225 protein-coding genes, 4 tRNA genes and 1 pseudogene (1 of these 230 only partly in view) are annotated in these 230,686 nt (G+C 54.3%); 180 read left to right on the forward strand and 50 right to left on the reverse strand.

The window, feature by feature from the left end; translation table 11 throughout:
• Nucleotides 1-40 precede the first annotated feature (40 nt).
• From folP to IPH75_00480, 10 genes are all read left to right on the forward strand, one after another.
• On the forward strand, nucleotides 41-916 hold the full coding sequence (gene folP / locus IPH75_00435; protein ID MBK7140528.1) for a dihydropteroate synthase: 876 nt from the start codon (nucleotides 41-43) through the stop codon (nucleotides 914-916).
• A 33-nt stretch (nucleotides 917-949) separates the two neighbouring features.
• Nucleotides 950-1,675 carry a TIGR00159 family protein gene (locus IPH75_00440; protein ID MBK7140529.1) on the forward strand — a complete coding sequence of 242 codons (726 nt, stop codon included), beginning with the start codon at nucleotides 950-952 and terminating at the stop codon, nucleotides 1,673-1,675.
• 135 nt (nucleotides 1,676-1,810) lie between these two features.
• Entirely contained in the window at nucleotides 1,811-3,613 is a 1,803-nt protein-coding gene (gene lepA / locus IPH75_00445; protein ID MBK7140530.1) for an elongation factor 4, read from the forward strand.
• Between the two features lie 116 nt (nucleotides 3,614-3,729).
• The gene (locus tag IPH75_00450; GenBank protein MBK7140531.1) at nucleotides 3,730-4,206 is read left to right on the forward strand and encodes a nucleoside deaminase; all 477 of its coding nucleotides are present in this window, start codon (nucleotides 3,730-3,732) and stop codon (nucleotides 4,204-4,206) included.
• Entirely contained in the window at nucleotides 4,206-4,652 is a 447-nt protein-coding gene (locus IPH75_00455; protein MBK7140532.1) for a hypothetical protein, read from the forward strand. Before IPH75_00450 ends, IPH75_00455 begins: the two co-directional genes overlap by 1 nt.
• A complete protein-coding gene (locus tag IPH75_00460) occupies nucleotides 4,649-5,161 on the forward strand; it encodes a hypothetical protein (GenBank protein MBK7140533.1) in 513 nt (170 codons plus the stop codon). The genes IPH75_00455 and IPH75_00460 overlap by 4 nt, the downstream gene beginning before the upstream one ends.
• A 131-nt stretch (nucleotides 5,162-5,292) precedes the next feature.
• Nucleotides 5,293-5,378 (forward strand) — tRNA-Ser (locus IPH75_00465).
• 54 nt (nucleotides 5,379-5,432) lie between these two features.
• On the forward strand, nucleotides 5,433-5,918 hold the full coding sequence (locus tag IPH75_00470; GenBank protein ID MBK7140534.1) for a hypothetical protein: 486 nt from the start codon (nucleotides 5,433-5,435) through the stop codon (nucleotides 5,916-5,918).
• 74 nt (nucleotides 5,919-5,992) lie between these two features.
• On the forward strand, nucleotides 5,993-7,453 hold the full coding sequence (locus IPH75_00475) for a DUF853 family protein (protein ID MBK7140535.1): 1,461 nt from the start codon (nucleotides 5,993-5,995) through the stop codon (nucleotides 7,451-7,453).
• Nucleotides 7,454-7,613: 160 nt separating this feature from the next.
• The gene (locus IPH75_00480; protein MBK7140536.1) at nucleotides 7,614-8,594 is read left to right on the forward strand and encodes a hypothetical protein; all 981 of its coding nucleotides are present in this window, start codon (nucleotides 7,614-7,616) and stop codon (nucleotides 8,592-8,594) included.
• A gap of 2 nt (nucleotides 8,595-8,596) precedes the next feature.
• On the opposite strand, the gene IPH75_00485 is transcribed toward IPH75_00480, so the two are convergent.
• From IPH75_00485 to ispE, 6 genes are all read right to left on the reverse strand, one after another.
• The gene (locus IPH75_00485) at nucleotides 8,597-10,459 is read right to left on the reverse strand and encodes a glycosyltransferase family 39 protein (protein ID MBK7140537.1); all 1,863 of its coding nucleotides are present in this window, start codon (nucleotides 10,457-10,459) and stop codon (nucleotides 8,597-8,599) included.
• 123 nt (nucleotides 10,460-10,582) lie between these two features.
• The gene (locus IPH75_00490; protein MBK7140538.1) at nucleotides 10,583-11,332 is read right to left on the reverse strand and encodes a 50S ribosomal protein L25/general stress protein Ctc; all 750 of its coding nucleotides are present in this window, start codon (nucleotides 11,330-11,332) and stop codon (nucleotides 10,583-10,585) included.
• A gap of 35 nt (nucleotides 11,333-11,367) precedes the next feature.
• Nucleotides 11,368-12,336 (reverse strand): ribose-phosphate pyrophosphokinase, encoded by a 969-nt coding sequence (locus tag IPH75_00495; GenBank protein MBK7140539.1) that lies wholly within the window; start codon nucleotides 12,334-12,336, stop codon nucleotides 11,368-11,370.
• 65 nt (nucleotides 12,337-12,401) lie between these two features.
• A tRNA-Gln gene (locus IPH75_00500) sits at nucleotides 12,402-12,476 on the reverse strand.
• Nucleotides 12,477-12,492: 16 nt separating this feature from the next.
• The gene (locus IPH75_00505; protein ID MBK7140540.1) at nucleotides 12,493-12,765 is read right to left on the reverse strand and encodes a septation protein SpoVG family protein; all 273 of its coding nucleotides are present in this window, start codon (nucleotides 12,763-12,765) and stop codon (nucleotides 12,493-12,495) included.
• A gap of 22 nt (nucleotides 12,766-12,787) precedes the next feature.
• Nucleotides 12,788-13,672 carry a 4-(cytidine 5'-diphospho)-2-C-methyl-D-erythritol kinase gene (gene ispE / locus IPH75_00510; GenBank protein MBK7140541.1) on the reverse strand — a complete coding sequence of 295 codons (885 nt, stop codon included), beginning with the start codon at nucleotides 13,670-13,672 and terminating at the stop codon, nucleotides 12,788-12,790.
• A 182-nt stretch (nucleotides 13,673-13,854) separates the two neighbouring features.
• Here ispE and acnA point away from each other — a divergent pair, with 182 nt between their 5' ends.
• The 4 genes from acnA to IPH75_00530 all read left to right on the forward strand — a co-directional run bounded on the left by acnA (nucleotide 13,855) and on the right by IPH75_00530 (nucleotide 19,564).
• Entirely contained in the window at nucleotides 13,855-16,548 is a 2,694-nt protein-coding gene (gene acnA, locus IPH75_00515) for an aconitate hydratase AcnA (protein MBK7140542.1), read from the forward strand.
• A 148-nt stretch (nucleotides 16,549-16,696) separates the two neighbouring features.
• Entirely contained in the window at nucleotides 16,697-17,725 is a 1,029-nt protein-coding gene (fbaA, locus tag IPH75_00520; protein MBK7140543.1) for a class II fructose-bisphosphate aldolase, read from the forward strand.
• A 160-nt stretch (nucleotides 17,726-17,885) separates the two neighbouring features.
• A complete protein-coding gene (locus IPH75_00525) occupies nucleotides 17,886-18,644 on the forward strand; it encodes a hypothetical protein (GenBank protein MBK7140544.1) in 759 nt (252 codons plus the stop codon).
• A complete protein-coding gene (locus IPH75_00530; GenBank protein MBK7140545.1) occupies nucleotides 18,641-19,564 on the forward strand; it encodes a hypothetical protein in 924 nt (307 codons plus the stop codon). The genes IPH75_00525 and IPH75_00530 overlap by 4 nt, the downstream gene beginning before the upstream one ends.
• A gap of 29 nt (nucleotides 19,565-19,593) precedes the next feature.
• Here the strand turns inward: IPH75_00530 and IPH75_00535 are convergent, their stop codons facing one another.
• Nucleotides 19,594-20,259 carry a chromophore lyase CpcT/CpeT gene (locus tag IPH75_00535; GenBank protein ID MBK7140546.1) on the reverse strand — a complete coding sequence of 222 codons (666 nt, stop codon included), beginning with the start codon at nucleotides 20,257-20,259 and terminating at the stop codon, nucleotides 19,594-19,596.
• 258 nt (nucleotides 20,260-20,517) lie between these two features.
• On the opposite strand from IPH75_00535, the gene gcvT reads away from it, so the two are divergent.
• The 14 genes from gcvT to nth all read left to right on the forward strand — a co-directional run bounded on the left by gcvT (nucleotide 20,518) and on the right by nth (nucleotide 35,938).
• Entirely contained in the window at nucleotides 20,518-21,627 is a 1,110-nt protein-coding gene (gene gcvT / locus IPH75_00540) for a glycine cleavage system aminomethyltransferase GcvT (protein ID MBK7140547.1), read from the forward strand.
• Between the two features lie 14 nt (nucleotides 21,628-21,641).
• The gene (locus tag IPH75_00545) at nucleotides 21,642-22,370 is read left to right on the forward strand and encodes a 2-phosphosulfolactate phosphatase (GenBank protein MBK7140548.1); all 729 of its coding nucleotides are present in this window, start codon (nucleotides 21,642-21,644) and stop codon (nucleotides 22,368-22,370) included.
• 54 nt (nucleotides 22,371-22,424) lie between these two features.
• Entirely contained in the window at nucleotides 22,425-24,332 is a 1,908-nt protein-coding gene (locus IPH75_00550) for a hypothetical protein (protein MBK7140549.1), read from the forward strand.
• Nucleotides 24,333-24,335: 3 nt separating this feature from the next.
• On the forward strand, nucleotides 24,336-26,405 hold the full coding sequence (locus tag IPH75_00555) for a BatA domain-containing protein (GenBank protein ID MBK7140550.1): 2,070 nt from the start codon (nucleotides 24,336-24,338) through the stop codon (nucleotides 26,403-26,405).
• Between the two features lie 3 nt (nucleotides 26,406-26,408).
• Entirely contained in the window at nucleotides 26,409-28,175 is a 1,767-nt protein-coding gene (locus tag IPH75_00560) for an ABC-F family ATP-binding cassette domain-containing protein (protein ID MBK7140551.1), read from the forward strand.
• Nucleotides 28,176-28,289: 114 nt separating this feature from the next.
• Nucleotides 28,290-28,901, forward strand: a complete 612-nt coding sequence (locus IPH75_00565; protein MBK7140552.1) for a flavodoxin family protein — start codon at nucleotides 28,290-28,292, stop codon at nucleotides 28,899-28,901.
• A complete protein-coding gene (locus tag IPH75_00570; protein ID MBK7140553.1) occupies nucleotides 28,891-29,553 on the forward strand; it encodes a class I SAM-dependent methyltransferase in 663 nt (220 codons plus the stop codon). The genes IPH75_00565 and IPH75_00570 overlap by 11 nt, the downstream gene beginning before the upstream one ends.
• Before the next feature lie 5 nt (nucleotides 29,554-29,558).
• Nucleotides 29,559-30,704, forward strand: coding sequence for a hypothetical protein (locus IPH75_00575; GenBank protein ID MBK7140554.1), 1,146 nt, complete (start codon nucleotides 29,559-29,561; stop codon nucleotides 30,702-30,704).
• 231 nt (nucleotides 30,705-30,935) lie between these two features.
• Nucleotides 30,936-31,157: a 50S ribosomal protein L31 gene (rpmE, locus tag IPH75_00580; protein MBK7140555.1), complete on the forward strand. Its 222-nt coding sequence runs from the start codon at nucleotides 30,936-30,938 to the stop codon at nucleotides 31,155-31,157.
• A 117-nt stretch (nucleotides 31,158-31,274) separates the two neighbouring features.
• Entirely contained in the window at nucleotides 31,275-32,243 is a 969-nt protein-coding gene (locus IPH75_00585; GenBank protein ID MBK7140556.1) for a DUF1385 domain-containing protein, read from the forward strand.
• 75 nt (nucleotides 32,244-32,318) lie between these two features.
• Nucleotides 32,319-33,389 (forward strand): peptide chain release factor 1, encoded by a 1,071-nt coding sequence (prfA, locus tag IPH75_00590; GenBank protein ID MBK7140557.1) that lies wholly within the window; start codon nucleotides 32,319-32,321, stop codon nucleotides 33,387-33,389.
• 13 nt (nucleotides 33,390-33,402) lie between these two features.
• On the forward strand, nucleotides 33,403-34,368 hold the full coding sequence (locus IPH75_00595; protein MBK7140558.1) for a hypothetical protein: 966 nt from the start codon (nucleotides 33,403-33,405) through the stop codon (nucleotides 34,366-34,368).
• A gap of 38 nt (nucleotides 34,369-34,406) precedes the next feature.
• Complete coding sequence (gene prmC / locus IPH75_00600) at nucleotides 34,407-35,273, forward strand: peptide chain release factor N(5)-glutamine methyltransferase (protein ID MBK7140559.1); 867 nt, start codon at nucleotides 34,407-34,409, stop codon at nucleotides 35,271-35,273.
• A complete protein-coding gene (nth, locus tag IPH75_00605) occupies nucleotides 35,273-35,938 on the forward strand; it encodes an endonuclease III (protein MBK7140560.1) in 666 nt (221 codons plus the stop codon). Before prmC ends, nth begins: the two co-directional genes overlap by 1 nt.
• A 53-nt stretch (nucleotides 35,939-35,991) precedes the next feature.
• Here nth and IPH75_00610 read toward each other — a convergent pair whose 3' ends face one another.
• On the reverse strand, nucleotides 35,992-36,657 hold the full coding sequence (locus IPH75_00610; protein MBK7140561.1) for a PEP-CTERM sorting domain-containing protein: 666 nt from the start codon (nucleotides 36,655-36,657) through the stop codon (nucleotides 35,992-35,994).
• A 481-nt stretch (nucleotides 36,658-37,138) separates the two neighbouring features.
• Nucleotides 37,139-37,498 (reverse strand): hypothetical protein, encoded by a 360-nt coding sequence (locus tag IPH75_00615; GenBank protein ID MBK7140562.1) that lies wholly within the window; start codon nucleotides 37,496-37,498, stop codon nucleotides 37,139-37,141.
• Nucleotides 37,499-37,654: 156 nt separating this feature from the next.
• On the opposite strand from IPH75_00615, the gene IPH75_00620 reads away from it, so the two are divergent.
• The 6 genes from IPH75_00620 to IPH75_00645 all read left to right on the forward strand — a co-directional run bounded on the left by IPH75_00620 (nucleotide 37,655) and on the right by IPH75_00645 (nucleotide 44,687).
• Complete coding sequence (locus IPH75_00620; protein ID MBK7140563.1) at nucleotides 37,655-38,629, forward strand: hypothetical protein; 975 nt, start codon at nucleotides 37,655-37,657, stop codon at nucleotides 38,627-38,629.
• Nucleotides 38,617-39,513 carry a lysophospholipid acyltransferase family protein gene (locus IPH75_00625; GenBank protein ID MBK7140564.1) on the forward strand — a complete coding sequence of 299 codons (897 nt, stop codon included), beginning with the start codon at nucleotides 38,617-38,619 and terminating at the stop codon, nucleotides 39,511-39,513. Before IPH75_00620 ends, IPH75_00625 begins: the two co-directional genes overlap by 13 nt.
• Nucleotides 39,514-39,605: 92 nt before the next feature.
• The gene (locus IPH75_00630) at nucleotides 39,606-40,865 is read left to right on the forward strand and encodes an efflux RND transporter periplasmic adaptor subunit (GenBank protein MBK7140565.1); all 1,260 of its coding nucleotides are present in this window, start codon (nucleotides 39,606-39,608) and stop codon (nucleotides 40,863-40,865) included.
• Nucleotides 40,865-42,160, forward strand: a complete 1,296-nt coding sequence (locus IPH75_00635; GenBank protein ID MBK7140566.1) for an ABC transporter permease — start codon at nucleotides 40,865-40,867, stop codon at nucleotides 42,158-42,160. Before IPH75_00630 ends, IPH75_00635 begins: the two co-directional genes overlap by 1 nt.
• A gap of 23 nt (nucleotides 42,161-42,183) precedes the next feature.
• Complete coding sequence (locus IPH75_00640) at nucleotides 42,184-43,644, forward strand: TolC family protein (protein MBK7140567.1); 1,461 nt, start codon at nucleotides 42,184-42,186, stop codon at nucleotides 43,642-43,644.
• A gap of 50 nt (nucleotides 43,645-43,694) precedes the next feature.
• Complete coding sequence (locus IPH75_00645) at nucleotides 43,695-44,687, forward strand: glycosyltransferase family 9 protein (GenBank protein ID MBK7140568.1); 993 nt, start codon at nucleotides 43,695-43,697, stop codon at nucleotides 44,685-44,687.
• Here IPH75_00645 and IPH75_00650 read toward each other — a convergent pair.
• From IPH75_00650 to IPH75_00660, 3 genes are all read right to left on the reverse strand, one after another.
• Nucleotides 44,606-47,158 (reverse strand): PAS domain S-box protein, encoded by a 2,553-nt coding sequence (locus IPH75_00650; protein ID MBK7140569.1) that lies wholly within the window; start codon nucleotides 47,156-47,158, stop codon nucleotides 44,606-44,608. The two genes, IPH75_00645 and IPH75_00650, sit on opposite strands and share 82 nt — an antisense overlap.
• Nucleotides 47,159-47,283: 125 nt before the next feature.
• Nucleotides 47,284-47,505 carry a hypothetical protein gene (locus IPH75_00655; GenBank protein ID MBK7140570.1) on the reverse strand — a complete coding sequence of 74 codons (222 nt, stop codon included), beginning with the start codon at nucleotides 47,503-47,505 and terminating at the stop codon, nucleotides 47,284-47,286.
• Nucleotides 47,506-47,559: 54 nt separating this feature from the next.
• Nucleotides 47,560-47,880: a DUF3467 domain-containing protein gene (locus IPH75_00660; protein MBK7140571.1), complete on the reverse strand. Its 321-nt coding sequence runs from the start codon at nucleotides 47,878-47,880 to the stop codon at nucleotides 47,560-47,562.
• Nucleotides 47,881-48,006: 126 nt separating this feature from the next.
• Here IPH75_00660 and rfaE1 point away from each other — a divergent pair, with 126 nt between their 5' ends.
• The 7 genes from rfaE1 to IPH75_00695 all read left to right on the forward strand — a co-directional run bounded on the left by rfaE1 (nucleotide 48,007) and on the right by IPH75_00695 (nucleotide 53,922).
• Nucleotides 48,007-49,029: a D-glycero-beta-D-manno-heptose-7-phosphate kinase gene (gene rfaE1 / locus IPH75_00665; protein ID MBK7140572.1), complete on the forward strand. Its 1,023-nt coding sequence runs from the start codon at nucleotides 48,007-48,009 to the stop codon at nucleotides 49,027-49,029.
• A gap of 18 nt (nucleotides 49,030-49,047) precedes the next feature.
• Entirely contained in the window at nucleotides 49,048-49,974 is a 927-nt protein-coding gene (locus tag IPH75_00670) for a hypothetical protein (GenBank protein MBK7140573.1), read from the forward strand.
• 3 nt (nucleotides 49,975-49,977) lie between these two features.
• Nucleotides 49,978-50,454: a D-glycero-beta-D-manno-heptose 1-phosphate adenylyltransferase gene (gene rfaE2 / locus IPH75_00675; protein MBK7140574.1), complete on the forward strand. Its 477-nt coding sequence runs from the start codon at nucleotides 49,978-49,980 to the stop codon at nucleotides 50,452-50,454.
• Nucleotides 50,455-50,463: 9 nt separating this feature from the next.
• Nucleotides 50,464-51,084 (forward strand): hypothetical protein, encoded by a 621-nt coding sequence (locus IPH75_00680; GenBank protein ID MBK7140575.1) that lies wholly within the window; start codon nucleotides 50,464-50,466, stop codon nucleotides 51,082-51,084.
• Between the two features lie 11 nt (nucleotides 51,085-51,095).
• Entirely contained in the window at nucleotides 51,096-52,169 is a 1,074-nt protein-coding gene (locus tag IPH75_00685; protein MBK7140576.1) for an aminopeptidase P family protein, read from the forward strand.
• Between the two features lie 88 nt (nucleotides 52,170-52,257).
• Complete coding sequence (gene accB, locus IPH75_00690) at nucleotides 52,258-52,749, forward strand: acetyl-CoA carboxylase biotin carboxyl carrier protein (protein MBK7140577.1); 492 nt, start codon at nucleotides 52,258-52,260, stop codon at nucleotides 52,747-52,749.
• A gap of 21 nt (nucleotides 52,750-52,770) precedes the next feature.
• Nucleotides 52,771-53,922, forward strand: a complete 1,152-nt coding sequence (locus IPH75_00695) for a PilT/PilU family type 4a pilus ATPase (protein MBK7140578.1) — start codon at nucleotides 52,771-52,773, stop codon at nucleotides 53,920-53,922.
• Nucleotides 53,923-53,995: 73 nt separating this feature from the next.
• Here IPH75_00695 and IPH75_00700 read toward each other — a convergent pair whose 3' ends face one another.
• The 4 genes from IPH75_00700 to IPH75_00715 all read right to left on the reverse strand — a co-directional run bounded on the left by IPH75_00700 (nucleotide 53,996) and on the right by IPH75_00715 (nucleotide 56,698).
• Nucleotides 53,996-54,910, reverse strand: a complete 915-nt coding sequence (locus IPH75_00700) for a PD40 domain-containing protein (protein MBK7140579.1) — start codon at nucleotides 54,908-54,910, stop codon at nucleotides 53,996-53,998.
• Between the two features lie 121 nt (nucleotides 54,911-55,031).
• Nucleotides 55,032-55,766, reverse strand: coding sequence for a ZIP family metal transporter (locus IPH75_00705; protein ID MBK7140580.1), 735 nt, complete (start codon nucleotides 55,764-55,766; stop codon nucleotides 55,032-55,034).
• Nucleotides 55,767-55,803: 37 nt separating this feature from the next.
• A complete protein-coding gene (locus tag IPH75_00710; protein ID MBK7140581.1) occupies nucleotides 55,804-56,190 on the reverse strand; it encodes a hypothetical protein in 387 nt (128 codons plus the stop codon).
• A 31-nt stretch (nucleotides 56,191-56,221) separates the two neighbouring features.
• Nucleotides 56,222-56,698 carry a DUF134 domain-containing protein gene (locus IPH75_00715; GenBank protein MBK7140582.1) on the reverse strand — a complete coding sequence of 159 codons (477 nt, stop codon included), beginning with the start codon at nucleotides 56,696-56,698 and terminating at the stop codon, nucleotides 56,222-56,224.
• Between the two features lie 331 nt (nucleotides 56,699-57,029).
• Here IPH75_00715 and IPH75_00720 point away from each other — a divergent pair, with 331 nt between their 5' ends.
• From IPH75_00720 to IPH75_00830, 23 genes are all read left to right on the forward strand, one after another.
• Nucleotides 57,030-57,308 carry a hypothetical protein gene (locus IPH75_00720; GenBank protein MBK7140583.1) on the forward strand — a complete coding sequence of 93 codons (279 nt, stop codon included), beginning with the start codon at nucleotides 57,030-57,032 and terminating at the stop codon, nucleotides 57,306-57,308.
• Between the two features lie 255 nt (nucleotides 57,309-57,563).
• The gene (gene accC / locus IPH75_00725; GenBank protein ID MBK7140584.1) at nucleotides 57,564-59,048 is read left to right on the forward strand and encodes an acetyl-CoA carboxylase biotin carboxylase subunit; all 1,485 of its coding nucleotides are present in this window, start codon (nucleotides 57,564-57,566) and stop codon (nucleotides 59,046-59,048) included.
• 16 nt (nucleotides 59,049-59,064) lie between these two features.
• The gene (gene gcvH / locus IPH75_00730) at nucleotides 59,065-59,448 is read left to right on the forward strand and encodes a glycine cleavage system protein GcvH (GenBank protein ID MBK7140585.1); all 384 of its coding nucleotides are present in this window, start codon (nucleotides 59,065-59,067) and stop codon (nucleotides 59,446-59,448) included.
• Between the two features lie 50 nt (nucleotides 59,449-59,498).
• On the forward strand, nucleotides 59,499-60,860 hold the full coding sequence (gcvPA, locus tag IPH75_00735; protein ID MBK7140586.1) for an aminomethyl-transferring glycine dehydrogenase subunit GcvPA: 1,362 nt from the start codon (nucleotides 59,499-59,501) through the stop codon (nucleotides 60,858-60,860).
• Nucleotides 60,861-60,918: 58 nt separating this feature from the next.
• Nucleotides 60,919-61,185: a hypothetical protein gene (locus IPH75_00740; protein MBK7140587.1), complete on the forward strand. Its 267-nt coding sequence runs from the start codon at nucleotides 60,919-60,921 to the stop codon at nucleotides 61,183-61,185.
• A gap of 33 nt (nucleotides 61,186-61,218) precedes the next feature.
• Nucleotides 61,219-61,563, forward strand: a complete 345-nt coding sequence (locus IPH75_00745; GenBank protein ID MBK7140588.1) for a hypothetical protein — start codon at nucleotides 61,219-61,221, stop codon at nucleotides 61,561-61,563.
• Nucleotides 61,564-61,588: 25 nt separating this feature from the next.
• Entirely contained in the window at nucleotides 61,589-61,780 is a 192-nt protein-coding gene (locus tag IPH75_00750) for a hypothetical protein (protein MBK7140589.1), read from the forward strand.
• 27 nt (nucleotides 61,781-61,807) lie between these two features.
• Nucleotides 61,808-62,467: a hypothetical protein gene (locus tag IPH75_00755; GenBank protein MBK7140590.1), complete on the forward strand. Its 660-nt coding sequence runs from the start codon at nucleotides 61,808-61,810 to the stop codon at nucleotides 62,465-62,467.
• A gap of 25 nt (nucleotides 62,468-62,492) precedes the next feature.
• A complete protein-coding gene (gene gcvPB, locus IPH75_00760; GenBank protein ID MBK7140591.1) occupies nucleotides 62,493-63,962 on the forward strand; it encodes an aminomethyl-transferring glycine dehydrogenase subunit GcvPB in 1,470 nt (489 codons plus the stop codon).
• A 68-nt stretch (nucleotides 63,963-64,030) separates the two neighbouring features.
• Complete coding sequence (locus IPH75_00765; protein ID MBK7140592.1) at nucleotides 64,031-65,431, forward strand: ATP-binding cassette domain-containing protein; 1,401 nt, start codon at nucleotides 64,031-64,033, stop codon at nucleotides 65,429-65,431.
• Between the two features lie 113 nt (nucleotides 65,432-65,544).
• Entirely contained in the window at nucleotides 65,545-67,737 is a 2,193-nt protein-coding gene (gene rnr / locus IPH75_00770; protein ID MBK7140593.1) for a ribonuclease R, read from the forward strand.
• Between the two features lie 15 nt (nucleotides 67,738-67,752).
• The gene (locus IPH75_00775) at nucleotides 67,753-69,174 is read left to right on the forward strand and encodes a sigma-54-dependent Fis family transcriptional regulator (GenBank protein ID MBK7140594.1); all 1,422 of its coding nucleotides are present in this window, start codon (nucleotides 67,753-67,755) and stop codon (nucleotides 69,172-69,174) included.
• An 11-nt stretch (nucleotides 69,175-69,185) separates the two neighbouring features.
• Nucleotides 69,186-70,769 (forward strand): hypothetical protein, encoded by a 1,584-nt coding sequence (locus tag IPH75_00780; protein ID MBK7140595.1) that lies wholly within the window; start codon nucleotides 69,186-69,188, stop codon nucleotides 70,767-70,769.
• Nucleotides 70,766-72,400: a lamin tail domain-containing protein gene (locus IPH75_00785; protein MBK7140596.1), complete on the forward strand. Its 1,635-nt coding sequence runs from the start codon at nucleotides 70,766-70,768 to the stop codon at nucleotides 72,398-72,400. The genes IPH75_00780 and IPH75_00785 overlap by 4 nt, the downstream gene beginning before the upstream one ends.
• Complete coding sequence (locus IPH75_00790) at nucleotides 72,397-73,236, forward strand: hypothetical protein (protein MBK7140597.1); 840 nt, start codon at nucleotides 72,397-72,399, stop codon at nucleotides 73,234-73,236. Before IPH75_00785 ends, IPH75_00790 begins: the two co-directional genes overlap by 4 nt.
• Before the next feature lie 25 nt (nucleotides 73,237-73,261).
• On the forward strand, nucleotides 73,262-74,359 hold the full coding sequence (locus tag IPH75_00795) for a deoxyguanosinetriphosphate triphosphohydrolase (GenBank protein ID MBK7140598.1): 1,098 nt from the start codon (nucleotides 73,262-73,264) through the stop codon (nucleotides 74,357-74,359).
• A gap of 30 nt (nucleotides 74,360-74,389) precedes the next feature.
• Nucleotides 74,390-74,764, forward strand: coding sequence for a ribonuclease E inhibitor RraB (locus IPH75_00800; GenBank protein MBK7140599.1), 375 nt, complete (start codon nucleotides 74,390-74,392; stop codon nucleotides 74,762-74,764).
• 21 nt (nucleotides 74,765-74,785) lie between these two features.
• Nucleotides 74,786-76,429 carry an amidase gene (locus IPH75_00805; GenBank protein ID MBK7140600.1) on the forward strand — a complete coding sequence of 548 codons (1,644 nt, stop codon included), beginning with the start codon at nucleotides 74,786-74,788 and terminating at the stop codon, nucleotides 76,427-76,429.
• Between the two features lie 261 nt (nucleotides 76,430-76,690).
• Nucleotides 76,691-78,445: an amidase gene (locus IPH75_00810; protein ID MBK7140601.1), complete on the forward strand. Its 1,755-nt coding sequence runs from the start codon at nucleotides 76,691-76,693 to the stop codon at nucleotides 78,443-78,445.
• A 184-nt stretch (nucleotides 78,446-78,629) separates the two neighbouring features.
• Complete coding sequence (locus tag IPH75_00815) at nucleotides 78,630-79,178, forward strand: SET domain-containing protein-lysine N-methyltransferase (protein MBK7140602.1); 549 nt, start codon at nucleotides 78,630-78,632, stop codon at nucleotides 79,176-79,178.
• A gap of 106 nt (nucleotides 79,179-79,284) precedes the next feature.
• Nucleotides 79,285-80,028, forward strand: coding sequence for a 16S rRNA (uracil(1498)-N(3))-methyltransferase (locus IPH75_00820; protein ID MBK7140603.1), 744 nt, complete (start codon nucleotides 79,285-79,287; stop codon nucleotides 80,026-80,028).
• Between the two features lie 107 nt (nucleotides 80,029-80,135).
• On the forward strand, nucleotides 80,136-81,638 hold the full coding sequence (locus IPH75_00825) for a tetratricopeptide repeat protein (GenBank protein MBK7140604.1): 1,503 nt from the start codon (nucleotides 80,136-80,138) through the stop codon (nucleotides 81,636-81,638).
• 63 nt (nucleotides 81,639-81,701) lie between these two features.
• Nucleotides 81,702-82,265 carry a hypothetical protein gene (locus IPH75_00830; protein MBK7140605.1) on the forward strand — a complete coding sequence of 188 codons (564 nt, stop codon included), beginning with the start codon at nucleotides 81,702-81,704 and terminating at the stop codon, nucleotides 82,263-82,265.
• A gap of 55 nt (nucleotides 82,266-82,320) precedes the next feature.
• Here the strand turns inward: IPH75_00830 and IPH75_00835 are convergent, their stop codons facing one another.
• The 5 genes from IPH75_00835 to IPH75_00855 all read right to left on the reverse strand — a co-directional run bounded on the left by IPH75_00835 (nucleotide 82,321) and on the right by IPH75_00855 (nucleotide 88,672).
• Nucleotides 82,321-83,562, reverse strand: a complete 1,242-nt coding sequence (locus IPH75_00835) for a PD-(D/E)XK nuclease family protein (GenBank protein MBK7140606.1) — start codon at nucleotides 83,560-83,562, stop codon at nucleotides 82,321-82,323.
• Nucleotides 83,563-83,622: 60 nt separating this feature from the next.
• The gene (locus IPH75_00840; GenBank protein ID MBK7140607.1) at nucleotides 83,623-84,846 is read right to left on the reverse strand and encodes a glycosyltransferase; all 1,224 of its coding nucleotides are present in this window, start codon (nucleotides 84,844-84,846) and stop codon (nucleotides 83,623-83,625) included.
• Between the two features lie 57 nt (nucleotides 84,847-84,903).
• Nucleotides 84,904-85,998 carry a glycosyltransferase family 4 protein gene (locus IPH75_00845; protein ID MBK7140608.1) on the reverse strand — a complete coding sequence of 365 codons (1,095 nt, stop codon included), beginning with the start codon at nucleotides 85,996-85,998 and terminating at the stop codon, nucleotides 84,904-84,906.
• A gap of 592 nt (nucleotides 85,999-86,590) precedes the next feature.
• Nucleotides 86,591-87,904, reverse strand: coding sequence for an NAD(P)/FAD-dependent oxidoreductase (locus IPH75_00850; GenBank protein MBK7140609.1), 1,314 nt, complete (start codon nucleotides 87,902-87,904; stop codon nucleotides 86,591-86,593).
• 90 nt (nucleotides 87,905-87,994) lie between these two features.
• The gene (locus tag IPH75_00855) at nucleotides 87,995-88,672 is read right to left on the reverse strand and encodes an OmpA family protein (GenBank protein MBK7140610.1); all 678 of its coding nucleotides are present in this window, start codon (nucleotides 88,670-88,672) and stop codon (nucleotides 87,995-87,997) included.
• A gap of 269 nt (nucleotides 88,673-88,941) precedes the next feature.
• Between IPH75_00855 and IPH75_00860 the strand changes: the two genes are divergently transcribed.
• The 5 genes from IPH75_00860 (at nucleotide 88,942) to IPH75_00880 (ending at nucleotide 92,385) form a co-directional block, all read left to right on the forward strand.
• Nucleotides 88,942-89,934 carry a hypothetical protein gene (locus tag IPH75_00860; protein MBK7140611.1) on the forward strand — a complete coding sequence of 331 codons (993 nt, stop codon included), beginning with the start codon at nucleotides 88,942-88,944 and terminating at the stop codon, nucleotides 89,932-89,934.
• Between the two features lie 21 nt (nucleotides 89,935-89,955).
• Complete coding sequence (locus IPH75_00865) at nucleotides 89,956-90,498, forward strand: DUF4410 domain-containing protein (protein MBK7140612.1); 543 nt, start codon at nucleotides 89,956-89,958, stop codon at nucleotides 90,496-90,498.
• A 144-nt stretch (nucleotides 90,499-90,642) separates the two neighbouring features.
• A complete protein-coding gene (locus IPH75_00870) occupies nucleotides 90,643-90,978 on the forward strand; it encodes a VOC family protein (GenBank protein MBK7140613.1) in 336 nt (111 codons plus the stop codon).
• Between the two features lie 49 nt (nucleotides 90,979-91,027).
• Nucleotides 91,028-91,483 (forward strand): large conductance mechanosensitive channel protein MscL, encoded by a 456-nt coding sequence (mscL, locus tag IPH75_00875; protein ID MBK7140614.1) that lies wholly within the window; start codon nucleotides 91,028-91,030, stop codon nucleotides 91,481-91,483.
• Between the two features lie 107 nt (nucleotides 91,484-91,590).
• Nucleotides 91,591-92,385, forward strand: a complete 795-nt coding sequence (locus IPH75_00880) for a dienelactone hydrolase family protein (protein ID MBK7140615.1) — start codon at nucleotides 91,591-91,593, stop codon at nucleotides 92,383-92,385.
• A gap of 57 nt (nucleotides 92,386-92,442) precedes the next feature.
• On the opposite strand, the gene IPH75_00885 is transcribed toward IPH75_00880, so the two are convergent.
• The 3 genes from IPH75_00885 to IPH75_00895 are packed head-to-tail and all read right to left on the reverse strand — an operon-like array spanning nucleotide 92,443 to nucleotide 94,724.
• The gene (locus IPH75_00885; protein ID MBK7140616.1) at nucleotides 92,443-92,907 is read right to left on the reverse strand and encodes a GAF domain-containing protein; all 465 of its coding nucleotides are present in this window, start codon (nucleotides 92,905-92,907) and stop codon (nucleotides 92,443-92,445) included.
• Nucleotides 92,904-93,902, reverse strand: coding sequence for a hypothetical protein (locus IPH75_00890; GenBank protein ID MBK7140617.1), 999 nt, complete (start codon nucleotides 93,900-93,902; stop codon nucleotides 92,904-92,906). The genes IPH75_00885 and IPH75_00890 overlap by 4 nt, the downstream gene beginning before the upstream one ends.
• An 18-nt stretch (nucleotides 93,903-93,920) precedes the next feature.
• Entirely contained in the window at nucleotides 93,921-94,724 is an 804-nt protein-coding gene (locus IPH75_00895; GenBank protein MBK7140618.1) for a DUF169 domain-containing protein, read from the reverse strand.
• Nucleotides 94,725-94,954: 230 nt separating this feature from the next.
• Between IPH75_00895 and IPH75_00900 the strand changes: the two genes are divergently transcribed.
• From IPH75_00900 to IPH75_00970, 15 genes and pseudogenes are all read left to right on the forward strand, one after another.
• Nucleotides 94,955-96,346: a sigma-54-dependent Fis family transcriptional regulator gene (locus IPH75_00900; protein ID MBK7140619.1), complete on the forward strand. Its 1,392-nt coding sequence runs from the start codon at nucleotides 94,955-94,957 to the stop codon at nucleotides 96,344-96,346.
• Nucleotides 96,347-96,431: 85 nt separating this feature from the next.
• Nucleotides 96,432-96,533, forward strand: a pseudogene (locus IPH75_00905) (prepilin-type N-terminal cleavage/methylation domain-containing protein).
• A gap of 649 nt (nucleotides 96,534-97,182) precedes the next feature.
• Entirely contained in the window at nucleotides 97,183-97,605 is a 423-nt protein-coding gene (locus IPH75_00910; GenBank protein ID MBK7140620.1) for a type II secretion system protein, read from the forward strand.
• Between the two features lie 202 nt (nucleotides 97,606-97,807).
• Nucleotides 97,808-98,188, forward strand: a complete 381-nt coding sequence (locus tag IPH75_00915; GenBank protein MBK7140621.1) for a hypothetical protein — start codon at nucleotides 97,808-97,810, stop codon at nucleotides 98,186-98,188.
• Nucleotides 98,189-98,222: 34 nt separating this feature from the next.
• Entirely contained in the window at nucleotides 98,223-99,215 is a 993-nt protein-coding gene (holA, locus tag IPH75_00920) for a DNA polymerase III subunit delta (GenBank protein ID MBK7140622.1), read from the forward strand.
• The gene (locus IPH75_00925; GenBank protein MBK7140623.1) at nucleotides 99,215-99,871 is read left to right on the forward strand and encodes a sigma-70 family RNA polymerase sigma factor; all 657 of its coding nucleotides are present in this window, start codon (nucleotides 99,215-99,217) and stop codon (nucleotides 99,869-99,871) included. The genes holA and IPH75_00925 overlap by 1 nt, the downstream gene beginning before the upstream one ends.
• A gap of 30 nt (nucleotides 99,872-99,901) precedes the next feature.
• Nucleotides 99,902-101,053 carry a zf-HC2 domain-containing protein gene (locus IPH75_00930; protein ID MBK7140624.1) on the forward strand — a complete coding sequence of 384 codons (1,152 nt, stop codon included), beginning with the start codon at nucleotides 99,902-99,904 and terminating at the stop codon, nucleotides 101,051-101,053.
• A gap of 58 nt (nucleotides 101,054-101,111) precedes the next feature.
• Nucleotides 101,112-101,588: a PspC domain-containing protein gene (locus tag IPH75_00935; protein ID MBK7140625.1), complete on the forward strand. Its 477-nt coding sequence runs from the start codon at nucleotides 101,112-101,114 to the stop codon at nucleotides 101,586-101,588.
• A complete protein-coding gene (locus IPH75_00940) occupies nucleotides 101,585-102,484 on the forward strand; it encodes a hypothetical protein (GenBank protein MBK7140626.1) in 900 nt (299 codons plus the stop codon). The genes IPH75_00935 and IPH75_00940 overlap by 4 nt, the downstream gene beginning before the upstream one ends.
• A gap of 137 nt (nucleotides 102,485-102,621) precedes the next feature.
• Complete coding sequence (locus IPH75_00945; protein ID MBK7140627.1) at nucleotides 102,622-103,386, forward strand: basic amino acid ABC transporter substrate-binding protein; 765 nt, start codon at nucleotides 102,622-102,624, stop codon at nucleotides 103,384-103,386.
• Nucleotides 103,387-103,500: 114 nt separating this feature from the next.
• Nucleotides 103,501-104,196: a (d)CMP kinase gene (locus IPH75_00950; protein MBK7140628.1), complete on the forward strand. Its 696-nt coding sequence runs from the start codon at nucleotides 103,501-103,503 to the stop codon at nucleotides 104,194-104,196.
• Nucleotides 104,193-104,822 carry a 1-acyl-sn-glycerol-3-phosphate acyltransferase gene (locus IPH75_00955; GenBank protein MBK7140629.1) on the forward strand — a complete coding sequence of 210 codons (630 nt, stop codon included), beginning with the start codon at nucleotides 104,193-104,195 and terminating at the stop codon, nucleotides 104,820-104,822. Before IPH75_00950 ends, IPH75_00955 begins: the two co-directional genes overlap by 4 nt.
• Nucleotides 104,823-104,994: 172 nt before the next feature.
• Entirely contained in the window at nucleotides 104,995-107,016 is a 2,022-nt protein-coding gene (gene rpsA / locus IPH75_00960; protein ID MBK7140630.1) for a 30S ribosomal protein S1, read from the forward strand.
• A gap of 581 nt (nucleotides 107,017-107,597) precedes the next feature.
• Entirely contained in the window at nucleotides 107,598-107,987 is a 390-nt protein-coding gene (locus IPH75_00965; protein ID MBK7140631.1) for a hypothetical protein, read from the forward strand.
• Between the two features lie 49 nt (nucleotides 107,988-108,036).
• Nucleotides 108,037-109,470 carry a hypothetical protein gene (locus tag IPH75_00970; protein MBK7140632.1) on the forward strand — a complete coding sequence of 478 codons (1,434 nt, stop codon included), beginning with the start codon at nucleotides 108,037-108,039 and terminating at the stop codon, nucleotides 109,468-109,470.
• 83 nt (nucleotides 109,471-109,553) lie between these two features.
• Here IPH75_00970 and IPH75_00975 read toward each other — a convergent pair whose 3' ends face one another.
• Nucleotides 109,554-110,009, reverse strand: coding sequence for a hypothetical protein (locus tag IPH75_00975; GenBank protein MBK7140633.1), 456 nt, complete (start codon nucleotides 110,007-110,009; stop codon nucleotides 109,554-109,556).
• A gap of 41 nt (nucleotides 110,010-110,050) precedes the next feature.
• Nucleotides 110,051-110,965, reverse strand: a complete 915-nt coding sequence (locus IPH75_00980) for a DUF4350 domain-containing protein (protein ID MBK7140634.1) — start codon at nucleotides 110,963-110,965, stop codon at nucleotides 110,051-110,053.
• A gap of 166 nt (nucleotides 110,966-111,131) precedes the next feature.
• Here IPH75_00980 and mtaB point away from each other — a divergent pair, with 166 nt between their 5' ends.
• A complete protein-coding gene (gene mtaB, locus IPH75_00985; GenBank protein MBK7140635.1) occupies nucleotides 111,132-112,439 on the forward strand; it encodes a tRNA (N(6)-L-threonylcarbamoyladenosine(37)-C(2))-methylthiotransferase MtaB in 1,308 nt (435 codons plus the stop codon).
• A gap of 14 nt (nucleotides 112,440-112,453) precedes the next feature.
• On the opposite strand, the gene IPH75_00990 is transcribed toward mtaB, so the two are convergent.
• The gene (locus tag IPH75_00990; GenBank protein ID MBK7140636.1) at nucleotides 112,454-113,347 is read right to left on the reverse strand and encodes a hypothetical protein; all 894 of its coding nucleotides are present in this window, start codon (nucleotides 113,345-113,347) and stop codon (nucleotides 112,454-112,456) included.
• 162 nt (nucleotides 113,348-113,509) lie between these two features.
• On the opposite strand from IPH75_00990, the gene IPH75_00995 reads away from it, so the two are divergent.
• The 12 genes from IPH75_00995 (at nucleotide 113,510) to mltG (ending at nucleotide 126,583) form a co-directional block, all read left to right on the forward strand.
• Nucleotides 113,510-114,895 carry a bifunctional UDP-3-O-[3-hydroxymyristoyl] N-acetylglucosamine deacetylase/3-hydroxyacyl-ACP dehydratase gene (locus tag IPH75_00995; protein MBK7140637.1) on the forward strand — a complete coding sequence of 462 codons (1,386 nt, stop codon included), beginning with the start codon at nucleotides 113,510-113,512 and terminating at the stop codon, nucleotides 114,893-114,895.
• Nucleotides 114,892-115,665, forward strand: coding sequence for an acyl-ACP--UDP-N-acetylglucosamine O-acyltransferase (gene lpxA, locus IPH75_01000; protein MBK7140638.1), 774 nt, complete (start codon nucleotides 114,892-114,894; stop codon nucleotides 115,663-115,665). The genes IPH75_00995 and lpxA overlap by 4 nt, the downstream gene beginning before the upstream one ends.
• Nucleotides 115,666-115,689: 24 nt before the next feature.
• Nucleotides 115,690-116,157, forward strand: a complete 468-nt coding sequence (locus IPH75_01005; protein MBK7140639.1) for a DUF1648 domain-containing protein — start codon at nucleotides 115,690-115,692, stop codon at nucleotides 116,155-116,157.
• Nucleotides 116,158-116,256: 99 nt separating this feature from the next.
• On the forward strand, nucleotides 116,257-117,321 hold the full coding sequence (locus IPH75_01010) for a hypothetical protein (protein ID MBK7140640.1): 1,065 nt from the start codon (nucleotides 116,257-116,259) through the stop codon (nucleotides 117,319-117,321).
• Nucleotides 117,322-117,421: 100 nt separating this feature from the next.
• A complete protein-coding gene (locus IPH75_01015; protein MBK7140641.1) occupies nucleotides 117,422-118,411 on the forward strand; it encodes a Gfo/Idh/MocA family oxidoreductase in 990 nt (329 codons plus the stop codon).
• Nucleotides 118,412-119,518, forward strand: a complete 1,107-nt coding sequence (gene lpxB, locus IPH75_01020) for a lipid-A-disaccharide synthase (GenBank protein ID MBK7140642.1) — start codon at nucleotides 118,412-118,414, stop codon at nucleotides 119,516-119,518.
• Nucleotides 119,519-119,535: 17 nt separating this feature from the next.
• Complete coding sequence (locus IPH75_01025) at nucleotides 119,536-120,753, forward strand: hypothetical protein (GenBank protein ID MBK7140643.1); 1,218 nt, start codon at nucleotides 119,536-119,538, stop codon at nucleotides 120,751-120,753.
• Nucleotides 120,746-121,831 (forward strand): tetraacyldisaccharide 4'-kinase, encoded by a 1,086-nt coding sequence (gene lpxK, locus IPH75_01030; protein ID MBK7140644.1) that lies wholly within the window; start codon nucleotides 120,746-120,748, stop codon nucleotides 121,829-121,831. The genes IPH75_01025 and lpxK overlap by 8 nt, the downstream gene beginning before the upstream one ends.
• Nucleotides 121,831-123,444, forward strand: a complete 1,614-nt coding sequence (gene nadB, locus IPH75_01035) for an L-aspartate oxidase (GenBank protein MBK7140645.1) — start codon at nucleotides 121,831-121,833, stop codon at nucleotides 123,442-123,444. The genes lpxK and nadB overlap by 1 nt, the downstream gene beginning before the upstream one ends.
• Nucleotides 123,383-124,969, forward strand: coding sequence for a glutamine-hydrolyzing GMP synthase (guaA, locus tag IPH75_01040; GenBank protein ID MBK7140646.1), 1,587 nt, complete (start codon nucleotides 123,383-123,385; stop codon nucleotides 124,967-124,969). The genes nadB and guaA overlap by 62 nt, the downstream gene beginning before the upstream one ends.
• 74 nt (nucleotides 124,970-125,043) lie before the next feature.
• On the forward strand, nucleotides 125,044-125,469 hold the full coding sequence (ruvX, locus tag IPH75_01045) for a Holliday junction resolvase RuvX (GenBank protein MBK7140647.1): 426 nt from the start codon (nucleotides 125,044-125,046) through the stop codon (nucleotides 125,467-125,469).
• Nucleotides 125,384-126,583: an endolytic transglycosylase MltG gene (mltG, locus tag IPH75_01050; protein ID MBK7140648.1), complete on the forward strand. Its 1,200-nt coding sequence runs from the start codon at nucleotides 125,384-125,386 to the stop codon at nucleotides 126,581-126,583. Before ruvX ends, mltG begins: the two co-directional genes overlap by 86 nt.
• Nucleotides 126,584-126,647: 64 nt before the next feature.
• Here the strand turns inward: mltG and IPH75_01055 are convergent, their stop codons facing one another.
• Both IPH75_01055 and IPH75_01060 read right to left on the reverse strand, forming a co-directional pair.
• A complete protein-coding gene (locus IPH75_01055) occupies nucleotides 126,648-128,063 on the reverse strand; it encodes a sigma-54-dependent Fis family transcriptional regulator (protein MBK7140649.1) in 1,416 nt (471 codons plus the stop codon).
• Nucleotides 128,064-128,066: 3 nt separating this feature from the next.
• Complete coding sequence (locus IPH75_01060) at nucleotides 128,067-129,440, reverse strand: hypothetical protein (GenBank protein MBK7140650.1); 1,374 nt, start codon at nucleotides 129,438-129,440, stop codon at nucleotides 128,067-128,069.
• Between the two features lie 162 nt (nucleotides 129,441-129,602).
• Here IPH75_01060 and gatC point away from each other — a divergent pair, with 162 nt between their 5' ends.
• The 25 genes from gatC to IPH75_01185 all read left to right on the forward strand — a co-directional run bounded on the left by gatC (nucleotide 129,603) and on the right by IPH75_01185 (nucleotide 151,957).
• Nucleotides 129,603-129,893, forward strand: a complete 291-nt coding sequence (gene gatC / locus IPH75_01065; GenBank protein MBK7140651.1) for an Asp-tRNA(Asn)/Glu-tRNA(Gln) amidotransferase subunit GatC — start codon at nucleotides 129,603-129,605, stop codon at nucleotides 129,891-129,893.
• Nucleotides 129,890-130,627 (forward strand): 3-deoxy-manno-octulosonate cytidylyltransferase, encoded by a 738-nt coding sequence (gene kdsB / locus IPH75_01070; protein ID MBK7140652.1) that lies wholly within the window; start codon nucleotides 129,890-129,892, stop codon nucleotides 130,625-130,627. Before gatC ends, kdsB begins: the two co-directional genes overlap by 4 nt.
• Nucleotides 130,628-130,641: 14 nt before the next feature.
• Nucleotides 130,642-132,327: a CTP synthase gene (locus IPH75_01075; protein MBK7140653.1), complete on the forward strand. Its 1,686-nt coding sequence runs from the start codon at nucleotides 130,642-130,644 to the stop codon at nucleotides 132,325-132,327.
• A 155-nt stretch (nucleotides 132,328-132,482) separates the two neighbouring features.
• A complete protein-coding gene (locus tag IPH75_01080; GenBank protein ID MBK7140654.1) occupies nucleotides 132,483-133,820 on the forward strand; it encodes an SLBB domain-containing protein in 1,338 nt (445 codons plus the stop codon).
• Nucleotides 133,817-135,052 carry a hypothetical protein gene (locus tag IPH75_01085; GenBank protein MBK7140655.1) on the forward strand — a complete coding sequence of 412 codons (1,236 nt, stop codon included), beginning with the start codon at nucleotides 133,817-133,819 and terminating at the stop codon, nucleotides 135,050-135,052. Before IPH75_01080 ends, IPH75_01085 begins: the two co-directional genes overlap by 4 nt.
• Before the next feature lie 3 nt (nucleotides 135,053-135,055).
• Complete coding sequence (locus IPH75_01090) at nucleotides 135,056-135,814, forward strand: N-acetyltransferase (protein ID MBK7140656.1); 759 nt, start codon at nucleotides 135,056-135,058, stop codon at nucleotides 135,812-135,814.
• An 8-nt stretch (nucleotides 135,815-135,822) separates the two neighbouring features.
• Nucleotides 135,823-136,932: a DegT/DnrJ/EryC1/StrS family aminotransferase gene (locus IPH75_01095; GenBank protein ID MBK7140657.1), complete on the forward strand. Its 1,110-nt coding sequence runs from the start codon at nucleotides 135,823-135,825 to the stop codon at nucleotides 136,930-136,932.
• A gap of 69 nt (nucleotides 136,933-137,001) precedes the next feature.
• Entirely contained in the window at nucleotides 137,002-138,570 is a 1,569-nt protein-coding gene (locus IPH75_01100; protein MBK7140658.1) for a polysaccharide biosynthesis C-terminal domain-containing protein, read from the forward strand.
• Nucleotides 138,560-139,621, forward strand: a complete 1,062-nt coding sequence (locus tag IPH75_01105; GenBank protein ID MBK7140659.1) for a glycosyltransferase family 4 protein — start codon at nucleotides 138,560-138,562, stop codon at nucleotides 139,619-139,621. The genes IPH75_01100 and IPH75_01105 overlap by 11 nt, the downstream gene beginning before the upstream one ends.
• Nucleotides 139,605-140,774 (forward strand): DegT/DnrJ/EryC1/StrS aminotransferase family protein, encoded by a 1,170-nt coding sequence (locus IPH75_01110; protein ID MBK7140660.1) that lies wholly within the window; start codon nucleotides 139,605-139,607, stop codon nucleotides 140,772-140,774. The genes IPH75_01105 and IPH75_01110 overlap by 17 nt, the downstream gene beginning before the upstream one ends.
• A 39-nt stretch (nucleotides 140,775-140,813) precedes the next feature.
• The gene (locus IPH75_01115) at nucleotides 140,814-141,809 is read left to right on the forward strand and encodes a 50S ribosome-binding GTPase (GenBank protein MBK7140661.1); all 996 of its coding nucleotides are present in this window, start codon (nucleotides 140,814-140,816) and stop codon (nucleotides 141,807-141,809) included.
• Between the two features lie 145 nt (nucleotides 141,810-141,954).
• Entirely contained in the window at nucleotides 141,955-143,058 is a 1,104-nt protein-coding gene (locus IPH75_01120) for a hypothetical protein (GenBank protein MBK7140662.1), read from the forward strand.
• Nucleotides 143,059-143,068: 10 nt separating this feature from the next.
• Nucleotides 143,069-143,860, forward strand: coding sequence for a hypothetical protein (locus tag IPH75_01125; GenBank protein MBK7140663.1), 792 nt, complete (start codon nucleotides 143,069-143,071; stop codon nucleotides 143,858-143,860).
• A gap of 2 nt (nucleotides 143,861-143,862) precedes the next feature.
• On the forward strand, nucleotides 143,863-144,054 hold the full coding sequence (locus IPH75_01130) for a hypothetical protein (GenBank protein ID MBK7140664.1): 192 nt from the start codon (nucleotides 143,863-143,865) through the stop codon (nucleotides 144,052-144,054).
• Nucleotides 144,055-144,177: 123 nt separating this feature from the next.
• Complete coding sequence (locus IPH75_01135) at nucleotides 144,178-145,080, forward strand: hypothetical protein (GenBank protein ID MBK7140665.1); 903 nt, start codon at nucleotides 144,178-144,180, stop codon at nucleotides 145,078-145,080.
• Between the two features lie 3 nt (nucleotides 145,081-145,083).
• Nucleotides 145,084-145,935, forward strand: coding sequence for a pantoate--beta-alanine ligase (locus IPH75_01140; protein ID MBK7140666.1), 852 nt, complete (start codon nucleotides 145,084-145,086; stop codon nucleotides 145,933-145,935).
• A gap of 4 nt (nucleotides 145,936-145,939) precedes the next feature.
• A complete protein-coding gene (locus IPH75_01145; protein MBK7140667.1) occupies nucleotides 145,940-146,422 on the forward strand; it encodes an NUDIX domain-containing protein in 483 nt (160 codons plus the stop codon).
• 169 nt (nucleotides 146,423-146,591) lie between these two features.
• Nucleotides 146,592-146,942 (forward strand): aspartate 1-decarboxylase, encoded by a 351-nt coding sequence (locus tag IPH75_01150; GenBank protein ID MBK7140668.1) that lies wholly within the window; start codon nucleotides 146,592-146,594, stop codon nucleotides 146,940-146,942.
• A gap of 42 nt (nucleotides 146,943-146,984) precedes the next feature.
• On the forward strand, nucleotides 146,985-147,731 hold the full coding sequence (locus IPH75_01155) for an NTP transferase domain-containing protein (protein MBK7140669.1): 747 nt from the start codon (nucleotides 146,985-146,987) through the stop codon (nucleotides 147,729-147,731).
• Nucleotides 147,732-147,883: 152 nt separating this feature from the next.
• Nucleotides 147,884-148,354 carry a hypothetical protein gene (locus IPH75_01160; protein ID MBK7140670.1) on the forward strand — a complete coding sequence of 157 codons (471 nt, stop codon included), beginning with the start codon at nucleotides 147,884-147,886 and terminating at the stop codon, nucleotides 148,352-148,354.
• 80 nt (nucleotides 148,355-148,434) lie between these two features.
• A complete protein-coding gene (locus IPH75_01165; GenBank protein MBK7140671.1) occupies nucleotides 148,435-148,962 on the forward strand; it encodes a LytR C-terminal domain-containing protein in 528 nt (175 codons plus the stop codon).
• 33 nt (nucleotides 148,963-148,995) lie between these two features.
• Nucleotides 148,996-149,424, forward strand: coding sequence for a ribosome silencing factor (gene rsfS / locus IPH75_01170; GenBank protein MBK7140672.1), 429 nt, complete (start codon nucleotides 148,996-148,998; stop codon nucleotides 149,422-149,424).
• Nucleotides 149,425-149,453: 29 nt separating this feature from the next.
• Complete coding sequence (rho, locus tag IPH75_01175; protein ID MBK7140673.1) at nucleotides 149,454-150,701, forward strand: transcription termination factor Rho; 1,248 nt, start codon at nucleotides 149,454-149,456, stop codon at nucleotides 150,699-150,701.
• Between the two features lie 142 nt (nucleotides 150,702-150,843).
• A complete protein-coding gene (locus IPH75_01180; protein ID MBK7140674.1) occupies nucleotides 150,844-151,173 on the forward strand; it encodes a hypothetical protein in 330 nt (109 codons plus the stop codon).
• Between the two features lie 103 nt (nucleotides 151,174-151,276).
• A complete protein-coding gene (locus tag IPH75_01185) occupies nucleotides 151,277-151,957 on the forward strand; it encodes a PorT family protein (protein MBK7140675.1) in 681 nt (226 codons plus the stop codon).
• An 84-nt stretch (nucleotides 151,958-152,041) separates the two neighbouring features.
• Here the strand turns inward: IPH75_01185 and IPH75_01190 are convergent, their stop codons facing one another.
• From IPH75_01190 to IPH75_01210, 5 genes are all read right to left on the reverse strand, one after another.
• Entirely contained in the window at nucleotides 152,042-154,507 is a 2,466-nt protein-coding gene (locus IPH75_01190; GenBank protein ID MBK7140676.1) for a dockerin type I repeat-containing protein, read from the reverse strand.
• Nucleotides 154,508-154,907: 400 nt separating this feature from the next.
• Nucleotides 154,908-155,237 (reverse strand): DHCW motif cupin fold protein, encoded by a 330-nt coding sequence (locus IPH75_01195; GenBank protein ID MBK7140677.1) that lies wholly within the window; start codon nucleotides 155,235-155,237, stop codon nucleotides 154,908-154,910.
• 26 nt (nucleotides 155,238-155,263) lie between these two features.
• A complete protein-coding gene (locus IPH75_01200) occupies nucleotides 155,264-156,940 on the reverse strand; it encodes a hypothetical protein (protein ID MBK7140678.1) in 1,677 nt (558 codons plus the stop codon).
• Nucleotides 156,941-157,061: 121 nt separating this feature from the next.
• Nucleotides 157,062-157,940: a hypothetical protein gene (locus IPH75_01205; protein ID MBK7140679.1), complete on the reverse strand. Its 879-nt coding sequence runs from the start codon at nucleotides 157,938-157,940 to the stop codon at nucleotides 157,062-157,064.
• A gap of 138 nt (nucleotides 157,941-158,078) precedes the next feature.
• On the reverse strand, nucleotides 158,079-158,918 hold the full coding sequence (locus tag IPH75_01210; GenBank protein MBK7140680.1) for an alpha/beta hydrolase: 840 nt from the start codon (nucleotides 158,916-158,918) through the stop codon (nucleotides 158,079-158,081).
• 165 nt (nucleotides 158,919-159,083) lie between these two features.
• Here IPH75_01210 and IPH75_01215 point away from each other — a divergent pair, with 165 nt between their 5' ends.
• The 3 genes from IPH75_01215 (at nucleotide 159,084) to IPH75_01225 (ending at nucleotide 164,209) form a co-directional block, all read left to right on the forward strand.
• Nucleotides 159,084-160,841, forward strand: a complete 1,758-nt coding sequence (locus tag IPH75_01215; GenBank protein ID MBK7140681.1) for a metallophosphoesterase — start codon at nucleotides 159,084-159,086, stop codon at nucleotides 160,839-160,841.
• A 94-nt stretch (nucleotides 160,842-160,935) separates the two neighbouring features.
• A complete protein-coding gene (locus tag IPH75_01220; protein ID MBK7140682.1) occupies nucleotides 160,936-161,955 on the forward strand; it encodes a polyprenyl synthetase family protein in 1,020 nt (339 codons plus the stop codon).
• Nucleotides 161,956-162,037: 82 nt separating this feature from the next.
• A complete protein-coding gene (locus IPH75_01225; protein MBK7140683.1) occupies nucleotides 162,038-164,209 on the forward strand; it encodes a hypothetical protein in 2,172 nt (723 codons plus the stop codon).
• Here IPH75_01225 and IPH75_01230 read toward each other — a convergent pair.
• Nucleotides 164,201-164,548, reverse strand: a complete 348-nt coding sequence (locus IPH75_01230; protein MBK7140684.1) for a hypothetical protein — start codon at nucleotides 164,546-164,548, stop codon at nucleotides 164,201-164,203. The two genes, IPH75_01225 and IPH75_01230, sit on opposite strands and share 9 nt — an antisense overlap.
• Nucleotides 164,549-164,681: 133 nt before the next feature.
• Here IPH75_01230 and IPH75_01235 point away from each other — a divergent pair, with 133 nt between their 5' ends.
• Nucleotides 164,682-165,824, forward strand: a complete 1,143-nt coding sequence (locus IPH75_01235) for a saccharopine dehydrogenase NADP-binding domain-containing protein (protein ID MBK7140685.1) — start codon at nucleotides 164,682-164,684, stop codon at nucleotides 165,822-165,824.
• A 1-nt stretch (nucleotide 165,825) separates the two neighbouring features.
• On the opposite strand, the gene IPH75_01240 is transcribed toward IPH75_01235, so the two are convergent.
• Genes IPH75_01240 through IPH75_01255 form a run of 4 tightly spaced genes read right to left on the reverse strand, consistent with a single transcriptional unit; the run spans nucleotide 165,826 to nucleotide 169,818 of the window.
• Nucleotides 165,826-166,560: a carboxypeptidase regulatory-like domain-containing protein gene (locus IPH75_01240; protein MBK7140686.1), complete on the reverse strand. Its 735-nt coding sequence runs from the start codon at nucleotides 166,558-166,560 to the stop codon at nucleotides 165,826-165,828.
• Between the two features lie 9 nt (nucleotides 166,561-166,569).
• Nucleotides 166,570-167,814 carry a carboxypeptidase regulatory-like domain-containing protein gene (locus IPH75_01245; GenBank protein MBK7140687.1) on the reverse strand — a complete coding sequence of 415 codons (1,245 nt, stop codon included), beginning with the start codon at nucleotides 167,812-167,814 and terminating at the stop codon, nucleotides 166,570-166,572.
• A gap of 10 nt (nucleotides 167,815-167,824) precedes the next feature.
• On the reverse strand, nucleotides 167,825-169,063 hold the full coding sequence (locus IPH75_01250) for a type II secretion system protein (protein ID MBK7140688.1): 1,239 nt from the start codon (nucleotides 169,061-169,063) through the stop codon (nucleotides 167,825-167,827).
• Nucleotides 169,057-169,818 carry a prepilin-type N-terminal cleavage/methylation domain-containing protein gene (locus IPH75_01255; GenBank protein MBK7140689.1) on the reverse strand — a complete coding sequence of 254 codons (762 nt, stop codon included), beginning with the start codon at nucleotides 169,816-169,818 and terminating at the stop codon, nucleotides 169,057-169,059. The genes IPH75_01250 and IPH75_01255 overlap by 7 nt, the downstream gene beginning before the upstream one ends.
• Before the next feature lie 249 nt (nucleotides 169,819-170,067).
• Here IPH75_01255 and IPH75_01260 point away from each other — a divergent pair, with 249 nt between their 5' ends.
• Nucleotides 170,068-171,852, forward strand: a complete 1,785-nt coding sequence (locus tag IPH75_01260; GenBank protein MBK7140690.1) for a thiol-activated cytolysin family protein — start codon at nucleotides 170,068-170,070, stop codon at nucleotides 171,850-171,852.
• Nucleotides 171,853-171,943: 91 nt separating this feature from the next.
• Here IPH75_01260 and IPH75_01265 read toward each other — a convergent pair whose 3' ends face one another.
• From IPH75_01265 to IPH75_01275, 3 genes are all read right to left on the reverse strand, one after another.
• The gene (locus IPH75_01265; protein ID MBK7140691.1) at nucleotides 171,944-172,261 is read right to left on the reverse strand and encodes a 2Fe-2S iron-sulfur cluster binding domain-containing protein; all 318 of its coding nucleotides are present in this window, start codon (nucleotides 172,259-172,261) and stop codon (nucleotides 171,944-171,946) included.
• Between the two features lie 68 nt (nucleotides 172,262-172,329).
• Nucleotides 172,330-172,593, reverse strand: a complete 264-nt coding sequence (locus tag IPH75_01270; protein MBK7140692.1) for a DUF2480 family protein — start codon at nucleotides 172,591-172,593, stop codon at nucleotides 172,330-172,332.
• A gap of 35 nt (nucleotides 172,594-172,628) precedes the next feature.
• Complete coding sequence (locus tag IPH75_01275; GenBank protein ID MBK7140693.1) at nucleotides 172,629-172,988, reverse strand: iron-sulfur cluster assembly accessory protein; 360 nt, start codon at nucleotides 172,986-172,988, stop codon at nucleotides 172,629-172,631.
• 377 nt (nucleotides 172,989-173,365) lie between these two features.
• Between IPH75_01275 and IPH75_01280 the strand changes: the two genes are divergently transcribed.
• From IPH75_01280 to IPH75_01335, 12 genes are all read left to right on the forward strand, one after another.
• A complete protein-coding gene (locus IPH75_01280; protein MBK7140694.1) occupies nucleotides 173,366-173,776 on the forward strand; it encodes an Rrf2 family transcriptional regulator in 411 nt (136 codons plus the stop codon).
• 241 nt (nucleotides 173,777-174,017) lie between these two features.
• Complete coding sequence (pdxS, locus tag IPH75_01285; protein ID MBK7140695.1) at nucleotides 174,018-174,902, forward strand: pyridoxal 5'-phosphate synthase lyase subunit PdxS; 885 nt, start codon at nucleotides 174,018-174,020, stop codon at nucleotides 174,900-174,902.
• Nucleotides 174,903-175,030: 128 nt separating this feature from the next.
• Nucleotides 175,031-175,615, forward strand: a complete 585-nt coding sequence (pdxT, locus tag IPH75_01290; protein ID MBK7140696.1) for a pyridoxal 5'-phosphate synthase glutaminase subunit PdxT — start codon at nucleotides 175,031-175,033, stop codon at nucleotides 175,613-175,615.
• A 104-nt stretch (nucleotides 175,616-175,719) separates the two neighbouring features.
• Complete coding sequence (gene lipA / locus IPH75_01295) at nucleotides 175,720-176,598, forward strand: lipoyl synthase (GenBank protein ID MBK7140697.1); 879 nt, start codon at nucleotides 175,720-175,722, stop codon at nucleotides 176,596-176,598.
• The gene (ispH, locus tag IPH75_01300) at nucleotides 176,592-177,515 is read left to right on the forward strand and encodes a 4-hydroxy-3-methylbut-2-enyl diphosphate reductase (GenBank protein MBK7140698.1); all 924 of its coding nucleotides are present in this window, start codon (nucleotides 176,592-176,594) and stop codon (nucleotides 177,513-177,515) included. Before lipA ends, ispH begins: the two co-directional genes overlap by 7 nt.
• A 27-nt stretch (nucleotides 177,516-177,542) precedes the next feature.
• Nucleotides 177,543-179,786 carry a cytochrome c biogenesis protein CcsA gene (gene ccsA, locus IPH75_01305; GenBank protein MBK7140699.1) on the forward strand — a complete coding sequence of 748 codons (2,244 nt, stop codon included), beginning with the start codon at nucleotides 177,543-177,545 and terminating at the stop codon, nucleotides 179,784-179,786.
• A gap of 93 nt (nucleotides 179,787-179,879) precedes the next feature.
• The gene (locus IPH75_01310) at nucleotides 179,880-180,182 is read left to right on the forward strand and encodes a Rieske 2Fe-2S domain-containing protein (GenBank protein MBK7140700.1); all 303 of its coding nucleotides are present in this window, start codon (nucleotides 179,880-179,882) and stop codon (nucleotides 180,180-180,182) included.
• Between the two features lie 12 nt (nucleotides 180,183-180,194).
• Nucleotides 180,195-180,812, forward strand: a complete 618-nt coding sequence (locus IPH75_01315; GenBank protein ID MBK7140701.1) for an O-methyltransferase — start codon at nucleotides 180,195-180,197, stop codon at nucleotides 180,810-180,812.
• Nucleotides 180,813-181,341: 529 nt separating this feature from the next.
• On the forward strand, nucleotides 181,342-181,776 hold the full coding sequence (locus IPH75_01320) for a hypothetical protein (GenBank protein MBK7140702.1): 435 nt from the start codon (nucleotides 181,342-181,344) through the stop codon (nucleotides 181,774-181,776).
• 78 nt (nucleotides 181,777-181,854) lie between these two features.
• Nucleotides 181,855-183,531: an electron transfer flavoprotein-ubiquinone oxidoreductase gene (locus IPH75_01325; protein ID MBK7140703.1), complete on the forward strand. Its 1,677-nt coding sequence runs from the start codon at nucleotides 181,855-181,857 to the stop codon at nucleotides 183,529-183,531.
• Between the two features lie 121 nt (nucleotides 183,532-183,652).
• Entirely contained in the window at nucleotides 183,653-184,444 is a 792-nt protein-coding gene (locus IPH75_01330; GenBank protein ID MBK7140704.1) for a carbon-nitrogen hydrolase family protein, read from the forward strand.
• A 109-nt stretch (nucleotides 184,445-184,553) separates the two neighbouring features.
• Nucleotides 184,554-184,796: a hypothetical protein gene (locus IPH75_01335; GenBank protein ID MBK7140705.1), complete on the forward strand. Its 243-nt coding sequence runs from the start codon at nucleotides 184,554-184,556 to the stop codon at nucleotides 184,794-184,796.
• 29 nt (nucleotides 184,797-184,825) lie between these two features.
• On the opposite strand, the gene IPH75_01340 is transcribed toward IPH75_01335, so the two are convergent.
• The gene (locus IPH75_01340) at nucleotides 184,826-186,658 is read right to left on the reverse strand and encodes a peptidylprolyl isomerase (GenBank protein ID MBK7140706.1); all 1,833 of its coding nucleotides are present in this window, start codon (nucleotides 186,656-186,658) and stop codon (nucleotides 184,826-184,828) included.
• Between the two features lie 212 nt (nucleotides 186,659-186,870).
• On the opposite strand from IPH75_01340, the gene IPH75_01345 reads away from it, so the two are divergent.
• The 36 genes from IPH75_01345 to IPH75_01520 all read left to right on the forward strand — a co-directional run bounded on the left by IPH75_01345 (nucleotide 186,871) and on the right by IPH75_01520 (nucleotide 220,509).
• Nucleotides 186,871-189,186, forward strand: a complete 2,316-nt coding sequence (locus tag IPH75_01345) for a M23 family metallopeptidase (GenBank protein ID MBK7140707.1) — start codon at nucleotides 186,871-186,873, stop codon at nucleotides 189,184-189,186.
• A gap of 6 nt (nucleotides 189,187-189,192) precedes the next feature.
• On the forward strand, nucleotides 189,193-189,906 hold the full coding sequence (locus tag IPH75_01350) for a rhomboid family intramembrane serine protease (protein ID MBK7140708.1): 714 nt from the start codon (nucleotides 189,193-189,195) through the stop codon (nucleotides 189,904-189,906).
• A gap of 368 nt (nucleotides 189,907-190,274) precedes the next feature.
• Nucleotides 190,275-192,521 carry a phosphate acetyltransferase gene (gene pta, locus IPH75_01355; GenBank protein MBK7140709.1) on the forward strand — a complete coding sequence of 749 codons (2,247 nt, stop codon included), beginning with the start codon at nucleotides 190,275-190,277 and terminating at the stop codon, nucleotides 192,519-192,521.
• A gap of 247 nt (nucleotides 192,522-192,768) precedes the next feature.
• Nucleotides 192,769-193,566: a hypothetical protein gene (locus tag IPH75_01360; GenBank protein ID MBK7140710.1), complete on the forward strand. Its 798-nt coding sequence runs from the start codon at nucleotides 192,769-192,771 to the stop codon at nucleotides 193,564-193,566.
• 3 nt (nucleotides 193,567-193,569) lie between these two features.
• Nucleotides 193,570-195,147, forward strand: coding sequence for a flagellar hook-length control protein FliK (locus IPH75_01365; protein MBK7140711.1), 1,578 nt, complete (start codon nucleotides 193,570-193,572; stop codon nucleotides 195,145-195,147).
• 12 nt (nucleotides 195,148-195,159) lie between these two features.
• Nucleotides 195,160-195,852, forward strand: a complete 693-nt coding sequence (locus IPH75_01370) for a flagellar hook assembly protein FlgD (protein MBK7140712.1) — start codon at nucleotides 195,160-195,162, stop codon at nucleotides 195,850-195,852.
• Between the two features lie 9 nt (nucleotides 195,853-195,861).
• Entirely contained in the window at nucleotides 195,862-196,263 is a 402-nt protein-coding gene (locus IPH75_01375) for a hypothetical protein (protein MBK7140713.1), read from the forward strand.
• 96 nt (nucleotides 196,264-196,359) lie between these two features.
• On the forward strand, nucleotides 196,360-198,351 hold the full coding sequence (locus tag IPH75_01380) for a flagellar hook-basal body complex protein (GenBank protein ID MBK7140714.1): 1,992 nt from the start codon (nucleotides 196,360-196,362) through the stop codon (nucleotides 198,349-198,351).
• 4 nt (nucleotides 198,352-198,355) lie between these two features.
• Nucleotides 198,356-198,598 carry a flagellar FlbD family protein gene (locus tag IPH75_01385; protein ID MBK7140715.1) on the forward strand — a complete coding sequence of 81 codons (243 nt, stop codon included), beginning with the start codon at nucleotides 198,356-198,358 and terminating at the stop codon, nucleotides 198,596-198,598.
• 2 nt (nucleotides 198,599-198,600) lie between these two features.
• Nucleotides 198,601-199,206, forward strand: coding sequence for a flagellar basal body-associated FliL family protein (locus IPH75_01390; GenBank protein ID MBK7140716.1), 606 nt, complete (start codon nucleotides 198,601-198,603; stop codon nucleotides 199,204-199,206).
• A gap of 11 nt (nucleotides 199,207-199,217) precedes the next feature.
• A complete protein-coding gene (gene fliM / locus IPH75_01395) occupies nucleotides 199,218-200,216 on the forward strand; it encodes a flagellar motor switch protein FliM (GenBank protein ID MBK7140717.1) in 999 nt (332 codons plus the stop codon).
• Complete coding sequence (fliN, locus tag IPH75_01400; GenBank protein MBK7140718.1) at nucleotides 200,213-200,767, forward strand: flagellar motor switch protein FliN; 555 nt, start codon at nucleotides 200,213-200,215, stop codon at nucleotides 200,765-200,767. The genes fliM and fliN overlap by 4 nt, the downstream gene beginning before the upstream one ends.
• On the forward strand, nucleotides 200,754-201,323 hold the full coding sequence (fliO, locus tag IPH75_01405) for a flagellar biosynthetic protein FliO (protein ID MBK7140719.1): 570 nt from the start codon (nucleotides 200,754-200,756) through the stop codon (nucleotides 201,321-201,323). Before fliN ends, fliO begins: the two co-directional genes overlap by 14 nt.
• Before the next feature lie 74 nt (nucleotides 201,324-201,397).
• Complete coding sequence (gene fliP / locus IPH75_01410) at nucleotides 201,398-202,150, forward strand: flagellar type III secretion system pore protein FliP (protein ID MBK7140720.1); 753 nt, start codon at nucleotides 201,398-201,400, stop codon at nucleotides 202,148-202,150.
• An 11-nt stretch (nucleotides 202,151-202,161) separates the two neighbouring features.
• Complete coding sequence (gene fliQ / locus IPH75_01415; GenBank protein MBK7140721.1) at nucleotides 202,162-202,431, forward strand: flagellar biosynthesis protein FliQ; 270 nt, start codon at nucleotides 202,162-202,164, stop codon at nucleotides 202,429-202,431.
• Nucleotides 202,432-202,648: 217 nt separating this feature from the next.
• Nucleotides 202,649-203,437, forward strand: a complete 789-nt coding sequence (gene fliR, locus IPH75_01420; GenBank protein ID MBK7140722.1) for a flagellar biosynthetic protein FliR — start codon at nucleotides 202,649-202,651, stop codon at nucleotides 203,435-203,437.
• A gap of 3 nt (nucleotides 203,438-203,440) precedes the next feature.
• Nucleotides 203,441-204,511, forward strand: coding sequence for a flagellar biosynthesis protein FlhB (flhB, locus tag IPH75_01425; GenBank protein MBK7140723.1), 1,071 nt, complete (start codon nucleotides 203,441-203,443; stop codon nucleotides 204,509-204,511).
• Nucleotide 204,512: 1 nt separating this feature from the next.
• Entirely contained in the window at nucleotides 204,513-206,597 is a 2,085-nt protein-coding gene (gene flhA / locus IPH75_01430; protein MBK7140724.1) for a flagellar biosynthesis protein FlhA, read from the forward strand.
• Nucleotides 206,587-207,714 (forward strand): hypothetical protein, encoded by a 1,128-nt coding sequence (locus tag IPH75_01435; protein ID MBK7140725.1) that lies wholly within the window; start codon nucleotides 206,587-206,589, stop codon nucleotides 207,712-207,714. The genes flhA and IPH75_01435 overlap by 11 nt, the downstream gene beginning before the upstream one ends.
• Nucleotides 207,707-208,552: an AAA family ATPase gene (locus tag IPH75_01440; GenBank protein MBK7140726.1), complete on the forward strand. Its 846-nt coding sequence runs from the start codon at nucleotides 207,707-207,709 to the stop codon at nucleotides 208,550-208,552. The genes IPH75_01435 and IPH75_01440 overlap by 8 nt, the downstream gene beginning before the upstream one ends.
• 7 nt (nucleotides 208,553-208,559) lie before the next feature.
• On the forward strand, nucleotides 208,560-209,465 hold the full coding sequence (locus IPH75_01445) for a FliA/WhiG family RNA polymerase sigma factor (GenBank protein MBK7140727.1): 906 nt from the start codon (nucleotides 208,560-208,562) through the stop codon (nucleotides 209,463-209,465).
• Nucleotides 209,466-209,492: 27 nt separating this feature from the next.
• Nucleotides 209,493-209,774, forward strand: coding sequence for a hypothetical protein (locus IPH75_01450; GenBank protein ID MBK7140728.1), 282 nt, complete (start codon nucleotides 209,493-209,495; stop codon nucleotides 209,772-209,774).
• Nucleotides 209,775-209,795: 21 nt separating this feature from the next.
• Entirely contained in the window at nucleotides 209,796-210,197 is a 402-nt protein-coding gene (locus IPH75_01455) for a hypothetical protein (protein ID MBK7140729.1), read from the forward strand.
• A gap of 24 nt (nucleotides 210,198-210,221) precedes the next feature.
• Nucleotides 210,222-211,406: a DUF2225 domain-containing protein gene (locus IPH75_01460; protein MBK7140730.1), complete on the forward strand. Its 1,185-nt coding sequence runs from the start codon at nucleotides 210,222-210,224 to the stop codon at nucleotides 211,404-211,406.
• 11 nt (nucleotides 211,407-211,417) lie between these two features.
• A complete protein-coding gene (locus IPH75_01465; protein MBK7140731.1) occupies nucleotides 211,418-212,164 on the forward strand; it encodes a flagellar brake domain-containing protein in 747 nt (248 codons plus the stop codon).
• Nucleotide 212,165: 1 nt separating this feature from the next.
• Complete coding sequence (locus tag IPH75_01470; protein MBK7140732.1) at nucleotides 212,166-212,936, forward strand: PilZ domain-containing protein; 771 nt, start codon at nucleotides 212,166-212,168, stop codon at nucleotides 212,934-212,936.
• Between the two features lie 10 nt (nucleotides 212,937-212,946).
• Complete coding sequence (locus tag IPH75_01475) at nucleotides 212,947-213,489, forward strand: PilZ domain-containing protein (GenBank protein MBK7140733.1); 543 nt, start codon at nucleotides 212,947-212,949, stop codon at nucleotides 213,487-213,489.
• Nucleotides 213,476-214,105 carry a hypothetical protein gene (locus IPH75_01480; protein MBK7140734.1) on the forward strand — a complete coding sequence of 210 codons (630 nt, stop codon included), beginning with the start codon at nucleotides 213,476-213,478 and terminating at the stop codon, nucleotides 214,103-214,105. The genes IPH75_01475 and IPH75_01480 overlap by 14 nt, the downstream gene beginning before the upstream one ends.
• Complete coding sequence (locus tag IPH75_01485; GenBank protein ID MBK7140735.1) at nucleotides 214,071-214,925, forward strand: GAF domain-containing protein; 855 nt, start codon at nucleotides 214,071-214,073, stop codon at nucleotides 214,923-214,925. Before IPH75_01480 ends, IPH75_01485 begins: the two co-directional genes overlap by 35 nt.
• A gap of 15 nt (nucleotides 214,926-214,940) precedes the next feature.
• The gene (locus tag IPH75_01490; protein ID MBK7140736.1) at nucleotides 214,941-215,336 is read left to right on the forward strand and encodes a hypothetical protein; all 396 of its coding nucleotides are present in this window, start codon (nucleotides 214,941-214,943) and stop codon (nucleotides 215,334-215,336) included.
• Nucleotides 215,337-215,464: 128 nt separating this feature from the next.
• Entirely contained in the window at nucleotides 215,465-215,896 is a 432-nt protein-coding gene (locus IPH75_01495; protein ID MBK7140737.1) for a response regulator, read from the forward strand.
• A gap of 54 nt (nucleotides 215,897-215,950) precedes the next feature.
• The gene (locus IPH75_01500; GenBank protein ID MBK7140738.1) at nucleotides 215,951-216,358 is read left to right on the forward strand and encodes a response regulator; all 408 of its coding nucleotides are present in this window, start codon (nucleotides 215,951-215,953) and stop codon (nucleotides 216,356-216,358) included.
• A 17-nt stretch (nucleotides 216,359-216,375) separates the two neighbouring features.
• Complete coding sequence (locus IPH75_01505) at nucleotides 216,376-217,791, forward strand: DUF342 domain-containing protein (protein MBK7140739.1); 1,416 nt, start codon at nucleotides 216,376-216,378, stop codon at nucleotides 217,789-217,791.
• A gap of 77 nt (nucleotides 217,792-217,868) precedes the next feature.
• Nucleotides 217,869-217,955 (forward strand) — tRNA-Ser (locus IPH75_01510).
• A 236-nt stretch (nucleotides 217,956-218,191) separates the two neighbouring features.
• Nucleotides 218,192-219,415, forward strand: coding sequence for an OmpA family protein (locus IPH75_01515; protein MBK7140740.1), 1,224 nt, complete (start codon nucleotides 218,192-218,194; stop codon nucleotides 219,413-219,415).
• A 302-nt stretch (nucleotides 219,416-219,717) separates the two neighbouring features.
• The gene (locus IPH75_01520; protein ID MBK7140741.1) at nucleotides 219,718-220,509 is read left to right on the forward strand and encodes a hypothetical protein; all 792 of its coding nucleotides are present in this window, start codon (nucleotides 219,718-219,720) and stop codon (nucleotides 220,507-220,509) included.
• Between the two features lie 72 nt (nucleotides 220,510-220,581).
• On the opposite strand, the gene IPH75_01525 is transcribed toward IPH75_01520, so the two are convergent.
• The 7 genes from IPH75_01525 to IPH75_01555 form a co-directional block, all read right to left on the reverse strand.
• Nucleotides 220,582-221,160: a DUF4256 domain-containing protein gene (locus tag IPH75_01525; GenBank protein MBK7140742.1), complete on the reverse strand. Its 579-nt coding sequence runs from the start codon at nucleotides 221,158-221,160 to the stop codon at nucleotides 220,582-220,584.
• Nucleotides 221,161-221,478: 318 nt separating this feature from the next.
• On the reverse strand, nucleotides 221,479-221,796 hold the full coding sequence (locus IPH75_01530; protein MBK7140743.1) for an RNA-binding protein: 318 nt from the start codon (nucleotides 221,794-221,796) through the stop codon (nucleotides 221,479-221,481).
• Nucleotides 221,797-221,861: 65 nt separating this feature from the next.
• Nucleotides 221,862-222,566, reverse strand: coding sequence for a type 1 glutamine amidotransferase (locus IPH75_01535; protein MBK7140744.1), 705 nt, complete (start codon nucleotides 222,564-222,566; stop codon nucleotides 221,862-221,864).
• 84 nt (nucleotides 222,567-222,650) lie between these two features.
• On the reverse strand, nucleotides 222,651-223,547 hold the full coding sequence (gene speE, locus IPH75_01540; GenBank protein MBK7140745.1) for a polyamine aminopropyltransferase: 897 nt from the start codon (nucleotides 223,545-223,547) through the stop codon (nucleotides 222,651-222,653).
• Between the two features lie 87 nt (nucleotides 223,548-223,634).
• A complete protein-coding gene (locus IPH75_01545; protein ID MBK7140746.1) occupies nucleotides 223,635-224,804 on the reverse strand; it encodes a type III PLP-dependent enzyme in 1,170 nt (389 codons plus the stop codon).
• 18 nt (nucleotides 224,805-224,822) lie between these two features.
• Nucleotides 224,823-225,236, reverse strand: coding sequence for an S-adenosylmethionine decarboxylase proenzyme (locus IPH75_01550; protein MBK7140747.1), 414 nt, complete (start codon nucleotides 225,234-225,236; stop codon nucleotides 224,823-224,825).
• A 35-nt stretch (nucleotides 225,237-225,271) separates the two neighbouring features.
• Nucleotides 225,272-225,814, reverse strand: coding sequence for a helix-turn-helix transcriptional regulator (locus IPH75_01555; protein MBK7140748.1), 543 nt, complete (start codon nucleotides 225,812-225,814; stop codon nucleotides 225,272-225,274).
• A gap of 530 nt (nucleotides 225,815-226,344) precedes the next feature.
• On the opposite strand from IPH75_01555, the gene IPH75_01560 reads away from it, so the two are divergent.
• The 5 genes from IPH75_01560 to IPH75_01580 all read left to right on the forward strand — a co-directional run.
• A complete protein-coding gene (locus tag IPH75_01560) occupies nucleotides 226,345-226,887 on the forward strand; it encodes an outer membrane beta-barrel protein (protein ID MBK7140749.1) in 543 nt (180 codons plus the stop codon).
• A gap of 12 nt (nucleotides 226,888-226,899) precedes the next feature.
• Complete coding sequence (locus IPH75_01565; protein MBK7140750.1) at nucleotides 226,900-227,430, forward strand: hypothetical protein; 531 nt, start codon at nucleotides 226,900-226,902, stop codon at nucleotides 227,428-227,430.
• A gap of 152 nt (nucleotides 227,431-227,582) precedes the next feature.
• Nucleotides 227,583-228,962: a dihydrolipoyl dehydrogenase gene (lpdA, locus tag IPH75_01570; GenBank protein MBK7140751.1), complete on the forward strand. Its 1,380-nt coding sequence runs from the start codon at nucleotides 227,583-227,585 to the stop codon at nucleotides 228,960-228,962.
• Nucleotides 228,963-229,521: 559 nt separating this feature from the next.
• Nucleotides 229,522-229,595: transfer RNA gene (locus IPH75_01575), tRNA-Met, on the forward strand.
• Between the two features lie 116 nt (nucleotides 229,596-229,711).
• A protein-coding gene (locus IPH75_01580; protein ID MBK7140752.1) for a DUF885 domain-containing protein crosses the window boundary here: on the forward strand, nucleotides 229,712-230,686 show its 5' portion. It continues 762 nt past the right edge of the window; 975 of the gene's 1,737 nt are visible here — the first part of the coding sequence; its start codon is at nucleotides 229,712-229,714; its stop codon lies off the right edge, out of view.

Consider the following 230,686-nt stretch of genomic DNA (forward strand, 5'->3'; position numbering starts at 1 on the left):
ACTTCGCCACTTTGGCAGTAACCTATTCAGGGGATTGCCTATGTCAGACACAACTCAATCCAAGCCGACATTGCCGCCACTTCTGCTCAGCAGAGATCGCAGATTGCTGTTCGATCGACCCCTGGTGATGGGGATTGTCAATGTCACCCCGGACTCCTTTTCCGATGGTGGGCAGTTTCTGGCGGCGGACCATGCGGTCGGCCAGGCGCTTCGGCTGATTGACGAGGGTGCCGACCTGATCGATATCGGTGGAGAATCGAGTCGACCGGGGGCAGATACGGTGCCGCTCGAGGATGAACTCCAGCGGGTGGTGCCGGTGGTAGAGCAACTTCGGTCGCAGACCGAAATTCCGATCTCAGTTGATACCTACAAATCGGCAGTAGCGGAGGCGGCACTCAAGGCGGGGGCCGATATCATCAACGATATATCTGCATTGCGCATGGATCCCGATATGGTGAAAGTGCTGGCAGAGGCGGGCGCGCCGGTTATCCTGATGCATATGCTGGGGACTCCCGCGACCATGCAGCAGTCGCCGCATTACAGCGACTGCGTGGAGGAGATCACGGCGTTTTTTGTGCAGCGGATCGCCTTTGCGATGCAACATGGGATTTCTCATGAACGGATCATAGTTGACCCGGGGATCGGGTTCGGGAAGCGGCTGGAGGATAATCTGGATCTGCTTGGGTCGCTACACCGATTCGCACAATTTGGATTGCCATTACTTGTGGGAGCGTCAAGAAAGTCCTTTATTACCAAGGTTACCGGCGCGCAGACCAGCCCGACGGAGAGACTTGGGGGGTCAATAGCGGCGGCAATTGTGGCCGTGCAGAATGGCGCCAATATCATCCGCGTCCATGACGTGGCGGCAACGGTAGAAGCATTGAAAGTAGCACGAGCGATAGCAGAACGTATATGAATTTCCTGGGATTTGACTTCATCCGGTTTGGGTTTGCGAGACGCGGTCGATATTCTGATCGTTTCGTTTATCATATATCAGTTGCTGAAGCTGACTAAAGGGACTCGTTCGGCGCAGATCATTGTCGGGATGTCGTTCATTGGGGCAATCGCGTTCATCTCGTACTGGTTTCAACTTGAGGCGCTCACCTGGTTATTCTCGAACCTGGCGACAGTCGGGTTCATTGTGCTGATCATAGTTTTTCAGCCGGAACTTCGCGGCGCACTGGCCCATATGGGTCAGAACCCGATCTTCCGCCGATTCGTCAATCTGGAACAGAAGCGGACGCTTGAAGAAGTCGCTCGCGCGGCGCTCAGGCTGGCGGAACTTCGGTATGGCGGATTGATCGTCATTGAGCGACGGACCGGCCTTCGGAATTTCGCGGAGTCGGGCCGCTTGATGAACTCGGAGCTGTCGTCGGAATTGCTGATCACGCTGTTCACCCCCTATACTCCGTTACATGATGGCGCGGCAATCGTCTCGGGAAACTATGTGATCGCGGCGGCATCATCGTTACCGTTGTCCAGCAATCCGAAGTATGCACAGTTGTTCGGGATGCGTCACAAGGCGGCGATCGGGGTCTCGGAACTTTCCGATGCGGTCGTGGTGGTTGTTTCGGAGGAGACGCAGGCGATCTCGATCGCGTATGAGGGGGAACTGGAGAAGGACATCAAGAAGGTCGATTTCAAGGATCGGTTGCAGTGGTATTTGAAGAAGTAGGTTCCGAACCCCCCGTTTGACTTTCCACGCTAATTTCCCTACCTTGGCAACTCGCCGTCGGAACCAGTCCGTCGACGATACGTTATGCCGTTGGATGCCAACATATTGGCTCCTGCACATCAATACAAGGATAGCATGCACGACCTGAGCAAAATTAGGAATTTTTCGATCATCGCTCATATCGACCACGGGAAATCTACCCTGGCCGACCGGCTGTTGGAACAGACCAAAACGCTTTCCAGCCGGCAGATGCATGCCCAAGTGCTCGACTCGATGGAGTTGGAGCAGGAGCGCGGCATTACGATCAAGGCCCATGCAATCCGCCTTGACTACAGGGCGAAAGATGGCAGTATCTATGAGTTTAATCTGATCGATACGCCCGGCCATGTCGATTTTACGTACGAAGTAAGCCGGTCGCTGGCCGCCTGCGAAGGGGCGATCCTGGTGGTCGATGCTTCGCAGGGGATCGAGGCGCAAACGCTGTCGAATCTCTATCTCGCGATGGAGAACAACCTGAACATCCTGCCGGTCGTGAATAAGATCGACCTTCCCTCCGCCGATCCCAAAAAAGTGACTGACGAGATAGTCGAACTGATCGGCTGCAAGCCGGAGGAAGTCATTCCGGTGTCGGCAAAGGTAGGGCTGGGTGTCGACAAACTGCTGGAAGCGATCGTTCACCAGTTCCGTCCGCCGGTCGGTGACCCCGATGCTCCATTGCAGGCGATGATCTTTGATTCAACGTTTGACGCCTACCGAGGCGCGCGGCCTCTGGTCAAGATCATGAATGGATCATTCAAGAAGGGGGATAAGATCCGCTTTTTCTCGAGCGGGAAATCCTTCGATGTCGAAGAAGTTGGGTATCTGCAGATCGACGCGGTCCCGCAGGAGGCGCTCCGGACCGGCGATGTCGGCTATTTGTATGCTTCGATCCGTGAAGTGGCTGACACCAAGATCGGGGATACGATCACGCTGGTCTCCAATCCGGCCAAAGAGCCGGTGCAGGGGTTCGTCAATGTTAAGCCGATGGTCTTTTCCGGTTTGTATCCGGCTATCGCCGAGGATTTCGCCGAACTGCGCGAGTCGCTCGAAAAGCTGAAGCTGAACGACAGTTCGTTGACGTTTACGCCGGAATCATCGACCGCGCTCGGATTCGGCTTCCGTGTCGGGTTCCTCGGACTGCTCCATATGGAGATCATCACGGAGCGATTGAGCCGCGAATACAACCAGACGATCATCAACACGGTGCCAAACGTCGAATACAACGTGCAAAAAACCGATGGTACGAGGCTCGCCTGCGACAATCCGGCGGAGATGCCGGAAGCTGGCGCGATCGATTTTGTGGAAGAGCCGTTTGTGGATGCCCAGGTGATCGCTCCGGCGGAGTATATCGGTGCGATCATGAAACTGGCAACTGACCGTCGTGGCGAATACAAAACCACCGAATATCTTTCGACCACCCGTGTCAGCCTGAATTATGCGTTTCCTTTGTCGGAGATCATCTTCGATTTCTATGATAAGCTGAAATCCGCCACGCGCGGATATGCTTCGTTTGATTATGGATTGCCCTACTATCGCCGGTCCTCACTGGTCAAGCTGGATATCCTGGTGAATGGAGATCCTGTCGATGCGCTTTCGGTGATCATCCATCGTGAAAAAGCGTATCACTGGGGGATGCAGCTTGGTGAGAAGTTGCAGAAGTTGATCCCGCGCCAGATGTTCGAAGTGGTGATCCAGGCGGCGATCGGAAGCCGGATCATCAGCCGCTCGACCATCAGAGCGCTCCGCAAAAACGTGACGGCAAAATGTTACGGTGGCGATATTTCGCGTAAACGGAAATTGCTCGAGAAGCAAAAAGAGGGGAAAAAGCGAATGAAGCAGATCGGGTCGGTGGAGATCCCGCAGGAAGCATTTTTGGCGGCGCTGAAGATAGAGCGGTAGTGCTCGGGTCTGGAATCCCTCACCCGCCTCTTCGAGGCACCCTCTCCCTGAGGGAGAGGGGAAATCACACAACAAATAGAAGTTGATTGCATGCAGGGGCGAGGTATATTCGCAGCATGGATCCCACAAAATTCCCCGATTACATGGAACTGGCGATACGCGAGGCCGAGATGGCGTTCGAAGAGGGAGAGGTCCCGGTCGGCGCGATCATCGTGCACGAAAATCGTGTGATCGGGCGGGGACACAACCGGACCGAAGCATTACATGATGCTTCAGCGCATGCCGAGATGATCGCCCTCAGTGCGGCCTACAGCTCGTTCAACGACTGGCGCCTTGAGAACTGCTATCTATTTTCAACGCTCGAGCCGTGTATTATGTGCGCGGGGGCATCAGTGCTGTCGCGCATTCATACCATTGTCTATGGCGCGCCGGATATCCGTTTTGGCGGGTGCGGGTCGATTGTCACGATCCCGACTGATGCGAGATTAAATCATCGGTGCGAGATCATCGGCGGTATCAGGGAGCCGGAGATCGCGGAGATGATGCGGCTCTTTTTCCAGCAAGTGCGCAAGAACAAACATAAGGTGAATTGATGCAAGCTACCAATCAGCAGAGTCGTGAAGCGCAGTACAACATGGTGCGCATTTTTGCGATCGTGATGTACCTGGTCGCTCCCGCGATATACCTCTACATCGCCTACACCATGCAGGCGACACGCTCGGTACAGGACAACATGGTGATGCTGATTGTGCTCCTGGCTGTTGCGCTTGGAGAACTAGTTGCATCATCTTTTCTCCCTGATATGATTTTGCGGAAATCGCCTGACTTCAAGACACAGAAGGCGCCGCTTCAGCAGTATTGGACTATTCGGATGGCGATGGTGGAGAGTGTATTCATTTTCGGACTGGCTTACTTCTTCATCGCGGGAAATTTCAATGCTATCTTCTATTTTTATGCGATCGGGGCGATAGGCGTAGTGATGCACTGGCCGACGCGCGAACGGTTCGACGCGATCGCCGATAAACTGGAGGCGAAATGAGTCTTCGAGATTCCGACTATAACCTGACCGGCATAATAGCAAAGCCGCTTTATTTCGGGACATTCATCAACGTCCTGCTTCCCGGGTTGTTACTGCTCGGCTGTTATTATCTCGAGAAAGGAAACGGGTGGGCATCGATGGTCGACCCGTATTATCTCAACCCGATCCGGACCGTGATCGCGGTCGTCGCACTGGCGCATTTAGGGGCGGTGATCTTCTGGCGAACCAAGATTTACAACAGCCCGATGATCAGCCGGAAAGATAATTTCGAGTCGGATTTCAAGGAGGAGTACTACCGTCGCACCAAACCGTTGTTCGTGGCGATCGCGGCGATCTCGCTTTACGGCGTGATCTATTTCTTTCTGACCGGCGAGTTTGACAACTTCTTCCTTGGGATATACATCTTCTGTTTCCTGGTGTTCCAGTTTGTCCGGCCACGGTTTGGGCTGGTGCAAAAGCTGATCGAACGGCAGGAAAAGCTGGTGAAAGAAGGTAAACTGCGGGGGTAAGGCTACGAGCGTACTTTCCGCCTCCGCTATCTAGTTGCGGGAGAGTGGAGAAGCGGGGGGAGAATCTTCTTGCCAATTGGCGGCAAATCAATAGATTATCGGCTCGCGGGGGGATGTATTTGTCTGAGACCGGAGAGGTGGCTGAGCGGTTGAAAGCGGCGGTCTCGAAAACCGTTATACCCTTTGGGTATCTAGGGTTCGAATCCCTACCTCTCCGCATTTGTTTGTGGCTGAATCTCGATGATAATCTGAATATTAGGGAGGAGGGTATATGTCCCAGCCAAAAATCGAATTGCTCGGTATTTACTTGCTCAATGTGAACGATACTCTGATCGAAGAACAGATGTCAACGCTTTACGACATCGAAGCGCTGAGTGAGGACACATTCGCGTTACAACAATGCCGAAAGGAGTGCGAAGACCTTCTTCGTACAGCTGTTCTCATTGAGGTGCTGGCGAGTGGTATTGACAAGAGCTTTTCTATTGATGATTTCACTCAGGAACGTGCCGATCTCCCACGCGAAAACTGGCAGGCCCCCTGGGCGGAAGCGTTTCTTGCAGAAAATGGCGAAAGCCTGCTCGTTGAGAGAGGGAGCGACCCACCCAAAGGTATTGATCCGTTTCGCATTGCATTCTATCTTTTTGACTGGAAGTATGATCTTCCTCTAAAAACTAGTTATGGCTCGATTCCATGTCCAAAGCCGACGATTTTGATTGAGAGACTGAATCGCCTGGTGCCATATGAACTGCTTGATTAGTGGTCACCACGATCTCTTATGTTGCCACTAACTCCATCTGCGCATAGTTTCCTACCACATTCCAAGGAGTACCCGTGCAGCCGTTGACAATCGCGATCGGAAATCAACCCCTCAACCTCCTGCCGTCGCAGGCGAATCGGCATGGGCTCATCGCCGGCGCCACCGGCACCGGCAAAACTGTCACCATGCAGCGATTCGCTGAAGCATTCAGCCGGATCGGTGTGCCGGTTTTCCTGGCGGATATCAAAGGGGATGTTTCCGGTATCTCAGCCGCCGGTTCGGCGACGCCAAAAGTCGCGGAACGTCTGGAACTGCTCAAGATAGCGAATCATCCGTTCGAGGGATGTCCGGTTACGTTCTGGGATATCTACGGCGAAAAGGGGATGCCGCTTCGGACGACCATCTCCGATATGGGGCCACTGCTGTTGTCGCGGCTGATGAATCTGAGCGACACGCAGTCAGGGGTGCTGACCTCGGTATTCAAGATAGCCGATGATCACGGGCTGCTGCTTTTGGATCTCAAAGATCTCAAGGCGATGCTTCAGTTTGCGGCGGATAATTCCAAACAGTTCACGACGCAGTATGGGAATATCGCGACAGCTTCGGTTGGGGCGATCCAGCGGGGGCTGGTTGGATTGGAGCAGGAAGGGGCCGACCAGTTTTTTGGTGAACCGGCGCTCGAACTGAGCGATCTGATGAAGGTGGATGAAAAGGGGCGAGGGTTGGTCAATATCCTTGCGGCCGATAAGCTCTTTCAATCACCGCGAATTTATGCTACCTCGCTGTTGTGGTTGTTGTCGGAGCTGTTCGAACAGCTCCCGGAGGCAGGGGATCTGGAAAAGCCAAAGCTCGTATTCGTTTTCGATGAAGCGCACCTCTTGTTCGAAGATATGCCGAAAGCGCTCGAAGATAAGATAGAGCAGGTGGTGCGCCTGATCCGGTCAAAAGGGGTGGGAGTATATTTCGTGACGCAGAACCCGCTCGACATACCGGAATCAATTCTCGGTCAATTGGGGAATCGGGTGCAACATGCCCTGAGAGCCTACACCCAGAAGGATACCAAAGCGGTCAAAGCGGCGGCGCAGTCATTTCGGACCAATCCCGGAGTCGATCCTGAAAAGATCATCACCGAACTGGGGACCGGAGAAGCACTCGTTTCGTTGCTGGATACTAAGTCAGTACCGATGCCGGTTGAGCGGGCGTTTGTTCTTCCACCACACAGCCAGATCGGACCGATTCCAGATGAACGCCGAAGCATGTTGATAGAACTTTCACCCCTTCGCTCTCGATACTCGCAGACGATTGACCGGGATTCCGCCTATGAGCGACTGAAACAGCGCGCGGAGATGGCGGCCCAGGCAGAGAGTGAGGCCGAGACGACTCGTCGGAAACCTAGCACGACAACTCGCGGACGTACACCCGAGAGTCCGACCGATGCTCTAATGAAGGGGGCGGCGCGAGCGATAGGGAGTACGCTTGGGCGAGAAGTAGTCCGCGGAATACTCGGTGGTCTGTTTGGCGGACGAAAGCGGTAGCCTTTCACTCGTCCAGCTTCGATGATCCTCTTGCATGAATTGGCAATCTGTCTATATTGATTATAACATATAGACAACTATCCATGTTATCTGTTCGGACCAAACAGAGTGCGCAGAGGTCAGCATGCAGTTCATCGGCACATTCATATTTACAGCCCTAATGCTCCTTAGTCTGACCGGTGTCAGTGTCGGCCAGTCGATCACGGCAAATCATACGTCAGTTCCGTTGTTCGAATCGATCCCGGATTCGGTGGTCCGCGAGATACGTTCGAACTACCGGATCTTCTACGGGCATACGTCGCACGGAAGCCAGATCGTGACCGGAATGCAGATGTTGATGTCCGAAGATACGCTGTATCGGGTGAACGATGGTGACGGCTCATTGTCCATTGAAGAATATGGATCGGATCTCGGTCATTTGGGGGATACCTCGTGGGCTCAGGTCACGCGTCAGCGCCTGGACCAGCCGGGGAGCGACATCAATGTTGTCGTCTGGTCATGGTGCGGAGGAGTATCGGACAATACGGTGGACGGTATCGCCACCTACCTGGCGAAGATGGCTGACCTTGAATTGGATTATCCCAATGTGAAGTTCATTTATATGACCGGACATCTGGACGGGACTGGGCCGACCGGAAATCTGTATCTTCGCAATAACCAGATACGGCAATCTACTACCTACCATGGTGATGTGCTGTTTGACTTTGCGGATATAGAAAGCTACGACCCGGACGGTGTCTGGTATCCGGACGAGACCGATGCCTGTGCATGGTGCGCCGACTGGTGCAGCTCGCATGGTTGTCCGACCTGTGGCGACTGTGCGCATTCGCACTGCTTCAATTGCTATCAGAAGGGGAAAGCATTCTGGTGGCTGATGGCGGAGATGATCGGGTGGGATAGCACGAATTGCTGTGTTGGAGTAAGGGGGGATGTGAATATGAGCGGAAATCTGTCACCTGATCTTTTGGATCTGTCTTTGTTGATTGCCTACCTGACAACATCACCAAAGCCATTTTTGCCATGTATTGGTGAAGCGAATGTTAATGGTGACGCAGGGTCATTGATCGATATTTCGGATCTGTCACTGCTAATTTGGTCTTTGGTCGCGCCGCCAAGACCTGTCCTGCCGAATTGCCCCTGATACTACCGGATCTGGTCTGCGGGGATAGCGTTTAATTCAGTGACGAGTCGCTGGAAATCCTGATTGGCGGGATCCAGTCGGACTGCCTCTTCTGCCGCAATTTTCGCGTCCTTCACTCTCATCAGATCAACATACGCCAGGCTGAGATAGTAATAGAGCGGCGGGTTGGTCGGGAATATCGCTTTGGCCTGTTCCAGTATGGCGACCGCGTTGGCGAAATCTTTCGTCTCCGAATAGCAGATTGAGAGGTTGATATATGGTTCCGGAAGGCGGGAGTCGTACTGCATTGCTTTCTGGAAATAGGGGGCGGCCTCGCTGAAGCGACCCTGGCGACTGAGAACGGTGCCGATATTATTGTAGCCCCGGCCATAGGTTGGATTGGCGGCTACGGCCTTTTGGTATTCGATGATGGCGAAATCGAGTTTTCCTTTGCGCAGGTAGGCGTTGCCCAGTAAGTCACGATTTTCTGCTTCGACTGTCGCCATATTCAGCTTGAGCAGGTCGTGATTGCTCTCGACCGCCAGCGCGAGAAATGCGATAACACAGATGATAACCGGCTTGAGCTTCCCTGCTTTCCATAGTTCAATGAACTTATAGACAGCGAAAACCGCAAAGAGGATGAGCAAGGGGACGAGCGGCTGACGGAAGCGTGAGCAGACGAAAAACGCGATCAGCGATGCCGAGAACGCACCGATGAAAAGATAGGGGAGAAGATACTTGCGCCAGTCTCGCAGTGAAAGTCCGATGCCGATCAATCCAAGCGGGGCGAGCAGGCCGTATGGGAAGTAGAGCCAACCGCGATGCAACAGCAGGTTCATCACTGAAGAGTATTCGTTCGGCAGATATTCATCCTGATTGTTCGGTATCTCGTAGCCGTTGATCAGTAGTCGCGCTTTCTTGACGAGCAGGCCGAAGAAACGACCGGGCTCCGCGCTGATCTCCTGCCAGGTTTTTGTGCTCCAGTAATCCGAGACTTCTGAGAACGTCAGTTTCTTCCCGGCTGCTTGCTCGGCTATGGCGATGGACTGCAGATAGCCGCCGCGCCAACTGGCATCGATCCCTTCAACTCGCGCCGACCAGCCATCGGCCTTAGAATTATTCCCGACATAGAAGTTGTATCCGCCCTGCCAGGAGATAGTGATGAATTCATCGGCTACTACATAGTTGCGGATGGTGACCGGAAGGACAACCAGAAGCGATGAGAACCCGACCAGGGAAATGGCGGTGATCGCTTTCTTAAGGCCATATTGCGGTCTGAGAATGAACCATCCCCAGATCAGGAGTGCGGGGCCAAAGAGAAGTATCGTGGGGCGGGCGATTCCGCCGAGGCCGAGCATGATCCCTGCGGCGATGAGCAACCAGCGGGATCTCCCCTCGGAGTAGACGAGCAACAGGATAGTTGATAACGAAAGGAGTACCTCGAGAAGCGTGATCAGCAATGAGGCATCATAGTAGATCAGAGTTGGATAAAAGACGGCGATCCACCCTGACCAGAGTCCGATTTGCTTGTTAAAGATCCGTTTGCCGAGGAAAAAGAGAAGGACCGGCACCAATGCCCCAAGCAGTATCTGGATAATCCTGACCCCAAAAAACGATCCGCCCGTCATTTTGAACAGGAACGCCAACAAGTAGGGATAGAGCGGTGCGCGGAAGTACGGTTCATTCGGATAGCCCTGGGGGGAATTGATCTGTTTGACCAATTCCATATGATAGCCTTCATCCATGGTGGGATCATCAAAGGTAGGCATCGACTCAAGTTGTACGACGTGGAACAGTCTGATACCAAAGGCGACGAGGAAGATCAATAGCGGGATGAGCCAGGGACGCGCAACTGAATGCGCTTGGGGTGCTCGACGGCCAGACATAGGATGAGTATACCGAGTGGGGAGGGGGAAATCAATTCAGATGTCGAATTGTTGGTGAATAGAGAAAGGCAAAGAAAAAGGCCGCGTGAACGCGGCCTTGAAATATCAGGAAAGATCCGAGACTTACTTCTTCTCGGGTTTCTTTTCGTCCTTTTTGGCACCAGCAGGAGCGGCACCAGCTTTGGCACCACCAGCGGGAGCAGCACCAGCTTTCGCACCACCTGCGGCAGGAGCGCCAGCGGCACCCGGTGCGGCGGCAGCAGCGGCCGCAGCCTCGGCTTCAGCAGCAGCTTCAGCAGTCGGAGCCTCGACCTTGATAACGGTCGGAGCGGAGATCGTCACCACGGTGCTGTCCTTGTCTTCCAGAACGGTGACGTTCGGGATAGAGAGGTCGCGCACGTGGATCGAGTCACCGATACTCAGCTCGGAAACATCAACCGAAACGAAATCCGGGATATTGGTCGGCAAGCAGGAGATCTCCAGCTCGCGGAGGACCAGGTTCTGGATACCGCCCTCGGACTTGACGCCTTTCGAAATGCCGGTGATATGAACCGGGATCGAGAGGTTGATCGGCTTGGTCATGGAAATGGCATGGAAATCAACATGCAACATCCGGCTGGAGACCGGATCACGCTGGATCTCACGGACCAGAACCTTGTTCGGTTTGCCGTCGATATTGAGGGTAAAGATGGAGCTTGACCCGGCTGCCGCCTTCATGGCCGAGCGAAATTCGCGTTCGGCGACGTAGACGGAAAGCGGAGTGGTCTCCGGTCCGTAGACGACGGCCGGGAGCTTCCCTTCCAGGCGAGCCTGGCGGGCAGGGCCCTTGCCGACAGTCTGCCGCGCGTTCGCGGCAATTGAGATCTCTTTCATGACTTGAAACTACCTCCAAAAACTATGTTCAACGTTCACTCTTCCATACGACTGGGCTGTTCTTCGAACAGCGAGGAGACCGACTGTTCATCCGAGATCCGTTTGATCGCTTCACCGATCAGTTCGGAGCAGGTCAGGATGACGTAGCGGTCCGGATCGAGATTCTTCTGCGACTGGTCGATCGAGTCCGACAGGATGATCTTGCGGATCGGCGATTTGGCCAGACGTTCGATCGCTGCGCCGGAGAGCACGCCATGCGTGCAGGCGGCGTGTATTTCATTGGCGCCACGGTCTTTCAGGACCTCAGCGGCTGTGCAGATCGAACCGGCAGTATCTACCATATCATCACGGATCAGGACGTTCCGACCCTTTACATCGCCGATCAAACTCATCACTTCGGAGACATTGGCTTTCGGTCGACGTTTGTCGATGATCGCCAGGTCTGCGTTCAGGCTGGCGGCGGTGGAGCGCGCCAGTTTCAGTCCGCCAACATCGGGCGGTACGACTACGAGATTCTCTATTCCCATCGTCCGGATGTAATCATTGAAGATCCAGGACGAGTACAAGTGATCGTGCGGAAGGTCGAAAAATCCCTGGATCTGACTCGCGTGCAGGTCCATGGTGATCACGCGGTCCGCGCCGGCGGTGGTGATCAGGTTTGCGACCAGTTTCGCCGTGATCGGGACGCGCGGACGGTCCTTACGATCCTGCCGGGCATATCCGTAATATGGGATCACTGCGGTAATGCGCATTGCTGAAGCGCGACGGGATGCTTCGATAAGCATCATCAGTTCCATCAGGTTCTCAGCCGGCGCGTTGGTCGGCTGGATGATGAACAGGTCGGCGCCGCGAATATTCTCATTAATCTGGACAAAGACCTCACCATCGGAGAACCGCGTGACCGTGCAATCGGTCAAGCGCTCGCCGAGGTAGGCGGCGATCTTTTTGGCCAACCCGATATTCGAGTTGCCGGTGACCAGCTTGATTTCGCTTCGAATGATCATTGCCGTTTACTCTATCGCTTTACTTATCCCGTCCGTCTTGATCCGGCCGGTGGCCGCGGTCAATTTGGCTGGGGCGCCTGGATTCGAACCAGGGAATGTCAGCTCCAAAGGCTGATGACTTACCACTTGTCGACGCCCCAACATCCGTATGCTTTATCAGAACGTCTGTCCGGTTCGCTCCAGTTCTTGCTGGTAGGCGTCCAAGACCTGTTCCTCGATCCTTCGTCGCAGGTCGGCGGTCACCGGATGGGCGATATCCTGATGGCTGCCATCGGGCCGCTTTCGACTCGGCATTGAGACAAAGCAGCCGTTCGCCCCCTGAATGATCTTCATTCCTCGCACAACGAATTCGCCATCGAAAGTCACGTTGGCAAAGCCCCGGAGCTTGTCTTCGTTGCGCAGCGTCACACGCACTTCGGTAATCTGCACGGCTCCCTCCCGCGATCAGCTGTCAACAACGAGACAGTTGAACAGGCCTGACTACCTGTACCTGCCAATCCGGCTCGCCATCGATCAGACCGTTGTCACACTCAGGCGCTGTTTCGAAGAGACCAAACATCGTTGCACCGGAGCCGGACATTCGCACTACACTAGCCCCAGATCGTGTCAACGACTCCGCTATCCGAGTTAAAACCGGATACCGTTTCCGATGTTCACCTTCAAAGTCGTTGCCGGACAGAGCAAGCTGTGCAAACAGCTCACCAGCCGTCCGGCAAACGGTTAACTTAAAGGGATTCTTGGGCTCCGTCAAGGTCATTTTGAGCGAGGCGTAGCTCTCGGCGGTTGAGATCTGAAGGTTCGGGGTAACTAAGACAATCCAATAATCAGTCGGGAAATCTGTCTCAGTCAGGAGTTCGCCGCGTCCCTGGGCAATTGCCTGTCCGGCAGTAAAAAAGAAGGGAACATCGGATCCGATGTGCGCCCCAATATCGGCCAGGTGAAATTCAGTTAACTGTAAGTTCAACAAAAGATTAGCTGCGATCAGGGTGGCCGCGGCATCAGCTGAACCGCCCCCCAACCCCCCGCCAACAGGGATGTTTTTTTCAAGGTTGACGTTTATCCCCTGTTTGATGCCGAGACGCGACTGAAGAAGCTTCCATGTTTTGGTTACTAAGTTATGCTCAACGGGGCCAATGTCTTGACGTGAGGAAACAATCGTCACATCGGGAGAGTCGCTGAGGGTGAAGGTGAGCCTGTCAAATAACGAAACTGCCTGGAAAAGGGAGTTGAGGTCGTGGTAACCATCGGGCCTCCTTCGCAGGACCTGCAGAAAGAGGTTTACTTTGGCGGGTGCGCCGATAATCAGGCTGTCGCTGGTGATTCGCTTCACAAACATGTCAGATTCTTTTCCTTCGAAATGAAGCACCGAATTGAGACGCTTGAACTTCTTAAGGTGTTAACATACAAGCAAGTTTGTGACGAAGCAAGCGGACGATCAATCTCGCGCGTTGCATGGTCCGCACTTGAATTCCCATAAACTGTTGCATATAATGAAGGCAATTATAGAGTGAATTAGCCGTGAAGGAGTTTTCGATGGATCGCTTCTCTGCTCAGGCCGAACTCAAAGTATCCGGCCAAGCCTGTAAGATCTACCGCCTCGATAAATTGAACCAATATGGCGCGATCGACAAAATGCCGTACTCGATCAAGGTGCTGCTCGAAAACGTGCTGCGCAATTGCGATGGCCGGGCAGTGACCGAGGATGATGTCAAGCGGCTCGCCGCCTATAGCCCGAAGAAAGTCGGCGAGGTCGAAGTGCCTTTCAAGCCTGCGCGTGTGATCCTTCAGGATTTCACCGGCGTCCCGGCTGTGGTCGATCTGGCCGCGATGCGGTCAGCCATGAAGCGGATGGGCGGAGACCCACAGAAGATCAACCCGCTAGTGCCGGTCGATCTGGTGATCGACCACTCAGTGCAGGTCGACGAGTACGGCAAAGAGGCCGCGTTGATGCTGAATATGGAAAAGGAATTTCATCGCAATCGTGAGCGATACGAGTTCCTGCACTGGGGGCAGCGGTCATTCAAGAATTTCCGGGTGGTACCACCCGCGACCGGGATTGTCCACCAGGTGAACCTGGAGTATCTCGCCAAAGTGGTAATTGCTTCCGATGGCGTCGCTTATCCCGATACATTAGTCGGAACCGATTCGCATACCGTCATGATCAACGGCCTCGGTGTCGTTGGCTGGGGAGTGGGTGGGATCGAGGCCGAGGCAGTCATGCTTGGCCAGCCGCTCTATATGCTGACTCCCGAAGTTATCGGCTTCAAGCTGACCGGCGAACTGGCCGAAGGGGTCACTGGCACCGATCTGGTGTTGACCCTGACGCAGATCCTTCGCAAGCGCGGCGTGGTCGGCAAGTTTGTCGAATACTGCGGCCCGGCGCTCGATAATCTGACTTTGCCGGTGCGTGCGATGGTTGGCAACATGGCGCCGGAGTATGGCGCGACTATGGGATTTTTCCCGGTCGACAAAACGACGCTCGACTATCTCAAACTGACCGGTCGCTCGGAGAACGAGATCGCTCTGGTCGAGGCTTACTGCAAAGAGCAGGGGCTCTTCCGCACTTCGACAAGCCCGATTCCGGAATTCACTGAACTCCTTGAACTGGATATCAGCACAGTGCAGCCGTCGCTTGCCGGACCGAAACGTCCGCAGGACAGAGTGTCGCTGTCAAACGTCAAGAGTGATTTCCTCCAGTTGCTGGGGAAACCGATCGCCGAACGCGGCTTTGAACTTCCCGCCGCCGAACTGACCAAAACTGCGGCGATTCGCAACGGCTACAACGCTGAGATCGGCCATGGCGCAGTCGTGATCGCAGCGATTACCTCCTGCACGAATACTTCCGATCCATATGTCCTGATCGCCTCAGCGATTCTCGCCAAGAAAGCGGTCGAGAAGGGGCTGAAGTCCAAGCCGTACGTGAAGACTTCGCTCGCTCCTGGCTCTCGCGTGGTGACTGATTATCTTGAAAAGGCTGGATTGCAGAAGTATCTCGATGCGATCGGATTCCAGACAGTCGGCTATGGCTGCACCACCTGTATTGGTAACTCAGGACCGCTCCCTGAGATCGTCTCCAATGCGATCACCGAAGGAAATATCGTTGCGGCGGCTGTTCTCTCCGGTAATAGAAACTTCGAGGGACGAGTCAATCCGCAGACTCGCGCGAACTATCTGGCTTCGCCGCCGCTGGTTGTTGCGTACGCATTGGCTGGAACAGTCGACTTTGACTGGGAGAAGGATTCGCTCGGCAACGACAAGTCCGGCAAGCCGGTCTTCCTGAAAGATATCTGGCCGACCCAAAAGGAGATTGAGGATACGATCAAGAGTTCCGTCACTCCCGAAATGTTCCGCAATCAGTACGGCTCGGTTTTTGACGGCAATCCGACCTGGAATGCGATCAAGTCGACCGGCGGCGAGATCTATCAGTGGGAGGAGGCCTCGACCTACATCCAGGAGCCGCCGTTCTTCATGGAGATGTCGAAAGAGGCGGGACATATCCAGCCGATCTCCGGTGCGAAAGTGCTCGGGATGTTCGCCGATTCTATTACCACAGATCATATCTCTCCGGCAGGCGCGATCAAGAAAGATTCACCGGCCGGCAAATTCCTGACCAACGCTGGTGTGACCTTTGATGATTTCAACAGCTATGGCTCGCGCCGCGGCAACGACCGTGTCATGACGCGCGGGACATTCGCCAATATCCGGCTGCGCAATCAGATGGTGCCAGGTGTCGAAGGGGGCGTGACCGTCTATCATCCGACCGGCGAAAAGATGTCGATCTATGATGCCGCGATGAAATACAAAGCCGATCGCACGCCGCTGATCATCCTTGCCGGGAAAGATTACGGCATGGGATCATCGCGCGATTGGGCGGCCAAAGGGACGCTCCTTCTCGGTGTCAAAGCCGTGATCGCCCAGAGTTACGAGCGAATCCATCGTTCGAACCTGGTCGGGATGGGGCTGCTTCCGCTGCAATTCATGGAGGGGGAATCGCGCGAGACGCTCGGCCTGACCGGCAATGAGACCTTCACGATCGACGGTCTTTCGGACAATATCAAGCCGCATGAAGTTCTGACGGTCCGGGCGAAATCGGAATCCGGCGAAAAGAGCTTCAAGGTGCTGACGCGCATTGATACGATCATTGAGGTCGACTATTATCGCCACGGTGGCGTGCTGCCGTATGTATTGCGGCAGATGATGTCGGCGAAGTAAGAGGAACCGGCCCTCATCCGGCGCTTCGCGCCACCTTCTCCCATAGGGAGAAGGGAAAATCCCCTCTCCCTGTGGGAGAGGGTGTCCGTAAGGGCGGGTGAGGGAATATGAGACAGTAGATTAGCAAATAAATCGAGGATAAAAAACAATGCCAGTAGTTACTCCTGAGATCTATCGGAAGATGCTTGATTCCGCTCGCGCGGGGAAATATGCCTTCCCGGCGATCAATGTCACCACTATGGAAACCGCCAACGCCGCCCTGAAGGGGTTTGCCGATGCCAAGTCGGATGGGATCATCCAGGTCTCGACCGGCGGCGGCGAGTTTGCCTCCGGTCTGAACCTCAAAGATGCCGTGTTGGGGGCGATCTCGATCGCCGAGCATGTGCATCGCGTGGCGGATCGCTATGGCGTCTACATCGCGCTGCACACCGACCATTGCCCGCCCGACAAGGAAGAGAAATTCCTTCGCCCGCTGATCGCGGAGACGGCGCGCCGTCGCAAAGCCGGAATGGTGAACCTGTTCCACTCGCACATGTACGATGGTTCTTCATTACCGACCAATGAGAATATGAAGCGCTCGGTCGAACTGCTCAAGCTCTGCAAAGAGAATGATATCATTCTCGAGGTTGAGATCGGTGTCGTTGGTGGCGAAGAGGACGGCGTTGACAACTCCAAAGCGGACCGTGCCAAGCTTTACACGACTCCCGAAGATATGATGGCGGTCTATGAAGCGCTGCATCCGATCGGCGGACGGTATATGCTGGCGGCGACTTTCGGCAATGTCCACGGCATCTACAAGCCGGGAAATGTGGTTCTTAAGCCGACCATTCTGCGCGATGGTCAGGAAGCCTGTATCAAGAAATTCGGGAAGCAGGGGGCGGCCGATCTGGTTTTCCATGGCGGTTCCGGCTCCGAGTTGAAAGATATTCATGAGACGCTGGAGTACGGCGTGGTGAAGATGAATATCGACACCGACACGCAGTACTGGTTCACCGAAGCGATCGTGAAGCATGTCGACACGTATCGCAAGGTGCTGCTGCATACGGCGGAAGATGTCGCTGACAAAAAACGTTTCGACCCTCGTTCCTATTTGAAGGAAGGGGAGAAGAATATGGCGAAGCGGGTGCAGATGGGTTGCGACGACCTGAAGAGCACGGGGAAAACGCTGTGTAAGTAGTCTATCTTTATTTGAATCTGATTTCTGCAACGCCCACTTGAGAGAGTGGGCGTTTTTGTGTGACATATTAGTTCACAATATCCCAATTGTCTTACCCGATCATTGACAAATCAGCCGACATTGTATATACTTCGGCCAGGAGAATATATCCGGTGATCTGGTGGGGTCTCGATTGGTAACTCGCTCAAGTTCTTACGCAGTCTTCTGCTTCCTTTCTATTAGTCTGTTAGTCGCCTGCTTTGCCGCTCCTTCGTATGCGTTGGACCGTCGCTTCCAATTGGTAATAGGAACAGGACTCTCAGATTACCAGATGGATGACATAAACAGATACTACCTTGATGCGTTCGCAAAACCGGCCGGGTTATTTGAGGGGGAACTGATCGCCGGAGCGCACATTCGCGCGACGATAGAATATCGGTTGTCACACCGATTCGTGGTTCTTGGCGGATTCGAGTATTTGAGCTCATCACTCGCAGATTCTTCAATGTTGAACAAGACCTCGCCGAATGCTTCGGTTTTGGGTGACTATGAAACCGAGTCAAGTTTCCTTGTCCGCGGTTATCTCCCATCGGTAGGAGGAAGGTACATTCTACGGGAGAAGCCGTTGGAGATTCGATGCGGGATGGATATTGCGTATCTCTTTGGAGAAGTCGATTTCGTTAGGCGGTATTACGGTGGTGTTCTGGCAAGTGAGAGGACCTCAAATGGCGCTCTCTTTTCTCCGACAGTCGATCTGTCATACTTTCCCAAGGCGAATCTCGCTGTCCGGTTGTCGTTGGGGTACAGGACGCAATCGGTCGGCAGTCTCAAAGATAGAAAGGGGACGTCGTGGTCGGTGGAGAGCGAGGGTCAGCAGCGGGAGATAGGTCTGGATTTCGAGGGTAGTTTTCTGACGACAAGCCTGGTGTTTGAGTTATGAAGAGATCAGCCGCCTTCCGAATGTTCGTTGCTGTAATGATGGCAGTCACCTGCTGTCTCTTGATAAGTGCGTGCGATAAAGACAGACCGTCCAGTTCCTGGCAGGTATATAATCGGAATACTCGAATCGGCGATATCAATCTGAACAACTTCGAGTATGAGATCGCCGATTACGTATTGTTTGCTCGGTATTTTCTCTACGGTGAAGCCGTCTTCACCAGAGACAGGGAACGTCAGGTATTCAATACCGATGTCAACCAGGATGGTACTCCACTTGGTGTCGGTGATCTGGTCCTGACCTATCTGACGGTTATCGGTGACGAACCTGAATGGTATGACGTATACGCGACTGTCAATGTGGATGTGGAAAATGACGAGGGAATATTGAGCGTCAGCCAGGATATTGGAGCGGCGTTACTTATTGTAGAGGGCGATGCTACGCCCATTAATTACACACAACACGACATGGACTATACCTTCGACGGTGTCAACACACGGATTCTCCTTTACGGTGATGTCAATAATGGGTGGACCGAATTCTCGGGGTGGTTTGTTGATATAGGCCATCACAAACTGCTTTCTCTTGAAATGGCAAGTCCCAAAGGGTATCCGGTCAAGATACACCTCTATAAGCCCGCGCTCGATTTTATCTCTGTATATCCGAGTCCATTCAAGGATAGCGTTCATCTCGCAATAGGTTTGATCAGTAGCGATAGTGCGGCCTTGCGCGTTCGCGATGCACTGGGGAGCGTTGTTTCTGATACTACAATCATGCGGGATAGCACACATTGGATACAGACCATTACCTGGGATGCGCGTGCTTTCCCTGATGGACTGTATGTCGCTGAACTGGATGTACGGGAAAACAGTATTATGCAGAGTTATTCAAAGACGAACATACGGGACAATGAAGCTGAATAGCCAGGCTTCCTCAGGCCTCGTACCTGCTCCTACTCTCTCACCTTCTTGAACCAATACCCTCCTTTGGTTGCGCCCCAGACTTGGGTGCCGGTGGAATCAAAGCCGCGATCCCACGAATACATGTAATCCATTGCTATCCGGACTTCGCTGGTCGCGTACGAGGCGCCGCGTAAGTTCGATGTGCATTCCTGTGCGCGAGTTGAGCCGACAAACGCCGAATCTCCCTCTGGGTGCAAGTAAATAGTACAACCTTCGCGCGCCTGCAGATCGTCGGGAGTCAGTGAATTCAGGTATTGCAGGCCGGTGTTGACTTTGCTATCGGCGAATTTCCGCCATGCGCCGATCGCCTTAACGCGGTCTTTCAGTTCAAAAACCTGGCTGGTGAGGGTGGTGTCGTCGAGTTGGGTCAATCGATAGACTCGTTGACGGTACGGGAGGTCAAGTTGGTCGGCACGGGCCTGTTCGATATAGATGTAGATGGCGGAACTGAGATGTTTCCAGATCGGCATCATTTGCACACGGATATCCAGGAATGCGGTGTCGGCCGCGGCTTGTTCAGCCGAAGAGAAGGAGCCGGTCATCATGTCAGCAAGGCGGGGGAGGGCCTGGTAAGGCTGAATGGTGTCAGCGGCCTTTGCCGTAATTGCCGATTGCAGAAGAACGGTTACAACTACAGATAAAGTGCTAATTCTCATGTGTCGATCCCTCAAGAATCCGCTAATAGTGCATTCAGTGGACCCAAAATCTGGTTGGAATCAAGGTGCTCAAGCCGGTTCAACATATCAACTCCAATTCTACAAAGACCGCTGAAATCCAGTTGCAAAAAACTCGTTCAAGTTATTGAAAGATTGATTTTTAGCGTCCCCAAAGAGAGGTGCTAATAGTTATTGACTTTCCCCGGTACGGGGATTTATTACCACCTTGAAAAGGAATAACGTCCGGGACTTACAGCTATGACACATACAGATACCGCTCCAAGACCAACCCCGTTCACTCGTTATCACGAAGCGGCCGGGGCGAAGATGGTAGATTTCGTCGGTTACCTTATGCCAGTGCAGTACAAGGGGATAACCCAGGAGCACCTGGCAGTCAGACAGCATGTCGGTTTGTTCGATCTCTCTCATATGGGTGAGTTTGAGGTGACCGGCAAGGATGCGCTGGCATTCCTGCAAAAGACCACGACCAATAATGTCGCGGCTCTGACCGACGGCAAGATCCAGTATTCCTGCATGCCGTACGAGCATGGCGGGATTGTTGATGACCTTCTGGTTTATCGGATAAATCAGGATCACTACTTTCTGGTGGTCAATGCGAGCAATATCGACAAAGATTTTGCCTGGCTGAAATCGCACCTGTTTGGTGATGCCAAGCTGGTAAACCGTTCGGATGATTTCGGGTTGCTGGCCATTCAGGGGCCGAAAGCCGAGAAGTTAATGGCGGAACTGACCTCACACGATCTGAAGAACATGGGGTATTACACCTGCGCCCGAGCCAAGGTCGCCGGGGTTGAACTCTTTTTCTCGCGCACCGGTTACACGGGCGAGGATGGTTTTGAGATGTATATCCCGCCAAACCAGTGTGATTTGCTTTGGAAAGCGATCACCGAAGCCGGCAAAAAGTACGATCTGGAACTGATCGGTCTTGGGGCGCGTGATACACTGCGGCTCGAGATGAAGATGGCACTATATGGCAACGATATTGACCAGACGACCACGCCGGTTGAGGCGGGTTTGAGTTGGATAGTCGATTTCGAAAAGGACTTCATCGGAAAACCGATCATGGTCCAGCAGAAGGAAGCCAAACCGAAACGTCGGTTGGTCTGTCTCGAGATGGAAGGGAAGCTGGTTCCGCGGCACGGTTACGATATCGTGGAGAACGGTCAGAAGACCGGCACAGTGACCTCCGGGACATTCTCACCGTCGCTGCAGAAGGCGATCGCGCTGGCGTATGTGCCGGCAGAGAAATCGAAAGTTGGCAGTGAAGTGACGATAGCGATCCGGGACAGACAGGTAATCGCGCAGGTGGTGAAGCCGCCGTTCTACAAAAACGCGTCGCACAAGTAGGCACAATCGAACGTATGCATATAGATCTGTTTCTGCACCCGGCACCGCTCAACCGGGAGTCACTGGAAAACAAGGCGATTGTCGTTATCGACGTCCTTCGTTTCTGCACGACAGTCTGCACCGCCCTCAGGGCGGGCGCGCGCGGCGTGATCCCGACGGATGGTCCCGGTGAGGCCGGGGAGATGCGGGTGAAGATTGGCGCGGATATGGCATTGGTGGCCGGAGAGCGGAATGGCGTCAAGCTGGAGAGCTTCAAGTTCGGCAACTCCCCGTTGGAATTTACCGCTGATTCGGTCGGCGGGAAGTACCTGATCATGACCACCACCAACGGGACCGGCATATTCACGCGTGCCTACAAGGCCAATCCGGTGCTGGCCTGCGCCCTGGTGAATATCTCCAAGGTCGCCGATCGGATCGCCCGTGAAAAGCGCGACCTGATCATCGTCTGTTCAGGACACGAGGGGAGTTTTTCGATCGAGGATACCATTTGCGGTGGTATGCTGATCCATCTGCTGATGAACCGCCACGGCAAAGATATCACGGTGAACGACGCTGGCTCGCTGGCGTTGCTTCTGTTCGAATCCAACCGTGAGGCGATCGGGCAGACTATCGCTCAGGGGGAACATGCTCGCTTTTTGACCTCGATCGGGTTTGGACGCGATGTCGAGGTATCATCGGAAATAGATGCAGTCCCGGTGCTGCCGGTATTGAAAGACGGTCGGCTGGTTCTCGAGGAAAACTAGCCCGGATCGTCGTTAACTGTCACCTTTTGGCCAGCCGATCAGGTATAAGCAATCATGGGTCGAGTCTTATTCTGTCTAGTTATTGCGGTATGTCTTCTGGCCGGTCAGGTGATGGCGGCCGATGGCGTTGAGTGCGAACTCTCCATTTATCAGGCGGATCCTTCCACCCGCGATTCTTCCAATGTACTGCTCTGGACTGATACCACGACTTTTGTCGAGGGGATTCGGGCGACGGGATTTCTGGTCGCATTTTCGGTTGAGGTGGAATTCACGGCAATCGACTCCGACCGAGTCTCGCTGAATCTGCATGTCGTCACCCTGGGTCCAACGGTCAATCATTACTCTCGTGAATATGCGACCGACTACGGTTTGCCAGCGCGTCTCGAGAAGATCATCGGCAAAAATAACGCTCGGTATACGATCGGGGTCAAACCGCTCCGCCGGGTCCAGGTGGATACCTCGGCCTGCAACGCGATCCACTATCGCAAAAATGATTTCAAGTTTGATCCATCCGCCAATGTAGATATCTATTTTGTGCCACAGTCGGTGGGCGATTTTTACTGGAATGTCGTCAAGGGTTTGATGGAAGAGCGGTATCGCCAGTTTGCGGACCTTAACAAGTTCAATCTTCCGGGCAAGTATTTGCTCTATCTCTGCCCCTGCAAGTTGTATTCGATTATCTGGGATGATCGATTCGGCGTGATGGTCGACCCGACCAGAAACACTGCCTATGCGCAGTACTCCACAGAACATAACGCGGCCGATCCATTTCTCTTGATGTACGCATCTTTGGCGCGGCATTATGGCTACGCTCCTCAGTTTCTGATGGAAGGATTTGCGGGGTACCTGTCGCTGGCAAACTACGAAATGAAGCAGATAGTGGCCGAGAAACGGCAGCTCCCGATAGCGTCACTATTCAGCACCCGGACATATTATTCCACTGAGCCGGTCCTGGCCGATCGGATGGCGTCATCGTTTGTGCGTTACCTGATCGACCAATACCGAATCGACAGATTTTTGCGCGCGTACCGGGCGGCAGACGACCTCAATCTGCTGACCACGCTCGAACAAGTGTATGGGAAGCCGGTGGCACAGCTTGAGGCAGAGTGGCTGAACTACGTCGACACGGTGACAGTCAAGCCGGAGTTGTTATCCCAGTATGCCGATCAGGCGGAAGCGATGTTTGATAACGCCGGCGCCCTGCGGCTGAAACAAGCACAACTGGAAAAAGTGTCGGCGCGCGACGATTCCGTACGGGTTACCGCTGATATCGCTCGACTCAATTTTTCTCTCGGCAATTACGAGCAGGCAACTCATTGGCAGGAGCGGTTGATCCGTTTCGATACTACGCGGTCGATCTTCTGGATGACCCTGGGTAGCTATCAACTGATGGCCGGGCAGAATGCGGTCGCCCACCAGAATTTGCTAAAAGCAAAAGCACTGGACAGTAACAATGTCCTGGCTGATTTTAATCTAGCGATCAGCGCATTGGTTCAGAACGACACAGTGACATGCGAGCGACTGCTGAATAGTATGATCAGTTCTCGTGGCGAGAGTGGGCCTTTTGTGGAACCTCGCATTATGTTGCTTTCGCTCTTAATGCCGTCGGCTAAGAAGGAAGACCAGACTCGCGCCATTACATATGCCAATGAGACCCTGGCGATGCTTCAGCAGGCCGGAAAGGGAATGGCGACCAGCCCGACAATCTATCTCTGGACGGGGATCGCCATGTTGGGTAAAGAGGACACGGGCGGCGCCAATGATCAGGTGGTATCCTCGGTCTTTCTTGAATCGCGCCCATTCTATCGGGGTATGGGGTACCTTTGGCTGGGGAAAATTGCTGACCTTCGCGGCGAGCGCGATGTCGCCAAAGACTACTACCGGCATGTGATCAATACGCCATCCGCGGCCTATCACCAGGCGGAAGCAAAGCGGTGGCTGGAGCGCCCCTACCGGCAATAGCCTATGTTCAGTTTCCTGAATGCGACAGCTCTTTTTGCGGCGGCGGCCGCGCTCATCCCGCTGATCATCCATCTTTTCTCCCGTCGTCGAGTCAAGATCGTTGAATTTTCCTCGCTTAAGCATCTCAAGGCGATGCAGCGACGACAGGTGCGTCGGCTCAAAGTCCGCCAGATCCTGTTATTGATCCTCCGCATGCTGATCATCCTGGCGATCGTGATCGCGTTTGCGCGACCAACCAGCAAGACAGGGATGGTTGGTTCGCACGCATCGGTGTCGGCGGTACTGCTGTTCGATAATTCAGCTTCGATGAATAGGTATGTGGCGAACGGCAATCTGTTTGACCTGGCGAAATTGAGGGCGGAAGAACTGCTTGCATCATTTGGTCAGTCCGATGAAGTGATGCTGATCCCGCTCAGCCATGGCGAGGCGGAGTCGATCCCGCCGGCTTTCGGATCGGCAGCTTCGGCAAAACAGCGTCTTGCGGCGATCGAGCCTGGCTCTGGTCAGGCTGACATTCAGTCGGCGATCGAAGGCGCGATCTCAAGACTCCAGCTAGCGCAGAACGTCAATAAAGAGATCTTCCTCATCAGCGACCGTCAGCGCCATGCACTCCCCGAGCGGTCACTCCTGGATTCTGTGGATGCCAAACTCTATTTCGTAGACCTTCCCATTGAGAATGTAGAAAACTGCGGCGTGACCGGCGTTGATTTTGGCGGTCAGTTGATCCAGCCCGGACTGGAGTTTAATCTTACCGCTACGCTGAAGAATTACGGTGTTGAGGCACGCAGCGATCTGTTGGCCTCGCTCTTTCTCGATGGCAAGCGGGTCTCCCAGTCAGAAGCACAATTGGCGGCCGGGGCCGAGGGGTCAGTGCGTTTCAGTCACACGGTCTCCGGTACCGGATTTCATGCCGGGTATGTCGAGTTGAGCGATGACAAGTTTCAGGCTGACAATCGGTATTATTTCAGTTTCCAGATCCCGGATCGGTTCAATCTAATGCTGGTGACGGGGGATGAATCCTCGCGATTTATCGAGTTGGCCCTGATGCCGTCACCACAGCTATCGCAAGCCTGGTCAATTAAGACAGTGGCGCCGTCGCTGTTGAGTGGTGTCGATTTTGGGGAATATGATGTTGTCGTGCTCGCCGGTGCACCGCGACTCGAACAGGGGTATGTTGATCGGATCCGCGCTTTCGTGCAATCCGGGCGGGCTTTGTTCGTCGTCTACGGCGGCAACACTGATATCAACGAGTTCAACAACAGCTGGTCGAGCGTGACCGGTGTGACGTTGACCGAAGCTGTCCGCCAGCAGTTCACGCGTGCAGGATTTTATACGCTTGAATCGATCGACCTTCAGCACCCGATCTTTTCGGTCTTCGGGCTGGATGGAAGCAAGCCGCCGGAGATCAAGTTCTATACATTGCCGGGTGTGACAGTCGCGCGGGAGGCTCGCAGGGTGATGATGTTCTCGGGAGATCGTCCGGCCCTGGTTGAAACGATGTATGGCGAAGGAAAGGTGATGACGTTTGCGGCGCCGATGTCGCCGCAGTATACGGACCTTCCGGGGCATGCGTTTTTTGTCCCGATGATCTCGCGTATTGCAGAATACCTGGCGGCGAATCTCTCGTCGCTCGATACGCGGTTGTTTGTCGGTTCTGCGATAACGCGCGCGTTACCGACGCGGGAGTCCATGCAGTACTCGCTCAATTTACTGACCCCCGATAGCCTGGAGTACATACTTCCGCCGGAGGAATCACAGGGATCGCTGGTGGTTCGCGCCCGACCCGTCGAACGACCGGGCATTTATTCTATCAGTTATCTGGGGCGCGAAGTGGATCGGTTTGCGGCCAATCTCCAGCCCGAAGAAGCTGATCTGGCATCGGTTGATCAGGAGCAGTTTGCGGCATCGCTGGGAGCAAAGGAGTACAAGGAATTGGCGGAAGGCGAACCGATCGCATCCTCGCTGGCAAATCTTCGCTTTGGTCGTGAGCTCTGGCACCTGTTCGCCTGGGCCGCGGCAATCCTTCTGGCGCTCGAGATGATCCTCGCTCGGGGAGCTGAACCGGAAGAATAGTTCATGACTCTCATTGCCGCCGAACATATCTCCCGAAAATTCAATTCGCAGGTCATCCTGGATGACGTGTCGTTTTCTATCCAGATCAGCGACCGGATTGGGCTGGTCGGAAAAAACGGGATCGGGAAAACGACTCTGCTCGAAATGCTCTGCGGTAAGCAGGAGCCGGACAGCGGAATAGTCGTTCGCTCCAAGGGGACGGTGATCGAATATGTCGAGCAGGAGAAGGATGACTACCTCCAGCACACGCTGTTTGATTTCGTCGCCTGCGCTCGCCAGGATATCCTGGACCTTCGGGTAGAGATCGCCAAGCTGGAGCACCATCTCGAGGCGAAGCCGCACGACGAGGAAGCGCTCCAACTCCTCGGCACCCTTCATCAGCGATTTGAATCATTGCATGGCCATACGCTCGAAAATGATGTAAAGACGATTCTCCTCGGCCTCGGGTTTCCGCTCGATCGGCATCAGGATATTCTCGCGCACCTCTCCGGTGGAGAGAAAAATCGTGCCGGATTGGCGCGACTGCTGGCGGGCAAAGGGAATCTGCTCTTGTTGGACGAACCAACCAACCACCTGGATATCGAATCGACCATGTGGCTGGAGCAATATCTCAAACAGCTCAATGTCGCCTGCATGCTGGTCTCGCATGATCGCGCGTTTCTGAATAATACGGTTGACCAGGTCTGGGAGATCGGGTTTGGCAAGATCGACGTCTATCATGGCGGCTTTGACAAATATCTGATCGACCGGGATGAGCGGAAGCGGCTGCATGAACATCGCTACCGCCATCAACAGGAAGAGATCAAACGACTCGAGGATTTTGTCCGCCGGAATATGGCGGGTCAGAAAACGCGCCAGGCACAGTCCAAGCTGAAGTACCTCGCGCGCATCGAGCGCATTCCTCCGCCAAAAGGAGAAGGGCGCGGGCCACTCATCAAAGTGGAATCATCGGGGCGGTCCTTCAATCATGTGCTGGCAGTGGAAAATCTGTCGCTTGGGTATGACGGCTTTCCGGTGGTGCAGGATGTCCAGTTCGATCTGTTCCGTGGTGATAAGGTGGGGTTGATCGGACGGAATGGTTCGGGGAAATCGACAATTCTCAAAGCGCTCCTGGGTGAACTAGCTCCGCTTGATGGATCTCTACGCCTCGGGACAAACGTTGATGTTGCCTATTTCGACCAGGAGCTGTCCGACCTGAATCTTACGGCGACTGTAGTGGATAATCTGTGGGAGCTTGATCCGACTGCGGACGTCAACAAGATCAAGTCATTCTTAGCTCGGTTTGGATTCAGCGGCGAGGCATCACTCAAAGCGACCGCCGCATTGTCTGGCGGCGAGAAGACCAAGCTTTGTCTGGCGCGGTTGCTGTATTATCCGGCGAATCTGATCATTCTCGATGAGCCAACGAATCACCTGGATATCGATGCCCGCGAGGCGCTCGAAGAAGCGTTGCGGGAATACGATGGGACGTTGCTGATCGTCAGTCATGACCGGTATTTCCTTGATGCTGTGGTCAACCGGGTCTTGCATATCGATCGAGGGAGAGTGCGGAGCTACAACGGCAATTACAGTTATTTCAGGGACAAGTCGACTCCGCCACCGGTGCAGTCGGGCGGAAAAAACAAAGAGGGGGCGGGGAAACAGAGTTATCTGGATTCCAAGGAGCAGTCGCGCAGGAAGACAAAACAGAAGCGGGAATTGCAGTCGCTCAAATCAAAGATCGCAGACTTTGAAAAAGAGCTGGAAAACTTGAGGCCGATATCGCAGTGAATATTCCGCGACATGATTGGGAAGCACTGCAGAAGGCTTCGGATCGAAAAACAGAGGTCGAGAACCAATTGATCGAGATGATGGCGCAGATAGAGCAGATGGAGTCCGAGGAAAATGCGTAAGCTGCTGCTGGTCTCCGGTTCACCAACGAAAGAATCCTCGACCGATCGGCTTTTGGATATCGTCGCTGATGCCTGTATCGAGGCGCTTGGTGAACCCGTCGAAAAGCAGTTCATCAAGATATCAGACCTGCAGTTCATCCTCTGCCAGGCGTGCGGCAAAGCACCGACGCCCGATTTCTGCTTTTTCCATGAGATCGACAAGCAGTACGATATGATAGTGCAGTGCGACGTACTGATCTTTGGCTCGCCGATCTATTTCGACAATGTTTCGGCGCAGGCGAAAGCGTTTATCGACAGGTGCAACTGCTTCCGGCCATATGATTTCAAGAATGTCGATCCGGAGCATAGCTTTCTCAAGCTGTTGCCGAAAAAACGTCCCGGCGCCATGGTGTTTGTCGGGGGAGAATCGGGCTGGTTCGAGGGGGCACGAAGGACGGTGGTTGGGTTCTTCAAGTGGATTGAAATAGCTTCTGTCGGGATGGTCACCTGGTCGCATGAAGATGTGGAAGTCGGTTTGGCCACGAAAGATGATCAAGTTGTCGAGCAGGCAAAGGAGCTTGGGAGAAAACTGGCAACCGCCATCAGGGAGCAAGATGCGGGATAAAGAGACCGAAGATTACTACCGCCTTCGCGCGACTGAATATGAGCAGATCTATTTTCGCGAAATTCCGGAGCGACGCAAAGAGATCGATGACGAGGCGGAGAGACTTCGCGCATTGGTCGCCGGAAAGACAGTTCTGGAAATGGCCTGCGGGACGGGATATTGGACGAAGGTGATGTCTGAGACCGCCGCGCATGTTACCGCCTCGGATCTCTGGCCGGAGATGGTGGCCGAGACGCGCAAAAAGCAATTCGGCGGGCCGGTTGAACTGGTGGTGGCAGATATGTTTGCTCATCCGTTTCCGGAAAGAGCATTTGATGTCGTCGCGGTTGGATTCTGGTTTTCGCACCAGCCAAAGCAGGAGTACGACAAGTTTTTTGAGGTTGTCCGGAGACCGCTCAAGCCAGGCGGGAAGATCTGGCTGATTGAGAACAATCCCCCGGCGGAGGGGACGCACCACGAGTTTGTCCGGAAGGATGAATTCGGCAACAGCTTCAAGCGTCGTTATCTGGAAAACGGCGAGCAGCATGTGATCCTGAAGAACTACTTTGAAGAGGGGGGGCTCAGGAGCATCTTTGAGCCAGAGTTCTCAATCGAATCGATGGTTTACAAGAAATATTACTGGTCGGTAGTGCTGCGGGTGAACAACCTTTAAAAGACTTGTCTGTCGATATTAAAAGGACGTATATTTGCCTGATGCGCCTGGACAAGCTGAAGCTTACCTGCCTTTTCTCCATTCTTCTTCTGCTTTGTATGCCTAATCCGGGAGAAGCTGAGGACAATTCCAAGGCACCTATCGAGGGATTAGTCTTGCCGAACAGAGTCAGCAAGGATTCTGTGGAGTTGAGACTCGACTTGACGTGCCGGATGGCTTATCTCGATTCTATTATATGCAGCTTAGAGTCTCCACATGGACTCAGAGGCGATACCAACTCCTTGCGGTTTGTCGATTCATCTGGTTCGGAATGGACAACCGTCACAGCATTTCGACGAAATAGCATCGGTTCGCCACCCGTGTTGCAGTCTCAGGTCATGACAGGGGACGAAGTTCGCTTGTTTGGCTTGATCCTGGTCAGGTTTCACGGTGCGGAGCCGACAAGTTATCGCCTTAGGATGACCTATTACAATGCGCACTCGATGGTCCGTATTTACAGCGTGCCTCTGATCTGGCAGAAAGAGGGAGTAAAGGGAGGAATTCTCATCCCGAGCGCTGGATATTATGATTCGAAACTCAGTCGTGACTTAAACAAGACGGGATTGTTTCTTGGCTATAGTGCAGGCGGGGAATATGTCTATCCGCACGCCGGTCTGGCGATCGAAACTTCCTGGAGCGGGATAGGGAAAAACTTTTCTTTTTCCGATCCACTTCGAGTCAGTGCGCGGGTCTATGCATTACCGCGAAACTCATACGGGCCGTTTCTGGAAGTTGCTGGAAAACTCAGCAAATTGAAAGTCAAAGAAGGGGACAGGGAATCCAGAAAGGTTGACTGGGGAGGGGAAGTGGGCGGCGGTTTTTCCACACCTTTCGACCGATGTTCCTATTCATATTCTTCGACTGTCGGTGGGTTTCACACAATCGAGTTGCAACTTGGTTCTATGTCAACTGGGTTGGCCGGACGAGCCGGTACTCTTTACAGATATAGGTGGGCTGAAGGGATTCGAACGTTTGAGATTTCGGCCTATCTGGAGGGCTTCGATCCTGACGATATCCCTCGCCGTCATCACCGGCCGTGGCCACTTCGGTTGCTCTCCGACCTTGCTTGGCTTCCCTTGAAATCTGTCCTGATTGGGATATGGAAGCACTAGGAGCAGCCACTATGTTCGATACAATGCAATATAATGCAATGAGTTATATGATCAGGTAGGTTCTGTTTACCGACCACAGGGCCGATAAATCAAGCCCTCGCGAACTTCGCCTTGCCAAACCCGTTCTATCCATTATATTTACAGGCTCTGGCGGACCGGTCAGCCCCGGAACCGCCCGTTGTTCTTTCTGTTGATAAGAATGTTTGAACGACAGTCATAAAGGAAGTGAACGTGAAAGCAGGCATCCATCCGCAGTATAATGAGGTGACGATCACCTGTGCCTGCGGCGCCCAGTACAAGACTCGGTCGACCCGCAAGCAGATCGCCGTCGAAATCTGCTCCAACTGCCATCCGTATTTCACCGGCAAACAGAAGCTGATGGATACGGCCGGACGCGTGGAGCGTTTCCGCCGCAAATACGGCCAGCTCGGCGAAAAAGCCGACAAGAAGTAGTCGCCACAAATTGTCGCCATCGACCAACTCGGTGGCGACGTATAATAATCGTTCTTCCGTCGCGTGACGGAGACTCACAGACATCCCAATCTACGACTCTGTAACCAGGGGAAACGCGTGCCCGATCTGAATATTGGTGGACAGGCTGTTATCGAGGGAGTGATGATGCGCTCTAAAGACCGCGTTGCCACTGCCGTCCGTATCCCAACCGGTGAGATCGTGGTCAAGACCGAACCATATCGGTCACTTGCTTCCCGTTACAAGTTGTTGAACACGCCGATCCTTCGCGGCGCGGTGGCGTTCGTTGAGATGATGATCCTGGGGGTCCGCACGCTCAATTTCTCTGCTGAGATAGCCATTCATGAGATGGAAAAGCAGGAAGCGGCGGCCAAAGGGGAGACGATCGAGGTCAAGCCGAAGAAGTCTAACTCACTCTATCTGGCTGGCTCAGCCGTTTTTGCGCTTGGGGCGGGGATATTCTTCTTCTTCTTTCTGCCGTTGGCAGTTGCCAATTTTGTCGGGGTCAACAAGGATGCGCTTGGCTTCAATCTGTTGGCCGGCGGGATCCGCCTGACGATCTTTGTCGCCTACGTTTACGCGCTGACCTTCTTCAAAGATTTCTATCGCATTTTCCAATATCACGGTGCAGAGCATAAATCGATCTATGCGTATGAAATGGGTGAAGAGATGCTTCCGGAGCGGGCGGCCTGTCATACCCGGTTTCATCCGCGCTGTGGAACCTCGTTCATTCTTATAGTCGCCCTGTTGGCGATAGCGGTTTATGCCATCTCGGACACGCTGTATGCGGTCTATGCCGGACATCCGCCGGCACTGTTGACCCGGTTTGGCATCCATTTCGCGCTTCTGCCACTGGTCGCCGGGACCTCCTATGAGCTGCTGAAGCTCTCGGGAAAAACCCGTGACAACGCGCTCACCCGCATTCTCATCAAGCCGGGGCTCTGGCTGCAGAAGATCACCACCAAGGAGCCGTCGCTCGACCAGATCGAGGTAGCGATTGCGGCTCTTGAGGCCTCGCTCGGCACGACCGATTCTCGCGTCACCTCCAAAGTCACCGCCCTCTCGTAGCGACTCTCAGTCGCTTTTCTCTGCTTGCCGAAACGGCAGGCATTCGTGTACATTCAACCCAATATAGAAATAGCTATGCTAGAGATAGTTGAAAAATTAGAACAGCGCCTTGCGGCGCTTGATGAGTCCCTCTCCGATCCGACCGTGGTCGGTGACCAGAAGCGGTTTATTGCGCTTAATCGTGAGCGTCGTCAACTGGCCGATGTGCTGGAGACGGGGCGTCGCTATCGGCTGATCTGCAAGACGGTCGAAGAAGCCCGCGAGATGATCGGTTCCGACGATCCGGATATGGTTGCCATGGCGCGCGAAGAGCTTGAAGCGAACGAACCGTTGATCGAAAATGCCGAGAAAGAATTCCGTCTCAAGCTTCTGCCGAAAGATCCTGAGGATGACAAAGCGGCGGTGGTCGAAGTTCGCGCCGGGACCGGCGGCGATGAGGCCGGCCTGTTTGCGGCGGACATTTTCCGCATGTATCAGCGCTATGCAGATACCAAACACTGGAAAATGGAAATCCTCAGCTCCTCTACCTCCGGCATGGGGGGATTCAAGGAGATTATCTTCTCTCTCGATGGCGATGGAGTCTATGGGACGATGAAGTATGAGTCGGGCGTCCACCGCGTCCAGCGCGTTCCAGCCACAGAAACGCAGGGTCGCATTCATACCTCGGCTATTACAGTTGCAGTCTTTCCGGAAGCGGAAGAGATCGATATCGAGATCAAAGAGAATGAGATCAAGGTCGATGTCTACCGCTCGTCTGGTCCGGGAGGGCAGTCGGTCAATACGACAGATTCGGCGGTGCGCATCACGCATCTTCCGACCGGCATGGTAGTGACCTGTCAGGACGAAAAATCCCAGCTCAAGAATAAGCAGAAAGCGCTGAAAGTCCTGCGCGCCCGTCTTTATGACCGGATGATTGCGGACCGTCAGGCGAAACTGGCCGCAGAGCGCAAGTCGATGGTCTCCACCGGCGATCGTTCCGCCAAGATCCGGACTTACAATTTCCCGCAGTCACGCGTGACGGATCATCGGATAAATCTGACGATCTACGCTCTCTCGGATATTCTCGAAGGAAATGTTGATCCACTCATAGAACCATTGCGTCAGCATGATCAGGAGGAACGCCTTCGGATCGAAGCTGCCGTCTAATTTACCGGGCATCATGTACAAAATCATTCGTTTCGCCGGAGCAATTCTACTCACTGCAGTTCTGTTGGTTATTGCCTCGCGGGCATCGCGAGGAAAGCCGGAATTTGTCTCCCATTACGACAATGGCTACAAATTCGAGATGACCACTGTCCCCAAGTTTGCTGAGCACAGCCGAGTGCGCATCTCGCTGAACATCACCGGGCCGTTGAGCGACGAGGTCCAGCCGGTTCTCCGTTTCGCCAAGTCGGAGACGGATGATCTGACGGCGATCGACGCCTATAGGATCCAGCCACTTATTATGGCCGACTCGACCTCGGGGAGTTACTTTGCCGAGCTGTCGACCGGTGCGCGAGGCGGGAGAATACTCTACTACGTCCAAGTGCAAGATGCCAAGCAGCAACCGTTGGCATCATTCCGGATGGAGAACGGAAAGCCGTTTTTTGTCAAGTATTTCGGCGATGTCCCAAAAGTCGTGCTACTCCCGCATATTGCCTTCATGTTTGCCACAGTCTTTTGTGTGGCGATGGCCGCGTTGCATGCGCTGTCGGTGATACGCGGTTCTGAAGCTCCGCAAGAGATGCTTAGATACCTTCTCTGGTCGGCCGTGCTGACGTTCATCGGCGGTTATCCTTTTGGATTTGCCATGAACTGGTATGCGTTCGGCGGTCTCTGGGAAGGGGTGCCGTTTGGCACCGATGCTACCGACAACAAAACCCAATTGCTGTTTGTGTATCAGTTGTTCGCCGTACTGATCGGATTACGATCATTGACCGGCGGAAAGATGGGAAGAGATATTTTCAGCGCGAGAACTCTCGGATGGTACGGGCTCGGGATGCTCGCGGTGATGTTGTTCATATATCTGATTCCGCATTCGATCCAGTTTTCCAAAGAGCTGACGTATGCATTTTGTTATGGATTCATCGGGTTCTGGGCACTGGTGTATCTGTATGGCTGGTTACGCAGCCGCGCCGCCGCATAGAAGAAGAGCTGTCCATATTCCAATGAGTGGGAGAAGTCATGACACCGTCGCTGGCACCGTACATTGCCGAAAAATCCCGTATCCTGTCCGCGGCCGGCATTGACCAGGCCGATGCAGAAATTGAACTTATTCTCTGTCACGTCCTGAATGTCGGACGCATGGAATTGGTGCTGCATGGCGCCGACCGTTTAACTGAGGATATCCGTGCCGAGATCGACCGGATAATCCAGCGCCGTGTCACACGTGATCCCCTGCAGCATATTCTCGGGGAATGCTGGTTCTTCGGGCGAAAGTTCATTGTCGGGCCGGCAGTGATGGTTCCTGCGCCGGAGACGGAATTGCTCTGTGAAGCGGCCATTTCATTTGTGCAGAAACAGCAGATCAAGTCGCCGCGGATTGTCGATATTGGTGTCGGGTCGGGAGTGATCTCCGTGACGGTTGCCTCTGAATTACAGGACGGCAGCTATCTTGCGCTCGACATTTCGCCGGACGCGATCGCAGTGGCCAGCCAGAATGCGGAACGACATCAGGTGACTGACCGGTTCGAGTTTCGAGAATCAAACCTCTTCTCGGCGCTCCGTCCGGATGAGAAGTTCAACCTGATCCTCTCCAATCCGCCTTATATCGCCGAACATGAATATGCCACGCTTCCCCCCGAAGTCCTGGCGGATCCCAAGATCTCTCTGACCTCAGGGGAAGAGGGGATGGATGCGATCAAGGAGATCGTCGCGCTTGCACCGAACTTCCTTGCGCCCGGAGGTAGGATCATGTTCGAGATCGGCTATGACCAGGCGGAAAAGGTGGCTTCCCTGACCAATGAGGACTCGCGCTATACCGGAATTTCGATCATCAAAGATCTCGCCAATATCGATCGAGTGGTGATCCTGGCGTGTGGTAACGGCTGATGTCTCGTGAATCTCAGATGCGAAAGCGGGAACGGGCCGCCAAACTAGTCGCACTCCTCAAGCAGGAGTATCCTGCTCCGAAGACCGCTTTGCACTACGACTCAGTTTACCAGCTGCTTTTTGCCGTCATACTTTCAGCCCAGTCGACCGACGTTCGGGTCAACCTGGTGACTCCCGGTCTGTTCAGGCGATTTCCCACACTCCAAGCATTTGCGACTGCAAAGGTGGAGGAGATCCAACGCGAAATTGCATCAGTTGGTCTGGCTCCATCCAAAGCAAAGGCGATCAGAGAATCTGCGCGGCAGATCATCGAAGAATTCGGTGGTGAAGTTCCGCGGCGTCTGGACGACCTCATCAAACTGCGCGGAGTCGGCAGAAAGACAGCATCGGTGGTGTTGGGAGCGGGGTTTGGATTGTCGGAAGGGATTGTGGTGGACACACATGTGGCGCGACTAAGCCGACGACTCGGATTGTCTGCAAGAACCTCACCCGAGCAGATCGAACGCGATCTGATGCAATTGATTGATCGGACCGGCTGGATCGATTTTTCGCACTTGTTGATTCTGCACGGACGAGCACTCTGTTCGGCGCGCAAACCGAAATGCGCTAGCTGTCCGCTCTCACAACTCTGTCCGTCGGCTAAGACATTCACGCCAAAAAAATAAGCCGGTGAACGCGAAAGCAATCACCGGCTCAATCTTGCCTGTTCTAAGAGGTCTTACTTCTGAGTACGGCGAGCAATTCCCGCACCAACCAGACCGAGACCAAACAACAGCATGGTGGCCGGTTCCGGCACTCCAGGTGTAGTCGGGTTACCCGGGCCTGCGGTGTAGCTCAAAGCCAGGGACGCACTGTTAATGCGCAGGCTTCTTTCGCCAGCCGTAATCGAGACATCAAGAGAACCCTGGTTCCAGAACCCGGGAATGTTGACATCGGTAAGATTAACCAAGGTGTTGTCGCCAAGCAACCCCAGGAAATCCCACCACGGGCCATCATTCGAGTTCAAACCACCCCACTGGAAGACACCCTGGAAGGAAACCCAGTTGTCGTTTTCGTCGATTCGTGAACCGTCGATCCAGAGGAGTGCTCTCTCAATGGTTCCCGGCGGAACCGACAGGTCCCCCGGAAGCGTGTGAGACCAGCTTAAGCTGTGGTCGAGACCAGACTGGGTGCCGATTGTGTAACCATCCAAGGGTCCAAGACCAAAGCTGCCGGCGGTATAGAAATCGACATTCGACACGTAATCATACGTGTAGTTATCGTAATCCCACGCCACGCCATGGTTATAGGAGATCCACTGGTTGATCTGCGGCAGCGCCATGCTGCTACCCGCCACTGCCATAAGACAGGCGGAGAGAATCAGAATCTTAAGCCATTTGAGCACGAAGATTTCCCTCCAATTGCTCCTGTTTAAGGTGAAAGATTCTATAGAACGATTTATTTAGAGCAAACACAGTGCCAACCCCCGGATTAAGTAAGCCCGTATTGCTGTTCAATAACTTACCCTGAATTGGCCACCGTCAGGACCTAAATTACTGCACTGGTTGTCATAAATAGAACCATAAGCTGTGCAGAATGGTTCATCCTTTTCCCTCATAAAGGATGGTTCTGGTCGATTTTTGCACACGTTTGGCGACCTCAAGAACCTGCCGAATCCTGCCTACAGCCAACAAAAAACGGCGGTTCGGAGACCGCCGTCGGAGAAACCTTAGGGAAGCCGGATGGGTGCCTAGTACTCTTCCAGGTTGGTCCATTCGGCATTTTCGAGCCACTGTTTGGGACGATCGAGGAAATGAATCACATTGTCCATCGTTACCCAGTGGCGGTGCTCTTCGTCGGCAATTTTGTGAAGAATGACGGCCTGTTCAGGCTTGCTTACTTCTTTCGCTTTTTCCCGATAAAATGCTTCGGTCTTTCTTCTCGACTTCGCGGGCCTCTTCCCAGACCAAGCGAGCATCGGGCGGGAAAGCATAGTTTTTGTTCTCAGCGCGCAATGACTCGAAGACATTTTTCACTGTCGCCAGGATGTTGGTCTTTTCTGCCTCTTTGTATTCCGCGAAATGACCATCTTTGAGCGCCTTGAAAATATTGTAGTGCTTCTGCTCGTCATCGGCCAGTTCCAGCAGGATCCGTTTCAGTTCCGGTGAAGTGGCTTTATTGGCGTGCTCGATATAAAACAGCCGGCCGTCCATCTCCATCTTCATCGCATACTCGAATATGTCCATCGCCCAACTCCTTAATTGCAGATTAGTTTTGTCTGACAAAGTACGGAACGGCGACAATCTTGTCAATCAGTATTGAGAAAGTATTCACAAGGCGCGGTTTGCGATGGTCCATGTAACATGACTTGTGCCTGCCAGATAAATGGCTATTATGGGGTTATGAATTGGGTACGCTCTAGCGTGGCACTCTGTTTGGTCTTGCTTTTCTCGATGGCCACACTTTCGGCGCAGGAGCAGTCGCCGACAGTGGAACATCGGTACGCCCGGATCTATCTGGACAACCCCGGTCAGATGGCAGCCGTGGATTCTTCACTGGTAATTGCGCAGCAAAAGTTAGAACGGTTGCTGCGCGATACCATGAATTACCGCCCGGACTTGTATGTAGTGGGGGATGCCGAGCGTTTCGACCAGCTAATTGGGGGGAAATTTCCGGATTGGGGGGCTGCCGCTGCCATTCCAACGCGCGGACGAATTGTCATCAAATCCCCGGACAGATTTGTCATCCAGAAATCGCTATCCGAGTTGGTGGCGCATGAGTATTCGCATCTTGCACTGGCTGATCGACTCGGCATTCGCGAAGCGCCGCGCTGGCTGGACGAGGGAATCGCCATGTATGTGGCGGCGGAATGGGGTTGGTCGCAAAATCTGGCCATGAGCAAAGCGGCGATCTTTCGCCAGTTTATTACCTTGTCGGATATTGATAGGGTAAACCGATTTACTGCCGGCAAGGCGGAGGTCGCGTATGCTCAGTCTTATCTGGCGGTCAAGTATTTCGTTGACCAGTACGGCCTGGATGCGCTTACTATCCTGCTTGATGATATCGCTTCCGGGAAACGGCTCGACTCAGCGCTAATGCGATCGACCGGGTCGAATCTGGATGCATTCGAGATTGAATACCATGAGTATTTGACGCAACGCTATAACCTGACGAGTTTTCTGATGGATACCTTCTGGCTCTGGATCTTCCTGGCCTTTGTAGTTGTGATCGGCGGCTTCATGAAGTACCGCCGTCGCCGGCAATACTACAAGAAATGGGAGGAGCAGGAGCGTCTCGAATCGACGGACTTTCAGTACGGCAAAGGGCGGGCCGAAGAGGTCGATCCCGATGAGGATGATGAACCGTGGCGTCGCTAAGCCATCAAATCGAATATATGGTCACACTGGGCATGGCCAAGTATGCGCAGCGATTATCGGAGGAAAAGGCCGATCGGTTGGGAATAAGGCTCGGCGGCCTGATGTACCATGTACTGCGAAGCAGAAGAGCGGTAGCGCTCGACAACCTCAGAAAGGCCTTGGGGAACGAATACTCTGAGGAAGAACTGCAGGAGATCGCGCGCAAGGTGTTTGCAAATATCGGTCAGACACTCGTGGAATTTTCTCGCTTCAAGCAACTTGGTTTGGCCGGAGTACGTCGCTTGGTAACTGGACCCGGCGAAGAGATGCTCGCCCGAGCCTACGCGGAAGGGAAGGGAGGGATCATGCTGACCGCCCATTTTGGTAATTGGGAGATTATGGGGGCATGGGTTGCCGCTGTTGGCTATCCGACGGACTTTCTTGTCGGGCGACAGCATAATCAAAAGGTCGATAAACTTCTCTTGAGTTACCGCAGTGAAATGAAGGTAGGTCTGATTCCGCTGGCGACTGCGGCGCGGTCGGTCTTCAAGACTCTCAAGGCCAATCGGATCGCCGGGATAGTGGCCGATCAGCATGCCCCGGGCAGTGGGAGTGTGATAATTGATTTCTTTGGGCGGCCTGCCGCGTGGGCTAAGGGACCAGCGTTGTTTTCCATACGTGCCGGCGCACCAATTTTGCCGTACCTGCTTCGTCGCGAGCGATACGACAAGCATGTGCTCATTCCCGGAGAGCCAATCTACCCACCCAATTCCGGTGACGAAGAGAAAGATATCGAGACAATGTTGGTTGCCTATGCCCGTTTCGTCGAGAAATGGGTAAGGAAGTATCCCGACCAGTGGATGTGGACACACCGTCGTTGGAAACTTGACTCTCCTGCAACCTGAGCTGTAGCTCAAACGTACATAGTATGTTGTGATGGCGAGCGAGTGGTATCCGCTCCTGCGCGACGCTGCATTCTGAACTGGAAGGGAACTGTGTGAAAAAGTATATCTTTATCGTGGTCGTGCTTGTGGTGATCCTCGGCGGATACTACGGGGTTGAGGCGATCTTTACTCCCAAAATCGATATCCCGACCGCCAACGTCAGCAAGGGTGAGTTTATCATCTCGTTGCGAGCGACCGGCGAGGTTGACGCCAAGCGGGCATTTTCGGTCACTGCGCCGCGCATTCGTGGCCTGCAGATCACCTGGCTGGCACCCGAAGGATCCATGGTACAGAAGGGGGATCCGATAATCCGCTTTGATGCAACCCAGCAGCTCGCCGATCTCACCGATAACGAGTCATCCCTGAAGATTAATAGGACTTCGCTGGAACGGGCCAAACAGGAACTGGCGATCCAGGAGAAGCAACTGACGCTTGAACTCCAAAAGGCCGAACGAAACTACGACGAGAAAAAGCATGATGCACCCAAGCTCGCCGAGGAAGCCAAACTGGAGCTTGAGCTGGCCAAACTGAATTTTAATGCCAAGCTGGAACAGATCAGGTCCGATGTTTCAAAGGCCGAACTGGAAGTCAAACGGGCGGAAGATAAAACCAATCTGGCGCGAAAAGAGATGGAGCAGACCACGGTGATCGCTCCGATCCCCGGCATGGTGGTGTATCTGGAGATATGGAAGGGGGGATCGATGGGGAAAGTACAGGAGGGGGACTCTCCCTGGCCGGGACAGGGGATCATCAATCTTCCTGATCTGTCAGAGATGGTGGTCAAGGCTACCGTTTCCGAGGTGGATGCTGCGAAAGTTGATTCTGGCCAGAAAGTGATCGTGACCCTCGATGCGATGCCGGAGAAGATCTACGATGGCACCGTTATCAAGAAGGGGACACTCGCGCGCAAAAAGGATTACAACTCGAAGGTGAATGTTTTTGATATAGACGTAGCGATCGCCAACCATGACGATATGTTTAAGCCGGGAATGTCTGCCTCTTGTCGGATCATTCAGGAGAAGCTGGACAATATCGTGTATGTGCCGTTGGAGGCCGTATTCGAGAAGAGTGGTTCCACCATCGTTTACCTGGAGAATAAGAAGCAGCAGAAGGTAGAGCTGGGCCGCAAGAATGATATGCAGATCGAAGTTGTCTCCGGCTTGGACGGTGACGAGACGATCTGTCTTGTTGATCCGGAGGCAGGCAGCACGTTGCCTGGCGATAAGGCTACGGAGCCGGAGATGAACAAGGGGAGTGAATCGTCCGGTTCAGCGGGTGGTGGCAATCGTCCTGGTCGCGGCAGAGGCCGCTGATGGATTATCGTCAGATCGCCAAGGTCTCGCTCGAATCTCTCGGCGCTCATAAACTACGAACCACGCTCACCATGCTCGGCGTCATTTTCGGCGTCGCGGCAGTGATCGCCATGTTGTCGATCGGAGAAGGGGCCAAGCAGGAGGCACTCGAGCAGATCTCCATTCTCGGCATCAATAATATCATCGTTAATTCCAAGATGCTGGATGAGACCGAGGAGGCCGAATCGGGAAGTCAGCGGTCGCAGGGTCTGTCGATCGCCGATGGAGAGAATATCGCTCAATTTGCCGACCTGATCGAGAATGTCGTGCCACAGCGGTTCGAGGCGATCAGTTCGGTCAGCAGCGGTGGCAGTCAGTGTCCCGCCCGCATTGTCTCCACTACACCCGAGTTTGTTTACTCGTCTTCGATAGAAGTGGAATACGGCCGCTTCATTACTCATATCGATAACGCAGATTTCGCCCAGGTCTGTGTGCTTGGCTCCAAAACCAAGCGAGCGCTCTTTGCCTTTGATAATCCGATCGGCAAATCTCTTCGCATCAGTGATCTCGAGTTCACTGTGGTAGGCGTGATGGCGGACAAGTATATCGGGCGCGGCAAGGTCGAAGGACTGGAGCTGAAGAACTTCAACGAAGATATCTATATCCCGCTCAAGACCGCGATGAAGAAATTCGATCGCAAAGCCCCTGCGTCCGGAGTGCCGGGGATGATGCGGATGGATGAAGAAGAGCAAGAGATCGGCGCGATCCCGGAGCTTGATCAATTGACTATCACGGTCAAGAGTCTTGATAATGTCGCGGCGGTCAACAAACTGGTGGAGCGGGTACTTCAGCGCAGACATTACAACGTGCCGGACTATGATATAGTTGTGCCGGAATCGTTATTGCGGCAATCCCAGAAGACACAGCGAATATTCAATATCGTCATGGGGGCGATTGCAGGGCTTTCTCTGTTGGTCGGCGGCATCGGTATCATGAATATCATGCTGGCGACCGTCCTGGAACGAACCAGAGAGATCGGTGTCCGTCGTGCCGTCGGCGCTACGCGTGCGGATGTGATGCGACAGTTCCTGATCGAGGCGACAATGATCTGCCTCCTGGGTTGTTCGGTCGGGATCATCGTTGGGCTGCTTATCTCGCGGGTAATTGCGTTTTATGCCGGATGGCCAACGATCGTCTCCCTCTATTCCATAGTCCTCGCGGTAGGTGTCTCTACTACAGTTGGTATCGTTTTTGGGCTGTACCCGGCGCGCAAAGCGTCGCGCCTTGATGTGATAGAGTCGCTTCGGTACGAATGATCAGTCAGATGGAGTGATTTCCCATGCATATGGCTAAATTGGCGGTCGGAATAACAGTCTTATCGGTATCTGTGATCGGATCATCTCTCGCTCAGGCAAGACCGTTGACCCTCGAAGAGGCGACCGATATCGCCCTCAATCGGACCTCTCGCGGCAGCGTGATCAAAGGGGATCTCGAGGTTGCCGAGCAGACTTATCATGCCAAACGGATCAACTTCTACGTTCCGGAGATCTCGCTGAACGGTTCGTTGCCGTCGTATGCCGAGGACGAGTCGTATCGGTTCTTTTACGGTTCCCCTCTCAAGCAGCTCTACAAAACCAACGATCTGGGAATCTCATCCTTCATTCAGCTCAAGCAGGCTCTGATCACCGGTGGCGGATTTGAGATGCGAGCCAATTTGACCAAAGCTGAATCCGAGTATCCCAACACGGCTGATCCAGGCTTCTTCTATAACGAGAGGAGCCGTCAGGGTTACTTCCAGTTTTCACTCGATCAACCGCTATTGAAGCCCTCGGAATCAAAGTATGACCTGAACAACCGGAAAGATGATTTCCGGATAGCCGAATTGACCAGGGTCGAAGATCTGACTGCTTTGCATAAGGAAGTGATCGAGGCATATATCGGGACACTGCAGACCTCGCTCAAGGCGGAAGTGGCGGATGTCAAGTTCAAGTCGGCGCGACTGAAAGCAGAGATCGATTCAAGCAAAATGCAGGATGGTGTCATTTCGGAGGATACCTGGCTGGCGAGCGCCTCGAGCCGTCTTGATGCGGAGCTGAATCAGTTTGACGCTCAGTCTCAGTTAGCAGAGAAAAATCGGCAGTTGGCGATCCTGCTGGATATGGAATTGTCCGAACAACTTGAATTGGCAGAGCCGGTGATCGACCAACATGCCTCGGAGGCATCGCTTCAGGCGGCGATCGCCCAGTGCGAAAACAGTATAGCGGTTCGCAAAGCAGAGCTGCAGTATCAGAAGGCGGAGCGATCTGCCGACTACGCAGCGGGAGCGCATGGATTGACCGGGAGTCTGACCGCCAACTATTCCATTGGACGCGGGAAGATCGAGGTCGAAGGACAGCCAAACGACAATATCAATACTAATAGCTGGGATGTGGCGTTGAATGTGACCCTGCCGATCTGGGACGGAGGAGCATCGAGCGCGTCCGTCAAAGCGGCCCGACTTACATCCGAAAAATCCCGGCTCGAGTATCAAAAGGTACTGAAAGCGTCCCGTTCCGATATTGAGTTATTGGTTAACAAATACAATGTCAGTTATCGCAAGTTGTCCGTTCTGCGACAGCAGGTTGACCTTGCCGAATCGAAATTCAAGATCGCTGAAGAACGGATGAAAAACGGCGAAATTTCGGAGATTACTTACCTGGAGAGCAAAGTTTTCCTACTCGAAGCGCAGGACAAGTATTTGGGTGAACTCAAGAACTATCTCTTGAGTAAAGCCGATTTAGATGGCAAATTTGTATCCTGATGGGTTCCAAACTAATAATCCGAGCCCCCAATCATCTGGGGGATTGTGTCATGGCAATGCCCATGATCAACGAAACGCGCGAAGTCTATCCCGGCGCGACAGTAACCTTGCTCGTGCCGGAAGGGTTGGCTGCGCTGTTCGAGGGAAATCCCAATCTCGATCAGATCATACGTATTCCGACTGCCCATGTGCACGGGATGATCGCGGTGATGAAGATCAAGGATCTGCTTTCACCGCATAGTTTCGATATTGGCTACATTTTGCCGCCTTCGTTTGGCGCGGCTGCCTCTTTCAAGTTGGGTGGGGTGAAGGAACGGATCGGCTATATCGCCGACGGCCGGCGTCTGTTGCTGACGCGCCCGCTGCCGCTTCCGGCGCCCATGAACAACCAGCATCGCTCAGTCACTTATTTCGATCTGCTCCGTCGTGCGACACAGACGGATATCGAGTATGTCGAACCGAAAATATTCCTGACCGAGGAAGACGCACACCAGGCGCTCGAGCTCCTCGCTGCTCGCGGGGTAGAGGCAGGGACCCCCTATGCGGTGATCGCTTTTCAATCGGTTGCTGAGTCTCGCCGGTGGGGACTGGAGAAGTATACTGAGTTGGTGAAGCGGCTCAGGAAATTCCACAACCTGCAGACCATGCTGGTGGGAGGAGAGGCCGACCAGCGTGCCGGTGAGACGATCGTACAGGATGCGGCCGCCGGAGCGATCAATCTCGCAGGGAAAACCACGCTCCGGGAGACCGCCGCGATCATGGCCGGAGCGAAAGTTTTTATCGGCAATGACTCCGGCCCCGCTCATCTGGCCGCCGCAGTCGGGATTCCGTTTGTTGTCCTTTCGGGTGCAGATGATCCCAAAGAAACCTCGCCGATCGGCAAGCGAAAGAAACTCGTCTATCTGGCTGAACTCGAATGCATCAGTTGTGTGAAGAATAAGTGTTCGCTCAAAGGCGATGCTTACATGCGGTGTATGCTGGATATCTCAGTCGACATGGTCGAGGGAGAGATCATCCGGTTGCTCGGAGAGCGTCCATCCTGACCTGAATTTGCCGTACTCGACTTCGATACAAAGTCCATCAGACCGGCAAAATCCGGGATATCCGCAAAATTGTGTCGCGCGTGATCATACAACGGCGAAAGCTGATACTCCAACTCTCCGCAATTTATCATCACATACGGGATGCCGGACAGTCGGCAGATCTCGATCATTTTGAAGAGCTCGACCTTGCCGGTGAAGCGGGCGTCGCAGACCAACAGGCTGGTTTGCGAGGCGAGTTCACGGTCAACGCGGTTGATGGAATCGACTGCGATCAGGGTGATCCCGCGTTCGCATGCCTCGGTGAAGTAGTTCCCAAAGATAGTCTTGTCGAGCGTGAAGAGGATCACTTTGCGGTCGCTTGGGAGTTTGATCTCCGATGACTGATCCGTTTTGTTGTGACGTTCCAGAGGCAAGGTGAGAGTGAAGGTCGAGCCGACCCCGACTTTGGAATCGACGGTGATGTCGCCATGGTGTTCGCGCGCGACGTTGCGGCAGATCGCGAGCCCCATGCCAGTCCCCGCCACCGAGTCTTTTCCCCAGACACCCTTGGTCGAAAAGAATGGATCGAAAATCCGATTGAGGTTTTCCCGGGGGATTCCGCAGCCGGTGTCGCCGACCCGGACATGGACCCAGGGGGAATCGAGAATAGCGGCTATCGTGATCACGCCGGACCCAACGATCGCTTGCTCGGCGTTGATCAGCAGATTGAGGATCAATTGCTGGATCTTGCCGGCATCCATCTCAACCGGCGGGATCTCGTCAAAGTAAGTGACTAGTTCGATCTCACGGCTTTTCAGCTCGTTTTCTACCAGACTTGCGGTGTTCCTGATCAGTTTGTGCAGGTCCTGCTGGGAGAAATCTGCGGTTTTCACCTTGGAGTAGGTCAGCAGAGACATTGCCACCTGGTTGGCGCGCTCAGATATCTCGATCACCTGGCCCAGTGTCTCTCTCGCCAGTTCGACACTGCGCGGGGCACCGGCCTCGAGTTCTTCCAGGGCAAACGATGCATTGCCGATTATCCCGCCGAGGAGATTTTTGAATTCATGAGAGACACCCGCCGCCAGCACTCCGACCGCCGCCATCTTTTCAGATTCCGACAGTTTGCTGATCGTCTCCATTTCATGCGAAATGTCTTCTCCCACCAGCAGGTAGCTGAGCAGTCGTTCTTCGTGATGGATCGGCGAAATGCTGCAACGGACCCAGATCTGCTCGCCGCCCGTTTGCGGATACATGGGGAAATTGGCGCGCCATATCTTCTGGCGCTGAATCGTATCAACAACCGCTTTGAACGAGGCCGGGCTATCCTCGATGGAAAGAAGTTCTTCCACGGACAGACCGATCAATTCGGTCATAGAGCGACCGGTCGCCTCACAGAAGCGCGGATTGGCATATTCCACCCGTCCCTGGGGATCCAGAACCGCGATCGCATTGATCGATTGGAAGATCGCGGCTGATAATTTCTTCATTTCCTGGTCGGCGGCTATCCGTTCGGTGATATCCTGCTTGACCCCGATAAAATCAGTGATCTGACCTGATGGATCGGTCACCGGGGTGATCGTGACAGCTTCCCAGTAGAGAGTGCCATATTTGTTGCGATTGAGCAATTCGCCGCGCCAGGTCTTACCGGAGAGGATCGTCAGCCAGAGTTCGGAATAAACGCGGGGAGAAAGCAGACCGGATTTGAGCAATCGCGGGTTTTGTCCCTTGGCTTCTTCCAGCGTATATCCGCTAATGCGGGTGAAGGCGGGGCTGATCCACTCGATGTTTCCCTGCGGGTCAGTAATCACCACACTCAGAGAACTCTGCTCGATCGCCTTGGATAACCGTGCGAGATGATGACTCGTCTGTCGGTGTTCGGTCAGATCTGTACCAAGACAGGTAATAGTCCGGATCGTTCCATCAGGATTCGAGTCGTAGGAGTAATTCCAGTGGATCGTACGTATGGTGCCGCTCTTGTCCGCGAGGTTCGACTCGCTCTGCCGGATAGCAGATTGGTCCGGTAGATTCAGTCGATGCCAGGCCCTGCGAGGATGACTCTCCGGTCCAAATAGACCAAACCAATTTTTGCCGACAAGCTCAGACAGTGCATAGCCGGTGAGCGACGCAATGCTCTGATTGCACTGCAGGATGTTGCCGTTGGGTTCGAGGACCAGAGCAGGCAGATCGATACTCTCGATCAGATCACGTAGACCGTTTTCAGAGGAGGCAAGGTCGCGGCTGGCCCGCAATTGTTGATTGCGCAAAGCCTTGATGTTGGCCAGGTAACGGAAGAGCATGAATAAGTCTGCGATCAGGAGGACTCCCGTCACAACTGCGAGGATCTTGGCAGTGGCGATATCCGATCTGAACCAGGCATAGAGAGCAGTTGAGGCGGAAGCTACTGTCAGGATGGGGCCAAGCAAGATAGCGAGCCGATCAAACAGGTCGGCTCGTTTTGAGCGAGAGCGAGAATTGGATATTTGCGGCACCATAATCGAAAACTCCCCCCTGAATTACACTCGGGTATCGACCTGCATTGCGAGAGCGGCAAATAAGCGAAGTGTACCGCTATATATCGGCAATAATGGAATAACGATTAGGTACGGCGACAATAGGGTCAGTCGCGGAAGAACTGGAAATAGAGGAGGATTGCCATGACTACTGCGAAGATCACGCCTCCGAGGAAACCATGGCGAAAGGTATTGTATTGGGCGAAAAAGGACTTTTTCTGTTTCTTGGCGGATACCAGTTCAGACTGGCAGTGTTTGCATTTCACTGCCTGGGGGTGGATAACCTCTTTGCAGAACGGACAGGTGGCGGTTGTTTTAGCCAAGCTCATGCGGGAGAATCAATCAGCCGCCCCGAGCATCGGCAAGCAAAAAACGGAGCGAGGCTATTTCTCGCCGGGATCATCAGATGAGGCAAAGCCGATCGGCTTGCCGGAGTTAGGCGCGCCATGGATTTTGATCTCGCCATACTGACCCTCGAATTTCCTGATATTGTCAGAGAGTGCGCGCTCCAGCAACTTGGCGTGCATCGGGGTCATGATGATACGAGACAAAACACGGGCTTTCGGCGCACCAGGCATGATACGGGCAAAGTCGATAACGATCTCAGTGGGGGAATGGGTGATCATCGCCATGTTGGCGTAGACGCCCTCTGCTTCCTTTTCCCCTAATTCGATGTTAATCTGTTGGCGCGGTTGTGGTTCCATATATCCTCCGATTGCCGGTTCCCGATATCTGCTCTTGTCAGGTGGTTGCCAGTGTAATATATTCCCCCGATATGTCAATAGCAGTCTTGGGATTGCTGACCGCGGACAACGTATAAGTAGGTACCGATGATCAAGGCCGACAGAGTTGAACAGATCCTGGCGAAAATGGGAAGCTCCCGAGTTCTCATTCTCGGCGATATCATGCTTGACGAATACCTCTTTGGGAGCGTCACCCGAATCTCCCCGGAAGCTCCAGTACCGGTGGTGCAGATCGAGTCGACCAAGATCCTCCTCGGCGGCGCGGCCAACGTAGCGCACAATATCCGATCATTGGGAGATGAGCCGATCCTGGTTGGAACCGTGGGTGAGGATGAAGCCTCGGTGAAACTTGCCCAACTTCTGCGCGAAAAACAGATTTCCCGCGATTTTCTGGTCAACGATGATTCCCGTCAAACGACGATTAAAACTCGCATCATCGCCCATTCGCAGCAGGTCGTTCGCGCCGACAGAGAATCACAGCACGAACTGGATGATGAGACTGAAGCCAGGGTACTCAAGCGCTTCCAGTCGGTCGCTGACGGGATCGATGCCGTGATCATTTCCGACTATGGCAAAGGGGTCATCACGCGAACCTTGTTGGAGCAGGTGATCGAGATCTGCGTCCAGCGTGATATCTTTATCGCGGTCGACCCGAAAGAGACCCACTTCTTCAATTATCGCCGTGTTTCCATGATCACACCAAACCACCACGAAGCGGGTTTTGCGTACGGTCGGCGGATCCACTCGGAAAAGGATCTGCTCGAAGTTGGAAATGGTCTGCTGGAGAAATTGCAGGCCAAGGCGCTGCTGATCACGCGCGGCCCGCAGGGGATGTCGCTGTTCTCGAACGATAGTCCGCCAACCCATATTCCGACATTCGCCCGCCAGGTTTACGATGTAACCGGCGCCGGTGACACGGTTATTGCGACCTATGTGGCCGCGATCTGTGCCGGAGCCACTCTGACCGAAGCGGCGATCATTTCGAATGCCGCGGCCGGATATGCTGTCGGCGAACTGGGTACTGCCACCATCACCAAACACCAGTTGCAGAAAGAACTCGACCGGAACCTCAAGAACGGCAATGTTCTCTCGCCGCTGGCCAAAGAGTAACCACTCGCAAAGATCATTATGCACACTGCGATCTCTCGGGTTAGTCTGTTTGTTTTTGTCGCCCTTATGGCTTCCTCCGTCTGGGCCGCACCGAAAGTGCTGACGTTTGATCCGCCGGATCGAGTTGAATTCACAGTCAATTCGGTCAGTGCACGGACCCAGTATCTGGGAGATGCGCGACTTGGCACGGATAGCACATTCAAAAGCGCGACCTGCTTGCTGGAAAAATCAGGCTCCGGATGGCGGTTGAACAGCACGCTGACGCAATGCGGTATGAAACGCGATTCGCTGTTTTCTGATGCTGTTCTGCGACAAATCATGACCGGTCTGAAAATCAGCATGCAGATCGATTCGGTCGGTGGTGCGGTCAGTACTGATGGCTTTCAGAAGTTACAGGATCGCATTAAGGCCTTGCCCGATACCGCAGCATCCAATCAACTCAAAGAGATCCTGAGCCCTGACCTGATGGCCACCAAAGAAGTTGACGAATGGAATATCTGGATGGCCCGGCTGGTCGGTCGGCCTTTTGTCGTCGGCTCGGTGACCCATGCAACCGAAGATCTCAAATTGCCGGATGACGCCGAGTTATTGTCGTTCGAGTTCAGCTTTCTGCTGGATACGCTCAGATTTCAGGAGCGATTGTACGGAAGGCTGATGACCTACATAGATACTGATCCGCTTCGACTGGCCAAAGCGACGAACCGGTCTCCCAAGCGAATGGCTGAAATTTTCCAGATGCCTGATTCCGCGGTGACCATTCTGTCGGAACCGATGTCTGACTACCGGATGACCTCTGAGGTGATCTTTGATGTCGAAACACTTTTGATCACCTCCGAGAAGACCGAGCGGGAGATCATCCTTCGGCAGTACGATGAACCGGGGCGAACAGTCTTTTCCCGTTTAGTCGAGACCAGCGAAAAGCAGTTTACTTACACCAAGCGGTGATCAATGGAGAGACTGATACCCCGCACCAGGATAGCCGCGGTGACGGAACGGCTCCGCCGCTCCGGTAAACGGATCGTTTTCACCAATGGAGTATTTGACATTTTGCACCGCGGACACGTCGAATATCTTCAGCGGGCAAAGTCGTATGGCGATTGTCTGGTGGTGGGCCTAAACTCAGATGCGTCTGTCCGACGGCTGAAAGGGCCATCCCGGCCGGTGCAAAGAGAGCGAGATCGAGCAGTTATTTTGCTCGCGCTGAGGTCCGTCGATTATGTTGTGCTCTTCTCCGAAGATACGCCGGATCAGCTGATCCGGCAGGTACGTCCACAGACGCTGGTCAAAGGCGCGGATTACAAAGAGTCTGAGATCGTGGGAGCCACTTTTGTCAAGTCGTACGGAGGCGCAGTGCGCCGCGTGCGATTGACCGCAGGCCGTTCCACCAGTTCGATCCTGACTCGCTGGAAGAAGTCTATTAAGTGATGTTGCAATATGTCCACTGAGACGGTTACGGAATCGAGGCAATCGCGACTGTCGCGCCAGGGATATTGGCCTGCCTGGGCCGCCGAAAGTTTTGCGCAGGGGAAGTTTGCGGATGTCGTTCAGCTTTGCCGTGAACGGCTCGTGGATGACCCCCGCATGATCTCCGGACGAGTGCTGTACGCCAAAGCGTTGGTGGAAGTTGGACAGTACGAGCAGGCGCTCGAACAAGGATATGCGGTACTCACGCTCGATCCGGACAATCTCCAGGCGCTGAAACTGCTTGGAGACATTGCCGATCACGCGCACGACCAATTTACGGCGTACTCGCATTATGAGCGAGTTCTGGAACTTGATCCGGAGTGTCACGGGCTTTGCTGTCCGGTGGCGCCGAAAGCGGTTGAACGGACGCACACGATCACGCTGACTCGTCCTGAAGAGAATCCGCCGCACGATTCACTCCCGTTGCGGACGATTCCATTTTATACTGAAACGATGGGTGATCTCTACCTGGCACAGGGATACCCGCGATTGGCGGCTACCGTCTACAAAGTGTTGCACGAGCGGAGTCGCCATCCACGTTTTCTGGAAAAACTGGCCCGAGCTGAAGACAAAGCCAGAGCCAAACCATAGGAATTGGATCTATGCCGAACAAACGGATCGAATTGATTCGCAAGAAACTGGCGGCCGAGAATCTCGACGCGCTGATTGTCACCAATATGCCGCAGGTACGATACCTGACCGGCTTCAGTGGAAGCAGCGGTGTGTTGGTGCTGACTCCCAAAGGAGCGGACTTTGTAACGGACTTCCGTTACAACGATCAGGCGAAGGCGCAGGTGCGGGGTGCGACCGTGACCATCTGCAGCGGCGACTCATTCTCCACAATCAAGGACCAACCGGCGTTGCAGGCGAAAAATCTGCGAGTCGGTTTTAGTGGCGAGTTTGTTTCAGTTTCGATGCGCGACCGGATGGAGAAACATCTGCCGCATGCGCTGCTGGTCAATGCCGACGCCGTCCTGGCGGATCTCGGGTGGGTTAAGGATGCAGAAGAGATCGGAAATATCAAACGGGCGGCGGCTATCGCGGATGTGGCTTTCGAGCGGATCATCAATATCGTCAAGCCCGGCACTACCGAAAAGGAACTGGCCGCTGAACTGGAATACCAGATGTTGATGCTTGGCTCAGAGGCGCCCGCATTTGAGACGATAGTTGCATCCGGGTATCGATCGGCGATGCCCCACGGTGTTGCTTCCTCCAAGAAAGTCGAAAAGGGAGATTTTGTAACATTTGATTTCGGAGCAACCGTCAACGGTTCGGTTTGTGATATAACTCGAACGGTAGTTGTTGGCAAAGCGAGCGAACGACAGAAGAAGATCTACAACCTGGTGCTTAAAGCGCAGGTTGCCGGTTGCAGGAAGATTCGGGCCGGCGTGGCCTGCAAGGCAGTCGATGACGCTTGCCGGCAGATCATCACCAAGGCGGGGTATGGGAAGAACTTTGGCCACGGAACCGGACATGGCATAGGGATATTCATTCATATGGGGCCGCGGCTGTCACAGCTCTCCAAGGATAAGCTGTTGCCCAACAATGTGGTGACGGTTGAGCCAGGAATTTACATTTCTGGTTGGGGTGGAGTACGTATAGAAGATGATGTGGTGGTCACCGCCAGCGGCGGGCAGGTCATCAACCGGGCCGAAAAAAAATTGTTGGAACTCTAAAACAGGCCGGGTATACTTTTTCTGGGCAGGTCCGGTCTTTGGCCGTAAGCCCATGTTCATTGCAGGGTTCCACTGAAAAGGATGACGGATGAACGAGAACTACATTAAGAAACTGATACGACTTGTCGAAGAATCGGAGATAGAGTCACTTGAGGTCTCAAGTTGGGGCCGCAAGATACGGATTACTCACAAGCTGCAAGGCCGCACCAACGGTCATAGCGAGTCTGCTCCGGTGATTCAGGCAGTCATGCCGCACTCGGCCCCGGTCATGGTGGCCGCGCCGTCTCCGGCCGCGGTAGCGCCACAGGCGGCAGCGCCGGCCGAAGATCCGTCGCACCTGGTGGCGATAAAATCTCCGATGGTGGGTACATTCTATTCCGCACCATCGCCTGATTCTCCTCCGTACGTCTCGCTCAATGAGCGCATAACCGTTGGTCAGGTGGTCTGCATTGTTGAAGCTATGAAGCTGATGAATGAGATCGAATCCGAAGTGACCGGGCGCGTCACGAAAGTGCTTGCTGAGAATGGCAAACCGGTTGAATTCGGACAGGTACTCTTCCTGATCGATCCCAACGGCTAAGCAACTCGAAAGGGAGACCGCATGACACTCAAACAGATGCTGGTTGAAATGCTCAACCGGCGGGCATCGGACTTGCACGTCCGGGTGGGTGTCCGCCCCCATTTGCGGGTCAACAGTGATCTTGAACCGATCGCCACCGAACCGGTGACGATCGATTCCATGGATCAGATCGTTTCTCAGATCCTCAACGAAAAACAGCTCGAACGCTTCCATCGCAAGAATGAGATGGACCTTGCGCTCTCAGTCGCCAAGCTGGGACGTTTCCGTATTAACCTGTTCCGTCAGCGCGGGACCACTGGTATCGCCATTCGTGCGGTAAACACCAGTGTACCGTCGTTCGAAGATCTCAATCTGCCGCCGGTCATCCGGAAATTGGCGATGGAACGTCGTGGTCTGGTCATCATTACGGGAACCACCGGTTCCGGTAAATCGACCACACTGGCGGCGGTGATCGAAGAGATGAACGCACAGCGGTCCTGCAACATCCTGACAGTCGAAGACCCGATCGAGTATATCTATCGCGACAAAAAGGCGATCATTTCTCAGCGCGAGGTCGGCGGCGATACAGAGACGTTTGCCTCGGCACTCCGTCATGCCTTCCGTCAGGACCCCGATGTGATCCTGATCGGTGAGGTTCGCGACCTGGAGACCATGTCGATCGCGTTGACCGCGGCTGATACCGGTCACCTGGTCCTGACCACGCTCCATACTTTGAACGTGGTCGAAACGATCACTCGTATCGTCTCGTTTTTCCCACCGCACCAGCACCAGCAGATCAGACTGCTCCTGGCGGGAACGCTGAAGGCGATTGTTTGCCAGCGTCTGTTGGCTCGCTCAGATATTCCTGGCCGTGTGCCGGCGCTTGAGATCATGGTTTGCTCGGCCGCTATTCGCGAGTGTATTATGTCGCCGGAAAAGACAATTGACATCCCAGAACTGATGGCGGGGGGGCAGACGCAGTATGGTATGCAGACCTTTGATCAGGCGATCATGAAACTGTACAAACAGGGAATGATCTCATTTGATGAAGCGATGAACCAGGCGTCTAACCCGGACGATTTCGACCTTCGGTTGCGCGGTATTACCGGCGCGGCGGATCGCTGGGAAGACAACCCGGATTCAGTGGCGCCCAAGCCAAAAAAAGATGCCCCCAAGGGCTTCACCAAGTTCTGATCTTCTGATTCTCATTCGATGATCTAAGACCCCGTGATTTCACGGGGTCTTTTTCTTTGTCTCAGGATGCCGGTTAGTCTGGGAGAGGTGCAGACAAGATTGATATCGTGCCGTCCCCCTTTTGCCGGTTGAAAACGATCTGTTTGCCGTCCTGTGTCACCGATGCCCGGGCGTCAATATGTGGTGTCGGCGGTGACGATATTTGCACGGGATGTGACCCATCTGCATTCATAGAGAAAAGTGAGAATCGGCCATTTCGGTCCGACGAAAAGATGATCTGTCGGCCATTCGCAGACCAGGTCGGCCAGCCTTCAGCCGCCGGACTTTTGGTCAGATTTTGGCGGGCAGATCCATCCGGTTTCATGATGTACACTTCATCATTCATTGCCGCCATATCGCCATTCAGGAAGAGTATAGTGGCACCGTCGGGGGAAAATCGCGCACAGGTCTCAACATCGGCAGTCTCGGTCAGTCGGCGAAGTTCGGTACCGTCGACTCCGATCTGGTAGATATCAAAGCTGTTGGGATTATCCCGATTCGAATTGAAGAGGATCGTGCGGCCATCAGGGGAGAGGTAGGGGTGGATATCCCGCCCCGCATCATTGGTCAGACGTTTCACCCCACTTCCATCCAGACGCATCACATATATTTCCTCGTTGCCGTTCCGGTCCGACACAAACGCGATCAGTTGATGTTCGGTCGACCAATCCGGGAAATTGCTGTTGGTGCTGTCCGGCGTGATGCAACGCTGGTTGGAGCCATCGGCGTTCATGACAAAAAGCTGCCAGTGGCCGGCACGGTTGGATTGGAAGAGGATAGTGCGACCATCAGCGGACCATCGGGCGTAGGCGTTTTCCACCCCCTGGACGCGGAGGATCTCTTTTTCCGTCAATTGGTTTATGGCGTCATCTGTCTGAGCAGAGGGGCCGGCCACAGACATGCCAATGATCGCGAACTGCGTCAGAAGATGGGTGAGTTTTACCTTCATGAGTTGATCCTCCTGGTCTCATGCCAACCGGGTCGTCAATTATTATGTAAGTGCTTACATATTTAACGACAGGGAGGGATCGGAGTTCCCTCAGGCAGTTCCAATCGATCGGAAATCTGTGCTAGTGGATAAGAAGGTAAATGACCGCAACCCCGACCAGCGTCAGGAGAACCTGCAGGCTGCTGCTTTTCAGGGCAAGCGACGAATGAGAGGCCGGGATAAGATCGGCAACAGCTATATAGATGAAGCTGGCAGCAGAGAAGGCCATGACATAGGGAATCACGCCTGCCAGGACTTGCGCGAAGTAGAAAGCAATGAGTGCTCCGGGAACGGATGCCAGGCTTGAGAGAAGATTCAGTTTGAAGGCTCGTCGTCGATCGAGCCCACCGGCAAGGAGAATACCGAAATCGCCGACCTCTTGTGGAACCTCGTGTGCCGTGACCGCCAGGGCAGTTGAAACACCGAGCGGCAGAGAGATAACGGTGGCTGTCGCGATCGCGATACCATCCATGAAATTGTGTGTGGCGTCGCCAATCAGGATGAGTGAGGCAGCGCGAGAATGAACGGTGCAGTCCTGATTGTGACAATGGCGCCAGATGACAGCCTTCTCGACTATAAAGAAAGTCAGCAGGCCTGCGAGAAACATTGCCATAACAGGCAAGGGGGCGGCTTGTGAGAGCGCGCGAGGTAACAGCCCAAGAGTGGCCGCACCCAACAGAGTGCCCGTAGCAAAGCAAATGAGGGCCGGAATCGCCTTGACTCGAAGGCGATCAGGTACAAGCAGGAAGAGGGATGCAGCGCCGACCGACAGGGCGCTTCCCAGAAGTGTGAGCGTGAGGATGACCAGGAGCGTCACTGGTCATCCTCCACGCATCTGAGGTAACGCAACACCATCAGTGGTTACATTTGCAGCTTTGGTCAGGCGAAGCTTGGTCCAAATGCCCGTCGAGCATTTGTTTAAGCGCCAATTCCGGGTCTACCTGATCGGTCAGATAGACGCGTAATCCCTTGGCACCCAGATCTGCGACGGCTCGTGGTCCGATACCTCCGCAGATGAGAGCTGTGCAGTCGGCCAACTCTCTGATCATGTCGTCATGGCTGTGGACGTGTGAGTGCTGATGATCCTCTGATCGATCTGTCAGGCCGTGCAGTCGAGTGGCATTCCTCATGTCTCTATCGGTGATCGCGCCAGTCTCGGCAGTGGCGATCAGATAGTGAGACGTTCTCCCGAAGTGACGGCTTACACTCGAATCTGTGTCCAGTGCTACAGCTATCTTCATAGTCTTAGTCTCCATCTCCCCTCGATTGTATCTACGATGTCTTTCCCATGTGCCTACGCCCTCTCCCCATACCGTTTCCGCGACCACCGCCGTGACATCTGCCGTCGGCTCGGGAAACATTACTGCTTTTGCAAGCGGGACAGGCCTGTGGCCTTCCCGTACCGTACGGTTCCTCCCACGAATGCGCGCAATCCGCGCAGACAAAGGTTCTCCCGGTTGCCATCTCTATGTGTCCTCCTGTAATTGAGAGTGCTTTACCGTTGATCAAGGCATCAGCGATCTTCTTGCGTCCCGATTCGATGATTCGTCCAAATGTCTGGCGAGAGACCCCCATTTTGTCAGCGGCTTCTTCATGGTAGCATGCTTCCAGGTCAGCCAGACGAATGGCTTCAAACTCATCCAGTGAGACCTCAACAACCTCGAGAGTACGCAACGGCACTCCACGCGGCTTGAAATAGGTTATCCCCGGTGTGCTCGTGACAAAACGACATCTTTTCGGACGCGGCATATTATCAAACTCCTCTTGACATATAATGAGCATATGCCCATAATATGTCAAGAGGAAAGTGATTGTTTTTTGGCTCCATCGACGAATAAGTCTCTGTTTATGGCAGATTGTCCGACGTAAGGACCAGGAGGATACAAATATGCCAAGGCCAGCTCGTAACACCTTCCACGCCCATTGCTTCGCCTGTGGTGCTGACAACAGCGATGGTCTGCACCTGAACTTTCGGCGTGAGGGGCGCCGGAGTATTGGGCTCTGTCGGCCGGGGGACCGATTTCGGAGTTATGATGACAGGGTACACGGGGGGATTTTAGGTACCATTTTGGACGCCGCCATGGTTCATGCGCTGCATGACGAGGGGTTTAACGATCCGGTGACTGTGCGGCTTGACATACGATACCGCCGTGCAGTAGCACCCGGTAGTTTGATCGTGGTGGCCGCGTCGATAGAGAAACGCCGAGGAGGGATGGTTTGGCTGGAGGGGTCGCTCTCAACTGGCGGTACTGACTGCGCCACTGCCACCGGTGTTTTTCGCGTTGAGAGTCGTGATCTGACCACACTTCGCCTTGCAGAAGAACCGCCCTTGAGCCACGACGAACACTCGGGAATCTAAGAAGGAAAGCGATCTGTCGTTTCGCGTCATTCCAAGTCGAAAGTTCTGCATAGTTTTGGTCATGAGCAGGTACCCGATACGTCCACCTTTGACCAGCAAAAGGCTCTATTCAACTCTTTGTTGAGCAACGGCTTGTCACTGGTCAGGGCAGGTGTCCTTTAGCCGTTGCCCTTTTCCGGAAAAGCTGTTATCATTACCGATTGTAGCTAATCCCCTTGCTGTATAAGGGGAAAAACTCTGTGGGAAGGGTTACATTTGTTCAATAAGGTGCTTATTGCCAACCGAGGGGAAATCGCGCTGCGCGTTATTCGTGCTTGTCGCGAATTGGGGCTTACCACCGTGGCGGTCTACTCCGAGGCCGATCGTGATGCGGTCCATGTCCGCTTCGCCGATGAAGATGTCTGTATCGGCCCTGCCTCCGCCAGTCAATCTTATCTGGATTTCAAGCGGATCATTGCCGCTGCCGAGGTGACCAATGCCGGGGCGATTCATCCCGGGTACGGTTTCCTGGCCGAAAACGCTGATTTTGCCGAGATCTGCGAATCGTGCGGCCTGACCTTTATCGGACCACGTCCGAATTCCATCCGACAGATGGGTGACAAGGCGATGGCGAAAAACGTCATGCGCAAAGCAGGCGTGCCGGTGATTCCCGGATCCGACGGCGTTATTTCCGGATTCGAAGAGGCACGCGAGGTCGCCGAGAAGATCGGTTATCCGGTCATCCTGAAGGCAGTCGCCGGCGGCGGCGGCAAAGGGATGCGTATCTGCAAAGATGATATGGAGCTGGAGAGGAATTTCCATATTGCCTCTACCGAAGCAGCCAAGGCATTCTCCAATCCCGATCTCTATCTCGAGAAAGTGATCATCAATCCGCATCACGTCGAGATCCAGTTGCTGGCCGACCAGCATGGGAATTACTACCATTTTGGTGAGCGCGACTGCTCGATTCAGCGCCGCCACCAAAAGCTGATCGAAGAGACCCCGTCACCGCTGATGACCCCGGAGCTTCGCCTCCGTATGGGTGATGCGGCGATCAAGGGGGCGAAGATGGTCGACTATATCGGTGTCGGAACGATGGAGTTCCTCGTTGATGACCATGCGAATTTCTATTTCATGGAAATGAACACCCGCATCCAGGTGGAGCACCCGATCACCGAAGAGGCGTACGAGGTCGATCTGCTGCAGAATCAGATCAAGGTAGCACTTGGTGAGAAGATCATCTACAATCAGGCGGAGCTGACGCCGAAATGGCATTCGATCGAGTGCCGCATCAATGCCGAAGATCCGGACAAAGATTTCCGCCCGACGCCTGGTCGGATCGAGGCGATTCATATCCCGGGCGGTCCCGGCGTACGGGTTGACAAGGCGGTCTACGCCGGATATGTCATACCGCCATATTATGATTCGATGATCGCAAAGCTGATCGTGCGGGCGCGGACGCGCCGCGAAGCGATCGCCAAGATGCGTCATAGCCTCGATGAATTCATCGTCGAAGGCGTGCCGACAACGATCTCCATTCACAAGGAGATACTGGAACATCCCGATTTCGTCGCCGGCACCTACTCCACTTCGTTCCTCGAGACCCAGTTCAAACGGGAAAAAGGGAGTGTACCCTCAAAAAAAAAGTTGGTCACTTTAAGGCGGTCGGGAGAGTCGATCTCGGTCGACGTCCCAATCGCAAAAACCGACACGACGATGCCTGAAAACGTCACCGTCGGTGCCGAAGAAACGAAAGAATAAACTCCGGAGGTTTTCGGTGAAGGTCCTGGCAGAACTCAAATATACCAAAGAGCACGAGTGGGTGCGAGTTGACGGCAATGTGGCAACTATCGGAATTACCGATTTTGCCCAGGGTGAACTTGGCGATATCGTTTTTGTCGAGCTCCCCGAGATCGGTTCGTCCGTCGCACAGATGGGGAAATGCGGAACGATCGAGGCCGTCAAGGCGGTTTCGGAAATGTTCTCGCCCGTCAGCGGCACCGTGAAGGAGATCAACTCGTCGCTCGACGGCGACCCGATGATCATCAATCGTGATCCGTACGGTGACGGCTGGATGCTCAAAGTTGAGGTCAGCAAACCCGCCGAACTGGCACAATTGCTCGATGCCAACGGTTATAAGCAGTTATTGAGCGAACACTAAAAGGGAACAGCGGACTATGCGTCCGCGGGCTAAGGCAAGAAAGCTGTACTATGCAAAATCCGTATATACCGAATACCGACGATGATCGTCGCAAGATGCTCGATGTGATCGGCGTAAAGTCGTTCGAAGAGCTGCTTGACGCGATCCCGGCGAACCTTCGGCATAACCGCCCCCTCGACATCCCGCGCCTCTCCGAGCTGGAACTGCTCAAAGAGATTCAGGAGATGTCCAGCCGTGACCGCGAAGGTCTGGTCTGTTTTGCGGGTGGCGGAGTATATGATCATTTTATCCCTGCGGCAGTCGGGACGATCATCTCCCGTCCGGAATTTATGACGGCCTATACGCCGTATCAGCCGGAAGTGGCGCAGGGGACATTGCAGGTTATCTACGAGTTCCAGACCCATGTCTGTCGTCTGCTGGGCATGGATGTCGCCAATGCATCGATGTACGACGGCGCCTCGGCGGCGGCCGAAGCGGTGATCATATCAACTGCCGTCACCAAGCGCAACAAAGTGATCATTGCTGAGTCGGTCAACCCGCTCTACCGTGAGGTGATCAAAACCTACGTGCAGGGTCGGGATGTTGAGATCATTACGATTCCGATGAAGCAGGGCGTGACTGATCTTAATCAGTTGACCGCTAAGATCGATGATAAGGTTGCCTGTGTGCTGATCGGACAGCCGAACTTCTTTGGGATGCTTGAGGAGATCGAGCCGATCGAAAAAGCGATCCATGCGGTTGGCGGCAAGCTGATCATGCATGTTGATCTGGTCGCACAGGCGTTGCTCAAGACGCCGGGCGAATACAATGCGGATATCGCGATCGCCGAGGGACAACCGCTGGGCATCCCGGTCTCGTATGGTGGTCCGCTTCTTGGGGCGTTTGCAGTCAAGAAAGATATGGTCCGGTTTATGCCGGGACGTATCGTGGCGCGAACCAAGGACCTGGATGGAAAGCCCGGGTTTGTGCTGACACTGCAGACCCGCGAACAGCATATCCGTCGCGAAAAGGCAACCTCGAATATTTGCACCAATCAGGCGCTGTGCGCTACGGCAGCTTCGGTCTATATCAGCCTGCTCGGCAAAACCGGCTTGAAGAAAGTCGCGTTGTTGTCGGCGGAGCGTGCTCATGATGCCGCCAAGCAGATATTCGCAATCGACGGTTTCCAGCCGTATTTCAATGGACCATTCGTGCGCGAGTTTGCGGTCAAAACGCCGCGACCGGCTCAGGATGTTATCCAGGCGTTGCTGGAGCGTGGCTTGCTGGCCGGCGTGGATGCCGGACGCTGGTATCCTGGTCTGGATGATTGTCTGGTGATCGCGACGACTGAGAAGAGAAGCGATCTGGAGATCGGACGGCTGGTCGCAGGACTCAAGGAGTTTTCGGCCAGTGGCGTTTTGTCCCGTATGTAAGGCCGAATGGCAGGCGGAAACCTCCGCATGCCCCATCTGCGGCAAAGATATGCCGAAGGTGGCTGACGATGATACATGGACGATGATCGGCGAGATCGAAGATACGCTGTCGGCGGATTTCGCCCGCGAAACGCTGGCGACATACGATATCCCGGCGGTGATCGTCTCCCGCTCCGGGTACTTTGGCCAGATCGGTCTGACGCTGACGGCCTTTTACTCGGGGAAACAGGCACTTTTTGAAGTGCGCGTTCCGACCGGTTGTGTGGATGAAGCGACCGAGCTTCTGGAAATGACGCTCGGCGACAAGTGGCACCGAAAGGAATGAGCGTTGTTTTGTCCGCGATGTGAGTATGAATTTATGAGTGGCATTACTGTCTGTCCTGATTGCCAACTGGCCCTGGTGGATACCAGACCCTCGAGCATCCGTGCGGCTGTCGCACCGGATGATAGCTGGGTCGAGGTTTGCGGCGTGAAAGAGAATGACCGCGCCCAGGCCGCCAAGTCGGCGCTCGACTCCAACAATGTCCCCTCGGTGTTGTTGTCTTCGCGCTTTCTCTCCGGGCAGTCGACGCCGGATTCGGATCTGGCGGATATCTCCAATGAGATCACGGTTATCATGGTTCCGCGGGAATTCCGGGATGAAGCTGAAATAGTAGTGGAAGGCATTCTCGGGGATGAATTCATCCCGTTCGAGGATGACTAAATCTTAATCAGGTGGAGTGAGTGGTATGAAGAAAATGTTCCTGACGCTCCTCGTCGCAATGTTGGCGATGTTTGCCGGATCGGTGATGGCCGACGAGGTCGCCCCGACGGCCGCGAGCAAGCCGCATGCCCCGTATCTGACCAGCATGGATGAAGCGCTGGCCAAGGCTTCCAAAGAAAACAAACATCTGCTGGTTGACTTTTACGCCGATTGGTGAACGTGGTGTAAGAGATTGGACACGGTCGTGTTCGTAGAACCAAAAGTTATCGATTACTTCACCAATGAAATGATCCTTGCAAAGATCAACGGCGATGTGGATACCACCGTCGCACGAAAGTACTTCGTCTCGGGATTCCCGACCGCAGTGATGCTGGGACCGGATGGCAAGGAAGTCGACCGGATAGTTGGCTTTGCACCACCCGATGAATATTTGAAGATGATTCAGGATTACAAGGCGGGCATCGGCACTCTGGATGACCTGCTGAACAAGGCGAAGGACAGTGTCGACCGGAGCCTGTACTATCAGATCGCCGACAAGTACAAATACAACGGCGGATCAGACCAGGCTACAGAGTGGTTCGGCAAAGTGATCGCCGCTGGGGCACCGACCGATTCGCTGTCCGGCGAAAGCCGCATGGCGCTGGCTGACCTGCAACGCAGAGCCAAAAAACTGGATGACGCGTTTGCGTCGTATGTGCAGATCGAGAAGGACTTTGGCGGAAATGTATTCTCCGAAGGAGCCACGATCTGGCAGGCGATCATTCTTCGCCAAAAAGCAGATACCGCCGGGGCGATCGGCGCATTCGAGCGGTTTATTGCAACCTATCCGAAATCCGAAGATGTCGAGTATGCCAAAAAGCAGATCGACAAACTGAAAACTCCGCCACCTCCGAGCGGAAACTAAGCGAACGGACAGCTGACTGTCCGAAATGAGAGAACGAACTGTGAGTGAGTCGAATCTTATTTATGAGAAATCCCGTCCCGGCCGGATCGGTTACACGCTTCCGGAACTGAGCAAGACGGAGTCCGATATTCTGGCTTCGATCCCGGCGAAATTCCGCCGCGCAGAAGATGCCCGTTTACCGGAGATCAGCGAAAACGAAGTGATGCGCCATTTTGTCGGTTTGTCGGTGAAAAACCACCATATCGACAAAGGATTCTATCCGCTTGGGTCCTGTACGATGAAGTACAATCCCAAGTTGAATGACAAGGCGGCCTCGTTCTCGGATTTCCAGGAGCATCACCCGCTGGCTCCCTGTTCCAGCGCCCCTGGAATTCTGCAACTGATGTGGGAGCTTCAGCAGTTCCTCTGTGAGGTTTCCGGTTTTGCCGGTATGTCGTTGCAGCCGGTTGCCGGAGCGCAGGGTGAGTTCGCCGGGCTGTTGATCATGCGCGCATACCACATGGAGCGCGGCAGTCACCGGACGAAAGTGATCATTCCTGATTCCGCCCATGGCACCAATCCTGCCTCGGTAGCCGCGGTTGGGTTCTCGACGATCGAAGTGAAATCCAACGAACAGGGGATCATCTCGCCTGACGCGATCAAAGCAGTTATGTCTGACGAAGTCGCCGGGGTGATGATGACCAATCCGAATACGCTCGGTCTGTTTGAGCGGAATGTGAAAGAGATCGCCGATATCGTCCATGCTGGTGGCGGCCTGATGTATATGGATGGCGCCAACCTGAACGCGGTGATGGGTATATTCCGTCCGGCGGATACCGGGTTTGATATCATGCACTTCAATCTGCACAAGACCTTTTCGACGCCGCATGGCGGCGGCGGGCCGGGTGCCGGTGCGGTTGGTGTGCGCGCTGATCTGGAGAAATATCTCCCGCTGCCGGTGCTCGAACGTGAGCCACATCAGCGGAAGTTGTTCTTTAATTATGACCGTCCGCATTCCATCGGTCGTTTGCACTCGTTCTTTGGAAACTTCGCGAATATCGTTCGCGCCTATGCCTATATCAAGGCGAACGGCGGCGAGGGTCTTCGCGCGGCCTCCGAAAATGCCGTGATCAACGCCAATTACCTGAAGAATCTGGTGAAGAAGGATTACGATCTTCCGCATGAAACTCATTGCATGCACGAGTTCGTGATCTCCGGAAATCGCCAGAAGAAGCTTGGGGTGAAAACCTCGGATATCTCCAAGCGGATACTCGATTTTGGCATGCACGCGCCGACCAATTACTTTCCGCTGATCGTCCCCGAGGCGATGATGATTGAGCCGACCGAGTCGGAAAGCAAAGAGACGCTTGACCGGTTCGCCGAAGTGATGGCGCAGATCGCGCGCGAGGCGGAGACCAATCCGGAGATCGTGACTTCGGCGCCGACCACGACGCCGGTCCGTCGACTGGATGAATCATATGCCGCCCGGACTTTGGATGTTAACTTTCAGGGTTGAGTGACGGGACAATTCTCTTGCGAAATGAAGCCGATGCTCCTAATTAGGGCATCGGCTTTTTGATAGTTATGCTGAGAACAGAACATCTGACATTCAGCTATCCCTCCGGCAAGCTCGCGCTTGACGATGTCTCACTGTCTATTGGTTCGGGTGAGCGTGTCGCAGTGATGGGGGCGAATGGCTCCGGCAAGTCAACCCTCGCCAGGATTATAGCCGGGCTTGCCGAACCAACTAAAGGCACTCTTCAGATTGATATTCCGCAATCGCTCCCGCAAATCTCGCGTATCGGCATTCTCTTTCAGAATCCGGACAATCAGATGGTGTCGTCCGTGGTCGAAAACGAGATAGCCTTCGCGTTGGAGAATCTGGCTGTTCCAATGTCGGAAATGGAAAAACGAGTGATCGCGGTCCTTCGACGTTTCGGGATAGAGCATCTTCGCACCCGACTGACCCATGAGCTATCCGGTGGGGAAAAGCAGCGCGTGGCGCTGGCCTCGGTGATGATCGCCGATCCACGTATTTTGATCCTCGATGAGCCGGACTCTTTTCTGGATGTCTCGGGCAAAGAGATTCTCGAGGCAGAACTAAAGCGGTTACACGCGGAGCAACCGGATCTGATTGAGATCAGGATCACACAATACCCCGATATCGCCGCAACGTATCCCCGCTTGATGGTCTTTGCCGAGGGGAAACTGGCGGCCGACCATTTGCCTGCGAAGATCTTCGCCAACGAAGCATTTTGTCTTAAGGCAGGGATACTGGCATCGGACTCAGCCTCTTCCAAAGGAGCCGCCGAGAGTTTTGCTCCCTCGACTGCACCGGGAATGCCGCATTCCATAGAGATCAAAGAGCTGTCGTTTGAGTATGTCGAGGATCAGCCGGTGATAGACGAGTTGTCGTTTACCTGGAATCGTGGAGAGGTCGTTGGTCTGGTGGGCGACTCCGGTTCAGGGAAGACCACGCTTGGATTGCTCCTTTCTGGACCGCTCAAACCTGGCAAGGGAGAGATTCTCTACTTTGATGCCGACAACCATCTGTTGAGTCTGCAAACAAAACCGGGATGGGTTGCCGCCGTATTTCAACAACCCGAACGACAGTTTTTTCTTTCAAGTTGTCGAGAAGAGATCGCGTTTGGTCCGAAGAATCTCGGTCGACATTTGACTGAAAGCCAGATCTCCGCGTTGATGGAGTTGGTCGGGCTCAACCCACACGAATTCCTGCTTCGGGATCCGTTTACGTTATCGATGGGGGAGAAGCGGAGACTTGCTTTTGCGACCATACTTTCCATGCATCCGCCATTCATTGTATTCGACGAGCCGACCTGCGGGCTCGATCCAGCCGGGGTCGGCAAGTTTATCGAACTGGTTCGCCATCTCAAGCAATCCGGAATCGGTCAGATCGTGATTTCGCACGACCATGCGCAGTTGCGCGGGCTGTGTGATCGCTCCGTTTCACTTCGGCGCATGTAAATCAATTAAAGACAATCTGTTAGCGAACCTTCACGAGTCAACTTCTGCCATTTTGACAGATGTCGGCTCGGCCGCTTGACAGGTGCCCACACACTTTCTATAATTACCTATCCATGGATTCCAAATCGATTCTCAAATTCATAGCCTCCAAAGCGGACCGCCCGCTGAAAATGAAGGAGCTGGCTCGCGCGCTGGATATTCCTCAAGAGGAGTATGCCAGGTTTCGCAAGACCGTGAAAGCGCTGCTGGAAACGGGCGAACTGGTCATGCTCAAGCGGAGCCGTATCGGTCTGCCCGAAGAGCTGAATGTGGCGGTAGGCACGGTACAGATCACTCGCAGCGGCAATGGCTTCCTGATTCGCGAAGGGAAAGAGATCGATCTGCTCATCCCGCCGCATGCGATCGGGACTGCGCTGGATGGCGACAAAGTTATGGTCCGACTGACCGGCCAATTCAATGGCCGCGAATCCGGATCGGTCATCAAAGTGCTGGAACGTGCGCCGCGCAATATCGTCGGCGTATTTCGTCGCACCAAAACGATGATGTATGTGCAGCCGGACAATCCGCGGATCCATCGCGATATCTACATCCCCCCTGACGCCACCATGGATGCTGAGGAGGGGGAAAAGGTCGTTGCGCAACTGGTCGCCTGGGACAACCCGCACCAGAATCCAGAAGGTAAACTGATCGAGCGGATCGGTTTTCCGGGTGAACCGGGTGTGGATATGCTGACGGTGATACGCGGGTTTGGTCTGCCGACTGAATTTCCCGAACAGGTTCTGGCCGAGGCGGAACGCGCCGCCGCCGCTCTGGATGATATTGATACCACTGACCGGGTCGATCTGACCAAAGAACTGGTCTACACGATCGATCCCGAAGATGCCAAAGATCATGACGATGCTGTGTCAGTCGAACGCAATGACCTGGGCTTCAAGCTGGGTGTGCATATTGCTGATGTTGCCCATTTCGTACAGGAAGGTTCCGAACTAGATATGGAGGCCTTCCGCCGCGGCAACTCCGTTTATCTCCCCGGGATGGTGATACCGATGCTTCCGGAGGCACTTTCCGCCGACACCTGTTCCTTGCGCGCAAATAAGCGAAGGCTGGCGCATTCGGCGATCATGCAATTCGACCATAAAGGGAAGATGCTTTCGTGGACGATCCAGGATAGCGTTATCAAGTCCCGCGCCAAGTTGACGTATGAAGAGGTACAGCAATTCTTTGATACCGGAATGGCTGACAGCAAACTGGATAAGGTGATGGAGAACCTGCTGGTCGCTCGGGAGCTTGCCACGTTACTAACGAAACGCCGCTTTGCCGAAGGATCGCTCGACTTTGATCTTCCCGAAGCCAAGATCGTGATGAACAAGAAGGGGGAAGTGCTCGAACTGGGACACCGGGTGCGACTTGAGTCGCACCGATTGGTCGAGGAGTTCATGCTGGCGGCGAACCGTGCGGTGGCCCTCGAAATGATGCGTGCAGCGCGACCATTCCTTTATCGAGTGCATGACAAACCCGATCTGGAGAAACTCGAAGCATTTTCTCAGTTGATGACCCGCCTTGACTACAAGTTTGCGGTTTCGCCGAATATGAAACCAATACAGATCGCCCGGTTTCTCGATTCGATCAAAAAGCAGCCGGAAGAGGAGTTCATTAACGAACTGCTTTTGCGCTCTATGAAAAAGGCGGTCTACCAGCGGGAGAATATAGGACATTTCGGATTGGCGTTCAGCCATTACACGCATTTCACCTCTCCGATCAGGCGCTATCCGGATCTCATGGTCCACCGCCTGTTGAGGCGTCATCGCACGGGGCAATTCACTCCGGGATTTGCCAAGAAGATCCTGCCGCTGATCGACCAGGTCGGGAGCCATTGTTCCGAGACGGAGCGTACGGCCGAAGCGGCCGAGCGTCAGGCGATCAAAGTCAAGCAAGTGACTTTCATGGCGAACCGTCTTGGCGAAGAATATAACGGCGTCATCTCCGGTGTGACATCATACGGTTTTTTTGTCCGCCTCGAGAATATGGGGGTTGAGGGGTTGGTCAGGATGTCCGCCATCGATGATGACTACTACCAATATGACGAGAAGAACTACCGCATAGTCGGACGCAGAAAGAACAAGGCATTCAGGTTGGGGGACTCAGTCAGGGTGGGGGTAATGTCGGTCAATACCGTGCGGGCTGAGATCGACCTTTTCCTGCCGGATCTCAAATCACCCCGTCGGGGCCTGGAAGTTCTTTCTCCGACCAAACCGCGGGTTAAAAACCATCCCGCTTTCCGAAAGGGACGCAAGAAGCGTCGCTGAGCATTGCGCACACATATGGTGAAGCCAAACCAACGCATAGTCATTCTGACCGATCCCACTCACCAGATCGCCACCGCGATCAAGTGGGATTCGCTTGGCCAAGTGGTTACGGAACTTTCTGAACTGTACCAGATAGTGAAAGAACGACAGATCGAACTGGTGCTGGTTGAAGAGAGCCGACAGGATCTCACTCCGGCAGTGGCTCTTCGACTCCGCAAGTTTTCTCCGATCGCCGAGATCTGGCGTGTTGTGCATACCCATTTCGGGCCGGACGAACAAGAACGACTCTTCGACGGTTATCTCTCCCGCGATCTGGGCGAAGAAAGGCTGACTGAGCGAATCGGCGCGATACTGGCAGATATAGAATTACTACGTCGTTACCAGATGGTGGGCAGATCTCCGAAACTGAAGGCGGTTGCACGGACGATCGAGAAGATCGCCCCGACCGAGGTACCGGTGATGATTGTCGGACCATCCGGTTCAGGGAAAGAACTGGTGGCGCGGGCGATCCACTCAGACTCTTTGCGTAATAAGCGCCCGTATGTGGCGATAAACTGCGGCGCTCTGGCCGAGGGAGTACTCGAGTCAGAACTGTTCGGCCACGAACGTGGAGCTTTCACTGGATCTGTCGCCAAGCGCGAAGGACTTTTTCATAAAGCACAGGGGGGGACGATCTTTCTCGATGAGATCGGCGAGACCAAACCGGAAACGCAGGTCAAATTGCTTCGCGTGCTCGAGGATGGGACCTACTATCCGGTGGGATCATCGGAGGCGCGCAAGGCCGATGTTCGCGTCATTGCCGCGACCAATCGCGACCTGACTGAGGCGATCTCGGAGAGGCAGTTCCGCGAAGATCTCTATTTCCGTATCAGTGTGGTCAAGATAGTCCTTCCGCCGCTCTACGAGCGGAGACAGGACATTCAACCGTTGCTGCATCATTTCTGGGCGCAGTCCGGGGTTGAATATTCCGATGCTGCTCTCGATCTGCTGGTGCGCTACGACTGGCCGGGGAATATCCGACAACTGCGGAATTTCGCTACTCGCATGGCCGCGCTCAAGCCGTCAGGGGTGGTGGATGTCAAGGATGTCGAGCGATTCATCGAAGAGCAGAATTCCGGCGCGACGCATCTTCCCGTTTCGACCGGACGGACAGTCGAGCAGGCAGGGCAGGAACTGATCTATCGCGCGATTCTGTCGCTTGGCACTGAGATTAAGATGCTTCGCGACCTGATCACTTCCCATTTGCCGAGTGAGATCGAACCGGTAACCGGCACGCAAGTCAGTCCGGTCCCCGCCGCTACTATGGATGAAATGGAAAAACGACTCATAGAAAAAACATTGGATGAGACCGAAGGGAACCGCAAAGAGACTGCGCTTCGCCTCGGTATCGCGGAACGAACACTCTATCGCAAGCTCAAGAAGTATGACCTGAGCTGATAGGGGGGAACATGAAGATCGTTGCCGGCATTCTGTGTGCCGGGCTATGCTGTCTGCAGGCAACGGCGGGAGCTTCCGATACCAACTTTCCATCGGAAGATGAGATCTATGAAGCCTGGGTGACCGGCGAAATAGATTTCGACCAGTACCAGTTGCTGATGGAGGCGGTCCAATACGGGATCGACCCATCACTTTTTGACCTTGCGGACCTGTCGACCGATTCGCTTGACACGGAGGAGGAAAGCGGCGGAAAACCGCCCAAACCTCGCAAGCGAAGGGAATCGCAGGCAGTGACTGCACGGTATCAGTTTTATCAGGTAATGGATGAACCGGAGCGCTCTCGCTATGCGGCCCTGCTCAAGGGGAAACCGTCGGCACACTGGCAATTTCTGGTCAGGACGAGAAAAGAGACATCCGGGCGTGAGCGGTTTGTCGGGCGAACGCTCTCATATAGCGATGACAGCGGCCTGGTGCGTGAAGTGACCTTGGGGTCATTCAGCCGCAAGTTCGGCCTTGGTTCGGCAGTGAGCTATCGCGGGAAGCTGTTTGACCGGCCTGACGAACTGAATTGGGAGAGCTTTCTCTGCCCGGACTACGGTGGGTTTAATGGCGGAAGTGTCAGACTCCAGAGTGGCACGATTGAGATGACAATGTTGACTTCTTACAATCGCAATGATGAGTACTCCCTGCAGACGGAGGCGGCGTGCGTTGCCACTACCAAAGGGAGAGTGCGGCCGTCGGTTACTCTGGCGACTACTGCACTGCGTAACAGATCTTCCGACGAGACACTGCATGATCATAAGGCCGCTGTCACGATGCAACTCCACTCCTCAGGCAGTGATATCACGCTGGAGTATTGCGCGCAAACAGGAGCCAAAGAGGCATACGGGACATTGCTCGCCGATGCTCGGATCAGGACTGAATTCGGTCGAGTGGCTATCTCCGGCTGGAGGTATGACCATTCATATCTGGCGCTGGCTTCAGGCGGCAGATCGGCGGCGATAAGTCATTCGCTGGAGTTGGCCGAGATCGACTTGTCAATTTCGGATCGTCGTGCCGGTCAGACCGGCATACAAATAGGGGTTGAGAGTAAACTTGCGAAAGCGGTCCGCTGGTCTTCGAAGGCGATGGCCGCCTGGCTGAATGCCGACAGTTCGGTTCAGCAACTGCGCAGTGAAATTGCCTGGCAGGCAGGATCGCGCTGGGAAGCAGGGATACAATATTATCTTGGTCGAACGGAGCGAGGGGTAAAAGACAGCCTGTTTCACCGTATACGAGGTAGCCTTCGCTATGCGAGTGAGCAATTGAACGTCAAGACTGTTGTCGGTCAGAGTGCCACCGAATCCGGCAATGGCGCCTTTTCCTGGCTGACAGATCTGAGATTCCGGCCATCCCCGGCTACTGAATTGCAGTTCTGGTCGAATTTGGCCCGGTACATGAATGGCCGAATCGACTATTGGTATCTTTTTGCCAAAGTGAAACAGCAGATCGGAGCGACAGTGACAATCGCCACCAAAGTGACGGAGAGATATTCCGCTGATGCCAGCGATCACTATCAGAGGACTTTCGGACTGGAAGTGAGCGCCGCGCTATGAAGAGATCGCTGCTTGCACTCTTAGTTGTTCTCGGGTGTGCCGTGTCGCTGAATGCCGGTGTTCTGGTGAATGAGGCGCTGGTAAACGAGCCAGGCACTTCTGTAACACTGGAGTGGATAGAGATATTCAACGATTCTTCTGAAGCATTGGAATTAAACCGGTGTGTCCTTGTCGTTGACGGTACTAACATCTCACTGAATGGATACGGGTTTCTTCCTGCCAACAGCTACATGATCTTCTGTCGACGACTGATCGGCACGGCCGGTTCTCCCGGTTTTGAGACGGTCTGGGGAGACAGTTCCGGTCTCTGGGGAGATACGCCAGAGGAGGCAGGGCTTCGCATAGCCGAGGAGACTTTCTCGCTTCCCAACAACGGTGGATTCATCCGACTCTATTTGGTAAGTACACTTCTTTCCGAATTGACCTGGTCGGACATTGGTGGCGATGGTTATTCCTGGGAGCGGATCTCCGCTTCAAATGATGCCGGTGTCAACTCAGTCGACCCTACCGGGTCAACTCCCGGCAGGACCAACTCCGTCAGTCCGGTTTCGCTCGATCTGGAACTTGATTCCGTCTGGACAAACTCGTCCATTGGCGGTGCTGATATCTCGGTCGCGATCTTCAATCGCGGAGATGATACTGCGAAAGTGCAGTCAATCCTGCTCTACCGTCGACAAGCAACTGATTCTACTGACACACAGGACACGATCCTTACCCAGGCTATCGAACCACTGGGGCCGGGAAGGCGGGACACTCTTCAATTCACCCTCGAGGAAAGTGGGATCTACGCCCAGATCGGCCTTCGACTCAGTCCGGATGACCGCACTGCCAACAACAATGCCTTTATCAGGGTGACGGGACAGGCATATCCTCCATTGATCCTGTCGGAATTTCTCCCGGATCCGGCGATTCCGCTCGGCAGCGAGTGGGTAGAGTTGCACAATATCTCGGACACGACCATCAACCTGGCAGGCTGGAAGATCGGTGATGAGCTGAATCTTCGTGAGATCGTTCCCTCCTCCACGCCAGTTTTTCCGGGGGAGCGTCTGGTCATCGCACAGGATTCGCTGGAGTTTCGTTCGTTTTATGACGAATTCGATGGCCGGATATTTGAGCCATCCTCCTGGCCAAGTCTCAACAACGGCGGCGATTTGATCCGGCTCATCGATTCATTTAGTCTTAGCGCCGATTTCTATCAGTATATAGAGGGATTCGAGGGGAACTACACTTTTTCACGTGACCAATCCGAACAGCCGATCGGCCCATGGTTACGCTCGGCAGCATCGGGTGGCACTCCCGGCGAATCGAACACGGTCTGGACGCAGCCGACCGGTGAGCATACTACCATCTCTGTGATCCCGAAAATTTTCTCGCCGGACGGCGACGGATTCGAAGATGCCACGACCCTGCATCTGACCGTGGTTGATGCTTCGGCCTACACGCTCAAGATCTACGATCGCACGGGCAATCTGGTCAAGACCCTTCTCGACAGCGAACCATTGACCACCGGCACGATCGCCTGGGATGGGAGATCCGATGCGGGGAATCGATTACCGATCGGGATCTATATCTGCTACTTTGAAGCAGAGGGAGTAGAGTCGGTCAAAGAAACGGTGGTGATAGCCCGATGAAACGCTTTCTCACCATTGGCGCAATTGTCCTACTCTTATCCGGCAGCACATCGGCCTATGACTTTCTCACCGGGCGAGGGACCGCCTTTGGGCAGGCAATTTTGCTTTCTGAACAATCTCCCTCGGAATTGCTGAATCTACCGACCGGCAGTTTGCAGTTGGGAGAATTTCGCGTTGAAACGGCTCTTAACCGTGCGTTTGATCTGAAGGACTTTGACCAGTTCATGTTGGCCGCGGCGGGAAGAAAAGGGAAATTCAGCCTGGCAATTGGATTCTCCCAGTTTGGTCGGTCCGAACTCTACACCGAACAGACGGCCAAGGGGACACTTGCGTTACATATCGACTCCCTGACCATTGCGGTCGGCGGTTCATATCGGATACTCGGATTTGGCGGTACGTATGCTGACCTGAGCGCCGCAACTTTCCATGCTTCGGCAGCCTATCGCTATCGCTCGTTCTCCGCGGCGATCGGGGCCGACAATCTAACCTCACCTTCGCTGAATGATGGCAGTCCGGCAATTCAGCCCGTCTATGTGTCGGAAATAGAGTATCGAGGCGGCAAGAATCTGGCGTTAGTCGGAAGAGTGCAATTGCAGGAGATGGAGCGTCCGCGTTTTTCGCTCGGGCAGTATATTGGTCTCGGGAATAGCGCAGCCCTGATGCTTGGCGTGATCACCGCGCCGACTCAGCCTGGCGGTGGGATTGAGTTTAATTTCAAAAGGGGACGGATCTCCTACGGAGCCTCAGTTCACCCGGTATTGGGGCTTTCGCAAACACTTTCGATCTCATTTGGCAACCGGCAGAGGAAAGCAAAGACCGGAGGCGAATTTGAATAAACGCGCCGACATCGAAATGCTGGAGCTGTCCACCCTTGCGTCGTATGCTGCCAAGGCGAGTGAGTCGCGGGGGCGTAGTTTCCCCGAACCTGAACACCCCTATCGCACCGCCTTTCAGCGTGACCGGGACCGGATCATTCACTCGACCGCTTTTCGCCGCATGGAGTACAAGACTCAGGTCTTTCTGCCGCATGAAGGAGATCATTTCCGCACCCGCTTGACCCACACTATCGAAGTGGCGCAGATCAGCCGAACTATGGCGCGTTGTCTCCGCCTCAACGAGGACCTGAGCGAGGCGATTGCGCTCGTTCACGATCTGGGGCATACGCCGTTCGGTCATGCCGGCGAAGATGTGCTGAATGAGCTGCTGGCTGGCCACGGCGGCTTCAATCACAATAATCAGTCACTTCGCGTGGTAGATCTGCTCGAACAACGGTACCCCGATCACCCCGGGTTGAATCTGACATTCGAGGTGCGTGAGGGAATAGCCAAACATGAAACGACCGTGAAATTGCATCGACCGGAGTTTGACCCGTCGGCGCGGTCATCACTGGAAGCCTCGCTGGTTGATATTGCCGATGAGATCGCCTATAATGCGCATGATATCGATGATGGACTGGCCGCGGAACTCCTTCGGCTGGAGGAAATTGCAGAGCTGGGGATCTGGACCAGACCGGGGCGGCATCACCCCACGGACGGACCCAAGCTGTCGCATCGAGAACAGCGCTTCACTTTGGTCAGGCACCTGGTGAACAGCGCCACTGTTGATGTAATGGAGCAGACAGCCGGGGCAATAGATCGATTGAGGATCGTGACCCAGGCCGATGTTGCATCATCGCCTGAACGGATCGTCGGTTACTCGGCATCCATGAAGGAAGAAGTTGCCGAGCTGAAGCAATTTCTCAAAGAGAAGCTGTACCGACATGCTCACATGGCTGAGATGTCTCGCCGGGCAAGACAGATAATTGAACTACTTTTTGAACGGCTGAACAGTCGGCCGGATCTGATGCCCGATCGGTTTCGCGAAATGCTGTTGACAGAAGAGCGACCGATCGTCGTGGCTGATTATATTGCCGGAATGACCGACCGATTCGCCGAAAAGCTATTCGGCGACCTTTCGTGAGGGAGAATCGCCGGACACGGGCGTGAGACTATGGACCGCACATCACGAGAACAAAAGAGAACCAATCGCGAATTAAATTCGCAACACCTGGCGGCTCTTGAGCGGGATGGCTCCAATCTAGGTGTCGCCCATACTACCTGCCATCAGTTCGAAATGCAGGACGATATCTCTGTGGGGATCCTCCGGAGTCTCCTTTTGGGCAGTGGATTCCATGTACTCAAAGTATCAAAACAACCGTTGGCCGAACCGGGCAAAGTCGATTTCCATTGGCGGCTGGAAGCTGAATTGAAAGTGATCCCGATGCTTCCCAGCCTGCATGAGATGACCGATTATTGTTGTGACCTGGCGCGCATGGCCAACGCCGACTACCATGGCTGGTATGCACAGCCGGTAAAAAATCAGTAACCAACCCAGTGAGGTGCCGGTATGATCCGCATATGCCTGCTGATGGCGGTGCTCGCATCGCATGCTATAGCCCAGCCTGACAGTGTTAACATCGCGCCACACCACATTGCCGCCGCGGAGACATTGCTCGGCATCTCCTTCTCCAACGCTGAACGCGACAGCATGCGTGAGTCACTGCAGGAGTATCTCGCTCTCTATCAGAAACTTCGGATGGTTCAGATCAACAATGCGGTCCCTCCGGCCATCCAATTCAATCCACTGCCGATCGGATTCCGGATCCCCGACCGTCAGGCGAAGATCAAATATAGCTCCCTGGGGAAAATCAAGCGACCGGCCGATCTCAATGCTCTGGCTTTTTACACAGTTCGAGAATTGGGTGAGTTGATACGAACTCGCCAGGTAACTGCCACTGAATTGACAACCCTTTGTCTGGAGCGACTAAAAAAGTATGATCCGCAGCTTCACTGCGTGATCACGTTGACCGAGGAACAGGCAATGCAGCAAGCTGCCAGGGCGGATGCTGAGATCGCGGCCGGGAAATACCGCGGCCCGTTACACGGCATTCCATACGGTGCCAAAGATCTGTTTGCCGCCAGTGGATACAAAACTACCTGGGGAACGCCTCCCTATCAGGATCAGCAATTTGCCGAGAATGCCACCGTCATCCATAAGCTGGAAGAGGCGGGAGCCATTCTGGTGGCCAAACTCTCGTTGGGAGAACTGGCGTGGGGGGATGTCTGGTTCGGTGAGAAAACGCGTAATCCATGGGATACTGCGCAAGGGTCCAGCGGATCATCGGCCGGATCGGCTTCGGCTGTCTCTGCTGGATTGGTTCCTTTTGCCATCGGTACCGAAACCTGGGGTTCGATCGTTTCACCCTCGACTCGATGCGGCACAACCGGGCTCCGCCCAACTTATGGTCGGGTCAGCCGGACTGGGGCGATGGCGCTCAGTTGGACAATGGATAAAGTCGGGCCGATCTGCCGGTCAGTTGAGGATTGTGCCGTTGTATTTGATGCTATCCGCGGCACCGACGGAATAGACCTAACACTGATCGATGCACCGTTCAACTACTCGCCGAAGACAGATCTCTCAAAACTACGGCTCGGCTACCTTGCGTCGGACTTCACGGCAGATACGAATTTCGCCACGACCAACAATGCCACTCTCCAGAAGCTCCGCGACATGGGGGTGGAGCTGATCGAAATGAGACTTCCGGACTACCCCATAGAGACAATGTCGATCATACTGAGTGCCGAGGCAGCAGCGGCGTTTGACGAGTTGACCCGGTCGGGGCGCGATGATCTGATGGTTCGCCAGATCAAGAATGCCTGGCCAAACGTCTTTCGCGCTTCACGGTTGATCCCGGCGGTGGAGTATATCCAGGCGAATCGGCTTCGCCACATGGTGATTCAAGAGATGGATCAACTGATGCAAGCTGTTGACCTGTATCTGGCACCTTCATTCGAGGGGAATAATCTTCTGCTGACAAACCTTACCAGTCACCCCTGTGTGGTACTCCCCAATGGATTCGATTCTTCCGGACACCCGGTTAGTATCACATTTGTCGGCCGTCTCTTTGATGAAGCTACGTTGCTGGGCGCCGCCAAAGCGTATCAGGATGCCACTGACTTTCATCTGAAGCACCCAGAGTCATTTAAGTAGTATCCTGCATTCAGTGAGAGTGCTGTTGCCTGGTCTGAAGTTTCCATTGTAGGGTTAATAGTGGGCGCAAACGTACAGTTTCTTTCGTCGCAATCTTAGCGATTTTCAAATCCTTACATTAGTCGGCCCGTCTTTTTCTAACGCGCAAACTTTGCGACCGATTTTCCATCATTCTTAGCAACAACCTGCTATATATTGCGTCTTGTCAGTGGTACAAGATATGCATGTTGCACTGCATTCGCGGACTTGAAACCAGGACGTATGAAAGGGACTATACTAAATCTCTGTAGCATTCTTCTCGCCGCTTCACTTCTTCACGCCAGCCCGCCAGACACCTCACAAATTACTGACTCGCGCGTAGAAGCCGCTGAGAAACTGATCGGCATCGATTTCACCCCCGCCGAGATCGATAGCATGATCGAGATCCTGACGCAGTACCGTCAGGACTATGAGCTATTGCGCAAATCACAACTCTCGTCCGGTGAGCAGTCCTCAATGTTGTTCAGCCCGGTCACTTCGGGGATGACGTTTGACCGGAAGAAATTGTCAATGGCGCTTAGTCCCGTCAGTTCTCTCGAAGTTCCATCTGATCTCAATGACCTGGCGTTTGCTTCGATCCGTGAACTGGGAGAACTCCTTCGTACAGGCAAAATCAGCTCCACGGCTCTGACCCAAATGTATCTTGCTCGCCTCAAGAAGTTTGGTGGCGATCTTCATTGCATAATTACTCTGACCGAGGACCTGGCTCTCAGGCAGGCGACTAAAGCCGATCAGGAGATAGCCGCGGGGGTCTACCGTGGCCCACTCCACGGAATCCCGTATGGCGTGAAGGACCTTTTTGATGTTGCAGGCTATCCGACCACTTTTGGCACCATGGCGTTCAAGGACAACATTGCGGCGAACACCGCCACGGTGATCAAGAAGCTGGAAGAAGCGGGTGCAGTCCTTGTCGGAAAACTCTCAATGGGAGAACTTGCCTGGGGGGATGTCTGGTATGGTGGGATAACCCGCAATCCCTGGAATTTGAATGAACGCTCCGCCGGATCATCCGCCGGTCCTGCGGCGGCGACCTCTGCCGGTCTGGTTCCCTTTGCGCTGGGGACGGAGACCTGGGGGTCAATAGTCTCCCCCTCGACCCGCTGTGGTGTCACCGGTCTCCGCCCGACGTTTGGTCGGGTCAGTCGCACTGGTTCAATGACGCTCAGTGGATCAATCGACAAAGTCGGACCGATCTGCCGAACTGTGGAAGATTGTGCGATCGTCCTGAACTGCATTATGGGTCCCGATGGCGAGGATCAGTCGGTCGGTGATCTTCCGTTCAACTATAACTACCGGGTCGATATTTCCAAGCTGAGGATCGGCTATCTCAAATCGGACTTTGACCGGGGTACCAACCGCGTCAATGATCTGAAGTCAATTCAGCAACTTCGACGGCTGGGGGCTAACTTGATAGAGGTTACGCTTCCGGATATACCGGTCAAAGCGATGGAATTTATCCTGACGGCGGAGGCAGCCGCCTCATTTGATGAACTGACCCGGAGCAATCGGGATGATCTGTTGGCTCAGCAACTGAAATCGTCGTGGCCGAACCTCTTCCGTGCCTCGCGCTTTATCCCGGCGGTTGAATATATTCAGGCGACCCGGTTACGGCATGAGGCCGCCGAGCAAATGAACAAGTTGTTCGAATTGGTCGACGTGATCATTGCACCGACTTTCGACGGCAACAACCTCTTCCTGACCAATCTGACCGGACATCCCTGTGTAGTGATGCCGAACGGATTTGATTTGCAAGGCATTCCAACCAGTATCACCATGGTTGGGCCGCTGTACGATGAGGCGACCCTGCTGGCGGTGGCAAAACAGTATCAGGATGCGAGCGGCCATCACCTGTTGCATCCGCCACGGTATATTCGACCGGGGCAAGAGCTCCCTGGCAACCGACTGACCACTCCGGGGGCCGGTTCCGCCTCGGCCGACAGTTCGGACAATCGACCCGGGATATTAAACCTCTGGTAGCAGACCGCATGGTCGGTGGTTATCCATAGACTGTCTGCCCAAAAAGTGTACACTTTCGCTCTATCATAAATATTCCCGCTTGGCATTTTTCGACTTTCGCTTATCTTCCGTCAACAGCCCCGCACTCTCTCCGCGGTAGCATCTGCACGATCGGGCTAGTCGGGCATTGAGGTTACATTCAGATATGAAAAGCAACGGCAAACGGAACAACGGTTATTTTATCATTCGCCAGTCCCGCATTCAGGGGCGTGGCGCTTTTGCGCTTACCCTGATTCGCAAGGGGACCCGCATCATTGAGTACGTCGGCGAACGGATCGGACCGGACCTGGAATTGAAGCGCTACAACGAAGAGGCCATGGAACGCCACCATACCTTCCTGTTTTCTGTCGATGAAATGACCACGATCGATGCCGGGATCGGCGGCAATGATGCCCGTTTCATCAATCACTCCTGCGACCCGAATTGCGAAGTTTTCGATGAGGATGGACGGATCTACATATTCGCCCAGAAAACGATCTACCCGGGTGAAGAGCTGACCTACGATTACCACTTCACCGCCCCCGGGCGTATCACCAAAGCACTGAGAGATTTCTATGTTTGCCGCTGCGGCACCGATGCCTGCCGCGGTACGATATTAAATATCGAACCCTCTGCTAACGGTAATGGCAAACCGAAGACCAACCGTCACCCCGGCCGACACACTGACCACAAGGTGACTTCGAAAAAGCACTAGCACTCTTCGAACAGGAGTTTTCTCTCTCCCCCCGAATCTCCATTGCCCTTGAGCGGCTACCTGCCGATATTCCTCTTGTCACCGAAAACCTTCGGCACAAAGGGATATGAACTTACTACTACTGACTCCATCCGACCTGCAATCTGACGGCTGTTATCGTGTTGATGACTCCCGGCACCTGCATATTCGCGGTCTGTTGAAACTGCGCTCCGGTGATCAATTGTCAGTCGGTGTTCTCAACGGACCACGGGGGATAGGCCGTATTCTCTCAGCTGACGACCAGGCAACTGTTATCGAGCTTGGTCCCATGACGCTTTCTCCTGCGCCATCTGTGGCTATCGACCTGCTTTGCGCGGTTCCCCGACCCAAGATCATGCGCAAAGTGCTATTTGTTGCCGCCATGTTTGGTGTCAGATCGCTCCATTTTATGCGGGCCAATCGAACCGAAAAGAGTTATCTCGATTCGCCCGTCTTCCGAGATGGCCGCTTCGAGCCATACCTGGTGGAAGGGCTCAGTCAGGGGGAATGGACGAGAATGCCCGAAGTGACCGTCCATCCGCTTTTCCGTCCCTTTGTTGAAGATCAATTGCCCAGTCTGCCGGGCTCTGCGGAGGCCCCAAAGCTGTTGGCGGATCTTGGTGACCGTCCGATGATTGACGCTCTGTTGGCTGACCAATCGGTCAGGCAGGTTATTCTGGCAATCGGTCCGGAGGGGGGGTGGGTCGACTTTGAGCGCGACCTGCTCGGACGGGCCGGGTTCACGTCATTTTCACTCGGGAAAGCCAACCTTCGAGTCGAGTTTGCCTTGGCGGCGGCCCTTAGCCAAGTCGAGTTGAGCCTCTGTCCCTAGTTCCTCGCCCCCCGGATGGGGCGACCTAAGTGTCCGACTTTTAAACTTGTTGCTCCTGCCGATCCGACCTATCTTTTCGGCGCATCGAACAAAGGAAAATCAAAGCTATGCGGCTACATACAACCAGCCAAACGTTCGGATTGATACTACTTCTGGCCCTGCTGGCAGTCGCCTCAGGTTGTTCTGATCCGGCGGCTACCAAACTTCGCTACGATGCGGAGAAGCTGTTCCATCAGGCAGAGAAGCAACTGAGCGACGCTGAGATCCGGCAGCAGCTCCGGGATGACAAAGTTGCGCGCCAAATCAGGGACGCCTATGGAGCCTCGCTCACGACCGCTTACGCTGCTCTCGACCAACTTGATCAGCATCGCGATTCGATCGAGTATATGCAGCTTGGCCAGATCGCTCTGCGATCCGCCTCGCGGTTGTCGCAATTTTACTATAAGCTCCGTCGTTACGATACCTGCACCGTTATTCTCAACGAACTGCTCGGAAAGCTAACGTTGCCATCGCTCGAGACTGCGGTCACCTGGGTGAATCTGGGACAGGCATTGCAGGCATCGGGACAGTGGGACAGTGCTATCACCGTGTACGGCAAAGCGATTGAGCGGGTCAGCCCGCCGATCGATATGCAGGGTGAGATCATAACACCTGTCTTTAGCCTTCCCGCCCAGATCTATCAGATCTACAGTCGGATCGGCGACACCGTGAATGCCAGACAGCAGTACGTAGCTGCGACCGACTACTACGGACGATTCGCCCGCCAGCGGACTGGGACAAAACTGGGGACCGGCTCCTGGACTATGCTGGGAATCCTGTATGGACAGGAGAAACAGTGGCCGGAAGCGATTAATGCGTACGAACAACTAAAAGACTCGGCTGGCCAAACCGACTGGCGTGCTTCGACCCGTATCGGCGATATTTATGCGATTCAGCTTGGACAGTTGGATAGAGCTGTCCAGATTTATGACGACATTCTGGCAAGATTGCGTGGTTCAGACACCCTCGCCAGACCGCAGTTCATCTTCAAGAAAGCGCTCGTCTACATGGAGAAGAAGCAGTACGATCAGGCTCGTTCACTGCTGGCCGATCTCAATCGTGATTACCGCGGGTTCTTCATGTCGAATCCCGCACCCCAATTTGTCAAAGCACAGTCCTATGAAAAGGAAGGAAACTGGGAGCGGGCCGAAACGGAATATCGCTTCCTGATCGATAACTATGCCGCCTCCGACCAGGCAATGTCGTCTTATCTGCATGTTGGCGATGAAATGGCCAAACAGGGGAGAAAGACTGAAGCCGAGAAATGGATGGGGCGCGCCGATCAGTTCTTCAGTTCGATCGCCGGACGAACCTCCGGTTCCCAGATAGAGGCGGTTGCCATGACCTACCGAGCCGAACTGCTACGTCGCAATAGCGACTGGAACGGCGCCGCTGGTATGCTCTTACAAGTTTTTGACAAGTTCCCCGAGGAGACGATGGGCCAGAACGCCCTGATCACAGCGGCGGAGATCCATAGAGAAAAACTGAACGATCCGGCCAAGGCCGATTCCCTGATCGAATCGCTGCGCCGGATCATGACCATGCCCAGGGATGAGCTGACCCAGAAATGACATCGGGCGGCTCGTTACGGTGTATAACAGAGACGATACGCAATTTGATACGCTGGAGGACCCATGATCCGTTTTGTTATTGGATGTTGTACTCTTTTGATGCTGTTGGCGCTGATGCCGGTGAACGCTTCGGCCCAGGTCGACAATTTTGGCGTGCCGGATACTATCTGGGCAGATGTCGCCAAGATAGATGACCACCACTGGACCATCACGGTTTCATATTTTAACGATGAAGTTGTGCTCGGACTATCGGTTCCCTTCCGGATGACCTCCGGTCTGAACCAGATTGTCGCCGATTCGGCCGTCTTTACCGGCGGACGAGTCGAGCACTTTGGGATGAAGTCATTCCGGGCTGATACCGCTATCCAGTGCGTGTTGCTGGGAATGGTCGGACCGGGTGCCTCGAAAAAGGTGCTTCTCCCCGGCAAAGGACGCCTGGCCACCATCTATGTTTCATCGCTTGAAAACAAGCCGATCGAGAAATTGGATGTCGACACCACGACTGTCAATCCGCAAAACAGCTTGATGGCTGTGGCGGATTCCTTGCAGGGGACACCGCCGGACACTGTCCGAGTGGCGCAGAAGGATGCTATTATCATCCCGGCATTTGTGGTAAGAAAAGAGTAGAAGAGAGAAATTCTCAGACAGGGCGCCGGTCTTTGATCGGCGCCTTTTTTTATGCCTATTCGGTGCCGTCGCTGGAGTCGATCTTCTTTGGCGTGGCCCTGACACTCACCAGTTCTTCAATCCGCATCAATGCGGTTAAGAGAGCCAGTTTCTCTTCGGGGAGTCGTTTCTTGATTACCAAATCACGCAAAGCGTGATCATCGACTTTCAGGCAGCTATCCAGTTCAAGCTGGCGAACCAGTTGGGAAAGTTCAGCATAACCATCAGGGTCATCCGTTTTGGTGGGGAATTTCTCCTGCTGCTTGATTGAGACGGTGACTGTCCCAGAGTCACCGGTCAGTTTCTGCAGATTGAGATCTTTGGCGACCTGGGTCAGATCCTCTTTGAGCGCTTTCTGTTCGGCTTCAAGCTGTTTCAAGCGGCCATACAGATCGAGGTATTCTTCGACCAGTTTTCTGGCAAGCTCCGCTGTGCTTTGTTCTTTGCCGTCAACTTCTCCAGCCTCGTTGGCCAGGATCAGGCGATGTCGCTTAGCCGGACAGATCTGCTGGTATTCACAGAAATCACAGTAGCCCCCTTCGCGCGCCGGAAAGTCATCGAGCTGTTCGGCCCGTCTGGTCAACGCAATGACTGTCCGGAGCTCCTCCTGCAGTTCATCGAGCTCCTCGGCCGACATAGTATACGTGATGGTCTCATTCAGCTTGAGGTAATGCTGCACCAGCTCGATTTTTGTGAAATCCGGGAAGTTCTCCTGCACCAGAAGTTGGTACATTCCCATCTGGCGATAAAAGATCGGGTCGCGACCGCCGCGAGGGAGATCCTTGCCCGTTTTGTAGTCACAGATTTCGATCGCTCCATCCGGACGTCGTGAGAGACGATCGATAATGCCGCGCAACTTATAGGATGAACCGGGGAGATATCCGTTCAGCTTCCGTTCGATCCCGATCGTCTTTGCCTCGGTGAACGGCGCATATTTGGCGTAGTAGGTCTCGATCATAGAACGACCGCTCGCGATGTAATCATCCATCGTCATATAGTCGCGGTCGATGTGGATCTGCTCGCGCTCCGGCTTTTCCCACTCGCTCTGGTAATACTTCAGCAGATACTCGAGGTCAGGAGTCTTACCTTCCTGGACGATAGCGTAAAGGCGAGCAAGAGTGCGATGGACGACCTGCCCGAGGTAAATATTGGCCGGTACCCGTTTCGGCAATTCGATCTCTTCGATAAATCGAAACTTGTACCGCCGCGGGCATTCTTCAAAAGTCTTGAGTGCATTGTGACTGAATAAGTTTTTCATTCCGTGACCATCTCTTCCCCTGGTGTCGCGGAAGATAGGTCGGAGGAGGGGGAAAGACAATCACTTTCCGACGCTGGTCGCTCTCAATCCGACTGTCCTGATCAATTCAAGTGCCTGTTGGACCATCTGGCTCCAGTCATGCTCCTGATTGACCTTGCGCCAGCCGGCTTCGGCCAGTCGCGTTTTTCGCTCCGGGTCGGCCAGGAGGAGATTGACCGCCGAGGCAAATTCGCGCACTGAATCGGCGATCACCAGATCGCGTTCCGGGATCAGGTTGAGCCCCTCGGCTCCATAGCTGGTGGAGACAACCGGGCGACGCATCGCCATCGCCTCGTACAATTTGACGCGGTTTCCCCCCGGGACCTGCAGCGGGACAATATAGATATCAGCCTGCGCCAGATGGGGGCGAATATCCTTCACCCATCCGGTCACCGTGATCGAACTGTCTTTGTGCGGCAACGCGGCAATCTCGGTCGCCGGGTTCGGACCGACGATGTCCAGCGATACATCCGGATGCTCCCGCCGGATCAGCGGATAGACTTCGGAAACGAACCAGAGCAACTGATCGATATTCGACAGCAAATCAAGCGATCCCGAAAAGACCAAACGTTTCGGAATGGTGGTATCGACCTTGTCCGGCTTGAAGAACGCACAGTCAACGCCGACCGGGATCACACTTATCGGTGCGGTAACTTTGTAATCATCCACCAACGATTCACGATCCTTTTCGCTGGTGACGATCACCCGGTCAAATCGATTGCAGGTGGAGGTCTCATAGGCGGCCATCCGCTTGGTTTCGTAATTGAAGTAGGCGCGACGGATGATCCCCGAGGCCGTTTCATATCGCTGTTGCCAGAGCGACGTCTCAATGGCGTGATGATACAGTACTTTGGGAACCGGAAGATTGAAATCGAGATTAACCGCGCTTTCCAGCGTGTCGCAGATGATCAGATCACAGGCGCCCGACTGAACCAGCTTGTGGATCTCATCACTGATCGCGCCACTGCTGTACCGCTTCATGAAGTACGGATAGACCGAACCGAGATTCATCACCACATGGCTGTAGAACGACAGACCCTGCTTTTCTTCGGCAGGCTGAAAGATCGTAATAGCAGGGGACGAGAATTGGTCGGAGATCTGACCGACCAGGAATTCATCCTGCCGCAATCCGACATAGGTCACCGCCTCCTCGCGGGCAATGCCGCGAAGCAAACTGTAACTTCGGATCCGGTTGCCGCTATCCAGCGGAAAGATCGGTTCTGCCCGTAACCAGACAATATGCATTGAAGGGTTGTCTCCAGCATGGGACGGCCTTACCTGCCGCCCGACCATCCGAGTATATTAGTTTGAGTATCGGTTGAAAAGGGAGTTCCAACTACTGCGGACGGAGGGCCAGCCGAACCGGAACGATTCAACCGGTCCGGAGCGGGAAAGCTGGGTGACCAAAAGCGGTGTTTCGATCAATTCTATGATTCGACCGGCCAGGGCGACCGGGTCATTTGCGGGGAAGATCAATCCGGATTGCCGATTCTGCACCACCGCGGTCATCCCGCCGGAGTCGCAGGTGACCACAGGAATCCCCAGGCTCAATGCCGTCAATACCGGGGTTGGCAGATCATCATCGGTCGAGTTGTTGATCAACAGGTCACAGGACTGCCAGCAAGTGCGTACTGCCTCGGAGTCTCCGTTGTTGACCAAGTTAACCAAACCCACCTGACTTATCATCGATACAGCAAGGGAGAGCCGTTCATCCGAACCGACGAGCGTTAGTTCGGCCCGCGGGTATTTCTGCTTGGTTAGCTTAAACGCCCGAAGAATAGCCGTCAGATTGCTCTCAGGACCAGCCAACAGGAATGACAGCATTCGCGGCTGCAGATCCTGTATCAGGCGCGGAGCGACAGAGGTAGTGTCTATCGCCGGTGGCACCACTTCAATCGGAAGGTGATGCCGAGCGAGGATACGAGCCGACCATTCAGTCGGAACCGTGATCTTGTTGGCCAGTCGAAGCATGGGGATCAGGAATCGAGAGAACCTGCCGTTCAGGTCTTCGACATTTCCCCCGGCAAAAGAGATCACGATCTGTTTACCGTAGAATCTGGCCAGCATCAGTACGGGAAGAAGCGAGTTGACCAGTTCGAGTGGTGGCGTGGCCTGCAAATAGATCAGGTCGTGTTCGACTACTCGGCGATGTAGTTCGCGAAGCATCTGAATCCATGAGACTCTGGAATCCTGAGGGCGCTGTGAGGAATAGCGAGCAGTTGAGCCGGACCGGCAGCAGGAGTAGAGGGAGACGGTATGTCCTTCTCTCGAAAGGCGAGCAGCCAAAAACGAAACATCAGGCCCGCCAGATTCAGCCTGCTGCCAGACCGGTGAGATGATCAGGATGCGTCGGCGTATCGCCCGACCACGATCCTGGGGAATCTGCTCCCCATCCATCTTCTGTCTGTAAACTGTTTGCGGTTCCAAAGGTTATGCCATCGCTATCAATTTCAGGTTGCCAGGTTCCTTATGTTTCCGATTGTTATACTCAGCAGGAATAGGATGGTTGTAACTATTTTTGCGGTAGGCCGGTGGGCAAAAAAAGAAGAAAGCAGTCCAGGTGCGGTGGACTGCTCTCTTATTCGGCACAATCACAGATTGCGCTGTACATTGCGCCCCTCTCTCCTGACCCTAGTGCCCCAACTGAAGGTCGAGAGTTTCTCCCCACTTTTACTAGCCCCGTCTCGTCAGCGGCTTCCTTGTCCCTGAACCCCCGCCGCCTGAGCCCCTTTTTGGCGTCCGCGCACTCCCAACGCCCCCAGCTCCCCATGTGCGAACGACCTATTACATAGAAAGAACTGTGCCAACCGTGATGATCGCCGCAGGGATTTCGTAACTGATTCGTAAGTGATTACATGGTAACGTGGAGTTTCTTGTCAGTATAGAAGAGAGGCGAAGAATGTAAGTATACTTTGACGTCCAGTTTCAAGTCGATACTGGCAAACGTTTCAGACTGACACCAGACTGGAACGATAAAAACAGTACTTATTTAGTGACCATTCGGCATTCGATGTTCGCCTGTGATCAGACGCGCACCGCGATTGTGAGTGACATAGTACCAGAGCCATTGAACGAAAACCAGTAATCGGTTATCGAATTCGACCAGTTTCATCAAGTGGAGGAAGACCCACATCAGCCAGGCAAACATCCCTGAAAACCTGAAGCCTTTGATATCAGCGACTGCCGCGTTACGACCAATTGTCGCCATATCTCCGGGGAACGAGTAGTGGAATGGACGAAGTTGTTCCCCCTGCAATCTCGCGACAACAGCCTTTGAGGCATAAGTCCCTTGCTGCATTGCCACCGCCGCTACACCGGGGAGCGGTTCTCCGGTCTGGTGAGTAAACGAGGCGAGGTCGCCAATGACATAGATATCTTCGTGGCCGGGGATATTCAGATGCGGATCGACCAGTATTCGTCCAGCTTTGTCCAAAAGCGATCGATTGCCGCCAACCAATGCTTCGCTGTCGAATGTAGCACGCACACCTGCTGCCCAGAGGACAGTCCGTGCGTTTATGCGAGTGATCTGCTCGCCGTGCTTGATCTCCACACCGCGATCATCAACCTTGGTGACCAATGTTGAAGTACGAACATCGACTCCAAGTCTCTCCAGTGATCTGCGGGCCTTGGCGGAGAGTGTTTCCGGATAGCTCGTCAACACCCGGTCATTTCCTTCGACCAGAATGATCTTTGCATCGCGAGGATTGATCCTTCGAAAGTCCTTCGAGAGGGTCTCGTTGGCGATCTCCGCCAGTGCGCCAGCCAACTCCACCCCGGTTGGGCCCCCTCCGGCCAGAACGAAGGTCATCCATTCGCATCGGACCACCGGATCGGTCTCTCGCTCGGCCGTCTCAAATGCCAGGAATATCCGCGTGCGAATATCCAGTGCATCCTCGATCGACTTCAATCCCGGTGCCGCCTGACTCCATTCCTCATGACCAAAGTAGTGATGCCGCACACCGGCACCAATGATCAGGGAATCGTAGGGAATAGTCTCTTTGTCTGCCAGTTCAACGATCCGGTTATTGATATCAACAGTCGTTACTTCTCCGAGCAGGATGGTGACGTTCTTCTGATTTTTAAGGATAGACCGAAGCGGCGAAGCGACATCGGCAGGAGAGAGCCCGCCGGTCGCCACTTGATAGAGCAGCGGCTGAAAGAGATGGAAATTGCGGCGATCGATCAGCGTGACATCAACATCGGCACGTTTCAGCGCTCGGACGGCATTGAGTCCGCCGAATCCGCCACCGATGATCACAACGTGATGACGTCTATTCGTATCAGTAGGCAAATCGTTTTGCATCCATATCCCTCCAAAAAAAGTACCATGTTCGGCATCTTCCGAACATGGTACAATCTGTAACGACGCAAAAGTGGATAAGTTCCGTCCGACTTACTGTCCCTGCGTCTGCTTCATCGCCGCATCCTTCAACTTGTCATTGGCAAAGATGCCGACCTCGACTCTTCGATTGGCCTGCAGTGCATCAGTCGAGTTGGCGGCGTCAGCCGGCATGGTTTCGCCCCAGGCGACCATCTTGAGACGGGTGTAATTCACACTCTGTTCTCCCAGGAACATGCCGACAGATTCGGCCCGACGCTTGGACAGCTCCATATTCCATTCGGCGGTGCCCGTGCTGTCAGTGTGACCATCGACCTGAATGTTGGATTCCGGATACTTGTTGAGAATCCGCGCCAGGTCAGTCAGATTTGATTTGGCGGCCGGTCGAAGTTCCGCTGAATTGACATCGAAGAGAATCCCCGAGGCCCAGGTGATCTTGATCCCTTCGCCAACGCGTTCGACCTTGGCACCCTCCAGATCACGCTGCATCTCTTCGGCCTGTTTGTCCATCTGGTTACCGATATAGGCACCAGCCGCTCCACCAACGACGGCACCCAGGATCGCGCCGACCGCAGTATTGCCCGCCTTGTTACCGATCAAGCCGCCGATAACCGCGCCGCCTGTCGCGCCGATAGCGGCTCCCTTTTCCTTCTTGCTCCAATTGGAGCAGCCAAAGGTTGACATAAGGGCAAAGATCGCCAGAATAAAGAGAATGGTTACTTTCCTAAACATTACTTTCCTCCAATATCATTGCGGATGTTTGATTCAAAAAAACGCCGACTTAGAGCGCTGTCAAGTTTGAGTTATACGTGCGAACTCCGCCGACTGACTGAAATCGCACACCATCCGGAGCGCGCTGGTGGTCGAACTCGATATTAACCGCACTCGCGTTCACGTAAGATCTTGATGTGTAAGGGAGAAAGTGGTTGATAATTTCCTTGATTGTCCACGGTCATTGCGGTATTTTTCTGCAAATCAAACCTGTGTGGGAGAGACACCATATGCATCAGACAACCAGGCATCGCGCAGGCTTAGTGGCAATTTTCTTTGTTCTGCTCATGGCTACATCGCCGGTACTCGGCGCTGTCGGCACAATTATCCTTAACAATGGCGATCAGTTCGACAAAGTCGAATATACGGTCGTGCAATTGTACAAGGTGGTCAAGTTCAAGGTCGATGGCAAAGAACGGGCGGCCAGTTTCGCCGATATCAGGACGATTCTCGACCAGGGCGGAAATGATATAACCACTCAAGTCTTGCGGGGTGACTATCGCAAGGAAGAGGCGGCCCCTGCGCCTACCCCATCTCCTGAAGTAAGTACCGATTCCCCAGCCGCTAAAGAGCTCTGGCTGGAGTCTGAACACCCAGTCTACACAAAGCAAAAGACTCGCCCCTTTGACCTGGCCTTTGTCATGGAAGGCAACTTCACCCTTCCGGCAGGCGACTATTACGAGGGGGTCGGGACAGGACTTGGATTCGGCGTCTCTGTCGTCATTCCGGTCTCGCGAAACCTTGCACTTCGCGGAACCGTCTCCAAGGCGGGCTCCAAGCTGGAAGACTCCTTCGTGGAAAAGATCCTCCCGTATGAATTTACACTCGTGAGCGATGAAAGCGAATTCAGTGCGTGGCGGTACCTCTTCTCGGTCCAATACCAGCAGTCGTACAAGCCTGACCGATTCGACAAGGGGTATTGGTATCTGTATAGCGGGCTGGGAGCGACGACCAATGGCATTTCGGGTCATGCTGTGGCCCGCGAGCAAGGGACTGGGGATCTGTATACCTTCACTATCATTCCCGATAAGAGTCGCTTCACGACCACCGTGGGAGTTGGCGGGGTCAGCATGCTCTCTCGGACGATTGGTCTGAGCTATGGCGGGAATCTCGACCTGATCTATGTGGGAAGTAACGGAAATGGTGGCATACAGTACGGATACAATTTTGACCTCCGATGCGGTGTGATCTTTCATCTTTCCCCAAAAGACAAACGCGATTGACAAACACTGGAGTAGATATCCATGAAGACGCTAAGACTTTCTTTTGCTCTCCTGATTTTAGCAATGATGCTGGTTTCCGGATGCGGTAAACCGTACGTCATCACCACCGACCTTGAACGGCCTCTGGCACAAACATCCGCGGTCTCTATGGGCGAGATCAAAGATGAATTCCCGGCCGACTTTGAACTGGCGAAGAAACCGACGGCAGAGCATATTGAGAGATTCAAAACGACCATTATGACTGAATTGTCCAAGGCGGAGATATTCAGTACTGTGCCGAGTGCTGACTCGGCATTCTATGAGGTCCAGGGGAGTATTCTGGATTTCAAAAAGGGAAGTGGCGCGGTTAGATTCTTTATCGGTTTTGGGTTGGGGAATGCCAAAGTGACGACAGCACTCCGCTTGGTGGACAAGCGTAACAATGCAGTGGTGTACGCCGGAAATTTCACAGGGACTGTTTCCAGTTGGGCCGAAGGCGGCGATAAGGTATTTGACGTTACGGCGAAGAATTTCGCTAAGGCTCTTAAGAAGAGAATGAAGCAACTGATGAAATCACAGGGATAGTACGTCTGATACCCCCAGTATTGTACGGGAGCCCACGAGGGCTCCCGTTCGTTTACCCGGACTGGTCAAGAAACAACTTGCACGATCCCACTGTCGCAGTATAGATTCGTCATATCTGATCTAATCAAACGCAAGGGATCTGCCATGCCATTCAAGTTCAGCCGATGCCTGTGTCTGCAATCACCCGATGCCCAGAAAATGATGGCCTTTTATCGGGATACCATGGGACTTTCCCAGATGAATGCCTCGGATGAGATACCGGAATTGACTGGCGGACCAAACCGTATCTTCTTTGACAACGGGGAACCACGCGGGCCGATTATGGAGTTTGTCGTTCCAGATCTCGAAAAGGCTCGTGAAGAACTGATGGCGGCTGGCTGTACGGTCGTGCGGTGGGAGGGGAAAGGGCAATGCTGTTATATGCAGGACCCGTTCGGTTTCTGGTTTAATCTCTGGGAAGATCCCAAAGAATTCGCCTGATCTGTTAGACCACAACATACTTCCTCACAACGGGAAGAGAGGAGCGAAGATGCTGAAGGAATTCAAGGAATTTGCCATGCGTGGCAATGTCATGGACATGGCCATCGGTATTATCATCGGCGCCGCATTCGGTCCGATCGTCGGATCGCTGGTCAGTGATGTGATCATGCCGCCGATCGGAATGCTGATGGGAAATGTTGATTTTTCAAACCTGTTTGTTGTCCTCCAGGAAGGAGCTCAGGCTGGACCGTACGCATCGGTTGCCGGTGCTAAAGCGGCGGGGGCAGTTACCATCAACTATGGCCTGTTCATCAACACCATAATTAACTTCGTCATCGTCGCGTTCGCGGTATTTATGCTGGTTAAGGGGATGAATAAGATGAAGCGCGAGCAACCGGCCCCGGCCGCCGCCCCGACTACCAGGGAATGTCCGTTCTGTCTGTCGACCATCCCGCTTAAGGCGACCAAGTGCGCCCATTGCGCGTCTGAAGTCAAAGCCGCCTAAGTCGCGACTTTTCTTATTCACCGACAATTCATGCATTGCCGCAGGGAACCAGACCCCTGCGGCTTTCATTTAAGCTACAGACAAACCGATTCCACCTTTCAGTTTTCATGGAGGAGACCGTGACAAAAACCGCACTAACCATTCTCGGAGTCTTATGTATGGCAGTCGTTGCCTCAGCCGCGATCAAGACGGAGACGATAGAATACACGCATGGCGATGTCGTTCTACAGGGGTACATGGCGTACGATGATGCCACCACTGACAAGCGCCCCGGCATACTAGTCGTGCATGAGTGGATGGGGATCAATGACTACGCCCGAGGACGTGCCGAACAACTTGCCGCACTCGGATATGTTGCTTTCGCCCTCGATATGTACGGAAAAGATGTCAAGGTCGCGAATGCGCAGGAGGCCAGCACCTGGGCCGGGAAGTTTTATACCGACCGCCAACTGATGCGTGACCGCGCCAATGCCGGACTCGAACAACTCCGCAGTTTCCGCCTGACCGACCCAACTCGACTTGCCGCGATCGGCTATTGCTTCGGCGGCTCAACCGTCCTTGAGCTGGCACGCGGGGGGACAACCATCAACGGCGTCGTCAGTTTCCATGGGAATCTCGCCAATCCGACACCCTCAAATGCCGCGAATATCAAAACCAAAGTCCTGGTCTGCCATGGCGTTATCGACCCGTATGTTCCGATCGAACAGGTCAATGCCTTTGTTGCGGAGATGGATTCGGCGAAAGTTGACTATCAACTGGTGATGTATGCCAACGCCGTCCACGGCTTCACCAATCCGAACAACGGAACAGATAATGCCAAAGGGGCGGCCTACAATGAATTGGCGGACAAGCGGAGCTGGGAAGCGATAAAGTCGTTCTTTGGGGAGATATTCGGGAAGTAAGTAGGAATATGATTTGAATTCAAGGCGGGTCACATGACCCGCCTCTTCTATTTTGCACTATATCTGTTTAAGCCGCTGCACCACGATATCAGCAACTCGCTCCAGCATCTCACGATCCGCCGCACTGAAATTCATCGGGCGATTGGAGTCGATATCGATCTCTCCCAGCACCGTTGCTCCATCCATCAGCGGGACGACGATCTCTGAACGGGTATGAATCGAGCAGGCCAGGAAGCGCGGATCACTCCGCACATCATCCACAATGATCGTCTGCTTCTGCGATGCCGCTGCGCCACAAATACCGGCATTTAGTTCTATCACGGTATGCTCAGTTACCGGTCCGACATACGGCCCCACCCTGAGTACGTCACCATCCATCATATAAAACCCGGTCCAGTTGAAATCCTCGGAGTAGGCATCGATCAGTTCTGCGGCCACCTTGAGGATACTGTCACGGGAGTTCTCCTGGGCAACGGCGATACGAATATTATCGATCAACTGGATACGTGAATTGTCCATCATAGTCTTTCTCGTATAGCTTTCAGGTTAGCGGCCGGCGTGGCTGGATCGATCGCGCAGCCGGGCCCAATTATCAGTTTCGACGGATCGGATTGATTCTTCAGCTTATCGATCAAGTAACCGACCTCCGAGGCATCACAGCGAGTCAGCCATCCACGGTAATCTACTCCGCCCACGATAGCCTTACCATGGAGAAGTCCGATCCCCTGGTCGATGGTCGGGTTGGTTGGGTCGGCATCGTCCCAATTGTACATCGCCGCATGATAATTGTATCCGGCCAGCCTCTTCAAGTAGTTGCTGGAGGCGCAGACATGGAAGAGGTTGAGCGCATCCGCTCCCGTGCCGCCGACCACCTCAAGGTCGTAGGGGAGTCCGAATCGAACATACTCTTCCCAGGTCAGCATATCCTCAGATGCCCACGCGGTGGTCGCATAAAAGAGCCCGTCGGCTCCGGCATTCCTAACCTCCGAGGCGAACTCTCGGTACGTCGCCGTGATCGCGCGAAGCGCTGGAATGACCTTCTCCGGATGTTCCCGCAAATGCTCAGCCAACATCCGCTTGTCCGAGAGCATTCGTCCGGCGATGGCCAGCGGCGTAAAAACAGTCATCAGGATCGGCAAGTCCGGTCCGACCTGTTTCCGGATCAACGAGATCGCTTTGAGATGTTCAGCCAGCGAGGGAGAGGTCATCGACAGAGGCTGGATCTTCTCCCAATCATCCACAGACTGGATCGGAAAGTAGGTCTTGCGATGTTTGGTGAATTCATCACTGGAGAACTCGTGCGTGAATCCCCAGTCCTCGATATGATAATCCGCGCGGGGATTGATCTTCATAAAATCCCAGTCGAACTGCCGCTGGAATCCAACCATTGCCTCCGCCAGCCCTTCGGCGGTTGACTCAAGGTGAAAGAAGTGTCGCCAGAACGACGCGGCAAACCGGTCCGGCTTTTCGCCGACGAGAATTTTCGCGATCCGTTCGCGGTGACTGAGTGCTTCCATGCTTTGCTTTTGAACTCTCTACTTCTCTGATGACTTCCAATCATCGAACAGCTTGTAATAATGTTTCGGGAACTGCGGATTATACCGCAAATACGATGGCGTCGGAAAGCGAATCCCGCCCTGATGGGTCCCCTCGAATCCATCGATCATTGCCTGTTCGATCCCGGCCGGGAACGAAAACGCCATTTCATCATCCTGCGTTTGCCCGAACACCCGGTCGCCATAACAGGGGAGGATAACCTGTGGCTTATTGGTTTGCATCGTCTCAATACAGATATCTGCGCAATCGAGCCGAGCAGAAAAACGGGAGGTCAGGTAGCCGCCGGTTTTCCAGAGATAGGCAGTCATCATCCTCATCACCTGCGCGGAATTGCCATAGGCCAGATAGAGGTGTGGCTCAAAATCGGCCCGGCCGATCGGTGCCGCCAGGATATACTCGTATTCATGGAAGTTGAACTTGGGAAGCTCCGCCTCGGTTTTGGCGCCGATCTCGTTCGTTTCAGTGAACATGCCGCCGCACATTTCTCCACAGGAATAGGTCTCGGTCATCGGCTTAAAACCGAAGGCAGTCAACGCCAGCGGACAGCCGATATCCTCACCGCCGACAGCTATCTGCCAGCCGTACCGTCGGGCGATAGAAAACGTCTGGCAGACCGCAACAGTATGGCCGAATTCCTTCTTCGGACGTTTCGTCCGTTCCGGCAATGCTTCACCCGGACGGACCATTCGGACCGCCAGCGGAAAGGTTGTCAGGCGAACGTGGCGATTAAGCGCGTCCTCGAGAGCAACGCGCACTGATCCTGTCTGGCCGGTCTCCGGCATGTTTCCTCCGAAAGGTGGTTAATGTCGCGGCTCGAACGGCCGATTCATTACTCCATCTGAACATGATTATCTCGTTTCAGTTCACGAATATATCCTACCGAAAGGTATGGGTCAATTACCTGTCTAAAGAATGAGCAAACTCCCCTGATCTGGTTCAGCCGATCACGACAGTGCCGAAACTACCCAATGATAGTGGTAAATATGTTTTTGGCCCATCCGCAGGAGAAGGCATGCCGGCAACCATTCTGGTGATCGACGACGAAGACTCCATGTGCAATTTCATGGAGATCATGTTGACCAAGGAAGGGTACGCGGTTGAAACTACCACCCGGGGGACCGAGGGGGTCGTCCGGTTGAAGGACCGCAATTATGATCTGGTCATTGCCGACCTGAATATGCCGGAGATGACCGGTATCGATGTCCTCCGTCAGGTCAAGACCTTCAAGCGCGAGCAAGAATTCATCGTCATGACCGCCTATGCCTCGGTCGATTCGGCGATCGAAGCGATGAAACAGGGAGCGGCCGATTACATCACCAAACCCTTCAAGATAGATGAGATCAAGCTGATCATCGAAAAAACGATCAGCCGCCGTAAACTGCAGGATGAAAACGCCACCCTCAAACGGCAACTGCAGGGGGATAATTCCTTTGAACGGTTCATTGGCGTGACCGAGCCGGTGGTCCAGATGAAAAAGCTGGCTATTCGCGTCGCCACCACCGATTCGACCGTCCTGATCCGCGGGGAGTCCGGCACCGGTAAGGATGTCATCGCGCGCGCGATCCATCACCATTCCAATCGTTGCGGCGGACCGTTCGTCACCATCAATTGCGCCGCCCTGCCCGAAACACTCCTGGAATCGGAGCTGTTCGGACATCGCAAAGGCTCTTTCACCGGAGCGTTCAAAGATAAAGAAGGGCTTTTCAAGGTCGCCAGCGGTGGCACCTTCTTTCTCGACGAGGTTGGCAATACGTCGCTCTCCATTCAGGTCAAGTTGCTGCGCGTGCTCGAAGACAAGAAGATCATCCCCGTTGGTGATACAAAACCGATCGATGTTGATGTTCGACTGATCGCTGCCACCAATGCTGATCTCGAAGAAGATGTCAAGGCGGGTCGTTTCCGCGCCGACCTCTTCTACCGCCTGAACGTGATCCCGGTCTATATTCCGGCGCTCAGAGAGAGACGGGATGATATCCCGCTTCTGGTCGATCACTTCCTCGCCAAGTTTGCCTCACGGGCCAATGGTCCGGTCAAACGGATCTCTGCCGAGGCAATGAAACTGTTGACTACTTATCCGTGGCCCGGCAATGTCCGCGAGCTGGAAAATACGATCGAACGAGCTATCCTGCTCAACCGGACCGAACAGCTATTGCCGGAAGATTTCCCGCAGAAGCTGGTCAAGGGTGAACCGGTCGCGCTGGTTCGTGAAGAAACTCCCGCCACTCCGACTCTGGAATCGATTGAAAAGGCATATATCCAGTTTGTGATGACGCAAACTCAGGGGAAAAAGGCTGAAGCCGCCAAGATCCTGGGGATCGATACCTCGACGCTCTATCGCAAGCTCGAGCGTTACCGCTTGAAAGATGTCAAATTCGGCGGCAGTGAAACGGAAGAGAAAAATTAGTCAAGTTTTGCACAGCCGAAAGGTACGCGGCTTGCGAGTTAGTTTGGTCATGAATACGAAACGTCCCTGTTTACGAGGTGAAAATATGAGTCGCGTAAAGAGACAAGATAACGGCTTCACGCTTATTGAGTTGATGATAGTTGTGGTCATCATCGGCATCCTGGCCGCCCTGGCGATCCCCCGCTTCACCAAGGCCGGAGTGAAGTCCAAGCAGTCCGAGGCGAAGTTGATCCTGAAGCAGATCTATGTTAATCAACACGCCTATCGCCAGCAGTCTGCGCCGGCTACCTATTTCCAGCCCGCAGGTGCCGCGTCTGCCGCTGCGACAACGGTCCTTCACCCGATCTGGGTCGATGTCATGACCTCTGCGAAATACACCTATACGGTGGCCGCCAACGCGACTACGTTCACTTGCACCGCGACTGCGAATCTTGATGACGACGGTACGGTCGATACCTGGACGATCGACCAGGATGGATTATTGACCAACACCGTCGACGATGTCAATACCTGAGACTGTTCGGTTCCAGCATGACGAAGGGCGCCTCTGGCGCCCTTTTTCATTTCCTGAAATCGATGCTGATCTGTCGCAATCCGCCATTGCAATTTGCAAAATGCAATGGCGAAATGCGGCGCGGTTTGAGGTGGATGGGCCGGAACCCACAAAAACCACCGGAAAGTACTTCCCGTAGGCGAGTATTGTAATGCGAGGCAACGAGTTGGAAATGAATCGGGTTGTTCAAAATCCGCCAGCCGAAAAGGCACACGCTTTGCGATATACAGGGCTGTAAGGAATGAACTTGGAAACCACCAACTGACTCTTATCTGGAGGTACTATGTTCTCACGGTTTCACAATCGCAAGGGTTTCACCCTCATCGAGTTGATGATCGTTGTGGTCATCATTGGTATCTTGGCCGCTTTGGCTATTCCGCGCTTTATGAAGTCTACCACGAAGGCGAAACAGTCTGAAGCGAAGCAGATCCTGAAGCAGATCTACACTATGCAGCACACCTATCGCCAGGCTAACAACAGCTACGGCGACAACGGTCTCACTTCTGTGGCCGGTGCGGTGTTCACCTTCCCGCAGATCGGTGTCGACATTCAGTCGAGCGCCGTCTATGGCTACGGCATCGTGGCCGGTGCTGGCACCTTCACGGCGACCGCTACCGCCAACATCGATGACGACGCGACGAACGACGTTTGGACCATCACCGAAGCCGGTGTTTTGGCCAACACGACCGACGACGTGATTGCCTAAGCAAACACGATCTGAATCGTAAGTCTCTTGAAAGGGCGCCCCGTCGCGGGGCGCTCTTTCTTTTCGCTCGGTCAGGCAAGTTATTGCAGCCTGATTCACTATGGGCGACCAACCTCACAAGCTAATTCCTTGTCCGATAACGTGCCTCTTCTTCCAAACGTGCCATTTTCGGTAAGGCACACCAATTGCCCTCTCTACAGGCATGGAATGTTACTTTGGCGCTTGCCCGTTACCCGAAGAAAACCAGCTCGGCAAAGGTGCTATCGTGGTTTTTAATATCCCCAAAGTCGGGATTCGTTTTAAGGCCCCATTTGATGGCGTCGATGGAAACCATTGCGATCTGGCGTCACTTCTCGCGTTGCTTGAATTCATTGATTCAAATCAGAAATATTTCAGCAACCATACCTACCAGATTTTCGGTAACAATCTGACGCTGATCAATCAGTTGAATGGTCGGGAGCAATGTTCCGAAATGCTCAAGCCGCTGTTGGAACGTGCCCACGAGTACCGCTCCAAGTATCACTTTTCGCTCGACTGGGTTCCGGCCAACGAGAACCCTGCGCTCGAATCGCTTTTAGATTGACCCTTCTCCGCGCCGGTGATACCTTACCGGCGTCATGACCCCCACGAGACTTCTGGCAGATATTCAGGCGGGCAAATTTTCGCCGGCATATTATTTTTATGGGACCGAGGACCATCGCATGATGGAGGCCCAGAAATATCTCGCCGGTCAGTTCCTACCCAATCGACAACTAGCCACTAATTATCGACGGATCGACGGCAAGCGAACTTCTGCCGCGGACCTGATCGGCAACCTCTCCGTCTACCCGATGCTGGGTGAACGCCAGGTCTTTGTGGTCACCGATATTCAGCAATACAAGAAGGAAGATCTGGCCCGCATCGCCAAACTCCTGACTCCGCCCGATCCGAATCGCGTGGTCGTTTTCATAACTCCTGCCGCGAAAAAGCCCAAAAAAGATGCGTCCATCTTCAAAGTCCTGTCGCCGCTGGTCGCCTCGGTTGAATTCAACAAGCTGACTCAGGATGAAACCGCGAATCAGATCGTCGGCAAGCTGGCCAAGGCGAGTCTCAAGATCGATGCCAAAGCGCTGAAACTTCTGACAGAGATGATCGCCGGAGATCATGGCGCGCTCAGCGCCGAGATCAACAAGCTGGCGAATTACAAGCAAGCAGGGGAGACGATCACAGAGGCAGATGTTCGGACCATGACCTCCGGCTATCAGGTCTTCCAGATGTGGGATATCGGTAACCATATCACCGCCGGCAACGGAACCCAGGTCCTGACCTCATTGCGCACCATGATGGCCGAGGGGAACTCAGCCACCTCGATTCTCTACTTCATAGGCCAGCACTTCGTGTCACTTTATCTGGTGAAAAACGGAAAGCCGCTCCCCGACGCGAAACGTCAGTGGCTGGCAAATCAATATCGCACTCAGGCGCGAGGATTTTCTGCTGACCAGTTGGAGCGAATTGTCCTCCAGATCGCGGATACCGATGCTCAACTTCGACGGCTCCCGCCCCACGTCAAACCTGAGATCATTCTGGAGACGCTGGCGATGCAGTTGATCCGTCCGGAAGGGGCCAGGTAGTGGCTGACGAAACCCAGTCTGGCAATCCCCACGACGGCAGTATTCCGCCAAATCCAATGGGTGAGCGGGAAGAAACCGCGCCGGAGCTGGTAGAGAAGTCGGACGCTAAGTCCCCTGAGCGGAAACTGGTCGAAGCTGCTCAGAATGGAGATCAGAAGGCGTTCGGGCAACTTATCAGGTTGCACCAGAAGAAGTTATACCGCTATGTCTACGGCCTGGTCGGGTCGGTCGATCAGACGGAAGATATTGTCCAGGAGGCGTTTGTGCGAGCCTGGTCCGCCATCCGGACTTTCCGCCCCGATTACTCGTTTTATCCCTGGCTCTCCACCATCGCCCGGAATCTTGCCTATACGCAGGTTGCCCGCGAGGAGAAGAAGGAATCTCTCGATAAGCTGACCGAAAAGGGGTATGACCCGGCATCCGTTGAATTGGGGCCGCTGGAGCGGTTGCTCGATGACGAGTCCAAGTCGCGATTTTATAGGGCGCTTATGGCGATGCCCACGACCTATCGATCAGTCTTTGTACTGCGACACTTTGAAGATATGGATTACGTGCAGATAGCGAATTACCTTAAGATCCCACCGGGGACAGTTGACTCACGGCTCTATCGCGCACGTCAATACCTGATGAAGGAACTGAAGGATCTGCTCGAGTAGCAGAATGAGGCGTCAGACGACGGATTAGTTATGGATCACTCATATTTCCGCGACAAAGTCTCGGCCTACCATGACCGGGAATTACCTGCCCAGGAGCAAGAGATGCTCGAGCAGCATGTCGCCTCATGCCCGGAATGTCAGAAGCTGTTGGCCGATCTCGAGCGACTTGACCAACTCGTGGCCGATAAACTTGAATTGGGTGAGTCCGACTATTGGGAGCAGAACGCTCAGAAGATTGAAGAGAGACTCGGGTTCGCGCAGAAAACGGTCGTTACGCCGATCACCACGTCACGTTGGGATAAGGGATTGGTTTGGAAACTCTCTGCTGTGGCGGCTTCAGTTTCCATTCTGGTATTCATCGGGATCAACAAGGACGACATTCTCAAGGATACTGATACATTACAAAACGTCGACCCGAACCGCTTGGCTCTGCCCAAGGATACAACGGCAGCCACCTCCCTAAGAGAGCAATTGGGAATTTCCGAAGATTCAGTGTCCCCTCCGACCGGTAAAATCGCTCCGAAAGTGGAGCTCAAGAGCGTCGAGAGCAAGCCGGCCATTACAGATCAGGTGCGCACAAAAACCAAAGACAAAGAAGAAGCGCAGAGCGGTCGTGATGAAAGCGATCTCGATGACTCCAAGTCTCGGGCTGTTCCAGTCCAGCGAAGCGCGGTGATACAGAAGACAGCTCCTCCTTCGCCCCAGACTGAGAGCAAAGAGATGGAACCCGCCAAGTCTGCCGTCAGCGAAAAAATCGATATCGGTATGGATGAGTTGCGGACCAATGAGCGCGAGGTAGTCGCGACCTCCGATGGGTTCGCCGCTGGATCAAGCGGTGACCTGGCCCACTGGCGGTCAGTGCGCGATTCGATGGTAACGATAGTTGAGAAACCAAAAGAATCGATGATGAGCAAGTATGGTGTCACGAAACTGAAGACCGATGCCAGAAAGCAGGCTGCTGCTGCGTCCGCCCCGACCGCAAAAGAGGTAGCTGACTCCAGGGCACGATACCTTGAGGCATGTTACCAGATAGCCATGTTAACGGACACTCCGACTGAGTATACGGAATCAAAGGGAATTCTGGAGGCCGAGTCGAAGTCTACCGACTCGATCACTGCCTCTATTGCCAGGGACTTCCTGAACCGCCTGTCCGCCAACCGTCCGTACCCGCCCCAAAAATAGCGAACCTTTTGTCGCGCCACCTCGTAAGTATACCTAACGATAACGGAAGGAGTACGAGATGGTGAGACGACTATACCGTTCGACAACAGAGCGCTACATTGGCGGCGTCTGCGGCGGACTCGGGGAGTACTTCAATGTCGACCCAGCATTCATCCGCATTCTCTTTGTGCTTCTCACCTTTGCTTCCGGCTTTGGGCTGTTAGCCTATCTGATCCTCTGGATCTCGGTCAGGAAGCGTCCGTTGGGAGCGCCGCTCGATGAGCCGATTTCGGATCCCGCCGGTGTGCCGGTACAGCGAGACTATTCCCCCTGGAGTCGATTGCTGCCGGGCATCCTGTTGATCGCTCTTGGCGTGATCTTCTTCATCCACGAAAATGTCTATTGGTTCGATATTGAAGATGTCTGGGAGAAGTTCTGGCCGGTGACCTTGATCGCGATCGGATTGCTGCTGGTCCTCTATAAGGGACACACCAAGCGTGCATCCGCCCCTAAACATGCACCACAGACAGAACAGAACGGAGGAATTTCGGCATGACGCCAGCACGGTTTCGATGGGGTATGCTCCTGGTTCTGCTCGGTGTGATCCTGTTACTGCAGAACCTGGACGCCATTAACAATAATTTCTGGGCCGACCTGGTCCTCTACCTGCCGTTCCTCCTGATCGCTATCGGGTTGGAAAAAATCTTCACCAAAACCAAGGCCCAGTATGTCGCCTACGCGACGACAGTCTGTATTTTCGCCGGCGCCCTCTGGGTTGTTCTTTCCGGCAGTAGAGGCGGCACTGACGATAGCTTCTTCTCGGAGACCAGCTATAGTATCCCGAACGAAGGAAAGGTCTCTTCGCTTAAGGCGCAAATCGAACTCGGGCAGGGGAACCTGACCATTCGCGATGCCAGCGACCAGCTTTTCGATGGCCAGTTCCGCGAGTTTACCGTCAAACCGGAGATCAGTTATACTGCCGAAGGCGAAGAGGGTATCCTCAAATTAATCGGCAAAACCAAGCGCTGGCTGGGAGGGATTGTCCGGGTGGAGACCGATGAAGCCAACGACTGGTATCTTTCATTCTCCAACTCGCTCCCGCTTGATCTCGAGTGCAACGGTGAGGAGTCCGATGTTCATCTCAACCTGGAAACTACGCCGGTCAAGAGCGTGCGCGTCCAGGTCGATGACGGCGCCATCTATCTGAAGATCGGCGTTGCTGAGCCCAATGTGGCGGTGACAGTCACCGGAGAAAATTCTGAACTTCGTCTGCGCGTACCGGAGATGGCGGGTCTGAAAGTCACCGGACTTGAAGATGATTCCTATCTGTCGCGATTTAATCTGACCCGTCGCAATGGTTCATATATCTCTGAGGGTTTTGACACGCTGACCTATCGGATCCAGGTCGACCTGGATGACCGGCTCAGCTCATTGAATATAGATCGTTACTGATCTTTCTTTTTCTTCCTCCAGTACGGAGCCGGCTAGCGAAGGCAAGCGCGAGCTGGCTCTCGTTTTTTCTCCGCCATAAAGTGGTTGCGTCAGGGTCGCAATCGACATTCATTCCCGTTATCAGGAGAATCCAAATAATGATCGCACGTCTGACCACACTCAGTTTTATTCTTGTCGCCACGCTGGCCGGTTGCGGCGGAGATGGCTCCATCCCACAGTCGGGACGGGTCCTTCGCGTTGGTACCGATGCCACTTACCCGCCGTTTGAGACCGTCAATACCGAAACCGGCAAACCGGAAGGGTTTGATATCGATCTGATCACCGAGGTTGCGCGGCGTAACGGATGGACGACAGATTTCATTATCACCCCCTTTGATGGGATGATTCCTGGCCTGCAGGGAGAGAAGTATGATGTTGCGATCTCTTCTATCACCATTACGCCGGAGCGTGCGGCGGTGGTAGATTTCTCCAAACCGTACTACACGGCCGGCCAGGTAGTCGCCGTTCTGCTGAACAACTCATCAATTGCCGGGATCAATGACCTTACGGGCAAGCGTGTCGGCGTTCAGCTTGGAACTACCGGTGAATTGATGGCCCAAAGGACTGAAGGATTGCAGGTATTTTCGTACGATAACATCGGCGCGGCGTTTATCGATATGGCAAACGGGAATCTCGATGCGGTTCTCAACGACTACCCGACCACCCAGGCATATATCCGGTCACACGGCTCGGCCAAGACAGTGGGGGATATTCTGAGTCGCGAGCAGTACGGGATAGCCGTCCGCAAAGGAAATGATTCGCTGCTCCAGCAGATCAACACAGCGCTGGAGGCTATTCGGTCCGACAGCAGCTACATACAGCTTCACCTGAAGTGGTTTGATACGCCGCCCGCGGAGATCTGACAGACCTGATTTGGAGCGTGAACCCGGATCATACCGGTTAGTTGACTCCTACTTTTGACAGATTAGCGTCTGAGTCTACTTGACCTGATGTCTGAGGGGTCGTAGATTTGCCCCATGACAACAAAATCTCTTCCGAAAAATTGCGTGATCGCCCTCGATGGCCCGGCTGGCTCCGGAAAGTCGACCACCGCGCGCCTCCTGGCCGCACGCTTGAAGTATAACTATCTCGATACTGGCGCGATGTACCGTGCCCTGACTGTCCTGGCGCTTCGTCGCCGCATTCTTCCTTCCGATGGCCTCCTGCTCAAACGCCTTGCCGATGAAATGCATATTCGATTCGAAACCCATACCGACGTCAACCGGATTTTCGTCAATGATGAGGACCTGACCGAGCGGATCAGGACTCCCGAGATCACGCGCCATGTCTCCGAGGTCTCCGCACACCGCGGCGTCCGCGAGGCGATGGTCGCCAAGCAGCAGGAACTGGGGAGAAATGGGAATATTGTCGCCGAGGGTCGCGACACCACCACAGTCGTTTTTCCCGATGCACATCTCAAGATCTATCTTGATGCCTCTCTGGAATGCCGCGCCCAACGAAGATTGCTTGATCTGGTGAAGATGGGGATTGAGACCAGTCTCGAGGAACAAGAGTCCGATCTCCGCCGTCGCGACAATTTCGATTCCGGACGACAGCACTCGCCGCTCCGTCGGGCCGAAGACGCCCATATGATCGACACCACTATCCTGACGATCGAGGAACAGGTGGATCGGATAGTCGCGCTGCTCAAAGCGGCCGCCAAAGCGAAATGAAGATCCTTTATTATCTCGGTTGGTTGGTCACCCGGATCATCAGCAAGCTGGTCTTTCGGATGCGTGTCTCCGGTCGTGAGCACTTCCCGAAATCCGGCGGCTTTATTCTCGCCACCAATCATATCTCATATTACGACCCACCGCTGGTTGGTTCATGGGCAACCCGTCAGGTCTATTTCTTCGCCAAACAGGAGCTTTTCAAGAATAAGCTGTTCGGCTGGGTCATCCGCCAGACCAACGCACTTCCCGTCAAACGGGGTGCGATTGATCGCCAGGCCCTGGAAATGTCGCTCGAGGTCATCGCCAAAGGGTATGGTTTGACAATCTTCCCTGAAGGTACCCGCTCCAAGATTGAGGGTTTTCTTGACCCAAAGCCCGGTGTCGGTATGCTGGCGATCAAGGCCGGTTGCCCGATAGTCCCTGGCTATCTTCATGGCTCCAATAAGCTTAAGGACTGTTTTTGGGGGAGAAATAGACTCTCTATTCGGTTTGGCGAGCCGTTCTCCGCTGAGTGGATAAAGTCCAAAGAGGGGGAAGAAGATGGCTACCAGCAGATTGCGGCAGCCGTCATGGCCCGCATTGGGGAGCTGAAGGCAGCCACCCTGGCCGCCAATTCTCGCCAATAATAGACCGCCCGCGGTACAAAATCCGCTTGAATTCTCCCGATAACCTGTTATATATGAAGGCTACTTCCTAACGCTTTGGTAATCATAGTGTAGAAGGAGGACGTTTCGCTGGTTTTCCATCCGGAAAAAATCAAAACTGGCGGAGTGAATGTAAGGAGGTTCTTTTAGTTTCATGGCAGTTGCCAAACGCACAACCAAACCCGCAGAGGCCAAGACAAGCAAGCGCAAGATCACGGCCGCACGCAAAACCACCAAAACCAAAACCAAAATCACCAAGCGAGATTCCGAAGTTGCTGTGATCACAACCGCGATCACACAGGAAACGGATCTTGCCGAACGCGTTACTACAGCCCGCCGCCAACGCGTGGCGGAAAAAGCTGCTGTTCGCACCGGCCCGGTGATGCCAGCCGAACCCCAGGAAGTCGCTGCGATCAAGGTCACCGATGTGTCCGGGATCGTCTACGACAAAGCCGATTACGATGCCATGGTCGAAATGTATGACTCGACCATCAAAGACATCAAAGAGGGCGAAATCGTCCGCGGCCGAATTCTGGGCGTGACTATGAACGACGTCATCGTCGACGTCGGCTTCAAGTCTGAAGGGATCATTCCGATCCATGAATTCAACATCCCGTTGAATATCAAGGTCGGTGACCCGATCGATGTCTATCTCGAACAGATCGAAGACCAGAACGGGCAGTTGCTGCTTTCCAAACAGAAAGCCGACTTCATGCGCGTCTGGGATCGTATCCGCGAGGTACATGACTCCGGCGAGACTATCCCCGGTCGTATCGCCCGCCGCATCAAAGGTGGCGTGGTGGTCGATATCATGGGAGTCGACGCCTTCCTGCCCGGCTCGCAGATCTCTCTGCGCCAGGTGCCGGATTTTGATGCCCTGATCAACCAGACCATCGATGTCAAGATCATCAAGCTGAACAAGAGCCGCCGCAATATCGTCGTCTCCCGTCGCGTGGTGCTCGAAGAAGAGCGCGAGAAAATGCGCTCGACCCTGCTCAACGAAGTGCAGGTCGGTCAGGTCCGTCAGGGGTATGTTAAGAATATCACCGATTTCGGCGTCTTTATCGATCTCGGCGGTGTGGATGGCCTGCTGCATATCACCGATATGTCGTGGGGTCGCATCCGTCACCCCAGCGAGATGGTCTCCCTGGGCGACAAGATCGATGTCAAGATCCTGGATTTCGATGAGAAAACTTCCCGTATTTCTCTTGGCCTGAAACAGATGACCCCGTACCCGTGGGAGAATATCGAAGAGAAGTATCCGCTTGGTAAGAAAGTGACCGGCAAGGTCGTTTCCATTACCGATTACGGTGCGTTCGTCGAACTCGAAAAGGGGATCGAAGGTCTCATTCATATTTCCGAGATGTCCTGGACCCAGCATATCAAGCACCCCTCCAAGATCATGAATGTTGGAGACAAGGTTGACGCGATCGTGCTCTCCGTGGACAAAGAGAACGAAAAGATCTCCCTCGGTATCAAGCAGATGGAACCGGATCCATGGCTCACGATCGAGTACAAGTACCCGATCGGTAAGGTCGTTTCCGGCAAAGTCCGCAACCTGACCGCTTTCGGCGCCTTTGTCGAACTTGAAGAAGGGATCGATGGCCTGGTGCATATCTCCGATATGTCCTGGACCAAGCGTATCCAGCACCCCTCCGAAGTAATGAAGAAGGGTGACAAGGTCGACGTCAAGGTGCTGAAGATCGATCACGAGAACCGCCGCATTTCGCTCGGCTTCAAGCAACTGCTTGATGATCCGTGGCCCGAACTGGCGAAACGGTTTGCGATCGGTTCCGAATGCCTCGGCACGATCACCAAAGTGCTCGACCGTGGCGTCGTGGTTGATCTCGGCGACGATGTCGAAGGGTTTGTCCCGGCCGCCCAGTTGGCTGCCAAAGACCTGACTGACCCGACCGGCGTCTTCAAAGAGGGTGAACAGGTACCGTTGCAGGTGATCGAATTCGACCGGAACCAGCACAAGGTGATCCTCTCCGCCGTTGCGTATTTCAAAAAGCGCGACCGTGCGGAATTCGAGGAATACCTGGCGGCCCATCCGACCCAAAACTCCAGCGCCATGGCTGATGCCATGCCGGAAGAGTTGAAGGCTGATGCGGGCGAAGCTCCGGCGGTCGCGACTGCTGAAGCTGCGGCCGATTCCGAAGAAACCGAAGCATAAGCGAACCGGCTTGTCGATAGAAAACCCGGCTCAAAAGGCCGGGTTTTTTTGTGAGAAAAAGATATAGCAAGGATGGAATTGGCAATCTATATTGGAGCATAGTCGATCATTTCCAATTGGGAGGTTGTATCATGAAAGCTGTAGCGATCCTATTCTGCTTCCTGTTTCTATGCTCAACACTGGTTGCGACGCCGCCGCCGATCACTAACTGCCCGCCCGGAATTACAGTTCTTGGTGACTGTTGCCAACATTTTACCTTTGATTTTGCCGGCTGTTTTCGGGCTGACTATACCCTTGCATATCATCTGATGTCAGGACCCGGGTTGGTTGATACTTCAACCGGCATGTGGCAATGGCCCGATGCCACGGTGGGTGACACAGGTTCGCACACAGTCGTAATCCGCGCGTGGGAAATGAATGGTAGTGGTACTGGGGGGGCTGCGACTGCGCTAGTAGTTCAAGTGACTCCTCCACCTTCACCTGACGTAGTATCAGGTTGCGATACCGACGTACTTCTGACCAATTCACCTATTACCGCCCAAATGGCAACAGCCGTAACTTGTGATGATAACATCTGGTCCATGGCTCAGTTCAAGGGGCCCGTGACCGGCGCGACATGCACCATTGACAACTCTGGCATGATCAACTTCGCCACCACGGTCCCTGGGGCATACGAATATCGAGTGTTCGTGAGCAACGGAATGGCGACCGATTCCTGTGTCCATGCATTCATAGTCCATGGCGGTGCTGGCTGTTGTGTGGCTGGGCGAGGAAATGTTGATGGAGCCGGGGGAGTCGATCTGAGTGACCTCTCTCGACTCGTTGCCTATATGTACAGTGCCAGTACTGTCTTGCCATGCTGGGATGAAGCTAATATCACCGGTACCGGAACAATTGACCTGTCCGACCTAAGTACGCTGATCTTGTTTCTGACGGTACCTGGTTCGGTCACACTTGCGAACTGTCCATGAGCAATTTGCATCTGAAGGACAAACGCATCCTTGTTACGGGAGGATGATCATGAAGCCTGGTTTATCCCTGATCGCCGGATTATTGCTGACAATCGGTGCTGTTTCAGACGGTTTCTCGCAAGACGGTGTGGTAGAGATCGTTGATGCGTGGCCAATTGTCGCTGATTCGTTTCTCTTGGCACCAGTAAACCCTCAGGTGCTGATCAAGTTCACAAATTCCACCGGAGTTCCGATCCACACTCTTTCCACGGGCTTTAAGATCACCTCACTCCCTTCGGTGAGTGGACGAAGAGGCACGCCCCTGGTCAGACCATACTTCCATTCCCCTACCTCTAGTTTTGATGATCTGTTCGATCTGGAAGCAATATCGTTCAGTGGATCGAATTCGGCTGATATTGACACCATTGGCTTTTTTGGGCGAGCAGATTCCACCAATTCTTCCATGGGCATGTCAATCGGTTGGAGCGACACTGCGCTGGTGGTGGAACTTGGATACATTAACTACGGTCCCACGGTAGATCGTGTGTGTATCGACACTTGTTCGCTGCCTCCGAACCGACCCTGGCGCTGGGTAAACACAACCGTAACGCCACAGGCAGAGTTCACACCGTCATTTGTCGGCTTGCCATATCAGGTTTACCAGAATGGAACTGGACCAGATCGGATCGGCTCTGGGTATTGCTGGAACGTCAGGGGAGTATCACCACAGCCGCCGGCCATCTCGAATTGTCCCCCCGGAACGTCTGTCGTAGGCACGCCATGTTCTCCACTTGAATTTGATTTTGACGGACAAAGTCTAGAGGGCCTTCCTTACGGGTTCGGAATTGAGAATGGACCTGGTACCATAGACCCGAATACTGGGGTCTGGAGCTGGCCCACTGTGTCCAATGCAGACACCGGCACACATCAGCTTCGGGTGTATGCGATGGACGATGGCGGTCGGGGTCCTTCGGCTACGCTCATCGTCATCGTTAACCCTTCGCCTCTCGTTGACATCACGAGCGGCTGCAACACTGATATACTTCTCACTGGAGTACCAAGAGATGTCCAAATGGGGACCAGCAACGGTGCGTGTGATGACAATGTCTGGTCGATGACTCAAATTTATGGCTCTCCGTCAGGCGCCTATTGCACGTTAAGCAGTACTGGGCTGATCTCCTTCCAAGCGACCGATCCCGGTTTGTACGAATATCGTGTTACGGTGACCGACTACCTCGTCAGGGATTCATGCAATCACTTCTTCATTGTCCACGGTGGGCCGGGTTGCTGTTCTGGATCGAGAGGGAATGTCGATGGAGTCGGTTCGGTCGATCTGAGTGATCTTTCACGTTTGATCGCTTACATGCACAATGCCAGCACTGTACTTTCCTGCTGGGATGAAGCCAATATCACCGGTACCGGCACAATCGACTTGTCCGATCTGAGTACGCTCATTGCCTACCTGACGGTTCCGGGTTCTGTCACATTCCCCGGATGTCCGTAATATTCTCGATTCAGTTTCGAAAAAAGCAGAAGGCTCGGTCTGTTAAGATCGAGCCTTTATCTTTGAGCTTCTCTGACTGATTGTCACAACTTCTTGTAATGATGCTCCGTAAACCGCTTCCAGCCCTTTTTATTTTTCGATTCAACCGCCCAGTTGATCCCGCCCTCGTCATTCGGCCAGTAGACCATCCGCGCCAAACCGGCAGGCATTTGCGCTTCAAAACAGACTGCTTCGGGATGGATATCCGTACCATCCGCCAGCTTTCCCTCGGAGCGCTTTCCATCGGAGGTAAACGACCAGAAGGAGAGAGTGCCATCCGGTCCGGGGCCATAGACTGCCAGCTCTTTGTACGCTCCTTTGCCGAATTTCCACTCGGCTTCGAGTTGTACGTAGGTGCCGTTCAGTACGGGCGTGAAGGTGCGACTGCACTGCACTTTTCCCATGGGGCTGTCACTGGTAGCGCTCCAGGTGCCGATGAGCGGGTCGAGCGGACCAAGTTTTCCGCGCCCCTTTTTCCACAATGATGCCGATTTGGCCATGCCGATATCTCCCTGCTGAGTTGAATAAAGACTCAGACAATCTACAATATTCGGCTCAACCAGTGAATCATATTCAGCAGGAATTGACTGTTTTGTGCCGCCTCTGCCTGGTTCATGCCGACCTGACGGCGCTCCGGGCCGGCCAGTTGCGCGGTAAACATCGCCGCCTCTCCCACCATCGCGACCCGTCCCTTGCCGAATTCTCTCACCGCCGCCTGATACCACCCGGTGATATCAACTTTGGGCGTGCTGTCATTGAACTGCCAGGCGACTTGCGGCATGTATGATGCCATCCCTTGCCCGAAGATCATCAGCCCGGTCACCGACGAATCCCCGGTGAACGCTTCCCCGGTGAACGAAACAACCGAGTCAATCCGCTCCTGTTTGGATTTGCCATTAGTGATAGGGTGATCGGCCAGTGTTCCGTCCGCACGACGGAAATAGTCATTCCCGCCCGGTGAATCCGCCTTGGCGGCGAACCCATTGGAGAGGGTAAAGCCGAACTCTCGCGCCAGATCCTCTGCACATCCCGGAAAGGGCATATGGTCGGCGATCAGGAGCAGTGAACCACCCTCCTCCACCCATCCCTTTACCGCGGTGATCTCTTCAGGGGTGAATGCCGAAGGTGTCGGTAATGACCAGTCCTCCCGATTCCGTTCATTCAGCGCATTCGCAATGACGAGGATTGCCCCGCGTCTAAGCGAATCGCGATTGAACGCGCATCCCGATGCAAGTACCCGATAACCATCAATTCGAAGCAGATTCGCAAACGGCAGATAGCGACCATCGGCGGTATGGAAGTTATTGTGTGCCTGATCGATCATCACGATCGGACCAAGTTCAGGTGGGAAGGCGGGGGAGAGGGCAGTGGGCCGAAATGCCGAATCCGGCACCTGCTGTGCGAAAGCGATTTCGCAGAGTATGAGAACCAAGAGCGAGATGATTATCGAGCGCATGATTTTGCCTCATTCTTAAAGCTTCGTACCAGTTCTGTTATTAGACGTGCGAACGGGTGCAAAAGTTAACAGTTTTGTAGCACGAAACCTGTTCCGGTTCTGTGGCTTGTTTGGACTCCAAAAAGCAATCCCACTTCCGTCCATTTTTCGCTATATTCCTCCCGCTATGGCAGACCAGCAGCAAAAGACGATCGCCCTCCAGACCCTCGGATGTCGGCTCAATCAGTATGAGACCGAAAAGATGGCCGCCGAACTCTATCCGTTCGGGTTCCGTCGCGCCGAGCCGGGGGAGAAGGCCGATCTGACGATCATCAACACCTGTACCGTCACCCACCGCGCCGACTCCGACTGCCGCCAGATGGTCAAGAAAGCGGCGCGAGAGAATCCCAATGGCAAAGTGGTGGTCGCCGGCTGTTACGTCGATAACGCGCCGGAATTGATCGGCGGCATTGCCGGTGTCGATGTGCTGATCAGGAATCAGGAGAAAGAGAAGATCGCGACCATATTGCCGTCGCAACTCCCGATGCTGTTCGACCGCGAACCAGACAAAAGTTGCTCGACCAATATCACCGATTTTTACGGTCACAACCGCGCCTGGCTCAAGGTCTCCGACGGCTGCAACCAATGGTGTTCGTTCTGTATCATTCCGACTGTCCGCGGACGGCTGCGAAATCGTCCGGTGAATGATATTATCGGGGAAGTCAACTCGCTGGTTACTTCAGGCTACAATGAGATCGTGTTGACCGGGGTGCATCTTGGGCATTACAAAAATCGTCAGGTGGAACCGCAGGCGAAAAACCTCGCCGCGCTTTGCCGGATGATCCTCGACCGGACCGAGGTGAAACGGATCCGGCTTTCTTCGATCGAACCGCAGACGGTGCGTGAAGATCTGGTGGAGGTCTATCGGGAATCTCCTGGCAGAATCTGCCGACATATGCATATTCCGTTACAGTCAGGTTCTTCGCGTATTCTCAAGTTGATGCAGCGACCGTACGACCAGAATGTCTATATCAAGCGCGTCACCGCCGTCAAAGAGGCACAGCCAAACACCATTGTTGGTGCAGATGTCATTGTTGGATTTCCCGGCGAGACCGATGCTGATTTCGCGCAGACGCGCCGTCTGGCTGAGTCGGATCTGATCGATTACCTGCATGTATTCAGCTACTCTGACCGGCCGGGGACGATTGCTTCGGGAATGACCGATAAGGTAGCACCCGAGAAGATCAAGGAACGAAACGCGATTCTCTCAGAGATATCTGAGCGAAACCGGGCGCGGGCGCACCAACGTCAGATCGGTCAACGCCTCGAAGTCATCGCCGAACACAAACGACCCAACGACCAGCACTACTTTGGTGTTGCGGACAACTTCATCAAAGTGAAATTGCCAATGTCACTGGATGGGGGGAAGCGGCTGATCCCAATTCAGGTGACCGCCGCATTTGAAGAATTTGTCGATGGCGAACTGCTCGCCTGACCTTCTAACTTCGCCTACTTCCAGTCATCTTCACTATAATCACCATCATTCCCGAAGGGGATGGCGAGATTGATCCCATAACTGTAATCTGAAATCTCGTTCAGGTCATCATCGAGATTATACCGGAACTCAAATCCCGGCTCCACGACCGGCGTTTTGACGCGCAGGGTTGCGCCGCAGAAGTTAATGAATCGGTCGGTGAAGTCCTCGACATCCTGCGTCAAGATCATTTGGCCGCCAAAAAACAGCCCGCCCTGCACCTCATTCATTGTGAAACCAAGGAATGAGGAGTATGAAGCGAAAAGTTCAGCATCGCCTTCATTTGGGACAGCAGTGATCGTTCCCAGCGTCACCTGAGCCTCCAGCGGCGACTGGTCGTTTGCCTCACGCCATCCCAGATCCAGTCTGATCGTGTAGACTTTGGGGATAAATGCTTCAAACCTGTCGAAGGCACCGAAATATCCCATGAGGAGCGGTGCATCTTTTTCTTCACTTGCCACCGGGAATCGAACCGAGGTGCGTACGAATAACGATCTCCCGACAATCGGCTGTTCCAGGCCGACCAGAGGATTCCCAAAAGCAAATTCATCCTCAATGTAGTAATAATCCCAGTAGCCATAGTAAATTGGTCTGCTGTCGTTAGCGTCATAGTTGGCAAAGGGGAGTTCCCAGTAGAGCATCAAGTTGTCGGCGATATTGTGACGCCCTCCCAGGAATCCAATCCCATTAAAGAAACTGTTACCACCTAGCCGGGCCGCTTGAGGCGTGAAATTGGGTTTTATGAATTCAAACGTCAGTGCCGACCCGGACTCGGGGTACCACCAGTGCGATTGCGCAAACGCACTACCGGCCGTGAACAGCACCACCAGTGTAGCCAGTATGTAACGGGAAGGAGTAAGCGAGCGCATCTGAACCCTCCAGAGTTTGTAGCCTGAGTGTGACAAGTCAAAATGGGTGGAGATATCCATTCTGTCAATCAGATTGTCTGGTCATCGCAAAGCCGACAAAAAGTACTTGAACCGCCCTGTTCGCTAGCGTATACTCTCGCAACTTGTTATACGACCGACACTATGTTTGAAAAGCAACGCACCGTTAAGACGCCAATTTCATTGTCTGGTATAGGCTTACATACCGGTAATCAATGCACCATGACTTTCCGTCCGGCCCCGCCGAACCACGGAATCGTCTTTGTTCGCATGGATCTCCCCGGAAATCCCTCGGTTATCGCCGATATTGATCACGTTGTTGATATCTCCCGTGGCACTACCTTGCAGCATGGCGAAGCGCGTGTCCATACGGTCGAGCATGTTCTGGCCGCATTCGCCGGGCTTCAGATCGATAACATGATCGTCGAACTGGATAACAATGAACCGCCGATCGGCGATGGTTCCGCCAAGCCCTATGTTGACAAACTGCTCGAGGCCGGCATTGAGAACCAGGATGCCGACAAATATTACCTCGAGATTGACGCGCCGATGTCTTACAGCGAGTCCGACCGTGGTGTTGATCTGGTCGTAGCTCCGTCGGATGACCTGCGCATTACATTCTTGATTGATTACCGTAATCCCGTACTCGGGACTCAGTACACCACTCTGCAGAATCTGGAGCAGGAGTTTGTTGAGGAGTTCGCGCCGGCCCGTACTTTCTGTTTCCTCTCCGAGGTAGAACAGCTCAAAGCCCACGGCCTGATCAAAGGTGGCGGACTCGACAACGCCATGGTGATCTATGACTCCGATCTGGGGCAGGTTGAGGTCGACCGCATCCAGAAGGCGCTGAATCTGCAGGAAAAAGCGTTTGTCGGCAAGACCGGGATCATCAACGATGTCCCGCTCCGCTTCTACAACGAACCGGTCCGTCACAAAACTCTCGACCTTTTGGGCGACCTCTTTCTGATCGGCGTGCCTTTCAAAGGACATGTTCTGGCCGCACGGTCTGGACATAAGGCGAATGTCGCACTCGCTCGAAAAATGCGTGAGTTGTACAAAAAGAAACAGATCGCCTCACGCTACCCTAGCAATGGCGTCTTTTTTGATATCCAGTCGATCCTCAAGATCATGCCGCATCGCTATCCGTTCCTCCTGATCGACCGCGTGCTCGATCTCGAACCGGACAAGCGTGTGGTGGCGCTCAAGAATGTGACGATCAATGAGCCGTTTTTCCAGGGACATTTCCCGGCTCACCCGATCATGCCCGGTGTGCTGATCCTCGAGGCGATGGCGCAGGCAGGGGGGATCCTCCTGCTCAACGCGATCGAACATCCCGAAACGAAACTAGTTTATTTTATGTCCATAGATAACGCTAAATTCCGCCGGCCGGTAACTCCGGGCGACCAGCTCCGTTTCGAACTTGACATGCTGACGTTCCGTCGCAACACCTGCAAAATGAGCGGGCATGCCTTTGTTGGAGAAACCCTGGTGGCCGAGGCCGACTTCATGGCAATGGTGATTGACCGATGACCCAAGTACACAGCTCTGCAATCGTTTCCCCCAAAGCGCAACTCGCCGACAATGTGACCGTTGGCCCGTATGCCGTGATCGAAGAAAACGTCACGATCGAATCCGGCGCGGTGATCGGTTCATCCGTCCTGCTGGCCTCCGGTGCCGTGATCGGCAAAAATGTCAAGATCTCCCATGGTGCGGTGATCGGGACAAATCCGCAGGATCTGAAATTCGGTGGCGAGGTCACCAAGGCGATCATCGGCGAAAATACCGTCGTCCGCGAATACGCGACCATCAATCGTGGCACCAAGTACCACATGCAGACGGTTGTCGGCAAAAATTGCTTTATCATGGCCTATGCGCACATTGCGCATGACTGTATTGTCGGCGACAATGTCATTATGGCTAATTCCGTCAACCTGGCCGGCCATGTTGAGATCGATGATTATGCTATTTTGGGCGGCGTGCTCCCGGTTCATCAGTTTGTTAAGATCGGTGCCCACTGCATGGTAGGCGGCGGCTTCCGTGTTCCGCAGGACATCTGCCCCTACGCGCTGGTCGGTGGTTATCCGATCAAGGTTGTCGGAATCAATTCAGTCGGACTTCGTCGACGCGGTTTTGCCCCGGAGACCATTAAGCGTCTCGAGCATACCTTCAAAATCCTCTTCTTTTCCGGCCTTAACACGACTCAGGCGATCGAACGGATCAAAGGTGAGGTCGAGAGCTGTCCCGAAGTGGAGAATGTGCTGACATTCCTGACGCGATCGAATCGCGGCATTGTGAAATAGAGCTGTCGAATAAGGGAGACGTCGATGACGACTCCAAAACTCTTCTGGCTTTTCTCCCTGGCGGTCCTCCTGATCCAGGGTGTTCTCGCGTATCCCCAGCTCCCGGACCAAATGGTCACGCACATGAGTCTGGAGGGGGAACCCGATGGTTTCGGCTCAAAAAGCGGATTCTATCTCTCCTTTGGCCTGGCCGTCCTGCTGATTAATATCATGCCACCGCTCTTGTCGATCCTCCTGAAAAAACTTCCTGAATCATTGATCAACCTGCCGAACAAGGAATATTGGTTTGCCGATGCGACTCGCAAAGCGAAGAGCCACCGACCTGATGGTTGGTATGTTGGCCGCGACAATGGGGATGGTGAACGTGATGTTCATTCTAGTTTTCCAGCAGATGGCAGACCTGTCCATTGGGAATGCCCCTTCTATTCCTACGTGGCTTATCTGGTGCATCATTCCAATTCTGATCCTCTTTCCTCCGGTCCATCTCTTTAGGGCCTTTCGTGTTCCTGAGAATTAGGGCAGTCCGCACGCTCTGTTGACTCCTCAATCCACATTGCATATATTGTTTCGAACGGGAGTAGGAGGCATTTCATGTTTTTCCGGATTCTGCTGACAAGTCTGATTCTGTCTTCGTCATTATTCGCTCAGGCGAAAGTCGGGACGACCGGTGCGCAATTTCTGGAAATGATGCCCTCCGTTCGCTCCCTCGGCATGGGGGAAGTTGCCGCTCCATTGATCGACCGCCAATCCCATTACACTAATCCTGCTACGTTGGGTCTCTCAGGCGATTACGCGTTGTCTTTCACCTTTCGACCCATACCTTCTGAGTTAAGCAATTCTGGCAGCGGCGTTGACTATCAATCGTTGGGGCTTGCCAGTCATGTTGCTTCCTTGAAAAACGGATGGAATCTCCATCTGGGTCTCCAGGCGATCAGACTTTCGTCCGGGACATTGATCGAGCGAACATACCAACAAGGAACCTATGAAGGAACCGGCCGAGAATTCGAAGCCACTTCCAATGCTTATGCGGTGACAGCGGCACTATCCAGCGGTTCCCACATCGCCTATGGATTTGGAGGGACATTTCGCTATGTCGAGGAAGACTTCAATGACTTTACTGCCGATGGCATTGCATATGATCTTGGCGCTATCGTAAGAATTCCCCTAAAGACGGCTTCAGTTGCTACTCCGAAGCCCCGTCCCCTTACCAGTCTTACTGCCGGAATTTCATTGAAAAACATGGGTGCAGATATCGAATTCATTGACAATAGCTACCCGCTCCCATCCTCTCTGGTATTTGGACTGGCACTAGAAATGAACTTATCCAGGATCAGCCTGGTTGCGGCCATGCAGGAGCAGATGACCACCGAGCTCACAGAGGGCGAGGTTGGCCTTGGTCTGGAATGCGGACTCTATGATTTTCTCTGGCTCCGCCTGGGCCGCACACCCAACGGCGATTTCGACAATCTCGCCACTCTCGGTTCCTCTCTCTCCGTTCGCGGATTGCTCACACAAACAGTCTCCGCCGTCGCGGAATCATCTTCGAAAGGGCTCTTCAGTCGACTCGACTTGATCGCTTCCTATGCGACATCAATCGAAGACCGAGACGTGCTCAACAGCGGCATCGACTACTGGCAGATAGAGATAGTGCTCTAACGCGTTCTGCTGCAACCGGATATTTGCGCTTTCCTCGCGCCTCCGATTGTATTAGCTTCCTTCCCACTATGTCTCACCATCACCTCAGATTCCGGGAAATATGAGAAAGATAAAAACCGCCGTAGTTGGCGTCGGCGCCCTCGGCAAACATCACCTTCGCTGGATAGCCCAACTCGCCAATGCCGAACTGGTCGGCGTTTATGATACCGATCGAGAACGTGCCGCATCATACGCCAAAGAGTACAGTATCACTGCATTTGACACTTTGGAGCAATTGGCCGGTAGCGCCGAGGCTGTCTCCATTGCCGTGACAACCTCAGCCCACTTCGAGGTTGCCTCCCAACTGATCAAGCGTGGCGTCCACTGCCTGATCGAGAAGCCGGTGACATCGACTCACCAGCAGGCGCTCGACTTGATTGAAATGGGGAAAAGGCACGGAGTAAAGGTGGCTGTCGGGCAGATCGAAAGATTTAACCCCGCTGTCCAGGCTTTAGCCGCATATGACATTCGTCCCTCATTTATCGAGGCGCACCGTCTAGCCGCCTTTGATCCACGCGGCACCGATGTTGCCGTTGTGCTCGATCTGATGATCCACGACATCGACCTCGTATTGCATTTCGTCAAGTCACCGCTGGTTGATATCCAGGCCTCTGCGGTCGCAGTTGTCTCCGAGCATCCGGATATCGCCAACGCGCGTCTGACTTTTGAGAACGGAACGGTCGCCAATTTAACTGCTTCACGAATTTCTCTCAGACCGATGCGTAAATTCCGCATCTTCCAGCCCTCGGGCTATTTTTCGCTCGATCTGGCGGTCAAGCAGGCCGATGTATATCGTCTTGCGACGGGAGCCGATGACCACGGCATGCGTGTACCGCTCGGCAAGTCCGGCAAGGATATCCTCTATGTCAAGAAAGCCGACAGCGGCAAGGACATGCTGGGCGCCGAATTGGAATCATTCATAGATGCCGTCATCAATGACAGTTCGGTCGCGGTGTCGCTCGAAGAAGCTACCGAGGCGCTGCGCGTCGCTCTTGAAGTTGAACGGATCGGCATGAAAACGATCTCGCATCTGGTGGCACAGTCAAACTAAATGGACAGTTCTTCATTATTCATCTCGGCGGGAGACCCCTCGGGAGATAATGCGGCCGCTCGACTAGTCGCCTCGCTCAAGAAGGTGCGACCAGATTTGACGCTTTTCGGATTAGGCGGTCCGAAACTGAAAGCACACGGTCAGGAACTGCTTGCCGAACCTTCGGATCTGGCCGTCATCGGTTTCTGGGAGGTCGTCAAACGTTATCGTTTCTTTCGCGAGTTGATGCTGCGCACGGTGCGGGAGATCGAAACGCGGCGACCCAAATGCATTCTTCTCGTCGATTACCCCGGCTTTAATCTTCGCCTGGCCAAACGAGTCAAGAAACTCGGTATCCCGATCATCTATTACATCTCGCCGCAGGTCTGGGCATGGGGGAAAAAGCGGATCCCGGAAATTCGCGAACTGGTCGACCAAATGATCGTTATTCTCCCTTTCGAACAGCCATTCTATGAACAACATGGCATAAAAGCTGAATTTGTCGGTCACTACTTGCTCGAAGATATCCCTGCCGATTACCTCGCCTCGAGCATTCCGAACAAAAAACAGATCGCACTGCTCCCGGGATCGCGCCCGCAGGAAGTCGAGCGGATGCTCCTACCTATGCTAGAGGCCGCAGCGATGTTTAACGCTAAACATGGGACCACAGCCACTGTGGCCGCGATCGAGAATGGTTATGACTATGCATCAACGGTCGCTTCCTTTCAAGAACAGGGAATAAAGGTCGTGTTCAACGATGCCCGTCGCATCGTCTATGAGGCAGATCTGGTGGTGACCGCGTCCGGCACTGCAACACTCGAAACCGGCCTGATCGGGCGACCAATGATCATTGTCTACAAGACCGGTCTGATCACCTATGAGATCGCAAGACGACTTATTAAAATCCAATCGATCGGTCTAGTCAACCTGGTGCTCGGCAAAAAAGTTGTCCCGGAGTTGATTCAGCATGAGGCCACACCTGACCGCATTTTCTCTGAAATGGAACGACTCTGGACCGATCGCGGAGAATACGAAACGATACACCGAAATCTGCTGACTCTCCCATCGCTGCTGCATGGACATGGTGCCAGCGACCGTGCCGCGAAACTGGTGGCGAACTACCTATGATGCAGTTGTATCGAATAGTGGCCAATTTGATATACTGGACGGCCTTCAAATACTTCTGGTTTCGTTCCACTACAGATGAACTCTGGGCTGGACGTCTCCTCACTGAACTGCCGGCCAAAGCTGATATTTGGATGCATGCCGCGTCGGTAGGCGAAGTTCGCATTATCAGTCACTTGCTGGATTATCTACGTAGCGTCGATCCTACACTCACTTACCATATCACCGTGATGACTCGGACCGGCTATCAGACCGCCAAATCGGCCTGCGGTGATTTTGCAAAAATCTCGTATTTTCCGTTCGATGTCCCCATGCTCTGGCGAAAATTCCTCGACCGGATGCAACCCCGCATCGTGGTGATTGCCGAAACCGAGATCTGGCCGAACTTGATCGAAACACTGGAAATCCGTAAGATCCCTGTTGTGTTGGTCAACGGTCGACTCTCCGAAAAGGCTCACGGCCGCTATATTTTCGTTCGGGGTTCGATCGGCAAGCTCCTCTCCACGTACGATCATCTCTTCCTGAAAGGAAAGGATGACTATAAGCGTTACCAAGATCTCGGAGTCCCAGAAACTAGAATGACCCTGGCCGGTGACATGAAATTTGACGCTCCGTTAGTCGAACGGACCGCCGACCAGAAACAGGTGAGCCGACGCTTCCTTTCGGTCAATCCGGATCAGTTTCTCCTGGTCGCCGGTTCGACCCGACCTGGGGAAGAGGCGCAACTCATTGAGATCTATCGTAATCTGATCAACAACTTTCCGCAGTTGCGGATCGCCATCGTTCCGCGCCATATTGAACGAACCGAAGAAATCATGAGCATGATCCAGCAACAAGGTTTGAACGGACAGATCGCCGGCACGGATATCCTCCCCAGAGCCAATACTATTCGCGTCGTGAATCGTATGGGAATGCTGATAGATCTATTTGCCGCCGCAGACCTTGCCTTTGTTGGCGGAACGCTGGTGGATCTGGGAGGTCACAACCTGCTTGAACCGGTTTGGGCAGGGACCCCAGTCCTCTTTGGACCTTCGGTCTACAATGTCCGCGATGCCGCCGATTATATCACCGAACATCACTTCGGTGCTATGGTCCAGTCTGGTGCCGAATTGGAATCAGCGGTCGCTCAGGTCATCGTCGGCGATCGCACTTTCGCACGCAAAACCCGGTCAGATCTCTCCCAATCGGCAACTGCAATCGCCGGAAACCATATCCTGAAGCGGCTGGCCCATGCTTGAAAAGATCTGGAAGGCGATCCTCCGTCGCGGTAGCCTCTCGCTGCTGATGTTACCAGCTTTTCTGCTCTGGATCGTCTCGCTTTTCTATCGCGCGGGCTTTGCGCTCAAGCGCAGGATGGCTGGGAATCCGCTCAAGCTTTCTGTGCCGGTGGTGTCCGTTGGAAATATCACAGTCGGTGGATCCGGTAAAACGCCGATGGTCGAATTTCTCGCCCGCCATCTGGTCGATGCCGGCATTCGGGTGGCGATCGTTTCATCCGGATATGGTCGAACCAATGAAATCAGTTTTGTTGAAGAGGGGTACAAAGTACAGGAACGCTCTACCGATGACACCGGCGATGAGGTCATGCTCCTGGCGAATTCCGTTCCCGAGGCACACTTTTCCGTCGACCGCTCTAAAACCGAGGCCGCCAGACGGGTCGCCGAAAGTGGCCTGGTAGATGTTATCATCGTTGACGACGGCTTCCAGCACTTCAAATTGGCGCGCGATCTGGATATCCTTGCTTTTGATGCCGCAGTCCGCCCCCAGATGCTCCGTCCATTCCCCTATGGTATGCTCAGGGAGCCGGTTTCTGCGCTGAGCCGCGCCGATGTTATCATTATCACTCGCTCGAATTTTGCCAAGGACCGGACGGCCATTCGGAAAATGATCCAGAAGCACAACCCCAATGCGCCTTTGTATCATGCACACTTCTCGGTTACGGAACTGATCGGCTCGGATAAGCGTTACCCGGTGAAATATCTGGAGGATAAATCGGTCTTTCTGTTCGCCGGAATCGGCAATTTTCGGTCGCTGCGCAAACAAGTGAATTCGCTGGCCGGCGATCTGGACTTTGCACTCGAGCTGTCCGACCACCAGCAGTACGATCAGGCAATGTTGGAGAAGATCAAGAAACTGGCCGACGAGCATGAATCTGATCTGGTCCTGACGACCGGTAAAGACTGGGTCAAGCTGGGAGACTTTGATTTTGGCCGCGAGAGTTACTATCTTGGCCTTTCCATCGACCTTGACCCCGGTGAGGAACGACTCGTTTCCTACCTGACGGATAAACTTGGACTTCAGCCGCGAGAAAACTGATGAACCGCGATTTCGATATACTGGTGATCGGAAGTGGAATTGCCGGGCTGTTCTACGCTCTCCGCGTATCCGAGCACATGCCAAAGGCCCGCATCGCTCTTGTGACCAAAAAGGGGGAGACTGCCACCAATACCAATCGCGCCCAAGGCGGCATTGCCGCGGTCCTTTCTGGCACCGATTCTTTTGACGCGCATATCGCAGATACTCTGCGTGTTGGCTGTGGCATCTGTAAGAAAGAGGTGGTCGAGCGTGTGGTCGAGGCTGGTCCGGCAGTGATTCAGGAGCTGATGGATTATGGCGTCCGCTTCACCAAAGTCGATGGCCGCTTCGATCTTGGACGCGAAGGCGGGCATACCGCCAGTAGGGTTGTCCATGCATCCGATCTGACCGGCCGCGAAATCGAACGCGCCCTGCTCAGCGCCTGTCGCGCCAAGAACGATTCGATACAGATTTTCCGCGATCATATTGCTCTCGATCTTATCAAGACGACAGTCGGGGGACAGTCCTCCTGCGTCGGCGCCTTTGTCTTTTCTGAAGTCGGCCGACTGTTCACCGCCATCTACGCTCCGGTGACGATGCTTGCTACCGGCGGACTCGGCCAGGTGTACTATCATACTTCGAATCCGGAGATCGCCACCGGCGATGGCGTCGCTATGGCCTATCGTGCCGGTATCCCGGTCGCCAATCTGGAATTCATCCAGTTTCATCCGACTACTCTATACGCTCCTGGACGCGAGCCTTTCCTTATCTCCGAGGCAGTTCGTGGCGAGGGTGCTCGTCTCAAGTCGACTGATGGCCGCTATTTGATGGAGAATGCGCACGAACTGAAAGACCTCGCCCCGCGTGACATTGTCGCACAAACTATCGACAAGGAACTGAAAGCGAGTGGCGAAGAGTTCGTCTACCTCGATATCAGCCATCGCGATCCGGAATTTGTCAAACAGCGCTTCCCCAATATCTACGCCGAATGTCTCCGCTACGGTTTTGATATCACCGAGCGTCCCATCCCGGTCGTCCCGGCCGCACACTACGCCTGCGGCGGAGTGCTTTCATCGATCGAAGGTGAGACCAATCTCTCAGGGCTTTTCACAGCGGGCGAGGTTGCCATGACCGGCATGCATGGCGCCAACCGCCTCGCATCAAATTCACTGCTTGAAGCGGTCGTGATGGCCCGTTTTGCCTCCGAGAAATCGATCGATTATCTCAAGGGGATCGAGTTTAATCGCCCTGTTCAGGTTGAGAATGCGCTGCACTCGTCACTTGCCTATCCTCGCGAGAAGATTCTTATTGCTCATGACCGTCGCGAACTACGGCGCGTCATGTCCGACTTCGTCGGGATCGTCCGCACCGAGGATCGCCTTGCCCTGGCGCACGAGAAAGTCAATCAGATCAGGTCGGCGATCGACCAGTACTATTTCGCCACTCCGGCGACCTACAATGTGGTCGAGTTACGCAATCTGGCAACTGTCGCCGAATTGATCATTAGGAGCGCCATCTCCCGCCGAGAATCGCGAGGTCTGCATTACCTCGATGATCGACCTGGCTCCAATGATGCTTACCTGCACGATACCATTATCACGGAACAGAAAGGAACTGACAGTGGCCACCCATGAAATGGTGCTGATCCTTGATTTCGGCTCCCAGTACACCCAATTGATCGCCCGCCGTATTCGCGAGGCACACATCTATTGTGAGATCGTCCCCTTCAATGCCGATCTCTCCGCCTACCGCGAGCGCAATGTCCGGGGATATATCCTGTCCGGTGGCCCGTCTTCTCTCGCCGATGCCGATGCTCCGCGTGTCAGCCGTCAGTTCTTCGAATCCGGAGTGCCGATCCTGGCAATCTGCTATGGCATGCAGTTGCTGGCGGACGTTTTTGGTGGAAAATTGATGCGAAGTGAACATCGCGAGTACGGTCGCGCCACTTTCCGCCCCGATGATACCGCGCCGCTTTTTCGCAGTCTATCGCAGAAAAGTCAGGTCTGGATGTCCCATGGTGACTCGATAGTTGCCCTGCCGCAGGGATTCCATGTGACCGGGGAAAGTGATGGCCTCGCCGTTGCGGCGATCGCCGATGAAACCCGTCACATCTATGGCGTGCAGTTCCACCCGGAGGTCCACCACACCGCGGAGGGAAAGCAGATCCTCCACAACTTCCTTTTCGATATCTGCCGCCTGCAGGGAGATTGGACCACCGAATCATTCGTTGATGAATCCATCAACCGGATCCGCCAGCAGGTTGGAAATGGTAAAGTCCTCCTCGGTATCTCCGGCGGAGTAGATTCGACCGTGGCCGCAGTACTCCTGCACCGAGCCATCGCCGAACGGCTACATGCGGTCTTCGTCAATACCGGCATGCTACGTAAGAACGAATTCGAAGATGTCACCGTTATGCTCCGCACGCTCGGAATCAACCTCTATCCGGTCGATGCCTCCGAACTTTTCCTTACCCGACTGGCCGGGGTAGAGGATCCCGAAAAAAAGCGCAAGATCATCGGCGCCTCTTTCATTGATGTCTTTGAAGCTGAAGCAGAGAAGATCGGTGATGTCGATTTCCTGGGGCAGGGGACGCTTTACCCGGACGTGATAGAATCGACTTCCTTCAAGGGGCCATCGGTCACCATTAAGTCGCACCACAATGTGGGCGGGCTGAAAGAGCGGATGAAACTTCGCCTGGTGGAACCACTCCGCGAGCTGTTTAAGGACGAGGTACGAGTGGTTGGGCGAAAGCTGGGCCTTCCCGACCAGTTCATCCGACGACACCCGTTCCCCGGCCCGGGGCTGGCTGTTCGCATTCTGGGCGACATCACCAAAGAGCGGTGCGACCTGCTACGTGAGGTTGATCACATTTTCATCGAAGAACTGCTCCGTCACAACATCTACGATGATATCTGGCAAGCTTTTGCCGTCCTGCTCCCGGTCAAGGCAGTCGGGGTGATGGGAGATGAACGAACCTACGAGAATGTCGTCGCCCTCCGAGCGGTTACCTCGGTTGACGGCATGACCGCCGATTGGGCACGTATCGACAACGATATCCTGGCCCATATCTCCAACCGGATTATCCGGAATGTCCGCGGCGTCAATCGGGTCACGTACGACATCTCGTCCAAGCCGCCTGCGACCATTGAGTGGGAATGAGGGCCACCCTCCTCTTGGCCCGGCTCAACATTCTTTTTGACTCAGTCGCTTAAACTGCGCTACTTTGCGGCATCATGACCGACCGCACCATCCTTGCAATCGACTACGGCACCAAACGGATCGGATTGGCGAAATCCGATCCTATGGCCGTGATCGCCTCGGCACTGAAGACTCTCGAGGTCCGCTCGATATCCGAAGCTGTCACTATGGTTGCCCAGGCAATAGCCGAGTATGATCCGAAAACGGTGGTGGTCGGCTATCCACTGCTCGCCTCCGGCGACAAGAGCAAGAAATGCGAAGAGATCGACCAGTTTATTGCCATGCTTTCCACGCATTATCACGGACCGATTGTTCGCGTAGATGAAGCTGACAGCTCGCGTGAGGCGACCTCAATCCTCCGTGCCCACGGACAGCGTGTACGCAAAGACAAAAAACGGGTCGACCGACTGGCCGCTGTCATCATTCTCCAGCGATATCTGGAGGAACTCCCTGAAAACTGAACCAAACATCCAGGTCTGGGAATATCTCTGGTATGCCGCCACCACGATCTTCCTTTTGGTAGTCGGCGTCTGTCTGTTGTTCCTCAGAATGCTCGGCTGGATTCTCAGGCGCCTCAAGAAGCCCGGAATTTCGTGGGCAATGGCGGGCGCGGTATCGTTGCTAGTTGGGATACTGGCGATATCCGCAATTTCATACCTCTACTTCAACAGCAAGGATCTTGGCGGCCAGGTAATCGAGGTTCAAGTGACCACCGGTGATACCTTTGGGGCGGTCGCCGATCGTTTGGTCAAAGAAGGCGTGGTCTCTAATCGTTGGTCACTGATCCTCCCGGCACGTTTGCTCAAAGTCGACCGGAAACTCCGCTCCGGAATATACGTTTTCACTGGCCAGAATTCTGCCCGGTCAGTCCTCGACAAACTCAATCAGGGTGATGTCAAGCTGACCGAAGTGACCATTCCTGAGGGGATGCCCATTTGGAAGGTCGCGGCTACCCTGCAGACCAGGCTCCTTCTGGATTCTGCCGCGCTGATGCAGCTCAATCTGGATCGTCCGTTTCTCGACAGCCTGGAGATCCCATATCTCGAGGGTCATCTATTCCCGGAGACATATGCCTTCGATCCGGGTGTTTCCCTTCGGTCGGTAGTGAGGGAGATGGTGCAGATGTTTAAGCAGAAGACAGATTCCCTTTGGGCAACGCAGACTGCAACCGGTCTGAACAAATACCAGACACTCACCCTTGCATCCATCATTGAAGCGGAGACTCCCCTGGCATCCGAACGCACCAGAGTTGCCTCAGTGTACCTGAATCGACTTCGAATCGGGATGACGCTGGATGCTGACCCGACGGTTATTTACGGTCTCGGCGGACTGGATCGTCCGTTGCTGCGCGACGATCTCGACAGCGTGACCATATATAACACCTATCGGATCGCGGGCTTGCCGCCGACGCCGATCAACTCCCCGGGTCTGGCATCTGTTCTGGCGGCGATGAACCCCGATGGCTCTGATTATCTCTTTTTTGTCGCAGATGGTACCGGTGGGCACATCTTCTCGCGTACCAACGAAGAACACAATATGGCGCGACGCCGCGCTCGGCTGAACCAGCCTCGCTGACCAAAAGAAAAGGCGGAACCAGAAATCCCGGTGCCGCCTACGGTCCTCCCTGACTCGTTAACTTCTATACCTCAACCTCGTCGATCGCCCCCAGGCGAGTGAGATTGTACTTCTTGATCTTGCGCCAGAGAGTGGTTCTTCCGATCCCCAGATCCTGCGCGGTCTTCGTAAAATTCCAGTCATTTTCCGACAGCGTTTTGACGATCAACGACCTTTGCTCGGTGTCCATGCGTCCACCCCGGAAAGTGAGCGTCATCCTGGTCGGTACTTCCACTTCAACGACCGGTCGATCCCCGGCAATGAAGATCACATCGTTGATATCGATCTGATTGTTCATGCAGAGTGCCGCGCCGCGTTTGAGTGTATTTTCCAGCTCGCGGACATTCCCCGGCCACCTGTGCCCAAGCATCTTGTCGACCGCCCGACGAGTGATCGTGACCGTATGCCCCTTCATCTCGTGCGAGATTTTGCGCAGGAAATAGTCGATAAGCATTTCTATATCTTCCAGCCGATCGATCAGCGGCGGAAGGGTTAGTGGGATAACATTCAGTCGGAAATAGAGGTCTTCGCGGAAAGTTCCTTCCTGGACCATGATCTTCAGATCCCGGTTGGTGGCGGCCACGATCCGGACATTCACTTTCTTCGATTCTGTCGCTCCAACTGGCCGTATTTCGGATTCCTGGAGGAATCGCAGCAACTTCGCCTGGGTCGACATCGGGATATTCGACACTTCATCCAGGAAAAGCGTGCCATCATGTGCTTCCTCGAATAGACCTTTCTTCGACTGATACGCGTTAGTGAACGACCCCTTGACATGGCCGAACAACTCAGACTCGAGCAGAGTCTCCGGAATAGCGCTGCAATCGACCGCTACGAATCGGCCTGCTCGCCGGCTGGAGTGGTGGTGGATCGCCCGCGCAAACAGTTCCTTTCCTGTGCCGGAAGGCCCGGTGATCAAGACCGTGATGTCGGTCGGAGAGACCCGCTGGGCAGTCTCCTTAAGCTGGGACATGATCTTGGAGATCCCGATAATATTATCGAAACCATAGTTCATGGCGACATGCTGTCGCAGTACAGTGATCTCACGTTTCATCAGTCTGCGTTCAACGGCCTTCTGGACTTTGACTAGCAGATGTTGATTGGAGAATGGTTTGGTGAGATAATCGAAGGCGCCGGCCTGGATCGCCTCAACGGCGCTTTCGATAGTCCCATAACCGGTGATCAGGATGATCTCGGTATCCGGTACGGTTGTCTGGACCGAGCGAATCACATCGATCCCCGAATCATCGCCGATCCGCAGATCGGTGATCACCAGGTCGAATGAGTGCTGGCGAATCAGCCCCAGACCGTCAGCGGCGGTCGCGGCCTGCATCACCTGAAATTGTTCGCTCGCCAGTACCGAGACTATGCATTCACGGCTCATCTTCTCATCGTCGATGACCAGGATGCGGATCTCGCTGTTGACGGTGCTGCTGTTCATGGGTCATTTATCCTTATGGTGCGTCAGGATGGTTTCAAGCTTGCTGCCGTCGCCGGCACAGTGATATACGGAGAAGCCGAGAAGGCGTCCGAGCGATTCAACATACTCTCCCCATTCGGTCGCGCAGTGCAGATGATTGGTCGTATGGGTTGAGGTCGTTTCAAATCGTACCGTCAACCGCTGCTCATCGTCCACTTCGAAATTTACCGAGGTCGCTGTGGCAAAGCCACTCGAGGTCAAATGGATCTCCAGGATAGTTTCGTATAAAACTGCCAGTGCCTCGGGCGGAACCGCCAGCTCGATCTTCGTCGCCCACTGCTCCGTCATGGTAAGGTGGCGGCTTGGGTGGTGGATCGCCGCATGCGTGACTGTCTGCCGCAACTCCTCGGCCGGATTGATCCGCTCTCGACGGAGACTGTCGAAAACCGTCAGCAATTGGTAGCGATGCACTACCTGTTCCAGTTCAGTTGTCTCTTCCTGAATCAGTCGGAGCAATTCGGTCTCCGGATGTCCGGGTTGCCAATTAATGATCCCCTCCAGATGGTGGGCCGTCGAATGAAGCGCCTGCGTGGCGCGGCGAAGTGACTCGATAAACCGCGGATACATGCTGCCGGCCAGGTCGTTGGCTTTCATCTCCTTCGGTCGAAAGGTCACGAGGGAGAGATCGATATCGTCGACCCGAATATTCTCCGCATGCAATAGATGCCCCGCCAGCAGGTCACCGAATGATCGCATAGCCCGGCTGAACTCATTCTTCACCAACTCGTTGCAGTCTACCGAACAGATCGCACAGAATGGCCCGTTGGCCGCCACGATCCTTCCGGAACACCGATTGACGACCAGTGCAGGCGACTCCGAATTCAAGTGTGCCGCCAGTCGCTTGGCCACCTCCTGGACCCTTGCGACAGCCGAACGGAATCGTCCGGTGAGCAGCGAGAAGTCATCCGCTGTACGATCGAATGGGTCGCCGTAGTCGCGGCCGATCATTCCGAAAGTGAGCGGTCTGCCGTTCAACTCTCCCAGGCGAATCGCATGCACGCGACTGCTGGTGAAACTGCCGGAGGCCAGCCGCTGACGATGCGAGTAGACCGCATTGTCATGCAGGTAGGATGCCTCAAGCTGGTCGGCATTGAGTAGTGGAACGGATTCAGGGTGAAGGTATTCTCCATCAAACATGAGAAAACTGATGCAGTGTGATGGTACGAGCGTATCGAGAAGCTGCTTCTCGCTATCGCTCAACCAGCCACGAGTGGAAACGCTGATAAGAAGTGAAACAATGCCGGCTTCAGTTGCCTGGTCGGAAAGACGAAGGTCATTCCGCGATGTGGCAATGCGGTCAGCCAGTTCCGCTTCAAGGTGAAACTGCCCGGGTGTCATAGTCCCATATTTCCTTGTTTCATTATGGTACATGTAGTTGAAATGTCGGAACACTCGGCGATAACTTTAGCGGCCCAAACAACTTATTTGTCCCAATACGCACAGTTTCACAGTTTCATTTTTAGCCCTTGACGGCCTCCCTGGGGTTGCGTAACTTCACCCATGCCACTCTCAAACGCTCAAGTAGAGCATATTGCCCGTCTCGCACGGCTCAATCTCACCCCACAAGAGGTCGAACTTTACACCACCGAACTGACGGTGATCCTTGAGTATATCGATCAATTGAAAACGGTGGATACCGAGGGAGTGGAACCCCAAAACCAGTTCATCACGGCCGAGAATGTGTTCCGCGACGATATCGCCGAACCTTCCCTGCCGCGCGACCAGGCACTCGCCAATGCACCGCTTCAGGATGGGGAATTTTTCCTCGTGCCAAAGGTAATTGGGGGATGAAACCAAAAGTTCTCGCAGTCATTCCGGCGCGATTAGGGTCCCGGCGGTTTTCCGGTAAGGTGTTGTACCCCTACCAAGGAAAGCCGCTTCTCTTTTATGTCTGGAATGAAATGCGCAAAGCCAAACGGGTCGACCGACTCGTCATCGCCACCGACAGCAAAGAGATCCAGTCCGTGGCCGAGGAGTTTGGCGCCGAAGTCTTCCTTTCGAAAAAGAAACATCTCTCCGGTTCGGATCGCGTGGCTGAAGCCGCCGCCAGGATCGGTGGCGAGATAATCATCAATATTCAGGCGGACAATCTGACTCTCCCCGCCAAAGTGATCGACAAAGGTGTCGAACTGATGCGCAAGTCCAAGGGGAGCCTGTTTGCCACCACCGCCACGCCGATCAGGTCTGAGGAAGAACTCTACGACCCCAATACCGTCAAAGTGGTCTGCTCACAGCAGGGTTTAGCCCTCTGGTTCTCTCGATATCCGATCCCATTCATTCAGCACCCAAGCTCAAACGAGCGACTCGCCCAATATCATTATCTGAAACATATTGGCGTCTACTTCTTCCGGCGCAAGGGGCTAGAGGCTTTTGCCAAATGGCGCCCTTCGGAGCTGGAGAAGATGGAATCGCTGGAACAGATGCGCATCTTGGAACACGGGGGCAGGATCGGCTTGTTTGAGAGTAAGGTACGATCGGTCTCGGTCGATACGCCCGATGACATTCGCAAGCTGGAATTAGTCTAACACAGGGAATAGATATGTCTGCCACTGACTCAACCAAATATGTCTTTGTGACCGGCGGTGTGGTTTCATCGCTGGGCAAAGGGATTGCCGCATCCTCTCTCGGCTTTCTCCTGCACAAGCGAGGACTGAAAGTCCGCTCGATCAAATTCGACCCGTATCTCAATGTCGACCCCGGGACCATGAATCCGTTTCAGCATGGCGAAGTGTTTGTACTCGACGATGGCTCTGAGACCGATCTTGATCTTGGCCATTACGAACGCTTCCTCGACCAGTCTCTGGACAAGGCGAACAATGTCACCACCGGACAGGTCTACCACACAGTAATTTCCCGGGAACGGCGTGGCGATTATCTCGGCGCTACTGTGCAGGTCATCCCGCACATCACTGAAGAGATCAAAAGCAGGGTCCGCAAAATCCCCCCGCATGTGGAAAAGCCGGATGTCGTCATCTGCGAGATAGGCGGTACTGTAGGCGATATCGAATCTCTACCGTTTTTGGAGGCTATTCGCCAGATCGGGATGGAAGAAGGACATGACAATGTCCTCTATATCCATGTAACTCTGGTCCCACACCTCGCCGCGGCCGGAGAGTTTAAGACCAAACCGACCCAGCACTCTGTCAAGGAACTCCGCGAGATCGGTATTCAACCGAATATCCTTCTCTGTCGCTCATCGAAGCCGCTCAACGAAGGTCTTCGCCAGAAAATATCTCTCTTCTGTTCTGTTCCGGCGCGCAATGTGATCGCCGCCGAAGATGTCCCCACCATTTACGAGGTGCTGCTCCATTTCCATGACCAGCAGCTTGACCAGATCGTCTGTGACCATTTCCGGTGGAATGTCCCAGAACCGGATTTGACCGAGTGGAGTGAGATGGTGCACACGATCAAAAATCCACGTCGGCATATCAAGATCGGTATCTGCGGGAAGTATGTGAATCTCAAAGACGCCTACAAATCGATCATTGAGTCCTTTGTGCATGCCGGTGTCACTTCCGATGCCGAAGTAAGTCTTATCTGGATCAGTTCCGAAGATATCAAGCAGGGGGGAGCCGGCAAGTTCCTCTACGATGTTGATGGACTTTTGATCCCCGGTGGCTTTGGCGAACGGGGAGTGGAAGGGAAGATCGAGGCCATTCGCTATGTCCGCGAACGGAATATCCCCTTCTTCGGTATCTGCCTGGGAATGCAGTGCGCGGTCATCGAGTACGCTCGAAATGTCTGCGGCCTCGAAGATGCCCACAGCTACGAGTTTTATCGCGATCTCAAGCACCCGGTCATCCACCTGATGGCCGATCAGGAAGGAGTCACTGAACTTGGTGGCACCATGCGTCTCGGCGCCTACCCCTGTATACTGCGCAAGGACAGCAAATCGTATGAGGCCTACGGTGCGACGGAGATCTCCGAACGTCACCGCCATCGCTATGAATTGAATAATGCTTACCGGGATATGCTGGTAGACAAGGGCCTCCTCATGGCCGGTGCATCACCGGACAACCGGCTGGTCGAGATCGTTGAGGTCCCGACACACCCCTGGTTTGTCGGTGTCCAGTTCCATCCGGAGCTAAAATCTCGCCCGCTCCGCCCACACCCGCTGTTTAGAGAGTTCGTCCGAGCGGCTGTCCAATACCATGAAACCCGTGGCGGACATCTTCTGGCCGAGTCTCCTGACCATCAGGATGTTATCCAGCGCACCAATTCGTAAGTCTTCCGTTCCGGGGTCGGTTCGACCGGCCCCGGAACCAACTCCCCTCCTCCCGTTGCATTGTCATCCAAGCAGTTAGGGAAAGTTTATCCCGTTGACAAGGGAGGGCCGCTTGCGTATGCTTTCGGTCTGTAATCACGTATGACAGGAACTAGATGAATCGCATTATCCGGCTTTTTGGCCTGTTCGCTTTGGTCCTGATATCTGCCTCTGCGGGGATCGCACAACAATCTCCATCTGCGGCAGATTCTCTGGCCATGCAGCTCCTTCCGGCCACATTCGATCGACCGATCAACCCCGATCTTTACCTTATCCGTCCGGGTGAGGTCATCCGAGTCACTTTCTTGCAGAGCAGCCTCAGCGCGCTCCAGCTCGAGATCAGCTCCGATGGTCAAATTGTCCATCCCAGCCTGGGGATCATCGACCTTCGCGGCACTACTCTCGCCCAGGCGAGAGAAAAGTTGGTTGAACCGCTGCGATCCAGGTATAACGTCAAAGATATGGTCCTAACCGTTGGTGAACCCCGCCCGATTTCGATATCCATTACTGGTGCCGTGCGCTCACCCGGCTTTTACCGAGTGTACAACTCGCAACGGGTCTCCGATGCCTTGGCCCTTGCCGGCGGGATCACCTCCGATGGCTCCACCCGGAATATCGTCCTCTCCGGCGGACCGAAACCGCTGGCCGTCGACCTGGACCGTGCCCTCTATCTTGGTGATGATGCCGCCAATCCCTCTCTCTATGCCGGTTACCATCTCGATGTACCCGTCAAGTCGGCCGAGGCCGTACAGGTGCTTGGCGAAGTACTCCGGCCCCGTGAGATTGAGTTGCGACCAGACGATGATCTCTCCACTCTCCTCGATTTGGCCGGCGGTTTGACCTCCAGTGCAGACTCTGCGGCTATTCGCCTCCTGGGTCAGTCGGACCGCAATATCTGGCAGCCAGGCATGATCAAAGCCAAAGATATCATTCAGGTGCCACGTCGAAGTGCGAGCGCTGCACAAGGCGTATCGGTGCTTGGCGAAGTGAAGTCACCCGGTAGATTCTCACTCCAATCCCCGCTGACTCTAAGCCAGGCGCTGGAGATGAGCGGCGGACCGACTGAGGATGCCAATGTCGGACGAATAACTGTCTTTCGTATTGCGGAGACTGATCAGTACACACACGCTTCCCGTGAACGATACCCGATCATCGCCGCCAACGAAGATTTTCTCAATATCCAATTGAAGCCGATGGATTCCGTTTTCGTGCCCCGCAAACTTGGTTGGGTTCGCGTCAGCGGGCCGGTCAAAGCACCGGGCCTGTTCCCGTATGTCGAGGGGAAAGACGCTGAATACTACATCTTCACTGCCGGCGGGATGCTCCCGACTGCCGACCCCGAAAAAGTCGGACTGGTCAACCGCATCTCACATGTACGTCGCCTCGTGTCAGTCAATACCCGTGTGCTGGATGGTGACGAGGTTGTGGCCCAACTGCGATTGGTGGCACCATGACCGAACCACGCGAAAACAATGTCTGGCTCTTCCTCGAATTGATGGCCCGTCGCCGTGGGATGATCATTGGCCTAACCCTGCTCGCGACCGTCGTTGCCGCAGTGATCTCGCTGGTCCTTCCCAAATGGTATCAGGCCGAGGCGCTTCTGCTTCCACCAAAAGATGTCTCTACCACCATGGAAAGCCTCTCGCGTCTTGAGGAAGTTATTTCCGTGACCGGCGGACTGAATCTTCCTGTGATGGTGACTCCCTCTGATGTGTATGCGCGCATCCTTCGAAGCAGGACCATCTCTGATCGGATCTCCGCACAATTTGATCTTCAGCAGCGCTACGAAACTGCCACTCGCACGGAAACCTATGACGCCTTGATGAAACATGCCGTCTTCCGCGTCACCGAAGAAGGACTGCTCAGCATTCAGGTGGAGGACAAAGTTCCGGAGACTGCCGCAGCTATTGCCAACGCTTTTGTTGATGAGATCAATCGGGTCAATCAGGAAATAGTCACCGGCAGAGCACGCAAAAATCGCGAATTCATCGAGGGGAGACTCAACCAGGTTCGTACCGAACTCGATTCCGCCCGCGCCTCACTTGAGCATTTCCAGCGCACCTATCGGACGGTCGATTTCGATGAACAGACTCGCCTCGCCATTGAGCAGGCAAGTAACCTGAAAGTCTCGCTTGCCCAGACTGAACTCGACCTGCAAATCGCCGAGCAGTCGCTCGGAAAAGACCATCCTGACCTGATGGTCCGTCGCCAGCGTCGGGCCATTCTCAAGCAACAGCTTGAGCGCCTGGAGGTCGGCGGAGCGGATTCCTCCTATTTCTCGCTGCCGGTCGCATCCATCCCGGCTCTGCGTGGCCAGTACGAAATGCTCTACAGCAAAGTGAGAGTCTCTGAAGTGCTCTTCAACACTTTGCTTGAGCAGTTGGAACAGGCCAAAATCCAGGAAAGCAAGGAGTCGCCCACAATCTCAGTTTTGGATCGCGCTTCGGTGCCTGAGTTACGCAGTCGCCCGAAACGAACCCTGATAGTCGGTGGCACTTTCCTGCTCTCGCTCATCTTTTCGATTTTTCTCGCTTCGCTGTTTGAATATATGGACCGGCTCCAGGAGCGTCGCCCCGAGGATCACGAGCGCGCCCAGTATGTAGCCGGGGCCTTTTTCGGCTGGCTTCCCGGGGTGAAACGCAATCCACGCGGCTCATCCCCTTCCTCTCGACGCGACAAGGAGTAAATGATGTCATCTTCCATAGTTTCATCCTCAGCCAGGATCGGTAGCGGCACCACCTATGGCCAATTTTGTGTCATCAGCGATCAGGTAACGATCGGCGCCGGCTGCGTCATCGGCAATCAGGTGATCATCCACGACGGCACTACCATTGGCGACAATGTCCGGATCGATGACGGCACCGTGATCGGCAAACGCCCGATGCGCGCCGCCAACAGCGCCGTCACTTCCGACAAAGAAGTCCCTGCCTCGAAGATCTCCGCGAATTGCATTATCGGAACACATGTCGTTATCTACCGCGGATGCGAAATAGGGAATAAGGTCCTCGTCGCCGATCTCTCCACCATTCGCGAAAATGTCACTATCGGCGACTTCACCATCGTTGGGCGTGGAGTTGCGATCGAGAATTTCTGCAAGATCGGCAGTTACGTAAAACTTGAGACAAACGTTTATATCACCGCTTATTCGGAGCTGGAAGATCGCGTGTTTGTCGCCCCGTGTGTAGCTACCTCGAACGACAACTACATCGGTCGCTCCGAAGAACGCTTCAAGCACTTTAAAGGTGTCACTATCAAGAAGGGAGGGCGCGTCGGCGTTAATGCCACCGTGCTTCCCGGAATCACTATAGAGCAAGATACTCTGGTCGCTGCCGGTGCGTTGGTCACCAAAGACACACCAGCCGGTAAGATCATCGCCGGTGTGCCGGGCAAAGTATTCCGCGATGTTCCGGAAGAGCAGTTACTGAAAAACCAGGGTTGGAAGGAGTAATTCGTATCATGGGAGTCCCGCTACTTGACCTCACCCGCCAATATGCCTACCTGAAGCCGGAATTGGACAAGGCGGTTATCAATGTCCTCACCCACGGCAAGTTTATCCTTGGACCAGAGGTCGCCGAACTCGAGAAGCAGATCGCCGCTTACTGCAAAACAAAGTATGCGATCGGCGTTGCCTCCGGAACTGATGCCCTGATGGTAGCTCTCCATGCGTGCGGTGTTGGCCCCGGCGATGAAGTCATCACCTCAAATTTCTCCTTCTTTGCATCGGCTGGTGTGGTTGCCCGTCTTGGTGCGACACCGGTCTTTGTTGATATCGAGCCGGACAGCTACAACATCGATCCGAAACTGATCGAAAAAGCGATCACCAAAAAAACTAAAGTGATCATGCCGGTTCATCTCTTCGGCCAGTTGGCTGATATGGACCCGATCAACGAAATAGCCAAGAAGCACGGACTCAAAGTTGTCGAAGATGGCGCCCAGTCGATTGGTGCAGAGTACAAAGGACGTCCCTGTGGCTCGATGGGTGACCTTGGTTGCTTCTCTTTCTTCCCCTCAAAAAATCTTGGTGCTGGTGGCGATGCCGGCATTATCACCACAAACAGCGAAGAGCTGTATGAACTCTGCCGCATTCTCCGCGAGCACGGTCAGAAGCCGCAATACTATCATCGCATCGTCGGCTACAACTCCCGACTCGATACCATTCAGGCCGCCATGCTTTTGGTCAAATTGCCGTATCTGCGGAAATGGTCCGAAAAACGGATTGAACATGCCAAACGCTACGACAAAGAACTGGCTGGTGTCCCCGGAATAATGACTCCGCCCGTGATGCCGTACAGCACTTTTCATATTTACAACCAGTACACGTTGGCTTCACCAAAGCGCAAGACGGTTTTCGAAGGGCTCCGCGCTGCCGGAATCGGTACCGCCATCTATTATCCGGTTCCGTTCCATATGCAGGATTGCTTCAAGTATCTTGGATACAAGGAAGACCAGTTCCCGCATTCAACTAAAGCCGGCGATGAGGTCTTTTCGATCCCGATCTATCCCGAAATGACCGAACAGGAACAGACCGAAGTGATCGCCACGGTCAAGAAGCTGGCGACCGCGTAAGGGAGACTGCTTCCTGAATACACGGAAAGCTGAAAGGACCGGCCACGCCGGTCCTTTTGTCTGAACGATATGACTGACAAACCCACCATCAACTCCGCCTCAACTCGCTCAATTGCCGCCATCGTAGGTGTGGCCGGGGTGGTCTTTGTCTCCAAACTGCTGGGACTTGGCAGAGAGATAGTGGTCGCCGATAGGTTCGGAACTTCCGCCGAATATGATCTTTATCTCATCGCGATCATGCTCCCTGCCTTGGCCTACGGCATCATTAATTTCGCTTCGTATTTCTTGCTCGTCCCGTATCTCACTCGCTTTCTCGAGAAAAGGCCCGCTGATGGCGGATGGCGGTCGATCTGGGGGCTGTTCAATCGAAGTATTCTCTTCTCGCTTGCAATTGCTTTCCTCATCATGCTCGGTGCGCCATTTCTGATGCGGATCTGGGCGGGAGATTATGGTGGCGTGGAATTCAAATTGATCGTCTTTTACTGCCGGATCATTGCGCTGATGGTCGTTCTTGGAACTTCCGAAGCCTATCTCCGCGCGCTGTTGAATGTCCGCCACGTTTTCACATGGCCAGCCGGCGGCTATATCGTCGAGAATATTTTGTTCATTACCGCAGTAGTGCTTTTCCATAACCTCCTCGGCGTCGGAGCAATTATTATTGGCCTGCTCGGGGGGATGATCGGACAGAATATCTTTCTCGCGGCGCGTCTTATCCCCTCAGGCGGTATCGCCAAATATCGCCTTTCTCTCAAGACTGAGCATATGGATGGGATGGTCTCGACCATCCTGCTCTTACTCGGCATCGAACTGGTCAACCGATCTTATTTCCTGTTTGACCGTTTTGTCGCCACAGATTTTGGTGTCGGAATCATTTCATCGCTCAACTACAGTCAGGTACTGGTGCAGTTGCCCGATGCGGTGGTCGGTTTCGCGATCGCTTCGGTTGTTTTCCCAAAATTCGCCGGCGCCGATCTGAGCAAACAGGATAACGCTTTCGGCAAGCTGTACCGGAATGCCATTGTCGGGGGGATGCTCCTGACCATTCCTCTGGCGGCGTTTTTTCTGGTCAATGCTACCGATCTCGTGCAAGTAGTCTTCTTTCGCGGACGGTTCGACGCGAGTTCAGTCGAGATGACCGCAACGCTGTTGCGTCCCTATACTCCCACAATTGTCGCACTCTTTGTGATCTCCACCTCCCTGCGAGCGGCGTATGGACAGGGGTGGACCAAGCAGGTGCTCTATCTTGCACTAATCGCCCTGGCCGTCAAGGCGACAGCAACTCTCGTTTTGCCGGGCTTCATAGGTTACCCCGGAATTACCGTCGCGACTTCGATTTCGTTTACCTTGATGGCGGTCGGTTTGTTGCTCCTTTGCCTGACAAAGATCCGCGCCAATGCGGACATCTCTTTACTACCGGGCATTCTCAGACTGATTTTGGCTGGGGCGATCTCTGGCCTTGCTGGCTATCTTTTTGCAAGTCCGATCGATTCGTTACTTCCCGGCAACTCCTTCGGGGAGGCCGTCGGCAGGCTGGCCATCTCCGGCCTGACGATTCTGGCCGCCTTTTTAGCGGCCGCATTGTTATTTGGCTTCCGTCCCTATTTCGCATTATTATTCCGGCGGAAATATGTCAGCTAAACGGATCGTCATATTCGGGTTTGCCCAGTCAGTGCATATTCAGCGATGGGTCGCTGGACTGCAATCGCGCGGCTATGAGATCAAGTTGATCTCGCTGGGCGGGGAGAAGCTCCCCAACACTGAAACGGTTATCTTCCCGCATGACTCCCGCGCCGAATATATCTGGAAGTCCGGAGATGCTGTCCGCGAGGCGAAGAAGTTTGATCCCGCCCTGGTGCATGTGCACTATGCCGGCGGATTCGGTCTCTGGTCATGGCGCATGGGATTCAAACCGACTGTCATCTCCATCTGGGGAAGTGACCTTCGCGAATTCTCCAAAAGCTGGCCTAAACTCTCCTTCCTTCGCGCGACCCTTAATCAAGCAACGGCCCTGACCGTTACCAGCCGCTTCCTGCTGGAATCGACCAAGTCGCTTTTCCCTGATCTGGAGAAACGACTCGAGTTCATTCCGTTTGGTGTTGAACTCCCCAACGAGGTTCCACCACTCCCGGCCGGCCCCCCCAGACTCTGCTTTATCAAACATTACGAGCCGACCTATGCGCCGGATATCCTGATCAGGGCAATGGCCGAAGTGAAGAAAGAGATTCCCGACATCCGCCTCTCCATGGCCGGAAAGGGAAGCATGGCTCTCCAACTGCAAGAGATGATTCAGTCCCTGGATCTTGAGGACCAGGTCAAACTGGTCGGATGGATCGACAAAGATTGGGTCTATCACTTTATTGCCGAGCACAATTTCATGGTGATGCCGTCGCGCAACGAGGCATTCGGCGTCGCCGCCTTAGAGGCCGCCGCATGCGGACGACCGGTGATCGGCACCACTGTCGGAGGGATTCCGGAGGTCATTCTCAGCAATTTGACCGGCATCCTGGTCCCGCCGGATGATCCGACCGCCCTTGCCGAGGCTATCATCAAACTGGCCAAAGACCGCGCCCTGCAGCAGCAGATGGGAGAGGCCGGACAGCGCTATGTGCTGGCCAATTACACCTGGGATAAATCGCTCGACCTGATGTGCAGCCTCTACGAAAGACTGACCGATGCCGCCAATCGCTAAGATACCGCTCTACGATCTGGCTCTCAGTCGAGCCGCAATTGCAGAGACGACTGCGACGCTCAGATCCGGGTGGCTTGCCACCGGTGCAAAGGCGAAGGCATTCGAGTTGAAGATCGCCGCTCATTGCGGGATCAGACATGCCGCGGCGGTCTCGTCGGCCACGGCGGGTTTGCAGTTGGCCCTGTATCTGGCGGCATTCAAAGGTGGTTCCGAAGTTATCACCACGCCGTACACGTTCATTGCGACCACGACTTCCATCATCGCGGCTGGGCTCACTCCCGTCTATTGTGATATTGACCCGGATACTCTGAATCTCGATACCGCCAAGCTTGCTCGCAAGATCACCAGGCGAACGGGCTTGATTCTCCCGGTGGACATCGCCGGTCATCCTTGCGACTATTCGGCGATGCGCGAGATCTGTAAAGGAAAAGAGATACAGATAGTCTCGGACTCCGCGCATGCCTTCGGCTCGCTCTATCGTGGCGAGGCTATACCGCACTGGACTGACCTCTCCGTTTTCTCATTCCACGCAACCAAAAACCTTACCACCGGCGAAGGGGGGGCGATCCTCTCTCGGAATGGCAAGCTCATTGAGCGGGCGCGGCGGCTCTCCCGCCACGGTATCACCCGTGATGCCTGGATGCGGAAACAGGGGAGAGGATGGCAGTACGATATACCTGAAATCTGGATGAAGGGGAACCTGCCGGACATCCTCGCCTCAATCGGTCTTGGCGAGCTTACCACCTTCGACCAGCGTCAGGCGAAACGCCGCAAGATCGTCGAAAGGTACGCGCACAATCTGAGGCATATGCAGGATTACCTTGAATTACCTGTTGAGCGTCCGAACTGCCTGTCCGCCTGGCATCTCTACATCATCAAGCTGGTCACGAAGCGCCTGACTATCGACCGCGCCGGGTTTATCGAGGCGATGGCCCGCAAATCTGTCGAGTGCGGCGTGCACTATATCCCTATCCCTGACTTCTCCGCCTTTGCCGGCTCTCGTCCCAATCTCGGCAGTTTCCCCGTCATGGACGAAGTCGCCCCGCGTACGGTTACCCTGCCGCTTTATCCGACCCTATCGCTTAAACAGGTCGATTATATCTGCGAATCGATCGAGGCGGTTATCAAGCGGAATATCCGTCGCACCCGCTAGCCTCTTGTCAATCGCCACCGGCTGTTGTATCTATTAGGTATGCCCGCTAATCTACCACCCCAGTATTATGAGCTTGAACGCGAGTTCCGTGCCTGCAAGGATCCGCAGGAGAAACTCCGCATGGCGCAGGAGCTGCTGCGCATCATGCCGAAACATAAGGGGACAGACAAGCTCCAAGCCGAGATGAAAGCGAAGATCTCTCTCCTTCGCAAAGAGATCGAACAGGCCCATTTGCAGCCGGGCGGGAAGCATGGGGGAGTAGCGCACGATTATATCGAATCCGAGGGCTCGGCCCAGATCATTTTCATCGGCGCTCCCAACTCGGGGAAATCATCGCTCTTGGCTTCGATGACCCATGCCAAGCCGATCGTCGCCGACTATCCGTATTCTACGCGTGAGCCGCTGACCGGCATGACCACCTTCGAAACCGTCCATTTCCAACTGATCGATACGCCACCAATCTCCGATGAACTCTTCGAAACGTACATGCCCAATCTGGTGAGAAACGCCGATATTGTCGCTCTGGTCTGCGACCTGACCGATCCCCAGATCAAACCGCACACCGAATTTCTGCTCAATGCACTGGAGGAGAAGAAGATTCGTTTGATGCCGAATCTGGACAAACCGCCGGATGATCTTCGCTTTGTCGGAAAACGAACGCTCATTCTCGCGCACAAATGCGATGATGAATTACCCGAAGTCCGTGCCTGGCTCGATCAGCGCTTCGCCGGATTCACCATCATCCCAACCACCATTCTGGAGGAAACCACTCTCGGCGATCTGATGCGGGCGGTTTTCCAGTCACTCAATGTCATTCGCGTATATACCAAACATATCGGGAAGGAGGTCGAACTGATCGACCCGGTCATCCTGCCGATCGGCGCTACTGTCGAGGAAGCCGCTGGCGCGATCCACAAAGACTTCGCCGCCAACCTGAAGTTCGCCAAAGTTTGGGGGGCGGGGAAATTCGATGGTCAGCGGGTGCAGAAGGACTTTGTCCTCTCCGACCGGGACATCATCGAATTCCACATCTGAGCTTCATCGCTCACTCTCAAGTCTGAGTCGTTTGCCCGGCAACGTCATTGCGAGGAGCGCAGCGACGAAGCAACCCCCTGCATTCAGCACCCACCCCTCTCGCATTCCCCCTTGACTTTCCCCTTCAACCGCAGAACATTACCGCATGGAATCCAGACCCAAATACGGGTTTCTCGATGTTGCCTGGGCACCGGTCAGGGCACTCTCCGCCAAACAGATCGGCGTGATGACAGTCGCGGTGGTGCTGGGGTTGGTTCTCTATAACCTGTTCACCTACGCTGCCTACTATGTTCAGGGGGATGGTTTCGATGTCGTCTACGCCGCATACGGCTTTTTCCCTTTCGAATTCGGCGCCTTTGATTCTGTCGCCGCCAAAGGAATTCACTTCACCGGGATCATTCTGGCCGGCTTTCTCCTGATGCTCGGCTTTTGCGGCGTTGCCGCGATCAATATCGAAGCTATGCGCGGCAACCGGTTTATGTCTTTCACCGAGGGTCTCCGCTTTGCGCGTTCCCGCGCCCGGCAGATCTTCCTGGCCGAACTTGCCATTGTCACTTTCGTCGCATTCATTGCGGCGCTGTTCTTGCTGCTTGGCCTTGTCACCCGCATTCCACTCATTGGAGAGTGGCTCTACGCGCTGATCTTCTTTGTTCCGAACTTCTTTATCGCGCTGTTCACGGTTTTTATCATTTTCGCGCTGCCGGTGACAGTGCTTTTGCTCCCTTCCATTGCCGCTTCACAGCGAAACTCCGATGTTTTCAGCGTGCTGCTTGAGCTCTTTTCGACCCTCATTCGCACACCGATGCGCTGGTTGCTGTACACCGGCTATAGTCTGGTCGCCGCCAAACTGGCCAGCTTTGTGTATGCCTACTTCTGCTATCGCGCGGTGCAGTTTATCACGGCCGCTACCTCGCTTGCCGGCGGAAAGCAGCCGGAATATCTGGTGCGGGCAGGCTTGCATCATCTGCCGATCCGGACCGATCTGGTGGATCAGATGACCAATATCTTCCCAGGGATCAAATGGGCGTTTGAGATCCCATTTTATCCGACCTTTGGCGCCGACCGTCCTGTCGCTTATGTCATGACCTTCATGCTTTTCCTGATTTTCGCCTCCGTGATCGGATATTTCCTGGCAGTGATCGCCTCGGCGCAGGCGAGAGGGTATGTCGCATTGCGTCAAATCAAGGACGGCCACCGCATCGCCGAAGAACCACCCCTCTTCGGCCCGAAAGAAACACCACAGGAGTAGGGGGGAACCAATGACCAATTGGGTGGGCTTAGCTTCTCTGCTGATCGTTTTCTGTCTGACATTTCTTGCTGGATTTGGGTGTGTCGATGACGGTGCTTCGGCTGCGGATCTGGACGGGAATACTCGAAAAGCGCTGGAGCGTGCAGGACTCTCAGCGCGGTTGGAGAGCGCTCGCGTACTTGAATTCTCACCCGACTCGACTGGCGTTACCACTCTCTCGGTTGATGGAAAGATCGTTACACTGGCTCAAAGCCTTCGCTACCATTTTGCTGACCTTGGCGACAGCACATGGATGCGAATTTCAGAGCAGGTAGAAACAGTCCTCGGTCTATCGTCCCAGATGCACACGCATGTGAGTATTCGAGGTTTTCATCAAGACAAGAGGGGTGTTTCCACGCAGGTTTGGCAGATTGACGATAAATCCGAGTATGGGGAGCTTTGGCCACCCTATTTTCGTACCGTTGATCATAGTGACGGATGGGCTTATCCAAGTTACCGCTTGTACAATCTGCGAACCGGCCGATCAATCTTCAACTATGATGGTGAGTATGTTAGCGTGTTACCGCTTGATGACCACCTTGCTCATCGGGAATCATATCGCATTGCAGGACTGCTCCACCGACCAGTTGCAGATGAGGCGATTCAGGCAGAGGATTCGCTGCTGATTGCTACCGTATATTACGCCTGCGTCGATTCACTCTTCACTCCTTCAAGATACGGGCCCGAGATTCGAGCGTATTCGAGCAACTCATGTATAGTTGGGCGGCGCGTATCATGCTTTCCAATCCGGACAGACTTGTAGGTATGGCACCGGCATTTCGAGCTGGAGCCGATTTAACGTTAACTGATCCTCAAGCTGTTCCAGACGATATACAGCAAGTCATCTTTATCGAGAATCCGGGTCTTCGTCCAATTCTGGGAATTCCGATTCGCAACAATGACTTTGTCCTGGAAAAAACAGTATTCAAAGACTTCGACATCATCCGTATAAACTAGCCTATGCACACCCTCCGCACCTCCACCGCCTCATTCCGCGAAGGCGGGAATCCAGCTTCTCGTTGGGCTGAGCGAAGTCGAAGCCCGAGAGCTTGCGCAAGACACTACAGATTAACTTCAGTCGTGTTCTCATGGATAGTCCTTGCGGTGATCCAAGTAGGTTGCGGTCAATCCGAGTCGCCCCATGCCAACAGGACCACGCCAGCCTCGCACCAGTATTGCGACTCAATCAACATTGCAGATGCTGAGCTGGTCTGGAGTGACAGTTCCAGTAGCCGGCTTGACCTCTATAATTTCGAAAGTGAAGGTAGACGCATTTTTCAGATCACTGAACAGCGATATCATCGAGTTTCTGATTCGATGCTGATCCGGGAGAGAGTCAGTTGGATTGAAGGCGCCGAAGAGGACAATCACTCGTGGCTCACGGCAGAGGCGATGACACTCGATATGGTAAGCAGCATATCCAAGCTCTGGACCATTTCAGAAAAAGCCGACCGTGGCGAGGAATGGTTCGGGTTCTATCGGACTACTGAGGACGGGTGTTGCGATAGGACTTCGTTGTATCGACTGCACCGGTTGATAGATGGAAAGATGCTTTTTGCCTACAACTTCGGGATGACAGGGGGCCATGATCGCTTTGCCGCAGTCCTCTGTGATGTACCGGAAGAGCTACAGTCTGCTGATGATACGCTGCCGATGGCCATTGTCTATTATGCGAATGATTCCAATCTCCTGCACTCAATAAAGATCAGAATGCAAAAGGAATCGGCACTAACGGAATACTACTATTGGCCAGACGCTATCTCACTTGTTAAGACCGACAGCATTTTACAGCGTGTACGTGCGCACCCTGACTCGGTCAGATGCACACTTGCTGACCCTGCACAAACACCACCGAATTCACATTATTCGCTGGTCATCGGCACATATGGAGAAGCACCAGTCTTCGTAGTCCCTATTAGGGATGACGACTTTCTTCTTCAAAAAACCAAGTTTGAAGATTGCGAAATTATCAGGACAAACTAGCCTATGCAAACCCTCCGCACCATAAAGCAGATCCACGCGGCCACCCGTAAACTCGCCGCCCAGGGAAAACCCATCGGGCTCGTCCCGACGATGGGATATCTCCACGATGGTCACCTTTCGCTGATCCGTCGCGCCAAAAAAGAAGCCGATATCGTCATCACCACCATCTTCGTCAATCCGGCGCAGTTCGCCCCAAACGAAGATCTCGCGAAATATCCGCGCGATGAAAAGGGAGACCTGAAAAAGATCAAATCCGCCGGCGGGGATATCGTTTTCATCCCCGATGCCAAAGAAATCTATCCGGCAGATTTTCAGACCTATGTCAATGTCGAAAAACTGACCGATGTGCTAGAGGGCTCCATCCGTCCCGGGCATTTCAAAGGGGTGGCGACGATTGTCGCCAAGCTGTTTAATCTGACGCGCCCCGATATTGTCGTGTTCGGGCAGAAAGATTTCCAGCAGGCGGTGGTTCTCAGGCAAATGACTCGCGATCTTGGCTACCCGATCAAATATATCATCGCGCCGACAGTCCGCGAACGCGATGGTCTCGCCATGTCATCCCGCAACAGCTACCTGACTCCTAACGCGCGAACCGAAGCGATCTGTCTTTATCAATCGCTAACTCTCGCCAAACAGATGCTGAAAGAAGGGATTCGCGAGACAAAATCCATCTCAAATGAGATGCGCAAAATTATCAAAAAGACTTGCCCCACCGCCGAAATCGATTATATCGCCTTCAGTGATTTTAATACCCTGGCCGATGTCGCCACGATCACCGGCGAGACCGTCTGTTCGCTGGCCGTCCGACTTCACGGGGTACGATTGATTGATAACATGTTGCTGAAACAGGGGTAATTCCGTGTCGAATATCAGACCGCAAGCTATTGAGATAACCTCTCCCGGCGTGAATATCGCTGTAGTAAAAAAAGATGACGATGGCTGGAAATTTCTGCTGGTTCAACGCGCCGAAACCGAATCCTATCCCGGATGCTGGGGCTTTGTCACCGGCACCAAAGAGGGGAATGAAACCGCCGCACAGATCGTCAAGCGCGAACTCAAGGAAGAGGTCGGCCTCCATTCCGAGCGGCTCTGGTCGACTGAATATCTCATTCAGTTTTATGAGCCGGAATTCGACCAGATCTGGATCCTCCCGCTCATAGTCGCGGTTGTTCCGCGCGATTCAACCGTGACACTCAACAAAGAGAATAGCGGCTTCGCCTGGTTGTATGCCCACAAGGCGCGCAAGCTGGTGAGCTGGAAGAATCTGGTCAAGGCGATTGAAGATATCACCGATGAACTCGAGGTCTATCCCGCCAAAACCTGGGTGGAGATTATCCCCTAAGCGCTTCCCCCGCTACACTTTCCGACCGGGAATCCCGAAATTGAGGGAACTTTCTGTCCGGTAGACGGTTAGGATACTGGAACGGATTGCGGCCACCGACATCGTCAGGCTTGCATCGTCGCAGGTTTTGACTATATTCGGGCTGCATTCGAAAAGGATTGATGGAAGAATGTTGATCACTCTGCTGAAATCGAAAATACATCGCGCCACCCTGACCGGCGCTGACCTGAACTATGTCGGCTCCATCACGATCGATGAGAACTTGATGAAGCTGGCCAACCTTCAGGAATTCGAAAAAGTCGATATCGCCAATATCAACAATGGCGAACGGTTCGACACCTATGTCATCAAGGGTGCCCCCGGCAGTGGGATAATCGCGCTCAATGGCGCCGCGGCTCGCAAAGGGATGAAGGGGGACCTCCTCATCATTCTATCGTATGCGCAATACGACCCGACCGAAGCGGCTAAGCATAAGCCGATCGCGGTTCATGTCGATGCTCAGAATCGTCCGACCGCCTGATCGGTCGAGTTCCGAATTCCCCTCGTAAGTTAAGGAGTCTCTGTGTCTTCAAAACGTGCTGCTATTGTGCTGGCCGCCGGCAAAGGTAAGCGGATGAAATCGGATCTCCCCAAAGTGCTCCATGAGATCCATGGCCGCCCGATGGTTTCCATTCTCCTCGACACACTCATTCGCCTCAAGTTTGATAAGATCGTGGTGGTGATCGGCCATAAGGGAGAAATGGTCCAGGATGCGCTCAAAAACTACAAAGTCGAGTTCGCCTGGCAGCGCGAACAGCACGGGACTGGCCATGCCGTCATGATGACCAAAGACCAGATGGCGTCATTCGACGGCACCACTCTTGTCGCCGCCGGTGATGTCCCATTTCTTTCCGAGTCCGCTATCAACAACCTGTTTGACGTTCACACGCGCACCAAAGCTGTGGCTACCTGTCTGTCGGCGATTTTCCCCGATGCTACCGGTTATGGCCGGATCATCCGCGATGGCAACTCCGACCGCCTGAAAGAGATCGTCGAACACAAGGATGCTTCAGAGGAAGTCCGTAACATTCGCGAAGTCAACTCTGGCACATTTTGTTTCGACAACCAGAAGCTTTTCGATGTGATCAACCAGATCGGCAATCAGAACGCGCAGGGAGAGTACTACCTGACGGACGCTGTTAAGATATTGCACGATAATGGCTTGACGGTGTCCGTGGTCGCCGCCGATGACCCCTATGAGGTACAGGGAGTTAATGATACCGAGCAACTCCAGCAACTCGAAACCCTTTTCGGTAGCAGACTCAAATAGTGATTCTCTGACTGTTTTTGGTAAACGAAGAAGCCCCCTCCGCGTTATAAAGGGAAGAGAGCCCGACTGCCGATACACTAGTATCCGTATGTTTTTTAGGTTGACGGACTTGGCTACGGAAGGTACCTTTAATTCGAGTGAGAGTTAACCCCATGAAGACCATTCTAATCCTGTTGAGCCTAACGGTTTGTGTAGCTTCGGCGATGGCCGCTGATAAGGCCCCTGCCGCAAGTTCGGTCTCCACCACCAGCAGTTCGCTCGGTTTGCAGGGAGCACCCAACCCGTTTTCTCTGTTGGATATTTCCCGCATTCGATGGTCGCATAGTTACTCGATCTCCTACCTTTCCGGCGGCGATCGTTCCGGTTCAGCAGGCTTGCTGAAAACAACCATGTTCTACGATTTCTCCAAGTCACTGTCGCTGTCGGTTAACGTAGGTGTTCTCCACAATTCCGGAGCTATTTGGGGCGATAGCAAAAACGATGCTACCGTCCTGCCTGGCTTCACCCTCGACTATCATCCTTCCGAGAAGTTTCGGATGTCCATTGGCTTCCAGAAAGTCAGCGGCTACGGGCCGTATTACTTTGACTCCGGCCAGTGGTTTAATCCGGCCTATCGATACTAGACTAGCGTAACGGTTCGACGAAAGAGAGGCAGTTGCAGCGCCAGCGTTAAAGACTCGTTCCTGCCTGTACGTTTCCATTCATGCTTCAATCTGAACCGCCTCGTCACGACGAATCTTCAGTCCATGAGCCGATACCACGTCGCTCCCGCTTTGGTGCGTTAGGACGGATAGCTGAGATCGCCCTGCTGGCGGCGGCAGTATTGACAATCGCTGGAGTCGCCCTCTTTTCGGTCAAAGTGGCGAGAGGCGTCACCCGCGAATTGGAAACGCCCGCCGAACCGATGCGGTTGCAGATCGTCAATGGCTCAGGTGTCGCCGGCGCCGAAACCCGGCTCGCTCGGCAACTGAACGGATATACCGGAAAGGGGTTGAATCTCCTGGTAGTCGAAACCAACTCGTTTGAACTAAAGAAGGTGATGGCCTCGTTTATTGTCTCGCGCCAACCGGATGACCGCGCCGCTAAACTACTGGCCACCCGCATCGGACTCGAACCCTCCGATGTCATCTACGAACCGCTTGATAACAACGTCCGATCCGTCGGCGTCACTTTGGTTTTGGGGGAAGATTACTTTCGCATCCGGCTCGCCGGATCAGAGAAGAAGGAGTAAAAACTCAGAGTCTTGAAGAAAACGTCCCCGCTTATGCTCGCGCGGCTGGCCGGCCGGCTGGCCCTGTCCAAAAAAGGTTTCGACGTCAAGATTCTCAAACTGAAATCGATCTCTTCCGTGTGCGATTATTTCGTCATTGTTTCGGGAGATGCCGATGTTCACGTGAAGGCGATCGCCTCAGGGATCGAAGATGGAATGTCCAACAACGGACATTACCCCGCGCACCGCGAAGGGCTCGGGAAAGGGAACTGGGTGTTGCTCGATTATATCGATGTGGTGGTCCATATCTTCCACGAACCGACCCGACGCTTCTACGCGCTGGAACGGCTCTGGGGTGATGCCGCCGTCGAAGAAATGACGGACGATGTTCGGGCTAAAACCGCCACCCCGAAGACGACCGCCAAAACGACTGTCCGCAAAACGGCCGTCAAAAAGACAGCCACGACCAAAAAGAAAAAATGAGTGAATGACAGATACGTATGGGAAACGCCATGGAACTAACTGAACTAAAATCAAAAACGATCGCCGAATTGCTCAAGATCGCCGAGGACCTGGATATCCCAGGTGTCTCCGGTCTCCGCAAGTCGGAACTGATCTACAAGGTGATGGAAAACCAATCCAACACCAATGGCATGATCTTCGCCGAGGGAGTCCTTGAGATCATGGAGGAAGGGTATGGGTTCCTCCGCTCGCCGGACTACAATTACCTTCCGGGACAGGACGACATCTATGTCTCTCCTTCGCAGATCAAACGCTTCGACCTCCGCACCGGCGATACCATCTCCGGCCAGGTCCGTCCGCCAAAGGACAATGAGCGCTATTTTGCGCTGCTCAAGATCGAAGCCGTCAATTTCGAGGATCCCGAGGTCGCCAAACACAAAACGCTGTTCGACAACCTCACGCCGCTCTATCCGAACGAAGCATTCCACCTCGAAACCAATCCGGAAGAACTGACTACGCGCATCATCGATCTGATGTGCCCGATCGGGATGGGCCAGCGCGGATTGATCACCTCGCCGCCGAAAGCCGGTAAAACGATCATCCTCCAGAAGATCGCCCAGGCGATCGTCGCCAATCACCCGAAAGTCAAACTGATCGTCCTACTCATCGACGAGCGCCCTGAGGAAGTTACCGACATGCGCCGTTCGGTGAAGGGAGAGGTCATCTCCTCGACCTTCGATGAACCGGCCGAGCGCCATGTCCAGGTCGCCAATATGGTGCTGGAAAAAGCGAAACGACTGACTGAACACAAGCACGACGTTGTCATCCTGCTCGACTCGATCACTCGCCTTGCCCGCGCGCACAACTCGGTTGTGCCGCACTCCGGCAAGATCCTGTCGGGCGGTGTTGACTCGAACGCGCTGCATAAACCGAAACGCTTCTTTGGCGCCGCGCGAAATATCGAGGAAGGCGGCTCGCTTTCCATTATTGCCACCGCGCTCATCGAAACCGGCTCCCGTATGGACGAAGTCATTTTCGAAGAGTTCAAGGGGACCGGTAACATGGAAATGGTGATGGATCGCCGTCTGGCGGACCGTCGTATTTTCCCGGCAATGGATATCAACCGGTCATCGACCCGTAAGGAAGAGCTGTTGTTGTCCGACGAGATCCTCAACAAGGTCTGGATCTTGCGTAAGTTCCTGGCCGAGATGAATCCGGTGGAAGCGATGGAGTTCTTGCTTGATAGGATGAAGAAGACGAAAGGAAACGAGCGTTTCCTGGCCTCAATGAAGGACTAGATTTCTCTGATCATATTGATATTTGTGAGGCGGCCCGAAGTGATTCGGGCCGTTTTGTGAGATGATACACGGCAAGCCCTATCCAAGTCGACGGCCGGACAGCGGCCTTGCTCTTCCATGTAACGTCTGCTACATTCTCCCCATGAGCCCGCTCACCCGCATAAAACTCCTCCACACGTTCATTTGGGCTATAATGGCCGCCGCTATTTTCTATATTCTGTACAGCGGAATAATCGGAAATCTGACTACTCTCACATGGATTTCACTCGCCCTGGCGCTCGGAGAATGCGTCGTTATTGCCCTGAACAAATGGAGATGTCCGCTAACGCCGCTTGCCGCCAAACATACAACCAGTCGCGAACCGAATTTCGATATCTTCCTGCCGCGCTGGCTCGCCCAATACAACAAAGAGATTTTCGGGTCTATCCTGTTCGCTGGCATCTTGTTGGTACTTTGGCGAATTATTGCGTAGTCTCGGATCCCGAAATCCTCACCGGATTTGTGACTGGACGTTCTTACGGATTACACGTATAATGTACCATCACGACCACGTTTTGGCACACAGGGGAAAAGGCATGTCTACCAAAATTCATCAGGTAAGTATCCTCATACCACTCATCTTGCTGACATTGTTGCTGATAGTCACTGAAGTCGCCCACGCGCAATTAGATTTCGGCGCCAAAGCAGGCGTTGCCCTGGCCGATCAAAAGTTTGAATACGAAGGTATAGAGCTGGACCTCGACATAGAATTGCGGACGGGGATAGGCGTCGGGATTTTTGTAGAGCAACCACTCGCCCCGCATTTGGGTCTTCGACTCGAAGCTCTCTATATTCAGAAAGGGTATCAGAAGGATTTCAGCTTGACCAATGAATTTGGTACCATATTGCGGACTGACACCTACCATGTGCGGGTCGATATTCTCTCAATGAACTACATGGTGAGCGCCGCACTTGCTTCCGGAACCTACGCGCTTGCCGGTCCGCGCCTTGACCTCAATCTTGGTGTTTCAGACGACTTCCCCGGCGGCGCCTTTCCGCAGGCGCTGAAAGATGAGTTCAAGTCAATTATTGCCGGCCTCACGTTCGGTCTTGGTCAGGATTTCAAGTTCCTGCAAAGAGGAAATCTGTTTATAGAGGCCCAGTACTATCTGGATCTCGGCAAGCTGTACAAGCGGCCGCCTGAAATCAGTGAGGAAGCCAGTTTGAAATCGATAAAGAACCGCTCGTTTGCGCTTTTTGCCGGGATACGGCTCTGACGGATTTCCAGACCATTCTTCACTAAAACGGCCACCCGACTTTCGTCTGGTGGCCGTATTCAGAATCAGATCAATTCCAATTCATCATGGAACACAGCATGGCGCCGGTCCGCCACCATAGAGGTAATCTGCCAGGAAGACGATATCAGCAATATTCACTGCGCCATCACAATTGGCGTCAGCGCGCTGCATCGGGATCGGCGCGGGGCCATGGTAGAAGTAGTAGCTCATGAGAGCCGCAACATCGGTGAGATTCACAGCGTCATCGCCATCCACATCGCCGCATTCAAAATGCCGGATGATCAGCGAGTAATCCTCAACCTCACCATAGTCGGTCTCACCGCATGGGTCGACCGCGCCGGTATAGGTGATTCTCACGCGCAACGTCACTGTATCCATCCCGGGGCTGTCCGGAGGGATCAGCACGCCGGTGTACGGCCCGTTGCCGGGCGTACCGGATACCGCCACTGTCTCGTACGGATCGTCGAAATCAGTGTCGCCGTTCCAGTCGACCCAAATGCCGCACTGGTCGGATGAATACGGATTGCCGTTCGTCACGGAGATCGGATAGCTCAACCGCTTCCACATGGTCGTATTGAGCATCGTGTAGTCGGCGTAGCCGTCGCAACCGGAGGACTGATTGATCGTTCCAACCGTTACGTTCTGAACGAATTCATCGCAGCCGCCCGAAGCGGGGCAGGGACGGCACGCAACCGTGTCACCGGAGACATTGATCGTGTACGGACCTTCCGCACCATTCGCCGGATCCAGCAGGACGGGATAGTAGTACGTCCCCGCGGGTAGCGCTTGCCAGCGGATCGTCACATTCCCATCACCACAGGTCGTGACATCAAAATCACCAGCGAACGAGAACGAATCGCACGGACATCCCATCGCCAGATTCAGCCACGCATTGCCGAAAGCCGGGGAGGTGCCGCAATAATCCAGCGTCACATCCATGCAATGGTCGATCGTGAAAGCATGCCAGACATGACCATCCGGGAAGCCAGCACACTGGTTGATCGCGCCGGTATTGTCACCATTGAAAGTCGCCGGAAGCGTCACGGGTGTGACATCTTCGCAGAAGTTGTTTGGCGGAAGTACATTGCACTCCACCGTCAACAACCCCGGGCCAACTTCCGTGTCATACCCACCGATCTCGATCAGATAGGTCTCGCCGGCAGTCACCATAACGGTCGCCTCTGATGAGACGCCACAGAAGTCATCGTTGCAGGCGATCGGCGTACCAGGCGGACAGGTTGCTCCGTCATACACGGCCAACTTGGTATCGTAGCTCGATCCACACAAGCTGATACGTGCCGCACCGGTGCAACTAGCGGTGTAGGCATACCAGACATTGGCGCCGAAGACACAAGCTCCCGGACCATCATGCGTCGAACTAACCGTCGTAAACGGCAGGTTGACCACGTCGCCTATCGGCGTCGCGTCGACGCAATTGTTGTTGGCCGGTGCCAGAGGCGGATCCTCCGCATCCAGTCGCGCTGTGTAATTCCAGGTGCCTGCTTCACACGTGTACTGTGCGTCAAAGACCGATGGCGACACAAAGAACGCATAGTCGCCGGCCGGCAGGATCGCATCCAACACCAATGTGTCGCATGGATCCCCACTCGTGCTGATCACCCCGGCCGCCCCGGAGCATCCAAGGTTCATGTCGATGATGTACACCAGAACCGGGAAGTTTGCCACTACCGTCCAGTGGACAGTCGTGTCACCTGTGAAAGACCGAAGGTACCAGTCGGTGTCGCGGAAATCCGCGCTCGACCAGGAGGTCCCGCAAATCACATCGCCGGGATTGACGCTGCCATAGACTTCCGGCACTGAGTTACAGCCACCGTTGTCTGTGTCATCGCCATCCGTAACACAGGCTTCACCCTCGGCGATTGATCCCGGAGGGCAGGTAACTGTGCACGGACTCATCCCGATCATCTCGAGCTGATAGCTCCCAAAATCCCCATCGTAACCGTCAATGACGATATAGTAGGTCGTCCCGCCGGTCAGATTTAGACCGTAGATCGCGGAACGGAATCCCGGGCAGGCATCGTCGTTGCAGGCATACGGTGACCCCGGCGTGTAGCTCCCGGCATAGACATACACCTTCGTGTCATATCCGGAGGCACACAGGTCGATATCGACGACTTCGTTGGCCGCAGGGGTATAGGAGTAGACCACGTCCGGAGAACCTGGAGCCAGGTACGGACAGGTCTCGTCGTAGTCATCATTGTATCCACTGGTGGTGCCGGCATCGGAGTAGGGAAGACTGCTTATAACGGTCGCAGATGCGATGTTATCGCCTCCCTGTGCGATGCGATTTGGCCGATTCGGGATACCATGAAACGGCTGTTTGGGCGCCGGTTGATTCGAAAAGTTCTGAGTGGCGCCTCGTTCCAGTGCCTTATTGGCAGGTGCTTGCGAAATCGGTACGACCGACTGCGGGCCAGCCGTTACCGTGGCACTTATGAGGAGAGTGCCTATAAGCATTCCTGCCAGCATCAACACCAGGACGCGCATGTGTCTACAGGTTAAAATCATAGAATCGTTCCTTCCAGAGGAGTTCCTCCGCATTCCACCTGGCCGCGCTTGTGCGTGTTACCAGACGGCTAAGGATTATTGTTTCGAATCGAGAAAATTTGGTTCGGTACGAACCTGGGCCATGCTTGTCGAGCTATGATGTGACAACGAGATGCGTGAACGAGATGCTCTGAGCTGACATGCAATAGCTACCACTTGTACTTCGCTCTCGCGAAAGCACCGCGACTGAGTAGAAACTATTACTGCGTGTGACTAGCTAAAAAGACTGTTACTAAATATATACCAAAACCGTCGAATACTGTCAAGTACTTTTCCAGTATCCCGCCCCCTTGCTCGCGTGTGAACCAGATTATCCGGCCCATCCGGTTACCTTATTCGCACGCGACCTGTCAAGATGATATCAATCCACTATGAACAACTTTGCACCTGACGAAGTGACAGACCGATGCGGGACATGGTCGTTTTCGACCTGGTAACTGTCTCCCGCCCGAAGCTGGTATGTGCGGCCATCCTGAAGTTCTGTCGTCAGTTCCCCTTCCAACACCAATAGCACATGCCCTCGCGAGCACCAGTGGTCAGCAAGATAATTCGGTGAATACTCTACCATGCGAATCCTTAGATTCCCTACCTCTTTGGTTCGCCAATACGCCATACCCGTTTCCCCCCGATGTTCCGTCGCCGGAACCTGCGACCAGTCGGTCAGCCCGAATGGTACCTGTTCGATCTTCATGCCCGGTCTCCTGTCTCAATACTGTCTCAATTCCTCATCAAGTAGCGATGTATCACTGTTAGCGTCGAAGCATCTCCGACTATTTGCGGAATTGATCGTGCTACCGTCGGAAGATATTTGAACGTTATCGTTTTCCCATCTCGCACCACTTTTATTTCGGCTTCACGCGTCGTGTCATCGGTGTAGTAGCTATATCCCACTAAGGTATCTCCAGGCAAAAGACCCTGCGTTTCAGCCGCGGAACCGCTGATCACCGATCTTATCCGTTCTCCTTTGCGCATGGCGCCCGATTCGGTCACGAATCCGAGAGAATACAACCCTATTTGAGAGCTCCTGACTGTCATGCCTGCATCACTAAGCTGCTGGGCAATTGGCAATTCCTCCGCACCAAGCATAAACCGTTCGTAAAACGGCTTCCAGTCAGATTTGGTCAGTTGATTAAGCTGATTCAGCAAAATGATATCAGTCAATCCGCTATCCCGTCCCATGTTCTCAACCATCAAACCCCGTATATACTGATCCAACGATCCTTTCCCTTCAGACTGCCGGGCAATACCGATATCAAGGAGAAACCCGACCAGCGCACCCTTATAGTAGGGGAGTTTGTTGTAATACTCACCACTCCAGTACCTGAGTGAAAGACTGTCGGCAGTAGCCGTGAGTGCGTACGGATTGCTGTAATAATGCCGAATCTGACGATTCATCGCCTCTACAAAAACGCTATCAGCGATAAGCTGCGTACGATAGAGTGTCAGATCCGCGTAGTAATCCGCGAAGCCTTCGGTGAACCACTTGTAATATCCTTCGGCATAGTCTTCTGCGACTTTCAGCTTCTCCGCCCAGACATGGAAATGTTCGTGACTGATGAGGCGCAGAGTCGGTGAGTTTTCGCCTTTGAGTGAGTCCGTCGGGTCAGGGTATACCGCAATAACACCGCTGGTGACCGTTCCTCCTGAGCTGTTTGGAGTCCCTTCAACCAATACAACCGTCTGTCTGGACAGCGGATAGTCCCCAAAATATGATATATGTGCCGCCAGCACCCGCTCCACCGCCGTGATGAACTGGTTGTCGTCAAAGGCAAACGAACCATGCAAGTAGAAACCAACAGTCAGATCTCCGATCTTTCGCGATGCTTCCCGGTAGTCGCCACCGATCATCAGGCAGTCCCGCAGCTTCCCGACCGTCGTCACTGTGGTACTATCAAGCGATGCTGCCACCACGCGATATTTCCCGCGACTGACTGTCAGTGTCGCTGGCGACTGCTCAAGCGCGCTATCTGTTGGCATCAAGAGAGCGCTCGCTCCCCATACATACCCCAGCTCAGGCAGTATCGTCGGTCGAAAATGGTCCGCCCGGGATTTGCCGGAGAAGCTCTCTTTTCTGCAGATGATTCGATACTCAAGCCAGAACCCCTCTTTCCCACTATGCACCACCCATCGGCCGCTGTCCGGGTGTGCAACCTGCAACAATGCGCCCGTATTGCTGTATGCAGTGGCCCCTTCAACATCCCGATAGAAATCCTCGACTCCGGCCCATTCGCCTAACTCAAAGACGACAGAGTCTTGGGCGATCTCCGGCCAGTCGATTCGCACTACCAGCGAACTATCTTCAAATGTGACCTGATATCTTACCTGTGGTGAGGGAGAGCTTGTGGTGAAAACTGTCAGTGAGAAAAGCGAGAGGACGGCGGCGAATAGCAACATCGATATCCCTTTACTGCTCGGAGTTTATTGCTATCCGACTATACGAAAGTCCGGCTGTTCGGTTGCGGACAGCCACTGAAGTTCGCGACCACCGTAACAGAATCGCTAACATCCCTTCTCTTTATGGGCACGCGGGGAGCCATGGACGCGGCGTGGTTGTGAGATACGCGATCAGGCGAGATAGGTCAGATAAGTCTGTCATCCCACGGTCGTCTATATTTGCTTCTTCCGGGCAAGCAAGTGCCGGGCGAGGCGTCTGCGTCAGAAACGCAATGAGCACCGATAGGTCAGAAAGGTCGATCTCTCCCTGCAGGTCAATATTCCCTGTTGTTCCCTGACAGCATCGCATGCAACCACAGTGGGCCAGGGATTCGACCACTCTCGCAGGTGCCGGTGGAATACACGGCATAATTGCGACAAAGCAATATCCGTATCCTGGGACATACGGTTGGCTCGCATCCAGCCCGACAAAATCAGGCGCAAACTCAATCCCCATCGAGGTTGACCACTTCCAGGTGGATGTCATGGGAATACCAGTTGTCGTGTCGATACAGATCTGGCGCAGTTGAGCTTCGGGTGGGACATCCCACACGGTGATTGCCAACACAGTGTCATCGAATCCGATTGGCAGACCCAGACCCGGTCCACCGGCTCCTTCAACCGACAGGACAGACAAGGGGGGATACTCACTAAGTCCGAATCCGAGATTGAAGTAGGCGGCAAACGCCGAGTGCCAATTCATGTCTACAGTCGTATCGATAGAGATATATCCGTACGGAACCCCGATACTCTTGATAACAAAATCATTCCTGATACTGACACGATCGCCGGTATCGTTGGAAAATCGGATCACAAACCGAACATTCCCGTTCGTATGAAAGCTGTAAGGCTCCCACGCCTCGCAACGAATCTCGTCAATCTTGATAGTCCCGCCGCCCGCTCCCTCGCTATTGGCAGCAAAACTGCAAAACAGAGCCATTGTAATGAAGAAGTTTTTCATCTGCCACCTTCCCGCATGGAGCAGTTGACTGATATCCGATAGGTCCAGTTTTGATTGTAAAGGAACGCCTTAAGGATAATATAGTGGAAGTGGACGAATACGTCAATTATCAAAAGGAAAGGGGAAAAGGAATAGTCTCTATTGCCGCGACCTTCGTAGCTGGTGCACCAATATCCCGCGCGGCTGCACCGCCAGGAACTTGACGATCAGTTCGGCGATCTGGCTTGCATGGGTGATCGGCCCCATATGCCCAAGTCCCAGAAATCCACGCGTCTCTGACTTGGGGAGGGTACGTGAAAGATGTTCGACGATAGACCGCGTCGATTCGGGGGACTCGAGACCATAGAGCAGCAAAGTCGGAATGTCCAACTCCCGATACGCTTCCAGCGGCGTCGCATGGCCGATCACCGCATCAAAATCTGCCACCACCTTTTGCATCCGTTTTGCCACCGACTCCCGCTGCCGTTCGGTAAAACTCTCCCAGGCGCCATGTCCCGACCAGTAGTCGACAAACCGCCGCCCCGCTTGGTGCAAGAGGCCACGCTGCACCAGATTGGCGACATCCTCTCGCACCGCGCCAACCTCAACCAACCCCCTTGATCGGTCATCAGCCGCAAACAGCAGGCTGAACAGCACCGGCTCATAAAGGGTCAAACTCCGTATCCGTTTTGGCTGTTCGTGCGCCAGGGTCAGTGCCACGGCCGCCCCGTACGAGTGCCCGATCAGGTGAAACGGCCCACAGATCTCATCCAGTACCGGCCTGAGCAGGTCCAATTCATCGCCGAGGCTAAGTGTCTGATCGATATTCCAATCCGGGCTGTCGCCATACCCATACAGATCAGGCGCTATTACCTGGTAGGAGTGTGACAACAACTCGGTCAGGGTATTCCATTGTTTGGAAGAACTTGTGCTGCTGTGAAGACAGACAACGACCGGACCGTCACCCGACTTGCGTACCGAGACTGTTTTTCCTGACATCCCACTAATCTACGGAACCGGACGCCACTGTCAACAGCCGCGACGGGGGAGGTTGCTCCCCGGCTGATGCCCCATGCCCTGCCGATTCTCCTTGCATCTTGGACAAAATTCGCTATCATGGATACAGAGGACCATGACGCCTCACTCAGACCAAAGGAGTAGCCTATGACACGCCGAATGATTTGGCGGATGGTTGGTCTCCTGGTTTTATCACTCGCCTGCCTCGTCGCACCAACCTTCGCCGCTAATGCCGATGACATGACCCCGGTTCGCATGATTGTCATTGGTGATCGAACGGGAGGACATCAACCCGGTATCTATGAACAGATCGTCGATGAGGTCGCCCGATTGCGACCTGACTTCATCATGACTGTCGGTGACATGATCGAAGGATATGTCGAGGATTCCGCTCAGCTTGCCGAACAATGGCAGGAATACCGCTACATCATCTCACCTCTGGTTGCCCCGATTCATTTCACCCCGGGGAACCATGAACTATTCTCTGATCTGGGAGTACAGGCCTACAGGGAGAATGTTGGCCGCACCTACTATTCATTTAACTTCGATCGCATCCATATCATCGTACTGGACAACGCTCGCTTTGATGATCCGGGCCAGATCCCCAAAGAGCAACTTGTCTGGCTTGAAAAAGACCTGAAGACATTCAAGAATTCCGTCTATACGGTAGTCTTTATGCACAAGCCGCACTGGTACGAGACGATCGTTCACAATCGGCCTGATACTTTGCACGCCCTGTTCAAATCATTTGGCGTGGATGCTGTATTCTCCGGACACTTCCACGAATATTTCTCGGTGGATTATCAGGGAATCAAATATACTTCGCTGGGGAGTTCCGGCGGCGGCATGGATCGCGATTTCGGCTCCGTCGGTTATCACTTCCTCTATGTCACTCTTGATCACCGCGGCATCCATATCGCACCGATCAAAATGGGATCAGTCCAGCCATGGGATATCATGACGGTTGCCGACAAAAAGGTATATGAAGGATTACGCAATCAAGGCCTGACCTTTGCCCGGCCGATCCAGGTGAACGAGGACCTCAAAATCCCCGGCACGACAGTTCAATACACCATTGACAACTCACTTGGCAATTACGCGGTCAATGATACACTCAAATGGACCGCCACTGCCGACTGGCACTTCTCGCCGCGGACCCAGATCATCCAGGTCCCGCCTCACGAGACCCGTACGTACGCGGTCAATGTCTCCTGCAAACATGCCGGTTTTCCTCCACCGACTGCTGAGATCACTTTTCAGTATGCCAGGGAAAACAGCGTGACGATTCAGCACTCGTTGCCGCTTGCCCGCGTCGCCGATGCCGTCCGAGCCGATGCTCCGCCATTGGTGGATGGCCTGCTTTCCGAATCGATCTGGAGACACCCCGAGACCAGATACTACGACCCGGACGGCGGAAATTCTGAAGTTGAAGCAACCGAGGTATATTTCGCTTACGACGATCAGCATCTGTATCTCGCCGCGCGATGCCGTGAAAGCAAACCGGACCTGATGACGGTCAAGGCCGACCAGCATGATGATGCTGTCTCCGCCGAAGACTGTCTCGGCTTTTTCATTGCGCCGCCAGGGGAGATGGTCCAATCATTCCAGATCTATTTCAATGCTGACGGAATCGCTTTTGACCAACGGTTTGAGCGCGACTCCGAAGGGTACATGCATGGCGATCTCAATTGGAATGGTGAGTACCTCGTCAAAACCCAGCGGTTTCCCGATGGGTGGACTATTGAAGCGGCAATACCGCTGGCGACCTTTGGCGCATGGCTGGCCCAGGGAGACACCTGGCGGGTCAACTTCCGACGGAAACAGTCCCGCCTGACCAAATCGGCCGACTGGCAAACGCCGATTGAATACGATCCGAAGACCTTTGGGCTGTTGATCGCGCGATAACGATTAACTGGCAGACTATCAAGCGGTTGCGCCGAGCATCGCAAACCAGATTCTCGGTTGACAGGCGGAACATGGGCCGCTATCTTGGCGTTCCATGATGCAACAGGATAAGACGCCCGTGTCAACCGCACTCGATACCAATAGCTTATTGGAATATACGCGCCCCGTTCAGGCCGATCTTGAAGCATTCGATAAGAAGCTCAGTGACCACCTGCGGGGCGATTCGCCGCTTATTACCTCGATCGCCCGTCACCTCCTGAAAACTCGAGGCAAACGGATCCGCCCCGCTTTTGTTTTTCTTTCCTCTCGAGCGGCCGACAATTTCACCGAACATTCCGTCGATGCATCTCTTGCTATCGAATTGATCCACACCGCCACTCTTCTGCACGATGACGTCGTCGATGAGTCGGCTTTGCGCCGTGGACAGGAGACTGTCAACTCTCGATGGACCAACCTCATCTCGGTCCTGATGGGTGACTACCTCTTTGCCAAGGCGTTTCGTATCATGTGCGAATCAAAGTCGATGGAGTTGATAGACGCCATCTCCCGCGCTACCGAACGGGTTTCGGTCGGGGAACTTCGCCAGATCGAAGAAACCGGCAATTATTCGCTCTCAGAAGAAGAATATCTTGAGATCATTGCTGATAAAACGGCCTCGCTGTTTGCGGTCTCCTGTGAAACCGGCCCGATCCTGAGTCGACGCGAATGGACCGAACGGATGAAATTCTCCGAATTCGGCGAAAAAGTCGGTATCGCTTTTCAGATCGCCGATGACCTGCTGGACTTTGTCGGCAATCCGGAACAGACCGGCAAAGAGCCGGGGAACGATGTCTTTAATGGCAAAGTGACCCTGCCGTTGATCTATTCTCTCAAGCAGGTTTCCGAGGCCTCCGCTCGCGAGATGACCGACTATCTGAAAAAGTCCGACCATGATGAGGCCGCCTTCAAGCGCGTGTATGCCTTTGTCGCCGAAAACGGCGGGCTTGAGTACACCCTTCGCCGCGCCGATGATCTCTGTCAGCAGGGGCTCGAATCGATCACGCCGATCGACAAGTCGATCTATTACCAGTCTCTGGTCGACATGGTGCAGTTTACCGCCGCCAGAGCATCTTGATCTCAGCCTTTTTTTGCCGAGGGACCACGCTGTATGACGATTGATAGCAACTCCCAACGCCTCCCTCTGGTATAAGAAGAGCATGTTCGGCCTCAAAGATCTCTCCTTCGACTTTCTGACCCGTACCCCATGGTTGGTGGCCATTGCTGTTCTGGTCCTGGCCGGACTGACTTTCCTGCTTTACTACCGAACCAACCCCGTGATCGAGAATTGGAAACGATGGTCGCTCGCCCTGCTGCGATCGCTCGCCGTTTGTGCACTCCTCCTCGCATTGCTGGAACCGGTAGTCAGTTACGACCGCGAGTGGCAGCGGACACGACGCATCTCTGTCCTCCTCGACCGGTCATCGAGCATGGAGAGAACAGAGGCCGGCAAAAGCCGACAGGCACGCCTGGATTCACTTTTGTCTACTGCCCAATTTGATCAACTGAGAGCCACCTCCGATCTCCGGGTCTCTTACTTTGGCGGGACCATCTCCGAGACTCCGGAGAATATCGGCAGCGAGAAAACGGCTCTCGGCGATGTACTGGCTTCCAAAGCCACAGCCGAACTGACCGCTCCATCGGACAGTTGGTTGCTCTTTTCAGACGGGAAATCCAATTCCGGACGATCCCCCGCTGAGGTAGCAACATCTCTGACTCAGCCGGTTACCGCGATCAATCTGGCTGTCGATATCGGCAACTTTGACTTCGCTCTCGAGGATCTGGACTACAGCCCGATCCTGTTTGTCGGCCAACCGACCGAGATCACCGCGCGCTTTAGCTGGCATAACGGGGTTGGCAAAACAGCCCGAGTACAATTGCTGGATGACAATCGCGTATTGGCGGAGAATAGCCTGCAGATCGATCAGGAGGGTGGAAAGGGAGAGATCAAACTTCGCTACACGCCCGCAGAACCCGGTCAGAAACTACTTCGTGTCTCAATCCCTCCGGTGCAAGGGGAAGAGAATGACGGCAACAATGCGCAGACGATCTCACTTAAGATACTCAAGAGCCGCTTGATGGTTCTGCTGGTCACTGCCAGACCGGATCAGGAGATCGGCTTTCTGCGCCGTCACTTGCTGGCGTCAGACAAATACGATGTCGACCTTCGAGCCACCGGCCCGCGAGCCGGCAATCTCTCCGGTCAGTTCCCCTCGCAACAAACCGAACTGAACCGCTTTGATCTGGTTGTCCTGCATGACCCCGATCCACAGATGTTTACGCAGTACCAATCGATCATCCGCTCCTATCTGAATGATCGCGGCGGAGCGATCTGGGTGCTGCTCGGTGAGCAGTATGCCAATCGCGGCCCCGTGCCTTGGTTTAATGAGCTATTGCCGTTTTCGCAGACTACTCGTCGGCGTATTGAATGGTCCGACTTTCATGGCGAACCAACCGAAAATAATCTTTTCCATCCCAGCATTCGGATTGCAGATGATCGCGCCGCTATTCGCGAGGCCTGGAACGATCTCCCTCCGTTCAAGTCGTTGGTCCGAACCGATCAAACCGACCCGCATGCAGTGATTCTCGCCTATGTAGCCGAGTCCGGCAGGGGAGATTTGCGCAGCCCGATTCTCGGCTACAAACGATTCGGTCCCGGCAAACTACTTGCCTCGGCCGCACTTCCTTTCTGGACCTGGGGATTTGTTGAAATCGGCTTTGGCGGCAATGACTCTGCTTACACCCGCTTTGTCGAAGGTACCACCCGTTGGCTGACCGTGCGCGATGATTTCGACCCGGTCAGGATTGTCCCAGAGAAGGAGATTTTCACCCGCGGCGAAATGGTCCGCTTCCACGGTTTCGCCTTTGATCAGGGATTCCGTCCGATTCCCGGCGCAGTCGGTACGGTGACACTTTCCGCTACAGACAAGGACCAGACCTACGACGCAGACCTGTTGGAAAGGGGAGAGGGGCTGTACGAGGCTACTTTCGATCAACTCCAGCCCGGCAAGTATCAGTATCGCGGAATCATGAGTCGCGAGGGTGTGGAGCTCAAACGTAACGAGGGGACCATTGTCGTAGAGAACTTCTCACTGGAGGAGTTTGATCAGTCGGGTGATCCATCCACTCTACAGGCGATCGCGGCGTCAACCGGTGGACGCTACTACACCTTCCGCGAGTTCTCTGATGCCCTCGCCGCCCTGGACGTCTCCCCGGTAAACGAACGGATCCATAGCGAGATACCGATCTGGGGAAAGACCTGGCTGTTGCTGCTCTTTATTGGATTGTTGTCGATTGAATGGATCTTCCGAAAAATGAACCAGCTACTCTAGCGGCTTGCCGATCTTCTGGTAGGCTTCGGTGACTTTCCGAAGGTCGATCTTTTCTGCCATCGCGATCTTGTCATCGCACAGCGCTTCCACCAGCTTCTTGATCCGCTCAGCGCAGTCTGCGATCTGTTCAAGGTGCTTGCGATGAGAGGGCGGAAAGTCATCATCCATCAGCATGAATTCACAGTAGCCGAGCACTCCGGCAAGCGGATTATTGATGTCGTGATTCATGGTCAGACAATGTCCGATGTATGGCTTGAGCGTCTGCCAGACCGCGTAATCGTCTGTCAGATCGGCGGAAGTCGCCATTTCGGTACTGCTGGATATTTTCACTTCTGTCATAGCTATACTCTGCCCCTCTATCTTTCCGTATCTCAGATTATCGGCTCGTCGCTCGATTCCTCAAGCGGCGCGAATTCCAATTGCTAACCCGGTCGGCGCACGTATATTGCCCTCTGCAACACGGGAGTAATAGATGAAAATAGCGGTACTGGGAGCTGGATTGATGGGGCGCGCGGCAGTTTTTGATGTCGCTCGCGCGGCAGGGGTGACACAGGTCGGCGTCTTTGATATCGACCCCAAACTGGCACAGGAAGTTGCCAACAAGTACGGAGATGGCAAGGCCGTCTCGGCGCAACTCGATGCTGGCAATGAAGATGCGGTCTTTCAGGCGATTCAGGGATATGACTCCCTGGTCTCCTGCGTTACCTATAAATACAACCCGGGCATTACCCGCGCCGCGATTCGCGCCAAGTGCAACATGGTAGATCTCGGCGGCAATAATGACGCTGTTAATACCGCGCTCGAAATGGATGCCGAAGCCGCCCAGGCCGGTATCACCATCATCCCCGACTGTGGCCTTGCCCCGGGAATGGTCTCGATTATCGCCACCGATGGGATCAACCAGTTCGCTTCGGTAAACGCGGTCAAGATTCGCGTCGGCGGACTTCCCCAATCCCCGCGACCGCCACTCAACTACCAGATGGTCTTCAGTGCCGAAGGTCTCATAAATGAGTACTGGGAGCCGTGTGTCATTCTCGAAGATGGGAAGAAAAGGACCGTCAATCCTATGACCGGTGTTGAACTGCTCAGCTTCGATGGAATCGGCAAACTGGAGGCATTCTATACTTCGGGAGGTACCTCGACTCTTCCGGATACTTTCGAAGGAAGGATCGAGAACCTCGACTACAAAACGATCCGCTATCCCGGGCATTGCCAGCTTTTCAAGACGATGCTTGATATCGGACTCGCTTCCTGGCAACCGATTTCAGTCGGTGCCGTTCAGGTGCCGCCACGCGAGGTACTCAAAGCCGTCCTCGACAAAAATCTCAATTTCGGCGGACCGGACCTGGTCCTCGTTCGCATCTCCATTGAGGGTGAAAAAGATGGTCGCTTGAAAACGATCGTTTATGAGATCGTCGACCGTCAGGATTCCAAGACCGGCCTGACCGCCATGATGCGTACCACGGCATTTCCTGCCGCCATCATCGCCTGGATGGCCGCTGCCGGACAGATCACCGTCAAGGGTGTCAAACCGCAGGAGGTTGCGGTCGCTCCGGCGCTTTTCCTGCCACAGTTGAAAAAGCGCGGCATTATCCTGACCATTAAAGAAGACTAGGCTACCAGAGATCAGCCGGGAAAACCACCTCTAACCGGGTGGTTTTTTTTGGATAGACTGTCACCGGCATCGTTACTGTGTCCGTTCGGGGAAGGAAGATCACGCGAAGGTGATGGATGCCGATCGGCACATTACTGAAACTGAAATGCCCGCTGGGGATCGGCTGTATCGTCGCCGTAGTCGTCCCTCCCGAACCATTCGGATAGACCAGATCCACCTGTACCTGATCATCCCAGGTACTTCCCGGCGCCGTAGCTGAGGCGTCCAACACTATTCCCTCGACTACATTCTGCAGTAGATCAGCGGTTGCTCCGGCAAACACCTTGTCGATATTGCTTCCAGACCCGGTCGAGCGGATCAGCGTATCTTGCAGCAGATAATCAACGCTCCAGCCATCTTGCTTGAAATCGACTGTCGATTTCCCTGTGCTGATATAGGGGCCTTGCCAACTGGCATAGCCGCCTGGATTGCTCACCAGTGCGTCGAGATTCGGAGGTAGTGCACCGACATCCCCCACATAACCGAAATCAACTCGTGATCCGGATCCGTACGCCGCAGGGTCACCTACGATCGCCGAGGCCAGCCGATCCAATTCCTGTTTTGTTTGCTCATACTGCGCCGTCTCTATCGTACTCTCCAATTTGGAGACAGCTACGCCTGAGATGATACCGATGATCAGTATCACCAGCACCACTTCGATCAGCGTAAAGCCGCCGGATGTCCTGAGTCTGCTCATCGTCATCCTCTAATACTCGACCACCACCCAGAGTTGAGTGCAGTACGAACTATGCGTCCCTTGCCCTTTGAGCTGTACACCTGCCTCGAGGCTGTTGATATCCGACCATGCCCAGGCCGATCCTGTCGCCGGGTTAGTAGTCCAGGTATACGAATAGTTCGCCCAGGAACTAGTCAGATCCGTGGTGGAACCGTAATAGGGGAACAGCCCGGGTCGAACCAGTAGTCGCAATTGTCCTTGCGTATGTTCCCGTTTGGCGCGCGCGTACACGGTTACCGAGATGATCGGATCGACGATTCCCGAGGGATTGGTCAACTCATAATAATCCGCGATAAACAAATTCATCGATTGCGACACCCGGGTAGCATCTTCGTCGGCAACTTCTTCGTCGACGCACTGGTAATTGGCGCCGGAGCATCCACTGAGCAGATTCCAGAGCCCGGTTCCGTTCGGTCGAAGCGTGACAGAATTTGAACTCCCGCCCCCCGGCGAAACCAGACTGGTCGCCCAGAGGTTCTCTGCAAATGGTACATTCACCTGCAATTGATGATTCGGGCCGATCGACAAAAATCGCTTTAACGTGTCATCCGTCGGCGTGTAGATCACAGTCAGCGCATGTGTTCCGATTGGAATGGAATCAAATGCGAACGAGCCGTCTGGTGTTGGATGAACCGTCTCAGTTCTGTATCCGCCTGTCCCATTCGGATAGATTAACTGCACAAACAGAGAATCGTCGAACACGCCACCTGGAGGAGTGCCATCCGCATCAGTGATCGTCCCGGCCACGTCGTTTCTCAATAGGTCTGTGGTCGATGGCGCCAGGTTTCGCGAAATCGTACTCCCCGACCCGGAAGAAACGACCGCCAACCCGCTGTACGTGTAGTTCGTGCCCCAGGCATCGCTGGCATAATCACTCGCCACCTGGGCAAACCGATTCCGCACATACGGACCCTTCCAGGTCGCATAGCCGGGATTCGTAACTAATGCCGCGAGATTCGGCGGCAACGCGCCTATATCTCCAACATACCCATAATCGGCCCGCATCCCATTGTTGGTCAGATCCGGATTCCCTACTATCCCTCGAGCGATACTCTCCATCTCCTGCTTGGTTTCTTCCAAGCGGGCCGTATCGGAGATCTGTCTTCCCGCGCGAAGAGCCACTGTCCCCAGAATAGCCGCGATCACCAACACGATCACCACTTCCACCAGTGTGAACCCGCGACAGCCATCTATATTTCGGAGTCTGGTTATCATCGCATTCTGCCTAGTACGTTACTACTACCCAAACCTGGGTACAGAAAGCCGAGAAGTTGCTGTTTTGACCGCGAAGATCAACTCCCGCCTGAAGATTGTTGATATCACTCCAGGTCCAGGCGACCCCCGTCGCTGGATTCGTATTCCAGCTATGCGAATAGTCCGTCCAGGTGGTGGTCAGCGCGTTGGTCGTCCCAGTGTACACATTGCCGCCTGTCCGGATAACCGCTCGGCAATCCCCCTGTGTATGCTCTCGCTTGCAACGGATATAGACTGTTACGCTGATCGGCGCACAGGACTGTGACGCCGGGTCCGGCAGTCGATAGACATCATCCGCCCAGGAGTTGTCCGCGCGTTCCACGTAACTCGTATTATCATCTGCTGTCGTTTCATCGACACATTGCCAGCCCGCTCCGGAACTCGGGATCAGGTCATCAAAGTTACCTACGCCATCCGGTCGAAGTAGTACTGATCCCGAACAACTCCCGCCACCTCCGGCAGAAAAGTACCCTGCCGTGAACTTGAATACCGGCGGCGAGCTGTTTACATGTCGTGGCAATACCGTCACATACCGCTCGAGCGTGTCATTCTGGGGAAGGTAGATCACGTGCAGTTGGTGCGTCCCGACTGGAATACTGTCGAGTGTGAACTCACCCGATCCGTTCGGCGTGTAATTTTTGGAGGACATTCCGCCCGCCCCGTTTGGAATCGTCACGCGTACCCGCACCGAATCTTTCTTGATTGTCCCCGGCAATGAATCATTGTCGTCGGCGACTATCCCCAAAAACTGATTGCTGAGATAATCGGTGGTAGCATCGGCGATCTTTTTGGTGATACTGCTGCCACCACCAGTCGAACTGATGGTCAATCCACCCGAGTAGGAATACGCCGCTCCCCATTCATCCAGCCGATAGCTCACGGTATCCTGGGCAAAACCACTTGGGATATATGGGCCATCCCATGTGCTGTATCCGGGATTACTGTACAGTGCTGTCAGACTGGACGGAAATGAACCGATGTCGCCGACATACCCAAAATCCGTGCGATGAAAATCTGCTGTCAAACTTGGATTGCCGACAATCGCTGTCGCCAGCATCTCCATCTCTCGCTCCGTCTCGATTCGCCTGGCATCATTGATGGTCGAGGTCATACTTCGCATCGCCACCGCCGCCAGTATGCCGATCACCGCGATCACTACCAGCAGTTCGACAAATCCGAATCCATCCTCCCGGCGAAGTTTTTTCACCATAACTCCTCCGCCAGCGAGACATTGAAATAATTGACCTCTCCCGGCATTACCAACAGACTGCGACGGACCGTGTCGCTGGTAGGAAGATAGATCACTCGCATATCATGAGCGCCGGACGGGATCGAATCGAAAACCACCAGTCCATTACGATTCGGGTAACTTGTTTTGGTGGTTATGCCGCCGGTGCCATTGGGAACTAATATCTGGCAACGGACCGAGTCCTTATGCGAATCCCCCGGCGGATTTTTGGTTGCGTCCAACACGGTGGTCTTCACTTGATTACGCAACAGGTCATTCAGGCTCGCGCCCAGCGATCTGGTTATGGTCGTTCCACCCCCAGTCGCCGTCAAAGTCAGCCCGCCGGAATACGCTATCAATCCTCCCCAGCCATCCCGTTTGAATAGATCAGGGCTTCCACCATAGCTAAAGAGATCCTGTAGATAAGGGCCGTTCCAGGTCGCATAGCCGCCCGGATTCGTCACCAGCGCATCAAGGTTTGGGGGGAGAGCGCCAACATCACCAACATATCCATTGATGATCTGACCGGTGTTCGCAGGATCATGGAAATTCCCGGCAATCGCCGTCGCCAGGCGGTTCAGTGCCTGTTTCGTTTTCTCCGTGCGCGAGGTCTCATTTGCTCCGCGCAAAGAACGCACTGCTACCGTGGCCAAGATCGCCACAATGACTACCGACACCACTAGCTCAACCAACGTATATCCGTGGCGATCTGCCCGTATGAGTAAACGCTTTTCCACTTCTCAGTAATATCGGCAGAAATCGCAAACGGCTGAAGGGTCTAAGTTCTTGCGGTTAGGATGAATAGCTCGATGCGCGACCTCCCTGACGGAAGATGATTCCAAATTGCGTCGCCTAATAATACTTGACAAAATAGTCTCTGTTTGAATATTACCGATATCGACGCGTCTATCACGTCCTTCTCATCGCACCAACGAACAGCCTTACCTCAACATTCCACTCCACCGGGAGACAAGGAGTTGTTTGTCATGCCATCAAACCAATCGTGGAAATCACCAATTCTGATGCTGTACATGCTCATTTTTGCGGTTTCGCTGTTAGCAAGCTGTAGCAGCGACAAGACCTCACCGACCAAACCAGTGCAGGCGGATGTCAACGGTTATGTCGCGTCGCTTCCAGCGTGGGAGGATTTCGCCAACGTACAGGATACCGCCACTGTACCGGTTGGTGACCTGATCGCAGAAATGTCGAACCAAGTACTCTGCACCACGACGCCATACAACATCACTCAGAACCCCGATGCTATCATCACCTTCGGTGCGGCGCCTGATGTCCTGTATCTTGGTTCGCTCATCCAGGGGGACAGCTATCTTGGCGGTCTGGGCACGATGTCGGAATTGCCGATCAGACAGCGTGCGCCACTTACCGTTGCCATCAATCTCTTCACCGGTACCGACATCTCGACTGTGGTACAGAACCCCGATGCAGCCTCTGTTCAGGACGCCCTCAATGGTCTGGTCGCCGATGCATCGGCCAACGGTCACGTTTCCGGCAGTCGGATCTCTTACAATTACAAGGAATCATACAGCGCGATGCAGGCCGCGCTGAGTCTCGATATCTCATACAAGTATATGACCTCAAGCGGGCAGGCCGCGCTCGATTTCTCCATGTCCGAAGAGAAGCATACGGTCACCGCCCTCTTCAAACAGATCATGTTTGAAGCTTATATCGTGCGGCCGCAAACACCCGGTGAATTTTTCAGTAGTGACTTCACCCAGGAGAGGCTGGATGAACAGATCTCTCTGGGTAATATCGGCCCCAACAATGTACCGGTCTATGTGGCGCGCATCCAATATGGCCGCATGCTTTTGTATTCAATGACCGCCGAGGCGTCCAGTTCGTTGCTGCAGGCCGCGGTCAGTGCAAGCTACAACGGCGTGGCATCGGTCGATGCTTCCATCCGTACGCAAGTACAAAGCCTGCTTTCCACTGCGGAAGTGAAGGTCGCAACCATCGGGGGAGATGATAACGCCGTGTTGTCACTGCTCCGCACCGGTGAACTCAAGGATTACTTCACGACCAGTGATTCTCTTACCACCGCTGCGCCTCTCGCTTATGCGTTGTGCAACCTCGCGGACGGCTCACTCGCCCAGGTAAGCGAGATGACTACTTTCTCGATCAAACAATGCGGCGCGATCGGCGCCACCGCCTATACCAATAAGTCCGAATGGTTGGGAGCCATAACCAGTATGGTCGGAGCGGGCCATACTGTCGAATTCCTGACTACCCCCGAGAATATCTCTCTGTCGAACGAATTCGGTGTCCCGCTGACCAATCAAAGTATGGGGCCGATCCTGACCTGGGATTCCTCGGCTACCCATTATCCGTTCACCTTTTATCTGCGGGCATTGGCTGGCGGGCATACCCTTGTGTATGACGACCAGGAGAGCGGACCGGCCTTCTCACCGATGGATCAGGCGCGGAGTATCAGTATTGGTGATGTTGACGATGGCGAGAATGATGACTTTGAAATTGCAATCCCAAGCTGGCTCCCTAATACCGCGGTCTTTGCCATCGGTATCTCAGTCTGCGACAATGCCGCAGAAAGCGGCGAAGGAGGCAAGTGCTTTGGAGTGAATGGGTACTCTCAGGACCCAATGGCGCATTCGGTGCCGGCCTGTACCGGTACCCACGGCTTCGTCGGAATCGTCGCGACCATTCCGCTGACCTCGATCCGATTCAACGAGAGTGATACGGGAGATGATATATTCGTGCGCGATCTCATTTTTGGATACCTAACCTGGGAAGAGTAGACGACATTACGGATTCCATTTACGACGAGACCCAATAAAAAACGCCGAGTCAACTCGGCGTTTGATTTTGGTGATAGCAAGTTCGATTGAACTAAAACGTATCATTATCCCAGGTTGATTCCTTGGGGGGGATTCGTACGATCAGATCAGACTTCACCTTGCATTGGCAGGCTAGCCGTGAATGGTCGGTCAGCCCCTCGGCCTCATCCAGCATATCCGTCTCATCCTCGGACACGGGATTCAACGTGTCAAACCCTTTTTCAATGATGATATGGCAGGTGGAGCAGGCGCAATTCCCGCCACAATTATGATCGATCTGGATATTATTATTCAAGGCCGCGTCAAGGACGGCCGTCCCCTCGGGGACCTCGACCTCGATATCCATCGGCAAAAAACGTACTTTCGGCATTCGACTGACTTCTCCTGAAGGATCCACTACTTCGACCGCGATCGAACTGTTACCGGGAATCGATGTCATCATTCCTCCGATCCACCGGCGCGATACACAACAATGTTGGAATGCTCATTGCCGAACCGGATCGACTTAGCCACGCCACTCAGGCGGGCCGTGATGTACATGTAAACCCAGGGCGGAATAATAGTGGAGGAACAGCCACGCACCAATACTTTTTTCCCCGCAAACTGCGACCAATTGTAATGGGAGGCTTTATCGAGGAAGGCATCCTCTAACAGGATACCTTCGGTCATGAATTCTTTCGGATCAAGAATGTCAAATGCCACGAGAGATCACCAGGCCCGGTCGAGTGACAACATACTTAGCAACTGAAGGAAGACCCGCACCCGCAAGAGCGCTTGGCTTTGGGATTGCTGAACTGGAAACCGCCGCCCATCAGTCCACCTTTGTAATCAAGGGTGGTCCCGGCGAGGTACATCAGCGCCTTCAGATCGACCCGTACTTTGAGACCGTCGAAATCAAACTCGCGGTCGAATTCCTGCGCGTTGTTGTCAAAAGACATCGAATAGGACATCCCGGAACAACCGCCGGAAGCGACTCCGAGGCGCAAAAAGAGCCCTTCTTCGTTTTCCTCGGAAATCAACCGCTTGACTTCCGCAACCGCGTCAGGCGTAACAAAGATAACCTGTTCGGTAGTACTGGATTGGGTCTGGTCAGCCATAATGGGCAACTCTCCAAATATGTGTTAATCGCTAATATTCATCCAAGTTCACTGTCGGACGTAACCAGATAACAAACGACCTTTCAAAAGGTTCACGAGTTGCCCGGAAATTTCATATTGACGATATCGGCAGGGAATGCGGTCAGTAAAGACCTTATTTGATAGATTAAGCAGGTCTATCAGGGAATACAAGTTATTAAGAGTCTACTTATCTACATTCAGATGGCAAAAAATCGCAAAAAATCACCTTTTTCTCAATAAAGTTGTGGACTAAGGGCATCCTTTTTACTATTATCCACGTTAATTGTGGAAGAAGAGATAAATGTTAATGACCGTCCACGTTAGCTAACTCGTGGCCCGCTAAAAGGATACACAACATGCAACTGTCTCGCAAAGCTGATTACGCTCTCCGTGCCATCCGGCATATCTCATCTTTGCCCAAAGGGAAACTTGGCTCGATCAATTCTATCGCCGAAGCGGAGTCAATTCCGCGCGAATTTCTCGCCAAGATCCTCAAAGACCTGACCCGCGCCGGGATCTTGGTCTCGTTTCAGGGAGTTACGGGAGGGTATCGCCTTGCCAAGCAGCCGAAGGAAGTAACCTTCCTCGATGTGATTGAAGCGATCGATGGGCCGATCCACCTCAACCTCTGCACCGAACAGGGGACCTGCACCTGTGATCAATTCAATAAGTGCGATATGAAAGATTTCTGGTCGGTCCAGGAAGATTCGTTCAAGAAAGCCCTGTCGAAACATCACTTCGGTCGTTACAAACGCGCCCGCGCATAACCGAAGTTTTGGCATTCGTCCAATTGTGCGCCACCCCAATTTACCGGGTGGCGTTTTTTTTTCGGCGTCGTAACCGAGTTGTCACCATGACAATAAACCGGTTGTGCGATTCCGCCACTCCTGCGTATGTTAGATAGAGAACATGGTGCCGACAGGGCGCTTTTGTCCCTGAACCAGAGCTGCCCTCTGTTGTTTAAGATTGCAACGGCTGATGATCGAAGGAGCAAATGCGGTGGAGATTATGAAGCGTTTTGAAGATAGCCAGTACCGGGTGAATGTCGGACTTGCGGAAATGCTCAAAGGCGGCGTCATCATGGATGTCACCAATCCTGAGCAGGCCAAGATCGCTGAAGATGCCGGCGCTGCCGCTGTTATGGCGCTGGAACGTGTCCCGTCCGATATCCGCGCCGAAGGCGGTGTCGCCCGTATGGCCGATCCCGACATTATAGAAGGGATCAAACGGATCGTCACCATCCCGGTCATGGCCAAGTGCCGCATCGGTCACGTCATAGAAGCGCGCGTACTCGAATCGCTCGAAATTGACTTTATCGATGAATCCGAGGTCCTGACCCCTGCGGACAACAAATTCCATGTCGACAAGTGGCAGTTCAAGGTCCCGTTCGTTTGCGGATGCCGCAATATCGGCGAAGCGCTCCGACGCGTCTCCGAGGGAGCCGCAATGATCCGCACGAAGGGCGAGGCGGGGACAGGCGATGTCTCCCAGGCAGTCAAGCACCTTCGCGAGATCAATTCGCAGTTGCGCGCGCTGACAGTCATGACCGAGGAAGAGATGTACGGTTTTGCCAAGGAGAATCAGGTCTCTGTTGAGATCGTTCGCATGGTCGCGAAAACCGGCAAACTGCCGGTACCGAATTTTGCCGCCGGCGGCGTTGCCACTCCGGCCGATGCTGCACTCTGTATGTGGCTGGGAGCCGAAGCGGTCTTTGTTGGATCAGGCATCTTCAAATCCTCCGATCCGATCGGTCGCGCCAAAGCGATCGTCTCCGCCACGACGCATTGGCAGGATTACAAGATCATTGCCGAGGTCTCGCGCGGTTTGGGTGAACCCATGAAAGGGATTGCCGCCGAGTCGATCCCGACCGAGCATCAGCTTCAGACCAGATAGACGTTTATCACAGGAATTCCCCAGCGGCGTGCCTTCCGGTGCGCCGTTTGACTATCAGAGGTACCGTCGCCGTGAATGGCACAGACAAATTGACATCCCGCAAGGCCACACAGTCTAATTTCCACAAGTTGTCTATTGGCGTTCTCGCTTTGCAGGGAGATTTTGAGAAGCATGCGAATCAAGTAATATCGCTTGGCGCCGCAGTTCGGTTGGTCAAGCTGCCTGATGACCTCAATAGTATTGACGCGCTCATCCTCCCTGGCGGTGAGTCTACGACCATGTCAATCCTCATGGACAAACATCATCTGCGGCAACCGCTTAAAGATTTTGCCCGCAACCACCCCCTCTACGGAACTTGTGCCGGTATGATTCTGTTAGCCAATAGCATACAGGACAACCAGTCCGGTGTCGCGCCACTTCAATTGATGGATATTGATGTTTTGCGGAACGGATACGGACGTCAGTTGTTCTCTTTCGAAGAAGAGATAACCGCTGAACTAGCCGGCACTACGGAAAAGCTACGCGGTACCTTTATTCGCGCCCCCCGAATTGTACGGTGCGGCAAGGATGTAACAGTGTTGGCGCGTTATCAAAACGACCCGGTACTGGTGAGGCAAGGGATGCTTCTGGCGGGTAGTTTTCACAACGAACTCGGATCAGAAGCAACCGTTCTCCGCTACTTTTTAGATGATTTTTTTGGTGACAACCGGTAAACCGAACGTATATTACATAGATGAATAAAGTCTTTTTTACGCAGTCGGTTGGTGACCGCTCGGCGCATGGAGAAAAGCCGAAGGCACCAACGGTGGCGGAGCGGATGCAGACCCCGCACGTACGACTGCCACGGTGGATCAAGATCACGCCGACCTCGAATCCGAATTACCACCGAATTCGTCAGACGTTGAAAGAGAATGGTCTGCACTCGGTCTGTCAGGAAGCGTCCTGCCCCAATATCCGTGAATGCTACGGAGAGGGAACAGCAACCTTCATGATCCTCGGACATCACTGTACCCGGGGTTGTAACTTTTGTGATGTCATCAAGGCGCAGCCGCTGGGGCTCGATCTCGAAGAACCCGCCCGCCTTGCCCGAGTGGTCGCCGAGTTGAAACTAAAACAAGTCGTCATCACTTCGGTGACGCGAGATGACCTGCCGGATGGGGGAGCCTCTATTTTTGCCCGGACTATAGAGCTCCTCCGAAGGCAGGATAATGAAGTCAAAGTCGAATTCCTCGTCCCGGACTTCGCTGGCAAATATGACTCCGTCAAAGTGATCTTGGATTCCGGCGTGGATGTCTTTGCGCATAATGTCGAAACCGTCGCTCGCCTCCATAAACGCGTTCGCGGCGCCGCCAAGCTTGATCGCTCGCTTTCCGTCCTTCGATATGCCGCCGATTATTCGCCGCGCCCGGTTATCAAAACCGGATTTATGGTCGGATTAGGCGAAACCAGGGAAGAATTGGTAGAACTGATGCACCAGGTTTACGCAACCGGGTGCGATATCGTCACGATCGGCCAATACCTGCGCCCGTCGCTGGCTCACCTGCCGGTCGAACGGTTTTACGCGCCGGAAGAATTCGTTGAACTGGCCCGCATCGGGAAAGAGATCGGGTTTGCCCATGTCGAGGCCGGCCCGCTCGTCCGCAGTTCGTATAAGGCGTTTCACCAGTCGAAGGGAATACTGGAGAAGGCATGCTGAAGAAGATCATCATCGCCCGCCATCACGGCTTCTGCATGGGAGTCAAGCGGGCGATCAATATCGCCGAGGAAACCGCCCTGGATAAAGGCCGCAAGGTGACCATCCTCAATGAGATCGTGCACAACGAAACTGTTGTGCAGCGTTTTCTCGACAAAGGCGTTGGTCAGGTCTATTCCCTCAATGAAGTCAACGAAGGCACGCTTATCATCTCAGCTCATGGTATCGCCCCCAACGTGATCGAAGAAGCCAAGGCGAAGGGGCTCGATGTTGTCGATGCCACCTGCCCGCTGGTGACTCGCATCTATAATATCGTGATGAAGGTGATCGACAACGGTTACCATGTCATTCATTTTGGCGACCCGCATCATGATGAGACCCAGGGAGTAGTGGGCCACGCTCCGGACCGCATTACTGTGGTCACCAATAAGAGCGAACTGCCCAATTTGCCTGACTGGACCGACCGAAAACTCGGCCTTACTTCTCAGTCGACTTGCAACCAGGAAGAAGTCGCTGAATTTCAGAAACTGGCCAAAGAGAAATGGCCGCATATCGAGATATTTGACACCATCTGTAATGCCACCACCCAGCGGCAGAACGCGATTCTCGACCTCGCCCCGCAAGTGAATATGGTGCTGGTCGTTGGCTCAAAAACATCGGCCAATTCCGTCCGTCTGGCCCAGATCTCCGATGCCATTTGTGGACGCGGAATATTGATATCATCGGCCTCTGATATAAAGGATGACTGGTTCACTGACGACTCTATAGAAAGAGTCGGTATCTCCGCCGGTGCCTCCACTCCGGAGTTTCTGGTCGAGGCCGTAATCCAGCGACTGGTGACTATCTCCGGCGGAACCGCCGAAGTGGTGGTGCCGGAACGTCGCGAACGGATCCGCAATCTGGCCCAGCAAGCCGGCTAATCGGGCAGACAGGGAAGAGGCTATACCGTGGCGCATCTCGGCGATTTCTTCATCTTCACCGCAGCGATCGGCGCTTTTCTTTCAGGTCTATTTTATCTGCTCGCCTGGCGAGGCAAAGAGCAGTATCACAATCTCGGTCGTCGCTTTTTCCATGTGACCACCGTGGCCACTATCGGCGCGCTCAGCACCCTCATGTATCTCATCCTGACGCACGATTTCACGGTCGCCTATGTCTATTCTTATTCGTCAACCGATCTTCCGCTCCATTACTTGTTCGCCACTCTCTGGGGCGGACAGGAAGGGACCTTCCTTCTTTGGCTCTTCTATACGGTGATCCTTGGCACCATCATGATGTTCACCGCCCGGCAGTTCGAGCGCGGAAACATGTTCTTCCTGAACCTGTTTGTACTCTCTCTTCTGCTCATCATGATCAAGAAGTCTCCATTCGAGCTGATGCCGGTCTTTCGCGAAGAGGGCGCCGGGTTGAATCCGCTATTGCAAAATTTCTGGATGACCATTCATCCGCCCATCATGTTCTCCGGCTTTGCCGGAACGGTCTTTCCGTTCTGTTTCGCGTTGACCGCGCTGGTTGAGCGGAAATATCATACCTGGGCTGAGGCCGCCCGCCGCTGGACTATATTTGCCTGGGGTACTCTGGGTGTCTCGCTGATCCTTGGCGGCTACTGGGCATATGAAACGCTTGGCTGGGGTGGCTTCTGGGCATGGGATCCAGTCGAAAACTCGTCGCTCATCCCCTGGATCTTCCTGACCGCTCAGGTGCACTCGCTTTTCATCAAACGTCAGCGTCGCGGACTTCTCCGCTTTTCGCTTTTTGCCGTCTGCATGACATTCTGGTCGGTGCTGTACGGCACTTTCCTGACTCGTTCAGGCGTGCTTGCGGATTTCTCTGTCCATTCCTTTGTTGATCTGGGTATCAACGCGTTTCTTGTCACTGGCCTCTTCTTCTTTGTGGGAATGGGGCTGTTTTTCATGGCCTACAGATGGCGCGATATCACTCCAGAACCTTCTTATTCTAAAGTGGCATCACGCTCTTATCTGGTGACCCTCGGAGTGGTGGTACTGTTTATCGGTGGCCTGCTGGTGCTGATCGGTACATCTGCGCCGCTCTTGACGCGCGTGACCGAGAACCCCTCGAATGTCGGTCAGCCCTACTATTTCGCCACCATGACGCCAATCGCCGTCTGCATCTTACTGTTGATCTCGCTCTTCCCGGTCTTCCGCTGGAATGATGGTCTTGCCAAGCGTTGGCTGTTGATCCTCGGCGGCTCCGTATTTGCTCTGACCGTGGTAACCATGTTGCTCACCGGATTCACCTCCCAGATAATCTATCTGGCACTTTTTGGCGCGGCCTCATCGGCGCTGGTCGTCAACGGCTATGTGCTCTATGAGTCGTTCCGGCAGGGACGCTGGCAAACCGGCTATCTTTCTCACTGCGGACTGGCTCTTGCCCTAACAGGCGCTGCTCTCGCCAACGGCTTCGAAACTAAGCAACAGGTTAATCTGGTACAGAATCAGCCGTCCAATGTTATGGGCTACGAGATCACCTTCACCGGTGTTGAATCGACCGAAAAAGGCTTTGACTGCCACCTGAACGTGGTCAATGGCGATGATCAGTTCACTGCCATTCTGCCCCACGAATTCCCGAAAAATCAGGAAGGCGTGATGAAGAAACCCCATGTCGAAACATATCTAACCTACGACATTTACTTCGCTCCTGCATCGATAGAACTCCCCAAAGAAGAACCCCAGGGAGAGTACTTCCTGAAAAAAGGGGAGACGGTCCAGGTGGACAAATACGCCGTCACCTTCCATCGCTTTGAAATGGGTAATCACGGCGACCAGGATAGCGCCATGAGCGCCGCCGCTATTGTCACCATCGCTTATGATGGCAAGACCGAGGAGTTGGCCCCAGAACTGGTTGTTCGCGGTAATGAAGTTACCCCGATCTACTCGCGCTTCGACAACGAACGCGGCTCGATCTTCATTGCGGGCGTTCGCCCTGAAGATGGCGGAGTCAAACTTGCTTTCGAGGGTCCGTTTGTCCCCACTGGCGCCTCAACCCCGGGCCTTCTGGTGATTGAATTATCGAAAAAGCCGCTCATCCAGCTCTTCTGGATTGGCTGTTTCCTGGCATTTCTTGGCGGATTTCTCAGTATGTACAACCGCAAGCGTCGACGCACTGACAGCGGCACTCAGGATTCTAACGAAACCCGGAGAGAACTGCAGTCAGTTGCCAGCGATGCCGCCTGATCCAAGTCGGATCTTCTTGTTGCTAATCAGTCGCGAATGCTGTTTTAATCCTACCGGCTCCCGGACCGCAAACTGGTCCGGTCTGCCCGACCTATGATGAAAATCAAAATGTGCGCTCTGTCCGGGCTTCCTGTCGGTGCTGCGGTTGAAAAACGAATTCTGGCTCGCCGTGTGGCGGTCTTTAACGTCAATGGCACGCTGTACGGTATCGAATCCGAATGCAAACATATGAAAGCCAGTCTGACCACCGGCGGAGTTGTCGATGGTATTCTCACCTGCAAATGGCACGGGTGGAAGTATGACCTCGAGACCGGCGAGTGCCTCGGTCGGCCGGGGATGAAACTCCGACGCTACGATGTGGTGGTCGAGGGTGACGACGTTTACCTTATGCTGTAGGACGCATAGCACATGCACAAGAAAGTACATCGCTATCTGCTGGAAATGACTCCTGAACGGCCCGAAATGCTTCAGGAGATGGAACGCTATGCCGCGAAACACAAGTTTCCCATAATTGGACCGTTGGTCGGGCGATTACTCTACCAGATGGCGCTTTCCATCAAGGCGAAAAGAGTACTGGAACTTGGCTCGGGATATGGTTACTCCGCCCTCTGGTTTGCCATGGCGATCGGCCCAAAAGGGGAGATCGTCCTGACCGATGGAGACAAAGCCAATAAAGTACGGGCGCTTGAGTACATTGAACGTTCTCGTCTGCGTACAAAGTTTGATTTCAGGGTAGGGAATGCGTTGAATATCGCCCGGAATCTGCCCGGACCGTACGACATCATTCTCAACGACATCGATAAACAGGATTATCCACGCACTATCGACCTGGCCGCCGCTCGCCTTCGCAAGGGCGGACTCTTCATAACAGATAATCTGATCTGGTCGGGCCGGGTTGCAGACAAAGAGATGGACAAAACCACTCGCCGGATCGTGGAGTTTACGCGACTCCTCTACGCCGATAAGCGGTTCTTCACCACCGTCCTGCCGATCCGGGATGGCGTCGGTATTGCTGTCCGAATCTAATTCGGCAATCCGTCCATTCAACTGCCTGAATCCGTTGAACATTCGGTGTAACATTCCGTATTGAGTGTAGAATATCTCCGCCGGAAAGCGGAACCGAACCGACGGCTGATCGTTATAAAGGATGAGAGCCTCTTAAAGTAGTCGTTCGATTTTCCGATAACCTCACAAGGGGACCCTCGATTCAACGGGGCGCTTTCGAGTTCAGAGGATCTATTTCCGATTGCGATGGTAATGACTCGTTTGTACTGCGTAGAAAGTGCGAACGAACCCCGAACACGGATAGTTCTGTAGATTTTTTTGGCCGTTTTCCCTGTGGGAAAAGGTGAGAAATGTCGAAAATTGTGTTGACAAAGAGGTCGAAGAAACGTTTTAATATCGGCTCGTGATCGCGGGCTAGGTGAAGCGATCACCCGTTCTGAAGTCTGATTCTCCGCTATCCCGGAGATCATGAAATCACTGTACCAGTAGTTGAATGTTCTGCGACTCCGTCGCAATTGATGAGGCAACTCATCGTAAACCAGGAGGATATATGCCCCCCAAACGTGCCACGTTCATCACTTATGGCAACGATGAACAGTGCGCTGAAACTCGCCGATTCATCGAAGATGCCGGGGTGGATCTCGATACTCGTGACCTTGAGAAAAGACCGTTCACCGAAGATGAGATTCGCCGGTTGGTCGGTTATTTCAGCATAGAATACTTTTTAAATCCTGCTTCGAAATCTTTCGCCAAATTGGGGCTGGATCGTGAACTGCCGGAACGGCATGAAGTGATCAAAATGATGGCCGAGGACAACTCCCTTATCCGTCGCCCGATCATTCGTACCAACCGTCTCTTTACAATCGGCTGTGACCGTCGACGGATCTGTGAGATGCTCCAGATCTCTATGAATGGCCGTCAGGCCTCTGACGATGACCATGACAATGGTCCCGGCCACCAGCGCGTCTCCAGTTCCTCGAAGTAACCCCGGAGACTACCGGTTGCTTTTGCCGGGCGGCGACGTATATTCTGGCGAACCAAACGTCAACGTTCGGACTAAAGTATGCCTACTGAACGCGAAATTCTCGAGACAGATATTCTCATCGTCGGGGCCGGTCCTGCCGGCCTGGCTGTCGCCTACCGACTGGCCCAACTTCTCGCCGACAATCCCGCTGTCGAAAAACCTGAGATCCTCTTCATGGATAAAGGTTCTTATGTCGGCGCACACTCCCTTTCCGGTGCGGTCATGGATCCGCGCGGGATCGCCGAGCTGATCCCGGATTACAAAGAGAAAGGCGCACCGCTCGAGGCGCCCGTCTCCGCGGATTCCTTCTGTTATCTCACACCCTCCGGCAACCTCAAGGCGCCGATCAATCCGCCACCACTCGACAATCATGGCAACTACATCATCTCGCTCAATAAGTTCTCCGGATGGCTGGCGAAACAGGTCGAGGAGATGGGAGTTGACATCTACTCCGGCATGGCCGGTTTTGAGCTGCTGGTCGAGGATGGCAAAGTGATCGGAGTCCAGACCGTTGATATGGGACTCGACAAAGATGGAACGCCGAAATCGAATTTTGAACCCGGCTCGCTGGTGCATGCCAAAGTGACTATTCTCTGCGAAGGTGTACATGGCTCACTCACCCGCCAGGCTTTCGAGAAGATTCCCGAACTGACGCGCGATTGCCAGCCGCAATCCTACCTGACTGGCGTCAAAGAGGTCTGGGAGCTCCCCGCCGGACGCATCTCCGCCGGACAGGTCGTCCATACCATCGGCTATCCAGCCGAATCGTACGAATATGGCGGCGGATGGGTCTACGGCATGTCTGATACTCTCGTCTCAGTCGGCTATTGCATAGGTCTCGATTCACCGGATCCGACCAACGACCCGCATGCCCGTTTCCAGATGTACAAATCGCACCCCCTGATCCGCTCTTTTCTGGATGGTGGGACAATGCTCCACTATGGTGCGAAAACAGTCCCGGTCGCTGGCTATTATTCGATCCCCAGACTCTACCACGACGGCCTGATGCTCGCCGGCGACTCAGCCGGTATGCTCAATCCGCAACGTCTCAAAGGAGTGCACCTGGCGATCAAATCCGGCATGATGGTAGCCGAAACCCTGTTTGATGCCATCAAGTCGGGAGACTATTCGGCCAACACGCTCAAGGGATACGCCGACCGATTCCGCGCGAGTTGGGCGTACAAAGAGCTGTACGACACGCGCAATTTCCACGCCGGTTTCAAGTCCGGATTATTCGCCGGACTATTCCATGGCGGCATCCAGATGGTTACTGGCGGGCGCGGGCTGTTCGATCGAAAGCCGCACCATCGCGATCACGAGTATATGCTCAAGTTGGATCAGTTCGCGCAGCGGTTCGGCAAACCAGCCACTGCAAAGGATCTGAAATTCGACGGCAAACTGACCTTTGACAAGGTCACCGATGTTTACAAATCGGGGACCATGCACGAAGAACATCAGCCGTCGCACCTGGTGATCGCAGATTATGACATCTGCAACACCCGGTGTACGCAGGAGTACGGTAACCCCTGCCAGCACTTCTGTCCGGCCGATGTCTACAATATGGTGGATGACCCAGCCCGTCCCGGGAAGCTGAAGCTGGAACTGACCCCTTCCAACTGTGTCCATTGCAAAACGTGTGATATTGCCGACCCCTACCAGGTGATCCGCTGGGTCACACCACAGGGAGGCGAGGGGCCGAATTACACTAACTGCTGATGTTCCACATCAATAGGCGATCTCCAAGGGCGGCCCACTAGCCGCCCTTTACAATTCCTCACCATCTTTTGATGAACTTTGCACCACCTGGGGCGTATCTTATGCAAGGAAGTATGTCAAAATGCTCGTAAAAGTAGTGGCCGTGCAGGCAATGATGGGCGGACGGATCACGCTGGAAGAGAAGATCCATATCTTCAAACAGCGACCTGATTTCGTCTGCCTGCCGGAATACTATCTTATCGATCCCACCGTGACCGATTATCAGCGGGCCGCCTTGCGCCAGAATGAATACCTCGATTATCTCTGCCGCCTCTCCGATGAACTGCACACCTGCATTGTTGGAGGATCGATTGTCGAAGCCGCGGAGGGAAAATTGTTCAATACTTCGTTCGTCATCGACCACGGCTCGATCCTCGGCAAGTATAGAAAACGGTTTCCCGTCCCCGGTGAACTCGCCAAGGGGATCTCTCCCGGTTCTGATAATCTGGTCGTGACGCTCGACGGTGTCAGGTTCGCCATGATGATCTGCGGCGATGTGTTTTATCCGCATCTTTACGACGAGTTGCGTGAAGCTGGCGCGGATATAATTTTCGTCCCGACAACATCGCTCTATCGTCCCGATGATTCGCTCTCTCAGAAAAAGAACCGCGACCAGAAGTATTTCCTTGCCGGTGCCTCACAGGCCTGCGCTTATGTCGTGAAAGTTTGCGGTGTGGGAGAGATTTTCGGACGTCCGCTCCAGGGAAGGTCCCTGATCGCCGCCCCCTGGGGTATCCTTCAGCAGACCACCATGTATGAAGAATCCCAGTCTCGCATCCTTACCACGACTCTCGATATCAACGAGGTCCGCGAGTTTGGCCAGAAACTGCAGGCAAGCCAGGCCAGGACCGACGTGCATTCGCTTCTCGGCTGATCTCAATCGTCTTCTCACTCATCGTATCGAAGCTTGTCAAGCCTGACTCAACAATCGTATGCTTGCATTGTGATCCGGGGACAATGATCAAATTACAGAGGAGAGTGCTATGGCCGGTATGGCGATTGGTTCATTCGGAGTTCTGCTCCTGTTGGTCGCCTTTTATCTGAATCTCCGGGACAAATTGCCGCAGTCCAGCAAGCTCTATCTATTGATGAATCTGGTTGGGTCTGCCATGGCCGCTGTGTACGCAGTCATGACCAACAGCCTGCCGTTCGTGATTCTCGAAACGGCCTGGGCGATGGCCGCATTGTATGGACTCTTTCGACAAAAAGAAAAGGCCCCTCACTGAGGGGCCTTTATCACGATCAACTTTATGTTCTAGTTGTAAGACTGACGGTTGGCGCGCGCCACGTTGTTCACGATCTTCGATGATTGCATCAGATTCTCGTACCAGCGGGAGTACATCTCCTGCTGCTTGGCCGACATGATCTGCGAATAGATCGAATCACGCTTTTCGTTGAACTGCGTCAGGTCGGGGGACTGCTTCTCAATCAACTGCATCACCGCCGCGCCGGCGCTGTAACTGATCGGACCGACGATCTCACCAGGCGTCGACATCGAGAATGCCGCCGAGATCGCCACCGGATCACGGCCCAGTTCCGTCTGATAGCTATTGCGGGTCAGCCAGTCGGTGGTCGTGTAGATCAGCCCGTTCGCCTTAGCCGCAATCTCAAGCGACTGTCCCGCGCGGGTGCCGGCGACCACTCTCTCTGCTTGCGCGCGGCACTGCTCAGCGATCATTTCGCGACGGACTTCCTGCGTTACGCGAGGTTTCGCTTCTTCATACTGTGCTTCGCCGGCAGGGAGACGCTGCGCCACTTCAAGAACGAAAAACGCTGAGTTGTTTTCCATGACCGTGGATACAGCGCCAACTTCATTCTGAAACGCGAACGAATCCGCTACCACATCATATCCGATGAACGGCACTGCCATCCGACGGCTGAACGGAGTGGTTGTCTTGACTTCGAGACCAGTCTCACTCACCGCGGCGCTGAACCCCTTTTCGTCGGCGATCAACTGGAAATCAGAGAGCCGCTGGTAAGAGGCATCCAGTGAACTCTGCGATGATTCCACGCGCAGGAGAATATGTGAAGTATGTGCTTCGCGTACTTTCGGAGTGCCCGGCGTCAAAACCGTGTCCCGGTACCCGTGATGCTTGATTATGTGCCAGCCAAATTGGGTGCGGAATGGCTCGCTGACTTCGCCTTCCTGCATTCTAAATGTCATCTGATCGAATTCCGGGACCATCTTCCCCTGCTGATACCAGCCCAGGTCGCCTCCGGCCGCCGATGAGCCATCTTCGGAGTAGGTCCTGGCCATCTCGGCAAAATCTGCCCCTCCACGGATCGAATCATAGATCACTTTCAAACGGGCACCGGTCGATGACCAGTCTTCGTCGGTCGGCTTCTTTTCCAGCATGACCAGATTGAGAACCGCCCGCTCTTCCACTTTGTATTTCTCTTTGTTCTTCTCAAAATACTGCTTCAACTGATCTTCAGTCGGCGCCGGTGTGCTGGCCGCAAAACGGCTCTGCGGCACATTAACCAGTCCGATCTTCACCGACTCAAACCCTTCCAGGAACGTCTGTCTCAGTTCGGTCTCGGAGACCGCAACAGTCTGGACGACGATCTCCTGCATTTTGAGTCGCTCAATCTCGCCCCGAACGCCAGGTTCAAGCTGGGCCCAGAATGAGGTCCACTGCGGATCGGCCATTGCCTGCACATACTTCTGATAATCGAACTGACCGTTCGTCAGAAATGCCGGAACCTGTTGGAGGTATGACGGAGGCTGCATTCTCAAATAGGCATACAGCTCTTTTTCCGTGACGACGATATTGTTTTTGGCCGCTTCCTGGCTCAGCAACTCGTCATGGACCAACTGGTTCCAGGCGGTCTGCTCAAGCTCGCGGATCTTGCTGTCCGGCACCTCGGCATCAGACCGTTGCGACTCATTCTGATAGAGCTGTGTGTAAAGCCGCTGGTACATTTCCCAGGTGACATTTTCGCCGTTGATCGATCCGGCATAGTTGGCTTCGCCCCCCATCGACCGACCGGTGATATCCAGACCCCACTCAAGTACGATCATCGCCACGAAAAACAGCAAAACGATGATGATGATAGGGAAGATCATTTTCCGCAATGATTCAAACATCTATTCAGACTCCTCTGGTTTGCTTACTCTGGTTCCGCCAGCGGATTGAGCGGGGGCCGAACCGACAATCCACCGAATATAATCAAACATACCGGGATGGCAACACGTTACGGCCCGGCGACCATTAAAATTGTCTGTCCTTTGGACCTACTGTTTTGTAGTATCGGTACAATGATTAGTTCGACACCGACACCAAGGAAAAAGATACTGCAATGAATCGTCGCTCAACTTTCCTTCAAATCGCCCGCTTCTCACTAATACTATGTTTAGCAACACCTTGCGCGCTCTTTGCCGCCTGGCCGCTCGCCGGACAAATTGATCTTTCATCTGGCTTTGGCGATTATCGTTCCGGGCGATTCCATGCCGGTTTGGACCTTCGTACCGGCGGTGTTCCCGGAAAAGAGGTCAAAGCCCCGGTCGCTGGCTATATCTCGCGAATCCGGATGGCCTATACCGGATATGGGAAAGGTCTCTATATGACCGGCGATGATGGCCATACCTATGTTTTTGGTCATCTTCAGGGATTTAATCCGCTCCTCGAGAAGCTGGTTAAAGCCAAACAAACCCAGGCAAGACGCTACTTTGTTGATATAGAATTGCCAGCCGACTCAATTCGCGTTAAGCCGGGTGAGCTGATCGCCTATTCCGGACAGACCGGTGCCGGTGCACCACACCTGCACTTTGAGAAACGTGCCCCCAACAATATTCCGCTCAATCCGCTGACCCACGGTTACAAACTCTCAGACAAAGTACGGCCAACCTTTGAGCGCGTCGGCTTCCAGATGACCGATGATCACTCCCTTTTCTCCGACGGTAATAGAAAGATCTTCTTCCCGGTCAAAGGGACCGGCAAGGCCGGATCTTTCAAACTGGACACCGTTTTGTACTTCAACGCCCCTTTCGGCTTGCTCGCGGACTGCTACGACATGATGCGTACGGGGGGCATGCGCCAGACTGTTTACCGAATGCAGTTGTATGTCGATCAGACTCTCTACTACCAGGTCGAAATGGACACGATCGACTACAACGAGACTGCCGCGGCCAGCCTGATCTATGATTTTGGCGAAGCAGTTGATGGTGAACCGCGCGTCAAGCGACTCTACCACCGTATTGGCAATGGGTATGCCGGAACCACCAGCTATGGACCGGGGAAGGGGATTGTCGGTTCTGAAGATCAGCTTGCTTGGGGCTTGCACAATCTTCGGATCGTGGCCGAAGATGCCTTTGGCAACCGTAGCGAATTGACCGCAGCTTTTATCTGGGGGCCGTCCGAGGATCTGCATCCGTTCGACTCTATGGTCACGATCAATGATACCACGATCGACTACTACTTTTCAGTTCACGCCGCATATCAGCAGTTAGGGATCATTTCCCGGGCGGTATTCTTGAATCGTGGCGACACCTGGCATAAGGTGCCTCATGCCATCATCAGTGAACCGGAACCGAATCGCGTTGTAGTGCGAATGACCGGGGATGGTCAGCCACGGGCGGTCTTCCGTTTCCAGTATACCACTCAGACAAAGTGCCAGATCGCTGACTTTCCCTTCAATGGATTTGCGCTTCGCGGCATTCTCCCTCCGAAAGTTGCCTACGAATTGACTGATGACGGGATGATTGTGCGGGGCGAACTCGCCGGTCGAACCGGCTATCACGCGCAGGTCGAGTTGTTTCAAGGCGACAGCCTGCTCGGTATCGAACATCTCCGGCGATTCATCTCGATGAACCACTATGCCTTTTACATCCCTACCAAGCCTGAATACCAGATGATCACGCGAATTCAACTGCGCTTTCAGAGCGAACTGGGGATCGAACCACGCGTGCTCGATTCTTTGATGATAATCCAGGCGGGACGCCGGGATACTGTCAGGCTCGCGGTTGACACCCTATTCGAGTTAGTGATCGATAGCACTGATCTTTACCAGCCGTGCTTTGTTGACCTGCGAAAGTCGGTGCTTTCCGGAAAAGATGCGCTTCGCCTGATGACCGATCACTACATGTTTGGACCGGAAGACCTTTTGCTAAAAGGCCCGGTAGACCTGCGGGCGCGCCTGCTCAAACCGTTCCCTCTCCCCAAGCAACTAGGGCTCTGCCGTCTGGATAAGAAGAAAGATGCCTGGGTCTGGCTCGGTACGACAATCAATCCAAAAGGTGAGCTGATTGCCACCGCCAACCGTGGCGGTTCCTATCTGGTTGTCGCCGATTTCCAGCCCCCCAAGATCAGCGGGATCAGTCTGCCGGAATATCGTCCCATCAAAGAGCCAACCCCTGAGATAAGATTCACCTTGAGCGATGATCTCTCCGGATTTGAAGATGATAGAAGCATAATAATCACGATCGATGGCACCTGGCAGATCCCGGAATATGATCCGGAGACCAAGATCTGTCGGACCACACCCCTCCAGCCCCTGAAATCGGGCGAACATCAGTTGAAGATCATTGCCGTGGACCGCGCCGGCAATCAGGCACAGAAGAGCGTGACGTTTCAGATCGCCGATAATACCGCCGCCAAAAAGGGGAAGGGGAAGTAGCCGTTCATGTTTTTTCCGATTCGCGATGACAACCCGACCTTTCGAAAACCGATCCTGACCGTCGCTTTGATCGCGGTCAACACGCTGATCTTTCTCTACACGAAATCACTTGGCGAAGAGGGCTTCGCCCGCTTCATCTATTCGTTTGGATTTATCCCCGACCTTTTCCTCGGCACTAGCCAAAGCTATGACTTGCCGACCAGCTATTACCTGACTCCGCTTACCTCCATGTTCCTGCATGGTGGGTGGATGCATCTGATCGGCAACATGCTGGTCCTCTGGGTCTACGGCAACAATATCGAGGATTACTTCGGTCCGGTGAAATTCCTGATCTTCTATGTGATCGCCGGGTTTGCCGCCGTGGCGCTTTACGCGCTCTTTAATCTCGATTCACGCATCCCGCTCGTCGGTGCCTCCGGGGCGATCGCCGGAGTCATGGGAGCCTATATGGTGCTGCATCCGCGTGCTGAGATCACCGTACTCATCTTCTTTTTTTTCATTCAGTTTGTCGTGTTGCCTGCCAAGGTCGTACTTGGCCTCTGGTTCGGACTACAGGTAGTCATGTCGCTCATCGGGTCTGGCTCCGGAGGAGGGACCGCCTGGCTCGCGCATGTTGGTGGGTTTATTTTCGGATATCTTTTGCTACGCTTGCTCGTGAAATTGTGGGGGAGGCACGGTGGCAGTGGCGAGCGGCAACAAGTCTATCGTATGAATTGGTAAAGCGACTGGCATCTGGTTTCATGCAGTGAAAATGGATGTGGGAAATCTGACGCTCGACCTGAAGCGGCCAAAGAGGACGTTTTTGCCAATGATTTCTAAGGGCGACCTGCCAAACCGACCTTCTCATTTGGAACCTGTCGTTGACTTTGCGGTTGCTCCCATAACCTTTTATCATACAATATCCTACGATCAAGCAACCACCCTTCGGAAGCGAATCGGACAGACCTCAAATCTCAACCGCCGATCTGATCAGGGCCGCATATCAGCTTGATTTTCCAGACCGCCTCGACCTATATTGAGTTTGTGAAAAATGTAACAGTCTCCGACGTACCGAATCGTCGGTCCTTCCATAGAGGAGTCAACGCATTATGATCACGAAACAGCAAGCTCTCGATTACCACTCGCAAGGTAAACGAGGGAAGATCGAAGTTAATCCGACCAAGCCTTGTATCACCCAGCTTGACCTGTCGCTGGCGTATACTCCCGGCGTCGCTCAACCCTGCCTGGAGATTCATAACAATCCTGCGGATGTATACAAATACACCGCCAAGGGGAATCTTGTCGCTGTTGTTTCCAATGGCACGGCGGTTCTCGGATTAGGTGATATCGGCGCCGCCGCCGGTAAACCGGTGATGGAAGGAAAGGGAGTTCTTTTCAAAAGATTCGCTGATATCGACGTTTTTGATATCGAACTGGACACGCATGATCCGCAGGAGATCATTCGCTGCTGCCAGATCCTCGAGCCGACATTCGGTGGTATCAATCTCGAAGATATCAAAGCACCGGAGTGTTTCCTGATCGAAGAAACACTTAAGAAAACAATGAACATTCCGGTCTTCCACGACGACCAGCACGGGACCGCGATCATCTCCGGCGCCGCCTTGTTGAACGCACTGGAGATCGTGAAGAAGGATATCGGCAAGGTCCGCGTCGTTTACTCGGGAGCCGGCGCTGCCGGTATCGCCTGCGCCAAGCTCTACATTTCTCTCGGTGTCAATCCGGAAAATATGCTGATGGTCGACTCCAAGGGAGTTCTCTGGGAGGGGCGCGAAGATTTCAGCGGCAACAAGTACAAACAATACTTCGTCCGCAAGACCTCATGCCGCACCCTCGGCGATGCCATGAAAGATGCCGACGTCTTTGTCGGCGTGTCGGTCAAGGATATGGTGACCAAAGAAATGGTGAAATCGATGGGGCGCGACCCGATCATTTTTGCCATGGCGAATCCCGATCCCGAGATCACCTATCCTGACGCGATGGATGCCCGCAAGGATCTGATCATGGCGACCGGCCGTTCGGATTATCCGAACCAGGTCAACAATGTTCTCGGTTTCCCGTTCATCTTCCGTGGCGCACTCGATGTACATGCCACAGCGATCAATGAAGAGATGAAGATCGCCGCTGTCAAAGCGTTGGCCACTTTGGCGAAAGCGGATGTGCCTGAAGAGGTCGCCCGCGCGTATGGCGTCGATCACTTCAAATTCGGCCGCGAGTATATCATTCCCAAGCCGTTCGATCCGCGAATCCTGGTCTGGGAAGCTTCCGCCGTCGCGGCTGCCGCGATCGCAACTGGTGTCGCCAAAAACCCGATCGACATCGAGAAGTACAAACATGATCTTGCCCTTCGCATTGGCAAGGGACGGATCATCATGGGCGCCATTCATGAGAAAGCGAAAAAACAGCCGAAACGAGTAGTTTTCCCCGAAGGAAACTCGCGCCGTATTCTTCGCGCCGCTCATGTGGTTGCCACCGATGGTATCGGTCACCCGATCGTCCTTGGTGATCCCGAAGAGATCAAGCAGTTGGCGAAAGACAACGATGTCGAGATGGACGGTATCACCGTCATCAATCCTTCAACTTCCGACAAACGGAATGCCTATGCCCAGCGTTTCTTCGAATTGCGCCAGCGCAAAGGCGTCACCGCGGACAAAGCTAAGCATATCATGGAGCATCGCGAATATTTCGGCATGATGATGCTCGAAATGGGAGACTGCGATGCCGTCCTTTCCGGCGTGACCTCCGAATATCCGCAGACCATCAAACCGGCACTGCAGATCATCAAGCTGGCCGATGGGATCAAACGCGTCTCCGGTATGTTCGCCATGATCCAGAAGGATCAGGTCTACATGTTCGCCGACACGACGGTAAACGTTAATCCAACGGCGGAAGAGTTGGCCGAGATAGCCATTCTTTCCTCGAAGGTTGCCCGTCGGTTCAACATTGAACCGAAGATAGCCATGCTGTCGTTCTCAAACTTTGGCTCTGCGCCGTATCCGGAATCGGAGAAGGTTGCCAAAGCGACTCAGATCGTCCACCAGCGCGCTCCTGAGCTGATGGTGGATGGCGAGATTCAGGCCGATGCTGCGGTGATGCCTGATTTCGTCGAGCGCTATTTCCCGTTCTCGACGCTCAAGGAGGCAGCCAATGTCTTTATTTTCCCGGACCTTGGTTCGGCGAATATCGCTTACAAACTGCTTCATCGTATTGGCGGCATGATGGCGGTCGGACCGATCCTGATGGGTCTTTCCAAGCCGGTTCATGTGCTGCACCGCACGCTGGAAGTCAACGAGATCGTTGATATGGCCGCGATCGCAGTAGTCGACGCGCAGAAGTAGTCGATTTAGATCCGTATAAGAACGGCGCCGGAACGATTAGTTCGTTTCGGCGCCTTCGTTTAGCCTTCGGAATAACTTTCCCAGCCGGTCGGATTCTCCTTTCCCGCATCTCACCTGACCCCCCTTCTCTTGAATTTTCCCGTATCGCCTAAATCGTTACATCACAATGACGTGTGACGCACGCTCGACTTCGGCACACCCCTTGCTTAATACGGCAACGGAGAAATAGCATCATGCGGAGTAGTGTGTGACAAAAGATAAGACCAAACCCGAAGACGGGGCACAGCCGACTGCCGAAGGGCAGGCCGATAAGGCGGCCCAAAAGCCGGGGCTGATGAAAAAGCTTATGCCGATCCTCCTGTTCGGCGTGGGTGGATTGGTGCTGCTCGGCGGCGCCGTTTATGTCACCCTGATGTTTCTCGGCGGCGAACCCAAGGCGGAGGCGGAAGCTGACTCAAAGGTCGTCGTGGCCGACAGCAGTAAACATGCTGACTCGACATCGCATGCTTCGCATACCGATTCACTGCCCACTACCGACCATGAGGTCGCTTCCACTGATTCCATGTCTGCCGCGGCCGACAGCGCCGAAGCTGCCGCTGAGTTGACCCGCAATATCGCGGCGATGACCGAGGCACTGGCTGATCCGACCGCAATCGAAGCTGAGATGGATCACGCCGAAGCTATGGGAAAAGAGGAATCACTCCAGGCAGTCGATTGGCTGACCAAGGAACAGAATAAACTCGAGACCCGTGAAAAAGAGATCACTTCACGCGAGCAGGAACTGCAGAAGAAAGATCGCGAGATCGCCCAGAAACTGCTCAAGATAGAGCAAGCCAGTTCTGACCGCGTTACCAATCTCGCCAAACTGTACGATGGGATGGAAGCTGAGGCGGTCTCAAAGATCCTGGCCAACCTCGAGGATGAACTGGTTGTTTCCATCATCCCCAAAATGAAACAGAAGAATGCATCGGCCGTGCTGGCTCTTATGCCGCCACAGCGTGCCGCAAATCTCTCTAAACAGATCATAACTCTGGCGAGCGAATAACCAATGATGCTGCCGTTTGTCAACATTCTGCCTACCAGCCCAGCCGGGATCGGTTCCGCCAAGCCATTTGGCGGCGAACCGTTGTCGAATGGGACCGGCGATGGACAAACATTTGAATCATTGATGAACCTGTTCGGCATGGCCGAACCGGCGCTCTCCGCTTTCCCTATTAATAGTGAAGCGAACATTCAGTCCAAGTCCCTGACCGACGGATCGACCTCGCTGGACGAGGCTATCGCCTCGATGCTGGCCGGATCGATTCAGTCGCCGGTGGCGAATACGGGACTTGAGCAGACCGTCAAGATCGTAAACGCCGAACTGGCTGGTGATGCGTCATTCCGAGCGGTAACCCCGGAGTCCATACTCCAACCGGTCGAACCGAATCTGCAACTCGATCAGAAGTTATCGCTACCGATCGCGCAGCCCTGGACCATGACCCTGGCGCAACATCGGCCAATCGACCTGAAACCCGGAAAATATCAGGTTCTCAAGCAGGATCTGAATAATGGCAAGCTGACGCTTGACCTCAAGTCAACCGACAATGCTGAGCCGATAAAAGTTACAATCCCGATCGAGCTTCTCCACCAGGAAAGCCACGATGCGATCACGCCTGCAGTAAAGCAGTCTGCAGGCGTTCAGACTACCCCGACCCGCGTCACGCTGGTTTCGCCGAACAAAACCGAGCTCGAGTCTCTGCTCGGTAAGGTGAATGTCCGCGAAATGGAAGTGACGGTCGAACCGACCAGCGCCGTCTATCAGGCGGCTGATGAACCGATGAAAGTGCAGATCGTCGCCGAACAGGCCGGACAGAATCTGCTTTTTGCCGGTAAGTTGAATCGTGCTCAACTCAAAGCGCAGACCTCCACCAAAAAGACGGTTTCCGCGGTCGCCACACCGGCAACCAACGAAAACCCGACTCCGGTTGCGGCCAATGGATTGACCGTTGACTCTGTCAGCTTGCCGCGCCGTCGTGTGGTGCGCCCGGTCGCGTTTGAATCTGAGGGCCAGGCGAAAACGCAGGACTCCGAATTGATCGCCAAACTACTGATTCCATCTAGTCAGGACGGGGCGATCAAACAGGATGGGCTCGATCAGTTCACCCTAAAGTCAACCAATGTACTTGACCAGACCACGCAACAGGCACGGATGGAGATCCCGCGAGTCAAGATAACCATGCCGCAGGAGATGCCGCAGATCAAAGCGGATGGCCAGACGATCATGCTGAAGATCGAACCGGAACATCTGGGACCGGCAAAGCTCGAACTGTCTGTCCGCGGCGAGTCAATGTCTGCCCGTGTGACAGTTGAGACTGTCCATGCCAAAGCGGCGGTAGAAAGCTCTCTCGATCAACTGAACGACCAGCTCGCCCGCGCGGGTGTGAAGGTCAACTATATAGAGGTAAACGTGCGAGGCGGCGGAGCGGACAGCCAGTTCTTCCATCGCCAGTCGGAATGGTTCCGTTCGCAGCAACCTCGTGTCGCCAGGATCGCCGATGATCTGCTGGCCGAAGCTTCAAAGATCGTTCCGGCTGCCATGCCGGTCTCGTATCTCGGCGCCGGCAGCGTCAACTTATATGCGTAGGAGTGTGAAGAGATGTCATTCATTTCACCAATAGCCACCGATGTTTCCGGCAACGCCAAGACAACCGGGGGCAGTCAGGTTCTCGGCAAGGATGATTTCCTGCAACTGCTGGTTACCAAACTGCAGTATCAGGATCCGCTCGAGCCGATGCAGGATGAAGATTTCATCGCCCAGTTGGCGCAGTTCTCTTCGCTCGAACAGATGAACAACATCGCCGAGGGGATCACTTCGTCCAACCAGTGGGATTATCTCCAGATGCAGTCGCTGAACAACGCCATGGCCTCCGGCCTGATCGGCAAGGAAGTCCAGGCGGAATATTCAGGCATCTATCTCGACAGCGGCAAGAGTGCTTCGGTCGCCTACACGCTTACCCAGCCGGCCAAGTCACTGACCATGGTCATCAAAGATGCCGACGGGAATGAGATTGCTCGCGTGACCAAGAAAGATCTCGGCACCGGTTCCGGGACGATCACCTGGGACGGCAAGGATGCCATGGGTAATACCATGCAAACCGGCTACTACACAGTCGAAACGACGGCGACCAATCTGTCCGACGCAACGTTTTCGCCCAGCATGGCGATCTCCGGCATCGTGACTCGCGTCTCCTATCGTGACGGCTCCGCATTTGTCAATGTCAACGGCATGGAGATATCGCTCGGCGACATCACGGCGGTTGGCGAACAAGGTTCATTCGACGAGGACTAAGAGCGAGCGATGGCACAAGGAACACGCATAGCGGCCTACCAGCGCCCGGTCAATCTGATCGAGATCGCGCAGCGGGGCAACGCGCCGACCAGATCGAACGAGTCCAGCCAGACAGAGTCGTTTAAGCAGGCGCTGACCAAAGAGCTGTCATCCAATCGTCCGGTGACGGTCTCCAAGCATGCCAGCGAACGTCTCTACTCACGAGGGATTGAATTCGGCGAACAGCGTATGCAGCAGGTAGCCGATGCCCTGGATAAGGCGGAAGCGAAGGGTTCCAAAGAAACGTTGATCCTGTTCGACGAGATGGCGATGGTCGCCTCCGTCAAGAATAGAACCATCATCACCGCGTTCGATCGTGACCGGCTGCGCGAAGGCGTTGTCACTTCGATCGACTCGGCGATCATTATCTGAGCAAACAATGAAACTGATAAACGATAAACCTCAAACAAGGCTGGACCCCATGATAAATGGGGGGGCCTTGCTCATCCCTAAGGAGGGAAGCAACCCATGATGGCATCACTGTACGCCGGTGTGTCCGGATTGAAAAACCACCAGACGAAACTCAACGTCATTGGTAACAACATCGCCAACGTCAACACCATCGGCTTCAAAACCGGTCGTGTGAACTTCCAGGAAGCGCTCGTTCAGAGCTACAAGGGCGCAGGTCGTCCGAGTGCCGTCTCCGGCGGTACCAACCCGATCCAACTCGGTCTTGGGATGCAGGTGGCGACGGTGGACAACCTGTTCCTGCAGGGTGGTCTCGAAACGACTGGCCAGATCACTGACCTGGCGATCCAGGGCTCAGGATTTTTCGTCCTGGGTGACTCGAACGACAACAAGTTTTACACGCGCTCCGGAGCCTTTGGCTTCGACGCCGAATCCAATCTCGTCGACCCGGCTACCGGTTTGTACGTGCTTGGCAAAATGGCTGATTCGTCCGGCAACATTCCGTCGCTGGCGACGACCGGCCCGATCACGCTGCCGTTTGGACAGCAGGATCCGGCTCGCTCGACCGAATTTGTCACCCTGGCGAACAACCTTGACTCCGCTGCAACAGACTCGCTCGCTCGCTTGAACGATGCCGGCAACTCCGGTGTCACCTCGGTCAGCGGCACGGCCATTGACGGTATCGGCGGTACGCACTCGATCGTCATCACCGGTAACCAGGCGGTCAACGCTACCTATACCGGCGCGAATGTCGGTAATGATGGTACCGGCGGCGCGATCGGCGCTCTTGGATTGACTATGACGCTTGGTTCACTCGGCGTCACCGATTTCACCAACTATGGATTCAGCGTGGATGGCCGCACGACCCAGATCATCTCCGGGTTGAACGCGAATTCCACGATCAGCGACCTGATCAATGCCACCAACCAGATCGACGGTATCACCGCGGCGCTGGTCGGCGGACAGATCCAGATCACTCGTGACAAAGCGGGTGCCGATACAGATTTCAATTTCCTTTCAACGGCCGGCACGGCCACTGTCGGCGGCGGCGGTGGCGCGACTGCCGGTAATGTCATCGGTGTGGTGTTTGGCGTGAACGGCGGGACTTTCCAGTCTTCCGGCGGCGCGGCGACCACTTACATCGCGAGTGACACCTTCACTCCGGAGCGCGGCTACGGTCCGGCGGCCGGTCCGCAGATCACGACTCTTGACCTGATCATTGACAACATCACGGGTAAAGTGGTCGGCCTGGATGGGCTCGGCGGCGGCGGCGTGGAATTGGAAGCGACCAATGGTCTGACTGCTACCGGCGCAAACCCGCTGATAGTGACGACCGATGCTACCATGCACTCCACCTCGATCAACGTGTACGACTCACTCGGCGGCAGACATACAATGTCGATCGAGTTCTTCAAGTCGCTCGTCCCGAATCGCTGGGAGTGGCGTGTCTCGACCCTCGGCAACGAAGGGATCACCGCCGGTCAGACCGGTTCGGTCTCTTTCAACGCTGACGGTTCACTCAATGCCTTTGATTACTTTGGCGGCGCTACCGGCGTCACCATCAGCCCGAATAACGGCGCGGAGAACATGACAGTCGCATTCCGCGCAGGTACGGCCGGCAACTTTGACGGCCTGACCGGATTCAGCTCTGGAAGCCATACCGCCTCGATCATTGGCCAGGATGGATACGGACTTGGAATTCTGGAGAAAGTCGCGATCGATCAGGCCGGTAACATCTCGGGTATCTTCTCGAATGGTGTGACCCGTGTTCTGGCGCAGATCGCGCTGGCCGACTTCACCAACCAGGCTGGCTTGCGCAAAGCAGGGCGGTCCATGTATCAGCCGTCGGCGAACTCCGGCGAGCCGGTGGAAGGTACGGCCGGGGCAACCATTTCTGCCGAGATCACCTCGGGGGCGCTCGAGTCCTCGTCGGTCGATATCGCGCAGGAATTCACCAGTATGATCACCACGCAACGCGGCTTCCAGGCCAATGCGCGGATCATTACCACCTCGGACGACATGCTCGACGAGTTGGTGAACCTGAAGAGATAAGTAGATGATAAAGGTTACCAGGATAAATGATTCTGATCTGGTGATCAACGCCGACCTGATCGAGTTCGTCGAGGCGATTCCCGACACGATCATCTCGCTGACAACCGGCAAGAAGATCATGGTTAAGAACTCGCCCGATGAGATCATCGAAAAGGTAGCGGCATTCAGACGATTGTCAGCCGGTCGGGGAATCATCCCGACCGCTGACTCAACCGATGCACATGTAACGCCACGACAAGGATTGTGACGATGGCAGCAGACAACGACAAAACGCAGGTTCAGCCGGCCGAAGGGGCCGAGGCGAAACCGGCCAAAAAGAAACCCAGCAAACTGATCCTGTTCGGCGGGATCGGCGCCGGCATTCTCGTCATAGGCGTCGTCCTGGCGATCTTCGTCCTCAAGCCAATGATGGCCGGAGGCGGGGAAGAGGCCGCGGAAGAAACCAAAACCGAGGCAAAGGAAGAGCACGGCGAAAAGACGTCCGGACATGGCGAGGAAAAGAAACCTGCCAAGAAAGCGGAGAAAGAGAAATCCGCTCATGGAGAAGCGAGCGAATCACTCGTCTACTCCATCAAGGATATCGTCGTTAATCCGGCCGGAACCGCCGGATCCCGCTTCCTGTCGGTTTCGTTTGGCTTCGAACTGGGCTCCAAAGAGTTGATGGCCGAGTTCGAAACTCGCGAACCGATCGTGCGCGATGTGCTCATCACGATCCTTTCCTCCAAAACGCTGGCGGAATTGACCGATGCCAAACAAAAAGAAGTTATGCGCGTGCAGATACGGAAACGGATATCCCAGGTCCTTGAGACCGAGGAATTGGCCGGAGTTTATTACACCGATTTTGTGCTTCAATAAGGCAGGCAGTAGTGGCAAAGATTCTTACACAGGACGAAATTGACGCGTTATTGACCACCGTCTCATCGGGCGAAGTGAACGATGCGGACAGTTACGATGACGCGAAATTGCGGTCCGTCGTCGCCTATGATTTCAAGCATCCGAATCGCGTCTCCAAAGACCAGATCCGGACGCTGGAAAACATGCACGACAACTTTGCGGGCCATTTCGGCTCGATGCTCTCGGCGGTGCTGCGATCGATCGTTGACGTCGACCTCGTGTCGGTCGATCAGATCACGTACTCCGAGTTCATCATGTCGCTGGTTTCGCCTTCCTGTACCTATACGTTTTCCTCCAGACCGCTGGATGCCGCCTGTCTGGTCGATTTCAACCCGACCCTCACTTTCTCGCTGATCGACCGGATGTTCGGCGGTCACGGAAAGATCCTCGAGACCGAACGTGAATTGACCGGGATCGAGCGATCGGTGATGGGGCGTCTGGTCGACCGGATGTACCGCGAACTGGAGAAGTCCTGGGAGCATATCGTCAAGGTTGGGATCGAGCAGATCAGTTTTGAAACCAATCCGCAGTTCATTCAGATCGTTCCGCCGGGTGAAACGGTGGTAGTGATCTCCTTCCAGGTGAAACTGTTCCAGTCGACCGGTTTGTTGACCATTTGCTATCCGTATGTTTCGCTCGAACCGATCATCACCAAGCTGTCGGCGCAGAACTGGATCGATGCCACGAAGCGGAAAAATGTTGACGCCGACCGCGATGTCAACCAGCACAACGTGTACGAGGTTTCAGCAGACGTCTCGGCCATTCTGTTACGTTCGAATATCAAGCTGCGGGATTTCATGTCACTGAAGATCGGCGATATCATTCCATCGGAAAAGAAGATCCATCAGCCGATCGATGTGTGCGTCAACCGCCGCAAAAAATATGTCGCCCGTCCCGGTTTGACGGGCAAGAAGCGGGCTTTCCAGGTGGTCTCAGCCTGGGAACCAATCTCTAAGGAGAAATTAGCATGACAGACGAAAAGGACATGGAGTTCGCCGGAGCCGAGGGAGGGCAGCCCGATGCCTTTCCGGGGGCCGGAGGTCAGGATGACCAGCCCATACCGTCCAAGGCGCCGGTCGGAGTAGTCAATCCCAACGATGCATCGGAAGAGGATGCCGAGGCCGCCATGCTTCGCATGCTCGAGGATCTCCCTCAGGAGAATCGCTCGACTTCGCCCGATGATATCGATTTCGGATCCGCCCCGGTGGCGCGAGCCGAATTCCAGCAACTGCAGCAACCGGCCGGAGGAAGTACGCCGCGTAACCTCGACCTGTTGATGGATGTCGATCTGCCGGTCGCCATTGAACTCGGACGGACCAAGATGTCCATCTCCGAGATCCTGGCGCTTGGACCTGGATCGGTGGTCGAGCTAAACAAGCTCGCCGGCGAACCGGTCGACCTGCTGGTCAACAGCAAAGTGGTCGCCAAAGGGGAAGTGGTGGTCATCGATGAAAATTTCGGCCTGCGGATCACCCAGTTGATCACGCCGGAAGAAAGGCTGAAGGCGCTTGGCGCAGAATAATCCCAGCCGACGTCGTGCGATCACGACCTCCATCATCCTGGCGCTTGCCCTGATCGGAATGCTCGTGATCACCTCGAACCGTCCCGGCAACAGCAGCCCACTGCTGGCGCAGGCCGATGGTTCAACCACGACAGATACAGTAGCGACATCGTCACCGGCTTACAAACCGATGGTTGATACAGCCGGCGCGACCGGTTCCATCGTCAAGATGGTGCTCGCGCTGGTGATCGTGATCATTTGCATTTATACCGGGATCTGGTTGCTCAAGAAGATGACCGCTCGACGCCATGGAGGCAGTCGTAAAGCGTTCATGCTTGAAGTGCTGGAGACCGCATATATCGATCCCAAAAAATCTCTCTCGCTCGTGCGAGTAGCTGATAAGTCGGTTCTCATCGGAGTGACCGACAACCAGATCTCGGTCCTGACGGAGCTGGATACCGAACTCACCAAGGCCGCCATGGAGGCTGCCAATCAAGGGAATCAGGGTGATTCGTTTACCACTATGCTCAAGTCGGCGACCCAGAAACTGGGCGGTTTCGGTAAGAAGAATTCGTAACGCGCTGCGATGGATTGCGGTGCGCAACGCCTGCATATGGATGTGCGGGCTGACCATGAAAGATATAGGACATTATGCTGCGGCGAACCAAGCTTCTCCTGTTGGCTGCTCTCTGCTTCCTGATGGTTGCAGCAGATATCTCAGCTCAGGCACTCCCTAAAGTCACGGTCGAGGTCGGCAAAGCGGCCACGCCGGGTGATCTGTCGGTCACCCTGCAGGTTGTCGTCATGATGACGATTCTGGCACTGGCGCCATCGATCCTGATCATGACGACCTCGTTCATCCGGATCGCGGTGGTCCTTTCTTTCCTGCGTCAGGCGATCGGCACTCAACAGATGCCGCCGAACCAGTTGCTGGTCGGATTAGCCCTGATCCTGACATTCTTCATCATGTCGCCGGTCTTTACGACATCGTACGATACCGGCATCAAACCGTACCTCGATGAAAAGATCACCAAGGAAGAAGCATTCGATAAAGCAGTCCAGCCATTCCGTAAATTCATGCTGGCGCAAACGCGCGAACAGGATCTGGCATTGTTCGTCAACATGGCAAAACTCCCGGCGCCACAAACTGCCGACGATATCCCGTTGCACGTGATGATCCCAGGATTTGTCATCTCGGAACTGCGTACAGCGTTTCAGATCGCATTCGTGATCTTCATTCCATTCCTGGTGATCGATATGGTGGTCGCCTCGGTGCTGATGTCGATGGGTATGATGATGCTCCCACCGATCATCGTTTCGTTGCCGTTCAAGATCCTGCTGTTCGTATTGGTCGACGGCTGGTATCTGCTCGTGAAATCGCTGGTTGAATCATTCCACATGTAAGGAGAGAGACAATGACACCACAGATGGTTATTTCGATAGGGAGAGAGGCGCTGACACTGACTTTGCTGATCGCCTCACCAATGCTGATCTTCGGTCTGGTAGTCGGTCTGGTGATCTCGATCTTTCAGGCGGTCACGCAGATCAATGAAATGACGCTGACGATCGTCCCCAAGATCCTGGCGGTGGCGCTGGCCCTGTTGATTTTCCTCCCCTGGATCATCAACATGATGACCGATTTCACCCGCCATATGTTTGACCTCATTCCTACTTTGGTCGGATAATGGACCGGCCAGACTTTAGAACAGACTTGAACTTTTTTCCACCATCGCTGGTAAATAGTTCCACAGCCAGCGTCCCGATCAGACTTTCGCGTCCATATTAGCTCAGTCAAGTTATTAGCTGTTAATCACTTACATAGTTTTCGCGAGCCGTTTCACCTTGGCACACGGTTTGAAATGGTATTTCTGCGAATAACCCGAACTATGTAAGGATTAGCCCTTGTTCGACTTCGTAGATTTCGCCGCCGCCAAGCTTCAGCTCTTCCTGCTGATCATGCTCCGTGCGTCCGGCCTCTTTCTGATCGCCCCGATCCTGAGCCATCGCACTTTCCCTGTCCCGGCCAAGCTGGGCATGGTGGTGCTGTTTGGTTTGATCATGGTTGCGGCGATGCCGAATGCGGCCGTACCCGAAGCTCAGTCGCTGAGCGAGCTGGTGACCCTGGCGGCGAAAGAGATCTTTGTCGGGCTGGCGATCGGGTTCTTGTTTTCGCTCCTGCTGATGGGGGTTCAGATGGCGGGGGATATCATCAGCTACCAGATCGGCTTTGCGATGGCCAGCATCATGGATCCCGACCAGGGACATGAAGTGACCACGCTCGGCCAGTTCTGGTTCCTCTGCGCGCTGCTGATCTTTCTAGGGATCAACGGCCACCATGTCATCATCTCCGCCTTCAATGACAGCTATCAACTGATCCCCGCGGGCCATGTCGTGATGAACGGCGCGGTCGGCGAGATGATCATGACTTATTCCGCATATGTCTTCGTGATCGCGCTCAAGCTGGCCGCACCGGTGGTCGTGACTCTGCTTCTGGTGGATGTCGCGATGGGTGTGGTTTCCCGCATGATGCCGACCATGAATGTTTTCCTCCTCGGCTTTGGCGTCAAAGTGGCGGTTGGTATCGCCATCATGGCGCTCTCCCTGCCGGTCTTTGCTTACGTGTTGGAAAAGGCTACCGGTTACCTCGACAACGAATTGATCACCCTGTTGGGCGCGTTGGGAAGGGCGTAGGTCATGGCCGAAGACAGTTTCCAGGAACGGTCAGAGCAAGCTACTCCTCGGCGGCGTGAGAAAGCGCGCGAAGAGGGGAAGGTTGCCAAGTCGACGGAGCTGAACTCAGCTCTTATGATCTTGCTTGGTTTTTCGACTCTGTTGGCACTCGGGCCACTCATGGTTCGCCAGACGATGGAAATGATGCGCGGCTTACTCTCTAACGCACCGACCATCGCCATGTCCGATCCGACCTTTGTCAAAGTCTACGGCGACTCGCTCATGAAGTATCTCATCATCGTAGCCCCCGTTTTCGGCGCTATGATGATCATCGGCTTCATCGCCAACGTGGCGCAGGTCGGTTTCAAAGCCAGCCCGAAGGCAATGGAACTGAAGCTCGACAAGCTCAATTTTATCGCCGGGTTCGGACGTCTGTTCTCCACTCGGTCACTGGTCACCCTGGTCCGCGACACGCTCAAGCTGTTCATCATCGGTTTCGTCGCCTACAAAGTGATCATGTCGGAATCCGACCAATTCATGATGCTGGCCGACATGGGTGTCGGTCCGCTCGCCGCTACCACCGGAAAACTGGCTATAGTCATCGCGCTGAAGATCGGGGTTGCGATCCTGATCCTGGCGATCCTCGACTATGCCTATCAACGCTATGAATTCGAGAAGTCCATCAAGATGTCTCACCAGGAAGTCAAAGAAGAATACAAGGACACCGAAGGTTCGCCGCAGATCAAGGCGCGCATTCGTCAGATCCAGCGTCAGACCGCCCAGAAGCGGATGATGCAGGATGTCCCGAAAGCCGATGTTGTCATCACCAACCCGACTCACTATGCAGTCGCACTCAAGTATGACTCTGAATCGATGAACGCGCCGAGCGTTATCGCCAAAGGGCAGAACCTGATCGCCCAGAAGATCAAAGAGATCGCCTACGAAAACAACATCCCCGTGATCGAGGACAAAGCGCTGGCGCAGGCTCTCTTCAAAATGTGCGAGATCGGCCAGATGGTGCCGCACACGCTTTACCGTGCGGTCGCCGAAGTGCTCGCGTATGTCTATCGCCTGAAGGGGAAGGTGAGCAAGTAAGATGACTCAGCAGGGAAACCAGAACGTTCTGGCGCAACTGGCGTCACGCTCCGACATCATCCTCGCGGTCGCAGTGATGGGGATCATTACCGTCCTCATCATTCCGATCCCGGCGATGTTGCTGGATTTCGCTCTGGCATTCAATATCACCTTCTCGCTGGTCGTGTTGATGACGACGCTGTATATCACGCGTCCGCTCGACCTCTCGGTATTCCCCGGAATGTTGCTGGTCGTGACGCTGATGCGCTTGTCGCTCAACGTTGCCTCGACCCGACTGATCCTGGGACAGGGATATGCCGGTGAAGTGATCAACTCGTTTGGCAACTTTGTCGTGCAAGGGAACTACGTCGTTGGCTTCATCATCTTTGCCATCCTGGTTGTGATCCAGTTTGTGGTGATCACCAAGGGTGCGGGACGTATCTCGGAAGTCGCCGCCCGGTTCACTCTCGATGCCATGCCCGGCAAGCAGATGGCGATCGACGCCGATCTCAACGCCGGAATTATCTCAGAAACTGAAGCGAAGGCCCGTCGCGAAGAAATTTCGCGCGAGGCCGACTTCTATGGCGCCATGGACGGCGCCTCTAAATTTGTTCGCGGCGATGCCGTCGCCGGTATCCTCATCACCATCATCAATGTCATCGGCGGCTTCATTATCGGTGTCGCCATGCATGACATGTCGATCCAGGAAGCGCTCAAGACCTACACGCTTCTGTCGATCGGTGACGGCCTGGTGACGCAGATCCCGGCGTTGTTGGTTTCGACCGCCTCCGGTTTGATCGTCACTCGTTCGGCCTCGCAGTCGAACATGGGTGCGGATCTGTCGACGCAATTCGGCCGCCAGCCGCGCGCGATCATGATCGCCGCCGGCGTGCTGCTGCTGTTCTCGATCGTTCCCGGCATGCCGACCCTGACTTTCATCACGCTTGGTCTGCTGGTTGGCGGAATCGGCTACGTAACGCATGAAGCGCAGAAGAACCGCGCTGCTGCCGCCACAAAGCAGGAACAGACAAAGAAAGAGGTGAAGCAGAAGCCGGTCGAACGGACCGAGGATCTGCTCAAGGTAGATACGATCGGCCTGGAGATCGGCTACGGCCTGATCCCACTGGTTGATTCCAATCAGGGCGGCGATCTACTCGAACGGATCTCGACCATTCGCAAGCAGTTGGCGACCGAGCTCGGTATCGTGGTCCCGCCGATTCGCATTCGCGACAACGTCCGTCTCAAACCGAACGAATATCAAGTCAAGATCAAAGGTATTCGCGTCGCCGGATTCGAACTGATGTCCGACCACCTGTTGGCGATCAATCCCGGCTATCTGGTGGAGCATCTGGATGGATTCGACACTAAGGAGCCGGCGTTTGGTCTCAAGGCTACCTGGGTGCTGCCGAATCTTCGCGATATCGCCGAAGCCAAGCAGTTCACCGTGGTCGAGCCGACGGCAGTGGTGGCGACACACCTGACCGAGGTGATCCGCCAGTCGTCATCAGAGATCGTCACTCGCCAGGACATTCAGCATCTGGTCGATACGCTCAAAGAAGATTTCCCGGCGTTGGTTTCATCGGTCATCCCGGAAATGATATCGCTCGGCACGCTGCATAAAGTGTTGCAGGCGCTCTTATCCGAACGGATACCGGTCCGCGACCTCGCCACCATCGTTGAGACTGTTTCTGATTACATCGTGGTCACGAAAGAGACCGATGTGTTGGCCGAGTATGTCCGGATGGCTCTCAAGCGCCAGATCACTGAACTCTACAAAGATAACACCGGCAAGATCAATGTCTTCACGCTGGATCCAGCGATAGAACAGAAGCTCTCCGATTCAGTGCAGAACACCAAGCAGGGATTGATGCTCGTGCTTGATCCGTCACTGACCGACATGCTGCTGCGCAAGCTGGGTGAACAGGCGGAGCGGATGCAGGCAGCCGGCCTGACTCCCGCCGTCATCTGTTCGCCGAATATCCGACTCGCACTGCGCCGCCTGGTGGAAGCTTCCTTCCCGTCGCTGGCGGTCATCTCCTACAACGAAATCCTGCCGACCGCTGAACTGGTCTCGGTGGGAATGGTGAGGTTGTCAGATGATAATTAAGACGTACGCTGCTGAATCAGCCGCGGCCGCACTGAAAATGGTCCGCGCAGAGTTGGGCGCCGATGCCGTCGTCCTCAAAACTCGCGAATTGCAGGGCGGACGTGGCCCTGAACGGATCGAGATCACTGCCTGCGCCGACAAAGCGCTCGCCACCGAACCGGAACGCCCGGTCGCCGCTCCCAAAGTGACGACTCGTCAGGTCGTGCGCGCCAATTTCCCGCAGGTCGAAACCGGTCGCACGCCATCCGCGCCCGCGCCGATCACCGTACAGACGATCAAAGCCGAAGCCGCTGTTTCTGCTCCGGTCGCCTCTACGCGGATCGACCAACTCGAACAGAAAGTCGACCGGATCCTGACGATACTGGCTAGCCAGGTAGCAAATGGTCAGCAACAACAGGTTCGCGCCAGACTCGCCGACCGTGACCTGCCTGAGTCGTTCATTAACGAATTACTGGTAGCTTCGGCTGATGGAACCACTTCACTCCGCACACTTCTGACTGATTCGCTGACTTCGATGATGCTCCCCGGCGTGACATTCAAGGCCGGCGACAGCATCGCGGTGTTGGGCTTTGCCGGATCAGGCAAGACTTCCACTCTTGGCAAACTTGCCGCCAAGCTGGTTTTCCAGGAGAAGCAGACGATCCGCCTGGTGACGCTCGACACCGTCAAGATCGGCGCATTCGAAGAGCTTTCCAGTTACGCTGATATCCTCGGTTCACCGGCGATAGATTTTGCGACTGCTCGCACGACGGCAGAAACCAAAGGGCTGACTCTAATCGACACGCCGGCCCTGCCGCGCCAACACCAGCACCTGGTGACATTGCGCGAGCAGCTTGAGGCGCTCAATCCGACCTATCGCATCGCCGTCGTTTCCGCGCTGACCCGCGCTACCGACGCTGAAGCGATCATGCAGCATCTGGCCGAATTTGCTCCCACTCATTTGGTCATCACCATGCTTGACCTGACCGAACGTTGGGGCTCAGCAATCGCCGCGTCGCGCAGTTCACAGCTTCCGCTCTGCTATCTCACCAATTCGCCGGCCGGGATCGGGACTGTCGTCACGCCCGATGCCGCGAACTTCACCAAGATGCTGCTGACGGAGGAGACCCATGCGTAAGCTGACTCTTCCGCAGTCATACACGTCCGCGCCGTCACCGCGCATGCTCTCTATTCTCTCCGGAAAGGGAGGGGTGGGGAAATCGGTGATCTCATTCAATCTGGCAGTCGCGCTGTCATCCCAACAGGCCCGGGTATTGTTGGTCGATGCTGATTTCGGATGCGGTGATTTGCATTTGTTGGCAAATGTCGCGGCGGAATTCGGCATCGGTGAATATGCCTCCGAGCAGTTGAGTTTGCAGGAAGCGCGTCTTACGCTGGCGCCGAACCTCGATCTGCTGCCGGCCACTTGGCACGAAACGCTGGGCGAAAGCCGCAACATGCGTTTCACCGCGTCGCTCGTGCAGAGACTTCGCGAAGATGCCAACGAGTACGACTTCATCCTGATCGATCATTCTTCCGGACGGAGCAATCAGACCGCCATGATGGCGCACGCATCCGATCTGGTACTGCTGGTAGCAATTCCCGAATTGACCTCACTCTCCGATGCATATGGACTCTACAAGCATCTCATCTCGCTAGGCAGCGCGGTGAGCTGTGGACTGGTGGTCAATCGGACGCAGTCTGAGGACGAATCTCTCTTCATCGAAGACAAGTTTTCGGCACTGACCGGCCGCTTCCTGGGACGTCCCGTGGCGCTGGTTGGCTCGATTCCCGAGGCAGAAATCATGCGAAAAGCGATCGCGGCGCAGCGGTCGGTATATGCAATTGACAGTCAAGCTCATATCTGTCAGTCGTTTACCGAGCTGTCCCGCACCCTGACGGAGGGGTTCGCTTTCTCTCGCAACTCTCTGAATCTGATAAAAAAAGACTCGGCAACAGCCGATACAAGAGGATAACGGACAAATGGTTAGCAAGAACAAGCAGACGACTAAACAACGCGGGCGTAAACCGAGCACCACAAAAGTCGCTCGTGTAGCCAAAGCTGCCAAACCAGTCGCTATCGCAGTCTTCGAAGCACCGGCCACCAAGCGGGTGAAGAAGTGGGATGTGTCGACGCACGACTGGACCCGCTATCAAAAGTGTCGCAACACCGAGAATCGGCAACTGCTGCTAAACAAGTATTTGCCGCTCGTGCGCACAGTCGCCGCCCGCATGGCAATGGGATTCCCGCGGTCGGTGGAGCTGTCTGATCTGGTTAATACCGGGGTCATCGGATTGATCGAGGCATTCGGCAATTTCGACCCGACTCGTGGCGTGAAGTTCGAGACGTATGCGGTACCGCGTATTCGCGGCGCTATTCTCGACGAACTGCGCGCTCTGGATTGGGTCCCGCGTTCGACTCGCGCCAAGTCGCGAGAGATCGACCGCGCCATGACATTGCTCGAGAACGAACTTGGCCGCCAGCCCGAGATCGCTGAACTGGCCAAACACCTCAAGATCTCCGAGGAGGAACTACACTTGGCTATCGATGATGTCTCCAGCACCAACATCCTCTCACTGGATGAAGTGATCTATCGCGAAGACGATAACCGCCAGGTCCCGCGGATCGAGACGATCAAGGATCACCTGGGCCATTCCATTCTCGGCGAGATCGAAAAGGGCGAACTGCGCTCATTCCTCGTCCTCGCCATGGATCGCCTGACCGAACAGGAAAAGCTGGTGATCGCGCTGTACTACTACGAAGAACTGACACTCAAGGAGATCGGCGAGGTGATGACCATCTCCGAATCCCGCGTGTCGCAGATACACACTCGTGCGGTGATGAAGCTGCGGGCCATGGTCAAGGAGAAATTCGCCCTGACCGCGTAAGCAGCGGAAAACCCAGGGAGGTTGCAAATGGACAACCCGATCCTACCGCTGGAACGAAGCAATCTTTTTCCCGGCTCCGGGCGCGTCAAACAGGCGCAGGAGACGGACAAAGAGAAAGAACGAAAGAAGTTCAGCGAAGAGATGGAAGCCGAACTCGAAGACGAAGAACAGAAGCGGAAAAAGAAAGACATAGTCGAGATCGAGGCGGTGGTCCAGGATGCAGCAGAGACAGAGACACAAGATCAGTCAGCGACCGAAGAAGGCGAGCCGAAGCAGGATGCTCCTCGCCATGTCGATCTGACCGCATAGGATAGGAAAGGATCAGTGAAAATGGAACTTTCACGCGACATCATCATCGACGCTCTCTTGAACGTCGGCGCATACGTCACCGCCGGAGCTTTCTGGCTGGTGCTTTATTCGATGTTCACGAATCGCTCGCGCGCTGCCGTGCCGGCGACCAAAACTAAATCAGCTCCGGCGCTCGACGAACCGCGTCAGGGCGACACGAAACGTCGGGCAGAATATGTCAGCCTGGCATCCAGCAACGCGTCGCGCGACGCCGATCTGGAAGAGCGGGAGCGTCTTCGTGCCGAAGCGACTCGCTACCAGCGCAACCGGGTGGAAGTGATCCGGATCGCGCGAGAAATGCTGAAGTCCGGACAGAACCGGGATAAGATCCGTAGCCTGCTGCCGATATCTGAGGGCGAGCTGGCACTATTATCGAACGAATAACCTAAACATACCTGGAGCTAGCACATGGCCACCGAGAGCCCGTTCCTGCTGTTTCGCGTCGAATGTCCGATCTGCAAGCAGTTGAATGAATTTGAGACGATCCGCGTCGGCGCATACGCCGAAGAGGGTCGCGACACGGACTTCTGTCCCACCAATGTCAAGTGGCGTTTCCCCAGGTACCAGGGGTACAATCCGCTCGTATTTTTCATCGCCACCTGCACCAATTGCTACTATTCCCGGGAGTTCTCCAATAACTACCGCGACTGGAAAAGCGACACCAATTTCAAGACCTATCGTCTGAAAACCGTCAAGCCGAAACATCTCGACCAACTGGCGGGAGCCGATTCTGCGCTCAAGCTGATCGGCGAGTCAGTGGATGTCAACCGCTTCCCGAATGAATCGGCGATCCTGAAGTTGTTGCTGGCGATCTTCGATGAACAGTTGGCCGATCACTACAGCCGGCTGGATGTCGGGCGCTTTTATTTGCGCATCGCCTGGGTTTTCCGTGATCTCGAAAGAGGAGAGAACCCGAATCACCAGTTGATCAAAGGTCTGTTGCACGAAGTTGAGACCGAATTCGGCCAGACGCAGAAGGCGATAGCGGCGGTTCAGTCACAGTTAAATGCACTGACCAAGCGGGTCACCGGCCATTTCGAAGCACCACAAGTCTCGGCCGAATTCCGCTCACAAATGCTGGCGCATCGTGACCGGCTTGAAACAAAACTTCGCGAACTGACCGACCATGGCCGCGGTCTGGATGATCACTTTGACGGCATGCGTTCGTTGCTTGACGAATACCGCACGACGATCTTCGGCGGCGGAGAGAGCACCGGACAGGCGAGTTTTGGCAAGCACAGTTCATTCCACGAGTTCCTGACCGCCACCAAGCGTCAATGGAGCGGCGCGGTCACCAATGAGCGGGAAGCTCTGGAGAAGGCCGTCCACTTCTACAAAGAGGCATTTGCCAACGGGCATGATATTGCCCCGGGCAATCAGCAGATCCAGGCCTCGTACCTGATCGCGGAATTATCCCGTCGCATCGGCGATTACGATGAAGCCAAGCAGTACTTCACCAGCACGATCAAAAGCGGCCAGGAGTTCATTTACCAGAATCGTTCCGACCAGTCGCGTGTGGCGCTGGCCAAGAAGATCCTGGAACTGGCGATCGAACAAGGCAGAAACAACCTGGCGGCTTCCCGTCCGGCATAAACGATATGACTATGACCACCGCCCTGCATGCCATCAACCAGCTTAAGGTCTGGGAAAAGGTCGAGCTCGTCATCGGCGAGGGAGATCAGGCCGGACATTACCTTGCCCGCATTCAGGATTTTCTCAACGGCGGGATTGTGATCACTGAGCCGGAGTTTCTCCACGGCAATTCGCTGCTGACGGAACATGCCCCGGTCAGAGTGATCATCACGCGTGAGGATGCGGTCTACGAATTCAATTCGACCGTCCGTCGGTCGATGTCCAAGACCAAACACCAGTATTTGCTCAATCCGCCACGGCATATCGAGCGCGTTCAGCGTCGGTTGTTCGTGCGGGTGGATATCACCAAGCGGATGTCCTGGGCCAAAGTGTTGCCGGTGGCAGAGTGGCAGACGCTGGATGATCGCGCCCGCTGGATACAGACGAGTACGGTTGATATCAGCGGCGGGGGAGTGCTCTTCCGAGCCGATGGCTTGATCGATCGTCAGACCAAAGTGCTGACGCGAATCAGTCTTCTGTCGGAGATCGGCCTTCCCGAAACCGTGGCAGCGATCTGTATGCGCGGATTCACGCGCAAAAACGAGTACTTCTGCGGCGCCTCCTTTATTCTCGCCGAACAATTGCGCAAACACTTCAGCGCTGATGAGTTGAAAGCGCTCCCTCCGGAGATCTCGCAATTCGACCATCATGCGCAGAATCGACTGGTGAGCCACATTTTCCAGATCCAGGTGTCATTGCGCCGGAAAGGACTGCTCTAAGATGACCGATCCGCTAGCCCAACTCGCATCCCAGACCATCAGTATTTTGGGAGAACTGCTTGACCTCTCGTACCTCGTCGGTCGAGAGATCAATCTATTCTCCGATCAATGTCCCGGGAAAGAGATGCGGACTCGCGTTGTATCGATCACCGGACGCCAGATGTTGGTGGATGGGGTCGGGCGCCAGAACGCGATCGAAAATCTGGTAAATAATCAGCATGTCGTCGTCCAGTTCCCTTATAAGGGACAGGACGTTTCCGTCAAGGCGATCCTGAAGCGGACAGCCGGCGGACGATGCACCTTTCATCTTGATGAAAAGGTTGTTCCGCTATCGCAGCGCCGCCACCGCCGGATCGAACTGAACACCGAAGTACGACTCGCCCCGTTCCCGATGAGCACATTCTCACGGAAGAACCTGGCGCGACTTCGCTGGATCGGGACTGCCACCCAGAACTTCTCATCGGGCGGCGTGCTGCTCGATGTCCCCGGATATCTCGAGCGGGATGTCTATCTGCTGATGAATATCTCGCTTAAAGACTCGGTTTTTCCGAGCCTGATCCTCGGGCAGGTGCGTCATTGTCACCCCACCCAGGAGAACAAATATCGAGTCGGAGTCGAGTTCGTCACCAAAGAGGTGGCGGGTCGCATTCTTCCGCCCACAACTGCGCGCGAATTGCCGTCGGTAGTTTTCAGCTACTCGGTGGTCGATCGCGAACGCTTGAACAAAGTCATTCAGGCATGGACGCCTGAAACGGATAACCCGTTACTGTAAGAGGATTGCTATGTCACGCCAACAAGACCGCGTCAAGTTCATTCAGGAAGTCGGAGCCGAAACCGAGACAATGACTGTCGCCCGACCGTTCAAACTGGAACGGGATGAACGCCGCCGCTATGTCCGGCTCGAGATCTCATCACCGATGCAACTTCGCAAGATTCGCGATATCGGCGGCCAATACTGGCCGGAAGGTGAGCGGAGAATCATTGATGGACTGATCTACAACATCTCAGCCAACGGCGTACTGGTCGAAGTGCACCAGCCGGTGAATGAAGGGGATGTGGTCACGATGCGTTTTACGCTCCAGGATGTAGAGAATATCGAGCATGTGCTCGGCCTGGTAAAGCGAGTTGATGATGACGAGTCCGGCTATTTGGTCGGCATCGAATTCATCGGACGGCAGGACTTGAACGACCTGTTTACGCGTGAGGAGTTGTCGCATCTCTCCAGCAAATTGGTTGGATTCGATGAATCGATCCGCACCGTGCTCAACAAATATGTGAAGCAGACTCAGCAGAATGCGCATGGCAAGGATCATGAAATATTTTAGCCTTCTCCTTCTGGTGCTGGTAGCCGCGTCTGTTACGGCGTCTGACCGTCTGGTGATGGTCAGGGTAGAACAGACTTCTCCGGCCTGGAATGACTCGCGCATTTACGAGAAACTGGCAACCGTTCTGACCCGAGATCCCAATCTGCAGGTCAGACCGGCGGAACCGATCCGGGAACTTGATTCCGCGTTTCCGACGGATGAACTTGATGACCAGGCGATCGCCGATTGGGCACGTCCCTATCAGGCGCAGTATGTGGTTGTCGTGGTCATCCAGAGCGAACGACTGGAGAAGCGGAAGAGTTTTCATGTCCCGCTATTGTTCCACAAGTTCGAGACCTGGGGGGTGATCGAGGGAGAGATCCGGTTGATCGATGTTGCCCGGAGCAAGCAGATTCGGGCAGTGCCGTTCATGGTCGAGCAGGTCGGGCCGCGCGCCTGGCAGGCGACGATGGATGACGACATCAATGACCCGGACCTTCGGCTGACAGCGCCGGACAAAGTGCAATTCTTCGGCAGACTGGAAGACAAGCTAGTTGCCCATATCGTCGAACAAGTGAGGGGGCCAATTGGGAGGAACGACCGTGAGTACGTCTCGCAGCCGCAAGCCAAAAAGTAGCAGGCCCCGCAAAGCCAAACCGGTGGTCAACCTGGCGGATACGCTGGCGCGGATATCGCGCAACAAACCGACCCAGCTGAGTACGCTCTCAGCGATTCTTCAGGAAGTGCAGTCCGCGATAGGCGCCGATGCGCTGACTATCTACCAATTCGATTCGCACCATCAGCAATTGAATGAGCTGGTTTCGGTCGGCAAACGTGTCGAACTGGCCGGATTTCTGGCGATCGGGCAGGGCCAGGGATTGACTGGATGGGCGGCCCTGCAAAAAAAGCCGTTACTGCTGAAAAATCGTTCCGCCAACCTGGCGTTTGATCCGGATCGCGATTTTGCCAGCATGCTGGCGACTCCACTGCCGATCGGTTCTGCTCCACTCGGAGTACTGGTAGTTGGAACGAAAGCGGCAGGCGGGCTTGACAGCGCATCTGCCGAGTTGATCGAGAGCATCACCGATGCCATATCGGCATCGCTCGAAAGATATCTTTTCTGCAAACGGCTGGAGACAGCCACGCGCGAGATCGAACGGCTGAATCGTTACATGACGGAAAGCTCCGGCGAGATTGCCGCGGGTCGCGAACTGGGTACGGTCGCCGGGAAAATGGTCGCGCTCAATCACGAGATCAATGAAGCGCTCGCGGTTATCATTGGGCATGTCCAGTGCCTGGTGGCAAGCCGTGCAGCCTCAACTCAGAAAGAACTATCCCGCTTTCGCCGGATGGAAGAGGCGGCCCTGCGCATTCGGACCGTCAATCAGACCATATTAAAGTTGGCCCGTCAGGGGCAGGGACGCGCGACCACGACAGTCACTCGTTCCAAAGCATAACTACCCGGAGAGAGCATGGCAGAACAGACCAAGACGACCAAGGCGACCGCCATAGATCGGAAACATCAGCGGTCACTGACCGTGGTGGAAGACGTTGACAACCTGAGCGAAGAGGTCCGCACGCTGGCGCTGAATCTGGCTATTTACCTGGCAAAGGCGAAGAGCCAGACTCAGTCCGAGAAGCTCAATCAGATGGAGCCGGACTTTATCAAGCTGGTCAACGGCACGGTTCGCGTGGTCCAGGAATTGACGGGTATCCTTAATGCCGCCCGCAACATGGAACGGATGATTTACGACGTTCCATCCGGAAACATTCCGCAGGACCGTATGGAGACTCGTCTGCGGTCGATCCTCGACCAATGCGGCGATATCCTGGCGACGCTGGCCGAATCCAAAGAATTTCGCGCCTGAACGACCTCGTTCGGGTAAGTCAATGGTACGTCAAGGAATCTCACGAATTGTCGATAACTGACGTATGGGCGACCCTCAGGTCGAATTGATCGAACCGGGGGCTCAACGCAGTGGAGAATAGGATACGTATGCAGGATTCTACCCTTGAAAAACTGGGCCAGGCCGCCACAGACCGTGGTCGCCCGTTCCGGATTCTGATCGTCGATGACGAGCGGTATGTGCGCGAAGTGTTTCGCGACTACTGCGCGCTGTCCAACGCGTTCGAGATCGACCTTGCACTCGGCGGGACAGAAGCGATCGAACAGATCAAGCAATCCAAGTACGATCTGGTGACGATGGATCTGGTCATGCCGGAGCTTTCCGGCCTGGATGCCCTCGTCGAGATCAAGAAAGTCGCACCGCAGCTTCCGGTCATCATCATCACCGGAAATGCGACAGACAAGCTGGTGCGCGAGGCAGGCGTAATGGGGGCGTGCCGTGTCCTGTACAAACCGGTCATGCTGGAGGATTTCCTTCAAGAGATCGGCTCAGCGTTACTATCAACGCGGGTGTATGTCTAAGTCGGCTACGACAGCCACTTCCGCTGTGCGGAAGAACAAAATGGGAGCCAAAGAATGAAAACGTCAATCACCGTACTCGCCGTTGATGACGAGCCGATGATGCGGTCGCTGCTGGAGAAGATCCTGACCCGCGATGGCTATAAGATCCTGACCGCCGAAGATGGTGAAGCGGCCCTCAAAGTGCTCAGCACCGAGTCGGTCTCGATCGTTATCTCCGATATCAAAATGCCCAAGCTGAACGGATTTGAACTGCTGAAAGTGATCAAGACCAAATATCCGGAGATCGGCGTCATCATGATGACGGCCTACGGCGACACGTTCACAGTCAAGGACGCGCTGTTGCTTGGCGCAGATGAATACATCACCAAACCATTCAAGAGTTTCGAAATTTCACTGGTAGTCGAGCGGGCCTATTGGCGGATCATGTCCGCCGCGGCGCGCGCGGCCGAACCACTTTCCTGACAGGCGGGGCCCGGGGCATGGCAGAGAGTACTTCGACAACATTACGTCAGCGCACGCGAGTGACGATCTCGAAGGACTCCATGACAGCCCTGATGGTCATCTATCCTCCGAATGAGGGTGAACCGCCGTTGACGCTCGAAGAGATCACCATCGATCTGGGCAAAGCGGGCGTAACGTTTGGCATCAAGACCGAAATGATCGAGACCGCGCTGGCAAACAAAACGTACAATACTCCAATGATCGTGGCGCAGGGAAATGCGCCGATCAAAGGAGAAAGCAGTCGTTTCGAGTACAAGTTCGACCCGGCCAATAATCACAGTCCAAATGTTGATGGCCGCGGACATATCGACTACAAGGATATTCACTTCATCCAAAACGCTGAAGCAAATCAGGTCCTGGCGACCCGCACCCTTCCAACCGATGGCGTTCCCGGCATGACCGTCACCGGTAAAGAGGTCAGCGGTGCGGCCGGTCGCGAACTGCCGTTCCGCCATGGCGCCAACACCAAGGTCTCCGACGATGGATTGTCGTTGCTGGCATCCGTTCCGGGGGCGATCGTCTATCGGCATGGCGAGATCTCAGTCAAGGATACGATGTTGATCAGCGGCGATGTCGACCACAACGTGGGAAACCTGGATTGCCGCGGTTCGCTCAAGGTGACGGGAGATATCAAAGCCGGATTCAACATCACGGTCGATGGTGACCTTGAAGTGAACGGCAATGTCGAGGACAGCACCGTGACCGTGAAAGGGAATATCATGGTCAAGGGTGGGTTCTTCGGCAACGGTTCGGGAAAGATGTATGCCGACGGCAATATCACGCTGAAATTCGCCGAGGGACAACATTTGGTCTGCGGCGGCGATCTGACGATCGGCGGCGAGCTGATCAATTGTCAGGCGACCGCGCGCGGCTCGGTTGTGGTCAAAGGGAAACATGGCAAGATCGTCGGCGGCGAAACCCGTGCCGTCAAAGAGGTCCGTGCATCGGTCCTTGGTTCGGATGCCGGAACGCTGACAATTCTTCGTGTGGCCTACAATTCTGAATTGATGCAACGCCATTTCGAGATCAACAAAGAGCTCACGCGTTTGCGGACCGATAGTCAGCGCGTCAAAGAAGCGCTGTATGGGCTGTATCGATTGCAGATGGATGGGAAGCTCGGCGCGGACCGATTGGCGGCGCTGAAAAAACTGGAGGCGTTTCAGCAGGATTTTCCGGCCAACATGGAAGCGCTTGAGAAGCAAAGAGTTGAAGTCGAGGCAAAATTACAGGAACTGCGCGATGCCCGGGTCGTGGCGGAAGAGCTGCTTTTTACCGGAGTGAAGGCTTACTTTGGTTTGATTTACCGCGAAATCGTCGAAGATCTCCGCGAGTGCAAACTGCTGCTGGAGGGGCATCAGATTGTCATGTCGCAACTTACGCCCGCCAAACATTAGGGATATTCTCCCGAAAACCGCTTGTCTGGTAGTCTCAACTGGTCTATATTGCCAGTCCAATTTTACGTGTGCTTGGAGGAGAGGTGGCCGAGTGGCTGAAGGCAGCTGCCTGCTAAGCAGTTGGTTCCGTAAGGGGCCCCAGGGTTCGAATCCCTGCCTCTCCGCTTTTTTGATTAAGGATCGGTTACTCGTGAACAGCGTTCCAGGCAGTCCAGTGATCTGTCGAGCCAGGTAAATGTTGGACAGGATCGTCGACCGGCGCAGGGCATTTTTACGCAAACAATTAGTTGCTTCAGACCGGTATCACGGTTCAGATTACGGGTGCTGATCTATTATCTGCAAATGTAAATTCATGAATAGATAGGACTCTCACACTATGCTGAAACCAAGGAGGTTTTACATGAAATCACTGTTGATCGCGCTACTGCTGATGTTAATGGCAGTGCCGATGGCAATCAGTCAGGATATGGATAACGATGGTCTGCCGGATGCGCTGGATCGTCGTCCGACGGTCGCCGGCTATTACAAGAATACGTCGGCCGAGCGGCAGAATCCTGCGGCCCAACCATCCAACGTTGACTCCGACAATGACGGCGTACCGGATGTATTCGACAATCGTCCGTACGTGCAGGAATATCCGAATGTCAGTCAGCAGCCGATGTCGCATCCGATGCTGGCGGCTGAGGGTGTTGATTCCGATGGCGACGGTCTTGCCGACAAGATCGATATGCGCCCGTATGTCATGACGCTCTATAACGGCACCGCGCCGATGCGTCAGGATCCGAAAATGCAGCCGGCCGATCTCGATTCCGATTGGGATGGCGTGCCGGACAACATGGACAACCGCCCGTACGTGAAAGAGTATCCGTACTTTGGCGCGACTCCGGTTCAGGCGCCGAAAGATTCCGACGGCGACGGTGTGAATGACGACAAAGATAAATGCCCCGGCACCCCGCGAGGGACCGAGGTCGATCGCGACGGTTGCCCGAAGAAAATGGACGCCGATCGTGACGGCGTCAGCGATGATCTGGATAAGTGCCCCGGGACTCCGTCGGGTGTGACAGTTGATGCCAACGGTTGCCCGGTGGATTCTGATGGCGATGGCGTGACGGATGACAAGGATCGTTGCCCGAATACGCCGGCCGGCGCTCCGGTTGATGAAGCCGGTTGCCCGAAAGACAGCGATGGTGACGGCGTACCGGACTACAAAGACAAATGCCCAGGGACCGCCCAGGGGATCCCGGTCGATGAAAACGGTTGCCCGAAGCTGATCCAGAAGGGTGAAAAGATCACGCTCAATATTCCGTTCGAAACCAATTCGTCGGTGATCGACGATGGTTCGAAGACGAAGTTGGATGCGATCGCCCAGACCCTGAACGAGTTCAAGGATATCAAGATCGCGATCAATGGCTTCACCGATGATCGTGGTACCGATGCCCACAACAAGCGGTTGTCGGATAGCCGCGCCAAAGCGGTGCTGGATTATCTGGCGAGCAAGGGTGTGGACAAGGGTCGCATGAAATCCAAGGGGTACGGCGAAGATGCGAAGTACTTTATCGGCGACAATACGACCGATGAAGGACGCGCGAAGAACCGTCGTACGGAGATCGAGTCAGTCGAATAAGCGACGATTCGAGAGATGGTATGAACGGGGACCCGATGGGTCCCCGTTTTTTGTGGGGGGAAGAAGGGCAGACGGGGACGTCTGCCGCGCAAACAAAGATGTCGAAACCTGCGCTTCGCACACCCGCTGCGCCGGCAGGGGTTTCGACATACAAAGCTTGCAGGATGTGATGACGGCACTCATGAGAAATTAAGAATGACAAGACTCAGTATTCAAACGTCTATTTTAATGACAAATGCTCGCTGATATGCGGCTGGCCGCGGAATCTTGATATTAGACTAGTCGAGAGGGGAAAACAGCATATGCGAATAATTGGCACACTCGTTTTGCTGGGGCTCAGTCTCTGCGGAGCAGGGATGGCGCATTGCGCAGATAGCTGTAAGTTTGTACATGTCATCGTAGCATTGGCAGACAATGACCATCAAGGAATCATCCCGGTGCCGGCATTTTTGGGGAATGGCGATGATCCGGCCAACAACCTCTATTGGGGGGCGGCGTACGGCGTGAAGACATATTTCAAGCGCAGTCAGGACTGGAGGTTGGTATCGTCGTCAACCGCAGCGCAAACGGACACGATCCTGGAACGAGTTGTGTTCAGGCATGTCCGGGTTCCGCTTTATCTGGTGGCCGATGCGTACAGAGGAGTGAGGATCAAAGAGGCAGTGATTGATTTTCTTGCTTCAGTCGCAGGGAGGCAGAATGCTGACTCCACACTGATACGCAATCTCGCAGGACAGGATGGCAGGGCCAAACCATCATACGATCTGGTCGCGTATGTCGGACATGATGGGCTGATGGATTTCAACCTGCCGATGGATAGTCTGAAAGGTGACAGCTTAGGCAAGAAGTCAATCATCCTGGCGTGTATGAGCAAACAGTATTTCGCGAAGCAGATAGCAGGGTTGAAGGCAGAGCCAATCTTGTGGACGACCGGTCTGATGGCTCCTGAAGCATACACCCTGGAGGCAGCGGTGGTTGCGTGGGGGGAAGGAAGATCACTCGAGAGTATCAGAACACGCGCGGCGGAGGCTTATGATCGCTATCAACATTGCGGAGTGCGAGCGGCCAAGCGGCTTCTGGTATGTGGTTTTTGACCATCACGCCTAGAATGGTGATGGGTATAGCAAAAAATGTCGGAGCTGCGACTCTTGGGCTCTAACCGAGAACTATACCTTCAGAGCGGCGCGGAAGGCGCGGGCGGCGTAGTAGGACTCGGCGCCGTTGTGATAGATAAAGACTCGTCCATAGCGGAAATCACCAAAGATGGCGCCGCCACGTTTGCGAATATCAGCGGGAGTTTTTAGCCAACTCGAGGTTTTCTGGTCGAACTGACCAAGTGACTGCAACTCGCGATATTCTTCTTCGGACAGCAACTCGACTCCCATTGTCGCGGCGACATCGGTGGCACTGTCGGCCGGCTTGTGCTCTTTTCTGGCGTTTAGCGCGGCGCGATCATAACAGAGGGATCTTCGGCCTTTGGGGGTCTCCGGAGCACAGTCATAGAAGATGAATTCGCCGGACTTTTTGTCAAAGCCGACGACATCGGGTTCGCCGCCAGTTTGTTCCATTTCATTAAGGGACCAGAGTTTTTCTGCATGGGCCCTGAGCTTTGCCTCGACTTTGGACCAGTCGAGCCCCTGGTGGCGGTCCATGTTTTTCTCGAAGCGGGATTTGAGGGTGTTGAGGAGTTTGTTCCGCTGGTCGGGTGATAGGTCTTTCTTTTTGCTGCTGTTTTTCGTGCTCACTCAGTACCTCCGCTTAACATGCCGTTAGTGAATGCCCGGAGTAGTATATAAAAGTGTATGCAATTAGTCCATGCTGGAGTGCACAATGTGATGTTGGTCAAGGGGAAGGAGGGCGGTTGGGTGGTGGGAGTGTGATGATCGTGTTGAGTGTGCGTCCCCTTCGACTTCGCTCAGGGCGACGGCCATGCTCCTCGCAATGACGCTGGGGGGAGATTAGGCAGAAGGGGAGGTCTGTCGCTATTGTAAACAAAAACGGCGGGCGAATTGCCTGCCGTTCTTGATATAGAGATTGTTATGAAGATTCAGTTGTATGCGCGATTAGCGGGGGTCGCGGCGGGGGGTGTTGAAGCCGCCATGGCGGTCGCCACCTCTGTTGCCACCGCCGGAGCCGCCTTCTTTCGGCTGGCCGACATTCACTTTGAGATTTCGTCCGCGGAGCGGTTTACCGTTCATCTCGGCAATAGCCGCATGCGCCTGCTTTTCATCCGGCATTTCAACAAAGCCAAAGCCGCGGGGCTGGCCGGTTTCACGATCTTTGATGATCTTGGCGTAGGCCACATCGCCAAAGGGGGCGAAGGCATCTTTCAGTTCCTGTTCTGTCGCTTCGTGGGACAGATTCCCGACATAGATATTCATCGAAAAACTCCACAACGTTTATAAATAATGTATCCCCGAATAAATTCGTCTCTCCGGGAGTGTCGTTACCTGCTGGTTACCATGTTTTGGAAGAAGTTATCGAGCAGTCTATAGTTCAAGTTCTTAGCAGTCTCCGCAATGGGTCGATAGCCGGCGGTCAGTTGTTCGCGAGTTTTGCCGACCTCGACCAGTTCATGCGCATACTTGTCGCACCAGACCGAAGTTTCCTCGAGCGGAGTTTCCAGGTGGAACTGGATCCCGACCAGATTCCCTTTCCGGAAAGCCTGGTTTTTGCACTCGGTCCCTTCGACCAGTAATTCAGCGCCAAAGGGCACCTTAAAGGTGTCACCATGCCACTGGAATACATCGAATATATTGTCAAATCCAGCGAACAGGGAATCATTTTTCCCGGCCTCGGTGAGGGATACCTTGCAGGCCCCTATCTCTTTGACGGGGTTTGGGTTAACCTCAGCGCCGAGGACCTTTGCGAGGAGTTGGCCCCCAAAACAGATGCCCAGATAGGGGATGTTCTGCCGGACAGAAGCTGACACAAAGTGAAAGAGCTTTTTGAGGTAGTCAAACTCGTTCAGGCGGGTGACCGATTCGGGGCAGCCCATCGCAATAATGGCGGAGATATCGGCCTGATCCGGGAATGCGTCTCCGGAGTAGGACTGCATCAGGATGAAAGGGATTTTGCGGTCGCGCATGTAATCAACCGTGCTTCCGGCGGTCTCATACTCGCAGTTTTGGATTATCAGTACTGGTTTCATGACGGCCAAGATACATGGTGTGCGGAAAAAGAAAAGCCCCGAGATGAGATTCTCATTCGGGGCTCGTAAGATATTCGAGGGAAACTACTTCAGCAGTTCTTTGACCCAGGTCGGGAGGGCAAAACAGCCGCGATGGATGTCATCGTTGTAGTAGCGCGTTTTCATTTTCAGGCGGTCATAACGAGCCTGGTCGAAGTTGGCGATCGGGTCGTACTTCTTCGAACAGAACGCGAATGACCAGTAAGTGGACGGATAGATCGGCATAAAGCAGGTGTAGGCTCTGACCATCGGGAAGACCGCTTTCAGGTTGGCATGGATGCCGGGGAAAGATTCCTGATGATAGAAAGGGGCCTCGGACTGGGCGACGAGGATGCCGTCATCGTTCAGGCGATTGAAGACGTTTTGATAAAACGGCTTCTGGAAGAGCTCTTCTGCCGGGCCGACCGGGTCGGAGAGGTCGAGCATGATGACATCGAACTTATCTTTGCCGTTGGCGATGAACTCCTTGCCGTCCTGGAAGACCAGTTTGGCGCGTTTGTCATCCGCGCCGGTGGTCAAGTAGGGGAAATACTTCTTCGAGACCTCGACCACTTTGGAGTCGATCTCGCACATGATGCATTCTTCGACCTCGGGGTGCTTCATGATCTCAGTGAGGGCGCCGCAATCGCCGCCGCCGATGATCAGCACGCGCTTCGGATTCGGATGCGAGAAGAGCGGGACATGGGTGATCATCTCGTTGTAGGCATTGTAGTCTTTATCAGCGGCCATGAGGGAACCGTAGAGGACAAGCAAGCGGCCATAGTCCTGCGATTCGAGGACATCAATACGCTGAAATTCGGATTGGGTCGATTCGACTATCCGATCAAGTTTGATAGTCAGGCCGGAGAGTCCTTCGTGCAACTCCGAGTACCAGACATTCCAGAGGTTGGTCATGGACGGTTCGGAGACGCGCTGACCCTTATCAATCTGCTGCTCGCTCATCTTACTCCTCGAAACTTCTGTCGTGATTGTGCATGCTGAATAGAAAAAGGCCCCACTCCGTCGGGAATGGGGCCCTCGGTTGATTGCTTAGTCCAGAATGTTGTAGCCGGGCCGCTTCAGCGAGTTAAAGTCGCAGGCAGAGGCCGCGCAGTAGGCTCCGGTCATCGGGAAGACGATCGCATCGCCAACCTCGAGTTCCGGGATCATCAGGCCATCGTACATCACGTCAAACGAATCGCAGGTCGGGCCGGCAAGGACCGACAGCTTTTCGTGGCCGTGTTTGTAGGTGACGACCGGATAGGTGCAGTGGTCATAGACGATCCCCGAGAAGGTCGAGTAGAGACCGTCGTCGAGATAGTACCAGACCTTTCCATCGCGTTCAGCTTTGCCAATGACCGAAGTGACGAGGGTCACCGGGCTGGCCGAGATGAAACGTCCAGGCTCACAGATCAGCTTGATGCCGGGGCGGATCTGCTTGTCGAGGGCAGTCCGGATCGGGGCACAGAGATCTTCGATCGACGGGATCGGCTCGGTGTATTCGACCGGGAAGCCGCCGCCGATATCGAGGACGCGGGTATTGAATCCGGCCAGATCAAGCGCGTGGATCAGTTCGTGTGCGGCATTGATCGCCTTGACATAGTTGTCGGCGTAGACGCACTGTGAACCGATGTGGAAGCAGAGGCCATAAAATTCATGGCCGGCTTCTTCGATCGCGCGGGCGAGCGGCATCACCTCGTCCACCGTGCAGCCGAATTTGTACTGCAGGTTAACGACAGCGGTCGTTTCGGTTTTGATACGGAAGCGGATCATGAATTTCAGTCTCTGGTCCTGATAACGAGAGAGTTTCTTGACCTCTTCCATATTGTCGATCACAAAGACCTGAACTCCTTTGGCGACTGCATAGTCGAATTCGGAGACGGTCTTGACCGGGTGCGAATGGATCAGCGAGGCGACATCAACGCCAGTCCGGAGGACGGTGTCGATCTCGCGCGCGGAACAGACGTCGAAGTTACCGCCATGGGCGAAAACTTCATCGATCACCGCCTGTTCGTTGTTCGATTTGACGGCGTAATGGATGCCGACACGGGGGAGAGCGGCCTTGAGGGCCTCATAATTCCGCCCGACTTCGGCCCGCGACAAAAGCATCATCGGCGTTTCGAGGTTTCTGGCCTCGAACAGTTCTCGAATGAGGCCGGTATCGACCCCACGGAAAAGCGCGGTATTTTCGACCGCCGCGAAATGCATAGAGTGGGTCATCCTGTTACCCTCCCTTGGCTAGGCCTGGGCAGCCACGTTACAGATTTGTGGAAACGGCTTGTGTCTGATGACCTCATCAGTAGCCGACGGGATCCCGCGTTTCAGTTCCTGGATGTGGAAATTGCCAGCACCGAGAACCGAGGCGAGATACTCATGGGCCTTGTACGGGTCTACGCTGTCGCCGCAGGTGAAGAAATCAACTGCCGCGTAGCCGTATTCCGGCCAGGTGTGAATCGAAATGTGTGATTCTGCGATCACCACAACCCCGGAGACCCCCTGCGGATTGTACCGGTGAAAGACCGAGCGTACGATAGTGGCGCCGGAACGGCGGACTGATTCGCACATCCCTTCTTCCAACAGGCGGATATCATCGAGGCTGCGTTTGTCGCACTCGGAATACTCCACGATGAGATGCCGTCCGAGAATCTTCATCTTTCAGATCCCTCCTTAAGGGTCCAAAGAGTTACTTACATCTGGGGCGGGGTGATCACCCACAAAAGCTTGACCACAGTCCGTCCGTTGTTCATCACCTGGTGAGTCCTGTCGGACTCGAAATAGAAACAGTGCCGGCTGGGCACCGTGAAAGTTTTCTTGTCGATCCGCAGGGTGGCGGTGCCGTTCAGTACGTAGCCGAACTGTTCACCGGCGTGCGGTCCCCGCGGTTCCATTTTCTCGCCGGGTTTGATCTCCAGCAAGATCGGGTCCATCAGATTGTTGGTCGAACCCGGGACCAGCAATTCGAATTTGCTGACTCCCCAACCTTCGACCGGTACCCGCTCAGCGGGTTCGAAAACGACCTTCTCTTCGGTCGTGTCGCTGAAAAACTCCGACAAGGTGACGCCGAGGGCGTCGAGCAGATCGGAGAGCGAGTCGACCGAGATAGAAGTCTGGTCGTTCTCAAGCTGGGAAATGAACCCCTTCGTCAGCTGGGCGCGGTCCGCCAATTCCTCCTGTGTCAGGTCGGAGGCGAGGCGCAAGGCCCGTATCTTCTCACCGATCTTAAGGTTCACTCTGTCCTGTCTACTCCAGTGTCGGTTTAATAAACCGTAACTTTAGGTTTAATAAACGGCGTCAGTATAACCTAAGTTCCAGATATGTCAAGAATTTTTTCCCCGCAGGGCAGATTTTTTTGTGGCGGGAGCGGAGCGGGCCGGGTGGGGAATGTAAAATTAGAGAGAAATGGTCTACGATTGAGTTTCGGTCGGTTTCTCCAGTGAAACCGCCGTCGGCGAGGCGGAGACGGGGAGGTTGATCGGCGTGAAGGGAAAAAAAACGGGGAAGAGAGCGGGAGATGACAGGCGGATCGGTGGAGCGAGTGCGGAACATGGACGAAGGGTGGTGTAGGGACTCTGGGAGGAAAAGTGGCGTCAGGGGCGCTGTTCAGGGATTCAAGGAGGAACTGGAACTCCTTGTACCACTATGGGCTGGGGATGATTTTATTGTTGCATGAGGTACTACGTGGAGCTACCTTATCCTGAATCAAGGTCTGGGACAATTTTTCTCGCCTTTCTCGGACAGAGCACAATCTTAAGGAGGTAGTATGAAGAGAGTAATGCTCGCGGCTCTTGTTCTGCTTATGGCGCAGACAGCGGTGCAAGCACAAACGCCATCGCTGGGAGTCGGCGCCTACGGTGGTATCAACATCCCATTAGCGATGGATGATCAGGCCAGCGGGACAGTCTTCGGTTTCCGTGGACGAGTCAAGGTGTTGCCATTTCTGGTAGCGGAGCCGAATATCATGCTGGCGAAATGGGGAGATCCGGACGCTATCGACGGTGTCGACCTCGGCATCAAGGGCTCGAAGATCACGGGATTCGGCGTGGATGCCACTCTTGGCGGTTTGCCGGGCGGCGTTGGGTTCAAGCCATTTCTCGTTGTAGGTGTCGGATCGTTTAAGATCAAAAACGACGACACTGGGTTTGATGAGTCCAACCTTGGATTCAAGGGCGGGCTTGGGTTCGGTATTGGCATGTCGCCAAAGATCGATCTGGATGTTCGTGGCGCTCTCTTGGTTGTTCCGCAGGAAGATGGCGGTTCCAAGAAGGGTGCGTTGATAACGGCCGGCGTTTCGTTTAACCTCTAAGGAGTAGTACGAATGATCACGCGAATGAAGATACTTGCTCTGGCGGGGCTGATCGCGGTCGCCGCCTTGATCTCCGGATGCCTGGTCTCCGGGACGTTTATTATTGTCGAGACGTTTGATTTCACTGCCGGTACTGGTTTCTACCATTACACGGTGGATATTACCGATGAGGCAGATTGGGATAGTCACAAAGATGATATCGACATGATCGATGCCGTCGGCGCGGAGTTCTATATCACCAGCACCGAAGCGGGTGATGTCACGTTCAGCGTCTGGGTGGATGACTTTGGCGATGACCACGCGACCGAAGGGGCCGTTGTAGCCAACGCCACTCCGATCATCGAAGACTTCACCGTGGCTCCCGGTACGACCAAGATCACGTATGCCCAGTCGCTGGGAGTGATCAAGAATCTGGACCGTCTGAAAGCGCTGGCCAAAATCGGTCAGTTTGAGTATTACGGCACCAGCTCCGGCAATCTCGGCAACACGTTTGTCGTGGATTCGGGCAAGGTGATCGTGACTTTCTCGGCCTCTGGTTCCTAAGTATCGCTTTGATCCTGTTATATTTGGCCGGTTCTCGTCAGAACCGGCCTTTTTTTCGGCCACTACTTGCCTAGTTCGTGAAAACCTTTAGATTACCGCCGCGTTCCATATCGTCAAGAGAGAAGGAGTAAGCCATCGAAAGCTACAATATAGTGATTCTCGGCGGCGGCCCCGGCGGCTATTCGGCCGGCATCCGGGCAGCCATGAAAGGGGCAAAAGTTGCGGTCGTGGAATACCGTGAACTTGGCGGCGTCTGTTTGAACCGCGGATGTATCCCGTCCAAGGCGCTGATCGCGTCGGCCACCCAATACAAGAATATGAAAGAGGCGGAGACGTTTGGGATCAAACTCCCCGGCGCTCCGGTCTATGACTGGCTGGCGATGCGCGCGCGCAAAGATAAGATCGTCAGTATGCTGGTCGGCGGTATCGGGTCACTGTTCAAGTCGCATGGCGTGACGCACTACAACGGATTCGGACGATTGGCTGGCCCGAATATCATCGTCGTGACCGATGAAAATGGGGTCGAGACCAAAATCAAAGGTGAGAATATCATTATCGCCACCGGATCGCGCGCGGCGAATATCCCGATCTTCCCGATCGATGGTAAGCGTATCCTCACCTCGGATCATCTGCTGGAGCTGGAACATCTGCCGCAGTCAATCCTGATCATCGGAGCAGGGGTGATCGGTTGTGAATGGGCCTGCATGCTGGCGCTCCTGGATGTCGAGGTGCATATGGTCGAACTGATGGATCATGCGCTCCCGATGGAAGATACCGGCACGGCTCAGTTGCTGGAACGCGAGCTTAAGAAATTAAAGGTCTCGCTCCATACCAAAACCAAGGTTGAAGGGATAGTCGGCGGTCCGGCCGGGATCCAGGCGAAACTTTCCAATGGAAAGGTGATCGACGCCAATCAGGCGCTGGTGGCGGTGGGACGCTCGTTTAATACCGAGGATATCGGATTGGAAGAGGCGGGAGTCGAAAAGGCGAAAAACGGCTCGATCCCGACCGGTCCGGATATGCGGACCAATGTCAAAAATATCTTCGCGGTGGGAGACGTGCGCGGAGATATCCTGCTTGAATATACGGCGGTGCATGACGGCTCGGTAGCGGTCGACAACGCGCTCGGCGGCAAGCGGACCAAAAACTACCTGGGAGTCCCCTCGGTTATCTTCACGCATCCGGAAGTAGCCTCGGTTGGGTTGCGTGAGCAGCAGGCGGCGAAGGAGTTTGATATCGCAGTCGGGAAATTCCCGCTTCGAGTGCTGGGGAAAGCACATGCTGAAAATGAGATCGCCGGCGAAGTGAAGGTCATTGGGGATAAAAAGACCGACAAGATCCTGGGAGTTCACGCGATCGGTATCCACGCGACGGAGATCATCCATGTCGCCGCGTTGGCGGTGAACCAGGGGATGACTGTGACGCAGTTGGGGAACCTGATCTTTGGGCACCCAGTGATTTCTGAGGCGGTAATGGAGGCGGCCCATGACCTGCATGGGGTGTCGGTCCATCTGGCGAAGAAGCGGTCGTAGCGCGCAGAATCTGCTTAAGTGACCAAAAAGGGTTGATTTCGATGAAGCCGTACGCATTTGGTGCGTGCGGCTATCTTCTTGTGGGACAATGGCGATGTCTGGAAATCGCCAGTTCTGCTCGGTTTTGTCGTCGCAGGATGTGCGTTTGCTGATGCGAGAGGGGGTGGGGTGAATTGGTGTGCGGTGGCGTAAGCGATTATGTGTGAGGCAATTAGTGAAAATGTACGGAACCGTGCGGCTTTGGCACAGCGATTGTATATAAGTCTATCGAAGTTAGTTACTCTTAAATATACGCAGTATGGCGGTGAAGGGTATTTAAGAGGTGGGGATTAAGGAGTTGCTTGTGAGGGGCAACTCCTTTTTTCAAAAGGAATCGTTGCAGGGTTTGGGTTTCACTCTGCTTTAGATATCTCCTGTCGATTGTTGTGACATAGCTGCACCTGCTCCAACGAGTGGGTGCAGATTTGTTTATGGGGAGGATTACGTCGCACCATCGGGGTGGCTGACAAGCTGCTTGACGTCCGCAGGAAAATCATTACATTGGTCCCCTCTTTGAAATGGCGGCGTAGCTCAGCTGGTTAGAGCAGCGGAATCATAATCCGCGTGTCCGGGGTTCAAATCCCTGCGCCGCTATTGAATTCCCCGAAAAATCTTCATGGCAGAATCAGTGGGACCAAGGCTTTCCGTTGCCTTTGCCGGCAATTTCTTATTGGTTTCAGGGAAATCAGTATCACCAACACAGGCAGGTTATGGGAAATTCACTGACCAGTCAGATAGAAGCGTTGGAGCGATCCGGCGAAGCGCCATCGGCAAAACTGAATCGGTTTTTCGAGTTGGCGTGGCAGTACCAGATGGAGGAGTACCCGGAGTGGGGGACATTTCTGGGATTTGCCGAGCATAATGACCGCTGGACAGACCGTTCGGCTGAGGCTTTCCAGCGGCGCGTTGCAGACTGGAAAACCATGCAACGGGTGCTTAATGCGATTCCGAAGCACGGGCTGGGCCAACAAGAACTACTCAGTATTGAGCTGTTTTCAAGGAATCTCGAAGAGGAGTTGACCGCGGCGGAGTTTCGGTCGGAGTTGGTAGCGACAACCCAGATGGATGGGATTCAGCAGGAGATCCCGCGGACACTGGAGATCATGCCGCTGGCGACGGCGCACCAGCGGGAGCAGTTCTTGAGTCGATTGGAGAAGATTCCCGAGGCGATCGCACAGACCACGTCGCTCATGGCGGAAGGTATGAAGCTGGGAATCACGCAGCCGCGCGGGCCGATGCGCGGATTGCCGGAGCAGATAGCGAACTTGATCACCAAAGAGCCGGCTGACTCGGCAATCCTGGTGGCGCTGGGAAATCGGCCGCCTGAGGTATCGGAGCGGGATTGGGAGCAGTTTCGCCAGCAGGCGTTTTCGGTCTATGCGGGAACGATCCGAAATTCGCTCAAGCAGTTTTTTGGATTCATCAATGACCAGTATCTGCCGAGTTGTCGGGTGGAGACGGCGTGGTCCTCGATGCCGCGCGGCCGCGAGTGGTATGAGTTCCTTCTGCGGAAGAATACGACGATTGAGATGACCGCGGATGAGATTTTCGAAACCGGACATGCTGAGGTAGCGCGGATACGGGGAGAGATGGAGCAGGTCATCAGGCTTGCGGGGTTCAAGGGGGGATTCGACGCGTTCACCGAATTTTTGCGAACCGATTCGCAGTTCTATTTCACCGACCCA

The sequence above is a fragment of the bacterium genome (assembly GCA_016708025.1).
Classification (GTDB): domain Bacteria; phylum Zixibacteria; class MSB-5A5; order GN15; family FEB-12; genus FEB-12.

What these genes read in the sequence shown, in the direction of transcription:
- IPH75_01530 (MBK7140743.1), bottom strand. Translation starts at nt 221,796, where the DNA reads ATGAATATCTATGTCGGGAATCTGTCCCACGAAGCGACAGAACAGGAA.
- IPH75_00640 (MBK7140567.1), top strand. Translation starts at nt 42,184, where the DNA reads ATGCATATGGCTAAATTGGCGGTCGGAATAACAGTCTTATCGGTATCT.
- IPH75_01055 (MBK7140649.1), bottom strand. Translation starts at nt 128,063, where the DNA reads ATGAACAGCAGCACCGTCAACAGCGAGATCCGCATCCTGGTCATCGAC.
- IPH75_01100 (MBK7140658.1), top strand. Translation starts at nt 137,002, where the DNA reads ATGACTGACAAACCCACCATCAACTCCGCCTCAACTCGCTCAATTGCC.
- IPH75_01470 (MBK7140732.1), top strand. Translation starts at nt 212,166, where the DNA reads ATGACCGATCCGCTAGCCCAACTCGCATCCCAGACCATCAGTATTTTG.
- IPH75_00485 (MBK7140537.1), bottom strand. Translation starts at nt 10,459, where the DNA reads ATGTCTGGCCGTCGAGCACCCCAAGCGCATTCAGTTGCGCGTCCCTGG.
- gatC (MBK7140651.1), top strand. Translation starts at nt 129,603, where the DNA reads ATGCCACTCTCAAACGCTCAAGTAGAGCATATTGCCCGTCTCGCACGG.
- IPH75_01095 (MBK7140657.1), top strand. Translation starts at nt 135,823, where the DNA reads ATGGGAGTCCCGCTACTTGACCTCACCCGCCAATATGCCTACCTGAAG.
- IPH75_01010 (MBK7140640.1), top strand. Translation starts at nt 116,257, where the DNA reads ATGTTTTTCCGGATTCTGCTGACAAGTCTGATTCTGTCTTCGTCATTA.
- guaA (MBK7140646.1), top strand. Translation starts at nt 123,383, where the DNA reads ATGCTTACCTGCACGATACCATTATCACGGAACAGAAAGGAACTGACA.
- rpsA (MBK7140630.1), top strand. Translation starts at nt 104,995, where the DNA reads ATGGCAGTTGCCAAACGCACAACCAAACCCGCAGAGGCCAAGACAAGC.
- IPH75_01440 (MBK7140726.1), top strand. Translation starts at nt 207,707, where the DNA reads ATGCGTAAGCTGACTCTTCCGCAGTCATACACGTCCGCGCCGTCACCG.
- IPH75_01460 (MBK7140730.1), top strand. Translation starts at nt 210,222, where the DNA reads ATGGCCACCGAGAGCCCGTTCCTGCTGTTTCGCGTCGAATGTCCGATC.
- IPH75_01505 (MBK7140739.1), top strand. Translation starts at nt 216,376, where the DNA reads ATGGCAGAGAGTACTTCGACAACATTACGTCAGCGCACGCGAGTGACG.
- IPH75_00750 (MBK7140589.1), top strand. Translation starts at nt 61,589, where the DNA reads ATGAAGAAAATGTTCCTGACGCTCCTCGTCGCAATGTTGGCGATGTTT.
- IPH75_00805 (MBK7140600.1), top strand. Translation starts at nt 74,786, where the DNA reads ATGATCCGCATATGCCTGCTGATGGCGGTGCTCGCATCGCATGCTATA.
- IPH75_01465 (MBK7140731.1), top strand. Translation starts at nt 211,418, where the DNA reads ATGACCACCGCCCTGCATGCCATCAACCAGCTTAAGGTCTGGGAAAAG.
- kdsB (MBK7140652.1), top strand. Translation starts at nt 129,890, where the DNA reads ATGAAACCAAAAGTTCTCGCAGTCATTCCGGCGCGATTAGGGTCCCGG.
- IPH75_00900 (MBK7140619.1), top strand. Translation starts at nt 94,955, where the DNA reads ATGCCGGCAACCATTCTGGTGATCGACGACGAAGACTCCATGTGCAAT.
- IPH75_00845 (MBK7140608.1), bottom strand. Translation starts at nt 85,998, where the DNA reads ATGGATGGGGAGCAGATTCCCCAGGATCGTGGTCGGGCGATACGCCGA.
- IPH75_00460 (MBK7140533.1), top strand. Translation starts at nt 4,649, where the DNA reads ATGAGTCTTCGAGATTCCGACTATAACCTGACCGGCATAATAGCAAAG.
- IPH75_00855 (MBK7140610.1), bottom strand. Translation starts at nt 88,672, where the DNA reads ATGTTTAGGAAAGTAACCATTCTCTTTATTCTGGCGATCTTTGCCCTT.
- IPH75_01475 (MBK7140733.1), top strand. Translation starts at nt 212,947, where the DNA reads ATGTCACGCCAACAAGACCGCGTCAAGTTCATTCAGGAAGTCGGAGCC.
- folP (MBK7140528.1), top strand. Translation starts at nt 41, where the DNA reads ATGTCAGACACAACTCAATCCAAGCCGACATTGCCGCCACTTCTGCTC.
- IPH75_01335 (MBK7140705.1), top strand. Translation starts at nt 184,554, where the DNA reads ATGGCCGGTATGGCGATTGGTTCATTCGGAGTTCTGCTCCTGTTGGTC.
- IPH75_01015 (MBK7140641.1), top strand. Translation starts at nt 117,422, where the DNA reads ATGAGAAAGATAAAAACCGCCGTAGTTGGCGTCGGCGCCCTCGGCAAA.
- IPH75_00570 (MBK7140553.1), top strand. Translation starts at nt 28,891, where the DNA reads ATGCGGGATAAAGAGACCGAAGATTACTACCGCCTTCGCGCGACTGAA.
- lipA (MBK7140697.1), top strand. Translation starts at nt 175,720, where the DNA reads ATGCAGACCCCGCACGTACGACTGCCACGGTGGATCAAGATCACGCCG.
- IPH75_01150 (MBK7140668.1), top strand. Translation starts at nt 146,592, where the DNA reads ATGTTGATCACTCTGCTGAAATCGAAAATACATCGCGCCACCCTGACC.
- ispH (MBK7140698.1), top strand. Translation starts at nt 176,592, where the DNA reads ATGCTGAAGAAGATCATCATCGCCCGCCATCACGGCTTCTGCATGGGA.
- IPH75_01225 (MBK7140683.1), top strand. Translation starts at nt 162,038, where the DNA reads ATGTTCGGCCTCAAAGATCTCTCCTTCGACTTTCTGACCCGTACCCCA.
- IPH75_00635 (MBK7140566.1), top strand. Translation starts at nt 40,865, where the DNA reads ATGGATTATCGTCAGATCGCCAAGGTCTCGCTCGAATCTCTCGGCGCT.
- IPH75_01385 (MBK7140715.1), top strand. Translation starts at nt 198,356, where the DNA reads ATGATAAAGGTTACCAGGATAAATGATTCTGATCTGGTGATCAACGCC.
- IPH75_00660 (MBK7140571.1), bottom strand. Translation starts at nt 47,880, where the DNA reads ATGGAACCACAACCGCGCCAACAGATTAACATCGAATTAGGGGAAAAG.
- rfaE2 (MBK7140574.1), top strand. Translation starts at nt 49,978, where the DNA reads ATGGAGAGACTGATACCCCGCACCAGGATAGCCGCGGTGACGGAACGG.
- fliP (MBK7140720.1), top strand. Translation starts at nt 201,398, where the DNA reads ATGCTGCGGCGAACCAAGCTTCTCCTGTTGGCTGCTCTCTGCTTCCTG.
- prfA (MBK7140557.1), top strand. Translation starts at nt 32,319, where the DNA reads ATGCTAGAGATAGTTGAAAAATTAGAACAGCGCCTTGCGGCGCTTGAT.
- IPH75_00885 (MBK7140616.1), bottom strand. Translation starts at nt 92,907, where the DNA reads ATGATGGACAATTCACGTATCCAGTTGATCGATAATATTCGTATCGCC.
- IPH75_00880 (MBK7140615.1), top strand. Translation starts at nt 91,591, where the DNA reads ATGGAGGAGACCGTGACAAAAACCGCACTAACCATTCTCGGAGTCTTA.
- IPH75_00490 (MBK7140538.1), bottom strand. Translation starts at nt 11,332, where the DNA reads ATGAAAGAGATCTCAATTGCCGCGAACGCGCGGCAGACTGTCGGCAAG.
- lpxK (MBK7140644.1), top strand. Translation starts at nt 120,746, where the DNA reads ATGCTTGAAAAGATCTGGAAGGCGATCCTCCGTCGCGGTAGCCTCTCG.
- IPH75_00545 (MBK7140548.1), top strand. Translation starts at nt 21,642, where the DNA reads ATGCATATAGATCTGTTTCTGCACCCGGCACCGCTCAACCGGGAGTCA.
- IPH75_00645 (MBK7140568.1), top strand. Translation starts at nt 43,695, where the DNA reads ATGGCAATGCCCATGATCAACGAAACGCGCGAAGTCTATCCCGGCGCG.
- rsfS (MBK7140672.1), top strand. Translation starts at nt 148,996, where the DNA reads ATGCTCGCGCGGCTGGCCGGCCGGCTGGCCCTGTCCAAAAAAGGTTTC.
- IPH75_00830 (MBK7140605.1), top strand. Translation starts at nt 81,702, where the DNA reads ATGATCCGTTTTGTTATTGGATGTTGTACTCTTTTGATGCTGTTGGCG.
- fliQ (MBK7140721.1), top strand. Translation starts at nt 202,162, where the DNA reads ATGACACCACAGATGGTTATTTCGATAGGGAGAGAGGCGCTGACACTG.
- IPH75_01545 (MBK7140746.1), bottom strand. Translation starts at nt 224,804, where the DNA reads ATGACCCACTCTATGCATTTCGCGGCGGTCGAAAATACCGCGCTTTTC.
- IPH75_01435 (MBK7140725.1), top strand. Translation starts at nt 206,587, where the DNA reads ATGATAATTAAGACGTACGCTGCTGAATCAGCCGCGGCCGCACTGAAA.
- IPH75_01080 (MBK7140654.1), top strand. Translation starts at nt 132,483, where the DNA reads ATGAATCGCATTATCCGGCTTTTTGGCCTGTTCGCTTTGGTCCTGATA.
- gcvPA (MBK7140586.1), top strand. Translation starts at nt 59,499, where the DNA reads ATGCAAAATCCGTATATACCGAATACCGACGATGATCGTCGCAAGATG.
- IPH75_00480 (MBK7140536.1), top strand. Translation starts at nt 7,614, where the DNA reads ATGCTCCTTAGTCTGACCGGTGTCAGTGTCGGCCAGTCGATCACGGCA.
- IPH75_00565 (MBK7140552.1), top strand. Translation starts at nt 28,290, where the DNA reads ATGCGTAAGCTGCTGCTGGTCTCCGGTTCACCAACGAAAGAATCCTCG.
- IPH75_01220 (MBK7140682.1), top strand. Translation starts at nt 160,936, where the DNA reads ATGATGCAACAGGATAAGACGCCCGTGTCAACCGCACTCGATACCAAT.
- IPH75_01195 (MBK7140677.1), bottom strand. Translation starts at nt 155,237, where the DNA reads ATGAAGATCGAACAGGTACCATTCGGGCTGACCGACTGGTCGCAGGTT.
- IPH75_00615 (MBK7140562.1), bottom strand. Translation starts at nt 37,498, where the DNA reads ATGGACATATTCGAGTATGCGATGAAGATGGAGATGGACGGCCGGCTG.
- IPH75_01230 (MBK7140684.1), bottom strand. Translation starts at nt 164,548, where the DNA reads ATGACAGAAGTGAAAATATCCAGCAGTACCGAAATGGCGACTTCCGCC.
- lepA (MBK7140530.1), top strand. Translation starts at nt 1,811, where the DNA reads ATGCACGACCTGAGCAAAATTAGGAATTTTTCGATCATCGCTCATATC.
- IPH75_00560 (MBK7140551.1), top strand. Translation starts at nt 26,409, where the DNA reads ATGACTCTCATTGCCGCCGAACATATCTCCCGAAAATTCAATTCGCAG.
- IPH75_00780 (MBK7140595.1), top strand. Translation starts at nt 69,186, where the DNA reads ATGAAGATCGTTGCCGGCATTCTGTGTGCCGGGCTATGCTGTCTGCAG.
- pta (MBK7140709.1), top strand. Translation starts at nt 190,275, where the DNA reads ATGATCACGAAACAGCAAGCTCTCGATTACCACTCGCAAGGTAAACGA.
- IPH75_00970 (MBK7140632.1), top strand. Translation starts at nt 108,037, where the DNA reads ATGAAGCCTGGTTTATCCCTGATCGCCGGATTATTGCTGACAATCGGT.
- IPH75_00800 (MBK7140599.1), top strand. Translation starts at nt 74,390, where the DNA reads ATGGACCGCACATCACGAGAACAAAAGAGAACCAATCGCGAATTAAAT.
- IPH75_01520 (MBK7140741.1), top strand. Translation starts at nt 219,718, where the DNA reads ATGCGAATAATTGGCACACTCGTTTTGCTGGGGCTCAGTCTCTGCGGA.
- IPH75_01235 (MBK7140685.1), top strand. Translation starts at nt 164,682, where the DNA reads ATGAAAATAGCGGTACTGGGAGCTGGATTGATGGGGCGCGCGGCAGTT.
- IPH75_00965 (MBK7140631.1), top strand. Translation starts at nt 107,598, where the DNA reads ATGGCTCAGTTCAAGGGGCCCGTGACCGGCGCGACATGCACCATTGAC.
- IPH75_00455 (MBK7140532.1), top strand. Translation starts at nt 4,206, where the DNA reads ATGCAAGCTACCAATCAGCAGAGTCGTGAAGCGCAGTACAACATGGTG.
- IPH75_01480 (MBK7140734.1), top strand. Translation starts at nt 213,476, where the DNA reads ATGAAATATTTTAGCCTTCTCCTTCTGGTGCTGGTAGCCGCGTCTGTT.
- IPH75_00710 (MBK7140581.1), bottom strand. Translation starts at nt 56,190, where the DNA reads ATGAAGATAGCTGTAGCACTGGACACAGATTCGAGTGTAAGCCGTCAC.
- IPH75_00555 (MBK7140550.1), top strand. Translation starts at nt 24,336, where the DNA reads ATGTTCAGTTTCCTGAATGCGACAGCTCTTTTTGCGGCGGCGGCCGCG.
- IPH75_01105 (MBK7140659.1), top strand. Translation starts at nt 138,560, where the DNA reads ATGTCAGCTAAACGGATCGTCATATTCGGGTTTGCCCAGTCAGTGCAT.
- IPH75_00870 (MBK7140613.1), top strand. Translation starts at nt 90,643, where the DNA reads ATGCCATTCAAGTTCAGCCGATGCCTGTGTCTGCAATCACCCGATGCC.
- IPH75_01140 (MBK7140666.1), top strand. Translation starts at nt 145,084, where the DNA reads ATGCAAACCCTCCGCACCATAAAGCAGATCCACGCGGCCACCCGTAAA.
- mtaB (MBK7140635.1), top strand. Translation starts at nt 111,132, where the DNA reads ATGGCAGACCAGCAGCAAAAGACGATCGCCCTCCAGACCCTCGGATGT.
- IPH75_00810 (MBK7140601.1), top strand. Translation starts at nt 76,691, where the DNA reads ATGAAAGGGACTATACTAAATCTCTGTAGCATTCTTCTCGCCGCTTCA.
- IPH75_01315 (MBK7140701.1), top strand. Translation starts at nt 180,195, where the DNA reads ATGCACAAGAAAGTACATCGCTATCTGCTGGAAATGACTCCTGAACGG.
- IPH75_01275 (MBK7140693.1), bottom strand. Translation starts at nt 172,988, where the DNA reads ATGGCTGACCAGACCCAATCCAGTACTACCGAACAGGTTATCTTTGTT.
- lpxA (MBK7140638.1), top strand. Translation starts at nt 114,892, where the DNA reads ATGACCCAAGTACACAGCTCTGCAATCGTTTCCCCCAAAGCGCAACTC.
- IPH75_00720 (MBK7140583.1), top strand. Translation starts at nt 57,030, where the DNA reads ATGGTTCATGCGCTGCATGACGAGGGGTTTAACGATCCGGTGACTGTG.
- IPH75_00530 (MBK7140545.1), top strand. Translation starts at nt 18,641, where the DNA reads ATGAAGAGATCAGCCGCCTTCCGAATGTTCGTTGCTGTAATGATGGCA.
- ruvX (MBK7140647.1), top strand. Translation starts at nt 125,044, where the DNA reads ATGACCGACCGCACCATCCTTGCAATCGACTACGGCACCAAACGGATC.
- fliN (MBK7140718.1), top strand. Translation starts at nt 200,213, where the DNA reads ATGACAGACGAAAAGGACATGGAGTTCGCCGGAGCCGAGGGAGGGCAG.
- IPH75_00895 (MBK7140618.1), bottom strand. Translation starts at nt 94,724, where the DNA reads ATGCCGGAGACCGGCCAGACAGGATCAGTGCGCGTTGCTCTCGAGGAC.
- IPH75_01205 (MBK7140679.1), bottom strand. Translation starts at nt 157,940, where the DNA reads ATGAAAAACTTCTTCATTACAATGGCTCTGTTTTGCAGTTTTGCTGCC.
- IPH75_00975 (MBK7140633.1), bottom strand. Translation starts at nt 110,009, where the DNA reads ATGGCCAAATCGGCATCATTGTGGAAAAAGGGGCGCGGAAAACTTGGT.
- IPH75_01210 (MBK7140680.1), bottom strand. Translation starts at nt 158,918, where the DNA reads ATGTCAGGAAAAACAGTCTCGGTACGCAAGTCGGGTGACGGTCCGGTC.
- IPH75_00850 (MBK7140609.1), bottom strand. Translation starts at nt 87,904, where the DNA reads ATGCAAAACGATTTGCCTACTGATACGAATAGACGTCATCACGTTGTG.
- rfaE1 (MBK7140572.1), top strand. Translation starts at nt 48,007, where the DNA reads ATGATCAAGGCCGACAGAGTTGAACAGATCCTGGCGAAAATGGGAAGC.
- IPH75_00470 (MBK7140534.1), top strand. Translation starts at nt 5,433, where the DNA reads ATGTCCCAGCCAAAAATCGAATTGCTCGGTATTTACTTGCTCAATGTG.
- IPH75_01215 (MBK7140681.1), top strand. Translation starts at nt 159,084, where the DNA reads ATGACACGCCGAATGATTTGGCGGATGGTTGGTCTCCTGGTTTTATCA.
- IPH75_01085 (MBK7140655.1), top strand. Translation starts at nt 133,817, where the DNA reads ATGACCGAACCACGCGAAAACAATGTCTGGCTCTTCCTCGAATTGATG.
- IPH75_00915 (MBK7140621.1), top strand. Translation starts at nt 97,808, where the DNA reads ATGGAATGTTACTTTGGCGCTTGCCCGTTACCCGAAGAAAACCAGCTC.
- IPH75_01180 (MBK7140674.1), top strand. Translation starts at nt 150,844, where the DNA reads ATGAGCCCGCTCACCCGCATAAAACTCCTCCACACGTTCATTTGGGCT.
- IPH75_01370 (MBK7140712.1), top strand. Translation starts at nt 195,160, where the DNA reads ATGTCATTCATTTCACCAATAGCCACCGATGTTTCCGGCAACGCCAAG.
- IPH75_01515 (MBK7140740.1), top strand. Translation starts at nt 218,192, where the DNA reads ATGAAATCACTGTTGATCGCGCTACTGCTGATGTTAATGGCAGTGCCG.
- IPH75_00835 (MBK7140606.1), bottom strand. Translation starts at nt 83,562, where the DNA reads ATGAAAAACTTATTCAGTCACAATGCACTCAAGACTTTTGAAGAATGC.
- IPH75_00935 (MBK7140625.1), top strand. Translation starts at nt 101,112, where the DNA reads ATGGTGAGACGACTATACCGTTCGACAACAGAGCGCTACATTGGCGGC.
- IPH75_01345 (MBK7140707.1), top strand. Translation starts at nt 186,871, where the DNA reads ATGAATCGTCGCTCAACTTTCCTTCAAATCGCCCGCTTCTCACTAATA.
- IPH75_00930 (MBK7140624.1), top strand. Translation starts at nt 99,902, where the DNA reads ATGGATCACTCATATTTCCGCGACAAAGTCTCGGCCTACCATGACCGG.
- mscL (MBK7140614.1), top strand. Translation starts at nt 91,028, where the DNA reads ATGCTGAAGGAATTCAAGGAATTTGCCATGCGTGGCAATGTCATGGAC.
- IPH75_00910 (MBK7140620.1), top strand. Translation starts at nt 97,183, where the DNA reads ATGTTCTCACGGTTTCACAATCGCAAGGGTTTCACCCTCATCGAGTTG.
- IPH75_01240 (MBK7140686.1), bottom strand. Translation starts at nt 166,560, where the DNA reads ATGAGCAGACTCAGGACATCCGGCGGCTTTACGCTGATCGAAGTGGTG.
- pdxS (MBK7140695.1), top strand. Translation starts at nt 174,018, where the DNA reads ATGAAGCGTTTTGAAGATAGCCAGTACCGGGTGAATGTCGGACTTGCG.
- lpxB (MBK7140642.1), top strand. Translation starts at nt 118,412, where the DNA reads ATGGACAGTTCTTCATTATTCATCTCGGCGGGAGACCCCTCGGGAGAT.
- IPH75_00765 (MBK7140592.1), top strand. Translation starts at nt 64,031, where the DNA reads ATGCTGAGAACAGAACATCTGACATTCAGCTATCCCTCCGGCAAGCTC.
- IPH75_00980 (MBK7140634.1), bottom strand. Translation starts at nt 110,965, where the DNA reads ATGCGCTCGATAATCATCTCGCTCTTGGTTCTCATACTCTGCGAAATC.
- flhB (MBK7140723.1), top strand. Translation starts at nt 203,441, where the DNA reads ATGGCCGAAGACAGTTTCCAGGAACGGTCAGAGCAAGCTACTCCTCGG.
- IPH75_01350 (MBK7140708.1), top strand. Translation starts at nt 189,193, where the DNA reads ATGTTTTTTCCGATTCGCGATGACAACCCGACCTTTCGAAAACCGATC.
- IPH75_00700 (MBK7140579.1), bottom strand. Translation starts at nt 54,910, where the DNA reads ATGAAGGTAAAACTCACCCATCTTCTGACGCAGTTCGCGATCATTGGC.
- IPH75_01320 (MBK7140702.1), top strand. Translation starts at nt 181,342, where the DNA reads ATGCCCCCCAAACGTGCCACGTTCATCACTTATGGCAACGATGAACAG.
- IPH75_00785 (MBK7140596.1), top strand. Translation starts at nt 70,766, where the DNA reads ATGAAGAGATCGCTGCTTGCACTCTTAGTTGTTCTCGGGTGTGCCGTG.
- IPH75_01130 (MBK7140664.1), top strand. Translation starts at nt 143,863, where the DNA reads ATGGCACCGGCATTTCGAGCTGGAGCCGATTTAACGTTAACTGATCCT.
- IPH75_01265 (MBK7140691.1), bottom strand. Translation starts at nt 172,261, where the DNA reads ATGCCGAAAGTACGTTTTTTGCCGATGGATATCGAGGTCGAGGTCCCC.
- IPH75_00620 (MBK7140563.1), top strand. Translation starts at nt 37,655, where the DNA reads ATGAATTGGGTACGCTCTAGCGTGGCACTCTGTTTGGTCTTGCTTTTC.
- IPH75_01185 (MBK7140675.1), top strand. Translation starts at nt 151,277, where the DNA reads ATGTCTACCAAAATTCATCAGGTAAGTATCCTCATACCACTCATCTTG.
- IPH75_01310 (MBK7140700.1), top strand. Translation starts at nt 179,880, where the DNA reads ATGATGAAAATCAAAATGTGCGCTCTGTCCGGGCTTCCTGTCGGTGCT.
- IPH75_01375 (MBK7140713.1), top strand. Translation starts at nt 195,862, where the DNA reads ATGGCACAAGGAACACGCATAGCGGCCTACCAGCGCCCGGTCAATCTG.
- nadB (MBK7140645.1), top strand. Translation starts at nt 121,831, where the DNA reads ATGAACCGCGATTTCGATATACTGGTGATCGGAAGTGGAATTGCCGGG.
- IPH75_01245 (MBK7140687.1), bottom strand. Translation starts at nt 167,814, where the DNA reads ATGATAACCAGACTCCGAAATATAGATGGCTGTCGCGGGTTCACACTG.
- IPH75_00890 (MBK7140617.1), bottom strand. Translation starts at nt 93,902, where the DNA reads ATGGAAGCACTCAGTCACCGCGAACGGATCGCGAAAATTCTCGTCGGC.
- IPH75_00670 (MBK7140573.1), top strand. Translation starts at nt 49,048, where the DNA reads ATGCACACTGCGATCTCTCGGGTTAGTCTGTTTGTTTTTGTCGCCCTT.
- IPH75_01060 (MBK7140650.1), bottom strand. Translation starts at nt 129,440, where the DNA reads ATGACACCCGGGCAGTTTCACCTTGAAGCGGAACTGGCTGACCGCATT.
- IPH75_00680 (MBK7140575.1), top strand. Translation starts at nt 50,464, where the DNA reads ATGTCCACTGAGACGGTTACGGAATCGAGGCAATCGCGACTGTCGCGC.
- IPH75_01120 (MBK7140662.1), top strand. Translation starts at nt 141,955, where the DNA reads ATGGAATCCAGACCCAAATACGGGTTTCTCGATGTTGCCTGGGCACCG.
- IPH75_01455 (MBK7140729.1), top strand. Translation starts at nt 209,796, where the DNA reads ATGGAACTTTCACGCGACATCATCATCGACGCTCTCTTGAACGTCGGC.
- IPH75_00650 (MBK7140569.1), bottom strand. Translation starts at nt 47,158, where the DNA reads ATGGTGCCGCAAATATCCAATTCTCGCTCTCGCTCAAAACGAGCCGAC.
- IPH75_00695 (MBK7140578.1), top strand. Translation starts at nt 52,771, where the DNA reads ATGACACTCAAACAGATGCTGGTTGAAATGCTCAACCGGCGGGCATCG.
- IPH75_01495 (MBK7140737.1), top strand. Translation starts at nt 215,465, where the DNA reads ATGCAGGATTCTACCCTTGAAAAACTGGGCCAGGCCGCCACAGACCGT.
- IPH75_00865 (MBK7140612.1), top strand. Translation starts at nt 89,956, where the DNA reads ATGAAGACGCTAAGACTTTCTTTTGCTCTCCTGATTTTAGCAATGATG.
- IPH75_00550 (MBK7140549.1), top strand. Translation starts at nt 22,425, where the DNA reads ATGGGTCGAGTCTTATTCTGTCTAGTTATTGCGGTATGTCTTCTGGCC.
- IPH75_01560 (MBK7140749.1), top strand. Translation starts at nt 226,345, where the DNA reads ATGAAGAGAGTAATGCTCGCGGCTCTTGTTCTGCTTATGGCGCAGACA.
- flhA (MBK7140724.1), top strand. Translation starts at nt 204,513, where the DNA reads ATGACTCAGCAGGGAAACCAGAACGTTCTGGCGCAACTGGCGTCACGC.
- IPH75_01075 (MBK7140653.1), top strand. Translation starts at nt 130,642, where the DNA reads ATGTCTGCCACTGACTCAACCAAATATGTCTTTGTGACCGGCGGTGTG.
- rho (MBK7140673.1), top strand. Translation starts at nt 149,454, where the DNA reads ATGGAACTAACTGAACTAAAATCAAAAACGATCGCCGAATTGCTCAAG.
- speE (MBK7140745.1), bottom strand. Translation starts at nt 223,547, where the DNA reads ATGAGCGAGCAGCAGATTGATAAGGGTCAGCGCGTCTCCGAACCGTCC.
- IPH75_00790 (MBK7140597.1), top strand. Translation starts at nt 72,397, where the DNA reads ATGAAACGCTTTCTCACCATTGGCGCAATTGTCCTACTCTTATCCGGC.
- gcvT (MBK7140547.1), top strand. Translation starts at nt 20,518, where the DNA reads ATGACACATACAGATACCGCTCCAAGACCAACCCCGTTCACTCGTTAT.
- accB (MBK7140577.1), top strand. Translation starts at nt 52,258, where the DNA reads ATGAACGAGAACTACATTAAGAAACTGATACGACTTGTCGAAGAATCG.
- IPH75_00685 (MBK7140576.1), top strand. Translation starts at nt 51,096, where the DNA reads ATGCCGAACAAACGGATCGAATTGATTCGCAAGAAACTGGCGGCCGAG.
- IPH75_01365 (MBK7140711.1), top strand. Translation starts at nt 193,570, where the DNA reads ATGATGCTGCCGTTTGTCAACATTCTGCCTACCAGCCCAGCCGGGATC.
- IPH75_01450 (MBK7140728.1), top strand. Translation starts at nt 209,493, where the DNA reads ATGGACAACCCGATCCTACCGCTGGAACGAAGCAATCTTTTTCCCGGC.
- IPH75_00945 (MBK7140627.1), top strand. Translation starts at nt 102,622, where the DNA reads ATGATCGCACGTCTGACCACACTCAGTTTTATTCTTGTCGCCACGCTG.
- prmC (MBK7140559.1), top strand. Translation starts at nt 34,407, where the DNA reads ATGACACCGTCGCTGGCACCGTACATTGCCGAAAAATCCCGTATCCTG.
- IPH75_00595 (MBK7140558.1), top strand. Translation starts at nt 33,403, where the DNA reads ATGTACAAAATCATTCGTTTCGCCGGAGCAATTCTACTCACTGCAGTT.
- IPH75_00860 (MBK7140611.1), top strand. Translation starts at nt 88,942, where the DNA reads ATGCATCAGACAACCAGGCATCGCGCAGGCTTAGTGGCAATTTTCTTT.
- IPH75_00940 (MBK7140626.1), top strand. Translation starts at nt 101,585, where the DNA reads ATGACGCCAGCACGGTTTCGATGGGGTATGCTCCTGGTTCTGCTCGGT.
- nth (MBK7140560.1), top strand. Translation starts at nt 35,273, where the DNA reads ATGTCTCGTGAATCTCAGATGCGAAAGCGGGAACGGGCCGCCAAACTA.
- IPH75_01500 (MBK7140738.1), top strand. Translation starts at nt 215,951, where the DNA reads ATGAAAACGTCAATCACCGTACTCGCCGTTGATGACGAGCCGATGATG.
- IPH75_01280 (MBK7140694.1), top strand. Translation starts at nt 173,366, where the DNA reads ATGCAACTGTCTCGCAAAGCTGATTACGCTCTCCGTGCCATCCGGCAT.
- IPH75_01330 (MBK7140704.1), top strand. Translation starts at nt 183,653, where the DNA reads ATGCTCGTAAAAGTAGTGGCCGTGCAGGCAATGATGGGCGGACGGATC.
- IPH75_00535 (MBK7140546.1), bottom strand. Translation starts at nt 20,259, where the DNA reads ATGAGAATTAGCACTTTATCTGTAGTTGTAACCGTTCTTCTGCAATCG.
- rnr (MBK7140593.1), top strand. Translation starts at nt 65,545, where the DNA reads ATGGATTCCAAATCGATTCTCAAATTCATAGCCTCCAAAGCGGACCGC.
- gcvPB (MBK7140591.1), top strand. Translation starts at nt 62,493, where the DNA reads ATGAGAGAACGAACTGTGAGTGAGTCGAATCTTATTTATGAGAAATCC.
- IPH75_00995 (MBK7140637.1), top strand. Translation starts at nt 113,510, where the DNA reads ATGTTTGAAAAGCAACGCACCGTTAAGACGCCAATTTCATTGTCTGGT.
- IPH75_00840 (MBK7140607.1), bottom strand. Translation starts at nt 84,846, where the DNA reads ATGCATATTGTCTGGTTACGGGCAGAACCGATCTTTCCGCTGGATAGC.
- IPH75_00655 (MBK7140570.1), bottom strand. Translation starts at nt 47,505, where the DNA reads ATGAGCTTGGCTAAAACAACCGCCACCTGTCCGTTCTGCAAAGAGGTT.
- ispE (MBK7140541.1), bottom strand. Translation starts at nt 13,672, where the DNA reads ATGTTTGTGAAGCGAATCACCAGCGACAGCCTGATTATCGGCGCACCC.
- IPH75_00450 (MBK7140531.1), top strand. Translation starts at nt 3,730, where the DNA reads ATGGATCCCACAAAATTCCCCGATTACATGGAACTGGCGATACGCGAG.
- IPH75_00955 (MBK7140629.1), top strand. Translation starts at nt 104,193, where the DNA reads ATGAAGATCCTTTATTATCTCGGTTGGTTGGTCACCCGGATCATCAGC.
- IPH75_00775 (MBK7140594.1), top strand. Translation starts at nt 67,753, where the DNA reads ATGGTGAAGCCAAACCAACGCATAGTCATTCTGACCGATCCCACTCAC.
- IPH75_00820 (MBK7140603.1), top strand. Translation starts at nt 79,285, where the DNA reads ATGAACTTACTACTACTGACTCCATCCGACCTGCAATCTGACGGCTGT.
- IPH75_00950 (MBK7140628.1), top strand. Translation starts at nt 103,501, where the DNA reads ATGACAACAAAATCTCTTCCGAAAAATTGCGTGATCGCCCTCGATGGC.
- IPH75_01535 (MBK7140744.1), bottom strand. Translation starts at nt 222,566, where the DNA reads ATGAAACCAGTACTGATAATCCAAAACTGCGAGTATGAGACCGCCGGA.
- IPH75_01090 (MBK7140656.1), top strand. Translation starts at nt 135,056, where the DNA reads ATGTCATCTTCCATAGTTTCATCCTCAGCCAGGATCGGTAGCGGCACC.
- IPH75_00715 (MBK7140582.1), bottom strand. Translation starts at nt 56,698, where the DNA reads ATGCCGCGTCCGAAAAGATGTCGTTTTGTCACGAGCACACCGGGGATA.
- IPH75_01190 (MBK7140676.1), bottom strand. Translation starts at nt 154,507, where the DNA reads ATGATTTTAACCTGTAGACACATGCGCGTCCTGGTGTTGATGCTGGCA.
- IPH75_01200 (MBK7140678.1), bottom strand. Translation starts at nt 156,940, where the DNA reads ATGTTGCTATTCGCCGCCGTCCTCTCGCTTTTCTCACTGACAGTTTTC.
- IPH75_01380 (MBK7140714.1), top strand. Translation starts at nt 196,360, where the DNA reads ATGATGGCATCACTGTACGCCGGTGTGTCCGGATTGAAAAACCACCAG.
- IPH75_01125 (MBK7140663.1), top strand. Translation starts at nt 143,069, where the DNA reads ATGACCAATTGGGTGGGCTTAGCTTCTCTGCTGATCGTTTTCTGTCTG.
- IPH75_01565 (MBK7140750.1), top strand. Translation starts at nt 226,900, where the DNA reads ATGATCACGCGAATGAAGATACTTGCTCTGGCGGGGCTGATCGCGGTC.
- IPH75_00815 (MBK7140602.1), top strand. Translation starts at nt 78,630, where the DNA reads ATGAAAAGCAACGGCAAACGGAACAACGGTTATTTTATCATTCGCCAG.
- IPH75_01160 (MBK7140670.1), top strand. Translation starts at nt 147,884, where the DNA reads ATGAAGACCATTCTAATCCTGTTGAGCCTAACGGTTTGTGTAGCTTCG.
- IPH75_01445 (MBK7140727.1), top strand. Translation starts at nt 208,560, where the DNA reads ATGGTTAGCAAGAACAAGCAGACGACTAAACAACGCGGGCGTAAACCG.
- IPH75_01115 (MBK7140661.1), top strand. Translation starts at nt 140,814, where the DNA reads ATGCCCGCTAATCTACCACCCCAGTATTATGAGCTTGAACGCGAGTTC.
- IPH75_00990 (MBK7140636.1), bottom strand. Translation starts at nt 113,347, where the DNA reads ATGCGCTCGCTTACTCCTTCCCGTTACATACTGGCTACACTGGTGGTG.
- IPH75_01390 (MBK7140716.1), top strand. Translation starts at nt 198,601, where the DNA reads ATGGCAGCAGACAACGACAAAACGCAGGTTCAGCCGGCCGAAGGGGCC.
- IPH75_01110 (MBK7140660.1), top strand. Translation starts at nt 139,605, where the DNA reads ATGCCGCCAATCGCTAAGATACCGCTCTACGATCTGGCTCTCAGTCGA.
- IPH75_01550 (MBK7140747.1), bottom strand. Translation starts at nt 225,236, where the DNA reads ATGAAGATTCTCGGACGGCATCTCATCGTGGAGTATTCCGAGTGCGAC.
- IPH75_01250 (MBK7140688.1), bottom strand. Translation starts at nt 169,063, where the DNA reads ATGGTGAAAAAACTTCGCCGGGAGGATGGATTCGGATTTGTCGAACTG.
- IPH75_01325 (MBK7140703.1), top strand. Translation starts at nt 181,855, where the DNA reads ATGCCTACTGAACGCGAAATTCTCGAGACAGATATTCTCATCGTCGGG.
- IPH75_00495 (MBK7140539.1), bottom strand. Translation starts at nt 12,336, where the DNA reads ATGATCATTCGAAGCGAAATCAAGCTGGTCACCGGCAACTCGAATATC.
- IPH75_01005 (MBK7140639.1), top strand. Translation starts at nt 115,690, where the DNA reads ATGACGACTCCAAAACTCTTCTGGCTTTTCTCCCTGGCGGTCCTCCTG.
- IPH75_01165 (MBK7140671.1), top strand. Translation starts at nt 148,435, where the DNA reads ATGCTTCAATCTGAACCGCCTCGTCACGACGAATCTTCAGTCCATGAG.
- IPH75_00745 (MBK7140588.1), top strand. Translation starts at nt 61,219, where the DNA reads ATGAGTGGCATTACTGTCTGTCCTGATTGCCAACTGGCCCTGGTGGAT.
- IPH75_01260 (MBK7140690.1), top strand. Translation starts at nt 170,068, where the DNA reads ATGCCATCAAACCAATCGTGGAAATCACCAATTCTGATGCTGTACATG.
- holA (MBK7140622.1), top strand. Translation starts at nt 98,223, where the DNA reads ATGACCCCCACGAGACTTCTGGCAGATATTCAGGCGGGCAAATTTTCG.
- IPH75_00825 (MBK7140604.1), top strand. Translation starts at nt 80,136, where the DNA reads ATGCGGCTACATACAACCAGCCAAACGTTCGGATTGATACTACTTCTG.
- IPH75_01340 (MBK7140706.1), bottom strand. Translation starts at nt 186,658, where the DNA reads ATGTTTGAATCATTGCGGAAAATGATCTTCCCTATCATCATCATCGTT.
- IPH75_01490 (MBK7140736.1), top strand. Translation starts at nt 214,941, where the DNA reads ATGGCAGAACAGACCAAGACGACCAAGGCGACCGCCATAGATCGGAAA.
- fbaA (MBK7140543.1), top strand. Translation starts at nt 16,697, where the DNA reads ATGCCAGTAGTTACTCCTGAGATCTATCGGAAGATGCTTGATTCCGCT.